This window comes from Maribacter spongiicola (assembly GCF_052119685.1).
Lineage (GTDB): Bacteria > Bacteroidota > Bacteroidia > Flavobacteriales > Flavobacteriaceae > Maribacter > Maribacter spongiicola_A.
Genome location: NZ_JBGQOO010000005.1, coordinates 115,343 through 304,447, shown reverse-complemented (window position 1 = coordinate 304,447; position 189,105 = coordinate 115,343). Strand labels below are relative to the sequence as shown.

Genomic DNA, 189,105 nt, shown 5'->3' with positions numbered 1-189,105 from the left:
TAAATTCTTCATCAAATCTGACCTAAATAATAATTATTTATCGAATTTAGAGGTGTCCTAAAAAAGGGAAGCCTACACTATCATTATTGTTTTTGCGATACTTCTAGTTTTCTTTCTTAATAGAATATTTGAAATTTTGAGAATTATTAATTCATGACCTTTTTTGTGGTTCAGGAGGTCTTTAGGTTGAATTTAAAGGATAATCTAAAACAAGCAGATTGCTTTGTTACTTGCAATTATATTTTATTTCAAAATCTTAGCAACCAACTCTTGCAACTCCCCAACAACATCTTCCTCGAACCACGGATTCTTACTACGCCAAAAACGGTTTACAGGTGATGGATGTGGCAAGAGAAAAAACTTAGGCAAGTATTCTTTGTAATGCAATACATTTTCGGTCAGGTTCTTTTTTGCTTTCTTCCCCAGATATTGGTCTTGAGAATATTTACCGATCAATAAAATGAGTTGTACATTATTGAATTGGTCCCATACCTGAGAATGCCACAAGGGAGCACATTCTTTTCTGGGTGGTAAATCGCCGGTCTTTCCCTTACCTGGATAACAAAACCCCATGGGCAGTACTGCAAAATTATTAGGATTATAAAATACCTCTTCATTGACACCAAGCCACTCTCTAAGCTTTTTGCCACTTGGGTCATCCCAAGCTTTGTTTTCAACATGGGCTTTTCTACCTGGCGCTTGACTTACCAATATTATTTTTGAATTAATTGTACCCGCAACAATTGGTCTTGGTTCTAAAGGCAAATGTGCCTTACAAACCTCGCAACCTCTTATTTCAGATAATAATTCTTGCATTTATATATTCGTTTCTAATCTTATTATTTTAGGCAACAAAATTTCTCAATAGCCAAATTGTTAACATACCCCAGAATGTACCTGTAGCCATACTTAAAATTGCCAATACTATGGCATGTGGCATCCATTTTAAATTATATGCCGCCGTTACTGCCGGTGCCGTAGCTATACCCCCAACATTTGCCATACTGGCGATTGGTACCCAAGCTATATTTACATTTAATAACTTCGCAACGCCTATCATAAACAGAAAATGCCCTACTAACCATATACTAAGAAAACCTAAAAAAGACATATCAAAACCTAAGGTGGCTATTTGTAGTTTTAACCCCAAAACAGCCATCACTACAATAATTAATATTCCACCAATCTTTAATACAAACCTATAATTCCAATTCGGAATGAAATTACTCAATAATAGCCCAAGAAAAGATAGCAACACAACCTTGGTAACAAAGCTCTCTATTAAAAAATTGCTCAAGACTACTGCACATAGTATGATTAAAAAGCACCATTTAGCCCCAAGTTTATCTCCAGTATCTTTACGAATATCTTCGGGTATAGCTGCATCTGTTATTTTAAACCATCTGTTTAGAGAATCACTTTTTTTAATCGTCTGAAACATTATAATTGTCCACACGTTTACCAAAATATTATCCATAACCAAAACAGCAAGAAATATATTCTCAGGGCAATCGACCAATTCTTTTAACACCAACTGACTTGTACTGCCACCGATCCAACTACCTACTATTGGCGGAATACCCATCCAATACTGATCTTTAATAATGATTTCACTAATTAATTCTGTCTCAGAAAATAGGAATATTAGTAGCACAGGAAATACGGCGATAAACAAAGACCCTGCAACAAAAACCAAAATAGGTCTTATGCCTATTGCTTTTAGCTGTGCTATTGACAGACTACTCATTACCGCAATTATTGCCAAGGGAATAAAATAATCTTTGCTAAAATCGTGGATGTTTGCTTGTGAATAATCAACCTTTAAGGTGTATGAAATTATTGCCGGTATTACATATGCCAATAAAATAGCAGGTACCCAATCAAAAAGCGATTCTATATACTTGTTCTCCCAATGATCTAAAAAATAAACCACGACAACCGTAAAAGATGCTATAACCCAAGGTGTTATCATAGCGACAATTTAAGGTGCTTTAGACCTTTAAAATAATTATTTTAATGCTTCGCCATCAAAAGACAAACCTTCAAAACCAGTTTTTATAAAATTTCGAATATTCTGATGAGAGCTTCCTTTTAAATCAAGTAAGACCTCATCAAAATAATATTGACCAAAACAAGCTAGGGTTTCCTCTTTTGAAAGGCCTTCCCTAATAGCAAAAGAGAATAGCTTACAAGAACCGGAGTTTTGACCCACTTCGTTTCTAATAGCTCCGTTCGTATATGCCGTTGGTGTAAAACTGTATTTCGAATCAATCACAACCATAGTGTCAGAAAAATTAATTTCTTTCGGTGAGGTCTTTAGTTTATTCTTGAACTCTTCTAATGTCATCACTTACTTTTGGTCTTAAATTGGGTTATTTCTTAAATATTGATATTCAAATATAATGAAACCCTATTTTTTACTTCTACTTTACCTTCATTCAAATTTTGAGATATAGGCAACATACTAGAAATACCTAATGCATACCTATTGTAATTAGCTTCTATACCAAAACGTGCAAAATAGACTTTGCCACCTGTATCTGGCACTGTAAGATTAAACTCTTGATTCTCTTCAAAATATTCGGCACCTAGTCCTACTTGCGGAGTAAGGGATACTGACGGAGAAACATAATATGTTTTATAGGTATTCAGCGCTGCATTCCATTGGTAACCGAACAAGTAGCTTTTACTATTCTCGGTTTTTATCGTGTAGTTCAATAGGGCAGCAAAACCCCAATTTCTATGTGTAATACCGTAATTTGCGGCTAAAATATAATCCCAACTACCGGTACCTAATTGAAACCCAGGGTTAACACTGCCTTCATTATTGGCTGCATCAAAAGTTCCTGTTGGTAATTTTATACCTCCGCCAATTTGCAAAGCATGTTCTGGCTTTATTGAAACTATACTATCAGCAGTTTGCTTTAGTAGATTGTAATATGCTAAAACCGTACCATCACCAATACCATTTATAGTCTGTTCTGTATTATCTACAAATGTTCTATTGTGTGAATGATATGGGAGTATGGCATTTACCAAAAAGCGATCTCCGATAGGAAATTTACCCCATGCTTGTACCGTGTTGAAATTTTCATTTATCCATGGGGAATTATCAAAAATACCATCTTTAGAGCGGTATTTCTGACCAATATATCGTAATCCCACGAAGTTATTGTTCAGTCCGGTTCCGAAACCCATACTACCTCCATTACCTCCGCAACCGCATGTATCACAGAAATATTCATATGCTGTATTTTTCCAAATACACTCAGATGTCGCTTCTGGTAAATCATTTGCTTGGGCAGTAAATAAGCCACCAAGCAAAAACATATATATTATAATCTTGTTCATATTTTAATATTCTGAAAATCGTTCGTCATTTATAAAAGTATCATCCGTCAATATTTCAAAAAAAGCTAACAAGCCTTCCTTTTCTTCATCGTTCAATGCAATGCCCAATCCGTCTTCGGTTTGTAAAGAATTATCCAAGGTTTCTGACTCTATCATACCATTGCTGTAGAAATTTAATACAGATTCTAAACTACCAAACCTGCCATCATGCATGTAGGGCGCGGTCAATGATACGTTTCTTAAACTAGGTACTTTAAATTTATAGTTGTCACTATTACTACCACTAACCTCTGCTCTACCAATATCATTCAACTGCGGATTAGGCGGTAGACCATTGTTTCTAAAACTGCCATCTGTAAATAAATCTGTAGCGTGGCATGAAGCACATTTTTGCTGAAAAACCGATAAACCAAATGCTTCAGTTTCGGTCAATTCACCGCCTTCTTCATTGCGAACATACTTATCGTATTTACTATTTGAAGAAATCATCATAACCATAAACTGAGATATCGCTTTTAAAAAATTTTCGGCATTTACACCACCTTCTTCAAAAGCCATTTCAAATTCTTTTTGATACTCGGTATCGGCTATGAGTTTATTGATGACACCGGTCATAGTTTCACCCATTTCTACCTCATTGGTAATAGGAATTATTGGAAAAAGGTCTAAGTGTGATGTAGCACCATCCCAAGCAAATTCGGTAAAAAATGCCATGTTCGATATGGATGGCGTATTTCTAGTGCCTTCTAAGTCATTTATACCGTGACTAAATTGATGTCCGTGGTGGGTGAACGCTGAACTCTGCTCGTGGCAGAAACCACAAGAGATAAATCCGGATGAGGATAGTTTGCCATCATAGAATAATTTCTTTCCTAGCTCAAAGCCCAATTGCGTTGGCGGATTTGCTTCTATATCATACGCCAAATCAGGAAAATTCTCAGGAACGTCTACCGTTAGAAAAGTATTCTCAATAACTACGTACTCATCATCTTCATTGCATGACACCAAAAACACGGACAGTAATACCCAAAATAGATATTTCATCTGTTATATTTTAAAGTAGGGTCGCCCAAAATGAGCGACCCTTATTAATTTAGTGTGAATGTTCTGAACCGTTATGTACATGGTCTACAGAGAACATGCTTGCTGTGTTCAATGCAACTTTTGGCGACTTTTCTTCGCTCACCATAATAACCGACTGCTCGGTCAAAGACAATTTATTCTCCCCATCTAAAATGGCATTAGCATCTGCTACCAAATGAATTATAGGTGACATTTCATCGCTAACCAAAGCATCTGTACCTAAGCTCAAGGTTACTTCTTTGTAGTTGTCCAAGCTAGATCCGTGACTACCCATGTGTACTTTAAAGTCTGTTGCTTCTGTTACCGTTCCTGAAGTAAAAGTTCCTTCAAAATTTAAAAACTTGTAGCCCGCTTGCCATGACCACATCATATTTGTTTCTTCTGCTACGGTTAAAAAATCGCCCTGACCTTCTGCACCTTGAAGATATTTTTCTTGGTCTACGCCTATACCAAAAGTTACAGATACATAGGTGCCTGCCGGTATATTCTCTAGCACTACCTCTGTGCTAGCCGTTTCTTCACTTGTAACAAAATAGCTGTCATCTTTATCATATGTAAATACTTCACCTGCATCATTGGTTAAACTGAAGTTACTTACAATGTAATTTAGCCTGGTAATGGTTAAAGTTTCATTCTGCGAATTGGTATAGCTAGAAGTTGCCAATAGTAAATCGTCTGATCCTACACTATTATCGAACTCAAGGGTTACACTGTTTTCTCCCATTAGTTCGGTTGTAGCGTCATCATCGCTGCTACAGCTGGCAAATACACTTAATATTAGAGTTACTGTAAATATTTTATATATAGATTTCATGTGTTGATGTATTAATTATTCGATATAGTTCGTGAAGCTATACCTCTGGTTTTTACCAAAAGTATTACGACGTACTACACCTTAGTTTATGTAATGGTTTTACCTAATGACAATGTCTTAGGCATGATTTAAAATAATTGATTTTGTACACGACTACAGATTTTGTGTCGCGGTAAAATGTACAATAGCATATACCTTTTCAAAAAAGGCATACGTATGGTAAGTTGTATTTAAGATAAGAAGTTAGGCGGATGAAAAACAGCCGATATAAACTGTTGTTCGTTTAAACTAGGATGTATTGAAACCACTTTTGTTTCAACTATTGTATTTTGAAAATTGCAATCGAGAATACTTACAAAACCAATAGGATATTCACGAAGATCAGCAGAAGGTATATCTTTATGATCTTCTTGTTGCTGCTTTTTTATCATTTGCGACAGGTAGCATTTACCATCACAATTAAGCATCGGTTTGTCTTTGTTGATACATAAAACCTCAGCAATGTAGTCTTGATTAATTATATACTCCAATACAGGCAACACCGGTTTTACCATCGCTGTGAGGTATAACAGTATAAATGTATATGTGAGAATTTTTTTCATTAATCGGCACGAAGATAATTCTGATTTTGAAATATTCTTATCTATTTCTTCAAATTAACACTTGAGTTATAGGAATTTGAAGCTGTTGTAGAATTTTAGAAGTTTCTACTTATTACCCCCAACAACAATCACAATTTCCCCTTTTGGTGGTTTCTCGGTAAAGTGTTTTAAAACTTCCTCTGCAGTTCCACGAACTGTTTCTTCGTAAAGTTTGGTCAACTCTCTTGAAACGGAGATAGGTCTTTCTGCTCCGAAATATTCCACAAAATTGCCCAAGGTCTTTAGTAACTTATGTGGAGACTCATAAAAGATAATGGTACGTTGTTCTTCTGCCAATAATTTCAATCGTGTCTGTCTTCCCTTTTTTACGGGCAAAAATCCCTCGAAAACAAACTTATCATTTGGCAAACCGCTATTGACCAAAGCTGGTACAAAAGCTGTTGCGCCCGGCAAGCAGTCGACCTCAATACCCGCTTCAACACAGGCACGAGTTAAAAGAAAACCTGGGTCTGAAATTGCCGGTGTACCTGCATCTGAAATTAGTGCAATATTCTCACCTCCTTTTAGCTTACCTACCAAATAATCGACCATATTATGCTCGTTGTGCATATGGTGGCTTTTCATCTGTGTACCAATCTCGAAATGATGCAATAATTTACCGCTGGTACGTGTGTCTTCCGCAAGTATTAAATCTACTTCTTTAAGAACACGAATCGCCCTTAAGGTCATATCCTCTAAATTTCCGATCGGTGTAGGTACTAAATAAAGCTTTCCCATGTATTTTAAAGTAAAAAACCTCAAGGCAGGCACTCGAGGCATTGATTTGAAAATTTAATTTAGATTTTGACACAATCGTAAGAGCATTTAAATCTCTATTATCGAGCAAAAAACCCAACACCGGTGCTGGGTCGCCGATACATATATTAACTAAGAGAATCTACGAGATACCAATTCAATGAATCTTTCTTCATATGGTTCTTTACCTGCCCAATTATTATAGTCTGGCTTTACCATATTTTTTATAAATGAAATCGAGCGTTCTTCGGTATCAATGGTATTTAACTGAGATAGCACACGGTTGTAATCTTCCATGTTATTATTAAATAAATGTTTTACAAATGCCAAGCGATCGTTCAAATCTACTTTTACATTACTTTTTGCTAAACGGTCATTTAATGATTTTGGAGATGCATCGGTCTGATTTAGGTCTTCTTTTGAAGGCATAAAAAGCTCCTTATCATTCTTCATTAGATTCGGCGTTGACATAAACTCTGCCAATACATCTTCTAATTGATTATTATCTGGCATTTCAGAAATAAATCCTTTTATAGTTTCCATCCCAGGATACTTAATAATATCTTCTTCATGCGGATTACTCTCTGGTACTCCTGTATTTCCTTTCATTACGGCATTCGCCATTTCTTCGAATTTTGCCGCAATAGCATTTTTAGAAACATCAACTTCCATATCATTGAGTTCTACCTCAATAAACTTAAGCACAGCGAGTTTCTCGTATAGGTTTTTAGAAACCTCATACAATTTTGTTACATCATCTAAATTATCAGCAGTCAAAATTTCTGTAGATAACTTTCTCAATTCCAGTTTCAACTTATTTTTCATCTCACAATTTTTACGGTAAAGTCCTAAATAGCGGGTTTTTTAAATACCTTTATCATTCTTAAATAATAAACGAAAAACCGATTATTTTCGTCTAAAATTACAAAATGTTTCTTGAAAACACAGTTAATCCTAAAGAACAATTCGGCTGGATAGAAGTCATTGCCGGGTCGATGTTTTCTGGAAAGACAGAAGAATTGATCCGTAGACTCAAAAGAGCGCAGTTTGCCAAATTGAAGGTTGAAATTTTTAAGCCTATGGTAGATACCCGTTATGATGATGAAATGGTGGTATCGCACGATGCCAACGAAATTCGTTCTACGCCAGTACCAGCCGCTGCAAATATTCGTATTCTAGCAGATACCTGCGATGTTATCGGCATTGACGAAGCTCAATTCTTTGATGATGAAATAGTTACCGTTTGTAATGACCTAGCAAATAAAGGTGTTAGAGTTATTGTTGCGGGACTGGACATGGATTTTAAAGGAAAACCCTTCGGACCCATGCCTGCTCTTATGGCTACCGCAGAATATGTTACCAAAGTACACGCCATTTGCACCCGCACGGGCAACTTGGCAAATTATAGTTTTAGAAAATCTAACAACGATAAATTGGTCATGTTGGGTGAAGTAAATGAATATGAACCTTTAAGTAGAGGTGCATATTACAAAGCCATGCTTAAAGAAAAAGTGAAAACGATGGATGTAAAATCTGAGGAAATCGATGCCATCAAAAAGAAGGAAAATGGCTAAGGCAGAGGAAACCGTTTTAGAAATTGACCTAAAGGCACTTGGTCATAACTATACTTTTTTACGCTCTAAAATAAAGCCCGATACCAAATTTATGGCGGTAGTAAAGGCATATGCTTATGGCAGTGATTCTGTCGCTATTGCCACATACCTTCAAAATTTAGGCGTCGATTATTTTGCCGTGGCTTATGTAAATGAAGGCGTAACACTTAGAGAGGGCGGTATTACCGCACCTATTTTAGTGCTTCACCCTCAGAAAACTCATTTTAAAATACTAATCGAAAATAATCTTGAGCCTAGCATTTATTCTAAAACTATTCTATCTGATTTTATAGCAACTGCCTTAGAATTGGGTAAGACAGATTACCCAATTCACTTAAAATTTAATACGGGACTCAATAGATTAGGTTTTTCTGCGAATGACTTACTCGAAATCGCAACTCTTATTGACCAACAGAAAGCAGTTCAGGTAATTGCACTGTTATCGCACTTGGCAGCTACTGAAGATGCCAACGAAACTGACTTCACCAATCTTCAATTAACTCGGTTTGATGCTATTTGCAAAAAGGCGGATACACTATTTAAAACAAAGACTTTAAAGCATGTGCTCAATACCTCGGGTATAATAAACTACCCAGATGCGCAATATGATATGGTTAGAAGTGGAATCGGTCTTTACGGTTATGGTAACGAACCACATGTAGATGCTGAATTACAACCGGTAATGACCTTAAAAACAATCATTTCTCAAAAACATACTATACCTACAGGGGAGTCTGTTGGCTATAATCGCAAATACAAATCTGACCACAAAACCATAACAGCTACCTTGCCTTTAGGTCATGCAGATGGTATAGGTAGAGAATATGGCCATGGAAAAACATATGTAAGTATACACGGAAAACTAGCCCCAATTATTGGAAATGTTTGTATGGATATGATCATGGTCGATGTCACTGATATTGAATGTGAAGAAGGGGATGAAGTAGAGCTTTTTGGAAAAAATATCTCTGCAAACGAATTTGCGGAAACTGCCCAAACCATCACTTATGAAATACTTACGGGACTTTCTCAACGCATTAAGCGAATTATTAAAAATTGATTCGTTAACATTTAATTAAGGAATCGATTTTTTTACTAAATTGCGATACTTTTTAAAAATAACCATTAACTTAAATTAAGTAAACATGTTAAAAGAATTCAAGAATTTTATTTTGACGGGTAACGTCATCGATTTTGCTGTAGCAGTTATTTTAGCCGGAGCAGTAGGATTAGTAGTAAACGGATTTGTTGCCGACATCATCATGCCAATCGTAGGTCACTTCGCAGGTGGAGTTGATTTTGCAGATTTGAAATTAGTCTTAGATGAAGCAGTTGTTGGTGCAGATGGCGTAATTGCTAAGCCAGAAAATGCTATCCGTTGGGGTGCATGGGTAAACGCTATTGTTAACTTATTAATCGTTGGATTCGTAATGTTCGTTATCGTTAAAGCTTACAACAAAACTAAAACTCCTCCAGCTCCAGCTGCACCAGCAGGACCAACTGCAGAAGAGTTATTAGCAGAAATAAGAGATGCTTTAAAAAAGTAATCTAAAATACACCCTGTAATTGGGGTACCGTTGCACTGCAACTTATTTTAATTAAAACCGTCAACTTTGTTACGCTAACATTGTTGACGGTTCTTTTTTTATTACACTTTCCTAATTACCTCCAAACAAACAATTGTTATATTTTAAACAATTTGTTATATTTTGATTATTCTTTTCTTTTTTACTTGCTCAAGTACTAGTATTACCTATTTTTGCCGCTTAATAAAATTGTTTGACAAATGAAAGTAGCTGTAATTGGTGCAACAGGCATGGTTGGCGAAGTAATGTTGAAAGTATTGGCAGAACGTAATTTTCCGTTAACGGAATTATTACTAGTTGCCTCTGAACGTTCTGTAGGTAAAAAGATGACCTATAAAGGAAAAGAACATACAATTATAGGCTTGGCAGATGCTGTAGCCGCAAGACCGAATATTGCCATATTTTCGGCAGGTGGTGATACCTCTTTAGAATGGGCTCCAAAATTTGCTGAAGTCGGCACTACAGTAGTAGATAATTCTTCTGCCTGGAGAATGGATCCTACCAAAAAATTGATAGTTCCCGAAATCAATGCTCATGAGCTTACTTCCGAAGATAAAATTATTGCGAATCCGAATTGCTCTACAATACAATTGGTAATGGCACTATACCCATTGCACAAGAAATACAAAATGAAACGTGTTATTGTTTCTACCTATCAGTCGGTTTCTGGTACTGGGGTAAAAGCAGTTAAGCAACTAGAAAATGAAATCGCAGGTATACAAGGCGAAATGGCATACCCTTACCCAATTGGTAGAAATGCATTGCCACATTGCGATGTTTTCATGGAAAACGGATATACTAAAGAAGAAATGAAATTGGCGCGCGAACCTCAAAAAATATTAGATGATCGCACATTTTCAATTAGTGCTACGGCAGTTAGAATACCTACTGCTGGCGGACATTCAGAATCTGTAAACGTAGAGTTCGAAAATGATTTTGAGCTAAATGAAGTCCGTCGTCTCTTAAATGAAATGCCAGGTGTAACGGTTCAAGACAACCCTGATACGAATACCTACCCAATGCCAATATACGCTCATGATAAAGATGAAGTTTTTGTTGGTCGTATACGTAGAGATGAAACGCAAAGAAATACCTTGAATATGTGGATCGTTGCCGATAACCTTAGAAAAGGTGCTGCGACAAACGCCGTTCAAATTTCTGAATACCTAGTAGAAAAAGGCTTAGTTTAATTTATACCCATTACAACCTTAAAACCTTCAAAACTTAGCTGTTTTGAAGGTTTTTTTATGGTATTTTAGTGCAAACTGAACTCTCATGAAAAAAATTCTAACAATATTATTCATCCTTACCCTTACTTTTTCCTCTAACGCACAATCTAAACCTGAACCTATTACTGTGAAATATCCTATTACCGCAAAAGTTGATACTGTAGATACTTATTTTGGCACCGAAATTAAAGACCCCTATCGTTGGTTAGAAGATGATAGAAGTCCAGAAACAGAAGCTTGGGTAAAAGAACAGAATAAGACCACCTTTGGTTATTTAGAACATGTCCCTTTTAGAAATGATTTAAAAAATCGTCTTGAAAAACTGTGGAATTATGAGAAACTAGGTTCGCCTTTTAAAAAAGGAGATTACACCTATTTCGTGAAAAATAACGGACTCCAAAATCAATACGTCGTATATAGAGCTAAAGGAGATGAGGAGCCCGAGGTATTTTTAGACCCAAATACCTTTTCTGAAGATGGCACTACATCTTTGGCGGGTTTGAGTTTTACTAAAGATGGTTCATTAGCAGCCTATCAAATTTCTGAAGGTGGTAGCGATTGGCGAAAAGCGATTATTATAAATGCCGAAACTAAAGAGATTGTCGAAGACACCTTGATTGACATAAAATTTAGCGGACTCTCTTGGAAAGGTAAAGAAGGTTTTTACTATTCTAGTTATGACAAACCAAAAGGTAGTGAGCTTTCTGCTAAAACAGATCAACACAAAGTATACTATCATAAATTAGGTACTCCCCAAAAAAATGATAAACTAATTTTTGGCGGTACACCCCTAGAAAAGCATCGTTATATCGGTGCAAATGTTACCGAAGACAATAAGTATCTATTAATAAGTGCCTCTGTTTCTACTTCTGGCAACAAATTATTTATTCAAAATTTAGAAGACCCGAACGGATTGCTGATACCCATGGTCGAAGACACCGAATCTGATAATTATGTTATTGATAATATCGGTTCTAAACTATATATCGTTACCGACAGAAATGCCCCGAACAAGAAAATAGTTACTGTTGACGCTGCTAACCCAGAAGCCATAAATTGGGTAGATTTTATTCCGGAAACGGAGCATGTATTAAATCCGAATACTGGTGCTGGCTATTTCTTTACCGAATATATGGTAGACGCCATTTCTAAAGTAAATCAATATGATTACGATGGTAAACTCATCCGTGAAGTAAAATTACCAGGTATGGGTTCCGTTGGCGGATTTGGTGGTGAGAAAGAGGATAAAGAGCTGTATTTCTCTTTTACCAATTACAACACTCCCGCGTCTACCTATAAATTTGATCCTGCAACCGGTGAATATGAACTATACTGGAAGCCAGAAATAGATTTTAATGCTGCTGATTATACTTCTGAGCAAGTTTTCTATGCTTCTAAAGATGGTACCAAGGTGCCTATGATCATTACTTACAAAAAGGGTACGGAGTTGAATGGTAAAAACCCAACGATTCTTTACGCCTACGGCGGATTCAATGTAAGTTTAACTCCGTCATTCAGTATCGGTAATGCCGTTTGGATGGAACAAGGCGGAATTTATGCTGTTCCCAATCTACGTGGCGGTGGGGAATATGGTAAAAAATGGCATGATGCGGGTATCAAAACTAAAAAGCAAAATGTATTCGATGACTTTATTGCTGCTGCAGAATACTTAATAGATAATAAGTACACTTCAAAAGAATTCTTAGCTATTCGCGGAGGTTCTAATGGCGGATTACTAGTTGGCGCCACGATGACCCAAAGACCAGATTTAATGCAGGTAGCTTTGCCTGCAGTTGGGGTTATGGACATGTTGCGCTATCATACATTTACGGCTGGTGCCGGATGGGCTTATGATTATGGTACTGCAGATGACGATGATGAAATGTTTCAGTACTTAAAAGGATATTCGCCTGTACACAATGTAAAAGCAGATACAGCTTACCCTGCTACTTTGGTTACAACAGGTGACCATGACGACAGAGTAGTACCTGCCCATAGTTTTAAATTTGCGGCAGAGCTTCAAGAAAAGCAAGAAGGTACCAACCCAACTTTAATACGTATTGAAACAAATGCCGGTCATGGTGCAGGTACACCTGTTAGTAAAACCATTGAACAATTTGCAGATATTTTCGGCTTTACGCTCTTCAATATGGGTTATACCGAATTGCCAAATAAAACGATATTGTAAGATTTTAAGGAGTAATTACACTCTTAAATCAATAAATTATTGAAAAATTCGTTTCAAATTGGAACGGATTTTTCAATTTTACAGTCCTAAGTATAAAAGCATGTTAAGAGTAGAGAATCTTTCATTTTCTTATGATAAACTTCCAGTTTTACAATCCATTAATTTACGTATTCAACGTGGAGAACATGTCGCTATTATTGGTGAAAGTGGCTGTGGTAAAAGTACCTTGTTAAAACTCATGTATGGGTTAATGGATTTGGAGCAAGGTGAAATTTTTTGGGAAGATGAGCAAATTTTGGGTCCGGCGTACAACTTGGCTCCTGGTGCTCCTTTTATGAAATACCTTTCTCAAGATTTTGACCTCATGCCGTTCATTACAGTTTCTGAAAACATTAGCCAGTATCTTTCTGTTTTTTATCCCGAAGAATTAAAAGAAAGAACACAAGAACTATTAGAAATGATAGAGCTAACAGCATTTGCAAATACCAAAGTTAAAACGCTAAGTGGTGGTCAGCAACAACGTGTTGCCTTGGCTAGAGTTTTGGCACAAAAGCCCGAAGTCTTACTTTTAGACGAACCCTTTGGTCATATAGATAATTTTCTTAAAAATAGCTTACGTCGTAATATTTTCAATTACCTGAAAGAGAATCTTATTACTACCATTGTTGCGACACATGATGTAAATGATGTTTTACCATTTGCCGATCGTGCAGTCGTTTTACGTGATAAGGAAATAATTGCACGGGCAAGACCAATGGAACTTTATAAGAACCCAAAAAGTTTATACGTGGCATCCCTTTTTGGCGAGGCGAGCATGATTTCAATCGATGTGCTTAAAACCTATGCGAATACAAAAAGGAAAATAATAGTTTATGCTCACGAGTTTCGAGTTTCGCCTTCATCAGGATTTCATGTTACTGTAGAAAAAGCTTACCCAATGGGTGCCTATTACTTAACCGAAAGTAAAAGTGATGATGATGAAACCATTTTTTTCAATGCAGACAAATTACTGCCAAAAGGAAAAGAGGTTTTTTTAAATGTCGCCATTGAAACTATAAATCAACGAATACAAGAGGCTGCTACGAGCTAACTTTTCAATTTACAGAAAGTACTCTTGACCAAAAAATGTTCCAATTTTACATAAAAAATAGGGCAATTCTTTTTTTATACATTTGCTAAAAGCATGTTGTGAACCAAGAACAAATACTAAACGAGTTACAGTTTAAAGCCATTAGAAGTAGTGGTCCTGGTGGTCAGCATGCAAATAAAGTGTCTTCTAAAGTTGAGCTTTCTTTTCATATTGAAGATTCTACCGGACTAACAGAACGCCAAAAGAAAAGAGTTTTATTAAAGCTAGAAAAGAAACTAAGCAAAGAAGGTCTTCTAATTATGCAATGCGATGAATCTAGAAGCCAACACAAAAACAAAGAATTGGTTATTAAACGTTTCTTTAAACTTCTCGAAAAATCTTTGATAGTACCTAAGGCACGAAAGAAAAGTAGACCCACGAGATCGTCTATTGAAAAAAGATTAAAAAGCAAAAAAATTACCTCACTCAAAAAGTCGAATCGCGGTAAGCCAGACTACTAATAGCTATATCATTTTATGCAAAGATGGAATAGAATACAAACACGGTTATTGCACCTGTAAGACCAAGAACTCCCGTACCTAAGCCGAAAAGTCGATACCCTGTTTTTACGTTCATGCCGCTCATTTGTGTTACCACCCAGAAAAAACTATCGTTTGCATGAGAGATTACTGCAGAACCAGCCCCGATAACAACAACTACCAAGGCTTTCTGTATTTCGGTATCAAAACCAAGTGATGACATCATAGGCATGATTATCGATGCTGTTGTTACCAATGCCACCGTCGAAGAACCTTGCGCGGTTTTCAACGCTGCAGCAAGAACAAAAGGCAAGAAAATACCCATATTATAATCGGTCAATGTTTGCCCTAAAATATCGGCAATACCAGAGTTCTGTAATATTTTACCAAAAATTCCGCCGGCACCTGTTATCAATAATATAGAAGCTGCATCTTTAATTGCCTTACCTACCCAACCAGCCGAGGAAAGCATATCGTAATCTAATTTTTTAGGTAAGAGCAGACATAAGAAAACTCCAATCAAAAGTGATATGACCGGTTCACCCACAAAATTGATAAAATCTAATAGTCCGTTTTCTTGTTCGATATCCATAGAGTTTAAAACAGACTTTAAGACAATTAGAAAAATAGGAACTAGAATTGGTATTGATGCTTTTAAGGCACTAGGTGAATCTTTAATTTCCTGTTCTGCTTCTAGTGCATCTTCAACATCGGGTTCAATCATGGTTTTTGATGCATATTTCTTAGCGAATATGATTCCAACAATCAAAGCCACTATGCTTGTTGGAAAGCCAAAGGCAATTACAAGACCTAAATCTGCGCCAAGAATACCTGCCGCGGCTATAGGACCGGGAGTTGGAGGCACCATCGTATGCGATGCCATTAAGCCCAAACCTAAAGCTATTGCCGGGCCAGCAATTGATATTTTCGCTTTCTTGGAAAGACTTTTATTTAGAGGATGTAGTGGCATAAAACCACTATCTGCAAATACAGGGATAGACACAATGTAACCGATAATACCCATTGCCATCGTCACACGTTTCTTCCCTATAAAGCCCAATACTTTTTCTGCAATGGCAAATGCACCAACCGTATGCTCAAGAAACGCACCGATGATTACCCCAAGCACTATAATTAATCCTATTTTACCAAGTGTACCACCAAAACCTTCATTGATAGATACAATGATATCAGCATAAGGCATACCCGCAAAAATTCCGTATAAAATTGAAATGATGAACAATGCCAAAAAAGCATGGATCTTAAGCTTTGTCGTCATTATAATTATGGCAATGACTGCGATGAGTAAATAGAATATTTCCATGATTTCAAGTTATTGTTTGAGGTTAGCCTTGTCTTCCTAGTTTCTATAGTCATTAAATTAACAGTTATTTTACCATTCAAAAAATTCAATATAACATCAAGATAACTTAATTAATATTTATCGAACCTCAACAATAGTCAACTCCTTACCATTAAAACTAAAAACATCGCCAACTACTTTACCAAAGGCGAGTTTACCAATAGGTGTAGCGGCAGATATACAGTATACCGATTTAGGTTTGCTTTTAAATTCCCCTGCTGATATAGCTATATAATAAATGAAAGTATCTGTAATGACCAAACTACCTAAACCTACCGTTGGGGCTTTTCTGTCTTTTGGTACTTTTGACAATAGTTGTTGGGTTTTTTCTAGTTCTGCGAGCTGCTGACCTAGTTTTTCACGCTCTAGCTGAATCATTGCGCGACCTGTTTCGTGTTTATCGCCAGCACTACTTTTGGTCTCTGAGGTAAGCGCCGTTTCCAATTCTTTAATGTGGTCTTGAATTCTTGTCAACCTATCGGTAACGAAAAGAACACAAAAATTATAAGCGTCTTTTTTTAATGTATCAAGTGATTCAATTTCCTTCAATGTGGTACAGATCTGCCAGTTTATAGATTAAGTAATTTACGATTTGATAATCACTTTCACCAGTACTCATCATCTTTTGAATTTCTTTTTCGTTTTCCGATTTAAAATACTCCAAATCACCCGAGCGGTCTTCACTAAAAACATTCCAAGATTTGAGTCCGCTGAGCATTGCCTTATGTGCCTCGTAACGTTTTGTAATTTCTTGAATCTTTCTTTTATCCGTTTTTACGGCGTTCTCATTATCATTCAACAACCTATAATCGGCAGTTATTCTCGCATCTGCCTTTTCGGCTTCCGTAATTATTTTAAAGTAAGCCTTAGAAACTAAAGATTCATACTTTTCACCAAATCCTGATGTTATAGCATCATGTTCTGCCAGTGCGCCCTCTGCATCATTACTTACGTAAAAATCATCGGAAGCATTCGAATTATTGGCTATTAAAGACTGTTTCCATGCCTCACTTTTAATATATTCTTTCCAAATCTTAGTATATTCTCTGTGGTAATTGGTTTTAGACACCCCACAACTGGTAAAACAAAAACTGGCTAGTACAGCTGTAAATACAGCCATAGTACTTCTTCTAATAAATATTCTCATATAGTATATGCTATTACATACCATCTTAAAAGTCTACTGTTCTAGATAAACCGATAAGTGCATTATAGGCAATAGATAATCAAAGGGGATAGACAATTTATAAATAAAAATAAGAGTACACCTGCCTTTTAGATAAGATTTTAAAAAATGGGTTAAAAAGCACTCCGATTAACTAATTAATTGTGCCAGTTTTTTACCGATAGTACTGCCAATTGCAATACCCATACCACCTAAACGAACACCGCAAGCCACATTTTCACTTAAAAGTTTTAGTATTGGTTTCTTTTGCTGACCTACACCCATAATACCGCTCCAACTATAATCAATTTCAAAAGGTTGCCTTGGTAAAATAACCGTTTTCAAAAGTTCTTTAAGCTTATTATCTACTAGTGCAGTAGTACCAAATTCGGTAGTCTCTTCAGTTTTGAAATCTAAATTTCTACCACCGCCCAACAAAATTCGGTTATCTATATTCCTGAAATAGTAATAGCCTTCCTCTAGGTGAAAAGTTCCTTCAATATGTAAATCTTTAATAGGTTTGGTAATCAACACCTGCGCTCTTGCAGGCTTTACATTTTCAGTAATTAATTGTGCTGCGAACCCATTTGTTGCTATCAATAATTTTTTAGTGGTAAATTCTAATTCAGTGGTTTTTACAGTTACTGTAGTACCCGAATCTTGAAAAGCTTCTACCTGAGTATTATTTAATATAGTGATGCCTTTTAGCTGAGCCAAATGCACTAAAGCATGCATCATTTTACCGGTATCAATTTGCCCTTCAAAAATTTGAGAAATATAATTGTTGTTGATTCCGTTGAAATTAAAACTATCCGGAGTGATCTTAAAAGTATCCCTTTTAAATACAGAATGTAGTAGCTCATTTACCGACTTTAATTCCTTCAGACAGTGCTCATATAATTCTAAATCCTTGTTTAAAAATAATTCGTGTCCACCATTGTTCTCATACCCAATTGCGGTATCGCCTAAAAGATTGCGCAACGCATGTATGCCGTCATATCTTTCTTGTACCAGATTAATTACCTCTTGTTCTGAGTGTGTTTTTAAGTCGGATAAAATTTCAGAAATACTACCAAAACAAGCGAAGCCTGCATTTTTAGTACTTGCGCCTTGCGGAAGCATTCCTTTCTCTAAAACAAGAATACGTGCTTTCGGATGCTTCTTCTTTACTTCAAGCGCACAGTTTAAGCCCACAATACCACTACCGATTACAGTAAAATCGATATTCGAAAACCACGAGGTACGTTCCCAATAACTAAGATTCATAATAGCATTTTGATTCGGATATAAGATAGACAAATCCATCTTGAAAAAAGTATAAAAAAACTCCAACATTGCTGTTGGAGTTTTTTGATTAATCTTCTTTAGGTGGATTCATTTTCCAATCGTTCATAAAGGCTGTTGTATAGTTACCAGCCAAATAATCTGGATGATCCATTAACTGCCTGTGGAAAGGAATTGTGGTCTTTATACCTTCAATTACAAACTCATCTAAAGCTCGCTTCATTTTATTGATTGCTTCTTCCCTAGTTTGGGCAGTAGTAATCAACTTAGCGATCATTGAATCGTAATTTGGAGGAATACTGTACCCACTGTATACGTGCGTATCCATTCTTACCCCATGACCACCTGGTATATGCAAGGTTGTAATCTTGCCCGGCGATGGTCTGAAGTTATTATATGGGTCTTCTGCATTGATTCTACACTCTATAGAATGCAATTTTGGAAGGTAATTTTTACCTGAAATCGGCACACCTGCAGCTACAAGTATTTGCTCACGAATTAAATCATAATCAATTACCTGCTCTGTAATCGGGTGCTCAACCTGAATACGGGTATTCATTTCCATAAAATAGAATTTACGGTGCTTATCTACCAAAAATTCGATAGTACCCGCGCCTTCATATTTTATAAATTCTGCAGCCTTAACCGCAGCTTCACCCATTTGTTCTCTTAATTTATCTGTCATGAACGGTGACGGAGTCTCTTCCGTCAACTTTTGGTGACGACGTTGTATAGAACAATCTCTTTCTGATAGGTGACATGCTTTACCATATTGATCACCTACAACTTGTATTTCGATATGCCTTGGCTCTTCAATAAGCTTTTCCATGTACATACCGCCATTACCAAAAGCAGCTGTTGCTTCGTTTACGGCGCTATCAAAAAGCTCTTCCATTTTGTCTTCAGACAATACAGCACGCATACCTTTACCACCACCACCGGCAGTAGCTTTGATCATAACAGGGTAGCCCATTTTTTTAGCTACCTTTTTTGCATCTGCAACATCTTTCAAAAGACCTTCTGAACCAGGTACACAAGGTACACCTGCTTCTTTCATGGTTTCTTTGGCCGTAGCCTTATCTCCCATTTTGTCTATTTGATCGCCAGAAGCTCCAATAAACTTTATATCATGCTCTGCACATATACGTGAGAACTTTGAGTTTTCTGAAAGAAAACCATACCCTGGGTGAATAGCGTCTGCATTGGTAATCTCTGCAGCAGCAATTATGTTAGGGATCTTTAAATAGGATTCGCTACTAGCAGCAGGACCAATACATACAGCTTCATCTGCAAAACGCACATGTAAACTTTCTTCATCTGCCTTACTATATACAGCTACCGTTTTAATACCCATTTCTTTACAGGTACGGATAACACGCAAAGCGATTTCACCCCTATTGGCAATCAGTATTTTTTTAAACATCTTTTAAATTTTAAGTTCTAGGTTCGACAAGATTCTTACACATCATTATAAAACGACATCTAACAACTACTACTCAAAATTTAGTTAAGATGGATCTACCAAGAATAATGGTTGATCAAACTCTACAGGCGACGAATCATCTACTAATATCTTAACGATAGTACCTGAAACCTCAGATTCGATGTCGTTAAACAATTTCATTGCTTCAATAACACAAAGTACATCTCCTATACCAATAGTATCACCTACCTCAACAAAAACAGGTTTGTCTGGTGCAGATTTTCTGTAGAAAGTACCAATAATCGGAGACTTTATGGTAATGTATTTAGCATCTTCAGCAATTTTCTTCTCAGCATCGGTGGTACCCGTTACAGCTATTTGCGGCTCCGCCTGTGCAGGAGCAGCAGCTTGCATAGCCGGTTGAGACATAGGCATTGTATGCACATATGTTGGCTCAGAATTTCCTACTAAGCTTCCGGTACGAATGGTAATCTTAATATCATCCGTTTCCAGTTTTACCTCGCTAGCACCAGATTTGGCCACAAACTTGATAAGGCTTTGAATTTCTTTAATATCCATATATTTCTAAGTTATAATTGGTCGTTGTTGTTAGTTAATAAGCCCATTTTAAATAGATAGAACCCCAAGTGAATCCGCCACCGAAAGCTGCGAAGACTAAGTTATCTCCCTTTTTAAGCTGTTTTTCGTAATCAAATAATAATAATGGCAATGTTGCAGAGGTGGTATTACCGTACCGTTGAATATTCATCAACACTTTTGATTCGTCAACACCCATTCTTTTGGCAGTGGCATCAATAATACGCTTATTTGCTTGATGTGGCACTAACCAGTCGACATCTTCTTCAGTAAGGCCATTTCTTGTCATGATCTTAGCTGCGACGTCTGCCATATTTGAAACGGCAAATTTGAATACCGTTTTTCCTTCTTGAAAAATGAAATGTTTTTTATTGGTTACACTTTCTATAGTGGCCGGCATAATAGATCCGCCACCTTCCATTCCTAAAAACTGTCTTCCGCTACCATCTGCTCTCAAATACTCATCTTGTAGACCAAGACCTTCTGTATTCGGTTCAAAAAGAACTGCACCTGCACCATCTCCAAAAATAATACAAGTTGTTCGATCGGTATAGTCAATAATAGATGACATTTTATCGGCACCTATTAATAATACTTTTTTATATCTACCGGTTTCGATATGCCCGGCAACTGTTGACATGCCAAAAAGAAAACTTGAACATGCAGCTAATAAATCGTAAGCAAAGGCATTTACAGCACCAATTTCTGAAGCAACGAAAGCTGCCGTAGAAGCAACCATACTATCTGGTGTTGCCGTGGCAACAATAACAAGGTCTATTTCTGCTGCATCTAACCCCTTCTTCTGCATTAGGTCTTGTGCCGCTTTAATGGCTAAATACGAGGTGCCTTCTCCCTCCTCCTTCTTAAGCACCCTTCTTTCCTTAATACCAGTTCTAGTTGTGATCCACTCGTCATTGGTATCGACCAAATCTTCAAGCATTTTGTTGGTCATTACAAACTGGGGAACATAGCCTCCTACCGCGGTTATAGCTGCTGTAATTTTGGTCATACTTTATTTGCTTTCTTGTAAAAAACTTAAAAAACCTGTCAAAAGTCATGAAAATTAGTGATTTTCAACGACTTTTTTGGTAAAGTTATCGGGTTTTTGAAAAATTACAATTGATAGCCACACCACTATTGCTCCTTATATTATCTGAATAACAAGGTGCTAAAAAACAAATTGGGCTAAAAAAAACTCCCTACTTCAAATGAAGTGGGAGCTTAGTATAATTTAAAAAAGTCTTAAGCTTCTGCTTCTTCAGTTTTATCAACTAAAACTTGACCTCTATAATGTAATTTTCCTTCGTGCCAGTGAGCTCTGTGAAATAGGTGAGTCTCGCCAGTTGTAGAATCTGTAGCCAAAGTAGGAGCTACTGCTTTATAATGTGTTCTTCTTTTGTCTCTCCTTGTTTTGGAAATTTTTCTCTTAGGATGTGCCATTTAAACCTTATTTATCCGTTAATAGTTTCTTTAATTCGTCCCAACGGGGATCGCTTTCTTTTTTGTCTAATCTTTTCTCTTTTGGTTGAAGCTCCTTTAACCTGTCTAACACTTCAGATTCTAAAGTGCCATCTTCAATACCAGGATGAATTCTTTTTTGTGGAACTGCCAATACTAGCATTTCATACACATATTGCGCAATGTTCAATTGGTGTTCGTTATGAGGAAGAATCAATATTTCATCGTTTTCGTCATTATACTCTTCACCAAACTTAACTATCAAATGCAAATCTCCGCTTACAGCTTGATCATACGGTTCGCTAGTTATGTCACAATCAACATTCACTGTTCCTGATGCTTCCAAGTCAACCTCCATCATTGTACTTGTTTTATTAAGTACAACATCTAAATTGATGTTGGTAGCATTGAATTCATCGTATCCAAAAGAATCAAAGAACGTATTTTCAATCTGGTAATTATAGTTGTGTTTTCCTTGCTTCAATCCTGAGAAAGGAATATTGAACTCCTTTTGCTTCATCTCGTACACACTTAAATTAACACTAATCGCCCACAAAAGGCGGGTGCAAAGATACTATAATTTTGATAAAAGACAATAGTTATCAACTATTTATCTTTATAACTTTTTAATCTGATCAAAAATTAACGTTCTCTCTTTAAACGCTGCTTTTTTAACACATCTTTTGTTAGCTCTTCGTACTCGGTTCTGTTCTTGAATATCTTCAACGCCATAAAGACCGCTTCTTTGAACGAACTTGCGTCAGCCACCCCTTTTCCTGCTATTTCATAAGCAGTACCGTGATCTGGCGATGTTCTAACTTTACTTAGACCTGCCGTAAAATTGACTCCCTGACCAAATGATATTGTTTTAAAGGGAATCAACCCTTGGTCATGATATGCCGCTAAAATTGCATCGAACTTTTTATAGCCATCTGAACCAAAAAAGCTGTCTGCTGAGTACGGACCGTATACTAAATGCCCCATATTCGACATTTCTTTAATGACCGGCTTCATTACCTCATCGTCTTCTTTGCCGATTACGCCATTATCTCCGCTATGCGGATTTATACCTAACAAAGCTATTTTTGGCTTACGAATACCAAAATCCATCATCAAGGACTTTTCTATGGTATTGATCTTATCACGTATGAGTCTAGGGATTATTGCTGCAGAAACATCTTTTACTGCCACGTGATCAGTCAATAACCCAACTTTTAAGCTATCTGTAACCATAAACATTAAACTTTCGCCTTCTAATTCTTGAGCCAAAAAGTCGGTATGCCCTGGGAATTTAAATTCTTCTGACTGAATATTGTTCTTGTTGATCGGTGCTGTCACCAACACATCTATATCACCCTTTTTTAAAGCATCTACGGCTGCTCGTAATGATTTTATGGCATATTCACCACCTTCTTTAGTTGCCTGCCCAAAATCGATCCTAGGCATTTCTTTCCACACATTAACAATATTGATTTTATTGTCTATTGCCTTGGAAGCTTCAGGTATACCATTGAAAACAATACTGAGATTCAACTGTTTCATTTGAAAGGAAACCGTTTTATTAGAGGCAAAAATAATGGGAGTACAAAAGTCTAACATTCTACTGTCTTCGAATGTTTTCAATGCTACCTCACAACCTATTCCGTTCAAGTCTCCGATAGAGATACCTAACCTAATTTTCCTATTTTCCTCCATGATAATCTGTACCTTTGTAACCCCACTCAAAACCCAAATATTGGTTTAACTTCCCCAAAGGAGAGGTAAAGTGGTTATCCCATTTATACATTGGGATATAAATATTGAAGCACAAAATTACTTAAATAAAACGACACATGTTTACGGGAATTATTGAAACATTAGGTAAGGTTACTTCTCTTGAAGCAAAAGGCGGTAACTTAGATATTACTATAGAATCCAGTTTAACGCCTGAACTGAAAATAGATCAAAGTGTCGCTCATAATGGCGTATGTTTGACCGTTGTTAGCTTAACGGATACTACCTATACCGTAACCGCAATTGCTGAAACATTAAGCAAAACCAATCTGGACAGCTTAAAAACAAACGATACCGTAAACTTAGAACGCGCTATGATTTTAGGGTCTCGATTAGACGGACATATTGTTCAAGGTCATGTCGATCAAATTGGTGAATGTACTAGTGTAAAGGAAGATAATGGAAGTTGGATTTTCTCTTTCACCTACGATGCAAAAACCGGAAACCCAACCATTGAAAAAGGATCTATTACCATTGACGGTACAAGTTTAACAGTAGTGAATTCTGGAAAGAATACTTTTGAAGTAGCGATTATACCTTATACATACGAGCATACTAGATTTAACACCTATAAACCGGGTACTATTGTAAACCTGGAGTTTGATGTTATCGGGAAGTATGTTGCCAAATTGATGGCGAAATAATCTGTTATACTTTAATAAATATCTTTTTCTGATATAGAATATAGCCCACAAGGCTATAAAACAACACTACACTCAACCCATATAAAAGGGATGACGTTTCTAGTGCAAGAAAATCATGTACATATACGGTTTGAAACAACCACCCGTGTAACGAGGTGTCGCCAATTTGTATTTGCCCCATTACTTTGCTTATGAAGCTTGATAAGAAATAAATAACAATGGCATTTGCCCCAGCATACCTGAATACTGAGCCGAATTCTATTTTCTTAACATCTGTCAAATAATAAATCAACGCCAGTATAAGATTTGCCCAACCCGCGGTTACCAACACAAAACTACTTGTCCAAAGGGCTTTATTGATTGGGAAAACGATATCCCAAATGTGACCTATAATTAAAAGGCTACCTCCTAATCCCATTAATATGGTGGCTTTCTTTTCTTGCTTGCTGGTTAAAATGAGACCGGTGAAGACTCCTAACAAAGAGCTGGCAATAGAGGGTATTGTACTTAAAAGTCCTTCTGGGTCATAATCTGCTTTGTAATTATGCGAACCGAATATTTTTACATCTATCCAGTTCGCTAAGTTGTTTGGAGCTCTTTCTAATGTTGATGTCAATCCATCTACAGGAACAATTGTCATCAACAGCCAATATCCTATTAATACTATAGCCGTTACCCAAATTAGCTGTTTCCAATTCAGGTTAATGAATAATAATGCCGTAAAAAAGAACACAACACCTATGCGCTGCAACACCCCCGGAAAACGAATATCACTGAAACTTTTAATGAACGGAAAATGAATTATAAATGCTCCTAAGAAAAGACCTAATGCAATCAACTTCAAAGCCCTTACTGAAATCTTCTTGTAGGCTTTGGCATCTACTGTTCTATTTTTATAGGAGAATGCTATTGATGTACCCACTATAAATAAGAAGAAAGGAAAAACTAAGTCGGTCGGTGTGTAGCCATGCCAATCTGCATGGAGGAAAGGGGCATATACATTAGACCATGTACCCGGAGTATTTACCAAGACCATTAGTAATATGGTAGCTCCCCTAAAAATATCGACCGATAAAATTCTATCCTTCACCATACTATTACTATAAGATGTTTCCTTTTAAGCGGTTCCACGCTTTTACCAATAATACTCCTGCAATTGCAGAAATAACAGTTAGCACTATAGCTTGTGTGGTTCTGCCATAGATCCAATAGCCTGTAGCGAACATTATAGAATAAATTAGAATTACCCCTAACAACATTGCGGTTATACCTGCGGGCACACTCCACTTTTCTTTATCTTTTACAATTTCTACAGCATCGGTTTTTGCATCGGCTACAACTTTAGACCACCCTGGGCCGCCTGGTTGAATCTTCTTGTAGAAACTTCTCAAGGTATCGTTAGATTCTGGTTGTGTCATAAATGTTGCTATCAACCAAATCGCCGTAGTCAACACTACTATAAATATATATTCTGACCAGTCTGGGAATAGACCCGTTTCCGTTGCAAAAAGATATGCACCTACGGGAGTTAATTTTAATATGATAGAAATAATACCTGATGCGAACATCGCAGTAATTTCACTCCACGCATTAATTCTCCACCAGAACCATCTTAAAATAAATATGAGTCCGGTACCAGCACCGAAAGCCAATAATATGTCAAATAATTGAAGTGCATTTTGAAGTAACAATGCCAATGCAGCACTAAATAACATTAAAACAACCGTTGAAATTCTACCTACTGCCACCAATCTTTTTTCAGATGCCTCGGGATTTATCTGTTGCTTATAAAAATCAAAAACGATATATGAAGAACCCCAGTTTAACTGTGTACTTATCGTACTCATATATGCCGCAACTAAGGATGCTAAAACAACGCCCAACAATCCGCTAGGTAGTTTGGTCAACATTGCTGAATATGCTAAATCATGACCTAATTTATCTGGAGTTACATTTGGGAAAGCCTCTTGTATACTTGCCAAATCTGGGTACACTACTATAGATGCCAACGCCACTAAAATCCATGGCCATGGTCTTAATGCATAGTGCATAATATTAAAGAAGAATGTTGCACCAATTGCGTGATTTTCATCTTTTGCCGCTAACATACGTTGCGCAATATAACCACCACCACCTGGCTCTGCACCTGGGTACCAAGAACTCCACCATTGCACAGCTAATGGAATAATAAATAAGGTTATCAATGCTTTTTTATTACTAAAATCTGGCAATATATTTAATTTTGAAGCTACGTTCTCATTTGCCATTAAAGCTTCGATCCCGCCAACTTCAGGTATATTAACTAGGTAATATGCAGCACCTATTGCACCTGCCATAGCTACAAAAAACAAGAGGAAATCAGTATAAACAACTCCTTTGAATCCACCAAGGGCGCTGAATGTCACCGTAATTAATCCGGCACTTACAACAGTTTGCCAAGGTTCTAAACCTAGCATAATGCTTCCTATTTTAATAGCTGCCAAAGTAACGGCAGACATGGTAATCACATTGAAAATAACCCCTAAATAAATAGCTCTAAATTTTCTTAAGAAACTAGCCGGTTTTCCGCCATAGCGCATTTCATAAAACTCCAAATCTGTATTTACATTCGACTTACGCCATAATTTTGCATAGACAAAAACGGTCAACATACCTGTAATCAAAAAACACCACCATACCCAGTTTCCTGAAACTCCATTGGTACGTACAATATCTGTTACCAGATTGGGCGTATCTGTTGAAAATGTAGTCGCTACCATTGAAAGCCCTAAGAGCCACCATGGCATTGTTCGGCCCGATAGAAAAAATTCTGAAGAACTTTCACCCGATGTTTTTGATACATAAAACCCTATGCCTAAGACAAGGGAGAAGAAAACTATAATAAATGTATAGTCTAACGTACTGAGTTCCATAAGTTGGTTTTAGGTTGATTGTTAAAGATATATTATTTTAGGACATTCTTATACCTAATACGCTAAACGTACCACGTGCTTCTATCAATAACTACAGAAATTACCCCAACCGCTTGGATTCTTGCATCAATTGCGACCTTTATTATTGGATTATCTAAAGCTGGCATAAAAGGTATTGCCGTTTTAAATGTCACCATAATGGCTTTGGCATTTGGCGCAAGACAGTCTACAGGCATGGTAGTGCCGTTACTTGTTCTTGCCGATATTTTTGCCGTTATCTACTATAATAGATACACACAGTGGAAGTATGTTTTTAAAGTACTACCGTGGATGATAGTTGGCTTATTAATAGGTGTTTTTATTGGAAATGAACTTCCAGAAAAATTCTTTAAAATAGCCATGGCGACTATAATTATCATAACCGTAGGTATGATGCTTTATTGGGACCGTAAAAAAGATAAGAATGTACCATCGCACTGGACATTTGCCGGAGCTATTGGTACCATAGCAGGTATTACCACCATGGTGGGTAATTTAGCTGGAGCATTTTCTAATATTTACTTTTTAGCCATGCGCTTACCCAAAAATCAATTTATTGGTACTGCTGCTTGGTTATTTTTAATCGTGAACATCATTAAACTTCCCTTTCACTTTTTCGTTTGGAAAACCATTTCCATTGAAACTTTACAATTGAATTTGATGCTCTTACCGGGTATTCTTTTAGGGTTCTTCGTAGGTGTAAAATTTATCAAATATATTAAGGAAGCATTCTTTAGAAAGATGATTTTGGTGTTGACCGCTGTGGGCGCTGTACTTATTATGCTTAGTTAGACTACAGTTTGTATATTTATTTAATGATTGCACTTAATTAGAAACATAACTATATGGATATTCCAAAATTTCACGAGACATTTATCCCAATATTAAGGGTTTTAGAAAATGGAGAAACGCTTCAGTCTAGAGAAATGTACCAAAGAGTTATTGATCAGTTCTACAAAGGATTATCAAAAGAGCAATTAGAAGAAAAAACTAAAAGTGGAGATACTTTAATTATAAATAGAATTGCTTGGGGAAAATCCTATTTGAAAAAAGGTGGTTATATAGAGTTTCCTAAAAGAGGTTTAGTTAAAATCACAGAAAAAGGGAAGAATCAAAGTTCAAATAAATTGACTTTAAAGCAAGTTGAAAATTCTGAAAACTTTTTAGAATTTTATACTGAGGAAAATTCGAAGAATGAATCGGTTCCATCAAAAATTTCCAATGCTTCTCCACAAGACCTTATTGATGAAGGTTTTAATTCAATTGATATTCAAGTCAAAGACGAATTACTTGAAAAATTAAAGTCAATAGATCCCTTTTACTTTGAAAAAGTGATATTAATATTACTTAAAAAAATGGGTTATGGTGACTTTATTGAAACTGCAAAAACAGGCGATGGAGGTATAGATGGAATAATAAATGAGGACAAATTAGGACTTGATAAAATCTATATTCAAGCTAAAAGATATGGTGAGAATAAAGTACGAGAAAAAGATATAAGAAATTTTATTGGTGCAATGAGCGGAGATACCCAAAAGGGAGTTTTTGTTACAACATCAAATTTTGATAAAGGCGCAATTAAAAAAGCGAATGATGCTCATCATACGATAATACTTATAGACGGTTTAAAATTGGTTGACTTGATGCATCAATATATAGTTGGTGTTCAAGTAAAAACAGTTTATGAAGTCAAAGAACTAGATCATGACTTTTTTGATGGTGAATAAAATACTATTATGGCTAATAGATGGGGAATAAAAGCTGAGGTAGAAGATTACGTTAAAAGAAGAGATCTCGAATGTGTTTATTGCAGAGTTAAATTTTCAAAAAGTAATGTTTCGCGTAAATCAAGACCTTCTTGGGAGCATATAGTCAATGACATACAAATCAATGGTATCGACAACATTTCTTTATGTTGTGTCTCTTGTAACTCAAGTAAAGGTGCTAAGAAATTAAAGATTTGGTTAGAAAGTGCATACTGTAAAAAGAAAAATATCACAGAAAAAACTGTTGCTTTGGTTGTAAGAGAAGCTATTAAAAACCCTCCAAGTTTAAAATAGCTCAATAAAACGGTGAAAATATTTAATAAACCACTAACCCAATAAAGTCCACATAATTCATATTAGGGTTAATCTTTACCTCACATATACAGTATTTTAGCGGTACTAACCAAAACTACTGCAGCACATGAATATCATAGGAAACTTTATTAAAGGAATTATTAACGTTACCGATAAAATTACTGGTGACGACAACCCTATTGAAGATCAAAAGGCTGTTCTGAAAAACCTGTTGGAAACCGCAAAAGAAACTTCTTTTGGTGCAGCCTATGAGTTTGAAGATATTCTAGAAAGTCACAATCCACAACAAACATTTCGCGATAGCGTGCCTTATTTCGACTACAATCAGATCAATGAGAAATGGTGGAACAAATTGCACGAAGATGAGACCAATGTTACGTGGCCTGGCAGTCCCGATTATTTTGCATTGAGTTCTGGTACTACAGGAAAAACTAGTAAACGTATTCCTGTAACCGATGAAATGATTAATTCAATTCGGCAAGCAGGTATTAAACAAGTTCTAGCTCTATCTAATTTCGATTTACCGGCAGATTTCTTTGAAACAGGAATTCTTATGCTGGGTAGTTCTACTGATCTAATTGAAAATGATGACCATTTAGAAGGTGAAATTAGCGGTATTAGTGCAAGTAATATTCCGTCATGGTTTAGCGGATACTACAAACCAGGAAAAGAAATTGCAAAAATTGATGACTGGGACGAGCGTGTTGCAAAAATTGCAGAAAAAGCTGCAGATTGGGATATAGGTGCTTTAAGCGGGATCCCTTCTTGGATAGAATTAATGTTGAAAGAGGTCATCAAAAAACACAACCTCAACAACATACATGAAATATGGCCTAATCTACAAGTTTATACTTCTGGCGGAGTGGCATTTGGCCCCTACGAAAAGAGTTTTAATGCCTTAATGGGAAAACCCGTAACGGTCATAGACACCTATTTAGCATCCGAAGGTTTCATAGCTTTTCAAGCAAGACCAGAAACCGATGCCATGAAATTGGTAACCGATAACGGAATCTACTTTGAGTTTGTGCCTTTTAATCCAGATTATATTTTAGAAGACGGTTCTCTTTCTCAAGATGCTCCTTCATTAACATTATCTGAGGTTGAAACGGGTCAGAACTACGTACTTATTATTAGTACGGTGAGTGGTGCATGGCGTTACCTCATTGGAGATACTATTGAGTTTACAGATGTTGAGCGTGCCGAAATTAAAATTACAGGGCGAACTAAATTCTTCTTAAACACCGTTGGTTCTCAATTATCAGTAAATAAATTAGATGATGCCCTACAAGATATCATGGAGACTTTTGATATTGAAGTACCAGAATATACACTTTGCGCAAAAAAGTATGAAGACGGATTTTATCACACTTGGTATTTAGGAACCACTGCTACTCAAGACCCAAAAGAAATAGCGGAAAAACTAGATGAGTCTTTAAAAGCTGCCAACAAAAATTATAAGGTTGCCCGTTCTAAAGCATTAAAAGGTGTGAAAGTTTTTACTATTAATCCTGATATATTTTACGACTGGAACGATAGCAATAAAAAGAAAGGCGGACAAGTAAAAATGGAACGTGTAATGAAAGAAGATAAGTTTGCCGAGTGGGAAGCTTTTGTAGAGAAGCATCAGTAAAATACATCAAAGCAAACACATGAGGTATTTATAAAGGAACAGATGCATAATATCGATTCTGTAATACATATTACTTTTATTCTATACCGGCAGCATCTCTTTCTTCTACCAAAATCATAATTTCTTCTGGAGATAAGTAGAAGTTTTTAATACGCTCTACATATGCTTTCGTTAATCCTGCTTCTTTTAAAATAAATTCTTTTGTGGCAAGAATATAGGTTTCCATACCATGTGCTACCGCAAAAGAATCTGCACGACGTTCTGCAGCACGCAAATAGTTTTCAGAGGTTACATATTTGAATCCGAAGCCCATTAAATTAAGTCCGCTTCGCTGCTGGTAATCCATCACATGACCAAGTTCATGACCTAACCACCCTATCATAATTTCTGAAGGTATGTCTTTAGTATAGTACACTGAATCGGCAATCTTAATTTTCTCACTTATCAATATATAATAAGAACGGTTCTTCTTTGACTTAAAAACGCTCCAAAATGAAGGTTGTGCCTGCATTGTTGACTTTTTGATTTCCTTTTTAAACTTGAATTCAATTTTAGTATTCGCAAGCTCCGGATAATGAGAAAGTGCAATTTTTGCTTCTTCGGTTATTTCAACGGGTATTGTATGCTGTGCAGATGCAACCATAGTGTAACTTAATAGTATTAGAGTTAAATAGTTCAAAATTTTTAATAATTAGATATTATAATAGCGGACTAAAGAATTTAGCCAAGCCTTCTAAAAACTTACTAAACGGTGATCTGTTTCTAAATTTTTCAAAATTTATTTTTGCCTCTTCAGTACAATGTTTTGTAAATAGCCCTTCTATTTCAGAAGCTAATTCTTTATCATATAAAATCGCATTGGTCTCGAAATTATGTTCGAAACTTCTGTAATCAAAATTACCAGAACCCACAGAAGCTATTTCGCCATCTATGATAATGACCTTGCTATGTGAAAAATCGGGTCTCAAGTAAACATTTGCACCCACTTCTAACAAAGCTTCAAACGTAGAAAACATACTATATTGAGCCAATAAAGAATCTGATATTTTAGGGGTCAACAAGTTAACTTCTACTCCGCTTAACGCAGCAATTCGAATAGCCTCCAATACTGGTTCTCCAGGGATAAAATAAGGGTTTGCAATACAAATACGTTTCGTAGCGATATTGATCATCGCCAAATATTGCTGCATTATCGCCGGATATCTAGAATCTGGTCCGCTAGAAATTATCTGGGTTACCGTATCACCGACTGGTTCAACCTTTGGAAAGTATCTGTCTTGCAGCAGCAATTCTTCCTTGCTGGCAAAATGATAGTCTTTTACAAATATGCGTTGTAAACTATTTACCGCCGGACCTGCTATCTGTAAATGTAAATCTTGCCAAACACCCAATTCTGAAACGGGTTTTATGTACTTATCAGAAACATTGAATCCGCCAGTAAATCCTATCTTACCATCAATAATTATAATTTTTCTATGGTTTCTATAGTTAAGGGTGAATAATAGATTACCAAAACGAATAGGCATCGTTGAAAAAGCTTTTACACCAATTTCTTTAAATCGTTTTACTCGTTTTCCGCGCATAGAATTACTACCAAAAGAATCGAATAGCATGCGTATTTCTACCCCTTCTTTAATCTTCTTTTGAAACAGCTCGTGAAATCTGTCTAACAGCATGCCTTCTTCTAAAATATAATATTGAAGGTGTATGAAATCTTTTGCTTCTTCTATTGCTTTAAATATGGCTCCGAATGTTTCTTCGCCACTATTCAGCAAAGTTATATTATTACCTTCATAAGGTGCGAAGTAGCTATTTTTTCGAATAAGTGAGGCTAATTTTTCTGGTTTATAATCATCGAACTTATGCACACTTTGTTCACCACCTTCAAGTTCTTTATGTGTTTCTGAATACAGTCTTCTTTTTTCGGTCTGCTTTAGCTTAAAGAGTTTAAATTTTCTTCTGTTGATACCAAATAGGTAATATAAAAGCGGACCTAAAAATGGGAATATGATTACCGATAGTGACCAACTAATCATTTTAGTTGCCCTCGATCCATTAAAAATAATGTTGATAATACTCCATATTGTAACTACTAAATAAGCAAGCCAAAAAACAGTATTCATCTCTATATATTTTGTTATCAAACAAGATACTATAAATTGCTTAAGCCTTAGTTTAATTCAATCTATCAAGACACTTTTAGTTTTAAACGAGTTAATTACTACCTGTAAATGTGAGTACTTTTAAAAAAAAGTAATGGGAGTAATTGCTATGGACAAAAAACAGATAACCCTATATTACAGTTCTGAAAACTCAATAGGGAAACAATTGAACGCGTATGTTGAATCGTCTGGTAAAGACCACTTAACAATAGACATTTCTAAGACCAACGTTACCGGCACCCAATGGGCCGAATTAGCTGATGGTCTCGGTAAAAATATTTCAGATTTAATAAACACCGAACATGCCGATTTTAAAAAAATCTATGGCGATGATACTATCGATTTAGATGATGATGGTTGGTTAAAAATATTGAATAAGAACCCTGTTCTCCTTAAAAATGCTATTGTCATAAAAGGTGAAAACTTTATTGAACTTACCAGTGCTTCTGATTTTAAGCAATACATGGATCCTGACAGTGCAGGTATAGACAAGCCGTATTAATAGTTTGCTATTATTTACTGCCTACATATAGACATAGGGTTTTATAAACTCCTATCTACATAGCTTTTAATATAAACCTTATGTATAAAATTTTAAAATGGGCTGTTCTACTTCTAATTATCTCCGTTGGCGGCTATATGCTTGCCGAATGGAAAATGAAGAAAGAAATTGTTAGCTTTTTAGAGAGAAAGATACCCAATCATATAGATTTTTCATACGACCAATTAGCCATTAACCTGATAAAGGGGAACATTGCATTTAACGATGTTGCGGTAATTAGTTTAGGCAAACAGACTTCTTCTTGCGAAATTAAGATCAATGCAAAACAGCTTTCAATACAAGGTTTTAGCTATTGGAAAATTCTATTTCAAAACGCTATCTACATAAAATCACTTACGCTTTCTAAACCGCACCTTAATTTTAAAACTTGCCCTAAAGATCCAGATAATGTTGTTGCCAATTCAAGCAACCCCATAAATCTTTTAAAAGAAATCAATGTTGAGGAATTAATTTTTGATTCGGGCATCGTAGAAATATGGGATTCAAAAGAGGAGGTCGAATTAATAGCTGTTGAGTCTATTGATCTATCGCTGAAAGATGTGGCTACAGACCCTAGTATTATTACTGAATATATTCCTTTTACATTTTCTGAATATACCATTGAAATTAAAGATTTTAATGCACCGTTAGGGGATTACGAGAAATTACAATTAGCATCTATAGTCATCAATAATTCTACTATTGATGTTCAAAATATATCTCTTTCTACCACTTTTTCTAAGGCTGAATTAAGTAATGAAATAACTTATCAGCGGGATCACCTCAGTTTATTTATACCAGCAATAAAAGTGGAACATCATAATTATATAGTGGCAAACGATTCGCTACAGGTCAATTTTAAAACATTGTCGCTTACCGAACCAAAATTAGAAATGTACCGTGATAAATCGAGATTAGAAGATTTTAAAAACAGACCACTTTATGGTAAATTATTACAAAAATTGTCTTTTAAAGTGGCAATTGACTCTGTTTTAGTCAAAAACGGTACTATAATCTATGAAGAGGATATTCCGAATGACGTTAAAGCTGGTGCTCTTAGTTTTGAAAATTTAGATGCTTCCATTAGTAACTTATCAAATATAAGTCATGCCGAAAACCCCGTTAAAATTCAGCTCGAAGCGAATTTAATGGGTACAGGTAAATTTCATCTGAATTGGGAATTTGAGGTTTATGATCCACAAAGTACATTTCTAATTTCTGGCGGACTAGCAAATTTTAACACTGCTAGTTTAAATGAATTTCTTGTGCCCAATTTAAGAACACAAACTACAGGTACTATAGACCAACTTTACTTTACCATTTCTGGTAATGAACATGTAGCTACAGGTGATATTAAAATGAGTTATGACGATTTTAAATTTCAAGTATTGAACAAAGAAAGAAATGGGGTTAAAAAGGTACTCTCATTTATTGGCAACCTATTTATAAATGATGGGTCAAAAACCGACATAGATGGTTTTAGACATGGAGACATATCTACGCAACGAATCAAAAACAAATCATTTTTTAATTATCTGTGGATTAATCTACAAGATGGTTTGTTAGATGTACTTACCGGTGATGGTAAAAAAGAATAATAGAAATACTGTAAACTAAAAAAGCCAGGTAGTAAACTACCTGGCTTCTCTTTTCATAGCAATATGTATTCTAGTTGTCATCAGTAGCATCATCTACTGCATCTTCAACTTCATCAGCTCCATCTTCGATTTCATCACCAACATCATCTATACCTTCTTCGATTTTCTCTCCTGTCGTTTTTTCCTCTCTACAGCTTGTTGCAATACTCATTGTAGCAAATGCAAATACGATCATTAATAGTGACTTTTTCATAATATTGATTTTAATAATTAGGTTAATACTTTTAATACTTAGGCGTTCAAGCTTGCTTATCTACTACAATGCATGCCATAGCCATCTGTACAAAAATGAGATTTTTAAGGCGGAGTGCTTAGTTGTATAAAAAAGAATATTGACTCATCTACCAAATGCGCATTTGTGTTAATTAACATTTTAAACGTGTCAAGGTCTTTCCCATTTTTCTGGTTTTTTTGTAAAGTACAGTTGCCATTGTACGTAAAATAAAACAATGAGAAAGTTAACCATACATAGTTCTAAGTCTGACGAAATGTTTGCCCAACTACAAGCGTGTATAAAGGGTGAGCTCAAAGAAGACTGTGGCGAAAGCATTTTAACTTTTAAAAATAAATTTGGTAAAGGGTCTTTAAGAACCATCGATTTTAATTGGGGCGTATCTTTTATAGATTGTAATATAAATCTCTTTGAAGAAACTAAGCTTGTATTTGACACGCAAGATCTAGCACCAATTGAGTTCATCTTTATTACTAAGGGGTATTTTGAATATAGTGAAAACGATACCGATGTGTTTACCAGATTAGAGCAATTTCAGAACACCATCATATCGCATAAACGAAATGCAAAAAAGACTTTTCTGTTTCCGAAGAACGAGCATTTAAGAATAAATTTTATCCGAATAAATCGTCAAGAATATTTACAGAAAAAGAATAATAATGTGTGTCAATTAAATCAGTTATTGGTTTCGCTGTTTAATGATAGTCACGGAGAAAACGCTTATCAGCATGGTGGTAGTTTTAGCTTAAGAATTGCCGAAGAAATAAAACTACTACATACAATCGATGATACAAGTGGTATGATGAGGTCGCTATCTCTAGAGGGTAGAATTTATCTAATATTATCACTACAGCTAATGGAACATAAAAATTTTGAAGAAAACATGAACTTACCTGAAGCTATTTCTAAAGAAGATATTCTGAAAATACATAAGCTTACCACCTATATCTTAGAAAACATTTCTGAGAATATTTCTATTACATCGCTAAGTACAGAATCGGGCCTAAGCCCTAAAAAACTTCAAATTGGTTTTAAGATTCTTTACTCAAAAACGGTCAATGAATATGTAAGACAATTGAAGCTTGAAATCTCGAAAGATTTTTTGAAAAATACCGATTTATCGGTTTCTGAAATTGTGTACGCCATCGGTATCAAAAGTAGAAGTTACTTCTCTAAAATATTCTTTGAAGCTTTTGAAATTCTACCAACAGAATATAGAAAACATTTTAAAAATAAGAATTCTGCATTACGCTAATTTTCAGGATATTCATACGGACTCAACATACTATCATAAGATATATCTTGATTGAACAGGTTTCTTGCTATAGGTCGTATTTCTAATTCAGTTGAATGTGGCGGTCTTAATATTTCTTTCGCTCTTTCTAAATCGGTACTACCAGAAAGCCACTCATTTTTATTATCTCGATCAATAATAGCAGGCATATAATCTACCAGATTTTGATAATTAACGATTTCTTTTTCAAGAGGCCCGGTAAGTAGTGAGCAGGTTATAAAGCCATCTTCTAATGTGGTATAGATACCTGCCAGATATAAGATTGTACCATTTTTTTTGCTAATGTGATAAGGGTAGATTTCTCCTTTTTTTAACACTGATGTAAAAAAACCAGTTACCGGTATTATACATCTTCTTTGTATGAAAGAATCGTGGTACCAAATATTGGCATGTACATTCTGTGAAGGTATAGTTAAAGTATTGGTCAATTTTTGAAATAGCTCCCAGTCTTCATTAAAACTACTCGGTAATAAGCCCCATATGGCTAAATTGATCGCACTTGGCTCATTCATGGTAATTATAGGAATCGATACCTCTGTTAAACCACTAATAACCACTTGTGGAGTATATAAATTTGGATACTTGAACAAGGCATTTGCATCTCGTTCTATCTCTTTCATTTTTGCTGTATTCGAAATTTTAAAATACATATCAATCATTCGCTTTAAACATAAAGTTCATCAATTATTATCATCACCATTATTGCAGAAAAACAAAAATATAACCCATAAAAATAAGTAACATAAAGAATGAAATAGTGAGCAATTTCTTAATCTTAAGGCATAAAAAAAGAGGTCTAAATAGACCCCTTTTAATAAATTTTAGCATTAAACTTATCTAATGCTTTCTAACATTTTAATATTTGATAGTCCGTTTTGTATGGCCTCTTTTTGGCTTCTTAAAATGGTCGCCGTAGTAGAAGGCAATGAAGTTTCTTTCAAAACTTCTTCATACTCTTCAATAGCAGCTTTCTCACCTCTAATCGCTTCTTCTAGCATTGCTTCTGCGCTATCAGAAGAAAATAGAGCTTTGACATCCATCCATGCTCTGTGTGCTTTACCTGTAATGCTATCTCCCTTATCGATTTCTTGACCAAAAGATTTAATTTCTGCTTTTAGCTCATGTCCAAAATCATAACGTTGACTAGCTTTTGAATCGAAAAATGACTTTAATTGATCATTTTCTGTATTTTCTGCAGCTTTTTTATAGCCTTTTTCAGCATCATACGTTTTTTCTAAAAGTTCGTTCAATTTCTCACCTACTTGTTCTGTATATGTACTCATTGTATATAATTTTAATGATGCGATTTTTATTTAGAGATGTTAATCGCAATTACATCTTATAAAATTTATTTCTGTTTTTAAAATCTTGTAATTTTCTTTTCAGTTCGTTTACATCTTTTGCTTGCGATTTATCTGCGAACATTAAAATATGCTCCATATCGATATCGCAAAAAGCATCTTCTTGACCATTCGCAGTATCGTTACGCATATCGTCAATGATATAATCTTTTACTAATAAGCTAATAAAGCCTAAACCTATAATTATCGATATACCCGCAATTAGTTGTACCATCTGTAATATTTTGAAGACAAATATAAACGGGACTAACGCATTTTTTTACCCTTAAAAAATTTTCAATTAACTCCTTTGAATAGCGTTAAAATTCAGGCTTTTAGCATCAAAAATATTGTGCCCTTCTTGCACAATATTTAATTTAAACATAGAACTTGTAGTCTCAAATTAGTTCTCATGTTTGTGCATCTATAAATGATTTTTTCCATCACATGGTTCTCCAAAAATCTAGCTGTGATGGAAAGCACAAACGATACATACATTTATTATGATACGAAAAGGTACAAGTGTAAAATGGTCTTGGGGTAATGGTACTGCCGAAGGTAAAGTTGAAGAAACATATACTTCAAAAACAACAAAAACAATCAAAGGAAATGAGGTTACCAGAAATGGTAGCGATGATAATAAAGCCCTCTACATTAAGCAAGAGGATGGCGATTATGTTCTAAAGAGCGAAAGCGAAGTTGAACGCGCCGATTAAATATCAAATAAGGTGCTATAAATTTGAATACCTACTTCTTAATATCTAAATCTACTAACGGATTAAATTCGGCTATTAAATTTATTAAGGCTTTTTCTGCTGCAGTTTGGTATTCTGAAGAAGTTGCCTTCTCTACGCTTTCAAAAACATCATTGAGCTCACTCTTTTCATAGGTACTGACCACAAATGGGTGTACATAGTATTTTTTACATACATTTCTAGTATTACCCAGCGCTTTTGCAGTATCGTCAAACGCTTTTATAACATTCTTTTTCACTTCACTTTCTACATCGGTAGGTTCATTTTTCATAAGCGATTCAAAGAAGATGAGCGTTCCCGACCATGTTCTAAAATCTTTCGCAGTAAACAGTTCTCCACTTATTTCTTGTAAATATTCATTGACCATACCACTGTCAACTCCCGTTTTGGTTCCATCCTCATCAAAAAATTGAAATAGATCCCAACCAGGTATTTCTTCGCATTGCAATACCAACTTGCGCAATTTTCTATTATTTAAAGTGATACTGTGCTTTTTACCTTTTTTACCCGTAAACTCAAACTTTACCTTATTCTTACTGGTCTTTAAATGTCTTGTTCTTAGGGTCGATAAACCATAGGTTTTGTTTCTTCTTGCATATTGCTGGTTTCCGATACGAATATGGGTTTCTTCCATTAACCTTACGATTAATGCAAGAACTTTTTCTTTAGGCCATCCGTCTAGCTGTAAATCTTCATCGACCCTTTTTCTAATAAGGGGTAATGCTTCCCCAAAATGATGCATTCTTAAAAACTTAGTGCGGTTTCGTACTCTTAACCACAATTCATGGTAACGGTATTGAAGTCTATGCTTCATATCATACCCGACCGCTTGTAAATGTGCATTCGATATGGGGGCAATTTTAACCTCTTGCCATGCCGGGGGTATCACCAGTTTTTTAATTCTAGTTAATTCAGCTTTTTTACTGAGCGGTTTGTTTTTTAGCAGATATAGAAATTGATCTTTCTCTTTTATCCTCAGTATAGATAGTGCTTCTCTATTCACATATTTTAAGTGCATATGTGCTGCTACATCATGTGGCTCGCTCGCTAAAAGTTCTGAATAGTTCATTTTAAATTCTTTAAAATAGTACTGATATAGGTATAGAAAACACTTCTTTTGTTTATTGTTTTAAAAACAACATCAAACAAAAATAATCAAAGAGGTTGCTTATTATGTGTTCTATACCGCTCTATTGTAACTTAAAAAAATCAATTCAAATAAATCTAATGACTTTAAACGCTAATCGATTGCGATAGTAATTTTATCGTACGCGATCTTTTTAAAATCAAAAGTTATATACCTTTCACCCTCACTTACGACTATAGCTTATGAAAGGAGAACCGATGTTAATTTGTATACCAGACATAAGCGGCTTTACGGAGTTTATGAGCGAAACCGATTTTGAATTGAGCTCTAAAATTATTCCGGCCCTACTCAACCAAATTATCTACACCAATAAAATCGGACTAAAAGTTTCTGAAATTGAAGGTGACGCGGTTTTGTTTTTTAAGACCGGCGAAATGCCCAGTCTAGAAAATTTAATTGAGCAGTGCAGACGATTCTATACCGAGTTTTACAAAGAACTAAACTCACTTAGATTAAAACATAAGAAAAATAAAGACGCCGATTCGATACCAGACATTTTGGGTTTAAAAATTATTTTACATTATGGTAAAGAAATTGCTTTGACCAAAGTTGGTAACAGCATTAAATTATTTGGTGAAGATTTAATTATTGCACATAAACTTTTGAAAAACAAAATTAGATTAAGCGAATATTTACTACTAACCGAAGGTTTAACGAATTACTACAAAGAGAATAATTTAAACGATCAGTTCGATTGGGGATCATTAAAGCAAAACTCAACGGAGTATGACCATGTAGGTGAAATAAACTACTCATATATCAACTTAAAACCTTTGGTAGAAGAATAAGGTTTACATTACTTTACAACTGTAAAACGTTCATCATTGAATCTTTTGAGTCAATGGTAACCTTCTATATCCTTTAATTTTGTAATAGAATATTAAATAAAATTATGAGCTATTTAGATATAAAATCAAAAGACATTACCCCAATCGTTGATGAATTAAACACCTTATTGGCAGATTACAATTTATACTACCAAAACCTTAGAGGCTACCATTGGAATGTTTCTGGAAAGAACTTTTTTGACCTTCATATTAAGTTCGAAGAGCTTTACACGGATGCAAGAATTAAAATTGATGAAATCGCTGAGCGAATTTTAACATTAAGACATAACCCTACAAGCGAATTTTCTAAATATTTTGAAATGTCTTCTATTAAAGAAACATCTTCTCTTATTGCCGATACCGATATGGTGGATCATATTTTAGATCAGCATGAGATTTTGTTAAAGCAAATGAGCAAGGTTGTTAAAAAAGCAGAAGCTGGTGGTGATGAAGGTACAATCGATATGATTGGTGGTTATATTGGCAGCATCGAAAAAGTAAGTTGGATGCTAGACGCATGGTCGAAAGAATAAGTCAACGCTTAATAACAGTATAAAAAAAGCACCTCTTTTACAGAGGTGCTTTTTGCTTTCAATTAGATTACCATTGCAATCTAATTGTATATTATTTTACTACTTTTCGCATTAAATACAGCATACCGAATTTTTTGGCCGCAGAGAATGCGGTCGATACCCAGTTATACGGACTCAAATCTTCCTGTACATCTTGCTTTAACCCTTTTAATTCTTCTAAAGCAATCTGTCGCTCTAATTTTAGACGCTTTATATTATACTCTATTTCATCAAAATTTTTGTACATATCTCTATTAGTTAAAGAATTTATCCGACAACTTTCTTACCAACATGTTATCTATTTTACCTCTAAAAATGTAGGCTATAATCAATAATACTATAAATAAAACACCAGCAATTAAACAGGCGCTTACCATACTGTTAAGAACATTTGCAAGAAAAACTACGCCCGCAACAGTAATAAATATAAGTGCCAAAAAAGCAAGACCACCAATAACTGCCATTTTCAGCAGCATACCGGTGGTCATTGTTAATTGTTGAAACACTTTTAGCTTATAGTATTCTTGGGTTTTCTTATAGTAAACCTCTCCTACATCAATTGCCTTGTTAGACGTTTCGTTAAGTGATTCAATAACTCCCATTTATACTGTTTTCTGCAGTTTCTTATTTTTCATTTTCAACTCAGCTAACTTTTTCTCTAAAGTTGAAATAACATCATCTGTCTTATAACTTAAATCAGATACTAAAGATTCAACCCTTGCATCTAAAGTTACTTTTTCATCGGCCATTTTAGATGCTACTCTATTTTTAAGATCTACTGCACTTTCAGTAAAATTATCTCTTGTTGCAGCTGCTTGGTCAGCAATTAATCTTCTTGTATTCTCACCTTTATCTGGTGCATAAAGAATTCCTAAAGCTGCACCGATTGCAGAACCTGCAATAATTGCTAATAATGTATTTCCACTATTGTTCATATTATAATATTTTTAGATTAAACGTTTCTTATACCCATGATAATAATTGTGTTATCATGCTCCACAAAGTTCTATAATAAAGATACAACTACTTGACTCAAAACCTATTTATATTAACGTAAACAATAGCTTAAAAGGGTTAAGAATTATATGAAACGAATTAATACAAACCACTGTTTACCTCTAAATTTGTACCTATGAAAGAATATAAAACAACGAACCCTTATAACGGTTCTGAAGTCAACACCCATATACAAGATACATCGACAGATATTACTGCTAAATTGAATAAAGCGCTCGCCATTGAAGTTTCATGGGCACGCACAGAAATTGAAGATAAATGTGAATTACTCAGCAATGTCGCCGAGCTACTTATAGAACGAAAAGAGCAATACGCAGAATTAATGACACAAGAAATGGGGAAACCTTTTTCTCAAGGTATTTCTGAAATTGAAAAGTGTGCTTGGGCTTGTGATTTCTATGCTCATAATGCCGAAGATCTTTTGGCTGATGAGGTCATAGAAACCGATGCCGATGAGAGTTTTATTAGTTATGATCCCTTAGGTTGCATTCTTGCCGTCATGCCATGGAACTACCCATTTTGGCAAGTAATTCGTTTTGCGGCACCTACATTAACCGCAGGTAATACCGCGTTGCTTAAACATGCACAGAATGTAACGGGTTGCTCACTTGCTATTGAACAATTGTTTTTAGATGCAGGATATCCTGAAGGATGTTTTCAAAGTTTAAAAGCAGGTCATGAAGAAATCGAGAAGCTTATTGCCAATGACGGAATCAAGGCCGTAACCTTAACCGGAAGTGAAAAAGCCGGTAAATCAATTGCAGGTACAGCAGGAAAGAACTTAAAAAAATCTGTTCTTGAACTTGGCGGAAACAATGCATGTATCGTTTGGGAAGATGCCGATTTAGATGAGCATATCGATACTATGGTCACCGCACGTATGCAGAATACAGGTCAAAGCTGTATTGCTGCAAAACGCTTTATAATTTGTGAAGATATATATGATTCTTTTCTAGAAAAATTCACTGCAAAAGTGAAGTCCCTTAAAAGTGGTGACCCTATGAATAAAGATACGTTTATAGGTGTTATGGCTCGTGAAGATTTAGCCGAAGAACTTCAAAAACAAGTGAACGACTCTATAAAACAAGGCGCCAAGGTTGTGTTAGGCAATATGCGTAATGGTGCATATTATTCTCCTACTATTCTTACAGAGGTTACCGAAGATATGCCGGTTTTTAAAGAAGAAACTTTCGGACCTGTGGCGGCAATTATTAAAGCTAAAAACAGAGAAGATGCTATTACCATAGCAGCGAATTCTAGATTAGGTCTCGGTAGTATGTTATTCACAGAAGATACCGATGCGGCGATGGATATTATTTCTGACATACCAGATGGGGCATTTTTTGTCAACGATATGGTAAAATCTGATCCTAGATTACCTTTTGGTGGAACAAAAGCATCTGGCTATGGTAGAGAATTATCTCGAGAAGGCATCTTAGAATTTGTCAACAAAAAAACAGTTTACATTAAAAAATAATACCCATGAATAAAGAAACAGAAGAAACAAAATTCGTTAAAGAGCCTGAAGAGAATACACAGCAATTCATCCTTCAGAAAAATAAGAAAACAAAAGTAGGGGTTACCATTTTAGTAGCTTTTCTAGTACTACTTGTAATTGGTGTTATCGTATCGAACATGTTTTTCACCAACTAAAAACTATTATCTAATAATTTATATATGATCAACCAACCAATTCAAATAGCTTGGGTAAAACATCTCATATTTACCATTTTATTACTATTAGGTTCTTCCTGTGCTACATTTAAAGAACAAAGCAATATAAATAGCGAGAAAAGTACAGCTAAAAAAGAAGTGACCTATTCTTTTTATATTGCTGGCGGATTAGGAAATTCTTCATCGATATCAAATAAAGCACTATTACAGCGCTTTAAAGAAGAGCTTGATAGTGCTTCAGAAAATAGTACTTTACTATTTACAGGAGATAATATTTCATCAGAGACCAATAATTGGGATGCTGACAGTCTTCTTATTAAGACCCAGTTAGATATATCATCGAATTTTAAGGGAGAAACTATTTTTTTACCCGGTAATAATGAATGGAAAAGTTATCAACTTAAAAAAATTGAGAAGGTTGAAAATTTATTAAAAGATGTTGCAAGAGAAAATACTGCGGTTATACCCAATAATGGTTGCCCAATAGAACATAGGGTGATTAGTGATGACTTAGATCTAATACTAGTTGACTCCAAATGGTTCGTGTCTAATTGGTCTAGAATCGAAGATATCAATAGCAAATGCACAGACATTATTACTCGCAGAAGGTTTATGGAAGAACTTGAGGGGTATATTGGCGATGGGGCAGGTAAAAACATCGTAATTGCAATGCACCACCCAATTTTTACAAATGGCACATATGCCGGACATACAACTCTTAAAAACCACCTTACTCCAATTCCTGTTTTAGGAACAATCAAGAATACGGTAATGGACTTAGGTGCCTTTAACCCTGAACATGTAAATTCTAGAAGATATAATTACCTAAGAATAGCGGTAAGTGCTTTAGCGCAGGCAAACGATAGAATTACACTAGTTTCTGGTCATGAAGAAAGTCTTCAGTTGTTAGAGGGTGGTGGTATTCATCAAATCATTAGTGGATCTTTAAGTACAAAAAGCGCAACTAATCTAGGAACCGGCAGAATTACCGCAATAGGGGGATCTATAGAATATGAAGGCCAATATGCTTTTGGAGATAGAGGGTTTGCTAGACTAGATTACTATAAGGACGGAAGTTCAAAAGTTACTTTTATCTCAGAGAATAATCTTGATAAAAAAACCGAACTGTCTGTTCTCCCAAAATTGGAACCTAAAAAAGAATTTAGCCAATTTAGCACAAGCTCGCAATTAACGAAGAACAGTGCAATTTTAGATAATCCTAATGATTATAATAAAAGTGCGGCTTATACATTTCTTTGGGGTGATCGTTATCGTAAATATTATGGACAACCTGTAGACGCACCAGTTGTAAAACTTGACACCTTATATGGTGGTTTATCCGTAGTTAAAGAAGGTGGTGGTCACCAGTCTTTTTCACTGCGTTTAGAAGATGCCAACGGCAAACAGTATGCTATGCGTTCTTTACGAAAAAGTGCATTGAAATTTCTAAAATTCAAACTTCCAGGTATTTCATATAATACTGAGGATTATCAAGATACTTGGGCAGAAAAAGCTATTTCTGATTTTTTTACCACTGCTCACCCATATATGCAGTTAGTAATTGACCCTTTGGCTGAATCTGCACAAATTAACCATTCTGATACAGATTTGTTCTATGTTCCAAAACAAGCTAGTTTAAAGCAATTCAACGAAAATTATGGTGATGAACTTTATTATATAGAAAGAAGACCTTCAGAAGAACAAGCAAATTACAAAGGCTATAGAAGAAGTATTGATCAAAACTCTGGTAAAGTTGTAGATTATGAAAGTACAACAGATATGCTTGAAAAAATCAAAAGTGATGAATCATATTCCGTCGACGAAAGGGCATTTGTACGTGCAAGAATTTTTGATATGCTAATAGGCGACTGGGACCGTCACCAAGACCAATGGAGATGGGTTGAATATGAAAGTCCAGATGGAGAAAAAGAATTTTTGCCCATTCCACGAGATCGCGATAATGCCTTTCCAAGATTTGACGGCAAAGTTATACCTATTGTAAATTGGTTTGTTCCAAATTCAAGAAATTGGGAAACCTATGACGAGGATGTTGATAATGTAAAATGGCTGAATCTTTCTGGTAATCGGTTAGACCGAACCTTATTAACATCTTTCGGACCTGAGGTTTGGGTCGAAGAGGCTATGGCTATACAAGAAGGTATGACTTCGAATGTAATTGAAAAGGCATTTACCCGATTGCCTAAATCTGTACAAGACGAAACATCTGAATTTATTAAAGAAAGTTTAAAACAACGTCTTTCAACTTTACCTGAGGCCGCAAAAGCATATGCTGAATACCTCAACAAAATCGTAGCGGTAACAGGCACCGAAAAAGACGATATTTTCACCATGACAAAGATGAAAAATGGTGATACAAAGGTTGAAGTAAAACGAATCTTATCAGACGAAAAAGACGAATTAATTTATTCGAGAATTTTTAACGATAGTCTAACCAAAGAACTTTGGGTTTACGGTTTAGGCGATGATGATGTTTTTAGGGTTGAAGGAAGTGAAAACCCTAAAACAAAATTAAGAATCATTGGCGGTTATGGCAAAGACACCTATAAAATCGAAAATAAGAAAAGAGTGAAATTATATGATTGGGAACATGAGAAAATAAATATTGAAGAGCTAGAGCCTGCCACATCGTTTACGAATAACTATGAAACAAATACTTTTCATTTTAGGTTCTTCGAACCTAATAGCAATATTTTAATGCCAAACATTGGCTTTAGAACAGATGATGGGTTCTTTTTAGGTGCCTCAAACACCTATACTCAAGATGGTATTGACGGCAATACTTTTAAACAACAACATAGTGTAAGCGCCAATTACTTTTTTAAGTTTAAAGCAGCTGAAATATCATATTCTGGCATGTATGGAAATGTATTTCCTGGATGGAATTTTGAAATGGACGCCTATTTTGCCAATGATCGTTATGTTAGTAATTTCTTCGGATTTGGAAATGAAACTATCAATAACGAAGATATGTTGAGTCGAGATTATTACAGGGGTAGAATTAGAACTTTCAAGGCAAGTGCAGGGTTGGCTTTTTACAGTCTTCGTGTTAAAGGCTTGTTTGAATCTTTCAAAGTTGCAAATAACACTAATCGATTATTTACAACAGGTAATTTAAACGATGCCGTTTTTGATAATCAGAACTATGGCGGCGCTGAACTGACCGGTGAATATGATAGAGATGATGCTGGTGATTTTCCTTCCAAGGCAATATCTTTTAGTTTTGCTGCCGGTTATAAAATGAACATTAATAACAATTCGAACAAATTCGGATATGCCTCTTTAAAGGTAGGTTTTGATCACAAGTTAGAATCAACAGGTAGTTTGGTTTACAGTACAACAGCCGAGTACAAAGGATTGTTCGATTATAATGATGTTTACTTTTATCATACCCCATCAATTGGTGGCGCTAATGGCTTACGTGGCTTTAGAGATGAAAGATTTACAGGTAAATCATATTTCTATCAATCATCTGACTTAAAACTGAAGCTTAAAAGCTACGTTACGGCAGTTTCACCAGTTACCATTGGTATGTATGGCGGATTTGATTATGGTAGGGTTTGGATGCCAAATGAAAGTTCAAATGTATGGCATACATCACAAGGCGGCGGATTTTGGATAAGCAGTCTAAAAGCACTTACCCTTAATATAGGCTACTTCAACTCTAAAGAAAGTAATTTGATTCAGGTTGGTTTCGGTTTGTCCATTTAACACTAGTTTTAATTTTTGTAATTTTCTAAAGTGCAAATCATACCAAAAACACCATGTCTAAAATAGTTTCTAAAGCCGAAGATTTTGCCACTAATCTTTTAACCGGCAATACTGACCCAAGATATCTTTACCATAATCTTAGGCATACCCAACGTGTTGTAGATGGTACGAAAGAACTTATTACTGGTGAAAAAATTGGAGACGAAGAGAGCGAGATACTTTTAGTTGCTGCTTGGTTTCATGACCTTGGGTACACTATTTCTATTGAGAACCATGAAGAGCATAGCTGCCAATTATCTAGAGATTTTTTAACCAAAAATAATTGTACACCAACTTTTATTGCGAGTGTGTGTGAACTAATTTCAGCAACTAAAAAAGGGTACGAGCCAAAAAATGAATTAGAAAAAATAATTCGCGATGCAGATTCTTCTCATTTTCATGTCAAGAGTTTCATGGTCACGACAGAGTTATTGCGTGAAGAGCTTTCGTCATTAGGTAAACAAAGTATTACATCTGCCGATTGGCGCAAAGAGAATATTGCCTTATTACGAGCCAAACATCGTTATTATACCGACTATGCTCTAAAAAATTGGCAAAAAGGGAAAGACAAGAATATTAAGAGGCTCATAAAAGCAAAAAAGAAAAATAAGGAGCTCATTAAAAAGGAAAGTTTAAAAGCTAAATTTAAAGGAGAATTACCCGATCGGGGCATACAGACATTATATAGGGTTACATTAAGCAATCATTTAAAACTGAGTGATATTGCCGATACAAAGGCGAATATTTTACTTTCTGTAAATGCTATTATCGTTTCTATGGCATTGGCAAATTTGGTTCCTAAATTAGATAACCCTTCTAATGACTATCTATTTTACCCAACATTTCTATTTATCATTTTTAGTGTAGTATCTATGGTGATGTCTATTATAGCTACCAAACCGAACGTGACCTCTGGTCAATTTACAGAAGAAGAAGTAACCACCAAAAAGGTGAATCTATTGTTTTTCGGTAATTTTCATAAAATGAAATTACAGCAGTATAATTGGGCAATGTCAGAACTTATTAAAGACAAAGATTATATCTATAGTTCACTAACTAAAGACCTTTATTTTCTTGGGATTGTTTTAGAAAGAAAGTACAGAATTTTACGGTGGACGTATACCGTTTTTATGGTAGGAATGATAATTTCAGTAATTGTATTTGGTATTGCGCTGAAATTTTATGGTCCAGAACGAATATTAGAACTCCCCGTAATGCAGCCTTAAGTAAAACGGCTTTTCTAAATTTAGAAAGAATAAGTTAAGTGCATTAGTTAGACTCCGAAAGTCATCAAAAGTATACACGTTAAAATTCCGATTGCAGCAATTACGATAGTGAATTTTAAAGCTTTTGCAAAAGCCGGCTCTTTAATTTGATTATTTACATTTACCCTGGTCATGAGCGGTTATTTAGAATTATACCACAAATTTATGCCGAAACATTCTAGAGTTTTAACTTCATAAATGAATTTCTTGTCTCCATTGCACTTATTCTAAGTCATTTATATCTTGTAAAGTATTATTTTGATTTCATATCGAGCCTAGCCGATACTTATTATAGTTAATTATGATGATTACACATTTCAAAATATAAAACGCTTATTTAAATACAATAGCCACCTATCCTGTAAAAACAGTGTCGTACTTTGTGTATGTTGGCTTTTCTGAATAGCTTTGAGTAAATTAATAATTTATGGCGACGACAAATAAATTACTGTTAGCATTTAAACATTTCGACGAAGCCAATACCCAAGATCCTAATACCGAAATATATGAGGGAACTACTTACCCAAAAGAAGTACTGTATGGTAAACGAATGACCGAGCGCTTGAACGAATTTAATGCAAACGCGTCTGAAGCATTACTCCTTACTGCGCGTTGTCAACATATCTGCAGATGGGAAATACCTCGGGAGTCTTATGAAATGAACCGCGAAGGATATTTAAGATGGCGACAAGAATTAAAAAAATTCCATGCCAAGAAAGCCGCTGACATTTTAAAAAAAATAGGATATAATGATGACACCATTAATAACGTAAAATTTCTATTAGAGAAAAAACAACTGAAAAAAAACGAAGAAACCCAAACTTTAGAAGATGTTATCTGCTTAGTATTTTTAGAGTTCTATTTTGAACCTTTCGCGCACAAACATCTAGAGATTAAAACGATTGACATCCTTCAAAAAACTTGGAGAAAAATGTCTGTTAAGGGACAAGAAGCTGCTTTAAAATTACCACTTTCTATATTCTCTTTAGATTTAATCAACAAGGCACTAAAGTCCTAAAAGCCAAAACTAATTTTGTTTATAATAATGAGCTCAATACATCATAGAACAATTCCAAGTTTTCACATTATCCAAAATGGTAAATGACTGTATTAGTATCAATTGCAAATTCAACTATTATTTCACAAGTAATTATTCAATTACAAGTAAAAACAAGATTTTGCTATACTGAACTTAAAAAATAGTAGGTTGACTACAAACCTTTAGTCAAAATTGGGAAAGGAACGCGAGTAACTATCAATTACAAAACAGAAGAAAACAACACAATACATGGAACGGAATGAGCTTTACCCCGTATTTTTAAAAGTATCTAACCTGCATATTTTAATCGTTGGCGGTGGCAATGTGGCCTTAGAAAAATTGACTTTTTTGTTAAAGTCAAGTCCTACCGCACAAGTCGAAATGGTGTCACCAATGTTTAGGGAAGAAACTATTGCACTCGCGAATAAATTCGATATTAAAATGAATGTGGCGAATTACGATGTTTCTTATTTGAAAGGGAAAAATATTGCCATAGCAACCACAGATAATGTACCTGTAAACGAGCAGGTATATCATGACTGTAGAGAACAACAAATATTAGTAAACGTAGCCGATAACCCGCCTTTTTGTGATTTCTACATGGGTGGCATCGTTACTAAAGGGAATGTAAAAGTGGCAATTTCTACAAACGGGAAATCACCCACAACAGCTAAAAGACTCCGTCAATTTTTTGAAGATGTAATACCTGAAAATATAGACGACCTCGTTAAAAACCTCAACGAATTTAGAAAGACCATAAAAGGAGATTTCGAAGAAAAAGTCGAGACCTTAAATGAGTTTACCAAAGGGTTGGTGAATAAGAAAGAGGAGTAGGCTATTTCTCAAAACTAAGATGGGCAACGTCATGACTACAGCTGTAATGCGCGTTATCTGCTGCGTAGACAGCCGAATCTGCTGAATTTTGGGCTTCTTTCATTAAGCGCTGTGCTTTACGCATATAGAATTGTAAGTTACCTAGGTTGTTCGCCTTGGCAGCATTCTTAACATTTTCAAAAGCTTCGGTTGAAAAGTCGCGAGAATCTATAGTATGTCTTTCGGCATCGATAGTATAGCTCACGGCATCTTCTAAACCACATGTTTGAGAATCGTATTGAGCTTCTGAAGCTAAAATTACAGCTTCATCGGCAGCATTTACTGCCTGCCCCATTAATAGCATTGCTGTTTTAGTATTTTTTCGCGCCTTACTAATAGAAGCATCAAAAGAAGCTATTTCAACAGCGGTACTCAAGGAATCTGAGAGTTGACTAACTTGAGACATGTAACGCTGTACATCGCTGATTTCACTTTTAAAAACTTCGCATTGGGCTTGAATATAAGTTGATGTAAAAAACAGTACGCCAACTTTTAAATAAGTTTTAATCGTAATCATATTTGGGGGAAAATTTGATTGTTAAAGATATTAACTGCGATAATTTAAAAATCGTATTATAATTAGGCCAACTGCACAAAATAAAGAAAACTCTTACATTTTTGATGATTTTGAAGATTAGTATTTCATAGACTAGAGTAACTAAATAATGAATAATTAGCTGTTTACAACAAACATTGCTTAACTGACATCACAATTTAGGCTTGTAGGAAAATTTTAATAACTATTGTTGTTCAATACTGTTAATAAAATACAACCTCCAACCAATAGTTATCGTTTTTATGAAGAAAGTCTTTTTCGCCCTAATCTTTATATTCTTTTATTTCCATGGATTCTCACAATGTCCTGAAGGATATTTATCGTTGACCACCCAATCAGAAGTAGATAATTTTAAGATTAATTATCCAAATTGCACTTCACTGCCTAATGACTTAAGTATAACTGGTACTGATATAACAAATTTACAAGGTTTGAATGAAATAGTGTCAATTGCACAACAGTTGGTAATTTCAAGAACCAGTCTGAACAATCTTTCTGGATTAGAGAATTTAACCTCAGTTGGTTCAAATATTAATATAATGTATAATAGTTGGCTTAGTTCCTTAAGTGGACTTTCATCCTTAGTATTAATAGGTAATAATCTTCTTATATATAGAAATAACGTTCTTCCTAATCTAAATGGGCTATCTTCAAATATTACAATTGGCGGATATTTAGATGTCTCTTCAAACACAGCTCTTACCGCTTTACAGCTTAATGGAAATTATACCGTTAACGGCAATTTAAGTATCAATTCTAACAATAGTTTAACCTCTATATCTGATTTAAACAATATAAATAATGTTCACGATTTAATAATTGTTGGAAATGATCAATTAACCTCTATTACCGGTTTCAGTAATCTAACCTCAATAAATGGAGATTTAAATATTGGAAATAAACTTTTAACAAACCTTAGCGGGTTTCGTAATCTAGAAACTGTAGGGGGTAGTTTTGAACTATATGGAAACAAAAACCTAGAAAATCTAACTGGGTTTGGAGGGCTAAAATCAGTTGGGGTCAACAAAGATGATGAAACATATGGTTATGCTTTTAAAATTAGTTACAATGAAAAATTAAAAACTCTTCAAGAAATTTCATCTTTAGAGAGGATAGAAGGTAGTGTCCTAATACAAGGAAACGACCTTGATAATTTAATTGGACCATTTGTAAATGTATCAGAAATTGGTGGTAGTATATATATTTATGATACAGTAAAATCTTTAGAAGGATTAGAAAATATTTCTAAAATAAATGATCGGATTCAAATTAGAGATACAGAACATCTTGAAGACTTAACGGGACTTGACGGTCTACAATATATAGGAGGAATACTATATCTACATTCAAATGACGCCCTATTGAATCTAAATGGTCTAGAAAATTTAAAAGAAATTATTGGAGGTGTACAAATTAGCTCAAATGTAATTTTAGAGAGTTTATCTGGTTTAGATAATTTATTAAAAATAGGTTCGCCGGAGGAAAATAATGGAGTGTTATTTCAAATTTTTGACAATCAAAATTTGATAGATTTAATAGGGTTGAATAAACTAAAATCTGTTAATGGCAGCTTCAATATATCCAACAACAATAAACTTGAAAATCTAAATGGATTACAAGCTTTAGATTCTATTGGCACAGTATTGAACATTTCCAATAACGCAGGTCTATTAGATGTAACTGCGCTTAATGGTATCAAATCCATAGGAGAACAACAGGAGTTTAATACTACCACAACACTAGTTTTATCTAATAATGAAAAAATAGTTTCTTATGAAGGTATAGAAGTCGAAAAACTAAAAGGCAAAATTTCAATCATAGGCAACCCTAGTTTGAAAAAAATTGGAGGATTTGAACAGTTGCAGCTAGTTGATTTTATCGATATTTTAAATAATTTTTTACTTGAAGAAATAGATGGTTTCAACAATCTTAATAGAATAAATGAAAATTTAGAAATAAAAGGAAATGTTGAACTACTAAATATAACTGGTTTTAGCAATTTAACTGAGATAACCCAAAATTTAACCCTTGACTACAACCTTGTTATAGAGGACATATCAGGTTTTGAAAATCTTCAAAAAGTAAATACTATACTTATTTCAAGAAATGGATTTAAAACTTTAAACGGCTTAAGTAAATTAAATGAGGTGCAAGATTTAGAAATCTCTGAAAACCCAAAGCTAGAATCTTTTTTACAATTTACAGGCTTATCCGAGGTTAGGCAATTGGGTATTTTAGATAACGACGCTCTAACAAGTGTGGAGGGATTTGAAAATCTTGAATCAATTAACCAAGGATATTTATTCATAAATAACAATGAATTAATCCAAGACCTAAATGGTTTTAATTCCCTAAAAAAGGTTGGCTCTGGTATTTCTATAAGATCTAATCCTAATTTACAATCTCTAAATGGCATTGATTCGATTAATGAAGTAACGAGTAATATTGATATCAATGGAAATAGCTCTTTAACAGATATTAATGCTATCTCTAATATCTTCATAACTGGAAAAAATAGAACCAGTTTCAAAATTGAATTTAATAGATCTCTATCCGTTTGCGACTTACCCAGCCTGTGTAATTATATTGCTTCTGGCAGATATTGGTATGTAGGTTATAATGCAGGAGACTGCAATCAAACTAGTTTAAATAATAGTTGTTCTTCTTTATATAACAAAATTAGCGGAGTAACAAAATACACAGAATCTAACCTCAATTGTGAAACTACTAATTTTACCTTACCAAATGTTAAGATAACTGCCAACAATGGTATTTCCGAATTCACCTCATTTTCAGATGAAAATGGAGTTTATTCTATTCATGTAAAAGAAGGTACAAATACATTTACAGCACAACCTGATAAAGCTTTATTTACATCTACTCCTTCGCAAGGGTCATATAATTTCACTCAACTTGGTCAAGAATTGGTCTATGATTATTGTATTACACCTACTCCTAATCTAATTAATGATATTAGTTTAGTTTTAATTCCTCTAAATAATCCAAGACCTGGCTTTAACTCATCATATCATCTGGTGTATCAAAATAACGGAAACACAAATACTAGTGGTGAAATAACTTTAGAATTTGATAATACAAAAGCTACATTGTTAAATTCCAGTGAAATTCCTGTTACAGAAACAACAAACCTTATAGAATGGAATTTTACTGATTTATCACCATATGAAAAACGAACAATTCAGTTAGATTTTAATATAGCGCCACCCCCAGTGGCAAATATTAATGAAATTCTAAAATTTGAAAATAGCATAACCAGCCTACAAGCAGATTCTAAGCCCGAAGACAATACGTTTACCCTTAACCAAACATTAATTGGTTCATACGACCCTAATGACAAAACTGTATTAGAGGGTGAAAATGTATCAATTGATAACGTAGGTGACTATTTAAATTATGTAATTAGATTTCAAAATACCGGAACGGCGTCTGCTATTAACGTAAAAATTAAAGATGAGCTAAGTGAAAATTTAGATTGGAATACCTTCTCCCCTGTTTCCTCTAGCCACCCAAATAATATTTTAATTACCGATGGCAACAACGTTGAATTTATTTTTGATGATATAAATCTTCCTGATAGTAATTCAGATGAATCTGGTAGTAACGGTTACGTTGCATTTAAAATAAAACCAAAACCAGGTTTGGCTATTGGTGATATTATTTCTGGCAATGCGAGTATTTATTTTGATTTTAATCCGCCAATTATCACCAATACCGTTCATACGGAAATTGTAAACCTAGACATCGATGGTGACGGTGTCTTAAATGATGATGATAATTGTCCTGAAACGGCGAACCCATCTCAGGAAGATTTAAATAATAATGGTATAGGTGATATATGCGAAGTAGACCAAATGGTTGTCGAAGCAACACAAACTAACGCAATCTCATGTTATGGTAACGATGGTAAAATAATAACAGAAGTGCAAGGTGGTGCTTTGCCTTATAATTTCGAATTATTTGATGATTCCAGCAATTTATTAATTACAAGCAATACAACCGGTGTCTTTGAAAATCTTGCATTGGGCACATATCATATTATTGTTACAGATTCAGATTTAAGTGTGGCAACTAGTAATAGTGTTCAAATGACTGAAGCCAGTCCGTTAACAATCATTACTAACGTAAATGATATTTCGTGCTATGGCGCTAATGATGGTAGTATTACTATTCATCCAACTGACGGAATTGGGCCATATGAATATTCAATAGATTATGGATTGTCTTTTCAATCCTATAATAGTTTTGTGAATCTTACTTCTGGCACATACTTAATTATAGCAAGAGATATTAATGGGTGTGAAATAAATGATTCTGTGATTATTACAGAGCCTTTAATTCTAACTGAAGATATTGTTGTAACTAATGCAAGCACCACAAGTAGTAATGATGGATTAATTTCAATAATGGTAGAAGGCGGAACTGCGCCATATTCTTATAGTTTAGAAAATGGTGGTTTTGAACCGACTTCAGTTTTCACCAACCTACCTGAAGGAGACTATGATTTAAGTATTAGAGATAGTAATGGTTGTCTTTCTAATATAACTGTTGTCGTTGGTGCTGAAAATACCGCTATAGAAAATACAACTCAAACAATTTGTACAGATAACATTATTTTAGCCTCTGACAGTATGCCCACCGAACTTTTTGGTAAAAAAATGTCAGTTTCAGCCGATGGTAATACAGTTGCCGTAAGTGCATACTACGATAATGAAATTGGAGAAAAAAGTGGTTCTGTGTATATTTTTGAGAAACAAACTGATGGTTCTCTCCTTGAAATTCAAAAATTAACTGCGTCTAATGTCATGGCAGATCTAGAATTTGGTTTCTCTATTGCTTTTTCTGCTACAGATTTGATTGTAAGTTCCTATAAGGAAGATAATACAGCGGGCACTGTTTATGTTTTTGAACAAACAATTAACGACACTTGGGTAGAAAAGCAAAAAATAGTACCATCAGATAAAGATTTATACCAACAATTTGGATATTCTTTGGCTAGTGATGGTGATTATTTTATAGTTGGTAGCCCAAACGATAGTGATCTTGGAACGTGGAGTGGATCTGCATATATTTTTGAGAAAGGAGCTAATGGACTTTGGGTAGAGCTACAAAAACTTACAGCCTCCGATGGTGCAGAAAAAGATTCTTTTGGTATCTCTGTAGCAATATCAGGTGCTAATATCGTTGTTGGAGCAGATAAAAACGATGATAATGGAGAATCTTCGGGCTCTGCATATATTTTCGAAAAGGATAATAACAATTCATGGAGCCAAACCACAAAGCTTATTCCAAATGACGGAGCTACAAGCGATTTTTTTGGAACTTCAGTTGCTATATCGAAAACATGGGTAGTTGTAGGCTCTAGATTTCAAGATACTAATGGCTTAGATAGTGGTGCTGCTTATATTTTTGAAAAATTATCGCCAGGCATATGGTCACAACCAGAAAAACTATTGGCGTTTGATGGTACCGAAAACGATGGTTTTGCTCATAGAGTAGCAATTAATGATACTTATTTAGCCATTAGTGCTCCATTAGATGATGATATCGGTACAAATACTGGATCTGTTCATCTTTACGAATTTGGATCGAATTACACTTGGGACTTTTTAATAAAATTAAATGCATGTAATGCAACTCCCTATAGAAATTTTGGTGACGATCTTTCTCTTTCTGGCAGTACCCTGGGGGTTGGTACTTACTATTATTCAAAAGAAGGTATAGCTTATGCCTTTGAAATCGATGGTGCAATTTTAGATACAGATGGTGATGGTGTTGTAGACAATCAAGATGAAGATCCAAACGATCCATGTCTACCACTACAAGCTGAAGGATATATCAATTATGAATTACACAATGAAATTTGGGCAAATGGAGATTGCGATTTAGATGGTATTATCAATGGTGAAGAAGTAATAAACGGTACCGATCCTTATTTAGCCGATCTACCAGAATTAAATTTGGTGTTAAAAAATGCTTCATGTGGACATAATGGAGAAATAGTGGCAACAGCTTTTAATGGTGAAGCGCCTTTTACATATCAGATTATGAAAACGTCTGACAATATAGTTATTACTTCAAATTCATCAGGGGAATTCATTCGTCTTCAAAATACCGAATATTTGATTATAGCAACAGATGCAAATTCAATTTCTGTAGAGCAAACGGCTACTTTAATAGGTCCTGATCCAATATATTTAGATCAGGTAGTAACGCCGACCAGCGGACCTAACGCAAGTGACGGTAGTATAGAACTTTTGGTAACAGGCGGCACAATGCCTTACTATTATCACGTTTCCAAAAGTGAAGGTTCCTGGGGTAATACAGGTGCAGAAATGTCATCTGAAAATTACTATGATGGTCTATCCGCTGGGTCGTATACTATTTATGTATATGACAGTAATAACTGTGGTTTTTTAGTATACGCCGTTGTAATAGACCCGCCAGTATTTCAAAGTACTACTTCAATAGTAGATTACTCTTGTGAATTAGGAACTTATATTTTAGAAACCGAAGTGGAAAATGGTACAGCTCCTTTTAATTTCGAATTACTTGATTCTGAAAACAACATAATATCTACTTCTAGTACTGGATTGTTTTCTAATGTAACCTCGGGTAATTACAAAGTTAAAATTACTGATGCTGAAAATTTAATTTCAGAGGGCGATATTATTAACTTAACACAGCATGTATCATTAGAAGCAATCTCTCAATTATATGACACTGAATGCGCTAATGAAAATATGCCCTCTTTAGGTATTGTTGTTAATGGTGGCCTGCCACCTTACTCCTATTCTTTAGATGGCGGATTATATACCACTGACCCGCTATTTATAAACCTTGAACAAGGTGAACACACCTACACTGTTCTTGATAGTAATGGCTGTACAACTTCAGAAATATTTGTTCTTGATTGTGATTCTGAACCAACAGAACTATCGGTAAATGCGCAGATAGATGCTGTTTCCTGCGATAACAAATCTACTATAGTAGCTCTAGTAGATGGTGGAGCGGCACCATATTCTTATGAATTGTTTAATGCTATTTATAATTCATCAATAGTAATAAATTCTACGGGAATTTTTGACAACCTTGAAATGGGCAGCTATTTTGTAACCGTTAAGGATGTTAATAATTTTTCGGTACAAAGTAATAATATACAAACCACAGAAATTACTCCATTAAATGCAACAACAACTATTAACCAAATTTCATGTATTGGTCAAAAAGACGGTAGTATAGAAGTCAATGTAGAAGGAGGTTCTGGTTCTTATGAATTTTCCATTGACCAAGGAACGACTTTTCAAACAAACAACCTTTTTGAAAGCTTATCCGAGGGAAACTATGAAATTTCTATTCATGACTCTAGCGGTTGTAGTTTAATAATTCCTGCAGAACTAGCCTCTAATGAACTATGTTCTGACTTTACTTTAGCTGCAGATAATTTTACGATTGAAAGTACTGGCGAATCATGTACATCTAGTAATAATGGTACTATACTTATTAGAGCTAACGAAAGTGCAGAATATAGGGCAAACCTAAGTAATGGAGTTGTTACGGAAACAAAATCGTTTAGAACTTTCAGTAATTTCCAAAACCTAGAGGCAGGTACTTACGAACTTTGTGTAGTAGTAGTTGACCAACTTAATTATAAAAAATGTTTTACTGTAAACATTACAGAGCCAGAAACTTTAGAGGTAGGTACCGATATTGATGAATCTGGTAAATCTATTTCATTAAGTCTTAAAGGAGGTGCTCGCTATTATATCACTCTAAACGATACCGAGTATAGTACTTCTGAAAATGAAATTACACTGCCATTATCCAAAATGTCAAATGATATTAAAGTTAAGACCGATATAGATTGTCAAGGTGTTTTTGAAAATACTTTTTTAACAACTTATGAGAGTGTAACTATTTATCCGAATCCTGTTGAGCAGGGTGATGTTACTATTCTATTACCTGATGATTCGGCACCAGAGGTGTTATTGACTTTATTCACGCAAAGCGGAATCAGAGTACGCGAGAAACTAGAGAAAATTTTAAATAGAACTGCGAAGTTAAATATGGACGGGTTAGCTCCTGGTGTTTACACAATAATAGTTACCACAGAAAATCAGAATAGTATGCGTCAAATCATAAAAAAATAAGTGAACATGAAGTTAAAAGCATTTTATTATATCGTAGTCATTTCACTTGTTGCCTCTTGCTCATCAAGTGATCAAGAACCCAATCTTGAAGAAGTAATTAATGACCCTGTAGAAGCGACTTTAATTTTTCCTGAAGATAAAACTGAATGTAATGAAGGTACTATTTTAAGCGATACTGAAAGTAAAGTTATTTTTCGGTGGAACTCATCTGAATTCACAGATTCATACGAGCTTAAATTAAAAAATCTAGAAACCGATATAGTTATCACCCAAGATGCTATAAATGATTCTAAAGAAGTTACTATTTCTCGTGGCACTAGCTATGAGTGGTATATTATTTCAAAATCTATAGAAAGTGATGCTACGGCCACTAGCGAGGTTTTTCAATTTTTTAACGCGGCACCAGGGGTGGTAAACCATATACCTTTTTCTGCTGAAGCTATTGCACCTATAGATAACGAAATATTAGTTACAAATGATACTTTTTTAAGTTTAGAATGGCAAGCTTCAGATATAGATGATGACATAAAAGAGTATGAAATTTTCTTCGGAACAAGTATAGAAGAAATGAACAATATTGGAAGTACGGCAAATACGAAAATAGAAGTCGACATTATATTTGGCTCTACCTATTATTGGAAGGTTAGAACATATGATGAAAATTTTAACAGTTCAGAATCAGATGTTTTTCAATTTACGGTACAGTAAGTTATATTAATTAAGATTAACTATAGAGGCTATTTCAATACCTTTAAAGATTCAAAACCGTATTGAAACAATGACCGCCGAATCCATCCAAAAAATACTGATTGAATTCAAGCTCAACGGAAGTTCATTACACTGGACGCCCTTGACTAACGGACTCATTAATGACACCTATTTGGTTACGGAGGAGGATGGTCAACAGTACATTCTTCAAAAAGTAAATACTCAGGTGTTTAAAAATGCTAGTATTCTGATGGATAATATTCAATTTGCTCTACCTGTACTTAAAGCCGACGATTATAGCCAAATTACTTTTCTGAATACAACCACAGGGGCTAATCACTTAATTCAGGATAGTGATTTCTGGCGGATGATGACCTTTATATCCAATAGTACCACATACAATACAACAACCGAAACCTCAATTGCCTTTGAAGCGGGACGCATAATTGGCAAGTTTCATCATCTCTTGCAACATACAGATAATGAGCTGTTTAAAGATACGCTACCAAATTTTCATAATCTAGCTTTTAGAACTCAAGAGTTTCAAGAAGCACTGCAGAATGCCGAAACGCAAAAAAAAGAAATTGCCGACGTCGCCATTAAAAAGGCACAGTCATTTTTAAAAGAGCTTCAACACTTAAACACTAATAGCTTACCCGTTAGAATTTGCCATAACGACACCAAACTGAATAATATTTTATTCTCTAAATCAACAAAAAAAGCATTGTGCCTAATTGATCTTGATACTATTATGAAGGGCTATTTCTTTTATGATTTTGGTGATGCCATTAGAACTGTAGTAAACAATGCTCCTGAAGATGAGCAGAACCACGAACTTATAAACTTTGATGAATCATTGTTTAAAGCTTTTGTAGATGGCTTAGCTGCTAACAGTTCATTTTTAACTGCTGCAGATAAAGATAATCTACCCTTAGGTGCCATTTTTATGCCATTTATTCATGGTTTACGTGCATTAACTGACTACCTGAACAATAACAAATATTACAAAGTCACTTACGAGAATCAGAATTTAGATCGTTGTAGCAGTCTCTTTTATTTTGCCGAAAAGGCTCTCAAAAAGAAAGATTTTATGGCAGCGTATATCGCAAAAGTCCTTGTTTAATTATTTTCTATTAAATCATCTAACAACTCGCGTACTTTTTTACTGTTCCAATCTGCGGCACCAGTTTCTTTAATGATAATTTTTCCTGTAGCATCAATGACATAATTGGTGGGAATGCTATTTTCTTGTAATATTTCGGGTGCTTGCATTTGTGGAAAATAGATAGGTAGTTCATAATCTTTCTTGTGTATAAACCGCTGTACTTTATCTGGCTCTTCTTGGGTTAATAATATAAAATTGACTTTGGCTCCATAGTCTTTATACAAATCTTGAATTCCTGGTAATTCTGCAATACAAGGCGGACACCAAGTTGCCCAATAACTGATAAAAGTAACCTTGCCTTTACCTATCGATATGCTTTGAGTTTCACCCTGTAAATCAACAACGGCATATTGAAATGGAGTAACCTTATTTTGGTCTTCTACATCTTCAATACCGGGTGACCAAACAGCTACTTTCAGCTTATTGACCGCTACCTGAATTGGTGTTCTTGTCTGTGGAATTATCAACAACAAAATGAACACTGCAAATATGATATCACTAATTTTAAATTTTCGCTTTTTCATGTAAATGTGTGAGTCGAAAAATTTGGAGATTGTTTACAGAGATTTTAATTTCACAAACAACACTATTTTACCACTTTAATGTATCATACAGCCTATAAAAAGTAATATTGTTCAATTTACAGTGTGGTTATGAATTCTTCCGTTCTTTTAAATACCCGTTTAAAATTATCCCAAAAAAGCCAAGCCAAATCAAACGATACATCCAAATATCCATTTCAAATCCGAAGAATCGTCCTGTATCACCCATACCCCAAAAGCTGTATGCGATGGTTATTAAAGCTAATATCATTCCAATAATTGACAGTGTTTTTCTCATAATATTTAATGTTATTTGTCTAATTACTTGGCTATAATTTTGTTCCTATTTTCTGGAATCTAACTCCTTTTTCAAGGCATTCATGTTCTTTATATTCAACGGGATTATAGCTGATAACGCTAACGGAACTGCTAGAAAAGGAGTAATACCATCTTGATTAGAGACATAGATAAAGAAAAGTAATATTCCGCCCAAAACAATAGACAAAAGCCAAACCATAGTCTTGGCTGCGGTATGTTTCTTAATTAATTCTTCAGTGCTTAATTTAGATAATGATGTCTGATTCATGTGCCTTTAATTAAAATAATTTCACCAGTTTCCCTATTCATATGTTAGTGCTATAGCTTTCCTTTAAAATTTATTTACAGTTCGCTTGTGTTGCCTTATTCCTCCATTGAATCCAATATTCCTGTAAGCCTTCTGGTGTGGTTTTCAAATCACTAATATGCAGTGCATCACCAGGCAGTAAAACATTGCTTAATTCTTTCTTTCTAGTTGCTAACGACGGGGCATGGTTCCATCCTCCAACATGGTCAAAAGAAGTAAAGGCATTGCATGGTTTGGCAACTGAAATAAAAGGAATTAGCAGTTTATAGGTAACCGTACCTGAGCCCATACCTAATGTGGTCATTTCAATACTTGAAAAATCAACCTTGGCATATAAGCCGCTGTTATAGCATTCTTTTAATTTATCGCCAACTTTATGTGACATAGTATTGGAGAACTGATGGGCTACATCAGACCCGTTTATAAATTCAGGTCCATAATACGTGCCCTTGCAACCATTTTCATCGCATTGAATAGTAGTGGTATTTATATCATTCGCCTGACTATAAACCATAGTAGACAAGCAGCTTAAAATAAAGGGTAACAACAGATAATATCGTAACATAGAAATCCTTTACTAAAGCTTCATTAATACTATTGCTCGTTCTATTCTTCTTTAGACTTATTGTATTTGGTAAACTCCACTTTTTTATCTTCTAAAATTTTATAAAAACGGCGGTGAGATATTTTCAGATCTTTGGTTATTTGAGCTACCTTCTTCTTTTTCTTCTTGTACAGTTTTATCTCTGCCGTTACGGCTTTGTTGAAGTAATATTTGTAAAGCGCGTCTACTACCTCTAGTTCTGTTTTTCCATTAGTGCTAACTAACTGTTCAATTTCAGATTTTATCTCTTGTAAGCCTTTCATACAGTTACTTATTTTTCAGGCACAGTAGCTGAGAACTTATTTATAAGATCAGCATACTTGTCTAAGTCTTCTAGAGAATGATTACCGTAATCATTAACAACGTCGAATTTTATATTGTTGTTTGCCAAGAAAGTGGCTACTCTTTCAAGCTCTTCGGGGGAACCTTTTATTTCAATTTTTGCCATTATTACAAATGCATTTTACTAAGTGTTTGCCTAATTTAAGATTATTCTTTGAACTTCGCGCAGTAAAATTACTCGCCAATTCATATACCTCTTAAAGTTAATGGTTTTTTTAAATTTTTCGCTGCTACACTGTCTATTCAATAGATTTTCTTGAAAGTAGGTTTTGATGTTTTGCTTGAATGAGGTAATTGGAGGGTAAGAAGTCTTTTCTTAAATCGGCAGCAATAAAAAAGCCCAATAATAAATAGCAACACTAATGAATTCTGGGGGAACTTTAGTATACCAATATTAAGGGCTGCCCCAATTTAATATTTTATTGGGAAACACAAAAATCCGTATCACTTTCTCTAATATCTAATTTTTACAGGTATTTCGAAAACAAAAAAAGCAGCCCTTGAGGCTGCTTTCTATTATCTAAAAATTTTTCAATTTACTTAGTCACCTACATAAGTAAAGGTCGTTAAGTATGTTTCGCTATCGCCACCATCAGCAGATGCGGATGAAACAGTAGCTGCTGTTGGGTAATCGCCATCATAGGTATATGACATGTTAATGGTGTATTCTATTTCACCTTCTTCATTTTTGTACACTATTTGCGACGGATTGTTATTAGGGAACAATGCTTTTGCCCTTACAATTTCTTCTGCCTGTGGAGCTTCAGCAAAATTTAATTTAATTTGATCCAAAACATCGATCATTCCTGCCGCTTCTGCAGTTTTATAAAATGGGTTTGGTTTGTTGTCATAAGAGATTTCTGCTGTGTAATACACTACTTCTTCTTCACCGGTCATATAATCATAATCGTACTCTATAAATTTGATTACAGACGGATTACCATTACCATCATATTGTTCTATTTGTCCGGTTTCAAAGGCATCATACGGCGATTCATATAATTCTTCTACATTACCGTTATCTACGTTACCGGTTACATTACTTAAATTTCCGTCTTCATAAGTAAAATTAGTAGTGTCGGTTCCGTCAAAGACAGAGGTTAGTTGCAAATCGTTATTGTATGAAAATAAAATGTTCCCGTTATCTTCTGAATCTTCGGCAGACTCTACATTTATTGAACTGATAAGCTTTGTTTCTACATTTCCGTTAACTTCTTCAAACTCTTCTGAGGTTGACTTTTCACAGCTAAAATTAATAACTGCAATAGAGGAAAGTAATAGTAATTGATTAAATGTTTTCATGGTGATTTTTGATTTTAATTTGTTTGTTAGGTCTATACTTAACAAACCGATTCTAAAAATATTGCATGCCTATTTATTACGGTTTTCCGTAATATTTGTTTTATGTCAACAACCACGGTATTTGTAGGAATATTTTGATGTAAAAACATTTGAAAATAAAAAATGCCCATCAGAAAGTGATGGGCATTTTTGGGTATTATTTTATAAACTTAGCACCTAATTTAAGATTGCTGACCCATAAAGCATTTCGACTGCGCTCAATGTGACACTTTGAAAAAAACTTGATTACTAAATTTCAAATCTATTAATTCACTTACTCTGCAGCTCCTTCAAAAATGGTGTTGAAAATAAGTTTGTACGTTCCTCTTGGTTGTGCTCTAAACTGTGGTCTGAATGCAAACAATACTACAGCGCCTTTTCCATATTTCGCTTTTACCATCGCTGGCTTTTTAGCGATATACTTTTTCTCGCCCATTGCCCAACCGCTCATTAACAAATCTTTTTCTGCATAATTAGCAATTACCTCAACCTGTGGTGCCGGTGCATCTTTAATCTCTTCTGTACCGCCTTCCCCTTTTTTCTCTTGCTTGTCTATAATAAAAGCGCGACTCTTATTAAAAGAGACCGCGACGGTGTCTTGCATACCAAATGCCAGTGGATGCGTTGTTTCTATCCCTGTTTTTATTAATGATCCTGGTATAAAGAACTCCTTGTTATCCGTTCCTTCAGTAGCATCTTTAATAGGTAAACCAAATTGCTCTATAACATAGTTACTAGCTTCATCGAAGGCTATTAACGTTCCGCCATTTTTTACATAATTGCTTAGTGCTACCGACCCTTCTAAACCTATACCACCAGTAAATTTCTCTGGCATTTTCAAAGGCGAATTACCGTGTAAAATTGATTTTGGGCGTTGAGATGGTAGAATCAAAACATCATACTGCGATAAATCTTTTGTTTGAATGTCAGTATCGTGAAGCGTATCGGTCTCGAACGAATATTCATCCATTATAAAACGAGTCCATCCTTCATCCATATTAGAAACCCACGACTTATACAATCCTACTTTTGGCGCATGTACTTTCGTTAATGCTACTTTTGGTTCTGCGGATAATCCTATTACCTCTAAACCATATTCAGAAGCTAAATCTTCAACAGAAGCACTACCGCCAGAAACGATATAAGCACCTGCCGGATATGTTATTTTTCCTGATTTAAAGGATGCTTTGGTTTTATATGCTGTACCACCTGCTTTTAATACTTTGTTGGTTACTATAACCGATGCATTACTGTTAGCACTTAACAAATAACCGAAGGAAGCATTTCCTTTTACATCACCTTCATAATACGATGCTTCGTCTGACACCTTTTCTGCCTCAACCTCAAAAGATTCTGCAATTTTATCGACAGTGACTCCCATTTGCATAGGTAATGTCCAACCTGCTAAGTCATACGGAGTATCTGGTGGGCCGCCTGGGTATTGAAAACGTGTTGGGTAATTCTGTTTCTCCAACAAATCCATCAAATACGGTCTAAACGCTTGTGCCGTATAAATTACATAAGCTCCTTTTTCATATTTCTTTCCGTTGACCTCAAAACTTTTGGTAGTTTTCTCAATTTCAATTCCACCTTTAAGTAATACATTGACAAGGTTTACAGACTCAAATGCATCCCATTGATCCTTACCAATTACATATGCAAACGGACCTTCTTCTTTCGACTTCTCAATTGAAGAAGCTCCCATTTTATAAATATTATACAGGTAGTTACTCTTACGATCTGCTGCTAAATCTAAAGTTGCCCATGTAGCGGTCAACATATAATCTACAGCATCACGAAAATGAGATTCGCCTCCCTTCCATGGATCTGGATACATGATATCTGTACCATCGGTTGGTGTGCCACCTGCAACAGTTTTAGGTAACTTTTCAGGGTCGTAAAATCTTGGTGTTGGTGATGTGTGTCCGGTTTCAGTCAAAATACCAATCATGTTATGGTAGTAAGGGGTAGTACGACCACCACCGTTCCAGAACATGGTATAAAAATTATCGGCAATGGCACCCGGCATATTCTCCAATGAAAATCTTTTGGTCATAGCAGAACCTACCTCACTTACACCGGCAGTAATTGCTGGGTGAATTCTAGGATTCACTGGATCTGCATATGGTGGTAAAGATATTTTTGTCCACGATGGAGAAGATTGGTGGTGGTTATACGCAATCTGCGGATACCATTCGTTGTATAAAATCTTCGTCACATTATACGTCTCTGGCATGGTATTCATGAACCAATCTCGGTTATTATCGTGCCCCATGTAGTAGTGATATAAAATTGGAGGTCGCGATGTTTCATAAGCGGTACCTAAATTCTTTTTGTACCAATCTACAACAATGTCCAACCCATCAGGATTCATTACAGGCATCAATATCGTAATGACATTCTCCCTAATTTTTTTCATTTCTGTAGTTTCAGATGTGGTCAAAGTATATGCCAGTTCAGAAGTCATTTGACCATGAGCCAATTCGGTAGAGTGCATACCACCATCTACCCAAACCACAGCTTTACCTTCTTCAGATAGCTTCATAGCCTCATCATTTGAAACCTGAACACGAGCTAGTTTAGCGCTAATGTCTTTCCACTTGTCTAAATCTTTTAGGTTCTCTTCGCTAGAAATAAACAAGATGTACATTTTTCTACCGAGTACGGTGGTTCCTATTTCCACTTTTTTAACACGTTCAGAAGCAGCGTCTAGTTTAGAAAGGTAGTCTTCAATCTGGCTGTAATCTGCCAATTTATAGTCGGCACCAACTTTAAAACCGTAGACATCTTCTGGAGAAGGTACAGTTTGCGCCATCGTCACAGATATGCAAGAAATAGCAAGTACAAGGGTCAGCAATGCCGCCTTGCACCAAGAGTTTTTTGTAGTCATTTTTCGAATTAGTTTGTTTGAACTAGGAATTTAAGAAATAGTAGAGAGCTAGATAAATGTTACGAAGAAAGATTATGTTAAAAGAAATGTTAATTTCTGATTGCGTGATCTGATGGGGGTGTTGTTGAGGAATTGGTGGTTGGTTTGAAAAATATCTGGATTATAACTTGGAATACTCTAAGGCAATATTTATTAGAAATATTGCTTTGCAGAATTTACGTTTGTAATGGCATGATTGGAAATAAAAAACTCCTTTAAATCAAATGATTTAAAGGAGTTTTATTTGTGGTTCCACCTATCTAAAAGTTGACCACCTGTCCCGATAGCTATCGGGAAAGTCAGGTGCTCTTGGTTTCATTATATATCTTATCTCGTAGCTCGGCATATTTAGTCAAGTTCCGAATGTAAACACTACTCTTCATAGATTTTATTTTACGCTCTAAACGAATAGCATGCGCATAATCATCGCAATCAAACTTCAAGAATAAAACCCAATCACTCACATTCGAAGTAAAACTTTTTGTACCATAAGTACCTGCATTATGATTTTCTATACGTTGTTCTAAATCTTCATGACATGCACCGATATAAAACTTATTGAGTCGTTTACTGTGTAGAATGTAAGTATGTGAAGACATGCATAAAAATAAAAAAACTCCTTTGAATTAAATGATTCTAAAGGAGTTTTAAATGTGGTCCCACCTGGACTCGAACCAGGGACCACCTGATTATGAGTCAGGTGCTCTAACCAGCTGAGCTATAGGACCGGTTACAATTCTATATGTTGCCCTGTAAACTCTTTTTCGATTAAAACCGATAAAGACTGGTGCTCAAACCAGCAATTACAGAACTCGCGAATTGCGGATGCAATATTACTACTTATTTTTAACTGACACAAACAAAATAGTCCTTACTCCTTAATTTCTTGACACAACTCTACCAACACCCCATTTGCAGCCTTTGGGTGAACGAAAGCAACTAACTTATTATCAGCTCCTTTTTTAGGCTTTTCATTCAGAAGTGTAAACCCTTCAGACTTTAATCTTGCCATTTCTGCCACGATATCTTCTACTTCAAAGGCAACATGATGAATGCCTTCGCCTTTTTTTTCTAAGAATTTGGCAATGGGTCCGTCTGGGTCCGTGGCAGCCAAAAGTTCTATTTTATTAGGTCCGTTTTTAAAGAAAGATGTCATTACACCTTCAGACGCGACTTCTTCTTGTTTATAGGGTGCTACACCTAACAATTTCTCGAAAAGCGCATTAGAATCTTCCATGTTCTTCACCGCTATACCTAAATGTTCAATCTTTTTCATGCCTTATTTGCTTCAGTGTGCATCATATAGGGGTTAAGATACAATTTCTATGTATTTTTGCAGTATGGAAACGCAAAGACAACGTAAAATTGCTGGGGTCATTCAGAAAGATATTGTAGACATTCTACAAAAAGCAGCCATTGATGGCGGACTAAGAAGTACGCTTATTTCCGTTTCTAAGGTTGCGGTGACTACCGATTTATCTATCGCGAAAGTATACTTAAGTATTTTCCCGAACAATAAAGCAGGTGAATTAATGGAAGGTATTAAATCTAACCAACCGCTTATTAAACACGAACTTTCTCAACGTACCAGAAACCAATTACGTAGAGTGCCTGAGCTGTTGTTCTACCTTGATGATTCTTTAGATTACATTGAGAATATTGAAAAGTCATTAAAACGCGAAGAGAACCCAATAGAAAACAGAGATTTGTTACCTAAACGTAAAAAATCTTGATCGGTTGAATTTTCCTCTCTATATCGCTAAAAGGTATGTGCGTTCTAAAAGCACCCAGAACGCAGTTAACATCATTAATTTTATTACCTTTTTAGTTATAGTTATTGGCTCTGCAGCACTGTTTATTGTGCTTTCGGCTTTCGCCGGATTAAAAACTTTTAGCCTTTCGTTTACCGAATCTTTTGACCCAGATTTAAAAGCTTCTCCCGTAGCTGGAAAGATTTTTACCATTACTCCTGAACAAGAAAAACGTTTACAGTCTGTAGACGGACTAGCATTTTACTCCAAAGAACTAGAAGAAAAAGTATCTCTTGAACATCGAGGCAAAAATCATATTGCATATATAAAAGGTGTGGATAGTAACTACACCAAGGTTACCGGTGTAGACAGCACGCTCTATATTGGAGATTGGACTATTAATGACACGCAGGTTGTATCGGGTTTGGGTATTGCCAATATTCTTGGGGTAACGATAAACCAGTTTCGTAGCCCAATGCAGATTTATGCTTTTAAACCTGGTAAAGGCTCTATTTCGCAACAAAGTATTTCATCGCTCTACAATCAACTACCCATGGTTATTGGTGGTGTATATGCTGTAGAAGCTGATTTGGATAATAAATATGTATTTGCCGATTTACGATTGACGCAAGCATTACTTGAAAAAGACTCGCTTTCCATTTCTGGAATTAATTTTAAGATGGATGAAGGCGTTGAACCAAGCTCTGTACGCTCAGAAATTCAATCTATTCTTGGTGCCGGTGTACAATTAAAAAACAGACAACAACTAAATAGTACGCTCTATAAAATGTTGAATACTGAAAACGTTGCTACCTACCTCATCTTTACCTTGGTACTTATCATTGCGCTTTTTAATGTAGTAGGCGCGATCATTATGATGATATTAGATAAGCAGCAGAATTCTAAAACCCTATATAGCCTTGGTACAACAATTAAAGAGCTTCGTAGAATTTACTTTGTACAGGGAATTCTAGTAACAGGTTTTGGTGGATTTATTGGTGTGCTAATTGGTGTGCTAATCGTTTGGTCGCAACTTGCTTTTAGCTGGTTGAAAATTACCCCGTCGTTAGCTTACCCAGTAAAATTCGAATTCATCAATATTGCTATTGTTCTAGCTACCATTATTGTACTAGGTATTATTGCTTCTAAAATAGCTAGTAGCCGAATCAATAAAAAATTGTTAGACCTTTAGAAGGTCCTCATTATCTGCACAATACAATATCTCACTTTTGTTTTTGTTATCTTATAGCACAATTAACCATTTAACAAAGGCATGAAGATTTCAAAAGTACACTCCCCTACACTTTTAGTTATAACATTTATTATCTGTTCTCTTTTCACCACAAATGCACAGAAAGCTGGTGGGTTTTACGAAAAGCTACGAGAATTTAATTTCCCGTTTTCCCCTGCTCCTGCTGGTGTAGTATATTATAAAATGGACCACAATTTAAAATCTGGTAGTATTACCATGAAAGACTACCGTGGTGAAATTGTTACTATTGATAATTTTAACCATAAGCGCCCCACTTATCATCCTGACTATAAAAATTATACAAATCCGCTTAGTGTGCTTCAAACGCATGATGATTTAAAAAGCAATAAAACCAATACCATTTATTACAACCTAAACAGTAGTGATATTGAATTGTACTACAATAAAGGTGAAAGCGATACTATCTATGATGTATTTGCCAATTTTAATGCTAAGTATACTGCCAAATACCATGGCAAAATTATAGCTGAAGATTCTTTAATATTTAATGACAAAGTAGGCGAAATAGTTAGTAAGCTCAAAGGCAAGGACTTTGCTATAGTAGCTGTAAACAAAAGTAAAAATGTTGCCTACGATGCAAATGACCTTATTATTGTTACGGTACATAATGCTTACCAAGGTTTTGTAAGAAGAGCACAAATGTCTTATGGCAAAAACAATATGGCTTTTATTAAGCTTAAGAAAACAAAGAAACTTGATTCTGAAGATAACGTAAACCAACTTACGGAAGCTATTAAAAACTTACAAGCCATAGATACAGGTCTTAAATCTAGAAATACAAGAAACGAAGAAGTACAACTGTTAATTGAAAAAATTACTGCCTTAATTGATTCTGAAGATTACAAGACACACGATGATTACAAAGTGTTTGTACACGGAAATTTAGGCTCGTTATATACTCTTCTAGAGGATTATGACACAGCAATAGCTCAGTATGATTTAGGCGCATCACATAGCTCTCGTGGCGGTCTAAGTTCTTACCTGAACGATGGTAAACATAAAGCTGAATTTAGAAAGGAACGAAAAGAAAAGTTGTTTCTCGCTGGAGAAAACAGCGTTAAGCCTGAGTTTAGCGAAAGATACAATAAGCGATACCAAGGCAACTAACCAAAATTTATCTATAAACAGTATTTCATTTTTATAAAATGAAATACCCTAAAACATCTAACCAATGATCAAGAAAACTATTCTATTACTATTTGTTGTTCTCTTTAATTTACAGCTACAAGCTCAGTCTTTAAAATCTAAAGGTTTTAGGGTGTATATGCCCAACTATGCCGAACAATTGGCGCCCAGAAAAAGCGAAACCTATTGGGCAGAAGTAGTATTAGGACCAGAAGAGGTGTTAAACTTTACAAAAGACGAATTTCAAAAAGGTCTTCAGCTTGAAGATTTTAAAGAAATAACAGGTGAACAATCTCCAGATATGTTTTTTGCCATTAACGGTATATCAGCAGATGACTTAGAAGTTACAGGTACTATTGCACCTATAGTAGGTGATACCTACAGTATTGATATATCTCCGAAAGATAATAAAAGCGTAAAACTCCTTTTTTATTTTAAAGAAGAGTTGACACAATTATGGCAAATACCCCTATTGCCAAAAGTAGATGTGCAAGGGAATAAAATTCCAATCACCATCAACTTTCCTGAAGATGAAAAAGAAAAGTACCTAATGTTAGAAAGTGGGCGTGCAGTGCCAGATATAAGTCCATATATGGTAGAAATGTACTTGGATAAAAAGCTTGGAGAATCTTTTCTTTCGAAAATCATAAATACAATACAAGATATCTACGATAATAATATGGTGGAGGTTTATACCAATTTTTACTTTGTAAAAGACAAGAAAAACAAAGCATTGGCAGATGAAACCAAAGACAAGCTTACTGAGATGTCAGAACTTTCTAAAGCCAGTTTATCTACCCTTAGTGAGGTAAGAGAAAATAAAAAAGCGATAGATTCACATATCACCTATTGGCAAAATTTATTGCCAAATTATGAAGATACCAGTGACAAAAAAATAGCTAAAATTAAATGGGGTATACTTATGAATCTATCACAGTTGTCACTAATGGTAGAAGATTTTAAAAATGCAAACACCTATTTAAACCAAGCTTCTGAACTAGATGTAAAATCTAACGCAGTAAAACAATCACAAAAAGATTTAGGTAAGCTATATTCTGATTACATGTTAAACTATAACGAAGCAACTGGAGAAAGAAAATATTCCAAAGGCTATGAAGTTAGCACCTCTGCAAAAATAATAAGAGTCTTATAATCTTATGGAGATTACGGATTCACAAATTCGTGATCTCCAAACTTTTGCATCACCTCATCAAAGGCAGCAAATACCGATGCAGAATCATCACTGGTCACCATCTTCATGCGATATTCCTTGAAATTAGGAATTCCCTTGAAATAGTTGGTATAATGTCTACGTGTCTCAAAAACACCTAGTATTTCTCCCTTCCAGTCAATGGACATTTGTAAATGACGCCGAGCGGCATCTACCCGTTCTTCCATAGTTGGTGGAGCTAAATGGGTTCCTGTTTCAAAAAAGTGCTTAACCTCTCTAAATATCCAAGGATAACCAATACTTGCCCTGCCAATCATAGCACCATCTAATCCGTATTCATCACGCATTTTTAGGGCTGCTTCTGGCGAATCTACATCACCATTACCAAATACAGGTATATGCATTCTAGGGTTGTTCTTGACATCTCTAATAGGGTTCCAATCAGCATTGCCCTTATACATTTGAGCACGGGTTCTACCATGAATCGAAATTGCCGCACAGCCTACATCTTGTAATCGTTCTGCAACCTCAACAATTTTTATAGAATCATCATCCCAACCCAACCTAGTTTTAACGGTAATAGGCAAGTTGCTATGTTCTACCATAGCTTTGGTCAGAGAAACCATTAAATCGATATCTTTTAATATACCGGCTCCGGCTCCTCTAGAGACTACTTTCTTAACCGGGCAGCCAAAATTAATATCGATGATATCTGGTTTAGATTTCTCTACAATCTCTACAGACTGCAGCATACTCTCTAAATTTGCACCAAATATTTGAATACCTACTGGGCGTTCCTTTTCATAAATATCTAATTTCATGACGCTCTTTGCCGCATCACGTATTAATCCTTCAGACGAAATAAATTCTGTATAAACCACATCGGCTCCCTGCTCTTTACAAAGGGCTCGAAAAGGTGGGTCGCTCACATCTTCCATAGGTGCTAAAAGCAACGGAAAATCAGGCAGTTGTATGTCTCCTATTTTGGGCACTGGCGTATTTTAATTTTGGGTTGCAAAGTTATATAAAAATACGACAAAGGCATTACTCTCCTTTTTGGATAAATTATATGGTTTTGAATGCTATTATTGAGGATTGAAATACTTGTTTATATAAAGAACGTAAATTAGCAACCAAATTGGTCTTCAACTGCGCTCAGACTGACATTTTATCACATAATTACTTCATGAACAATACACTTTTTATCGTCTCACTTCCTTTTGAGCCTGTTGTATTTGGTGTAAAATTAAACATGCATCTCATTCTAGAATACCTAGCATTCTTTGTCGGATTCAGATATTATGTTTTTCTGCGGAAAAGAAGTACCGATGTTATCTCGTCTAACAATCGATTATCTATAATAATAGGCGCGGTTTTTGGAGCTTTATTCCTATCTAGACTAGTCGCATTTTTTGAAAACCCTGCGGCTCATATACAAGAAAATTGGCTATACAATTTGAACAATAAAACCATTATGGGCGGACTCTTTGGTGGTCTATTGGGTGTGGAACTTGCCAAGAAGATTATTGGGGAGAAGCACTCTTCTGGAGACCTGTTTACACTACCCATTATTTTAGGAATTATCATTGGCAGAATCGGTTGTTTTTTGGCAGGTATTAAAGAATTCACCTTTGGAAAAGAAACGTCTTTTTTTACAGGAATGGACTTAGGTGATGGTATTCAAAGGCATCCTATTACACTGTATGAAGTGGTATTTTTAATAGTGCTTTTTATAAGCATCCGAAGATTTGAAAAATCAAATCATACCTTTCAAAACGGAAATCTTTTTAAGCTCTTTATGGTCAGTTATTTTTCGCTTCGTTTCTGTATCGAGTTTCTAAAACCAAACAGTTTTTATATCCTTGGTATAAGCAGCATTCAACTATTATGTTTAATTTGTTTGGTTTACTACTATAAATTCATCCTTCAGGGAATAATATATGTCCGAAAAAAATTATACGTATTATGATTTTACGCTAAGCCTTTGCCCAGAATGTTTACGACGGGTAGATGCCAAAATCGTTTTTGAAAACGAGAAAGTGTATATGCTTAAGAATTGCAAAGAACACGGTAGATCTAAAGTTTTGATTGCTGACGATATTGAATATTATAAAAACATAAGAAACTATAACAAAGCTTCTGAGTATCCAAAAACCTTTAACACCCAAACACATTTTGGATGCCCATACGATTGCGGACTATTCCCTGACCATGAGCAACATTCTTGTTTAACTGTTATTGAACTGACCGATCGTTGCAACCTTACATGCCCCACCTGTTACGCCGGTTCTTCGCCCACTTATGGCAGACACAGAACACTTGAAGAAATAAAGAAAATGCTAGACGTCATCGTAAAAAATGAGGGCGAGCCAGATGTTGTTCAGCTTAGTGGTGGTGAACCTACCATACACTCCGAATTCTTCGAAATTTTAGACTACGCAAAATCACTTCCTATTCGACATTTGATGTTGAATACCAACGGAATTAAAATTGCAACGGATTTTGAATTCGCAAAACGATTAGCCACCTATGCACCAGATTTTGAAGTGTATTTACAGTTCGATTCGTTGGATAACAAAGTGCTACAAACCTTGCGCGGAGCAGACCTAGCGGAAGTTCGTTTAAAAGCTTTGGAGCATCTTAACAAGTTGAACCTTTCTACCACTTTAGTAGTTGTGCTACAAAAAGGATTGAATGATCATGAAATGGGAAGCACTATAGATTTTGCTTTGAAGCAAAAATGTGTACGCGGAGTTACATTCCAGCCCACACAAATAGCAGGCAGGTTAGAGAATTTTGAGGTGGATGAAAACCGTATTACATTAACCGAGGTACGTAGAAAGATATTAGAACAATCTCCCATTTTTGAGTCTGATGATTTAATACCTGTACCCTGTAACCCCGATGCATTGGTAATGGCTTATGCTCTAAAACTGGGCGAAGAGGTGAATCCGTTAACTAGATTCATAAATCCTGATGACTTATTAAACGAAGGTAAAAACACTATTATTTACGAACAAGATGAGCAGCTACACGGTAAAATGATTGAGCTTTTTAGCACAGGTAACTCCGTTGAAAAAGCTTCGGAAAACCTTAAAAGCATTATGTGTTGCCTACCAGAAATAGATGCACCAGAATTGGGTTATGACAATTTGTTTCGTATCATTATCATGCAGTTTATAGATGCCCACAATTTTGACGTTCGTGCCATAAAAAAATCATGTGTGCATATTGTAAACAAAGACTATAAGATTATTCCGTTTGAAACTATGAACCTCTTTTATAGGGATGATAAAATTGAAAAATTAAAAGAACTACAAAACGAAATGCTATGATTTTAGAAGTTGGTAATCTAGACGGTCTTGCTGCTTTTCTGTTTTTAATAATGTTCGGTCCCGCACTATTGTTCATTATTATTGGGGCAATTTTATTTTATAATAAGAAGAAAAAGGCAGCTAAAGTCTTTATGATTTTAGCTGGGGTATATTGCCTAATAAGCCTTGGCATATGCGGCTCTATGATGGCATAGCACTTATAAACGCTTGCCTTCATCGGTATTCTTCTTCTTAGAATTATCGCGAATTTTAGTGTTGCCAAACTTATATCTAAAGCCTAGAACAAACAAACGGCTTTCTAACCTAGTACTCGTTGAGTTTCGTTGATCCAGATAATTTCTAGTTGATATTCTATTTCCATTATTAAAAATATCTTCAATACCTAAAGAAATACTTGCGTCTTTATTCCAAAAAGTTTTTCTAAATGACAACCCTACTTTACTAAAAGATTCGAAAGTAGCATTACCTCTAATGGATGGTGAAAAATAAGTATAGGTTATATCAGCAAAGAGCGATTCATCTTTAAGAAGAGTGAAATAGTTATTGGCGCGAATTAAGGTGGTCCAAATAGCGTTCTCTACTATGGTATTTGTGTTTAGGTCTGTAAAGCTGTCTTTGTCACGATAATGGCTAACAAGAGCATATAGATACCAGTACGATGTAAGTTCTTTCGACACACTTGCATCGATACCATAAAAATAATTGGATTCTAAATTTACAAATAGAGTTCTTAGTGTATTGGTTTCGTTGTCTTGAATAATCTGTTGCGCTTGTTCGTTCGATTTTCTGTTGACAAATAGCACCACTTTATAATCACGATCATACACATAATCGAACTGCACATAATCGCTATACGCCGGTTTTAAATTAGGGTTGCCTTCGTAAAGAGAATTTGCCGTTAAATAGAATTGAAACGGATTAATGCTATTATATCTCGGCCTTGTAATTCTTCTATAGTATTTTAAATAAAAGGCGTTCTTTTCTTTCTTATATGAAAGCGCCATATTAGGAAAAAGTTTAAAATAAGAAGTTGTATTCAAAGAAGCTGACATGTCTAAATTCCCTTCGGTATCTGTATACTCTGCTCTGACTCCAACATTTAATTTCCAACTTTCCCTATTATTATTCAAACTGACATAGCCTGCATAAATTTGTTCGTCATAATCAAACAAACCAGATTCTGTAGGGCTTATTCCGTTTACCGAATCATCAAACCCAGATTGCATAATACTCGCTTCAGAATTTATAGTCGCCACTCTCAAACCTGTTTCCATAACCGTTTGTTTTGTTAGTGGTAGTGTAAGGTCTGTTTGTGCACTAAAAAGATTTATAATTTGATCAGACCCAATATTCAATGTGTTTTCTGATGTACGCTCTGTAAAACCTTGTACAATGTTATTGTTCAATACCTGGTTCTGTTTAGAATCATTGTAGGTATAGTGTACGTTAGTAGTGATTTCTGCCCCTTTATTATTTAATTTATACACCCAATCTAAATAGTTAGCTGTGTTATATGTATCATCTTTTAGAACATTGAGACCGTCAAGTCTAGCAGTTAAACCGCCATCGATGGTATTGATATCTGTAATTGAGAAATAATCTGTATTTCCGTTCGGTGATAAACTAGAGGTAGAAGTTATACTTAAGGTATTCTTTTCATTTAATTGAACATCTAAAAAGAGATTTATATTGTGACTTTTCTTTTTGCCGATTATTTTTTGTTCAGCTGTCCAAATTTCGTTTTCTAGTCCGTTTTCCAAATAGGTTGTTATGTCGGTATATCTCGTCCAATTTCTATTATGGCTAAAGCTATAGTTGGCAGAAAAGTCTGTCTTTTTTCCTTTAAAAAAATGGTCTGTACCTATCGTGTGTTTTGGTAAAACCCCTTGTGTATATCTGTTGAAAATGGCACCATTATAACCAGCAACCAAATTTTTCTTCATTTTAATATTAATCAGCAATCCGCCTTCAGCACTATACTTGGCTGGCGGACTTGTAATTACTTCAATAGCTTCTACGTTACTTGCAGAGCTGCCCGTTAAAAGATTTACAATATCGCTTTCTGGTAAGTTCACTAGCTTACCATTGATCATAACATTAACATTAGAGCTGCCATTAATGTACAGACGATTATTCATGACCATAACACCAGGGGTGCGTTTTAGAACATCCCAAATATCACCATCAGATAGTGCCGTGTTTTCAACACTAAAAATATGACGGTCTGCTAATTGTTCTAATACCGGCTTTTTTTGGGTGACCACAACCTCATCTAGCTCTTGAGCGCTTTGAAGAATTAAGGGCTTAAGTTCCATATTTTCGGTCACTGAAATTTCAGAGCTCTCTACGGTATTTGCTATGTAACTAGCAACAATGTTATACGTACCGGCAGTTACGGCTTTAAACTCATAAAAACCTTGGTCATTAGTGACCGTGCCTTTAATGAATTCACCTTCGCCAGTTAGTAAAATTACATTCGCTAAAACAACGGGGTTTTGATTGTCATCTACTACTACACCATTAATAATAAAATCTTGGGAAAACGCTAGAGAAAACGTAAGACAAAATAGCAGTGTAATATAAAAATTCCTAGTCATTTGGTGTTCGTATACCAACTAAATGTAGGAAAGTAATATTGAATTATCTTACAGTATTCTTAAATTTTTCTTAATAAAATTTTAAGCTGTTGACAACTAAATAGTTATCATTACTCGAGACGTTCACGTTCTATTTTATCAATATCGCGTTGGTTATCTTCTAAGCGGAAATTACCGAAGTTGTACGTGAAGCCAAATTTTATATATTGAGTTTCGGGAGTCGTTATATAACCATTGTCTTGATTTAAATATTTAGAAGATACGTACCCATTATATTTACCCAATAGATCGTTTGCACTTACACTTAGTACGGCTCTATTATTCAAAAACGCTTTTCTTAGCCCTGCGGTTAAATTTGTAGTCTCTTCTTGTATATATGAACCTTGTAACCAGCCTGACATATACACTAACCCCAATTCACCTTTAAAACTACCATCTTTTGAGAGGGTGATATAATTTGTAAGGTCTACATACGCTCCATTAAAGTCATTGGTAAAAGAATACTCATCGCTTTGTAATGCAATAAAAGATTCCTCTTCATGAAAAAGTGAAATATAACTGTACAAATACCAATTGTTAGTTATGGACTTACCATATGAAAAATCAAACCCGTAGGAGGTACTTTCTAAAACATTTTGAGTAACATCTCTTAATACTAGATTATCGTTATCTTGAAAAGTAAGGGTAGAAATATACTTGCCATTGTCTCGGTAATAGAAGTCAAAGAAGTATTCTTGATTCAGGGTGTAGTTCAAATTAAAATTATTGCTAAAAGCTGGGGTTAAATTAGGATTGCCTTCTTCAAAGCTTCGCTCGTTAATATAGGTTCTAAACGGATTCAAATCTTCATACCTAGGGCGTTCTACCTTTCTAGAATAATCAAATGACAAACTATGGTGATCATTAATGTTATGCAGAATATAGAATGAAGGAAAAAGCTCGAAGTAACTAAGCTCGTTAATGTTTGATACATTTACAGAAACCCCAGAACTCTCTGTTTGTTCTGCACGTAATCCTGTTTTTATACTCCATTTATCCCAGTCTTTCGAAAGACTAAAATAACCGGCATATACGCTTTCGTCATACCTATAATCATCAGAAAGATTTGGTATAAACTCCGTACCGTTATTCTGTAAAAAATAATCTAATCTGCTTTCAGAATCAATAAATGAACTTTTTACCCCTGTTTCAAAAAATACAGTACCTAAATAATCAGTATAATCTACTTGAGCGGTCTTTATTTCTATCTGCTGATCGGCAATGGTAGAGAAATCAAAATCGCGCAGAAATGAGCCACTTGGCTGAAAATAATCTGAATTTACATCTTGATTTCGGTCTAGATTAAAATTCGTGTAATGTGCATTTACGGTCAAATTTCCTTGGTCTTTGAACTGATGTTTAAATGAAAGGTCTCCCGAAATATTATGTTTTTGTTCACTTAAAAAACTAGCTGTAGTAAAAATTGAATCTAAAACACCTGCGCTGTTTTTAATAGTAGTTTCCTGAGAAAAATCAGCATCCTTTTTTGGCTGAACCTGTGCGTTGCTAGTTAAACTTAGGGAGTTCTTGTCATTAAATGAATAATCTACCGAGACCCCTGCGCTATGAGTATTAGTTCGTATTACTTGATCAAAATCTGTATCCCAAATAGAAAAAATACCTATATCATTTATATAATTGGTATTGTTCAGCGTGTTTTTAAACTCCTTTTTGGGCGTGTAATTATAGCTTCCGTTTACATTTAATTTCTTGGTCTTGTAAAAATGCGATGTTCCAAAATTGTATTTAGGAAACACCCCTTGCGTATACCCAGCACTTGCATTGCCTTTATAACCAACAGATACATTTTTACTGGTGACAATATTTAAAATTGAACCACCTTCGGCATCATAACTCGCTGGCGGATTATGAATAACCTCAATAGATTTTATATTCTCGCCTTGATAATTTTCTAACAGACTTCTAACCTCTTCTGAAGACAATTGAACTTTACGGTTATTGATATATATGGTGGTTGCCCTATTACGTACTTTAAGGTCATCGCCCATGACAATAACACCGGGAGTCTGATTAAGAATATCCCACGAACTGCTCTGAGAAATAACCGTGTTTTCTACATTAAAAACTATACGGTCAACTTCTCTTTTAACTACAGGTTTATTACTTATAACCGTAACTTCATTAAGTTGTTCTGCCTGCTCCTCAATAATCAAAGCACCTATTTTAGTATCTTTAAGTATCTCGATCGGTAGGTTTTTGGAGGTTTGACCTACATAAGATGCTTTTAGAAAATAAAGTCCCTCGGTAATTCCAGAGAATAAAAAAGCACCATTTTCGTCTGCAGATGTACCTTTTACCAATACAGAATCTGACACGTTCAATATAAAAACAGAAGCAAACGCTACGGGTGATTGATATTGATTCTTGACTTCGCCTTTTAATTCAAAGGCTTGACTATACCCAACAAGGGTCATTGCTAAAAATAAGAATAGAATAGTAATTATTGGTTTCAAAGGAAATTCGGGGTTGGTCATCAAATCTAAATAAAAAAACGTTGTAATCCTTTACAATATATGTAATCCAAACTAATCTATACAATAATAAATACGTAACTGCACTCAAGCTTAGCGCTATAAATTAGATTATATTTGCAATTGCTCTTTACAGCCGGTCATTGATGCTGGTTTAAATTGGCTTTATTATTACTGTTACCGCTATGAAAAACATTAGAAATTTCTGCATTATTGCACATATTGACCATGGTAAAAGTACCCTGGCAGACAGACTGTTAGAGTTTACCGGTTCTGTTACCGATCGAGAGAAAAAAGAACAGTTGCTAGATAGTATGGATCTTGAAAGGGAGCGTGGTATTACTATTAAAAGTCATGCCATTCAAATGGAATATACCTATAAGGGTGAAGATTATATTTTAAACTTAATCGATACTCCTGGTCACGTAGATTTCTCTTATGAAGTTTCTCGGTCAATTGCTGCCTGTGAAGGTGCATTGCTAGTGGTAGATGCTGCACAAAGTATTCAAGCACAGACAATTTCTAACCTATATTTGGCACTAGAAAACGACCTCGAAATTATACCTGTTTTAAACAAAGTAGATTTACCAAGTGCCAACCCAGAAGAGGTAACCGATGATATTGTGGACCTTTTAGGTTGTAAAGCCGAAGATGTTATACCTGCATCTGCGAAAACTGGTATTGGTATTGAAGAAATATTAAGCGCTATTATTGAGCGTATTCCTGCGCCAAAAGGCAACCTAGACGAACCATTACAAGCACTTGTGTTCGATTCTGTTTATAATCCTTTTAGAGGTGTTGAAACCTATTTTAGGGTTATAAATGGCGAAATTAAAAAAGGTCAAAAAATAAAATTCGTTGCAACAGACAGAGATTACTACGCTGATGAAGTAGGTACTTTAAAGTTGACCCAAGAGATTAAAAAAAGTGTAAAAGCAGGTGATGTTGGTTATTTAATAACGGGGATAAAAGATGCTCGTGAGGTTAAAGTAGGTGATACGATTACTGATGCCGCAAACCCTACAAAAAACCCGATTGGCGGATTTGAAGATGTAAAGCCAATGGTTTTTGCAGGTATTTACCCTGTGGATACTGATGAGTTTGAAGAGTTACGTTCTTCTATGGAAAAATTACAATTGAACGATGCCTCTCTTGTTTTTGCGCCAGAAAGTAGTGCTGCACTTGGATTCGGATTTAGATGTGGTTTCTTAGGAATGTTACACATGGAAATTATTCAAGAGCGTTTAGAGCGTGAGTTCAATATGACGGTAATTACCACGGTACCCAATGTTAGTTACCATGCATTTACGCGTAAAAACCCTGATATTCCTATTGTTGTAAACAACCCGACAGATTTACCTGACCCGTCAAGTATTGATCATGTTGAAGAACCGTATATAAAAGCTACCATTATTACGAAAGCTGATTTCGTAGGTAACGTAATGTCTTTGTGTATTGAAAAGCGTGGTATAATTACCAATCAAACCTACTTGACTACCGAGCGTGTCGAACTTAATTTCGATATGCCTTTGGCAGAAATAGTTTTTGACTTTTATGACCGTTTAAAAACGGTATCTAAAGGGTATGCATCTTTCGATTACACACCTATAGGTATGAGACCTTCTAAATTAGTACGTGTAGATATTTTATTAAATGCACAACCTGTAGATGCTCTTTCTGCTTTATTACATGCTGATAATGCTGTACTTATTGGTAAGAAGATTTGTGCGAAACTAAAAGAACTAATACCAAGACAACAGTTTGATATTCCAATTCAAGCGGCTATTGGCGCAAAAATTATCTCTAGAGAGACCACTAAAGCCCTGCGTAAAGATGTAACCGCCAAATGTTATGGTGGTGATATTTCTCGTAAACGTAAACTTCTTGAAAAACAAAAGAAGGGTAAAAAACGTATGCGTCAAGTTGGTAATGTTGAGGTGCCACAAGAGGCATTTATGGCGGTATTAAAATTGAATGATTAAAAAGAAAGTTTTTTCGTCTAATTATTAATAAAGCATTTTAGAATTGTAACTAATAATAATGTTGGAAAATTAAACATTTAAACAAAAAATGCCCTACAAAATATATGTAGGGCATTTCTATTCTTATAGTATACTTGTATTAAAAATCGGCAAGTAAATTTAAAGCCTCACAAGTTGCATCTACTACTTGTTGCGGAGACATACCCTCTAAATCAGATTCATCTAACGTTCCAGCACTTTCACCGCCAACGGTTAAATCATAAGTTCCGTCGCCATTATCGCAAATCTCCACTTTTTGAGCAGCAGCGGTACATGATTTACATCCATTATCATCGTCATCTTTTGAACAACTAGTAAAAGCTAGGGTAGCAAATAATGCTAAAAATAAAATTGATTTTTTCATAAAAAATTTGGTTTTGGTTGATTGTTACACCATTGTTAACGAAATGATATTACGGTTTATTGCCAAAACCTTTTTTAATAGCTCATAATCAATGCCGTTGGGGTTTTTCAATACCATAGATTTCGCTATGATTGAATAGCGAAATTACAGGATTGGCTCGTTTTTCAATTAACACTGTCAAAGGTAAATTGCCAAAACTCAGCTGTACTATTTAGCCTCTTGAGCCTCTTCTTTTTTTGGGTCTTCTAAAGGAAACATTTTACCCAAGTATGCCAACTTATACCCTTTTTGAATATCGGTAAAGTCTTTGCTGAAAGCGGTAATGATTTGTATATCGCCCTCTGGATTTACCAAGAACAAGGGTACAATATCTGCATCTGCCTTTGTAATCTCGATTAAACCTTCATAATGCTCTGTATCATGAAGTTCTATCTCGTGTATTGAAGGGTACTTTCTTGCCGCTTCCGTCAATTTAATAAAGTCATCGGTATGCGAAAACAACCCTTCTTTTGGGTTATTCTCTGGATCAGCCATTTCATCGACATCTACCAACCTAAAAGATCCATTTTCACCAAATACATCTTGAAACTTATCGATCGCATATCTGTTAATATCTGAATTTGCGGTCAATGCCATTAAATAACCTATGTCATTAAGTTCAATATTATCGGTCAGGTTGTCTGAATAAATATTTGCCGAAATAGCTTCTAAGCCTAATTTGTTTGCCTTATCAATATTTGCCTGGTTGTTATCTATTAAAACCACATGCCTGTCGTTCTTATGTAAGTACGCTCCAATTAAGCGCGACACTTTAGAAGCTCCTAAAATTAATATTCCTTCAGACTTATTTAAAAACACCCCTATAAGCTTCGCAAATATTCTTGCCGTAGTAGCATTTAGCAGTACTGTACCAAGAACAATCATAAATACCAAAGGTGTAATATATTCTGCACCGGCTTCGCCCCTTGCCAATAATTTAGACCCAAATAACGATGCTATACCAGCCGCAACAATACCTCTAGGGCCTACCCAACTAATAAATAATTTTTCATTGAATTTTAAATTAGACCCTATAGAACTTAGAAAAACGCCTAATGGTCTAATTATAAGCACTATAGAAAGAAACAACGCGACTGTTTTCCAGGTATATATTAATTCTAGATCTGCAATGTTGATGTTTGCCGCCAACAATATGAATAATATCGAGATCAAAAGAATACTTAATGACTCTTTAAAATAAAGCAATTCTTTAATATTTGGTAAATCGGTATTTCCCATTACCATACCCATAACTACAACCGCTAACAAGCCAGATTCATGAGCAAAAACATCTGACATAACGAAAACCCCCAACACGACAGATAATGAGACTACGTTTAATAAGTAATGCGGAATAAAGCTTTTCTTAATTAAAAATGTAAGCGCATGGGCAAAAGTGAAACCGAAAGTAAACCCGAACAATAAAATTTTACCGAACTCGATCAATGCGGTCATAGTATATGCTTGGCCTTCGCCTACACTTATAAATTCATAGACCAAAACCGCGGCTAATGCACCAATGGGGTCAATTAATATTCCTTCCCACTTTAATATGGCCGAAACATCTTTTTTAAGTGGAATATTTCTTAAAATAGGAGTAATTACAGTAGGTCCTGTTACAATAATTAAAGCCGAAAACAAGAAACAAAGCTGCCAAGAAAGTCCGAATAAAAAATAAGCCGCCAAAGAAGCGCCGAAAAATGTCGTTAAGCTACCAAGGGTAATTAACTTGGTTATTACCGGACCAATATTTTTAATTTCAGAACGCTTTAGTGTTAGCCCACCTTCAAATAAAATAATACTAATTGCCAGTGACACAAAATAATATAGACTTTCGCCAGGAAAAAGACCTTTGGTTCCGTTCCAAATTGGCTCAATAATTTTAGAACCATCTTCGGTGTACAATGTAGATAACGGCCCAACGATTAACCCAATAAGAATTAAAGGTAAAATTGCAGGTAATTTTAGGCGCCATGCCACCCATTGAGCAAGTATTCCTAAAATGATAATTCCGGCAAGCTCTAGCATTTAATTTATTTTTGATAAAAATAAGAATTCTAGGTCATTTTATATCATAATAACCGAACCATAGCAAGCATTTTTAAACCATCGAATTAAAGGGTTGACATATCTTCTTATTAATTAGCCCTATATTCGAGCGCATAACCTTACAACACACTGCTTATCAAGTTATATAATACTATTTTATTCGGCTTCGCATTTTCCCCTTCACTCAAGGTAAACATCCTAGAATCTACACGTATTGCATACTACTTAAATTGCAAGCTTATTCTTATTCATGTTGGTGAAAAGACCAAAGAAAAATCTACCGAAATCGATACCATTATTTCTCAAACAGAACATTCAGATTCTTATGTTGAGGTAATTTGGAAAGAAGGCAACCCTGAAACTGTAATTACAAAAGCTTGTTTAGAACTCAATATTGACTTATTGATTTTAGGCGCTTTGCAGCATGAAAATAAGTTTCAATTTTATGTCGGTTCAATTGCCAGAAAACTTACCCGTAAAGTAAACTGTTCTGTACTACTATTAATTAAGCCTACAGAAAAAAGAGTGCCTTGCAAACACATTGTTGTAAATGGACTGGATGCCCCCGAAACTCCTATTGCCATTAAACACGCGTTTTATATTTCTAACCTATTAGGAGCTCAACAAATTACTATAGTAGAAGAGGTTTTACCAAAAGAAATTCATGTGCACGTTGAAGATGACCGTTCACTAAAAAAAGCCAATATTATTAAACAACGAATTAGACATAGAGAAGACTCTAGGGTCAAGACTATTGTTTGTGCATTACCTGAAAATATTACTAAAGGTATTACCGTAAAAACACAGAGCATTTTTGGTAAAAGAGGCTATTCGATAGGTCATTATGCAGAGATTGTACGAGCAGATTTACTAGTAATGAACGCACCAGTAAAAACCAGTGTTTGGAATCGAATATTTCCACATGATATTGAATATATTTTATCTGATTTACCCACCGATTTATTAATTGTTAGAACTTAGATTTGACAGCTAAAAAGAAAAAATCCTCCAATTTTATAGCTACGCTGCCAAAAAATTTATTTTCTGGTTTTGTGGTATCATTAATAGCGCTTCCGCTAGGTTTAGGATTGGCACTTGCAAGCGAAGCCCCACCTATATCAGGTATTATTGCCGCAGTTGTAGGTGGTATTGTTGTATCAATTCTAGGGGGCTCCAATGTTACTATTACCGGACCAGGGAACGGTTTGGTGATTGTGCTTTTAGGGGCAATTACAAGTCTTGGTGGTGGTGATCTGTATGCTGGGTATCTATTTACACTTGCAGCCATTGTATTCTCGGGTATACTAATGCTACTACTTGGGTTTCTTAAAATGGGTAGACTGGCAGACTTTTTTCCGGCATCTGCGATTGAAGGTATGTTGGCCGCCATAGGTTTAGGAATTTTAGCCAAACAGTTTCATATTATGATCGGGCATAATAATGAACATGGTAGCATTGTTCATCTATTATTGCAGATACCAGAGGGAATAATGGGTCTTTATCAAAACTATCATATAGAGGAACTTATCGCTGCTGGCATAGGTGTAATTGCACTATTTATCATGGCATATTACTCTAAAATAAGAAACAAGTATTTACACCTAATACCCGCACCCATGTGGATTCTAATATTGTCTGTTGGGTTTAGTTATGTGTTTGCTTCATTAGGACTACCTTATCCATTACAAAAAGAATTTTTGGTTAATATACCAGACAATGTATTGTCGAACTTAGCTTTTCCTGATTTTTCAAAGGCATTAGAAATTGATTTCATCACCACGGTTTTTGCCATAACCCTTATAGCAAGTATTGAATCTCTTTTAAGTATTAAGGCGGTAGATAAGCTTGATCCTGAACGAAGAAGGTCGAATGTGAACAAAGACTTAAAGGCTCTTGGGCTTGCCACCTCCCTTAGTGGTATGGTTGGTGGGTTAAATGTGGTTACCGTCATCGCAAGAAGCTCGGTAAATGTGAATAACGGCGCCACCAACAGATCTGCCAATATTTTTCATGCCCTGTTTCTATTCATATTTGTTTTGCTTTTTCAAGACCAATTAAGGCGAATTCCTTTAGCGGCTTTAGCGGCTATATTGGTATTTACGGGCTATAAACTTGCAACACCAAAAAACCTGCCAAAAATTGCAAGTATTGGTAAAGAACAAATTGTCATCTTTCTAGCAACTTTATTGACCACATTATTTACCAACCTCATCACCGGTATTGCAATGGGTATATTTATCACTTTTGTAATTCATGTGGTACTCAATAGAAGTTTGTCTCTTTTTGTAAATCACCTTACCAAGCCCAACATACTTATGTTTAAAGAAAATGATGCGGGCACTTACTATATAAGTGTCAAATATTTTGCCTCTTTTCTTAATTTTTATAAGCTAAAGAATAAGCTAGATATTATACCTGAGAATGAAAATGTAATCTTAGACTTTTCACTTTGTAGTTTTGTGGACCACACGGTAATGGAAGGCTTAGAAAATTATGTGGATACCTTTAACAAAAAAGAGGGTAGTATAGAAATTATTGGGCTAGACAGACACGGTGCCGATTCTAAGCATCCGTTTGCGATTCGTAAAGTATTGCCTTTTAGTAAAATTGGCTCTATAGAGAAATATTTTACCAAAAGACAGCGATTGTTAAAAACTATGGCAAAAGAATACAATTGGTCTTATGAGCCTAAAAGATCAAATGAAACAGCGTTTTTAAATAAATTCATTTTTTTTAAAAACAGAAAAGTTCCATACTATTATAATCGATTTTATGACGAAACCCAAACGTTCAACTTATTCGATGTTGAATTTAATGAAGGGGAGTTTATTGCAAAAGAGGTTGTAAAAACAACCATCTTACATATTAAATTAGACCATACCATACCCGTGTTTTCTCTAGACCGAGAAGGACTATTAGATTTTGTTTATGGCAAGGCTGGTTTTGAAGACATTGTATTAGAAAATCATCAAGATTTTAATAAGCGTTTTTTCTTGAGTGGTGAACAAAAAAAGGAAATTCAAGAACTATTTACGAATGAGCTCATAATCTTTTTAGAGAGTAACCCCTATTATCATATTGAGGCTAATGGCACATCTATCCTTATTCTGAAAAAGGAACGCTTATTAAGTGTTAAAGAGATTAAGGCAATGCTGTATTTTGGCAAACAACTTAATCAACTTCTTTGCTTAAGTGTTTCTTCATAGTGCTGTTTTGTTTTACTAATACTGCCTAAACGTATTGCTAAACCTACTATTACCAGTATTTAGTTAAACATTTTTATCCATTGCAAATAAAAATACTACTTTATAAATTACTTAACACTTAAAAATTCTTAAATTTAGCGTCATATTTATAATGGTTTAATCTTACAAAAGGTGAAGAAAAAACGCGGTAATACGCGCGACTTTTTTAACTTCGTAAATACCTTAATAGTTTAAGTTAAAGAGAAATTACATCAAAAAAAATGTCTGAAGCCTATAAGCGGTCTCTTTTTAAAAACCCTTTATTATATGGTCTTGTCGCGTTTTTTTTTGTTTTTATAATCACCCAATTCATTGCCCTTCAAAAATATGAACTTTATCAAAAAACAGAACTCCAGATAGTAAATGAAAGAGTATCTAAACTTAAAATAGACCTACAGAATGTATTAGGCCAAAGTTATAATGTCACCCAAACTTTAGCATTTATTGTTGACCAATATGGTATTCCTGAAAATTTTGACAGCGTAGCCCAAATACTTTTAAATAGTAATAAAAGTGTTGATGCTCTTGAATTGGTCAGTAAAGAAGGCGTTATTACCCATGTATACCCCATAAAAGGTAACGAGGTAATCGGTATGAACATACTAAACGACCCTGACAATAAATTTGGAGCTAAGATAACTCTTGAAAAAGGAGATTACTATACAGCAGGCCCCATTTACTTAAAACAGGGTGGTTCAGGTGTTATTGGTCGCAGACCTATGTATAAGAATGGAAAATTCAATGGCTTTGTTGCAGCGGTGGTACGCCTATCTACCATTGTAAATGCTGTTCAGCTAGATTCTCTTGAGCAGACAAAATTCTCTTATAAACTGGTTAAAATAAACACAGATAATTCTGAGGAAACTTTTTATACATCAAAAAATGGTTCTCAAGAAGGTGCAATTGGCGTTCCACTTACAACCAGCCAAGGCGAGTGGAAACTTTATGTGTATTCCAACAAAACAAATTCAAATTCTGGCGCAATACTGTTCGCTATTCTAGGCCTATTATTATCGATAGTATGTGGAATTCTATCATGGTTTCTAATGCGTCAACCTATTAAATTGAACAAGCTTGTTGATGAAAAAACAGCACTTTTAAAAGATAGTAAAGAACGATATAGACTATTAATTGAAGAAGCTTCTGACGGTATATTCCTTATTGATTTTCAGGGTAATATTGTAGATGCAAACCCTTATGGACTAGCAATGTTAGGCTATGATAAAGAACAGCTACTAACGAAGAATTTAATAGATATTACTATTCCAGAAGACACTAAAAAAAACCCGCCACGCTATAAAGAAATTCGTGATGGCAAAACTGTACGATCAGAACGAAAATTGATTAAAAAAGACGGCACCCTATTTTACGGAGAAGTAAGTGCCAAAAAAATAAATGAGACAACAGTTTTAGGTATTGTAAGAGATATAAGCGAACGAAAAGAATTAGAGCTAGCCGCACAAGAAAATTTAGCAAGATTCGGCAAGGCCTATAATAACCGGTTTGTAGGTATGGTCATTAAAGATCATAACAGTTGTGTGGTAGACGCTAACTTTTACTTTTTAAAACTTATTGGTTATTCGCTAGAGGAAATTAAAGGAAAAACGCTTAGTGAAATCGGGCTGATTGATTTTTCGACTGCTTTAGATACCAAACCTGGTCAAAAATCTGTAATTGAATCAGAAGGTGTCGATAAAGCTGAGTTAGATTTTACAAATAAAAAAGGAGAGACATTACATTTAATAACTTCTGCCGAACCTTATGACTATTTAGGTGAAAAATATAGTCTAAGCACCTTCATTGACCAAACAGAGGCGAAAAGCGCCAACTTGGCGATACTTGAAAGTGAAAGAAAATATAAACAGTTTACCGAACGAATTTCAGATGCCTTTGTTGCATTTGATCAAAACTGGTGTTTTACCGATATTAATATTAAGGCAGCCAAGTTGGTTGGCATGAACCCCACAGAAATGTTGGGTAAAAATGTATGGGACGAATACCCAGAATTTAAGAATTCAGATGCGTATAGCGCATTTAAAAAGGCTATGGTTGATCAGGTTTATACTCATTTTGAACAATACCACCCAAAAGCTGACCTTTGGGTCGAAAACCACCTCTACCCTTCGCCTAACGGACTTTCGGTATATTTTAAAGACATCACTTACAGAAAAAAGGCTGAACAAGAAAAACAGCAATTAATCTCTATTATTGAGAATAGCCCAGGGTTTATTGGTCTCGCAACTTTAAAAGGTGAATCCGTTTTTATGAACGATGCCGGTAAAAGGATGATTGACCTCCCTGTTGATTTTGACATTAAAAACAGTACCATCTTTGATTTTTTTGAGGATGAATATAGAGATGTTATAACTAATGAACATATGCCCACCATTATGGAAAAAGGCTTATGGTCGGGCGAAGTTCCTCTTAAAAATTTTAAAACTAAAAAAACTACCCCTGTTGAATTTTCTGGTTTCTTAATTAGAGATAAAAAAACTGACCAACCTATTGCCATAGGAGCTATTGGTTTTGATTTAACAGAGCGTAAAAAAAATCAAAAAGAAATACTTGTATTACAGGGCAAAATGGATGCGGCCATTCGTATTGGTAAAATTGGGTACTGGGATTTTGATTTAGAAACAAAGTCATTCATTTGTTCGCCTTTAATGTACACGATTTATGATATAGATCAAGACACGGTTTTGACCATACCTTATTTAGAAAGTATTATTCATCCAGAAGATTTAGAAAAACATCGCCAAAATCTAGCCGATATTATAAAAGAGAAGTGCAACCATAATTTCACCTATAGAATTATCGTTAGAGACGGCTCAATTAAATATGTGATGGTTGAGGTTGAAGTTTTAAGAGACTCCAATAACAAGCCACTTATATTTAGGGGTACTGTAATAGATATTTCAAAACAAAAGGAAGCCGAAGTTGAAATTCTAGATTTGCAGTCAAAAATGAATGCGGCTATCAGAATTGGAAATATAGGCTATTGGCATTGGGACATGAACAGCGCTAGAGTAGAATGGTCTAAAGAGATGTATGCTATACATGAAATAACTCCAAATACTCCAATGACACCAGAATTGGTAAGAAAAATTATATATCATGAAGATGTACTTGTTTTAGATACTAAACTTGCTGAAAAAAAAGGTGAAGGTATGGCTACACCTAGTAATTATAGAATTCAACTTAAAGACAATTCTTTTAAATACTTTTTAGCTTTTTCTGAAATAATTTATGATGAAAATGGTGAGCCTACAGTTTATCACGGTACAGCAATGGATATTACCAAAAGTGTTATTTCAGAATTAGCACTTAAAGAAAGTCAAGAAAAATTCTCTAAGGCCTTCCATACTAACCTAATGGGCATGCTTATTTTAGATAAGCAAAGACGAGTAATTGACGCCAATGAAATGGTATACTCTATACTAGAGACCTCAAAGAAAAAATTACTTGGTAAGACAGTTTTAGAATCTCAAGAAATTTTTATAAATGAAAACGAGAGGAGAAGACTTTGGGAAAAACTTATAGAAGAAGGCGAGATATTGAACGAAGAGTATAAGATTCAACTCAAAAGCGGACTAAAAAAGACCCTTCTACTGTCTATTACTCCATTTCAATTAAAAGGCGAAGTCAGTTACTTGGTTAATATTTTTGACGACTCAAAAAGAAAAGAGGCTGAAAGTAATCTCGAAACTCAATTTCATGAACTACAAAAGACAAATTCAGAATTAGACAGTTTTGTTTATAGCGCTTCTCACGAATTAAGAGCCCCTTTATCATCTGTATTAGGGCTAATAAATCTCATTCAACTTGAAGATATTGACCCAAAGTTGTTTCAGCATTTAAACATGATGGAAAGGTCTATCGAAAGATTAGATGATTTCATTAAAGATATTATTGAATATTCTAGAAATAAACACCTAAAGGTAGAGTTAGAAACCATAAATTTTACTACTTTAATAGAGCACTGTCTAGAGAGCTTTTGGTACTTAGAGAATACCGATAAAATAAATATAGAAGTTCATATATCTGACAGTAAAAGTTTTGTGTCTGACAGTAAGAGAATTTCGGTTTTATTAAATAATTTTATTTCAAATGCAATCAAGTATCATGATTTAGATAAAGAATCACCCTCTATTTGGATCAATATTAAAACAAACAATAAAGAGGCTACTATAGTAATTAAGGATAATGGTGTTGGTATGGCAGAAGATCAACTTGAAAGAATATTTGAAATGTTTTACAGAGTATCTTCTAAGGTAATGGGATCTGGTATAGGTTTGTTCATCGTTAAAGAAGTTATAACAAAATTAAAAGGTACTATTGAAGCTACATCAAATATTGGAGAAGGATCAACGTTTACTATAAGAATACTAAATGAATCAGGCAGATTATAATATGGCAAAGGATATAAATATTTTATTAATAGACGATTCGGATGTGGACAATTTCATCAACAAGGCCATTATTTCGAAAGAAGATAATATTTCTCAAATTACAACTATGACGTCTGGTCATGATGCTCTGGCACATTTAACAAGTATTTGCGATAAGACCGAAGCCTACCCAGATGTAATTTTTCTAGACATTAAGATGCCAAGAATGAATGGTTTCGAGTTTCTAGATGAATACATTAACCTGCCAAAAGCATTGACAGAGCATTGTAAAATTTATATCTTAAGTTCGTCTATGGACTCTTTAGATTCAGAAAAAGGCAAAGAGTACTCGGTAGTTACAAAACATTTAATAAAACCATTAGCACATCACCAAATTGGAAATTTACTTGCTGAAGACTAAACAACCACTTACCAAATAATTGAAATACTGCCTAACCTTTACTATGCTCCAAAACTTGGCGCAGTTTATTATAAATAGTAAAATCTTCACTTTTCCATGGGTTAAATGATAATATATTCTTAATAATCTTAAGATATCATTCGCTTTTATTATTTTGCCCCTTATGAAAATTTATCCCATTGAAACCGGTAATTTTAAATTGGACGGTGGCGCTATGTTCGGTGTTGTGCCTAAGACAATTTGGCAAAGAACAAACCCAGCAGACCAAAACAATTTAATTGATATCGCTGCAAGAAGCCTCTTAATTGAAGATGGAGACCGATTGATATTAATTGATACGGGCATGGGTGATAAGCAATCTGATCAATTTTTTGGCTATTACTATCGCTGGGGCGATTTTACAATTGATAAATCTTTAAAACAACACGGATTTCATAGAGACGACATTACCGATGTGTTTTTAACCCACCTTCATTTTGATCACGTTGGTGGTGCCATTCAATGGAACAAAGATAAAACTGGATATGAACCTGCTTTCAAAAATGCAAAGTTTTGGACCAATGAAAAACATTGGAAATGGGCCACTGAACCCAACCCAAGAGAAAAAGCTTCTTTCTTAACAGAGAATTTAATACCGATGCAAGAGAGTGGTCACTTGACCTTTGTTAATAAAGTAGATGCTTCATTTTTAAAAAACAGCCCGCTTGGTTTTGATATTCGATTTGTAGACGGGCATACCGAAAAGCAAATGTTACCACAATTTTCATATCAAGGTAAGACAATTGCCTACATGGCAGATCTTATACCCACAGTAGGTCATATTTCATTACCCTATGTAATGGGGTATGATACTAGACCACTTATGACCATGTCAGAAAAAAATATATTCTTGAACGACGCCGCAGATAATAACTACTATCTGTTTTTTGAACATGATGCTCATAATCAATTATGTACTTTAAAACATACCGATCGTGGTGTTCGGCTAGATCAAATTTATACTTTCAACGAACTTTTCAATTAACAACATACAATCATAATTAACTATAAATTACTAAAAGTTACCCTAGTATGACAAATACATATTTTAAATCAATCTTCGCCCTTACAATAGCTGCGATATTAACTAGTTGCGGTAGTGCAGGTACAGCAGGCGGAAGCGGATTAATTCTTACTCCTGTAGAAAACATAGATTCTACTCCTTTAAAAATATCAGATCTTACTACAAGCGAGAAAAATAATTGGGGTCACTTAGACCTTGTAGCAGACACTATCCCTGGGATGAGTGTTGATAAAGCTTACAGCGAAATCATAAAAAATAGAAAAGGAACTAAAACCATTGTTGCTGTTCTTGATTCTGGTATCGATTTAAAACATGAAGACCTTGTTAATGTTTTATGGACAAATACCAAAGAAAAAGCTGGTAATGGTATTGATGATGATGGTAACGGTTATATAGATGATATTCACGGGTATAACTTCTTAGGTGAATCCTATAATGAGCAATTAGAATATGTACGTATGCTTCGCTTAAATATTGGAGATGCTGCAACTTTATCAAAAGCTAAAACAGAACTAGATGCTAAATACAACGAGGCTTTACAAGGCAAAGAGCAATACGAGTCTATTTACCAAGCTGTAAAAAATGCAGATAACGATGTTAAAAAGTACTTGAAAAAAGATACTTACAACAAACAAGATCTTGCTGGTATAAAAGCAACAGATGAAGCTATGCAGCGAAATGTTGCCATACTAAACCAAATGTTAAGTATTAATGAAACAATACCAGGTGTACTTGACGATTTAAATAAGGGACTTAAATATTATACAGAACAGCTTAACTATAATCTAAATAAGGATTTCAACGGCAGATCAACTGTTGGTGATGACCCTTATAATTTAGCAGATGTAAATTACGGTAACGGTAACCCAATGAATAGGGTTGATGATGAAAGTCATGGTACGCACGTTGCAGGTATTATTGCTGCTGAGCGTAATAATGGTAAAGGTGTAAACGGCGTTGCCAATAACGTAGCCATTATGAGTATTAGAGCAGTGCCTAACGGAGATGAGTATGATAAAGATATTGCAAGAGGTATTCGTTATGCTGTTGATAATGGTGCCCGTGTAATAAACGGTAGTTTCGGTAAGTCATTTTCACCAAATGCCGAATGGGTAAACGATGCTTTAAAATATGCCGCGAAGAAAAATGTTCTTTTCGTACATGCTGCCGGTAATGATGGTGCCGACTTAGATAATCCTACAAATCCAAACTTTCCTAACGATCAAATTAAAAACGGACCAGAATTTGCCGATAACGTAATTACGGTTGGTGCGTTGAATCCTAAATATGGTTCTGAAATGGTCGCTAGCTATTCTAATTATGGTAAAATAAATGTTGATGTTTTTGCGCCAGGTACAGATATCTATTCTACCTACCCAAACAACGAGTACGAATATTCACCTGGTACCTCAATGGCTTCTCCTGGTGTTGCCGGTATCGCTGCTTTGGTGATGTCTCAATATCCAACCTTAACAGCTGCACAGGTCAAAAAAATCATATTACAGTCTGGGTTGCCTATTAAAACTAAAGTGGTATTAGGTAGCAATGGCGGTAAAAACGGATCTTTAGACGAAGTCTCTACTTCTGGTAAAATCGCAAATGCATATAATGCTTTGGTATTGGCAAGTAAAGTAACTGCCGGACAGGTTAAATTATAATTTTATACAACTCTCATGATTAAATCATTTCTTACATTTTTTACGGTAGTATTCACTGTTGCATTATTTGCCCAAAATAAAACCGATTATTGGCAACAACATGTTGATTATACCATGGCGGTAGATATGAATGTTAATAATTTTCAATATACCGGTACACAAACTCTGGTTTACACGAACAACTCACCCGATGAGTTAAAACGTGTTTACTTCCATATGTATTTTAACGCTTTTCAACCAGGTAGTGAAATGGATATTCGTCTGCAGAGCATCGCAGATCCAGATGATAGAATGACAGCACCCGATAAAAAAAGTAGAATTGCATCGCTTACCGATACCGAAATAGGATACCTACACGCCACCTCATTAATGCAAGATGGAAACAAGGTTTCTTTTTCAGAAGAAGGTACCGTATTGGTTGTTGATTTGGCTAAGCCGATAGCAGCTGGTGCGAAGTCTACTTTTAATATGGAATTCAAGGGTCAAGTGCCTTTACAAATTAGACGTTCGGGTAGAAATAGTGAAGAAGGTGTTGCCTTATCTATGAGCCAGTGGTACCCAAAATTGGCCGAATATGATTTTGAAGGCTGGCATGCAGATCCATATATCGCTCGTGAATTTCAGGGAGTTTGGGGCGATTTTGATGTAAAATTGACCATTGACAAAGATTATACCGTTGGTGGAACTGGTTATTTACAAAATCCTAACGAAATAGGTCATGGCTATGAAACACCTGGCACTAAAATTAAAAAACAAAAAGGCAAGACATTAACCTGGCATTTTAAAGCGCCCATGGTTCATGATTTTATGTGGGCAGCAGATCCAGAATATATTCATGATATTCAACAAGTGCCAGACGGACCTGTACTTCATTTCTTATATAAAAACGATCCTGAAATTTTAGAGAACTGGAAAAACCTTCAGCCTAAAACTATTGAAGCTATGCAGTTTTTTAGCAAGAACATAGGTAAATACCCATATGACCAATACTCGGTTATTCAAGGTGGTGATGGTGGTATGGAATATGCGATGTCCACTTTAATAACAGGTAAGCGTAAATTTGGTAGCCTTGTTGGTGTTATGGCGCATGAAATGGCTCACTCTTGGTTTCAACATATATTAGCAACAAATGAAGCTAAACATGAGTGGATGGATGAAGGGTTTACTTCTTTTATCTCTAAGCTTTGCATGAGCGAAATAATGGATTACGAAAAAGAGAATCCTTTTGAGGGAACTTATAAAGGCTATAGAAATTTAGCGCTTTCAGGTAAAGAACAGCCACAAGGTACATATGCAGATCGTTACGCTCTTAATTTTGCCTACGGTATATCTGCTTACAGTAAAGGTTCTATATTTTTATCTCAATTGGGCTATGTTATCGGTCAAGATAAATTGATGGAAACTATTCGTCAATATTACGATGAGTTCAAGTTTAAACACCCGGTGCCTAACGATATTAAACGTGTTGCAGAGAAAGTATCTGGTTTTGAACTAGATTGGTACTTAACAGATTGGACGCAGACAACTAATACTATTGACTACGGTGTTAAAGAGGTGTCGGTATCAGAAGACAACACTAAAGTTACCTTAGAACGTATTGGTTTAATGCCAATGCCTTTAGATATTTTGGTGGTATATAATGATGATTCTAGAGAAACCTTTTATGCACCGTTACGGATGATGCGTGGTGAAAAAGCAAACCCATACGAAGGTATAGAAAGAACTGTTATTGCAGACTGGGCCTGGGCTTACCCTACATACAATTTTACTATTAACAAGCCGATGTCTTCAATAAAAGCAATTGTTATAGATCCTTCTCAGCTAATGGCAGATGTCAATTTAGAGAATAATGTTTGGCAAGCAGAGTAGTTTCTTCTTCTAAACTTTAAGATATTTACGCCCCCTCATTGGGGGCTAATTCTTTTTAATACTTCTTTTATAATGGATGCATCCTTCGGAAAAAAGGAAAAACTAAAAAGTAAAATACTCATCACCCAATTGTTCGAAGAGGGAAGCGGTGTTTCCGTATATCCGCTGAAATTAATTTATCTATCCGTAGAACAAAAAGAAGTGCCTATTAAAACAGGGGTAACCGTATCTAAACGAAATTTTAAAAGTGCAGTCGATAGAAATAGGGTTAAACGGTTACTTAGAGAGTCTTATAGACTTAATAAAGCGCTGGTTTTTAACAATACAGATGCAAACTTTGCGTTTCTATTTTTATACCTTGGTAAGGATATGCCCACCTTTGAGCAGTTAGATCATAAAATGAAGCTCGTTTTAAACAAGTTTAAGCTACAGATTGATGAAAAAAATAGTAAGTAAAAAAGTACTTGTACCCATAATTGCCATCGCTTTTCTATTCGTAGGAAGTAGTTATAAGAGTGACTTTTTTGAAATAGCCAAACAGATCGAAATCTTTACCACCTTGTTCAAAGAATTGAACATGAACTATGTGGACGAAACCAACCCTGCAGAATTAATGGATACCGCCATTAAAAATATGCTGAACGAACTAGATCCTTATACTAAATTCTTAAACGAACAAGATGTTGAAACGTATCGCATAAACAATGCTGGTGAATATTCTGGTATTGGTGCTATGGTACGTTCTTTTGATGATAAACTGCTAATTATTGAACCACACCAAGGATACCCCGCAGATAAGGCAGGATTAAAGGCTGGTGATGAAATAATACAGATCGGAGATATCAAAGTAGCCGATTTTGAAGATAATGCAAGTGAGCTTTTAAAAGGGGCGAATGGCTCTGCCGTAAGTGTAACTTATAAAAGACAAGGAAAATTAAATACTACAGTTATTACCCGTGAAGGTATTGAAGTAGATGCCGTGCCTTTCTTTAAAATGATCGATAACAAAACCGGATATATTGTTCTGGCAAAATTCAATGCTAAAGCAACCGAACAAACAAAAGCGGCTCTTTTAGATTTAAAAGGTAAAGGTGCAGAAAAAATAATCTTAGACCTTAGGGACAACCCTGGCGGATTATTATCTGAAGCTATTAATGTTACTAACTTATTTGTACCAAAAGGGGAGTTGGTGGTGACAACGAAATCTAAGGTCAAAAAATTCAACCGAGAATATCATACCAATAATCAACCTGTGGATGAAGAAATTCCACTAGTTGTTTTAGTAAACGGAAGCAGTGCTTCTGCTAGTGAAATTGTTTCTGGCAGTTTACAAGATTTAGACAGAGCAGTTATTATGGGTGCCAGAAGTTTTGGTAAAGGCTTGGTGCAACGCCCGCTGAAATTAACTTACGGTACTCAACTTAAAGTTACCATTTCTAGATATTATACCTCTTCTGGCCGTTGTATACAATCTTTAGATTATTGGAACAGAGATGAAAGCGGTAAAGCAGTACGTAATACTACTTTCAATGATTTTACGACCCGTAACGGTAGAAAAGTACAAGATGGCGGCGGTATTTTACCAGATATTGAAGTAGCCACTTCTAAAACCAATGACCTTACTTTGGCACTGTTACAGAATAATGTCATTTTCGATTATGCTACTAACTACCATTATACACATAAGTATAGTGCTGTTGCCGACTTTAAATTTACAGATGCCGATTTTAGTGCCTTTAAGAACTATGTAAAACAGAGTAGTTTCTCTTTTGAAACTAAGGCAGAACTGGCAATTAAAAAGGCGCTCTCTGGCGATGAAAATGACTTTTTAGGCTCAGATGTTCAGGATAGCTATAAAACCTTGTTAGCGAACATAGAAAAAGGTAAAATCAACGCTTTAGACAAATACCAAAGAGAGATTCAAAAGAATCTTGAAGATGAAATTGTAAAGCGGTATTTCTACAGAGATGGCTTATACCAATATTACTTAAATAACGATGATGCTATATTAGCAGCTACCGAATTATTAAGCAATAACTCTAAGTACGGTGCTATCTTAAAATAGTGTTGTTCACTTAATTTTTAAACGACCAATTTAATTATAGCTGCACACTTTTGAATCTGAAACCTCGTAATACTCTTTGTAGTTCGTTGCTTTTGGGTCTGTGCATCCTTTTAGATTGCGGATTTTTATATTCTTGAAATCGATAGGTTGGCCTTCGCTTTGTAAAGCAATAAAACCTTCTGTTAACAACTTACCGTCTTCTTTCATTTTGGGGTCATAACCATTAGCTACTTCACCCCCTATTTGAGGTTTTGTATATTCTAACACTGTTTTACCGTTAATGATATGTTTAACCAATGAATCGTGATAAACTATTAATTCTGCCGTAACCCATTGATCACCATAATACGTATCAGATGTTGAATTTATACAATGTCTAGGGTCAATTTTACCTTCAAAAACCACATCGGTGCCTGGTGAACACATATTGCCCGTTGGGCGTTCTTTACCCTCTTCTATACCTGCTAAAAATTGTATTTCTACACTTATAGGCCAATCTTGTTCTTTTAACATGGTTTGTGGGTCTTGTGAATGAAACATTACTCCACTATTCAGAATCGTATAATCTGGTGCTCCCTTATATAATTCACCTACAAATCTATATTGTACCGTAAAATGAAAATCTGAAAAGGGTTTATCATAGTATAAATGTGAAAACCTATTATTAAAATCTCCCTCATATTTATCATATCTCACTTTCACCATATAATCTTCAGCGCGAAAGGTATCTGCATAGTTATCCCCAACTTCATAGTGGTGAACTTTTGTTGTCCATCCGCTTAAATCATCTCCATTAAACATGGTTTCCCAACCATCATTTGTCTCTTGAGAATTAATAACTCCGCAACCTAATAATAATAAAAGGGAAGCACCTAGTATTTGTGATTTAAGTTTTTGTTTTTTCATGTTGATGGTGTTGGTTAAATTATCAAAAAAGGGAACTGATGCAAAAAATACCTATATAAATATACTCAATGTTCTGATAAATTAGGTGATGCAATTATTCAGACGTATTCCAAAAAATACCAGTACACATCTGTTCACTTATTATCGTTACTTTTAAAAGTACAAACTAACAGCGTTATAAACACTTTTACTTATAATGAGAAATCTACTTTTATTCGCAAGCTGCCTTTTATTTCTTCAGTTTTCAAATGCTCAAGAAACAAAAAAGGAATCCAAAACCAAACCTATTACAGAAACAAAATCTTTTATAACCAAGCACAAAGGGGTTTTTGGAGGTACAGCTATAGACTACACCACAACAGCTAAAGAAACTTTTTTAACTAATAAAGATGGAGATTCTATTGCTACATTTTGGTCGGTAGCGTATACTAAAACCAATATGGGTGATGTTACTAAAAGACCGGTAACTTTCGTTTTTAATGGCGGACCAGGGTCTGCATCAATGTGGTTGCATATGGGTTTTTTTGGGCCTAAAATTGTAAAAGTAGATTCTGATGCCAAATCTGATGATGGCGCAGCGCCTTATATTTTAGTAAACAACGATCATGGTTTACTTGATGTTACCGATCTAGTTTTTATTGATCCCGTAGGTACTGGTTACAGCAGATTGGTTGGTAAAGGAGAAGGAAAAGATTTCTACGGATTAAAAGAAGATGTAGATTCTTTTGCTCAATTTATTAGAACATGGGTTACTGAAAATGAACGTTGGTTTTCCCCTAAATATTTAGCTGGTGAAAGTTATGGTACTACACGTGCCGCAGCTCTTGGAAAAGCTTTAGAAGGTTCTGGTCAAAATATGGCGCTTAACGGAATGATATTGATTTCGCAAGCTTTAGATTATGCAGGTTCTACTTCTGTCTCGAACAATATTACTTCGTTCATTACCTACTTACCAAGTATGGCTGCAACAGCCTGGTATCATAAAAAAACGGGGCAGGGTAAGTCTTTAGAAAGTTTTACACAAGAATGTAGAGATTTTACATACAACACCTATATACCTTCTTTATACAAAGGCAATTCATTGAATGAAGCAGAAAAGAACACGATAGCTGAAAAACTTTCTTATTTCACGGGATTGGATAAAACATATATTCTACAATCTAACTTGAGAATATTAATGGGTCGTTTTCAGAAAAAACTATTAGAAGACAAAGGTTTGGCTATTGGTAGATTAGACGGTCGTTTTATGGGTGATGAGGAAGATAAAGTTTCTGAGAATCCGCATTTGGGCGATGCCGCTAGTTATCAAATAAGTGCTGCCTATACTGCTAGTTTAAATCATTATTTTGCTTCAGAATTAAAGGTTAAAATGGATAGACCTTATATTACTTCTGGTGGTGGGTCTAATTGGAGATGGAGAACCGTGCCCGATGGACAATATTGGGAGCCGATGCCCGTAAATACCGCTCCGGATCTAGGTGAAACCATGCGTAGAAATACAGCTATGAAAGTAATGGTAGCAAGTGGATATTATGATTTAATTACTCCGTTTTTTGATGCTGAATATACTTTTGATAGAAACGGTATCGTAAAAGAGCGTGTTGAAATGAAATATTATGAAGCAGGACATATGATGTATACACATGAACCAGATTTTATTAAATTAAATAAAGATATACGCGAGTTTATCACTGCAGATTAATAAAAATAGAAATTACAGTATTACTATTTTTTAAGAATAAGCACATGCTGATCATTACACTTTAGGTTATAAAAGCTAACTACATCTCTAATGTTCTTTTTCTTGTATTCTTTATTTATAATTTTCTCCACTAAAACCGGACAATCTGAAAAATAGGTCGAAGCTGCATTTTTAAAATTCTTACTAAAAAGTTGGTTAGAACCTAAGTGTGTAATTTCACCATTAACACCTTTTCTAACATATAGATTTTTAATGTCATAGTAATTACCATGCACCATATTCATTTGGCCATTTGCACCACCAACAAACATTGGTGCAGAGTAACCTGTTTGCTCGAGAACATAAAGACTTACTGTGCCTATTTCTAATTCTCTTACTACGTTAAAATAACCTTCTTGAGTTTCTAAATAAATATATGTAGAAGCCTCTTCTCTATCATTTATAACTACCTGCTCAAGATTTTCAAAATGATATTTTTGTGCCTTATCTCCTTTAAACTTTTTGAATTTTACCTGGTCTCCATTTATAAGCTTAACTAAACCTTGAAGTTTAGTTCCATCCTTAAAATAAATAGTACCGGCATCGTTTTGAGCGATGGCAAAAAATGATCCTACAAAACAGCAGATTAAAACTAGAAGAATTGTTTTTTTCATAGTACGTAAATGATCGTTCTATATTAAAACGAGCTCATTATTACTATGTTATATTATTTATCTTAAAATCGATGAAACGCCTTTTTTAAAAACGAAACCTTTAATCTTTTAATGGTTTTGTAATATTTAGGTTTAGAAGCAAAGGATCATCTTCATTTAATAAGCGTTGGGTTCTTAAATATCTATCTACATTAAAAGCATCATAATTTGGTGAATCTTTGTCAACACTGCTTATACGTACCATTTCAGATGAATGTATAAATTGGTTGTTACCGATCCACATACCTACATGAACCACTTTTTCTGAAGTAGTGTCGGTTGCTTTTCTTCCGAAGAATAATAAATCTCCTTTCTGTAATTTACTAAAATCTGCAATAGAATCTATCGGCTTACCAGCGTGCACTTGTTGAGATGCATCGCGCGGAATTACCATACCATTTAAGTAATAGATAGTCTTTGTGTAACCGCTACAATCAACACCTTTTGTAGAAGTACCACCCCATAAATACGGCACACCCATTAAGGTTTTCGAAGTAGCAATAAGTGAATCTGCATTGTAGCTTAAATTTGATAACCAAGTATCGTATTCTTCTGCTTCGTCTTTAGAAATGTACCCCTGTCTACCATCTGGAAATTCAATTTTATAAAACTCCTCATCACTACTTAATAGTTTTAATAAGCTACCGGCAACAATATCTGATATTCTATTCTTACCCTCTTCAGTATTAAATGCATGACCATACGTATTGGTATACATAATTTTATCTGAAATTGTCCAGTTTTTAATATCAACGGCGTTCATTAACTGTATTCCGCCTGGGTCGACCCACGCCAAATACTTATCAGGTGTTTGTATCAAGTACCAATCTCCTTCTTTTTTTAGTACGTTAACAACAGTACCTAAAGTTGCTTGTGTTGCTAATTCTGCCGAATGCTTAGGGTTACTTCTAAGGTTTGCTGCTGAAATATTAATAACGGCTTTGGTCATACCCTCTAATTCATTTGCGGGTAAAATCTTTATATCGTTGGTTGCTTTAATCCCTTTTTCTTTTAAAACACTATTTAAAGAATCTACAGCTAACGGTAAATTAGTTTCACCAGCCAAAGTAAAACCCGACGGACCATCTAATACTTCTAAATTAAAAAGTGCGGTACGCTTATCGGGTGCAAAAGTGCTTTTTATGATTTCAATTTCTTTAATCAATAATTTCTTTTCATCCATATGAACTCCGCATGCTGTATTTAAAGCAATCAAAATCAATACAAAAGACCTCTTTATGATTATTCTCTTCATCTGTAAAATAATTTCTAATAGTATTAGCCTTGTGAAATTATGTAATTTTATCGCAAATGAAGAAACTAAAGGTCATAGAACTTTTTGCAGGCGTTGGTGGATTTCGCTTAGGATTAGAGGATACCGAAAACTACGAAGTAGTTTGGAGTAATCAATTTGAGCCTAGTACGAAAACACAACATGCCTCTACAGTTTATGAAGCTAGATTCGGTCATGAAAATCATAGAAATCAAGATATATCTGAAGTACCTACCAATGAAATACCAGATGCCGATATTTTGGTTGGGGGTTTTCCTTGCCAAGATTATTCTGTTGCGGCTACACTGCATAATTCTAAAGGTCTAATTGGTAAAAAAGGTGTTTTATGGTGGAGCATTCATCGAATTTTATCTGAAAAGAAAAATCCGCCTAAATACTTATTTCTTGAAAATGTAGATCGATTATTAAAATCTCCATCAAACCAAAGAGGTAGAGATTTTGCCATAATGCTTAAAAGTTTAGATAATCTTGGCTATGCCGTAGAATGGCGGGTAATTAACGCTGCAGATTACGGAATGCCGCAAAGAAGAAGACGTGTTTTTTTCTTAGGCTATCATAAATCTACTCCGCTATTTAAACAATTTAAAAAAATTACACCTGCAGAATGGATTTTTGAAAAGGGTACTATTGCAACCGCATTTCCGGTAACAATCACCTCTTCACAATTGACATCTTTTGATATTACGGATGACCTAGTTTCACTATCTGAAAATTTTAATTCAGGTGAAAAACTATCTCCTTTTCAAAATACCGGAGTATTCATTAAAGGAAAAGTATACACCACTAAAACTACAGCTAGTTATATTGGTAAAAGAACGGTTTTAGCAGATGTTCTACAGCAAGAAAAAATACCCGAAGAATTTTATATTCCTGAAGAAGAACATGATAAATGGTTTTATCTAAAAGGTTCAAAGAAAGAAACCCGGACTTCTAAATCTGGTTTTGTTTACCATTATAATGAGGGAAATATGATATTTCCTGATGCGTTAGACAATGCTTCAAGAACAATAATAACTGGTGAAGGCGGTAAAAGCGCATCGCGTTTTAAACATGTTATCAGTACTAAAAAAGGACTTCGTAGATTAACCCCCGTTGAGTTAGAACGTTTGAATATGTTCCCTGATAATCACACTTTACTTGAAGGTATTTCAAATACTAAAAGAGCATTTTTTATGGGAAATGCTCTAGTTGTCGGTGTGGTTAAAAAAATTGGTGAAGTTCTTTCTGAAAAAATAAAGACAGTCTAATAATTCCATTTTTCAAAAGTATCAAAAGTTATTTAGTACTATTGATAAATAGGATTAAATATGCTCTTATAATTTTAATATTACACCCAACATATTGTTAATCAACGTTTAAAATTAGGAATTGTCCTTTTTTTTGTTATCTTAATGGGTATGGTAAAAGTAGAAAAGTCAGAAAATATAGCATTTTTAGAAAAGTCAATTCAACATTTAGAAGCTACCGGTTTTGAGAATATTAAAGCTGATATGGAAGGCTATGAAACCCCTAAATCATACTCTAGAAAAGGAAAAGAAGACAATATTACACCAGATATCGTGGCTATTAAAAATGGTAGAAAATATTATTTTGATATTAGTCTTAAATCTCCAAAGACGAGATTATTAAAATCGAAGTGGTTGTTTTTAGATACTTTAAGTAGAATGAACTCTAACCGATTTAGAATAATTACAACAAAGGGTCATTATAAATTTACCGACTCTATGTTAGAGGATATCAACTTAACTAATAAAACTCCTATTAAAATTTAAATATTATATTTCAATAACACTTATAAAAAATGCCCGCAATGTGCGGGTATTTTTATTTTTAATCTTCTTATCAAAGCTTTATCAAATTTACATATCCCGATATAAAGTTCTCTACTTGAATAGGTTCTGTAAAACGTTTACTTTTATCATCAATGTCAATCTGAATAAAATATCTGTTATCATGATAGGCTAAGTAACTCACTTCATCAGATTCACCTCCTATAGAACCAAAACGGGGTGATATTATTATTTCATTATTAAATTTATTTAGTGAACTAGCAAGATGTGCACCCATCACTGCTGAAGATGTTGTAGCATCAAAAGGCATTAGAGTTATATCTTTTAGTATTCTACCTGAATTACTTTGAAAATATGGATCTTTAAAATCATAAATAGTTATATCTATTTCTTGACAGGTGTCTGGCATACAATATATAAATTGTAGTCTTCCTTGATAAGAATCTATTTCATTAGAACTACAATAGGTTATTTCTTTAAAAACATAACCTGCATAAATAGTTATTCTAGGAAACATCGCATACAAATGTGCTTTTTCATTTCTACAATCAAGTTGATTTAAAGCTGTAATAACTATTTCACCTCGATCTTTTAAACTTCCACATTCAAAATTACCACCATCATTACATTCGTTTGATTGTGAGAAAATAGAATGAAAATTAACTAAAAAGATCAAAATAAGAAATGTCCTTTTCATATTAATATAATATGGTTTGGTATTTATCAACTAACTATTTAATTAATCAAAATCTGTGACTATTTTTATTTTTTAAACATTTTGATATGTGGTATGCCATCTTCTAAATAACCATCACCTATAGTCTTAAATCCTAAATCGTTATAAAATTTTTCAAGATAAGCTTGTGCCGAAATAAGTATTTCATTCGTATTAAAAAGTTCTTTCACCGCTTGTATTGATTCTTGAATGATAACTTTACCATAGCCATATTTTCTATACTCTTTATGTACCGCAACCCTACCAATACTTGCTTGGTCAAAATAATCGCCAGGTTTAAAAATACGCGTGTATGCCACAACTTTAGCATCTTTCAATCCTATTACATGAATCGCCTTTTCATCTTTACCATCTAAATCTAGATAAACGCAATCTTGTTCTACCACAAAAATATCGCTACGCAATTGCAAAACATTATATAACTCATGAATATCGAATTCTTTAAAAATTACTACCTTTATATCTAACATAAATTATCTTCGTTAACTAGTATTGTTTATATCTATACCCAATCAAATATTTGATTTACAATTGGTTATAATAACTATTTTAGGTTATTAACAATGTTATAATAACTACCTATTGAAGCGGAATCTTTTCAATTCTACGTTCATGTCTCCCTCCTTCAAAAGCAGTATTTAAAAACATAGAAACCATTTCAAGCGCTTGAGGTAAAGAAATATATCTTGCTGGTAAGCTTAGTATGTTAGCATCGTTGTGTTCTCTAGCTAATTTTGTTATCTCTTTTGTCCAACACAAAGCAGCTCTTACATTCTGTTGTTTGTTTGCGGTCATACAAGCACCATTACCGCTACCACAGATTATAATACCATAATCGGCAATACCATTTTCAACATCAAGTGCAACAGGGTGTGCAAAATCTGGATAATCAACACTATCGGTACCATCTGTACCATAGTTGATAACCTCAATCTGTATAGATTTAAGTAAACCTATTATAGCTAACTTGTATTCTGTACCAGCGTGGTCGTTACCAATAGCTATTTTCATATGCATATTATTTAAAGGTTAATAGTTCATTGTTTATAACCAGTGGGGATGGTATTAAACCTTGCTAAAGGTACAATAATCAGACATTCACAACAAAAAACGAGGGGTTCACAACATTTGTTATTATCTAATTAATTTAAATTGTTAATTAGTATGTTATAAGCAAGATTACTTAATGCATAAATTGTTTAGAAAAAGTTGCTAAAAAATTTGCTTATTAAAGTTAACATCTGCTTACACTATTAATCCTCCGAAGACGAATTTAAATATTAGAAACTATTAGAGGATTTTCATCAAAATAACAACCCTAGTTAACATTAAAATTACATTTAGTTATTAATAAATTCATGTTAATAGCACTTATAAACCATGTTTAATAACTTCTCAAAATACTGATTCTCAATTGTAGATTATATAAATGGATCGTCAACAAGTATTAGTATCTCATAATGTCAAGTAATATTGAAATAAGTTATTCCAGATATTAACAAGCTATAATAATCATTAATATTTAATTTAATTTAAAAGAAAAAATGCCAATTATGATATATATGTTAATAACAACTTGTTTACTTAACTTTTCAATAAGAAGTTGATTAATAGGTAGTGGATTATAATTCGTAATTTTCCAACAAATTAAAAGTTTAATGTCGAAGAAGAATAAGAAGGCGAAGAACCATAGAAAGAACGAAATTACTAAAGGAATTTTTACAGTTCTTGAAAAGGATCCGAATAAAAGTTTCAACTATAAGCAGATTGCTGCTAAAATTGATATTACCGATGCTCAAGAAAGAAATACCCTTATACAAAGGTTAACAGAGCTGAAAGAGAAAAAAAGAATTAAAGAAGTTGATAGAGGTCAGTATCAAGTTTTAGAAGATACTAAATCTTATCACGTAGGTACTGTAGACGTTACAGGAAAAGGAAATGCATATATCGTAGTCGATGGTATGGATGACGATATTTTTATTCCTGCAAATAAATTAAATAAAGCTTTTCATAAAGATAAAGTAGAGGTTTATATCTACCCTAGAAGTAAAAGTAAAAAACTTGAAGGTGAGATTGTAAAGATACTTGAAAGGTACAAGACGACTTTTGTTGGTATAGTTGATATGCAAAAGACTTTTGCTTTTGTACGCCCAACAGATTTTAGAATGTATACCGATATTTTTGTTTCAAAAGATAAATTAAATGGAGCAAATGATGGTGAGAAAGTTTTGGTTGAAATTACCGATTGGCCAGATGATGTAGATTCTCCTTTTGGTAAGGTTACTGAAGTTTTAGGTATACCTGGTGAACACGATACCGAAATTCATTCCATTTTAGCGGAGTATGGTTTACCGTATTCTTTCCCTGCAGATGTACAGAATTTTGCCGACGGGTTAGATACTAGTATTAAAGAAGAAGAGATTAAAAAACGTAGAGATGTACGCGATGTTCTAACGTTTACCATTGATCCAAAAGATGCTAAAGATTTTGATGATGCATTATCGTTTCAAAAATTAGAAAATGGTAATTATGAAATAGGTATTCATATAGCCGATGTTTCTCATTACTTATTAAAAGATACTATTTTAGATGATGAAGCTTATGAAAGAGCAACATCTGTTTATTTAGTTGATCGCGTAGTACCTATGTTACCAGAAGTACTATCTAACAATGCGTGTTCATTAAGACCTAATGAAGAAAAGTATACTTTTTCTGCCATATTTGAGCTAGATAAGAATGCAACCATAAGAAATCAATGGTTTGGAAGAACTGTAATCGATTCTAATGAACGTTTTGCATATGAAGAAGCTCAGTATATCATTGAGACAGGTAGTGGCGATATACCAGAAGATATATCGATAAGAGACGTAGCCTATTCTGTATCTAAAGAAGTTGTAGAGGCTACTTTAGAGATGGACAGACTTGCCAAAATTATGCGAGATAAGCGAATGGATCAAGGTGCTTTGTCTTTTGATAAAGTTGAAGTTCGTTTTAATCTTGATGAAAATAGCGAACCGATCGGTGTTTACTTTAAAGAATCTAAAGATGCCAATAAACTTATTGAAGAGTTTATGCTATTGGCAAATAGAAAAGTGGCTGAATTTATTGGTAAACAAAAACCAAAAAAGATTTTCGTTTACAGAATACATGATGATCCTGACCCAGATAAGTTAATGGCTTTGAACGGTATCGTTTCTAAATTCGGACATAAATTAGATTTCAAGGATAAGAAATCTATAAGTTCTTCTTTAAACCAATTACTACAAGATGTAAAAGGTAAAAAAGAACAAAATATGGTAGATACGCTTACGATACGTAGTATGAGCAAAGCGATTTATACTATTGATAATATTGGGCATTATGGGTTAGCTTTTGATTATTATACTCATTTTACCTCTCCGATTAGAAGATACCCAGATGTAATGGTGCATCGATTATTACAGCATTATTTAGATGGTGGTAGTTCTGTAAATGCTGAAGAATTCGAGAAGAAATGTAAGCATTCTTCAGATATGGAATATTTAGCATCAAGTGCTGAACGAGATTCTATTAAGTACATGCAGATCAAGTTCATGCAAGATCATAAAGATGAAGAATTCCGCGGAGTTATAAGTGGTGTTACGGAGTGGGGAATCTATGTTGAAATCATTGATAATAAATGTGAAGGAATGATTCGTATTAGAGACATCAAGGGAGATTATTATATCTTTGATGAGAAGCAATACGCTATCGTTGGTGAACGTACCAAAAAGAAATATACCTTAGGTGATGAGATAACCGTCATGGTTAAAAGTACCGATTTAGTCAAAAGGCATTTAGATTTTGCTTTAATTCCAGATAAGAATAATTAATTTGGAATAGATTTTGGTATAAGAAGCCTGAATTAAGAATACATTTTAATTTTAAAATGTATTCTTTGAAAAATTACACAGAAAAGAATGAAACAAATTTTAATTTTAATGTTTCTCTTCGGATGTCTTTTGGTTACTGGCCAAGATAATGAGGTTTCCCAAAACTTAGAACCTTTTAAGGAGTTGAAAGGTTTTGATGGTTTATCTATTAATCTTATTAAATCTACAGAAAACAAGGTTATCATAACAGGTGAAAATACTAGTAAAGTAGCTATTGTTAATAACGAAGGTATTTTGAAAATAAGGATGCAAATTGGTAAGATATTTAGCGGTTATAAAACTTTTATAGATTTATATTATGCTGCAGATATATTAGTTATTGATGTGAATGAAGATGCTAGAATTGTTACAGAAGATGTTATTAAACAAGATATCCTGGAACTAAAAGCTCAAGAAGGTGGAGAATTAATTGTAAGTGCAGAGGTAGAACAGATGTTAATAAAGTCGGTTTCTGGTGGAGTTATAAGAACAGCAGGTTCTTCTAATCTACAAGATGTTCAAATTAATACTGGTGGTGTCTATGAAGGTAAAGGCTTTGTTACTAATTTTTCTACCATAAATGTAAATGCAGGTTCACGAGCTGAAATTAATGCAAGAGATTATGTAAAGGCCACGGTAAAAGCTGGTGGTGAAGTTCTGGTATTTGGCAACCCTAAGAAACTTGAAGAGAAAACGGTATTTGGCGGTACCATTAAAAGAATGCAATAGTACATGTTAGAAGATATTCAGGCAGCAATTCCTTTAGGCTTTTTCTTAAGTTTTATGGTAGGGCCTGTATTCTTTGTTTTGTTACAAACTAGTGCTGTAAAAGGCTTTCGCGCTGCTATTACTTTTGATTTGGGAGTATTTTTGGCAGATATATTATTTATTCTAGTAGCTTATTTTAGTAGTTTTCAACTTCTTGAAAATTTAAGTAATCAACCGGGGCTTTATGTTTTTGGTGGAGTAATTCTTTTAGTTTACGGGTTATTTACTTTTTTTAAAGTGGATAAAAAAGAGATACCAGATGAGTCTAAGAAGATTAGAAAATCAGATTTCTTTGGTCTTTTTATAAAAGGTTTTTTACTTAATTTTATAAATATTGGAGTTCTTGTATTCTGGTTGGGTATTATAATTATTATAGGACCAACATTAGATAATCAACCAAATAGATTCTTTACTTTTTTTGCTACTGTATTACTCTCTTATTTTATAACAGATATTTTTAAAATTCTTTTAGCTAAACAGTTAAAGAGAAAATTAACGGGTAAAAGAATTGTTATTATAAAAAGGATTATAGGGATTATAATAGTGATATGTGGTGTTGTTCTGATTGTAAAAGGATTTTTACCTAAGGATCAATTTAATATTGAACATGAACTAGAAAGATTCGAAACTAATTCTATAGAATAAAAAAAGCCCGGTCAATGACCGGGCTTTTTTTATATGGAGTTAAATTTTATTTCTTGTAGTTATCGTTAAGTAACTTTACAATCTCATCGGTTAGGTCATTAGCATCTTTACCATAAAGAACACTACCACCATCTCCTCCACCAAGAATGTATGAGTAGCCTTTTGATTGACCATAAGCCTTAATTTCCTTTTTAACTTTTGAAACTATGCTATCCATTTCAGTTTGGCCTTCCATTTGTAATTGCTGGTCTTGTTGCTGAAGTTGTTGACCAATAATTTGACCTCTTTGCTGCATTGCTGCATATTCTTCTTGAGCTTTTGTTTGAGACATTGATTGTGCTTTAGCCTGAAAAGCTTGTGCTTCAAATTGAAAAGCTTGAGATATACTATCTCTAGTTTTAGCTAATGCATCTGCCTTAACTTTAAATTTAGATTCTACATCAATCTTTTGTTGATACTCATCCATCAATTTTACGTTATCTACGTATCCAATTTTTTCTTGTTGGCAAGAGGCTAGCAATGCGATAGCGAAAATTACAATTAGGTTTTTCATTTTTTCATTTTTATGTGGTGCAAAAGTAATAAAGCTTTTAGAATGAAAATATTTTAAAATCAAGATAAATGATGAGATTTTAGTAACTATAGAGAATATTTATAATAAAAATATAAAATATTGATTTTATTTATTTTTTAGAGCTATTTTAAAGCTTATTTAAGGGATTATTTTTATTTATCTAATATAGTATATAGATTTAATTAAATATATCGTTAAAAGTTCTTTAAATAGCATTTTACTCTTTTTTTAACACATATATTAGGGAAGAATACTCTCCTGATGACTTTGCCTTCATATTTGATATAAAACCTCTGTAAAATGCTTTTAAGTAATTTGAAGAACCAGATTTATATTTTTCTGATAATAGTGACACATAGTAAGAATCAAAATACATTGGTAGTGTTTTAACTAACACTATTTTTTTATTTTTAAAAATACTTTTTATAGCGTTTTGTGAAAAATGCCACAGATGTCTTGGAGTGTCATAGGCCGCCCAAAACTCTTTGTAGTATTGAGCGTCATATGATTTGTAATTCGGTACAGCTATTATGAGTGTTCCGTTTTTATTTAACAGTGAGGTTATTTTGTTTATCTGCTTGTCTAAATCTGGTAGATGTTCTAGTACATGCCATAGTGTTATTGCATCAAACTTTTGATTATTAATGGTATCTAATGATTTGTATATTTCTAGATTCTTATCTGTAGCTTTCTTTCTTGCGTTATCATTTAACTCAACGCCTACTGTTTTCCAATTTTTATTTTTGGCAGTAATTAGAAATTCTCCAGTTCCACATCCGATGTCAAGTAAGTTTTTTTGAGTGCTCGAATATTTATTTATTAGTTGGACTTTTTTATTTAGTGTGTATTTTTTTACAGTTTGATAAATATTTTCAAGTAAACCATTTCCTTTATCCGAATGCGAAATGTAATTATTTGGGTCGTAATATTTTTCTAAATTTTCAGGTACAGGTTTTGTAACGAGCATATTCGAATTAGAATCATATTCTAATTCGAATATCTCTTGCGTTACTAAATAATCTTTGGTGGTTAGTTTGGATATTTTATTAGCCATATCTTGTCTGTGAACGGTGGTATAGATTATGTAATTTTCAATTGTTCCACGTGGAACAATTCGCCCTACCTTCCGAGAAAAACTAAAAGTACGCTGATGTCACTCGGCGTAACTCCACTAATTCTTGAAGCTTGAGAAATGGTAACTGGTTGAATTTTTGTCATTTTTTCTCTAGCTTCAAATGATAAAGATTTCAATTTTGAATAATCAAAATTAGCAGGAATCCTTACCGCTTCTAGTCTATGAAGTTTGTCAGCATTCACTTTTTCTTTTGCTATGTAGCCAGAGTATTTTATTTGTACCTCTGCCTGTTCAAGAATTTCACTGTCGAAATTATTTTCTTTTACAAAGTGGGATACTTCATCTAATTGTAGCATGTGATCCATGGTAACATTAGGTCTTGAAAATGCTTTGTACATTTTGTCAGATTGTTTTACCAAAGCAGAATCAACACTTTCAAAAATAGGATTAATGTCTTTTGGTAATACACTTGTTTCTTTAAAGAAGTTAACAAGAGTTTCAGATTGTTCTAGTTTTTGCTCCATCCTTTTCATTCTTTCATCGGTTGCAAAACCTATAGCATGACTTAACGGTGTTAATCTTAAATCAGCATTATCTTGTCTAAGTAACGTTCTATATTCTGCACGAGAAGTAAACATTCGATATGGTTCTTCAGTACCTTTTGTAATTAAGTCATCTATTAAAACTCCAATGTATGCTTCGTCTCTTTTTAGAATTAAAGGATTTTTTTCTTTCAACTTTAAGTGCGCATTTATGCCAGCCATTAATCCTTGTGAGGCTGCTTCTTCGTATCCTGTAGTCCCGTTTATTTGTCCAGCGAAATATAAATTTTCGACGAGCTTAGTTTCTAGTGTATGTCTTAATTGTGTTGGTGGAAAGTAATCGTATTCAATTGCATAACCGGGTCTAAAGAATTTTACTTTTTCGAAACCTACAACGGAACGTAAAGCTTTAAACTGAACATCTTCTGGTAAAGAAGTTGAAAATCCGTTTACATATACTTCTACAGTTTCCCAACCTTCAGGTTCAATAAACATTTGGTGACTGTCTTTATCTGCAAATCTGTTTATTTTATCTTCAATAGACGGGCAGTATCTTGGTCCAATACTTTTTATTCTACCATTGAACATTGGTGACCTGTCAAATCCTTTACGCAATAAATCATGAACCATGGCACTTGTATGTGTCATGTAGCAATCACGTTGATGAGCTAATGGTTTTGTATTGGTATAAGAGAATTTTTCAGGTATTACATCTCCAGGTTGAACAATCATTTTAGAATAATCTAAAGATCTACCATCAACTCTTGGCGGAGTTCCGGTTTTCATTCTCCCACTTTCAAAACCTAATTCAGTTAATTGTTCTGTAATTCCGGTTGCTGCTTTTTCTCCTGCTCTACCTCCACCAAATTGTTTTTCTCCTATATGAATAAGTCCATTTAAGAAAGTCCCGTTTGTTAACACAACCGCTTTTGATCTTATATCTATACCTAAAGAAGTTTTTACACCAACTACTTTATGATTTTCTATTAATAAACCAGAAACCATTTCTTGATAAAAGTCTACGTTAGGTGTGCGTTCTAACATTAAGCGCCACTCTTCTGCAAAACGCATTCTATCGTTTTGTGTTCTTGGGCTCCACATAGCGGGTCCCTTAGATTTGTTTAGCATCTTAAATTGGATCGCAGATTTGTCAGATACTATTCCGCTGTATCCACCAAGGGCATCTATCTCTCTTACAATTTGTCCTTTTGCAATTCCACCCATGGCCGGGTTACAAGACATCTGTCCTATATTTTGCAAATTCATGGTTACTAATAAGGTTTTTGAACCCAAGTTTGCAGCTGCTGCTGCCGCTTCTGCACCGGCGTGTCCTCCGCCAACTACAATTACATCATATTCTTCTCCAAACATATCTTCTATTGTTCCACGTGGAACAGCTTTATTTTTTCTTCTTCTTTAGCGCGCATTTCGGCAGTAGCTGTATCCGATTTATCCGAATAACCCATAAGGTGTAAGACCCCATGAATCATTACGCGTTTTAATTCATTATCAAATGAAACATTAAACTCTTCTGCGTTTTCTTTAACTCGGTCAATTGAAATGTATAGGTCGCCCGATACATTTTTTCCTGACACATAATCAAAGGTGATAATGTCTGTTAGATAATCGTGTTGTAAGTAATCTTGATTTATTTTAAGCAAGTAGTCATCACTACAAAAAATGTAGTTGAGTTCAATTATAGAAAACCCTTCGGTATTACAAGATTCTGTAATCCATGAATTGAAGTGTTTTTCTGCTACAAGTTTAAATTCAGTTAGGTAATTGTAATTAATCATTTGCTTTGAAGTACTCTTTAACCTTAGATTGAAAATTTTGCCGCAAAGGTAAGCTTTGCCTATTTAAAATTTCAACTTCATTACGATAATTATCTAATAATGAGGGTTTAGTAGTAATAGGATTTGTGAAGTCTTTGGTATTCCTATTACTTTCTCGCTCAGATTTCTCTCCTTGCTTAAGTGCTGCATTCTCTAATTTCAACAATTCATACTGTATAGTATTGGCTTTGTTGATGGTACGTTGGGTAATTCCGTTTTCTAGAAGGTCGTTTTCAAAATCTTCCATTTGTCTGATTAACTTTTGACCTAGTTTTTGGTCGCCAGAATTAATCATATTTTCAAGTTGTTTTTCTAATTCTTGTCTTAATTTTTGCTGATTTTGATAGATTTCATAAATTTCTTTAAGTTCGGTTTCACTCATTGCACCTTGCCCTTGCCCGTTTGTACCGTTAGACCCATTACTTCCTTGACCGTTTTCTCCACCCTGTCCATTTTCACCATTTTTCCCACTTTTTCCTTCTCCATTTTCACCGTCGCTTCCGTTCTCCCCATTTTTTCCGTTAGCCCCCTGTTTACCACGTTCACCTTGTTTTCCACCTTCACCACTTTCTCCATTTTCACCCTGTTTTCCTTCACCACTTTTACCTTCTTTACCTTCACTACCAGATTTACCTTTTTGACCCATTTTTTCACCTAATTGTTGTTGCCCTTTGATGATATCTGGTAATTGAAAACCACCTTCGCTTTGTCCTGAACCTTTTCCCATTTGCATGCTCGAATTCATATTGTCCATTACTTCTGCGAGAAAATCTGCAAGGCTATTTGCTGCTGTTAAAACATATTTCTGATGAGAAATTCCTTGAAACATTTGACCATCTGCCATGGTCTCTAAAGATTTATCAATGTTGTAATACACTTCGGTAATTTGTTCATTTACAAATTCTGAAAGCTCAGCCTGGCGAAGTGATAATGCAAAAAGACTATCATCAACATGTTCGAATAAACCCTTTAATTCATTCTGATCACGAACTGTTTCAGAATATTGAGTAGCATCTTGGTCTTCTCTAGCTGTTAGTCGGTCATATAAAGTTTCTTGTTTGAATGAAAATATGATAAGGTTGTCAAGAATTTGTCTTAACATTTCAGCATCTTCTGTTACAGATGAACCACCGCTTCCACCAGAAGATGATTCGCTTAGTTGTTCACTCATTTCTTTCATTTTATCTGCGGCAGATTTTTGCTTTTTATTTGCATCAGAACTGGTTGGTTTATTTTGGTCTTCAGAGGTTTTTTTTTCAAGTTCTTCTAGTGCCTCTTTTTGGTCTTCCTCAACACTCTCTTGTTTACCTTTTTCGATATTTATATCAATTGGTTTTTTGAGCTTTTCATTGTCCTTTTTTAGGTCGTCTAGTTCAGCTGATATTTTATCAAATTGTTCGTTTAGTTTTTTTTGTTCTTCAGCGGTATTATTCTCGTTATTCTGTTCTGAAAGTTCTTCTTGTTTCTTAGCTAACTCTTCTAAATCACGTGCAATTTGTGATGTCTTTTCCGTAACATAATACCGCTTGGTTAACTCCAATAACTGCTCTAGACTACGTTGACTGTTTTGTTGTTTTTTACCTAGTTCTTCTAGTTTTTTGGTAAGGTCTTCTTTTTTTATTTTATCAGCTACTTTATTAAGTTCTTCAAGTAGTTGCTGGTTTTTCTTTGCTTGTTCTTCTTGTCGTTCTAAACGTTCTTGTAACAATTGGTTTAATTTGTCATTTTTGTTCTCTTTATTTAAATTTTCCTTTAATTCTTTACTGAATTTTTGCATCAGTTGTTCTTGCTGTTCTTGTTTTTTTAAATAGTCTTTAATTTGATTTTTATCATTAAAATTTAGACTGTTTTTTTCTTTTTGATTTTGGTTAATTTCTTCCAAAGATTCTTTCTGCTCTTTAGATTTTTGTAACGATTTATCTAGGTCTTTTATTAGGGATTGTTGGGACTCTAAATCTTTGTCTTTTAATTGATTTTCATCTAGCAATACCTGCTGGTATATTTGACTCTTCATGGTCTTGCCATTATGTATGGCATCGTTGTCTGTAACTTCGAAATAAAAACCATAATTTTTGCCTGCTTCAAGTTCTAAACCAGAGGGAAAAGTGTAATAAAATTGCTCATAGTTTGAAGTTGGTTTCAGTAGGTTTATGGTATTCTTCTTTTCTTCTTTTCCAACTTCAAAATACACAACATCTATTTTACGTAAACCGTAGTCATCTGTTGTGTTTCCGGTGTAATAAGAAACATTCGGATTCAAACTATCTAGAACTTGATTAACCTTGATTGTAGGATACCCATCTTTAATTACTTTAAAGTTATAGGTTAGATGTTCGTAGTCTTCAACATTTTGGTTGGTGGTTGTTAGTTCATAATTAAAATCATTGTAAACACGTTTTTCTAATTCGAACGTGTTGTTTTGTTTTGCTAGTTGTATTACTGTGTCTTTTGTGGTGAGATTAATCTTATCGGTATTTTCAACGTTTATTTTCCATTGTATTTTAGTTCCTTCAGGTATTACAGCGTTTCCCGTGCTTTTTACACTTTCGTTTTGTTTATTTAAATAGGTAGGAAAAACAAGATTCATGGTGAAATCTATAATGGATGGTGTCTCTAAAGCAGTTAGGGTATATTCTCTAGAATTGACTTCATTTGCTTTGAATTTAAAGTTTGTTGTAGTTAGCGGTGGTGTAAATTCATATTCATAGAAACCATTTTTTTGTTGCATAAGAATCTGTTTGTCATTTATTTCGATATATACGTTTTCTGGTTTTACATTGCCCTTAGTAGCAACCTGTATGGTGAAGGCTTCATCTTGCAATGTTTTTAAATTATCTGATAATAATTCGAACTGGAATGGTGCAGGTTTTACAAACGCCATTTCATAGTTAACTACCCGTTCATAAGTGCCAAAAAAATTGTTCCAATTACCTGATACGAACAATACCCCTATAATGGTTATCGGAATTATAGCATATTTTAAATATTTTAAGGAATCTTTAAAATCAATAGCATTCGAAAACGGAATTGGGTCTAGCTGTTTTGATCTCTGGTTTATACTTGCGAGCAATAATTCTGATTGTTGCGGGTCATTTGCTAGATCTAGTAAATTTGTCAGCCTATCTCCTACTTCAGGAAAATGCCTCCCGATTATTTGAGCTGCATCTTTTGGACCGATACCCTGTTTTAATTTAAATAGGTAGAAAATCGGTGTTAAAATGTATTTGAAAAGTAGAATTAGTTCTACGGTTATAAAAATTCCGAAAAGTATCATTCTTCCTGTTGTATTCATCCACAGAAAATATTCTACTCCTAAAATCAGTAAGAAAAATAGTAATCCGAAGGCTATAAATAATAATATACCTTTCAGTAGAACTTGAGAGTAGTGTTTTTGAATAAACTGATTTAATCGCTCTAAAATGTTGTGGTAGTCTTGCAATTGTTCTTTTTTATACCAAGATAACGGTTATCACCAATGTTTGTTGGGAAATATTTGTTAAATCAAAACACTGAGGTATTGATAACTACACATATAACTTTTAGGTTTTATTAAAAACCAATCAATTCATAATCGTAAATATTTAGTTAGAAAGAGAGGGTTATGTATCTTTACACCCTTATAAAAAAAGTATGTTTAAGAAAGTTCGTGTTCGTTTTGCCCCTAGTCCTACTGGGCCTTTACATATTGGCGGAGTCCGCACGGCCCTATTTAATTATTTATTTGCAAAAAAACATGGGGGTGATTTTATTCTTAGAATAGAAGATACTGACCAGAATAGATATGTAGAAGGGACCGAGCAGTATATTATTGATTCTTTGAATTGGTGCGGAATTCCTTTTGATGAAGGCATTGGTAAAGACGGTGGTTTCGGTCCATATAGACAGAGCGAGCGTAAATCTTTATATAAGAAATATGCAGATGATTTAGTTGAAAGTGGTCATGCATATTACGCATTCGATAGTGCTGAAAGTTTAGATGCGCACAGAAAAGAGCATGAAGAAAGCGGAAAAACATTTATATATAATTGGCATAATAGATTAAAACTTGACAATTCGTTGTCTTTGATGCCCGAAGAAGTTAAAAATCGCTTAGATAATGGTGATGATTTTGTAATTCGATTTTTAAATCCTCCAGATGAAAAATTACATTTAAAAGATTTAATTCGCGGTTCAATTCAAATAGACACCAACGTTTTAGACGACAAGGTATTATTTAAAAGTGATGGTATGCCAACCTATCATTTGGCTAATATTGTTGATGATCATTTAATGGAAATTTCTCATGTAATTCGTGGTGAAGAATGGTTGCCATCAATGGCGTTACATAAACAACTGTATGGTGCTTTTGGTTGGGATGCTCCAGAATTTGCACACCTACCGTTGATTATGAAACCCGTAGGAAAAGGAAAGTTGAGTAAACGTGATGGTGAAAAAATGGGATTTCCTGTTTTTCCGCTTTCTTGGAACGAATCTATTGGGTATAAAGAATCAGGCTATTTTCCTGAAGCGGTTATAAATTTCTTGGCTTTATTAGGATGGAATCCTGGCACGGAACAGGAAATATTTTCTTTAGACGAATTGGTAAAAACGTTCAGTTTAGATCGTGTAAATAAATCTGGAGCTCGATTTGACCCAGAAAAGACCAAATGGTACAACCAACACTATCTTCAAGAAACTTCTGATAATGAGCTTGCTAAATTATATTTACCAATTGTTGAGGCTCATATTTCAGGCGACAATAAAGCGAGTTTAGATTATGTAACTAAGGTGGTTACGCTTATAAAAGAACGTGCAGTTTTTGTGTCAGATTTTTGGGAATTAAGCGATTACTTTTTTGTAGCTCCTACCGAATACAATGAGAAAGCAGCAAAAAAACAATGGAAAGAAGATACCGCTGCAATAATGGGCGATCTGATTTCGGTGTTAAAACCAATTGCTGATTTTTCATCTGAAAATACGGAAACCCTAGTAAAAGCCTGGATTGCCGAGAAAGAATTGTCTTTTGGAAAAGTGATGCCACCTTTACGCCTATTCTTAGTTGGCGATATGAAAGGTCCTCATATTTTTGATATTATGGCGATGATCGGTAAAGAAGAAAGTATTTCTAGAATAGAGACTGCCCTAGAAAAATTAGGGTAAAATAAAATTTTCAGGAAAATAATTCTGCTTTTACTTTCCTGAAAGTTTATCTAAAACTTCCATAGCCTTTGTGGTATCTTTTGTTGCTACAAAAATATTGTCGTGATAATAAGCGGCGATAACATTGCAACTGATATTATGTTTTGTTAATGCAGTAGAAACGGCAGCTGTCAAGCCAACTGCGTCCAAGGCAGAATGAACTGTAAGAGTTATCCAAGATGCAACAAATTCGTATTTTAAGTTTAAGGCATCGGCTTTTTCTTTTTTAAGAATAATGGTGACACCTTCTGTTTCTTTAAACTCGAATAAAATATCGTCTCTAGAAATTTGTGAGATATCTTGAAGAGTCAAGAAAACATAAGTCCCTTCGTTTAAACTTGGTTTTAAACTCTTTAAAAGAACATAAAGATCAATTTCTCCTGCCATTTTAACTTGTTTGCTGTATTTTCAAAAAAAATTCGACCCTTCGGGTCTATTTAATGAATAACGCCGTCTAAAAACACCTATTTTTAATCGAATATGGGCTGTTCCGAAATTTTTATTCGCTTTTCCATCTATCTGATGACCAACTTTCCATTTCTGGTGTAGATAGAAATGTCCAAGCAATTATCCTGCTTAGTTTATTTCCCTGACCCATAGGGGTGGTTTTATGCTCGACAACTCCTACTTTTTCTAATCTGTCATAAAATGCACGTAGATTCGATTGCTTTGAAACCAAAGTTGAAAACCATGCGCAATTTTTAGCATATTGAGCACTTTCATTTATCATGTTAAGTACAAAACGTTTTTCGCCGCCGTCTGTCCAAAGCTCTCCTCCTTGTCCACTAAAATTTAACTCCGGTTTCTTAACCCTTTTTTTCTTTAGATTACTCAATTTTCGTAATGTACCCGCTTCTGCTTCTGCTTGCGTGGCATGAAAAGGAGGGTTACAAATAGCTAAATCGACTTTTTCATCAGCATTTAAAACTCCCGAAAATATATGCTCGGGTTTCGATTGAAGTCTAAATTCAACCTTACCATGTAAAGAAGGGTTTGAAGTCACAATTTTTTGTGCAGCCTCTAATGCAATTGGGTCGATATCGGTGCCTATGAACGACCAGCCATAAGCGTTATTTCCGATTATTGGATAAACACAATTTGCGCCGACCCCTATATCTAAACAAGTAATGTTTTCTCCTTTAACTAATTTTCCGTCATTACTGGCGGCTAAAATATCTGCGATATGATGTATATAGTCTGCTCTACCTGGTATGGGCGGACATAAAAAACCATCTGGTATATCCCAGAAATCTAAGCCGTACTGAGAAATTAATATGGCTTTGTTCAGCGCTTTTACGGCAACCGGATTAAAGAAGTCTATGGTTAAGTTTCCGTATTTGTTTTTCTCCACAAACGGCTTTAAATCAGTATTTACTAATTTAAGCGCTCTTAGATCGTAACGACCGGTATGTTTATTTCTTGGGTGTAATGTGGGTTTCTCTGCACCCTCGTTTTTCTTTATATCTGCCATAGTTAATCAACCTTAATTGAGTCCCCAAAGCTAACCCTAATTTTTAAGCAGTTGTATTATTTCTTCGCATGCGCTTTGGACCGTACCACAACCAAAACCCGGTAATCGTAAAAAGCAGTAGTGCCAAACCCATTATAGAAGTGTAGAAAACCTTAATTTGTTTGTTACTGGTACCTAGGTAATCATCTAAAATAGAACCATCATGAACTTGTTCTATCAGGTCAGAATATCTTCGTTCTATATGAAGCAATTTACCTGTAGCACCATCTAATTGTAATCCCCAAAAATGATCGGTATATACGAACTTGATCATCCCCTTGTCTTTTCTTATATCAATTCTATCAATTTTAGTTGACAATTCTGACGATACATCTTTTAAAAGGTACAAATTGGCGAGAGTGTGTAAACTATCAATAGGTAGCCAATGTTTTAATTCGGTCGTAGTGCCTTCATAAGATTTTGATAATAATATTCCCCCACTGTGTTTTTTCCAGCCTAAAAGAAGTCCAGTTATTGAAATAATAAAGAAGAAAGTAAATAGTGCTGCGCCTGTTGTTCTATGTACTTTTCGAAAAATACGTAACCATTTTGCCTGTAGTTGTCTTTTAGATGACTTCGCCATAAATAACTATGATATAGCTATGCAATATAACTAGATTTTGCAGGCTCGAAGAGTCCAAAAATGTTAAAAGATAGGCTACTTGGTTAAAATCTATTACATGTTAATTGATTCTAATTTCGAAAAGTATTTTTCAAAATCTTTTGATTGATAGTCGTATGGTTATTAATTCTTGGATTTGAAGAAAATGTTAAGAAGGATATTTCGTATATTTAAGTGCCATATTTTATGATAAAAACAACGAAATAAATCTTACTTAATTATACAATAAGATTTATCTATTAAAATCTAAATTACCATAGGTGAATTAGTGGTAATTTTACTCTAGAGAATTAAATACAACTAAAAATAATATAATCATGAGTAGTACTAACGGAAAAGGTGAAGCTTGGGATGTTAATGATCCTGCAGCAGCGAGTTGTCCATTTTTAAATGGTGAAATGCATCAAGCGGCTGGCGGTGGAACAACCAATAAAGATTGGTGGCCGAACATGTTAAATCTTAATATTTTAAGATTGCATTCGAAAATGGCTGATCCAATGGATGATGATTTTAATTATACCGAAGAGTTTAAATCTTTGGATTTGGCAGCTATAAAAAAGGATTTAACTGATTTAATGACCAATAGTCAAGACTGGTGGCCTGCTGATTACGGGCATTATGGGCCATTTTTTATTCGTATGGCTTGGCATAGTGCGGGCACTTACCGTATATCAGATGGTAGAGGTGGTGCAAGTTCAGGAAACCAACGATTCGCACCGTTAAACAGCTGGCCAGATAATGCCAATTTAGATAAGGCTAGATTATTATTATGGCCAATTAAGCAAAAATATGGCAAGAAAATTTCTTGGGCAGATTTAATGATTTTGACCGGTAACGTTGCTCATGAAAGTATGGGTTTACCAATGTTCGGTTTTGCTGGTGGTCGTGAAGATATTTGGCAACCAGAAGAAGATATTTATTGGGGGTCAGAAACTGAATGGCTAGGAAACAAACAGAGATATGATGAAGATGGTAACGAGTTAGAAAATCCACTTGGTGCCGCACACATGGGCTTGATATATGTGAACCCTGAAGGGCATAATGCAAACCCTGATCCATTAGAAGCTGCTCATTATATTAGACAGACATTCAAAAGAATGGCGATGGATGATTATGAAACCGTTGCGTTAATCGCAGGTGGACACACATTTGGTAAAACACACGGAGCTGCTAACCCTGACGATTATGTTAGTTCTGAACCAGCAGCAGCAGATATTACAGAACAAGGTTTAGGATGGAAGAATAGTTTTGGTACTGGATTTGGTGCCGATACAATTACAAGTGGTATAGAAGGTGCCTGGACTCAGACACCTACGAAATGGAGTCACTATTATTTTCAAAATCTATTCGGTTTCGAATGGGAATTAACGAAAAGCCCGGCTGGTGCTTGGCAATATAAGCCCGTAGGTGATGCAGGTGCTGGTGAAATGCCAGATGCACACATTCCTGGTAAAACACATCAACCGTTTATGTTGGTGACAGATTTGTCTTTACGTGTAGATCCTGCTTATGAAAAGATTTCTAGAAACTTTTTAGAAAATCCAGAAGAGTTTAAAGATGCCTATGCAAGAGCATGGTATAAATTGACGCACCGCGATATGGGGCCTGTAGACCGTTATTTAGGTTCAGAAGTTCCGAAAGAAGAATTACTTTGGCAAGATCCAGTTCCGGCAGTTGATTTTGAATTGATTAATGATGCCGATGTTGCCGCGTTAAAGAAAATTATTTTGTCTTCTAGTCTTTCAACTTCTGAATTGGTTTCTACCGCTTGGGCTTCTGCTTCTACTTTTAGAGGTTCAGATAAACGTGGTGGTGCCAATGGTGGTCGAGTGCGTTTAGCTCCTCAGAAAGATTGGAAAGTAAATAACCCAACGCAATTGGCGAAGGTAACTTCTATGTTAGAGAAGATTCAAAAAGATTTTAACGATAGCCAGTCAGGTAATAAGAAAGTTTCTTTTGCTGATTTAGTGGTACTTGCTGGTTCTGTAGCAGTAGAAAACGCGGCTAAGTTGGCAGGTTTTGATACTACCGTTGTATTTAACGCCGGTCGTACCGATGCTACTCAAGAGAAAACGGATATTGAAGCTTTTGATGCGCTTGAGCCAATAGCAGACGGATTCAGAAACTATACGAAACAAAAACTATCTGTTCAAGCCGAAGAGTTATTGATTGATAGGGCGAACTTGTTAACCTTGACTGCACCAGAAATGACCGTTCTTGTTGGCGGACTTCGAGTTTTAGGAGCAAATTATGATGGTTCTAACAACGGAGTGTTTACAGATAAACCAGGTTTACTTACGAATGATTTCTTTATTAATTTATTGGATATGGGTACCACTTGGAAGGCTGCTTCTGACAATGACACCGTATTTGAAGGAAGTGACCGTAAAACAGGTACTGTTAAGTGGAGAGGAACAAGAGCTGATTTAATTTTTGGTTCAAATTCTGAACTACGTGCATTAGCCGAAGTTTATGGAACAGAAGATGCGAAACAAAAATTTGTTCGCGATTTTAGTAGAACATGGACGAAAGTGATGAATTTAGATCGTTTTGATATTTAATATATTCGCTTTGTAAATATTAAAAAGGCAGCTATAATTAGCTGCCTTTTTCTTTTTAAATACCTTTCATTTGTTCAATGATTCTCCAAAAGTTAGTAAGTTACTGTCAGGGTCTAGAAGAGAGAATTCCTTTTGTCCCCAAGGTTTCGGCTCTAGTCTACCATTTGGGTGAATAGCCACATTATCGTTTAATAACGATTGGTATAACAAATCTATTGTAGTGGTGCGTATATATACTTGACCGTAATTTTCTTTTGGATTTAGGGCTTCGAACAAAAAGAAATGTATTTCGATATCATCTTTTTGTAAAATTAAATACTCAGGATAATCAAAGGTTCCGACTTTTTTAAACCCTAGATAATTGACATAATAGTCTATGGTTTTGTTCCTGTTTCTCATCGGTAATTTAGGATTAATAGAGACAAGCATCGTTTTTGTTTTATGATTAGGTCTAAAATTATGAATTAAAACAGGAACTATCAGTGTTAGTAAATCTTGATGCTGTTTGAACGTAACGGGTAAACAGAAAAGTAATTACAGATTATGTAATTATTGGGCTATTCTGTAACAAATTAGGTAAGAATGCTACTAATACTATGAAGGCTTTTAGTATCTTCCATTTTTAACTATAAAAGAAAAAATCATGGGCTCATTTATTTGGATTCCGATTGCGTTTTTAGTGATTTTCACTATTCTATCGGGAGTATTTATTGTAAAACAGCAAACTGCAGTACTAATTGAAACATTCGGAAAATTTACTAGTGTAAGACAGTCCGGTATTCAATTTAAAATTCCTTTTGTGCAACGAATTGCTGCACGTATTGGTTTAAAAATTCAGCAATTAGATGTTATTATAGAAACAAAAACGCTGGATGATGTTTTTGTTAAACTTAAAGTATCTGTACAATATGTTGTAATTAAAGAAAAGGTATACGAAGCGTATTATCAATTAGAATATCCACACGAACAAATTACTTCTTATGTATTTGATGTAGTTAGGGCTGAGGTACCTAAAATGAAATTAGATGATGTTTTTGTTAAAAAGGATGATATTGCTATTGCGGTGAAATCAGAATTACAACAGGCAATGTTAGATTATGGCTTTGATATTATTAAAACCCTGGTTACCGATATTGATCCAGATGCACAGGTAAAAGAAGCTATGAACCGTATTAATGCTTCTGAACGTCAAAAAACTGCTGCTCAGTTTGAAGGTGATGCCGCTCGTATTTTAATTGTAGAAAAGGCAAAAGCAGAGGCGGAAAGCAAAAGACTACAGGGTCAAGGTATTGCCGATCAAAGAAGAGAGATCGCTCGTGGACTAGAAGAGTCTGTAGAGGTATTAAATAAAGTAGGTATCAATTCTCAAGAGGCCTCTGCTTTAATTGTGGTAACTCAACATTACGATACGTTACAGAGTATTGGTGAAGCTACTAATACGAATTTAATATTATTACCAAACTCACCTCAAGCAGGTAGTGATATGCTGAATAATATGGTTGCTAGTTTTACGGCAAGTAACATGATTGGCGAAACAATGAAGAAAACAAATAAGCCTAAGCTTAAAGAATAATCAGTTTCAGGTTTAGCTTTTTAAGATGTAACCCGAGAACATATGTTCTCGGGTTTTTTTTGTGCTTTTCCCATTCGGTTCTTCACTTTTAACCCCTTAAGTTGTTGGACTTGGTAAAAACTGATTTTAACGCCGCTACAGAGTATTTTTATTTGAATTAATACCAATTAGTCTAAAAAAGGAAAACCACCTTTAGACGTGTTGTCTATAGGTGGTTTTTTATAATAAATGTTAATGAAAATAGACACCAACGATAAAGGATGCTTATACTAGCTTATCTATTGAATTTTAGCCCATGAATCGCGCAAACCAACAGTTCTATTAAAAACTAAATTATCAGCAGTAGTATCTGGATCAACACAAAAATATCCGATACGTTGAAATTGAAAACGATCACCAGGTTTGGCATCTTTTAATGCAGGTTCAACATATCCTGTAATTACGGTTAAAGAATCTGGATTTATGAAATCCATAAAATCTTTGTCCTTATGAGTATCGGGACTCTCATCTGTAAAAAGACGATCGTATAATCTTACTTCTGCTTTTACGGCATGTGCAATAGACACCCAATGTAACGTACCTTTTACTTTACGTAAGCTCTCTTCAGTGCCACTTCCACTTTTACTTTTAGGGTCATAGGTACATTGTACCTCAGTTATATTCCCTTCGGTATCTTTTGTACAGCTTTCCGCTTTTATAATGTATCCGTTTTTAAGACGTACTTCTCCGCCTAGTTTTAGTCGGAAGAATTTTTTATTTGCTTCCTCCTTAAAATCCTCTTGTTCTATATATAGTTCTCTTGAAAATGGCACTTCTCGTGTACCGGCAGTATCATCTTCTGGAGAATTTTCAGCTTCTAACCATTCCGTTTCACCTTCAGGATAATTGGTAATAACCAATTTCAATGGATTCAATACCCCCATAACTCTATGAGTGGTTTTGTTTAAATCTTCTCTGATATTAAACTCCAATAAAGAAACATCAATTAGATTATCTCTTTTTGCTATACCTATAGTATCTACAAAATTACGAATAGATTCTGGTGTGTATCCTCTTCTTCTTAGTCCAGAAATGGTGGGCATTCTTGGATCATCCCATCCTGTAACTACTCCTTTTTCTACCAATTGCGCCAATTTACGCTTACTTACTACGGTATGGCTTAAGTTACGACGAGCAAATTCACGTTGTTTAGGTCTTACTTTAGTTTCATCGTATACTTGATCTAAAAACCAATTATATAGCTCACGGTGCATTGCGAATTCTAACGTACAGAACGAATGCGATACTTGTTCTATATAATCGCTTTCACCATGTGTCCAATCATACATCGGGTAAATACACCAATCGGTATTTGTTCTGTGGTGTGCTTTATGTAGAATACGATACATAATTGGATCGCGCATCAACATATTTGAAGAGGCCATGTCAATTTTGGCCCTCAATACATGAGTGCCTTCATTAAACTCACCGTTTTTCATTTTTTCGAAGAGTTCTAAATTTTCTTCAATAGATCTATTTCTATTTGGGCTATCGGTACCCGGTTCTGTTGGCGTACCTTTTTGGATAGCCATATCTTCAGAAGACTGATTATCGACATAAGCTTTACCTTGTTTTACCAATTCAACGGCCCAATCATATAATTGCTGAAAATAATCAGAGGCATACCGTTCGGTATCCCACTTGAATCCCAACCATTCTACATCCTTTTTGATAGCATCTACGAATTCTTGCTCTTCTTTTGCAGGGTTGGTATCATCAAACCTCAGATTTACAGGTGCATTGTATCTAAGACCTAAACCAAAGTTTAAGCAAATAGAACTTGCGTGTCCAATATGAAGGTAACCATTAGGCTCTGGAGGAAAACGAAAACGTAATTTGTCTTTGGTATAACCATTTACCAAGTCCTCTTCAACAATTTGTTCAATAAAATTCAAAGACTTCGATGTCTCGCTCATGTCATTATTTTTCAGGCTACAAAAGTAGCAAAATTGCCTTAAATGGCGGGTTTAAAATAGGTACACCTTACATAAAATGAGTTTCACAACAGAAATCTTCCTTTCGACAACATAAAATTCCCCTTCGTCGTATTAAATAACATATTTGTCTAAGAAATGACGGGAATGTAAAATAACTTATTAACCGTCTTTTCAACCGTAGTGGCCCCCAAAACTACAAATACCTATGAAAACTTTGAACAAACTTACCGTAATTTCAGCACTATCCATGCTATTCTGCGCTTTTCAATTATCTGCGCAAGCAATAGTAATTAATGCTCCAGAACCTGCAGACAATCCGAACCTGTCAGGTAGTACCCCTTGGTCTGCCGTTTGTGCAGGTAATGGTGGTTTCAACGAATATTTTGTCAACATCACTTGGATAGGTACAGCCAATGCAGGTAACGAGTTTATTCTCGAATTATCTGATGCCAGTGGTAGCTTTGCAACCCCAGTAACTTTGAAAACTATTACAGATCAGAATACAGTAAAGGATTTTGATACTAGTTTTGCGATTCCTACCGACACCCGTGGAGAAGGATATAAGATGAGGGTTAGAAGTACAGACCCGGTGAAAGTAGGTAACGAATCTGCGGCGTTCAATATGTATTATATGGATGTTACTTCCAATTTAAATATTAGCGAATTAGGTAACGGAGTGCCACCAGGTACGGTTTGTAGTACAGGTGCTATTACGTTACGAGTTGATAACATTGCCAACCCGGAAACCTATCAGTATATTTGGTTTAGAAGCGGTACAGAATTAACTACCGAAACAGGACATACTTTGAATGTTACGCAATCGGGTATGTACAATGTATATATTAATTACGGACCAAGATGTACAGGTTCTGGTAATACAGATTCTAATATTGTCGATGTTACTATCGGTGGTTCTGGAACCGGTATTGCAGTTACTGCCCCTAGTAAAACTTCTTTATGTAGTATCGATACAGAAATGTTAAGTATAGACCAAACTAATGCTTCTTGGAGTTACCAGTGGTTTAAAGACGATGTTGAAATTATTGGTGCAACAGCAACTTCATATAATGTGAATGCTGCAAATGCAGGTTTCGAAGGAGACTATGCTGTAGAAATTTCTGGAACAGGTATCTGTAATGAAAGATCGGCAGTGGTATCTATAACCAATGCAGAATTATATACCGTATCTGTAGAGAATGAAATCAATATGGTTTTATTGCCTACACAAAACGAAGTATTATCAGTTACGACAACTGCGGTTACGCCAAGTTATAAGTGGTTTAGAAATGCTGTTGAAATTGCAGGTGAAACGAACAGTACACTTACAATTACCGAAGATGGTGAGTACTATGCCGAAGTTACCCAAACCGGAGGTGCTTGTTCAGTATCTTCTAAAAACTCTGATGTAACTACGGTAGTGTCTCCTGCTTCTTTTGAAATGACCATAAATTATACCGATGCGTATACATCTTGTGAAACTACAAACACTATATTGGGTGTTGAGCTGATAAACGCGGTTGCTGCAGATGGTACTAAAACAGATGTTACCAGTGCATTACTTGATGGATTTACTTATGAGTGGAGTAAAGACGGTGCAGCTATAAGTGGTGCAACTAGCAACAGTATTAGTTTGGCGTCAAATTCTGAAAATGGTGATTACGATTTAAATGCGGTAGTTGGTAGTTTCAATGTAGATTCTAATATTTTACCTGTTCAATTATTAACTAATGAAACAGTAAGTATTACAAGTTCAGGGACTGTTTTCTGTAGCGGTGGAGAAACCATTACATTAAGCACAACCACCGACTTAAGTTCAGCTACATATCAATGGCAACTAGACGGAGCCTCATTTAATACTACAGATGGGATATTAACAGTTTCTACTGCGGGTACATATACTTTAGCGATAGATAGAGATGGTTGTTCTTTAATCTCTAATGAGATTGTCGTAACACCCTTAGATGAAAACCTAATTACACTTGACCCAGGTACAGAAATAGTAATGCCAGAAGGTACTACAAGATTGGTTACAGCAAGCGGAGGAACAGCCTATAGATGGTTAGATGCCAATTCGGTAGAAGTAAGCAACTCTGATAGTGTAAACTTTACCGAAGCTGGTAGTTATACCCTAATAGCTTCTATTGACAACTGTGAGATTATTAGACAGATAGAAGTAAGCTATTTAGACACTTTTAAAGTGCCTAATGTAATTACCGTGAATGGAGATGGTATTAATGATCAGTGGATCATACCGAACTCTTATTCTAATAAAGCCGATGTCAATGTAATTATCTACAATGAGCAAGGACAAGAAATTGTAAACGAATTCGATTATAAAAATAACTGGCCGCAGTCAACTACTGCGTTCACCAAACAAAACATGGTATTCTATTATAAAATTAGAAATGCCAGTGAAGTACTTAAACAAGGTACGATCACAGTAATACGTTAAGCTCACCATGCTAAAGAAAAGTGTTTTATATCTATTGTTATTTGTGTTAGCTATCATGAAGGTTAGCGGGCAAGAGGAAAATCCGTTTGTATCATACGATGTTCCTGCCCAGAACCTTTTGAAGTATAACCGATTTTTAATCAACCCAACGTTTTCAACGGTTAGGGAAGATAAATCTTATATCAATTTGTTACACCGAAACCAATCGGTACAATTTGATGATAACAATCAAAACTATTTCTTAAGCTATAGTGGACGTATTAATGATAAAACCGGATTAGGACTTAGTCTATATTCTCAAAGAGAAGGTATCTTAAGTAACTTTGGTGTGTTGGCAAATTATGCCTACGGTATTAAATTAAACGACAAGAGTAACTTTACTTTTGGTGCAAACGTTTCTTACTACCAAAGTGGTTTTGATAACGGTAGAGCATCTACTGTAGAAGAGGATCCATTTTTAGCCGGATTGCAAGATCAGAACCTTTTATCATTTCAGCCTGGTTTTAACCTTTCTTACGGTAAGTTCGATGTTGGTGTTTTTGCAGAAAACCTTTTTGATTACAACTTAAAGACAAGCGAATCGGTAACGGAATTTAAAGACAAAACATATTCTGGGCACTTACAATATACCCATCAGTTTGAAAAGCAAGATGGTATTTTTGAACAAGGTCGTTTAATGCCTTTGGCAAGAGTTAGAAAAGTAGGTGAAGAAGATGTTACTTTAGGAGGAAGTTTAATTCTTGACCTTCCAAAATTAGGATGGATTCAAGGTGGATATGATAGTTTTTATGGCGCAGCCGCAGGTGTAGGTTTTAACCTTAACCAAAGAATTTCTTTAGGCTATACCATGGAAAAAGGATTGTCTAACAACTTTGATAATTTTGGAGTTACGCATGAGATATCATTTGCCTATTCATTCTCTCCAAACCTTACCGAAGATAGGGTAATGTTAGAAGATGACTTTGAAGATGATTTAGTGCAGAATGATGAAGAGCCTGAGAATATTGCAACGAATGAAGAGATAGAGGAGTTGAAGATGAAATTGGCAGAAAACGATGCCATCATCGAAGAACTAATGTTTCGTCAAGATTCTTTAGAAGCTATTCGCCAATCTGATTTAGAAAGACGTTTTGCTATGGTAATGCGTATGGTTCGTAATGAAACAAACGGAGAAAGACCAGATCTTGAGAATAAAGCAAAAGAGCTCTTTCTTGATGAGAATGGTAACACTGAAGTTGCTTCTGGTTATAACCCGAGTAATTCCGGAGATTTAAATACCGATAGTTATAACGCAAGTAATTCAGGTCAGTCGGTTACTAATAATTTAGCTAATCAAACACAACAAGATAGGGTAGCAGTGGTAACAAACGAAAGAAAAGACCCTATCGTAGCAAGACAAGAAGTTGCAGAAAATACAGATACCAATTCTTCTGTTGATAACAGATTTAAAGAACAAGTGCAGCCAAAAGATGCTGTAGTTGCAAATAGACCAAGAAACACAAACACTCCTGTTGCTAAAGCAACTAGAGAAGTGGCTCAAGACGGAGTAAAAAGCCAAAGGTTTAAAGACTTACCTGACGTTACAGACGGTTATTATGTAGTTGCCAATGTATACAAAGGTGGGCAGTACATGAATAACTTTATTGATGGCTTAAATGAGCAGGGTATTAATGCCGATTATATTGATAACCCTAATACAGGTTTAAAGTATGTATACTTACAACGATATGATACCTTTGCAGAAGCTGTAGCGGCGCACGATAATAAACTGAACGGTACATATAATGGTCCTACTTGGATTATGAATGTTGATAATAAATACACCAATGAGGCTTATGCTAGTAATGTAAATAAAATCAAAGAGAAATCTTCTAAGTATGATTCTAGTATTCTTACTTCTAATGAAGTGGTAAGAGATAATGTAGATTCTAGAGAAGTGGATTCAAAATCATATGTTATTGAGGGTGCCGGTTCTGGTTATTATCTTATTGCAAATGTATTCGCCAACCCTAAAAATGCAAAACGATTTGTTGCCTTGCTTAATTCATTCGGATTAAGCGCGAGTTACTTTATCAACCCTAAGAACAATTACAGATACGTATACCTTAAAAAGCACGACTCTTGGACGAATGCTTTGATTTCTTACTACTCTAAGTTAAACGACGCTTACAATGACAAAATGTGGATTATGAGGGTCAATCATGAACTGCTGGTTTAGAACGACTATAGGTTAACATAACGATTATACAAAGCCCTTATCATCTAAGATGATAAGGGCTTTGTTTTTACTATTGATTACAAGGTTAAAGCTATTGACAAAAGTACTTATTCATATCTTTAATATACTTATCATTATATTTTACTGCCTTTTGATTCAACAACATTATATATAAGTTAAATTGAATATGTTCATCTAAAGACTGATTAACATACAGATTGGTATTTTAAATTTTTTCAATACTTTATTTGTTGATTTGATTTCCGATCGTTGTGATGTTTCTATAAGTTTTATACTAGTATTTTTCACAACTCCGTAGGCCTTAAATTTCGGTGAAAATATATTTGAATATATAAGTTCAAACTAAATTCTTGTCAAGCCAATCGCAATTAAATTGCTAAGATGTAAAGTCAACTTACCTTTTTCAAATGTGATTTTCTGAACGATAATCTTCTTGATGATTGTTTGATTTTATAATAAGATATTCATCTTCTAAATATCAACATATCTCTTCTTTATTTGCTAACTAAAACCATTCACTATTTTAAATAATCAATAGGTGCTGTTCTTCTTCAAATCTAAAAGTTACCCCAACTATATGGCTAAAATTATCTTGTAGGCAAACTCCAGGTCGAGTAACTTGAACTTTTTCAATCTTCCATGTACCGATTAATTCATTTTCCAACTCAACTTCAGATGCAACTTGAACTTGAATTAGTATAAGAAGTACTATTAGTATTCCTTTCATAAGCTCAAGACGAATGAAATCACCTTAGGTACTTGAGGTTAAAATTAAGGACCAACTTTAAAATACTAACTAATCATATTGGAAAGTACTTGTACATCAGTTGGAATAGTTCTTGTTTTTACTAATTTATGAGAAAACCAATAATCTTGCTAATCCTCTTTTTTGCTCAATTATGTTTTGGTCAAGAGAAAGAAATATCTAAATCTTTTCTAATTGATTGTTGGAAGGTTTATAAGACTATAAAAGAAGGTTATGCTGAAATTACAGTTTATAAGCGGAGTAGAACTTTGAAAATCGGTAACGAACTTCGTTTTTTTAGTACAGGCGAATATCGCATAACCTTTAATTCTGGTAAGAGAATAGGGCGTCGGTGCGGAAATGAAATTCGCTCGGGAGGGATTAATGGATATTATCGTTTTAATTCCCAAGAACAATTGGTAACCCTCGAAAGCTACAATACTGATCCTATTATTAATTGGAGTCTTGTATGGATTGATGAGAATTCATTTGGAGTAAAAAAAGCAAAAAATAACATCACTTATAATTAAGCAAGTCTTTTTGCTATAGGTATTTGCCAATCGACACTAAAAAAAACACTAAGCAAGTAACCGGAAACCAAACAGATTTCCGGATGTTACTTGTTATATTAAATCTTGATAATCAAGATTATTTTTTTTCCCCATTTAAATTGAAATCCGTTTTTTGAAAATCAACCTAGCCGATATTTATTTTCAATATTATCTACGCTTTTTGTTTACAACGCTATACTTACAAATGCTGTTTTCCTCATATCTAATTCTATGCTCAGATAACAGTTGTGTAATTATTTCTCTGGTTTCATTTTCATCTAGTTGAATTTTTTCTCCTAAGTCAACTTCATTTAATTGATTCTTATTTTCAATTAATGCTTTAAAATATCTGTCTTTATTATCCATGTTTTTGTTTTTTTACGGCTATCATCATATGCGGACTAAAAGGTAAAATGTAGCTGTCGTTTTCTGTAATTTTTAATAATTCAATTAAGTTCTCCCTCTTTTTATCATTCTGCATATTTGCAAAGAAGTCTTTATCAAGCCAAGTAATTCCTTCAACCGCATATGTATTCAAGTAGGTTAAATCTTAATGTCTGAATTCTTCTTTTAATTGCTCGGGATGGTGATAATATGCCTCAGCTAAAAGCCAAGGAAAATCATCTGGCGGATTGTGTATTCCTGTAGTCAATTCATTCTTACACATTTCAAAGAAAGAACTTTTATGTATTAGACCATTTAAGAGCCCAACTAAAGTTGATGCCGTATAATTGATAGCGAACCCGAGAATGATACCGCCATTTTTTAAAACACGTTGAGCTTCTATATTGGTTAATTCTCGATCTTCTTTTTTCTGAAGATGATAAAGAGGTCCATGAAGTAGTATTAGATCTGCATAATTATTTCTGAAGTCTAATTTTCTAGATTCACCTAAATGAACGGAGAACTTGTTCTTTAATTTCTTAGCCCTATTTTCTGCTAGTTGTAAATGTTTAGCAACGGGTTCTACTAAATGAACTTCATGACCTTTTTTGGCAAGCCATTCAGCATACTTACCTGTACCGCCGCCAACATCTATAATCTTTGAAGGTGATGCAAAAAGGTACTTTTCTATGATCCATTTAATTCTTTCGAATTCAAATACACCCATGCCTTTTTCAAGTCTGGTTTCTTCAGATGCTTTGTTATAGAACACCTCTATGTTTTTTGATATTAATTGCTCACTTTTCATTTTTATTTCAGGGTAATAACATCACACTTAAAATTGCAAAATGCAATTGAAGAGATAATGCAATCGATTTTTCAATCAATCGTTTTTGTTTAAAATTTTATAAAACAATGGGTTGTTATTATCTGTGCATTAGAAACCTTCTATGCATTTGGCACTCGTTGGTCGAGTTCGTCTTTTTAGAAAGACCTAGATAATATGTAGAGTTAATATAACAGATTTTAAAGATAGCCAATCTTATTTAATACCTATCGTAGGTTATAGACTATTAACTAGGTTAGGGTTTAAATAAGACCACTCATGTCACTTTTTAGCTTCTTTTAGGCAGAACTGTTTAGAATTTCAACAAAGAGCCTACAAATAAGGATCTGTTCTTTAAAGAGGCTTTATAACACCTGAAGCAAGTAACTTATAATAGACCATTTACGAATCTCTAATTTGTGAAATTAGCTTATAATATGTTTCTAAAAAATACTCTTTATGTCTTTTGTTCTAATATGGAATCCTCTTAAATCATACAATTATTTTCATTTCCACGACCCTTTTTTTGACAGAACACACACCATATTGTAATTTATATGATACTGCATTTATGTGGCTTTCGCCTAAATCATCATCATTTTGTAAGAGGATTGCATCGAATTATTTACTATTTAAAAGCCAAATTCATTGATAAAAATTAAGGGGGTTTTTAAACGATAATTGCCTCTTTAAAATTCAAAAATTATCAGTTTATTTTGAGAATATGAACAACTAAATTTTATCAAATTATCACGAAAGTAAAAATTTTAAAAATAGTGCTACTAGTTTCCTAATCGTTGAAATACGCTCTTTTCCCAAATATACAAACCCATTCTATTCGCTGTTTCACAACAGAAAACATCGTTACCACAACAATAAATTCTTTAGCCAACTAGTATGGTTAATATTTGTTATTGGAGAATTCCGCTTGGAACGATGCGAAATTGATATCGAATGATAGGAAGGCTTCAACAATTTTAGAACATGACCAAACTGACTCGTTTTTTAGATTTTACCAAATACACTTCTCTTATGGGAAAACAGTACTCAAAATATTTATTTTTCATTTTATTCTTGGCACTAGGTTTACAAACTGTCGTTTCACAGGTTAAAAATGATTTCGACGTTCGTTACGAAGCTGATATTCGTGGTGAACTTACCTTTATAGCCAACAATATTGTCAACAGACGTGTTGCTGAAAGCACAGGTGGTCGATGGGTTAGGGATGGTAGAAGATGGCGTTATGAAACATTTACAATTCCTGCGGTGTCTCCAAACGAACCTCTTAATGATACTGGCTCATCATCAGATTATAACGATAACTACGACATGCAATATATTGATGTCGATAGTGATAGCAGTACATTTAGTTCTAGTAGTGCATATTTAGAAATACCAGATGTAGACTGTTCATTGGTACGTTATGCAGGATTGTATTGGTCTGCGGTTTATGTAAATTCTGATAGAAGCAATATTGATGATATTAAGTTTAGAACACCAGGTGGTGCATACCAAGATATCACTGCAGATGAGATAATTTTTGATGGTGCTGGCGATGCTGATTTTGGATATTATAGTCCGTATGCTGCATATAAAGATGTAACTTCTATAGTATCTGGTTTAGCAAATCCTAATGGAGATTACTTTGTTGCCAACGTAAGAGCTAGTACTGGAAATAGTATTTCAGGTGGTATTTCTGGTGGATGGAAAATGGTTATTGTTTATGAAAACCCAAACTTACCCGGAGATAAATTTATAACAACCTTTGATGGTTATGCAGGTGTAAAGTCAGGAGAGAGCATTGATATCCCGGTTAACGGATTTACTACTTTACCCGCACCATTTCCAGTATATGCAAACATGGGTGTTGCTGCTTTAGAAGGTGATAACCGAATTGGCGGTGATGCTTTACAAATAAATGCTAACGGGTCTTTTACTACATTATCTAATGGACAAAACCCTGCTACTAACTTTTTTAATTCTAGTATTACTCAATTTGATACCCAGTATACAACTAGAAACCCAAACAGTATAAATACATTAGGATGGGATGTTGATCTTTTTGAAATACCAAATGGTGGTGCCAGTAATACGATTATACCTAACGGTGCAACTAGCGCTATTTTAAGGGCAAGTTCTTCGCAAGATAAATATGATATTTTCTTTACATCTTTCGATGTAGATATTATTGCTCCGAATATAGTTTTGGAGAAAAGAGTACAAACACCAGGTGGTGTTGATATTACAGGTCAGGGTGTAAACTTAGGTCAGACATTAGATTATGTTTTAAGCTTTGAAAATATTGGTAATGATGACGGTGTAAATTATACCATTAGAGATGTATTGCCCGTAAACGTTTCTCCGCCAGATGGGCGTAGCTTTTTCAATGCTTCAGATTTTACATTGCCGGCACCAATTTGTACAGGTTCACCACGAACTTGTTACGAGATAACATATGTTTACGACCCAGCAACAAGAGAAATTATTTTCAGTATACCAGATGTATATGTAGAAGATGAAGATGGTGAATATTCTATTGGTTTTCGTGTTCAAGTAGCCGAGAACTGTTTTGACTTTATAGATGCTTGTTCAGATTTAATTGAAAACTTGGCTTACAGTTCATATAGAGGTGAAAATAATTCTGCACAAGTTACAGATGACCCTAGTGTTACCGATTTTAATACATGTGGATTTGTTATTCCAGGTGCTACAAACTTTCTTCTAGATGATCTTTCTGATTGTAATTTTGAAAGAACGATAGAACTTTGTGGTACTAGTGCTATTTTAAATGCAGGTGATGGTTTTGATTCATATGTATGGTATCGCGACACAAACAGTAATGGCGAAATAGATGCAACCGACATCGAAATTAATGATGGTGATCCAGATAACGACCCTAGTACACAAGTTGTAACACTTGTTGGTCAATATATAGTAGATAAAATTATTGCTGACCCTTGTAAAGGATTTAAAGAGATTATTACTGTTGAGCCATTTGGCTCGGGTAATTTGCCAAACCCGGTTATAGAGTATTTTAATGAAGTAAATAGTGATTCTGACCCAAACAATGATATACCTGGTGAAATAGTTTTTTGTTCTGACAGTACTGAACTTCCAAAAATATTCTTGTGTGGTATTAATGATTCGCAACCATTAGCGGTTAATATTGTTGATGCGCAAAATGTTACATGGGAACTGCTGGACGAAGGAAGTTGTGGTGTAAATGCAGAAGCTGGTGAAGATTGTGCTAACAGAGCACTTACGTGTACATGGACAGAAGTAGGTACAGGTAGCAACTATTTATTAAATGCGCCTGGTGAGTATAGACTTTCTGTTATTTATCAAAATGGTTGTACGAGTCGCTTTTTCTTTAAAGGTTTTCAGAACAACTTAGATATAGAATTTAATAATAGAGATATTGTTTGTGATACCGATGGTAACATTACTATTACCAATCTTGGAAGTGGATATGGATATCAACTTGTAGATAATGACACCAATGCTACTATTGTTCCATTTAGTGCTAACAACGGACCAAGTTTTGATTTTGCTTCTGGTGAGAATGGTTCTTATAGAGTAGAGGTTACTCAACTTGATCCTAGCGGCAACCCTATTCAAGATGCTTGTGTTTTTACCACTCCGGTAATTGGGGTACGTGAGCGTGCGATTACATATAATGTTAGTGTAACACCTGAAACGTGTTTTAATTTAGGAACAGTTAATCTACAGATTACAGATGCAGATCCACCATATGCTTTTGAGATTAGAAGAGATGATGGTGCAAACGGCGGACTAGGTACTCTTATAGACAGCCAAAATGGTCATGCAGATAATAACTACACTTTTACAGATGTAAGTGCTGGTGATTATATAGCTTATATTTCTACAGATGATGGTTGTTCTTATAGTGAAGCAGTAACTGTTATTGATGAAAATGACCTTGAACTTACAGCAAGGGTTTCTCAACATATAACTTGTAGAGAAGGTAATATAATAATGAGTTCTGATGGTGGTAAAACACCACACACCTATGCTATTTGGGAATATATAGATGATTCTGGTAATACAGTTACTTCTTACCCAACGTATGCTGATATACCAGCCACAAACTTTCAGAGCAGTCAAATATTTGACATTTTTGACCCAGGAGATTACACCTTCGTAGTTTTAGATAGAAATGGTTGTTATAGTGAATCAAATACCGTTACTATAGAATTTAGACCTGCTGCCGAATTTGCTGCTACTACAGTTAATGATGTTTTGTGTTTTGGAGAATCTACGGGGCGAATACAGTTTAATTTAATAGATAATAATGGGTATCAATTAACGTTCTTTCTTTTTGATTCTGATGACCAACCTTTAGCCGAGAATACAACAGGTCTTTTTCCAAACTTGGCAGATGGTGATTATAGAGTTGTAATCAACCAAAGAAAAGGTAGTGCATCATGTGATTATGAAGAGAACTATTCAATTTCTGCACCTGCTTCTGCAGTTAGTGGAACCGCTGTCTTAATTCAAGATTACACTTGTCTTCAGGAAGGTATTATCGAGGCACAAAATGTTACCGGAGGTACTGCACCATACGAATATAGTATTGATGGAATTAACTTTATTCCAGATACGACCGTAAATGCACATCGTTTTGAAAACTTAACAGATGGCACTTATAATCTTATGATTAGAGATGCCAATGGATGTCCGTTTAGAACAGACGAAATTGTAATCGACAGACCTAATCCTCCAACAGATTTAACTATTACAGAATCACAAATTTCATGTCCGGCACAAACCGTTAATTTAACCGTAAATGCAATTAATGGTACTGCACCTTATGTGTATTCAATTATAGCACCTGCTACAATTGCACCAACAAGCACAACAGGAAACGAAGCTGCTTTTGATGGTTTAGCTCCTGATACGTATACAGTAAGAGTTACAGATGCCGATGGTTGTTTTTATGATGAAAATTATACAATAAATGCGATTAACCCAATTACTGCAAATGGTCAAACTACGCAACCAATTAGTTGTTTTGGTGCTGCAGACGGAGTTATTCGTTTTAATGTAAACTTCCAAGCTGGTCAAAATTTCACATATACCATTACAGGTCCTGCAGGAGTTGAAAGAACTGGTGGCACTGAAGCTTTAATCGACAATATTAACAACTTGGCCCCTGGTATGTATACCATAGCTATTGTTGACACTGATACTAACTGTACATACAGTGCTTCACATGAATTAGAAGGTCCGGCTTCGGCATTGACCATTTCTAGTTTAACAGAAATACAACCTAGCTGTACATCACAGGGTAGTGTAAGTGTTCTTGCCGATGGCGGATGGGGAAGTTATGTATATGAATTAAGTAATCCTGATACTACTGTATTTGGTTCTAATGCTACAGGTTCCTTTAATGGATTATTACAAACAGGAACTTATAATGGTACAATTACCGATGCTAATAACTGTAGTATTCCATTCACATTCGATTTAAATCCGGCAACGTCACCAGTTTTAGTAATTACACCAAATCAAGATTGTTTTGATGATGCTGTTTTATTGACGTTGACGGCAAGCGTTTCTTCTGGTGGTGATGGTGCTTTTGAATATAGCTTAAACGGAGGCCCTTTTAGTAGTACAAACGTATTTGCCAACCTTTCTGCGGGAACATATACTGTTGATGTTAGAGATGGCAATAATTGTGCAGATACAGAAAGTATTACTATAAATCCAGCATTAACAGTAAGTGCGAGTGCAAGTAATATTACCGCTTGTGATACCGATACTGTTATCGATATTTCTGCCGCTGGTGGAGATGGTAATTATGTATATGCAGTGGTGGATGACGGAGTTATACCAACTGCGAGCGACTTCGGTGTAAACAGTTCAATTTCAGTTACCGGTACAGGTGATTACGATGTATACGTAAGAGATAATAGTGGAAATGTTGATTTCTGTGAAACACCATTTGATATTATTATTGATCAAGATATTCCAGTAGCCGCAACACAAACTGTTGTAGATGTTACTTGTTTTGGTGGCAATAATGGTAGTATATCTTTAGCCCCAAGTGGCGGTGAGGCGCCTTATACGTATAGTATCAACGGCGGCACATTTGGGACATCAAGTACTTTTAATAATCTTGCTGTGGGCACTTATGATGTTAGGGTAAGAGACGCAAATAATTGTGAAGCTATCTTATCTGTTCTTGTAAACGAGTTACCTGAAATAGTAGCAGAAAGCGTACAAACAGAAGAATATACTTGTAATCAATTAGCAGAAATTACAGTTGGTAGCGTAACACCTACAACTGGTGGTTCTGGTTCTTATCAATATAGCTTAAACGGTGGTGCTTGGACAGCGGCAACCGCTGGCGGTACTGTTTTTACCGATTTGACAGATAATACGTATCAGGTTCAAGTTAGGGACGCAAACAATATCAATTGTATTGTAACCCTTCCTGAAATTATAATTGCTCCTTTACCAGCAGTACCTTCTTTAAGTAGTAGTGTTGCCTATAGTTGTGATGGAACGGGTATTATTACGATTCTTCCTAATGATGCTACATATACCTATAGCATTGACGGCAATACGCCTCAAATTGGTGACAATGTATTTAATAATGTATCGGTTGGTCAACATACGATTACCGTAAATTATGGTAGTGATTGTACCACAGATATTGTTGTAGATGTTCAAGATGGTTTCGCTTTCGAAGCAGCAGTGCTTTCTTCTAAAGATTTGGATTGTAATGCAGATAATTCTGGTTCGATAACTTTTGAAGTTGATAATTATGGTGCAAGCGGATTCGAATATAGCTTAGATAATTTTGCTAGTATTTTAGGTAGTACTACAGTATCTCCGCAAACAATATCAGGACTTGCAGCTGGTAATTATAGAGTTTATGTTCGAGATGCGGCAAGCACTTTACCAGGATGTACAACATTTTTCGATCGTACTATTGATGAACCAACATTAGTTGTTGCCGATGCAGATCTTACACAAGATTTTACATGTAACAATGGTGGTGCAGAAATAACGGCTAGTGCAACTGGTGGTACTCCAGGTTATACGTATCAATTAGAAGAAGATGTTCTTGGTATTGTAACTGCATACCAAATCAATACTGTTTTTAACGGTTTGCCCGCTGGAACTTACAATGTGCGCGTTATGGATGCTAACGGATGTATTGATTTAACCGATACACCGATTGTTATTACGGCTCCAGAAACACCGGTCTTCACTTTACAAGAAACGGTATGTTATAGCGGAAGTAATGACGCTACAATTGTGGTAGATGTTACTGCAGGAAATGGCGATTACCAATTTAGAATCAATGGTGGTTCTTTTGTAACTCCGACTCCAATAGATGCTACGACGTATACTTTCACAGGACTTTTAAATGGTACATATACTGTTGAGGTTACCGATGCTTTTGGTTGTGATGCTGTGGCTCAAACCATTACCATCGAACAACAAGTAACGGTTAGCGCAAGTGCAAGTACAATTACTGCTTGTGGTACCGATAGTGAAATTAATATTACTGCCGCTGGTGGAGATGGTAATTATGTATATGCAGTAGTTGCCAATGGTGTAACCCCAACAGCTGGTGATTATGCAACAACCAATCCGGTTACCGTTACTGGTTCTGGAGATTACGACGTGTATGTTCTTGACAATAATGGGGGCGTAGACGCGTGTCCTGCAATGTATGACATAACTATTGCTCAAGATGCTCCTGTAGCAGCAACATCGACGGTTGTTGATGTTACTTGTTTTGGTGGCAACAACGGTAGTATTTCTTTAGCCCCAAGTGGTGGTGAGGCTCCGTATACGTTTAGTATCGATGGCGGTGCTTTTGGTACCGTAAGTTCTTTTAATAATCTTACCGCGGGCACTTATAATGTTCGAGTAAGAGATGTAAATAATTGTGAAGCGACATTATCACTTCCTGTAAACGAATTGCCTGAAATTATAGCGGAAAGCACACAGACAGAAGATTATACGTGTAATCAATTAGCAGAGATCACTGTTGGTGGTGTAACCCCTACAACTGGTGGTTCTGGTTCTTATCAATATAGCCTAAACGGTGGTAATTGGACTGCGGCAACTGCTGGCGGAACAGTTTTTACCGACTTGTCTGATGGTACATTTACGGTTCGAGTAAGAGATGCAAACAATATTGCATGTGTAATTAGCCTACCGAATATCATTATTGCTCCTTTACCAACAGCTCCTTTGTTAAGTAGTTCTGTTGATTACAGTTGTGATGGAACAGGAATAATTACAATTCTTCCTAATGATGCATCGTATGCATACAGCATTGATGGAAATACTCCTCAAATTGGTAACAATGTATTTAACAATGTAGTAGTTGGTCAACATACGATTACCGTAGACTATGGTAGTGATTGTACAACAGATATTATTGTAGATGTTCAAGATGGTAATGCTTTTGAAGCTGCAATTTTATCTTATGAAGATTTAGATTGTAATGCTGATAATTCTGGTACGATAACTTTTGAAGTCGAGAATTTTGGAGCAGGTGGTTATGAGTATAGCTACGACAGTGCTTTTGCAACTATTGATGGTAGCGATACGGCTGCAACACATCAAATAACAGGTTTGGCTGCCGGTACTTATACCATATACGTAAGAGATGTCGATAATCCAATTGCTGGTTGTACTGAAATATTGACACAAATAATAAATGAACCTGCAGTTTTAACGGTTTCTAATACGCCAACACAACCTACATGTATTGATGATGGTGCTGTAGATATTACGGTTACAGGTGGTACTGCTGCATATTCTTATGTAATTCAATTACCAGATGCTTCCTTAACACCAGTACAAAACACAGGAATATTTACTGGTCTTGATCAAATAGGTTTACATACCATTACGGTTACTGATGCAAACGGATGTACAGATACGGATACCTTTACTTTGGTAGCACCGGTTATTCCAGTAGCAAGTATTTTACCAAGTTCAGATGTGTGTTTCGATTCTTCTGTAACCGGTTCTGCGACTATTGAAGTTGGTGCAACTGGTGGTGTGGCTCCATATTCATATAAAATGAATACAGGTGCATTTGTAAATTCGAACACCTTTACAAATCTAACGCCTGGTAGCTACTCTTTTGAAATTAGAGATGCAAATGGTTGTACAGATACGGTATCTTTTGATATTGAACCTCAATTAACGGCTAATCTTGCATTAACTAAAGACTTAGATTGTACTGTATCACCAGAGGCAACAATGAATTTAGTAACCAATGGCGGATATGCACCATATACGTACGAATTAGAGGTTAATGGTGGTGGTTATGCTGCTTTTGCAGGAACATTCCCGTATTCAACTTCAACAGTTGGTACATATAGATTTAGAGTAACAGATGACCAAGGTTGTACTGCTGTTTCTAATATAGTAACGGTTACTGCAACGGTAAATCCTGTTGCAACTGAAACGGTAACGAACCCTACTTGTTTTGGTGATGCTAACGGTATTGTTGAAATTAACATTGACCCTAATTTTGGGTCATCTCCTTATCAAATAAGTTTTGCGGGAAGTGCCTTTACAAATCAGAGAGTCTATACTGGTTTAGCTGCTGGCACATATAATTATATTGTTAGAGATTCTAAAGAATGTATTTATAACGGCAGTGCAACCGTTGTCGACCCTGTATTGTTCGATGCGAATGTTGTAGCCACAGATGTTAGTTGTGGTGCAACTGGTGATATACCCGGTAGTATTGAAATTACGATTACAAGTGGTGGTGCACCAAACTTTACATATACCCTATATGATAATCTTAATAATATTGTTCCTACAACGGGTCCAAATCCTATTGTAAATACTACGGCTACTACGGCTACTTTTGATGGCTTAGTGTTTGGCGATTATTATGTTCGTGTATTAGATGCTAATGGTTGTGAGTTTTATCAAAATCCGGTACGAGTTCTTTCTAACCCTTACTTGTCTGTTGATGCGGTTATACCTGCTGTTAGTTGTATTACTGGCGGTACTGTTGAACTTTTGGCAAGTGGTGGTTCGGGTAATTATGATTTTACCATTTATGGTGCGGGCACTATTCCAGATGCAGAGGCCGCAGGTGCTAATCCAGATGAGGAAGTAGCAACTTATAACGGACTTAATCCTGGTCAATCTTATGTATTCCAAGTTATTGATACTAACACCAGTTGTTCAAGTTTCGTTGAGGTCGATATTCCTAATTTATCAGCAATCGATGTTGTTGCAGACCCAACAGTTACCGACGTGGCTTGTTTTGGAGATACCAACGGTTCTATATCATTTCAATTTGAACTATATGATTCTAGTGTAACCACTATTAATTATGAAATTAGAGAAAGTATAAGCAATACGCCATTAGGTGGTGCCTATTCGGGTAGTGTAACTGGTCCTAACGGTCCTGGTCCAACAGCTTTAGAAACAGTATCAAGTATTCCTCCAGGAGATTATGTCCTATTTTTCCAAGAAGCGGCTACACCAGAGTGTACAAATACATTTGAATTCAGAATATTGGAACCGAACCCTGTTACACTGTCTCTAGCAGACCAAAATAATGGGTACTGTTCTGAAGATGCTAACGTTACGGTTATTGCAGGTGGTGGTAATGGTTCTTATACGTATGCATATGTTGAAAACGGAGTTACTCCGATCGCAACAGATTATATAACTAGTAATTACGCAGAATTAGATCCTTCTGTAAATACGGAATGGGATATATATGTTTTAGATGGTAATGGTTGTACAACTGCCCTACCAATAGATGTTACTATTGCAGATGACCCAACACCAGCTATTTCTGGGTTGGTAATTAACCAATGTACTGCAGATGAAGGTGACTTTATTATAGAAATTACGTTAGACGGAGAAGGGTCTCAACCATACACACTTAGTGTTAACAGTGGTTCATACCAGTCTTCTACCTTAACGACCGCAGGTACTACAAATCAATTTACTGACCTTAGTTCTGGTAATTATACTGTTCAGGTTCGTGACTTTAATGGATGTGGAAATACGGCAAACATTGAAATTTTCCCACCAACTTCTATTACCGCAGAGGTAACTACTCAACCCTCATGTACTGAAGGTGATGGTGAAATATTAGTAACTGCCTATGGTGGTTCTACCTTTTATGAATATGAATTATTTGATAATGGAGGAGTTAGCGTAGCTGGAGGACCTCAATTATCGCCAATTTTTACAGGATTAGATTCAGGCACATATACTGCTCATGTTTACGATACTGTTTTAGGCGGTTGTACTGCCCAAACCGATGTTGAATTAGAATTAGCAACCCAAGTTTTATTTACTACAGATATAACACCGGTAACTTGTTTTGGTGATGCAGATGGATCAATAGTTGTTCTTTTAGATGCCACTATGGACAACCCTCCATATGTATTTCAATTATTTATAGAAACGGCACCTTCAGTTTTAGTACCTGTTGGTGTGCCGCAAACAACTACTACATTTAATAATCTTGCTGCAAATGACAATTATGTAGTTAGAGCAACTTCTTCTCGTGGTTGTGTCTTGGAAGTTGATAGTCCGGTAGGTACTCCCTTGCAAATAACAAATGTAACTGCTGACGTGGTCGAATTTGGTTGTACCGTTGGTAACAATTCAAACAATGCAACGGTAACTGTAGATACTGCAGCAATAACAGGAGGTAGTAATAATTATGTAACCTATGAGTTCATTGATAGCAGTTCTGCTGTTGTTCAATCGGGTACATCAAATGTGTTAACGGTTACAGACAGAACAGGCGAAACATATACAATTAATGTGTATGATGATAATGGTTGTTCAGGTAGCACCACGGCTACGGTATTACCTTATGATGAATTAACAGGAGCTACAGCAGATGTAACTAGAACAGCTACCTGTGAGCCAGTTAGTGTTGGTGAAATTACGGTTTTAGTTACATCAACGGCTGGTGATGACACAAAATATGAATATAGTATTGATAACGGTTCAACTTATGTTTCTACCAATGTCTTTGGCGGCTTATCTGCAGGAAACCATAACTTCTTAATAAGACACACAGACACAGGTTGTATCGTAACAGCTTCAGCTATAATTGAAGAACCAAATACGTTTACTATCGATGTTGTTAAGACAAGTGATGTGATTTGTTTTGGAACGGATACTGGTGAAGTAACTTTTGAATTGGTCGATGCTACGTATAACACAGGATTCGAATGGGGAATTTTCCGTACCGATAATACACCTGTCCTTAGTGGTACAGAGTTAGCAAACGGTCCTACACTAATAATTAACTTAGGTGTTGGTGAATACTATGTTTCTATATTACAAACAGACAATCCGTATTGTACCGATGTTGAATTTTTCAATATCGCAGGTCCTGATGCCGATATTACAGGAAACACTATAGTAACAGATATTACATGTAACCCAGGAACTGATGGTTCAATTACAATTACTGACGTAGTCGGTGGTTGGGGTGGCTATACATACTATGTAGGTGTAGGTATTCCTGCAACTGTAGATTTCATTGCAGGTGCTTCTTTCACAGGATTAGCTGCTGGTACATACCAGGCATGGGCTCGTGACGCTGAAGGTTGTGAAAAATTAATTCAAGATAATATTGTACTTGATGTTCCAGAACTTATTGATGCTGATTTACTTGTTACTCAAGAGAACTGTACAAATTTACAGGGAGAAGTAACGGTTAGCAATGTTATTGGCGGACAAGGAAGTAATTATACATACCAATTAAGATTAAACGGTACAGATTTCCGTGCTCCACAGAATACAACAGTTTTCTCTGGTCTTGGTGCTGGTGAATATGAAGTAATTGTTTCAGATCAATGGGGTTGTACATTTACGACAGACCCGGTGGAATTATACGAACAGTTAAGTGCTACTACTTCAGTAGATAAAGCAATTGACTGTACAAGTATACCAGGTGGTACAATTACGATTAATGTAACGGGTGGTTCTACGAACCTTGAGTTTATAATGACACCTCCAACAGGTGCTGCAGTAACTCAGTTGAATGACCCAACATTTACAGGTTTGGTTGATGCTGGTACATATAGTTTCTTAGTAAGAGATTTAGATACTACAAATCCTGTTTGTGAGATACCAGTAACGCAAGAGTTAGCTCCTGCTATTCAGCCAATATTTACAGATTCTCATATAGATATTACGTGTTTCGGATCTAACGACGGTTCAATTACCTTGACACAAACCGAAAACGGAGTAAATCCGCTAACCTTTACAATTTCTCCTGTAGCAGGAACATTTAATGCTAGCAACAATACGTTTGAAGGTTTACCTCCAAATACATACGTTGTAACGGCAACAGGAACCAATGGCTGTAGTGCAGTATCAGGTAGCATTGTAATTGATGAACCTGCATTAATTTCGAATATTAATACTTCGGTAGTAGAATTCGGTTGTACTGTTGGTAACAATCCTAACAACGCTACAATTACTGTTGATGAGACTGCCATTACAGGCGGTAGCGGTAACTATGTAATTTATGAGTTTTTAGATAGCAGTTCAGCTATTGTACAAACTGGAGCATCAAACGTATTAATTGTTACGAACAGAGCAGGTGATACGTATACCATCAATGTTTATGATGACAAAGGATGTTCTGGTAGCACAACGGAAACCATACTTCCTTTTGATGAGATTACTAATGCAGTTGCAAATGTTTCCAATACGGTTACTTGTGATCCAATTAGTGATGGAGAATTAACGGTAATCGTAACTTCAACCTTAGGTGATGCTACTAAATTCGAGTATAGTATTGATAATGGTGTAAACTACCAAACATCCAACGTGTTCGGCGGATTATCTGCGGGATCGTATACGATTCTTGTGAAGCATTTAGATACAGATTGTATCGTTTCTGCGACGCAAACTCTCGTAGAGCCAAATACATTTACCATCGATGTTGTAAAAACAAGTGATGTTGTTTGTTTTGGAACGGATACTGGTGAAGTAACTTTTGAATTGGTCGATGCTACGTATAACACAGGATTCGAATGGGAAATTTTCCGTACCGATGATACTTCTGTCGTTAGTGGTACAGAAGCCGCAAATGGTCCAACACCGATTATTAATTTAGGTGTAGGTGAATACTATGTTTCTATATTACAAACAGACAATCCGTATTGTACCAATGTTGAATTTTTCAATATTGCAGGTCCTGATGCTGAAATTACAGGAGATACTGTTGTAACAGAGATTACTTGTAACCCTGGTGATGATGGTTCAATAACGATTATCGACGTAGTTGGTGGTTGGGGTGGCTATACATATTATGTAGGTGTAGGTGTTCCTGCAACTGTAGATTTCGTGGTAGGTGCTACTTTCGATTCGCTTACAGCTGGAACGTACCAAGCTTGGGCTCGTGACGCTGAAGGTTGTGAAAAATTAATTCAAGATAATATTGTACTTGATGTTCCAGATAATATTAATGCTGATTTGCTTGTTACCGTAGAGAATTGTACAAACTTACAGGGAGTACTAACGGTAAGCAATGTAGTTGGCGGACAAGGAAGTAACTATACTTACCAATTGAGATTAAACGGTACTGATTTCCGAGCACCACAAAATACGAGAGTATTCACAGGTCTTGGTGCTGGTAGTTATGACGTAACGATTATAGACCAATGGGGTTGTCCTTTTACAACTAATGTGGTGGTACTTTATGAGCAAATGGATGTTTCTACGACAGTAGTTAAATCTATCGATTGTACAGGTACACCAGGTGGTGAAATCACCGTAAATGTTAATGGTGGTTCTACAAACCTTGAGTTTGAAATGACGACTCCATTAGGTAGTGTGGTAACGCAAACAACAGGCGTATTTACAAGCTTAACTGAGCCGGGATCATATTCTTTCATAGTTACTGATCTTGATACAACGAATCCTGTTTGTGAAAGAACAGTGACTCAGACATTAGATGCGCCTGTAGATCCAGTGTTGTTAGATGCAACTATTGTTAACGTAAGTTGTTTCGGTGGTACAGACGGTAGTATTAGAGCTAATATTGATCCAGCTACAAATACAAACCCTGAGTATCAATATGAATTATATGATATTGCTGATTTGGTTACTCCGATAGCATCTCAAACAAATCCTTTATTTACAGGATTGATAGCAGGTGATTATCAAGTACGGGTAATTTCTAGTAGAGGTTGTGAAGACATCAAGAATGAAACAATCACTGAACCAGTAGCGTTAACGGTTAGTGCAGTTGCGACAGAATTTAGTTGTTCACCTAGTAACAGTGTTAACACGGCAACAATAACCGCAACTGCTGGTGCAGGTACCGGTACTGCACCATATTTGTACAGTATAGACAATGTAATCTTTCAAACATCGAATACATTCAATGTTAGCGATACAGGAAGTGCACAAACTATTAATGTATATGTAAAAGATGCCAAAGGTTGTGACACGTTCGATACGGTTACAATTCAACCTATCAACAAGTTTACAGCTTCTATTGCACAAGATGTAGCTATTAACTGTACTGTTGATGAAACAATAACAATTACTGTTGCTGATAATGGTTTGGCACATAACTACGGTTATGAGTTGTTACCAATTGGTAATGCAACCGGTACTTTAATTAGTACAACAGCAACCTCTGCAACATATGAATTGAACACTGTTGGATCTTATGTATTTAGAGTTACAGATTTAGATACAGGTTGTTATGTAAATACAGCTAGTTATACTGTTGCATCGTTCGATTTCATTACGGCAACAGCAACTGCAACAACTGCAGTAACTTGTTTTGGTGAACTTAATGGAAGCTTAGAAATCGATGTTGACGGATATACGGGTAATTATACGTACGAGGTATTTAATGCTGCGGGTACATCAGTTATTCCTGCTACAGCATCAGATACTAGTGTTAACCCAAGAACAATATCAGGATTATCTGGCGGTACTTATTATGTTACTATTACAGAAACCGATATTCCTTTATGTTCTGAAAATACCAATAGAGTAACCATTGCTTCTCCTGACAGACCTTTAAGTGGAACTGTTTCAACGTTGGCTGAAGCTACTTGTACAGATGACCAAGGTGCTATAAGAGTTGAGGCTGAAGGCGGATATAGACTTTATGATATTGTATTGACGAATACTACAACTGGTGATGTGTATACAATGGATGATGTTAATGAAGGACTTTTCACAGGTTTATCTGCGGGTGATTTTACAGTGAGCATTACCGATAATGCCGGATGTGTAGTGAACTATACAGAAACATTGGTAGCAGCTACTCCAATAGTGGCAAATGCTACTCCGCTTGTAACAGACTTAGCTTGTTATGGAGATACGGGTGCTGTTGTTACCGCAAATGTAACAGGTGGTGGTAGTGGTAGTTATGAATACCAATTGAATTATTACGATGCAACCGGTACTACGATCATAAATACAACCGGAGCACAAACGAATCCTAATTTTAGAGATTTAGGTGCAGGTTTCTATAGTGTTACCGTAGTTGATGGATGGAACTGTGATACCACAACTAATACCGTTGAGGTTAGAGAGCCAACTGAAGTACAGGCTAGCTTAATAAGAACCGATGCATTAACATGTGTACAAGGTGCAGAATTTGAACTTACCGCATCAGGTGGTAGTGGTTCATACGAGTATAGTGTTGACAACATCAACTTCTTGCCAATGACAGGCAATGTAGTTTACTTGCCAGAAACAGGTACGTATCAAGCGGGTAGATATCAATTCTATGTACGTGATGCAATTAACGGTTGTGAATCTGCAATCTCTAATGCAATTACTGAAAGTGAGATTCCACCATTATTGTTATTTGTTGATCAAACTGCTGCAGTATTAAATTGTACTGGCGAAGGCACAGCTATTATTTATGCAACTGCTGATGGCGGATTAGGAAACTACCAATATGAATTGTTTACTGATAGTTCTTTAAGCATAGCCTCTAGAATTGCCGGTCCTCAATCGCAAGGTGTATTTAGAGATTTAGGTGCAGGTACGTATTATGTAACTGTAACTAGTGAGGATTGCGAAACAGCACCAGAAACTGTTGTTATTGTTGAACCAACACCATTGACATATACAGAAAACGTAATAGATATTACATGTTCTGGCGAAAATGATGGCGAGATTACGGTTACGTTATCTGGTGGAGCTGGTGGTTATCAATATGCGATTTCTCCGAACTTGAACCAATTTTATTCAGATGGTACATTTACCGAATTGACTCCAGGAGAGTATACAATAATCGCACAAGACCAAAATGGTTGTTTCGAATACTTGACATATACTATTTCTGAGCCGTCAAGTTTAGAAGTAACGGCAGAGACAACACCAGAAATTTGTGTTGACAGCAATGATGGTTCTATTATTCTTGAAATAACAGGCGGTACGGCACCATACAGTACGGCATTGAATTCTAATGACGATGCAGACTTTGTGTTGAATAGAACAGAATTCTATGACATGGCTGCAGGTAATTACTTAATAGTAATTAAAGATGCCAATGGTTGTGATACTAACGTAGTAGTTGATATTGAAACCGGTGTAAACCTTAACGCTACAGTAATGCCTGTTTATGAATGTTCAGGTAACACTCCAGATAATTATGTAAATATCACTTTAGAAGATGAAACTGTAATCGGCGATGTGCTTTATGCAATAGATTCTGTTGATCCGGCTGATTTCCAGTTGAATCCTGATTTTAGAAATTCGGCACCAGGTAACCATTACATTACCATCGCACATTCTAACGGTTGTTTACAGACCATTGACTTTGTAATAGAAGCTTTTGATCCGTTAACTCTTGTTTTAGAGCAAAACAATATGAATGAAATAACTGCTGTTGTAGAAGGTGGTCGAGAAGTATACACTTACTATTTTGATGGTTATGATAATGGGGACAATAACACGTTCTACATTACAAGAACAGACACTTACGAAGTACGTGTTGTTGATGAAAACGGATGTTCTACTGTTGCAAACATATTTATGGAGTTCATAGACATCGAATTGCCTAATTTCTTTACGCCTGACGGTGATGGGCAGAATGATTTATGGATTCCAAGAAACATTGAACAATACCCTCAAATACTAATAAAAATATTTGATCGTTATGGTAGAGTGGTTTCCGAACAATCGGTTGATTCTGAAGGTTGGGATGGAACATATTTAGACAATGAATTGCCTACAGGAGACTACTGGTATGTAGTGAAACTGAACGGCGATAGAGATGAAAGAGAATTTGTTGGACACTTTACCCTATACCGATAAAACTTAACCTAAAATGATGATGCGGAACAGTCTTTTGACACTGGTATTATTTATAAGCGTACTCTCCCTAAGAGGGCAGGAGCTTACGATACCTCAATTATCGCAATACCTTGCCGATAACCCTTTTGTAATGTCACCAACCTATGCAGGTATCGGCGACCACGTTAAAATTAGACTTAACGGACTTACCCAATGGGTTGGCATTAAAGATGCTCCCGATACACAGTCTTTAGCAGCCGATATGCGTATTGGTGAAAAATCTGGTATAGGTATGTTATTGTATAATGACAGTAATGGTGAAACAAAGCAACAAGGAGCTCGCTTTTCATTTGCGCACCACCTTACTTTAGATCGTTACGATGATGAGTTTTTATCATTCGGTATCTCGTATAATTTTAACCAGTTTAGAATTGATAATACGAATCCGGATCTAATTGCAGATCCTGCGTATGTTGGCGATAAAGCTACTACAAACCATAACTTTGATATTGGGGCACTATACAGATATGACAAATTTTATTTCAGTATCAACGCGTCTAATGTTTTAGATAAGGATTTAAGTAATTTCAACGCTTTATACGAGCCTAATAGATTAAGAAACTATTACGTGTATACAGGTTACAGATACATGAAGAAAAGAACTAGCAAGGTAGAGGTTGAACCTTCTATTTTGTTTCAATTATTCGAAAGTGACGGGCGTTCTGTTACCGATTTAAACTTGAAATTCAGATTTTACGATTTTGAAGATTATTTCTACGCAGGTATTAACTATCGTTTTTTGAATGATCAAATTGGTAATCCGCTTTATATCGCTCCTATAGCAGGTCTAAAGAAAAGTAATTTTTACTTCGGATATTCTTACCAAGTTATTCTTAATGAACTTCTTGGCTATAGTTCTGGTACGCATGTCATCACCCTAGGGGTAGATTTATTTCAAGGTATCAGTAATTGTCGTTGTACATATTAATCCTTCATGGAGATTCATTAAATTTGTCCTCCAGAATATAACGAATGGGTAAAGTACAATTAGAGAATATAAAAGCATATGCCCACCACGGGTGTTTGCCTCAAGAAACTAATATTGGCAGTGATTATTTGGTAAACGTATCCGTAGACACAAATTTAATAAAAGCCTCAGTTTCCGATCAGTTAAAAGATACTGTTGACTATGTACATATCAACAGAATTGTAAAGCAAGAGATGGCAACGCCTTCTAAGTTATTGGAGCATGTTGCAAAAAGAATAATCGACCGAATTTTTATTGAACTTCCGACCGTAGATAATGCAATGGTTTCTGTTTCTAAAATCAATCCGCCTATAAACGGAGATGTAGAAAAGGTAACGGTTTCATTAAATTTACAAAGAGGACAATCGGTACAGTAAACTATCCGACCTTAAATAAATATAATTTCTTGGTTTTTAATGCAGCTTAGATTGGGATAATTGTTTATTTTTGCTCTCGCTAAAAAATGGCATCGTGGCCGAGTGGCTAGGCGCAGCTCTGCAAAAGCTTGTACAGCGGTTCGAATCCGCTCGATGCCTCCAAAACCCTTCTAATAGAAGGGTTTTTTGTTTTCTATAATTTTACGTTCCTTACGATTGAAGTAAAAATACAAGCAGAATAGTTGGTATAAAATAGACTGCAATGGTTTTGGCACCTTCGTAATCTTTAGCAATTCGCTGTCCGAATAAAAGCATAAGCAATGTTACACTTGATAATATTGCGCCATATAGCGCAGTACTAGTTTCTCCCGCGCTTAGAATTTGATATACACCTACTACACATAATATGCCGGCAACTACTTCGGTAACCAAAATAGTACCGACCAATAATGGCACCACATTTTTGAAAGGCGTTTTAGAGAAGTGTTCTTTTAGCCAAGATATATTTCCGTTCCAATCTGTAATTTTATCAAATCCGCTTTGTAAAAAGGTGATAATTAAAAATAAGAGCAATAAAATTTCAGTGGCATTATTCAATACTGTATTCATGGTGGTTTATTTAAGTTCAGACTTTTTTCTATGAAGCAGTCTAGTTAGTTTAATAGATAAATCGGTAAATATGATTTTAGAATTTCCATTTCTCTCCACATGGTAAATAGCATCTTCCAGCTCTTTAGTGATATCTAAAATGTTGTTTTCATGTACAAAAGGCGCAAATTTCTTCAACTGAAATCCTTCGGCATGTATTTTTAAGTACGCAAGTTCTTCAGCGCCATAATTGATCATAAGCGCCTGTCTCATAACCGTAATACAGTAGCTTAGAAAGTTCTTTTGCGTTTCTCTACCGGTTTTTGCAACCTCTTCGCTCCACAATAACAATTCATGAATGGCAGCTTTATTGCCTTTTGCTTTAAAAGCGGTGCGAACCCATTGTACAAACCAATTTTCGAAAACTAAATCTTCAGAATCCTTATTTAGGAGGTCAAGTGCCTTATTGTAATTGCCATTTGCCTCGTGGGCCAATAGCATTGCTTCTGGCTTACTAGCACCTTTTTCAGTTAAGGCGGTGGCGATAGCATCTTCTGCCAAAGGTGGAAAATGAACTACTTGGCATCTAGATTTTATAGTTTGTATAATTTGCTCTTCATCTTCACAAAGAAGCAAGAAAATCGTTTTATCTGGCGGTTCTTCTATAAGCTTCAATAATTTATTCGAAGCTGCGGTGTTCATCTTTTCAGCCATCCAAATTAACATCACCTTGTACCCGCCCTCATAAGATTTTAAGGATAGTTTCTTTACAATATCCTGGGCTTCATCTACACCAATTTGTCCCTGTTTCTTTTCTATTTCAATATGGCGATACCAGTCAAAAAGATTTCCGTAAGGTTGATCACTAATAAATTCTCGCCATTCTTTCATGTAATGGTTGCTTACTGCATGAGATTTTACTTTGTCTGAATTGGAAACAGGAAAAGCAAAATGAACGTCGGGGTGCGCGAAAGACTTGAATTTTAAATTACAGGCATCATTACCACCGCTGTTGTCTCCATTTACATTTTGGCATATAATATATTGGGCATAAGCCAACGCCATTGGCAATAAACCGCAGCCTTCTGGACCTACAAATAATTGCGCATGTGGTATTCTACCTGCATCGGCACTAGAGGCCAGGTGTTTTTTAATATGTGAAAGTCCTAAAATTTCATTGAATAACATAGATTCAAATATAGTTGTTTAAAGTGCAACAAATTTACTAGTATTGGGTGTAAATTATCCTATTTAGCTCTTTATCAAAAGCCTTTTAATCTTTACATTTGTTACTTAACAAAAGTAAAATCACATGAAAGTATTGAACGACTTCAATTTTGACAATAAAAAGGCCTTAATAAGAGTGGACTTTAATGTTCCATTGAACGATAAATTTGAAGTAACCGATAACACTAGAATTGAGGCGGCTAAGCCTACAATTATAAAAGTGTTGGAAGATGGCGGTAGCGCTGTGCTTATGAGTCATTTGGGCAGACCAGACGGTAAACCTAATACTGATTTATCTTTAAGTCATATCGTAGATGCTGTTTCAGAGGCTATAGGTGTAACCGTAAAGTTCGTTGGGGACTGTGTTGGTGAAGTAGCTGAAAAAGCGGTAGCTGATTTAAAAAGTGGGGAAGTACTTTTATTAGAGAATCTTAGATTTCAAAGTGAAGAAGAAAAAGGTGATGAAGCTTTCGCGGAAAAACTTTCAAAACTAGGTGATATATATGTAAATGATGCTTTTGGTACGGCTCACCGTGCGCATGCATCTACAACTGTTGTAGCTAAGTTTTTTCCAGAGGCTAAATGTTTCGGCTATTTATTGGCTAAAGAAATAGAAGCGATCGATAAGGTTATGGCTACTGGCGAGAAACCAGTATTGGCGATTCTTGGGGGAGCAAAAGTTTCTTCTAAAATTACGATTATCGAAAATATACTTGATAAAATCGACGACCTAATTATTGGTGGTGGTATGACGTATACTTTTATAAAGGCCCAAGGCGGTAAAGTAGGAGATTCTATTTGTGAAGATGATAAGATGGATCTAGCCATGGAAATTCTTAAGCAGGCCAAAGAGAAAGGTGTTAAGGTTCATATACCTGTAGATGTAATTGCTGCCGATGCTTTTGATGCCAATGCAAATACACAAGTGGTCGATGTTGATAAAATACCTGACGGATGGCAAGGTTTGGATGCCGGACCAGATACACTTCAAAATTTCAAAAAAGTGATTTTAGCTTCTAAAACAATTCTTTGGAATGGACCAATCGGAGTTTTTGAAATGGAGAAATTTGCTGCAGGTACCATTGCTGTCGGTAATTATATCGCCGAAGCTACAAAAGAAGGTTCTTTCTCTTTAGTTGGGGGTGGAGATTCGGTTGCGGCAGTGAAACAATTTGGCTTTGAAAACAAAGTTAGCTATGTATCAACAGGCGGAGGAGCAATGTTAGAAAGTTTAGAAGGAAAAACATTACCTGGGATCGCTGCGATATTAGCGTAGTACAGGGGTTATCGATAAACGGCGTATGACGAAAATTTGTGCATTTTAAGAGAATTTATTTTATTCTCATTAAAAAATGTGCGATTTTCGTTTGTTCCGTTAACGTATTTTACCCCATTATGAATAAAATAGCCTATAATTTTTCTTGTTTTTTAGGATTAGCCTTGGTTCCAATGTTAGCATTGGCCCAACAAAAGGACCCTACACTAAAGGCAGTAGATTCTCTGAATAGTAACACTACAGTTGTTAATGACTCATTAAACAACGTGGTGCCCATAACGCAGATAGATATTGTGCAAGGCTCCGCGACCGAAAAGTTAACGTTGTTCAAGCCAACAGAATCTTCTTCTTATGATCTTCAAGATCATGAGTTAGCTGCAAAGTTCGATAGCCTTTGGATGAAAGAACTTGTAGATGCGGCCCCGCTCTTCAAAGAAATGTACGAAGAAGTAATGGAACTCGATACAGTTTCTACGTTCGTTTTAGACCTACCTACAGATACCTTAAAAATGCGTTTGGCAAAACTGAATGCTAAAACACCTTTCAACGTTGAGTACAATACATCTTTAGAAAGCGTTATTAGATCATTTTTAACGAGAAAAAGAGGATTAATGGAGCGTATGCTAACCATTAGTCAGTTTTACTTTCCTTTATTCGAACAAGAATTTGACAACAAGAACATTCCACTAGAAATGAAATACTTGTCTATTGTTGAATCTGCCTTAAATCCGAAAGCACGTTCTAGAGTAGGGGCAACTGGTCTATGGCAATTTATGTACGGTACCGGTAAAGAAATGAAATTGAACATCAATAGTTATGTTGATGAACGTAGTGATCCAATAAAATCTACAGCAGCAGCAGCTAATTATCTAAATAGATTACATAGAATATACGACGATTGGGATCTAGCCTTGGCGGCATATAATTCAGGTCCGGGTAACGTAAACAAGGCAATTCGCCGCAGTGGCGGACAACGTAATTATTGGAATATCAGAAAAAATCTACCAAGAGAGACCGCAGGTTATGTACCAGCTTTTCAAGCTACCATGTATATTTTCGAATATGCAGAAGAGCATGGCTTAAAATCTAAGAAAGCAGATCGCGCGTATTTTGAGACAGATACCATTCATGTAAAAGGACTGATTACTTTTGATCAGATTTCTGAAATGACCGGTATTAATAAGGAAGAGATTAAAGTATTGAACCCTTCTTATAAATTAGACGTTATACCTTTTGTAGAAGGAAAAATACATGCATTGCGATTACCGGTTCATAAAATGGGAAAATTTGTAGCAAATGAAGAAGCTATTTACGCCCATGTAGAAAAAGAATTGGCAAGTAAAGAAAGTCCTATTGCAGAGATTACTAAACAAGCAGATAAGAATAGTATTCAATACAGGGTCAGAGATGGCGATTTTCTTGGCAAAATTGCAGAACGTTATGGTGTTCGCGTTAGCCAGATAAAACAATGGAACGGACTACGAAGTAATAATTTACGTATTGGGCAACGATTAACCATTTACCCTAAACACAACTCTAGTTCTTCTGTAAAACCGAAGGAAACACCGACTAGAACTGCTGTTGCCAGTAATTCTAAAACACACGAAGTTAGAAGTGGAGACTCTTTATGGACGATTTCTAGAAAATATCCTGGGGTAACTATCGAAAATTTACGAAAATGGAACGGTATTAGTGGTAATAACCTAAAGCTAGGCACTAAACTTAAATTGTGCGACTGTTCATCGTAAACCAAAACACCAATGAAAAAAAGAATTTTACTTTGTTTTTTAGCAATTTTAGGATTGTCGATCGCCTGTAAAGAAGATGGTAAGGCAGATTACCTACCAGAGTCAGTGGGCGCAATGAATACCTTGACGGTAGTTATCGATAATGATTTATGGAATAGTAGTGTCGGCGACGCCATTCGTGAAAACTATACTGCAGCTGCACAGGGGTTAACATGGGACGAGGCACTATTTAGTGTTACTCAAATTCCCCAACAAATTTTTACGGGCTCAATTCGTAATACAAGTTCTGTGCTTTATGTGATGGAAGACACCTTAAACGTTGCACACATGAAAACCAATATGTATTCAAAGCCGCAAAAAGTGGGAGTAATCAAAGGTCGCAATAGAGACGAATTGATTGCTAACATTAAAAAAACAGCTCCAGATTTTATTGCCGATTTTAAGACGTTGGAAATTGAAAAAGCTCAAAAACGATTTCAAATATCATTGAATAAAGAAAAAGCTTTAGAAGAGAAATTCGATATTTCAATGAAAATACCTTCTATTTATAGAGTAGGTAGAGAAGAAGATAATTTTGTGTGGATAGATCGCCAGATTCAAAAAGGGAACATGAATATTATTGCTTATACTATGCCTGGGGATAGTTTTCAGAACGATTCTACTTTTGTACAAGATATTATAAAAATGCGCGATTCAATTGGCAGTCTATATATTGGTGGCGAAGATATACCTGGCAAGCAAAACCATATGATTACAGAAAAAGCTTTTTCTCCATATGTCTTCCCTTCTGAGGTTTCAGGAAATAAAGCCGCAGAAGTAAGGGGTATATGGGAAATGTCTGCTTACCCTATGGCTGGTCCGTTTTTGACCTATATAATTAACGATAAAGAAAACAACCGCAAATTAATATTAGAAGGATTTGTTTTTGCGCCTGCAACTCAAAAAAGAGATTACATGTTCGAACTAGAAGCGATTATGAAATCGGTGAGGTTTAATGTTACAGAAGAGAAATAATTATCATATTCTTTAATAAAAGTAAAAGGCTCAGGAATATCCTGAGCCTTTTTTATGTGAAATAGGTTCGTATATCATTACAAACCTAGAAGTTGTATTTGTTATATATTACTAAAAGAAAACCCTGTAGATACTCTAAAAACTAAAGCATATGCAGCGAAAGCTATTAGTATAAAACACAACCAAGAGAATACTTTGAAGTAATGCTCTAAAATGTAGCTTCTCCAGTTTTTGAAAGCTTCAATATAAATTTCTTTAACAATAGTAATTTTTTCCATGTTCAATGATTTAGGAGTTCATACAGGTAAAGATGTTCAATCTTAATGCCTTTATTGAAAAGATTAGTTAAAAGGGCAAATTATTCTATAAGATGTAGTAGGTTGAAAATGAGATCTATCAACAGTAAAAATGATAGATAAACTACATTATCTACATGTTTTAGAATATCGACATAGCGTATAAAATCACAGATAAATAGAAAGCAGTTCTGGTCGATACAGTAAGAAGCACTTAACTTTATATAGTTACAACAACTTACATGTATTATAAAACAAAAGGCCCGCTATTTAGCGGGCCTTTTTTATTGATGTCATTTTATATTACATATTTACGATAATAAACTCTGATCTACGGTTAAGGTAATGTTGTTCTTCTGTACAGCGAACAGTACCATCACAATCATTTATCAGTTGTTCTTCACCGTATCCGATTGCACTTTCAATTCTACTTGGATCAATACCTTGAGCTATGATATAATCTCTGGTAGATTTGGCACGCTTGTCAGATAAGTACTTGTTATATACACCATCACCTCTTGAATCAGTATGAGATTCAATTTTAATGACCATATTAGGGGAGTCGTTCATTACTTCTACTAGCTTATTAAGTTCTACAGCAGCATCGTCACGTATATACGATTTATCGAAGTTAAAGTGAATCATTTCTGTTTTAAGCTTTTTAATGCCATTCTCAACAGCGATCATATCGTTAAGTTTTCTCATTGATACATCTACATTAACAATCTCATTATTTTTTGTAGCTGCTTCTCTAGTGTCATCAAAATAGCTGCCTTTAGTAGTTTTCAATACATATCTCGTATCGGCATCTAAATCTTCGAAAATAAAGTTACCAGTATCATCGGTTTCCATTTCTCTAAGTTTGATGTTATTCTCATCAAGTAATTCAACTAATGCGTTTGGCATTAAATCTCCAGTTATTAACTCGGTTACTATACCGGATATAGCATTTATACTGGTTGGTATTTCTTCTAACTGTAATGTTTTAAAAGAATAGATATCATCATCGCCTTTACCACCATCGCGGTTAGATGCAAAGTATCCTTTTTGAGTTTCTTCATCCACTATAAAAGAAAAATCATCTTTCTTACTATTTACAGGTTTACCGACATTGCGGACTTCTAAAAAGCCAGCCTCATCGTCAAAGGCAACTTCAAAAACATCTAATCCGCCTAGACCAACATGACCATCAGATGAGAAGTATAGTTTCTTGTCATTAATAAAAGGGAACATTTCTTTATGTTCTGTATTTATTTCAGGACCAAGGTTTCGAGGTGAAGAAAATGATCCGTCTTCAAGTACATCTACAACGAAAATATCAGTTTCACCAATGCTACCAGGCATATCAGACACAAAGTATAATTGTTTGCCATCTGTACTTAAGGCTGGGTGACCAGTAGAATAGCTGTCACTATTAAATGATACTTCTTCAGCTTCTAACCACTCTCCATTTATTTTCTTAGAACGATAAATTTTAAGGTGGTTAATTCCGTTCTTATCACGCTTTAATTTTTTACCATAATTATTTCTTGTAAAATACATGGTTTCATTATCAGGAGAAAAAGCAACAGAAGCTTCATGATACTTTGTATTAATCTTTTTAGAAAATTTAATGGCATCTTTAAAGTCTTGTGATTCTTCGTTCACCTTAGCAACAAACAGGTCTAAATAAGGCTGATTGTTCCATTTGTATTTTCTAGTAGTAAATATGGAAGAATCTTTTGCAGATGCATAAACCATTTCATCTTCACCATAATACATAGGCGAGAATTCTGAATACTTTGAATTTATGTTCAGGTTGTCGATATCAAATTTCTCTTCCATTCTCAATAAACCGTCTAAAACTATTTCATTCTGTTCGGTATCTTGATCTATTTCTTCTCCGGCTAATTTCTTATTGTACAGTTTTAATAGACGTTTTGATCTTTTATAGTTTCCAATACCTTTTAGAGAGTGTGCATATTTAAATAAGTAATCTGAACTCATATCAGACTCATATTTAGTATATAATATGTTGTACCACTTATATGCGTTTTCCATATCAGTATTAAAGTAATGCGCATCTCCCGCTTTCTTCAATACATCATAGGTATATGCTTTTTCTCCTTTAGATAAGGCTTGCTCATAAATTTTAGCTGCTTCGGCATACCACATTTTATCAAAATATTCATCGGCTCTTTTTATAAGCTTTGATTTAACCGCTGGGTCATTCTCTTTTGACGAAGAAAGCATTTCATAAGAAACATCTTCCACAGGTATAGATTCTGTTTCTAGTAAATTTTCACTAGCTAATGCTAGTTCAGTTGTTGGTGTTGCCCTAAAAGCTGTGTTGGTTTCTATCTCAGATACTGTTGGCAATTCTGATAATGATTCTGGTTCAGATACAGTGTATGAATTACTGTTGATCATTTTTAGAATCCAAACTTCATCGTCATAACGATTATTGAATTGTGTAGAACAATCGCTTATGGCATCTTCCCAAGACGTATAATGATTTAAATAAAGATAGTATAGTTGGTTTTGAGGATTTTGAAAGTATCCTGCATTAAAACCTTTTTTATTAAGTTTTTTAATTTGAGAGTTAAGATTTTTGCTTTTAGAAAAAGTGCCAGAAATTACATAGTACCCATTCTCGGTTTCTTCAATATCATGAAAAGCCCTATAAGGAATAGACAACTCTTCTGCTGCTCTTTGAAATGCCGCTTTGTCATCTTCCGCAGTTTCATTAACCACTGGGCTATCAATGGAATTATTAACCTCGGACTCAAGTTCGTCTTGAAAATCTTGCGCTTGGGCAAAAACGATAAAGACCAGAAAAAATAAATTTAATACACTTCTCATAGACATAATTCTTTGTTGAATAAAAAATTCAACTGGGGTTTTAAGTATAGTTCCAACGGTTGGTTTTGGCAGTTTAGTACTATATGTCTAACGAAATTAGCGGTAAAGAGATATTCTAAATATTAATTGTTGTGAAAGATGGTATTTTTGTCGTGAATGAATAGTATTTAGTAGCTTCATTGTCGTTCATCCCCATAAAAAGCCGATAAAATGCATGTATATAAATGCACTACCACTTAATTTATGGACGAGTATTGTAGCATGGACTTCAGTCCATAAAAAAAGCCCTGATATACAGGGCTTTACAAAGTTTATTTTGGAGTTAATATTTTACTTAATCCTTTTTCTTTTCTTCTAGTTTTTCATCCTCTTTAGAGGCATCTTTAAATTCTTTTATTCCGCTACCTAAACCTCTCATTAGTTCCGGAATCTTTTTGCCTCCGAATAATAGTAGAATTACGACTACCACTAATATAATTTGTGGAGCGCCTATGGCCAAAAAAGTAGATAATATTGTCATAAGACTATAATTTAAAATAGAAATCAAAGATACTAAAAAGTTATTAGTTTGCTGCTAATATTAACTTCAAGTACTGATATTTTAGCAGATTGATGAACAACTAATTATATAATGTTCGGCGGCAGTAGGTTTTAATTCCACAATAAACTGAATACCATTTGGTATTTTAATTATGTTTTTAGTTAAAAGAACGTGGGCACTTTACGCCAGTAATCTTTGTGATTAGTTTATATGTAACAAATATACTGTGAATCCCTGATTTGTGAATACCTAAGTTGGATAATGCTTTATGATGAAGTGCTCATATTTTTTTTGGATTGATTTTAAACGGTAACAATACACCAAACGTACCATGCCAGATATAATTTGCATTCAGTGTAAATCTCATTAAATAGAGAATTTACAGATGTAGGACTATAAAAAATACAAGTACTGCGATTTAGCCTATAGTTTTATTTAACTTATGCATGATTTCAGTATGAGTTTGAAAAATCTCAAGTTTAAGCATTTTTAGTTTAAATCTAGATGCTTTAAAAGGAAATTCGAATGTATCTATTTTTGATTTACTAACTAGTAGTTTGACTAGTTGAATATCCTAAAAACTACGATGTTTAGTCTTTAAGGAAAAATTAATTAAATAGAATTTTTGCGTTCTTAAATAATGAAAATAGTTTAGTGATACTTTTATTGATTGTAAATTTTGGAAGTTAGCATAAAACAATTAGTAGACTGGATGAACTAAAATTGTATTAAAAAACGTAACTAGGTAAGCCTCTCTTTCTAAATTAATCATTTCAAAGAAGGTCTAAAATTAAATTCTAAGTTTATCTTTGTTAAGATGGCCAAAAAGAAAGTCAAGAAAAGAAAAGAAATAAAAAGGAAACTTCTTCACAAGTACCGTTTGGTAATACTAAACGAAAGTACTTTTGAAGAGAAAATTTCTTTTAAATTAAGTAGGCTCAATGTTTTTGTTACAGGGTCACTTTTTATGATAACCTTAATCGGACTCACCACATTACTAATCGCTTTTACTCCTCTGCGAGAATATATACCAGGTTATTCTTCGACTAGACTTAAAAGAGAAGCGACTGAACTTACCTATAAAACAGACTCTTTGGTTAAAACCTTGAATTATACCAATAAGTATTTAGATAATATTCGTATGGTATTAAAAGGAGATATCGAAAATACGGTTGTGAATAGAGACTCTCTTTTTCAACAATTCAAATTAGACCCTGCATCAGTAGATTTGAATCCGATAAAAGAAGATTCATTGTTAAGGGCAGAAGTTGCTCTTGAAGATAAGTATAACTTGTTCGAACGAACGATTGACAAGAAAAATCTAGTATTGTTTACTCCTGTTTCAGGATCAATCTCTATGGGTTTCAATGCAAATGAAAAGCATTATGCAGTCGATATTACCGCTGTAACCGACAGTCCTGTAAAAGCAATTGCAAATGGCACGGTAATTTTTTCTGAATGGACGGCAGACACCGGATATGTAATTATAATTGAACACGAAGGCGGATTGTTAAGTGTATACAAGCATAATGGTTCATTATCAAAATATCAAGGTAATATTGTTAGAGGTGGTGAAGTAATTGCTGCAGTTGGTAATACTGGTGAACTTACTACTGGACCACATCTTCACTTTGAGCTTTGGGATAACGGAACACCTATTGATCCTTTAAATTATATTGACTTTAATTAATTACCAAATGTCACTAAAGACTATTGCTGCTAAAATATTTGCACACCGTATCGCAAAAAGAACAGATAGGTGGGTCAATAATCCTATTGAGACACAAGAGAGGGTCTTTAATGATCTTGTTGTAAAAGGAAGTGAGACAAAATTTGGTAAAGATCATAACTTAAAAACGATAAAAACGCATAGCGATTTTATAGCTCAAGTTCCTATTAGAGATTACGAAGAACTTAAAGAGTATGTGAATTTAGCCGTTGCTGGGCAAGAAGATATTCTTTGGCCAGGTAAACCATTATATTTCGCAAAAACATCTGGCACTACTTCTGGGGCAAAATATATACCAATTACTGAAGGTAGTATTAAAGAACAGGTAAAAGCATCTAGAAATGCTATTCTTAATTACATTCATGAAACCGGCAAGGCAGACTTCGTAACTGGTAAAATGATTTTTTTACAGGGTAGTCCGGTTTTAACAGAGAAAAACGGAGTGAAATTGGGTAGGCTTTCCGGAATTTCGGCGCATTACGTGCCTAATTATCTTCAGAAAAATAGAATGCCTAGTTGGGAGACCAATTGCATTGAAGATTGGGAAACTAAGGTAAATGCCATTGTAGAAGAAACCAAGAACGAAGATATGACGGTCATAGCCGGTATACCGTCATGGGTTCAAATGTACTTTGAAAAATTAAAAGAAAATACCAATGAGTATGTAGGTGATCTGTTCAAGAATTTTGAGCTATTCATTTATGGTGGAGTCAATTATGAACCGTATAGAAAGAAGTTTGAATCACTGATTGGTCGTAAAGTAGCAAGTATAGAATTGTTTCCGGCAAGTGAAGGTTTCTTTGCGTATCAAAATTCTCAAATAGAAAAGGGTATGTTACTGCTGTTAGATGCAGGCATATTTTATGAATTTGTACGATCTGATGAATTTTTTGATGAACACCCTAAAAGAATCACTTTAAAAGATGTGGAAATTGGAGTTGATTATGTTATGATTATCACCACTAACGCTGGGCTTTGGGCATATAACCTTGGTGATACCATTCGGTTTATTTCAACGTATCCTTTTAAAATAGTAGTATCTGGGCGAATAAAACATTTTATTTCTGCGTTTGGGGAACACGTTATTGCTAAAGAAGTTGAAGAGGCTATGTTGGTAGCTACAAAAGCAACTGATGCCAGTGTAAGCGAATTTACGGTGGCTCCACAAATTACTCCTCAAGAAAATGAATTGCCTTATCACGAGTGGTTTATAGAGTTTGAAAAACTACCGTCTAATATGGACCTTTTTATACAAGAATTAGATTCGGCACTTCAAAAACAAAATAGTTATTATTATGACCTTATTGTAGGTAAGGTGCTGCAAACTTTAAAAGTTACTCCCGTTAAAAGTGGAGGGTTTTTAGAGTATATGAAATCAATAGGTAAGCTCGGCGGACAAAATAAAGTTCAGCGACTTTCTAATGACCGAAAAGTGGTTGAAAGCCTGTCAAAATATAAGGCATAGCGCAACGAGCTTTTTAAATAACAAATTATAAATCGTAATTTCGTTTGAAATCATCAATGGGAAAAGCAATTACAACAACAAGAGCGCAAGAGTCTACAAATGCAATAGAGCGTATGTATATTACTATGCGCCATCTTTTTAATAGAGGTTTTTATAAGCCAAACGGAGTTTCTGGTGAAGCATTGAAAAATGCCTTACTACAGTTAAGACCTGAAATATATGGTTCTGTAGGAGAAGAAAAAGCGGAATTAAACGGACTCATATACGTTTTAGAAAGATTACCAGAAGGTATAGAACAATGTTCATTCATTAATCTAACTTCAGATGAAGGGTATGGTATTTCTCATATCAATCCGATAATTCCGCCTAAAAGAAGAAGAAACTGCTACCGTATAGACGAAGAGCAGATGAATATTGAAATCACCAGAGGTCGTTCAGATATCTATGATATTCTTACACACCTTACTTTCTTATTTATTGAATCTGAAAAAATATGTAAGCGTGTATTAATCACGGATACTGAAAGAACTATAAGAGATTGGGCTAAACTTGAAGCTGCGGTTCAAAAAGAAGAGTTGACCCAAGCTGAGCGAGAAATTGCACTTATACATACTGCCAACATATTAGGTAGGTCTTTTGAAGAAATTTTAGAAGTCTATAAAAAGTTCAGCACCAAAAGCAATCCAGATAGATTTTTGAATGTCATTTATTGGTTGGGTAAGCTTGCCTTAGATGAAGAAATCTCAGGCGAAAAGAGAGCAGTAACATTTAGTGCTCTGCTAAGAGAACGATTAGGGCATCACATTCATGGAGAAAGATGGGCAAATAACATAAAGGAGGTTTTAATCAAAAACAAACTTATGCATAGGCCAATTCATATTATTTCTGCAAATATGCATAGTGTAATGAATTCATTATTTGCGAAAGCAGCTTTGAAAACTGAATTTCCGAATACAGATTCATTAGAAATTTTTGAAGCACTTAGTAGTTCTGGCAATGCAGCGCTAAGAAAGAAAGTCACGGACTTGGCAGAGAAGAATGGTATGATCATTATGGATGATACCTCAGGAACCAATATAGATGTACAGATTTTTGATACCGCAAAAATTAAGGTTAATAATTGTTCGTATGAATTTTCTGAGAAAGAGTTTGATAAAAAACCTGTTATATTTGTAATGGATTACGCATTTGGCGAGCAGGCATATGAGACAATTGATGAGTTATTGAAACCGTACAATACCAAAAAGAATAATGTGTCTTTAATAAATGTGGATTCCGTTTCGATAATGGGAAAAGCAGGCATTCTTGAAGGTGGAAAAGGAGACTTAATGATACCTTCTGCACATATTTTTGAAGGAACAGCAGATAATTATCCATTTAAAAATGAATTGTGTGCCAAAGATTTTGAAGGATATGGTTTGGAAGTTTTTGAAGGTACTATGGTGACAGTTTTAGGGACATCACTTCAGAATAAGGATATCTTGAAGTTCTTTCATAAATCAACTTGGAATGTAATTGGTTTAGAAATGGAAGGTGTGCATTATCAGAAAGCAATACAGTCGGCCTCTAAAATTAGAAAGAGTATCGGTGAAGATGTAAAAGTACGTTATGCATATTATGCATCAGATAACCCTTTAGAAACTGGAAGTACTTTAGCGTCTGGCGGATTGGGTACAACAGGAGTAAAACCAACATATCTTATTACAGATAAAATTTTAAAGCAAATATTTAATACATAATGGCAAGTAATCAATCACCGTCTACTCAAAGCAATTCAGATGAAATTGACTTAGGGCAATTATTTCAGTTAATAGGAAGGGGTTTCAATGCCATATTTCGATGGTTTTTAAGAGTATTTCTTTATCTTAAAAAGAACATGCTTTTACTAATTGGTCTTGTAGTAGTTGGATTAGCAATTGGTTATGGTTTAAATAAAATAATATCTAAGAAATTTAAAACTGAGGTAATTGTTAAGCCTCAAATTGAAAGTAAAAATTACTTGTATGATGTTGTAGCTGAGATTCAATCAAATATAAAATCAAAGGACACTTTGTTTTTTGAATCGATTGGTGTTGAGAATATTGATTTCAATGGTTTATATATTGAAATTTCTAGAGTTGCTGAAGTAGGAGGCTCAGAAAGTGATATTAAATATTTAGAGCTACTTCAAAGTTTTGAGAATACTGATGCAATTGCGGATATTGTAAGGGCGGAGCTTCAGAACAAAAGCTCATTTAACCATAGAATTACATTCTACTATAAAAATGCTGATTTTGGAAGAGAATTTGCTCAAAAAGCATTAAATTATATTAATACCAATACTTATTTTAATGGTTTATTGGAAGTGCATAAGAGTAATGCAAAAGCACGTATTGTTGAAGATGAAAAACTATTGGTTCAAGTAGATGAAATTATTACTAATTATACTACCGGTCTTGCAAGTAAAGGAAATACATCTTCAAATGAAAGAATAGTTTTAGACAATCAAGAGCAGGTTAACATAGCCGATATTTTTGAATATAAAACAGGACTAATTAGAGACATTGAAACCAAGAAATTAGAACTTGAAGAACGTAAAGTACCGGTTAGTGTAATTAATTTGGGTCAGCCTCAAGTAGAACACAAGTCTTTTTTCGGTAAGAGCATTGTTTTGATACCTATTATTTTTATTTCTGTTTTTTTCATATTATCAGCACTAGTTTACTTAAATAAGAAAGCAACATCTATACTGTAATTTATGGTTGAGCACCATTCTAATAATACAATACTAATTACTGGTGGTGCTGGTTTTATAGGGAGTAATTTTATCCCTTACTTTTTAGATAAGCATCCTGATATTAAAGTTGTTAACCTAGATTTGTTAACTTATGCAGGCAGTTTAAAAAACCTTGAAGAAGTTGAAAAACATCCAAATTATACGTTTATAAAAGGAGATATATGTGACGATTTGCTGGTTAAAAATTTATTTGAAAAGTATAATATAACTGGAGTAATAAATTTTGCGGCAGAATCTCATGTTGATAATTCAATAGATTCTCCCAGGCAATTCATAAAAACGAATATTGAAGGGACTTTTAATCTTTTAGAAAATGCTAGAATTTTTTGGAAAGGTAAAAATAATAGGTTCCATCACATATCAACTGATGAAGTATATGGTTCTTTAGGAGAGAATGGATTTTTCACAGAGGAATCGAGTTACAAGCCTAATAGCCCATACAGCGCATCTAAGGCTTCTTCAGATTTTTTGGTTAGAAGTTATTATCATACCTATGGTATGAACGTGGTGACCAGTAATTGTTCTAATAATTATGGTCCTAAACAGCACGATGAAAAATTGATTCCTACAATAATTAGGTCAGCAATTAACGGTGTAAAGATTCCTATTTACGGGAATGGGAAAAATATTAGAGACTGGTTATTTGTAAATGATCATTGTGTTGGTATAGACTCTATTTATCATAAAGGTAAAGCGGGAGAAACATATTTGTTAGGGGGGAATAATGAATATGATAATTTGACGATAGCTATGAAGATTTGTGATATTTTAGATCATAAAATGCTAAACAAAAATAGCAGTTTTAGTGATCAGATTCAATTTGTGGAAGATCGCCTAGGACACGATTTTAGGTATGCAATAGATGCTTCAAAAATCACTAAAGAGTTAAATTGGAAAGCGTTAGAAAAATTTGACTCAGGTCTAGAGAAAACTGTTGACTGGTATTTAAACAAATATCAACTTTAAATTTATGAAAGGAATCATACTCGCAGGGGGTACTGGATCACGTTTATGGCCACTAACTAAAGCTTTAAGTAAACAGTTAATGCCTATTTATGATAAGCCTATGATATACTACCCATTATCCACGTTGATGATGGCTGGAATTCGTGAAATATTAATTATCACAACTACTGATGATTTGCCTTTATTTAAAAAGCTTCTTTCTGACGGAAGTCAGTTAGGTTGTAGATTTGAATATGCCGTGCAAAAAGAACCTAAAGGATTAGCGGAAGCTTTCATTATTGGCAAAAAATTTATTGGATCCAGTAAGGTTGCCTTAATTTTAGGAGATAATATTTTTTACGGTAATGGTCTTGAGAAATTGTTAAAGGAAAATGGTGATCCAGATGGCGGTATTATTTATGGGTACCATGTAAATAACCCAAAGAGATATGGTGTAGTCGAATTTGATAATAACGGAAAGGCTATCTCGATTGTTGAAAAACCAGAAACGCCTAAATCTAATTATGCTATACCAGGTATCTATTTTTATGATAATGAAGTGATTGAAATTGCTGAAAACACAGAGCCAAGTAGCAGAGGAGAATTAGAAATTACAGATGTTAATATTGCTTATTTAAAAAAGGAAAGGTTGCAAGTAAGTGTTCTTGATAAAGGTATTGCATGGCTAGACACAGGTACATTCAGTTCTTTAATGCAAGCCTCTCAATTTGTTCAGGTTATAGAAGAGCGACAAGGATTAAAAATTGGTTGTATAGAGGAAGTGGCTTTTACCCAAGGTTTTATTGATGCAAAACAACTTAAAGAACTTGCTGAACCTTTGCTAAAGAGTGGTTATGGAGAATATTTAATGAATTTGATTAAATGAAAATAACCGAAACAAAACTAAAAGGTTGCTTAATTCTAGAGCCTCAAATTTTTGAAGACAATAGAGGTGTCTTTTTTGAAGTCTTTAAAAAAAAAGAACTGAGTGATTTTTTAGGGTATGAAGTTGATTTTGTACAGGAAAATAAATCTCTTTCTAAAAAAGGTGTTTTAAGAGGACTGCATTTTCAAAAAGGAGAAAGCGCACAAGCCAAGTTAGTTTCAGTTCAAAATGGTAGCGTAGTCGATGTAATCGTTGATATTAGACCTGATAGTGTAACTTTTGGCGAACATATTAAAGTGCATTTATCAGATGTAAATAATAAAAGTATTTTTATACCAAAAGGTATGGCACACGGGTTTTTAACCCTTACTAATGATGTAGTATTTACGTATCTCTGTGATAACTATTATAATCCTAAAATGGAGTCTGGGATATTATATAACGATGCTGACTTAGCCATAGATTGGGGTTTTTCATTATCAGAATTAATAGTTTCAGAAAAAGATCTGATCTTGCCAACTTTCAAAGAATTGATGCAATGAAGAAGGTTTTAGTTACGGGGGCAAATGGGCAGTTAGGGCAATGTTTACAGAAAATTGCTCCGTTGTATAAAAACTTGCAATTCACTTTTAAAAATTCTAAAGATTTAGACATTACAGATGTTTTATCAATTAAAAAAACATTTGACCTGGTTGATTTTGATTATTGTATTAATTGCGCAGCATATACCAATGTAGAACAAGCCGAAAAAACACCAGATTTAGCATTTAAGGTTAATGCAGAAGGTGTCAAAAATCTTGCTTTTGCTTGTAAAAAAAGTAAAGTTGGTTTAATTCATATTTCTACGGATTATGTTTTTGATGGCGAAAAGAATGAGCCATATACCATCAATGATATACCGAACCCCATAAACGAATACGGAAAATCTAAATTAATGGGTGAGACATATATCCAAGAGGTAATGGTTGACTATATTATCATAAGAACTTCATGGTTGTATTCTGAATTTGGAAACAATTTTTATACTTCTATCATGAAGAAAGCTAAGGCAGGGGAGAATCTTTCTGTTACTGACGAACAAATCGGCTGTCCTACAAATGCGAATAATTTGGCAAATTATATTCTTGAAAATATGTTGACGAATAATGTTAAAAATAGAGTCAAGCACTTTACAGATGGTATAGCAACTACTTGGTATGGATTTGCGCAGTCCATTTTAGCAGATCACAATATGCAAAATAAAGTTCAATTAGTTAGAGATAAGAATTATCGTACTTTTGTAAGAAGACCTAAAAATAGTGTGCTTAAATAGCATAAAAACCACCTAGTTTATGGAAATACTTAGCCTTATAGGTAGAGACAAAGAATTATTTGAAAATGATGTAACAGCACATGAAAAGGAATTATTTGAAAAAGTAAGTACCTCGTCATTCCTAGTTATTGGGGGCGCTGGATCTATAGGCCAGGCGGTAACAAAAGAGATATTCAAAAGAAAACCTTTAAAACTACATGTTGTTGATATAAGTGAGAATAACATGGTTGAATTAGTTCGCGACATACGTAGTTCTTTTGGGTATATCGATGGAGATTTTCAAACATTTGCATTAGATATAGGTTCGATAGAATATGATGCGTTTATTGAAGCAGATGGTCATTATGATTATGTTCTTAATCTTTCGGCATTAAAACATGTACGTAGCGAGAAAGACCCTTTTACGTTAATGAGAATGATTGAAGTAAATATTTTCAATACAGATAAAACTATAAAACAGGCAATAGTCAAAGGGACTAAGAAATATTTTTGTGTTTCTACTGATAAAGCTGCCAATCCAGTAAATATGATGGGCGCTTCAAAACGAATTATGGAAATGTTTTTAATGCGTAATAGTGTTAATATTCCTATATCTACAGCTCGCTTTGCTAATGTGGCATTTTCAGATGGTTCGTTATTACATGGTTTTGATCAACGTATAAAGAAAGGTCAGCCAATTGTGGCACCGAATGATATAAAACGATATTTCGTTGTTCCAAAAGAAAGTGGAGAATTGTGTCTTATGTCTTGTATTTTTGGTGAGAATAGAGATATATTCTTTCCTAAACTGGAGGAGGGCTTGCATTTAATTTCATTTGCTGACATTGCAGTGAAATATTTAAGAAGCCTTGGGTATGAACCATTTCTTTGTGAGAATGAACAGCAAGCTCGAGATTTGGTAAAAACCCTTCCAGGCGATGGGAAATGGCCTTGTTTGTTTTCTGGTAGTGATACTACTGGCGAAAAAGACTTTGAAGAGTTTTTCACAGAAAATGAAACTTTAGATATGAAGCGATTTAAAAAGTTGGGTATTATAAAGAACGAGTTAAATGTCGATTTTGAGAAGTTAGAATATTTTGAGAAGACTATTTCAGATATAAAACAACAAAAAACGTGGTCTAAAGAACCTATTGTCGATTTATTTTTTAAAATGATTCCTACTTTTGGTCATAAAGAAACTGGTAAGTATTTAGATAGTAAAATGTAATTTTAATGGTTAAAGAAACAATTGATTTTGTAAGGGCACATTATGAATCTGAGAAATTTATTCCTCTTCACGAGCCCTATTTTGCTGGAAAAGAAAAAGACTATTTAAATGAATGTATTGATACTACTTTTGTTTCAAGTGTAGGTAAATTTGTAGATAAGTTCGAAGAAGATATTGCTAGGTTTACCGGTGCCAATTATGCAATAGCAACAGTAAACGGTACGGCAGCTTTACATATCGCCTTACAATTGGCAGGGGTTTTACAAGAAGATGAGGTAATCACTCAATCTTTAACTTTTATTGCCACCTGTAATGCTATTAGCTATATTGGCGCGCACCCAATTTTTGTAGATGTAGATCTATCAACAATGGGTTTGTCACCAGAAAAGCTAAAACATTTTTTGACCAATGAAACTGTCATGATTAATGGTCAATGTGTAAATAAAAGCACCAAAAGAATTATAAAGGCTGTTGTGCCTATGCACACCTTTGGTATGCCAATAAATCTAGATGATTTAAAAACCGTTTGTGATTCTTATAATATTAAGATTGTAGAAGATGCTGCAGAGTCTTTAGGAAGTTACCAAAACAATAAACATACAGGCACCAAGGGATTACTGGGTACATTAAGTTTTAATGGCAATAAAACGATTACAACTGGCGGTGGAGGTATGATTATAACTAATGATGAAACATTAGCTAAAAAAGCAAAGCATATAACTACAACAGCTAAAATACCTCACAGGTGGGATTTTAATCATGACCAAGTAGGTTATAATTATAGAATGCCAAATATAAATGCGGCTCTAGGCTGTGCACAACTTGAGAATCTGCCAGAAATATTAAAAAATAAGCGAAATCTAGCTCTCAAGTATAATGATTTTTTTAATGATAAGCCAGCTCGTTTTGTTACCGAACCTGAAAATACTACAGCTAATTATTGGTTGAATGCCATAGTTTTAGATAATGCCTCAGAAAGAGATGAGTTTTTAACGGTCACTAATAATGCTGGAGTAATGACAAGACCAATTTGGAAACTAATGAGCGGACTACCGATGTTTCAAAAAGCTCAAAAAGGAAATCTTGAAAATTCGATTTGGCTTGAAGAACGAGTAATTAATATACCAAGTAGTGTCAAAAGATAAGAATATATATTTTCTAGGTTATTCAGGTCATGCTTATGTAGCTATTGATGTCGCGAAGGCTGGTAGTTTTTCTGTCATGGGTTATTTTGATAAGCAAGAAAATAAACATGACCCTTACAAAATTGAATATTTAGGAAATGAAGAAGAACTAGACTTAAAAGACTTAGTAAAAGAAGCTTATGTGTTTCCTGCTATGGGGTCCAATGCTATTAGAAAAAAATTACATTCCTTACTTGAATATTTAAATATTGAACAAACAGTTTTAGTACACCCAACAGCATTTGTTTCTGAATCTGCAATTATAGGACTATCTACCTTAATAAATCCGAATACAGTTGTCAATGCTTTAGCAAAAATTGGAAAAGCCTGCATTTTAAATACAGGAAGTATAATAGAACATGAGTGCATAATAGATGATTATTCACATATTGCACCAGGAGCTGTATTGGCCGGTAATGTTCAAGTAGGGAAAAATTGCTTTGTAGGGGCCAACGCAGTAATTAAACAGGGTGTGAAAATTACTGATAATGTAATTATTGGCGCAGGCTCTGTTGTGTTAAAAAATATAAGGGAAGAAGGAACATGGGTGGGTAACCCAGCAAAATTACTTTTAAAATGAATACAGAAAGGGTATTAATAATAGCTGAAGCTGGTGTTAATCATAATGGTGATATAGAATTAGCCAAAAAACTAATTGATGCAGCAGCAGATGCGGGTGTTGATTATGTTAAGTTTCAAACCTTTAACTCTAAAAAACTGGTTAGTAAGTCTGCTCAAAAAGCTGATTATCAAAAAGAGAATACTAATGACGCAATAGAATCTCAGTTAAAAATGTTGCAAAGGTTAGAATTAAGTAAAGAAAATCATTTGGTACTGATAGAGTATTGTAAAACTAAAAATATTCGATTTTTATCTACTGCGTTTGATTTGGACAGTATTGATTTTCTTCATCAATTGAATATTGATCTATGGAAAGTCCCATCTGGTGAAATAACTAACCTACCTTATCTAAGAAAGCTAGGAAGTTTAGGAAAGCCAGTTATTATTTCAACTGGTATGGCTGAGATGCAAGAAATCGATGACGCAATTAAGGTAATTATTTCGGCTGGTACCGATAGTGATAATATTACAGTTTTGCATTGTAATACAGAATATCCAACACCAATGCATGATGTAAACCTAACTGCAATGAATACAATAAAAGATGTATTCAACGTGCCTGTAGGATATTCTGATCATACACTTGGTATTGAAATTCCTATTGCAGCAGTAGCTCTAGGTGCTAAAGTAATAGAAAAGCACTTTACTTTGGATAAAACGATGGAAGGTCCTGATCATAAAGCATCCTTAGAACCTTCTGAATTAAAAGCTATGGTACATGCCATTAGAAATATAGAACAAGCCATGGGTAATGGAGTAAAGACACCAAGCCCAAGCGAATCAAAAAATAAACCTATTGCGCGTAAGAGTATTGTAGCAAACAAGGATATTTCTAAAGGGGAAATTTTCAATGAAAATAACATAACCGTAAAGCGGCCAGGTACAGGAATTTCCCCTATGAAATGGGATGAAATTATTGGTAAACCTGCAACCAAAAATTATAAAGCTGACGAGTTAATATGAGAAAAATCGCGGTTATTACAGGTACTAGGGCTGAATATGGTCTGTTAAAGCCGTTAATTAAAGCAATTGATAGTGCTGAAAATTTACAGCTTCAACTTCTTGTAACGGGTATGCACTTAATGCCTGAATTCGGTAATACATATCTTCAAATAGTTAAAGATGGTTTTACTATTGATGCTAAAATAGAAGATGGCTTAAAAGGCGATAGTGCCTTAGATATATCTAAGGCCGTAGGCCAAGCTACAATTGGTTTTGCAAAAACGTTTAGTGAATTAAAACCTGAGTTAATTGTAGTTTTGGGTGATCGTAGCGAAATATTGGCAGGTGTAACTGCCGCAGTAATCAGTAATATTCCGGTAGCTCATATTCATGGTGGCGAAACAACAGAAGGGGCTTATGATGAGTTTATAAGGCACGCAATAACTAAAATGAGTCATTTGCATTTTGCAAGTTGTGAGGTGTATAGAAAAAGAATTATACAGCTAGGTGAGCAACCTCATACTGTTTTTAATGTTGGAGCCATTGGTATTGATAGTATTAGAAATCTTCAATTGATGGATAAACTCTCATTTGAAGAATCTATTTTTAAAACACTTGATAAAAAGGCAGTTTTAATTACCTTTCATCCGGTTACTATGGAGAATTCTACGGCCCAGGTACAATTCAACGAGTTATTGATGGCTTTAGATGATTTGAAAGAGACAACTTTAATATTTACTAAACCAAATTCAGATAAGGGCGGTAAGACTATTATAGAAATGATAGACTCATATGTAGAAAATAACGCTGAAAAAGCAATAAGTTTTACATCATTAGGGCAACTTAGATATCTTTCTGCTTTAAAACATGTAAACTTTGTAATCGGAAATTCTTCTAGTGGAATACTTGAAGTTCCTTATTTTCATATTCCTACTATTAATATTGGAGATAGGCAGAAAGGAAGAGTAGCGCCGATGAGTGTCATACATTGTGAGCCAACCGCACATGAAATTTTATTAGCCATTTCAAAAAGTACAAATAAGAAATTTTTAGATGACATTCGAAATCAAGAACTATTATTTGGTAATGGCGATGCTACAAATAAAATATTAAACCAACTTATTACATTCGATAATCAAAATCTTAAAAAGTCATTTTACGATTTAAAACCAACCTGTTTTGAGAAACTTTAGAGAACATTTACTACCTACACAAAGCACTATTAGAGAAGCGCTTATTAAATTACAAGATTTGGCTAAGGATGCCATTTTATTTGTTGTTGACAAAGACGATAAACTTTTGGGGTCACTTACCGATGGTGATATTAGAAGGGGTTTAATAAATGGCGTTGAAGTATCTGGTATAGTGAATAAAATTATTCAACCGAATCCTAAGTTTATAAGAAAGGGAGAGAAAAATCTTGAAAAAATTATTGAATATAGAGAAGGCAATTATAGAATTTTACCAGTTTTAGATAATAATGATTTAGTAGTAAACGTTATTAATTTCAGAATAATTCGCTCTTATTTACCTGTAGATGCTGTTATTATGGCCGGTGGTAAAGGAACAAGATTACGACCACTAACCGAGAATACACCAAAACCGTTATTAAAAGTTGGTGATAAACCAATTATGGAGCATAATCTAGATAGACTTGCGCTTTATGGAATTGATGATTTTTGGGTATCTGTAAAATATTTAGGAGAACAGATAGAAGATTATTTTGGAGATGGTAGTAATAAAAGTATTAATCTAAGATATGTTTGGGAAGATAAACCGTTAGGTACAATTGGTGCAGTGTCAAAAATCAATGATTTTTCACATGATTATGTATTATTAACCAACTCAGACCTTTTAACTAATTTAGATTATGAACATTTCTTTCTAAATTTTAAAAAGACAGATGCAGACTTAGCTGTAGTTACTATACCTTATCAGGTTAATATACCATATGCGGTTTTAGAAACTAGTAATGGCCATGTAGTAAATTTTAAAGAAAAACCAACTTATACATACTATTCAAACGGGGGTATTTATTTAATTAAAAAAACAGCACTTAATTACTTGCCAAAAGAAGATTTTTTCAACGCAACTGACCTGATGGAGAAATTAATAGCCGAAGGTAAAAAAGTAATGTCCTATCCTTTATCTGGTTATTGGTTGGATATAGGGAAACATGAAGATTTCGAAAAAGCGCAAAGAGACCTTCAACAAATAAAATTTTAAATGAATATATTAATTACATTGTGTGGAAGAGGAGGCTCTAAGGGTATACCCGGTAAAAATATCAAAGAGCTAAACGGAACGCCTTTATTAGCGTATTCAATTAAGCATGCTAAAGAATTCGCAAAAGCCCACGGTAATGTAGATATTTTACTTTCTACCGACGATAAGGCTATTAAAGAAGTTGCCTCTTCATTTGGTTTAGAAACAGAATATGTTAGGCCAAACTATTTGGCCAACGATACCATTGGTAAAATTGATGTTTTAAAAGATGCAATAAAATTTCAAGAAAACAAGAATCAAAAAGAATACGATATTCTTCTTGACCTTGATATTACTTCTCCATTAAGAACTCAGAATGATTTAAATGAAGGTCTTAATAAACTTTTGGCTGATGATAGGGCCATTAACCTGTTTTCAGTTTCTAAACCGCACAAAAACCCTTATTTTAACGTAGTAGAAGATTCTGATAATGGCTATTGTAAACTGGTATGCCCAAGTGATACAAGATCAAGACAAACAGCCCCACAAGTGTTTGACATGAATGCTTCTTTTTATTTTTATCGTAGAACCTTTTTTGAAAACGGTTGTAAATCAGCGATTACAGAAAGAAGTTTATACTATGTAATGAATCATATTTGTTTTGACTTAGACGAGCCATTAGATTTTGATATGATGGAATATCTTTTGGCTAATGATAAATTAGGAATGACTTTATGAGGGTATTAATCATAGGTCTTGGTTCTATTGCTACAAAACATATTGCAGCCTTAAAAATAATTGAACCTAGTACTAAGTTTTATGCATTTCGCTCTTCTACCAATGTTAAAACAGTAGAAGGAATCATAAATGTTTTTTCTTTAAACGAATTAGAAAATATTGTATTTGATTTTGCAATTATCTCTAACCCTACATCTGAACATAAAAATAGTATCGAGAGCCTAATACCGAAGAACATTCCACTATTTATTGAGAAACCATTATTTTCTGAATTGGGTAATGATAAAGTGCTTAAAGAAATAGAAGATAAGAATATTACAACATATGTTGCTTGTAACTTAAGATTTTTGGGTTGTTTACAGTTTGTAAAAGACTTTATAAAAGATAAGAGAATCAATGAAGTAAATATGTATTGCGGGTCATATTTACCAGACTGGAGACCAGCTGTAGATTACAGAACAACATATAGTGCTAACAAAGAATTGGGTGGTGGCGTACATATCGATTTAATACATGAAATTGATTATGCTTATTGGTTATTTGGAAAGCCAGAAAAGATAAATAAGGTTTTTTCAAGTAAGTCTTCATTAGATATTAATTCTTTTGATTATGCCAATTATGTTTTAGAGTATACTAATTGTAATGTAAGTATTGTACTTAATTATTTTCGTAGAGACCCTAAACGAACATTAGAAATTGTTTGTGAAAACGAAACATTGACGATTGATATATTAAAAAATAAAGTGCTTAAAAATCAAGAAGAGATTTATAGCTCTACTCATACAATCCTTAATACTTATGAAGGTCAATTACGATTTTTTATAAATGAAGTATTAGAAAATTCCACTAAGTTCAATACTGCAAAAGAAGCTTACGAAATATTGAAAATATGTTTACAGAACGACTAAAAAATAAGGTAATTATAGTAACAGGTGGTAGCGGGTTAATAGGTCAGCCAATTTTAGAGCACCTAAAGAATAATCAAGCCATTGTTATTAATGCTGATATCAATGCTGACACAAATATTGATGGAGGAAATTATAAATGTGATGTAACTTCAGAACAATCTATATTAGAATTAATTGAAGAGGTATACAAAAAGCATGGTAGAATAGATGGTCTTGTAAATAATGCCTACCCTAGAACTAATGACTGGGGAAGCAAGTTTGAAGATGTACCTTTAGAGTCTTGGCGAAAAAATGTAGACATGCAAATGAATAGTGTATTTTTTATGTGTCAGCAGGTTTTAAAAATAATGAAAGAACAAGGTTCTGGATCAATAGTGAACATTGCCTCAATTTATGGTGTTGTTGGTAATGATTTTACTGTTTATGAAGGTTATGGAGGTACGTCTCCAGCAGCATATTCTGCTATAAAAGGTGGACTCATCAATTTCACTAGATACCTAGCTTCTTACTACGGTAAGTATAACGTACGTATTAACTGTGTTTCGCCTGGGGGTATTAAAGATGCACAACACCCTTCATTTATAGAACGATATGAAGATAAATCACCATTAAAAAGATTAGGCCGTCCAGAAGAAATAGCACCTGCAATTACATTTTTATTGTCAGAAGAAGCATCATTTATTACTGGGCACAACTTAATGGTAGATGGTGGTTGGACTGCTATATAATATCTAAGATTTAAGTTCGTTTGAGTAGTATATGTCTTACCTATGAAAACCAACATTTTTTCACTTTCAATCATCTTTTTTATACTCCTATATAGCTGCAAAACAGATGATGTTACAGAAGCGGAAGATTCGGAAGAAATGTGTCCAAGAAATGTTGAAATAGGTTTAGAGGCTTTAACAGCTAACGGTGCTACCATTAAATGGTTAGAGACCCAAGGCTTCGCTTCAAATTTTGAATATGGCGAGAAAGGCTTTATATTAGGTACAGGTATTAAAGGAAATACATCAGATGAGAATGTTACTCTAGAAGATTTACAACCAGATACGGAATATGATTTTTACCTGCAATCTATTTGTAGCGCTGAGATTACAGGAGAGTTCACCTCCAATCCGTACACATTTACCACGTTAACTTGTTATGAGCTAAATTCTGATAATTTAGGATTTATAGGTTATGTAGAAAATGGTGATTTTAATGCTTTTTGGTTACCGAAGAGAACTGCAGATGAATGGCAAGTTGCCTTTTTAGTCAATGGCAATAGTAATCCCACTGAAGAGCAGATTTATACGTTAGAGAATAATGTTAATCGTTTTAATTTTCCAGAGATTGAACCATTTGTTGAATATACTTTTTTTGTAAGGGGAAAATGTAATAATACTTATGGTGATTGGGTTACAAAAAATATAAATACTGGCGATGAGAATCTAACATCACCTTGCGTTGTCAATACAACACTCGTAAATAATGATGGTTATGATATTACTTTTTATGTAGATAATCAGACTTATTATAGTGTTGAGATTGTAGAAGAGAATTTTGAAAAAGAAAAGAATTCTTCTTTTAACATTAATAAACAAACTTTTCATAACGAATACTCAGATTATATAAAAGCAGATACTAATTATGATGTTTTTGTTCGTGTAGAATGCGGTTCTTCTTATTCAGAATATTCAAAGGTTTTAACTTATATTTCTCCATTTGCCAATGTTGTATTCATTGCTGAAGGCACAATTATGGATGATCAACTACAATTAAGCTGGTACGATTTTCGTTATGGTTTCAATTATGAATATTGTCAATCTTACGATCAAGTAGTTTATGAAATTGAATTCGGTCTAAAGGGTTTTATAGAAGGCGAAGGAGTTTTGATTGAAACAGAAGCTGTGTCTACCGCAGGAAGTTTTTCTTATAACTTACCCTTAAATGTTTTAGAATCGGGCAGTACTTATGAGTTCTCCATTCGTTCAGTTGTCAATGGTAATAGTAAAAGTGGATGGAATTCTCAAAATAGTGGAGCCTGTAATCAATCTAATACCGGGCGATTTGTTTTTACACCACTCTAAAAGTGAATAAGATAGTTTTTGTTTCAGTATTTTTACAGAAACATTGAATAATTTTTATACTTGGTGACGTCTAAAAAACAGTTAATCAGAATTATACTTTCGATCATTTTGGTGTTGCTTTTCGTTTTTCAGATTAAAAAAAGAAACAAGCAAATAAAGGAACGTAATAATCTACAACAGGAAATTCAAAATTCTAGTAGTCCCTATGCTAAACTATTAAATCAGCGTAGTATTTATAGAGATAGTACCTATAGCGTCTATGTAGCTCTTATAAATACAAATAAAGAATTAGTAATTCTTAAACGAGATTCGTTGAATAATATGCAGCGCAAAAGTAAATTCTTTGTGCATCTATACCCTAAAGACATCAAAAATATAGAAAGTAGCGCTAATCATAATGCAATCGATTTTAACAGTAATTTTTCTTCCTTCGTTATAAATGACCATTTATATAATGTTGCACACACAATATTACCTGATTACGAAATAGAAAAACTTAACTTGGGTCAATATGGTTATAAGGGTAATAATAATGTCAATTATAAAATATCTCAATTAATTGATGGCAGAAAAGTGGCTATTATTTTAAAAGAGAATAAAGAAAGCATTGAAAATTTTAAAGACATAGATAAATCATTTTGATAGATTAATATGACCGGTTTAATAAAGAAAATAAAATTTGATAATAAAGCAGACCGTCTAGGTCCAGATTGTCCTTTCTCACATTGGAAATTGTTTTTCAAGAAATCAATGCAAGCAACATGCAACAAAAAATTTGAATATTTTGGAAAAGGTGCAGAGTTTAGACCTTATGCATATGCTATAAATTGTTCAAAAATAAGTATTGGTGAAAAAGTAGTTATTAGACCCGGTAGCATGTTGTTTGCAGATATTAGAAACCCCAATAAAGGTAGAATTATTATTGAAGATATGGCTTTAGTGGGATCAGGAGTGCATATCTATGTTTCTAACCATAGGTTTGGAAAATTTAATACTCCAATAATCGATCAAGGACACTTTGATGCTTTTGATACAATAATTAAAACAGGGGCGTGGATTGGTGCAAATAGTATTTTATTGCCAGGCGTTACTGTGGGTAAGAATAGTATTGTAGGGGCAGGTAGTATTGTTACCAAAGACGTGCCTGATAATACAGTAGTAGCAGGTAACCCAGCTAGAATTTTAAAGACCTTGTCTTGAGGAATAGTATAGAAAGTGTTTTAACTAGAGGTATATCTATTCTATCTAAATTTCTACTTTTAGGGTATTTAGCGAAAATACTTTCGTTAGAGGATTATGGGAGCTTTCAACTTATTAGCTATTTTATTATGATTTCTACCTCTATTTTTGGCTTAGAATATTATAATATTAGTAATAGAAATATTGTAAAGGCCGATACTAAGGATGAAATTTATATAGGTCATTTGCGGTTCTTTTATACCCTTTCTCCGCTGATATTTATTTTACAAATTTTAGTTTTTTTAGCTCTTTTCCCTAGTGAACTTATTACTTTGAGTAATATTTTTCTCATTTTAATTATTGGAATATTAGATTATTTTTCACAAGAGGCTTATCGGTATTTCATGATTAATAAATTATATAGAAAGGGCAATGTTCAACTAATTTATAAAAGTGGATTTTTTATCATTCTTATTCTTTTGTATGAGTTTTTCTTTTTAGATATCGATTTTAAGGTACTGTTACAAATACTATTATTATCATATATCATATTGTTTTTGGTGGTATATAAAGTGTTTTCCAAGCATCTTTTTCAGTTTACGCTTAAAAATTTCAAATATCTTAAGTTTAGTGAATTAAAGAAAATTTTGACCGAATTAACCCCATTTCTTTTGCTTATTTTTTTTCTAAAAGGAATTGAGTTCTTTGATAAGTTTTTAATTGGAAAACAAGTTGGTCTAGAAGAGACAGGTATTTATTCTTTCTTATTTTCTATGGCTTCAGTTTTAGGAGTGTTTGTAATAAGTGGTTTTTATATTATTTATCTACCACAACTAATAGATAATTTTAAAAGAGATAAAAAAGAATTTAAAAAAGTTTTTTTTAAATTTTCTATGCTCACTGTAACTACCAGTATAGTAATAGCTATAGTTATTGTATTTATCAGCCCGTATGTGTTTGAAATAATAGACAAAGAAATTATGTTAAAGCATATAGATGTTTTATACTTGCTTTTAATCGGGTTTGTTTTGCATAATACTTCACTCATTCCTCACGTATTTTTGTACGTTTGTCATGATGAAAGAAAAATAAGTTTAATTATGGGTTGTGCTTTTATCGTTAACCTTGTATTAAATTTATTTATGATTCCTGAATTTGGAATAATGGGTGCGGGGTATAGTTTTGTAATTACTTATATAGTTGTTTTAGTGTTCAAATCTATAAGAGCAATAATGAAATGGAAAAAAGTAGTTGTTTAATAGTTTTTGAAACCTCTATGGAGAAGAGGTACGCTCAAATGGCA

Annotated in this window: 157 protein-coding genes and 2 tRNA genes (1 of these 159 running past the window's edge); 85 read left to right on the top strand and 74 right to left on the bottom strand. The window is 34.7% G+C overall.

Translation table 11 applies throughout. The annotated features are described in order from the left end of the window. Positions 1-243: 243 nt before the first annotated feature. The 9 genes from ACEN2N_RS11030 to ACEN2N_RS10990 all read right to left on the bottom strand — a co-directional run bounded on the left by ACEN2N_RS11030 (position 244) and on the right by ACEN2N_RS10990 (position 7,470). Entirely contained in the window at positions 244-816 is a 573-nt protein-coding gene (locus ACEN2N_RS11030; protein WP_441824374.1) for a uracil-DNA glycosylase family protein, read from the bottom strand. Positions 817-844: 28 nt separating this feature from the next. Beyond that, positions 845-1,972 (bottom strand): DUF819 family protein, encoded by a 1,128-nt coding sequence (locus ACEN2N_RS11025; protein WP_441824373.1) that lies wholly within the window; start codon positions 1,970-1,972, stop codon positions 845-847. Positions 1,973-2,008: 36 nt separating this feature from the next. Beyond that, entirely contained in the window at positions 2,009-2,347 is a 339-nt protein-coding gene (locus ACEN2N_RS11020; protein ID WP_441824372.1) for a HopJ type III effector protein, read from the bottom strand. Positions 2,348-2,379: 32 nt separating this feature from the next. After that, entirely contained in the window at positions 2,380-3,351 is a 972-nt protein-coding gene (locus tag ACEN2N_RS11015) for a transporter (protein WP_441824371.1), read from the bottom strand. A gap of 3 nt (positions 3,352-3,354) precedes the next feature. Beyond that, positions 3,355-4,395, bottom strand: coding sequence for a cytochrome-c peroxidase (locus ACEN2N_RS11010; protein ID WP_441824370.1), 1,041 nt, complete (start codon positions 4,393-4,395; stop codon positions 3,355-3,357). A gap of 49 nt (positions 4,396-4,444) precedes the next feature. Then, entirely contained in the window at positions 4,445-5,248 is an 804-nt protein-coding gene (locus ACEN2N_RS11005) for an MbnP family protein (protein ID WP_441824369.1), read from the bottom strand. A gap of 230 nt (positions 5,249-5,478) precedes the next feature. Further along, the gene (locus ACEN2N_RS11000; RefSeq protein ID WP_441824368.1) at positions 5,479-5,850 is read right to left on the bottom strand and encodes a hypothetical protein; all 372 of its coding nucleotides are present in this window, start codon (positions 5,848-5,850) and stop codon (positions 5,479-5,481) included. 105 nt (positions 5,851-5,955) lie between these two features. Then, a complete protein-coding gene (gene rsmI / locus ACEN2N_RS10995) occupies positions 5,956-6,627 on the bottom strand; it encodes a 16S rRNA (cytidine(1402)-2'-O)-methyltransferase (RefSeq protein WP_441824367.1) in 672 nt (223 codons plus the stop codon). A 150-nt stretch (positions 6,628-6,777) separates the two neighbouring features. Then, positions 6,778-7,470 carry a hypothetical protein gene (locus tag ACEN2N_RS10990; RefSeq protein WP_424003747.1) on the bottom strand — a complete coding sequence of 231 codons (693 nt, stop codon included), beginning with the start codon at positions 7,468-7,470 and terminating at the stop codon, positions 6,778-6,780. A 104-nt stretch (positions 7,471-7,574) separates the two neighbouring features. On the opposite strand from ACEN2N_RS10990, the gene ACEN2N_RS10985 reads away from it, so the two are divergent. The 7 genes from ACEN2N_RS10985 to arfB all read left to right on the top strand — a co-directional run bounded on the left by ACEN2N_RS10985 (position 7,575) and on the right by arfB (position 14,851). Beyond that, on the top strand, positions 7,575-8,219 hold the full coding sequence (locus tag ACEN2N_RS10985) for a thymidine kinase (protein ID WP_441824366.1): 645 nt from the start codon (positions 7,575-7,577) through the stop codon (positions 8,217-8,219). Next, on the top strand, positions 8,212-9,318 hold the full coding sequence (gene alr, locus ACEN2N_RS10980) for an alanine racemase (RefSeq protein ID WP_441824365.1): 1,107 nt from the start codon (positions 8,212-8,214) through the stop codon (positions 9,316-9,318). Before ACEN2N_RS10985 ends, alr begins: the two co-directional genes overlap by 8 nt. Positions 9,319-9,403: 85 nt before the next feature. After that, positions 9,404-9,805 carry a large conductance mechanosensitive channel protein MscL gene (gene mscL, locus ACEN2N_RS10975; RefSeq protein ID WP_424003753.1) on the top strand — a complete coding sequence of 134 codons (402 nt, stop codon included), beginning with the start codon at positions 9,404-9,406 and terminating at the stop codon, positions 9,803-9,805. A gap of 239 nt (positions 9,806-10,044) precedes the next feature. After that, complete coding sequence (locus tag ACEN2N_RS10970) at positions 10,045-11,034, top strand: aspartate-semialdehyde dehydrogenase (protein ID WP_424003755.1); 990 nt, start codon at positions 10,045-10,047, stop codon at positions 11,032-11,034. 85 nt (positions 11,035-11,119) lie between these two features. Further along, positions 11,120-13,261 carry a prolyl oligopeptidase family serine peptidase gene (locus ACEN2N_RS10965; protein ID WP_441824364.1) on the top strand — a complete coding sequence of 714 codons (2,142 nt, stop codon included), beginning with the start codon at positions 11,120-11,122 and terminating at the stop codon, positions 13,259-13,261. A 100-nt stretch (positions 13,262-13,361) separates the two neighbouring features. Beyond that, entirely contained in the window at positions 13,362-14,351 is a 990-nt protein-coding gene (locus tag ACEN2N_RS10960) for an ABC transporter ATP-binding protein (protein WP_441824363.1), read from the top strand. 98 nt (positions 14,352-14,449) lie between these two features. Continuing rightward, positions 14,450-14,851 carry an alternative ribosome rescue aminoacyl-tRNA hydrolase ArfB gene (arfB, locus tag ACEN2N_RS10955; RefSeq protein ID WP_441824362.1) on the top strand — a complete coding sequence of 134 codons (402 nt, stop codon included), beginning with the start codon at positions 14,450-14,452 and terminating at the stop codon, positions 14,849-14,851. Positions 14,852-14,864: 13 nt separating this feature from the next. Here arfB and ACEN2N_RS10950 read toward each other — a convergent pair whose 3' ends face one another. From ACEN2N_RS10950 to pdxA, 10 genes are all read right to left on the bottom strand, one after another. Then, positions 14,865-16,193: a GntP family permease gene (locus tag ACEN2N_RS10950; RefSeq protein WP_441824361.1), complete on the bottom strand. Its 1,329-nt coding sequence runs from the start codon at positions 16,191-16,193 to the stop codon at positions 14,865-14,867. A 117-nt stretch (positions 16,194-16,310) separates the two neighbouring features. Further along, entirely contained in the window at positions 16,311-16,781 is a 471-nt protein-coding gene (locus ACEN2N_RS10945) for a 3-oxoacyl-ACP synthase (protein WP_441824360.1), read from the bottom strand. Then, the gene (locus tag ACEN2N_RS10940) at positions 16,768-17,379 is read right to left on the bottom strand and encodes a hypothetical protein (protein ID WP_441824359.1); all 612 of its coding nucleotides are present in this window, start codon (positions 17,377-17,379) and stop codon (positions 16,768-16,770) included. The genes ACEN2N_RS10945 and ACEN2N_RS10940 overlap by 14 nt, the downstream gene beginning before the upstream one ends. Positions 17,380-17,547: 168 nt before the next feature. Further along, positions 17,548-18,663, bottom strand: a complete 1,116-nt coding sequence (locus ACEN2N_RS10935) for an NAD(P)/FAD-dependent oxidoreductase (RefSeq protein WP_441824358.1) — start codon at positions 18,661-18,663, stop codon at positions 17,548-17,550. 88 nt (positions 18,664-18,751) lie between these two features. After that, positions 18,752-20,104 (bottom strand): acetyl-CoA carboxylase biotin carboxylase subunit, encoded by a 1,353-nt coding sequence (gene accC / locus ACEN2N_RS10930; protein WP_441824357.1) that lies wholly within the window; start codon positions 20,102-20,104, stop codon positions 18,752-18,754. An 84-nt stretch (positions 20,105-20,188) separates the two neighbouring features. Continuing rightward, the gene (gene accB / locus ACEN2N_RS10925; RefSeq protein WP_441824356.1) at positions 20,189-20,683 is read right to left on the bottom strand and encodes an acetyl-CoA carboxylase biotin carboxyl carrier protein; all 495 of its coding nucleotides are present in this window, start codon (positions 20,681-20,683) and stop codon (positions 20,189-20,191) included. A gap of 34 nt (positions 20,684-20,717) precedes the next feature. Further along, positions 20,718-21,710: a beta-ketoacyl-ACP synthase III gene (locus tag ACEN2N_RS10920; RefSeq protein ID WP_441824355.1), complete on the bottom strand. Its 993-nt coding sequence runs from the start codon at positions 21,708-21,710 to the stop codon at positions 20,718-20,720. A gap of 233 nt (positions 21,711-21,943) precedes the next feature. Continuing rightward, a complete protein-coding gene (rpmF, locus tag ACEN2N_RS10915; protein WP_027065618.1) occupies positions 21,944-22,141 on the bottom strand; it encodes a 50S ribosomal protein L32 in 198 nt (65 codons plus the stop codon). Between the two features lie 7 nt (positions 22,142-22,148). Next, positions 22,149-22,679, bottom strand: a complete 531-nt coding sequence (locus tag ACEN2N_RS10910) for a YceD family protein (protein WP_441824354.1) — start codon at positions 22,677-22,679, stop codon at positions 22,149-22,151. Positions 22,680-22,801: 122 nt separating this feature from the next. Next, the gene (gene pdxA, locus ACEN2N_RS10905) at positions 22,802-23,854 is read right to left on the bottom strand and encodes a 4-hydroxythreonine-4-phosphate dehydrogenase PdxA (RefSeq protein WP_441824353.1); all 1,053 of its coding nucleotides are present in this window, start codon (positions 23,852-23,854) and stop codon (positions 22,802-22,804) included. A 137-nt stretch (positions 23,855-23,991) separates the two neighbouring features. On the opposite strand from pdxA, the gene ACEN2N_RS10900 reads away from it, so the two are divergent. Next, positions 23,992-24,576 (top strand): riboflavin synthase, encoded by a 585-nt coding sequence (locus ACEN2N_RS10900; RefSeq protein WP_441824352.1) that lies wholly within the window; start codon positions 23,992-23,994, stop codon positions 24,574-24,576. Positions 24,577-24,580: 4 nt separating this feature from the next. On the opposite strand, the gene ACEN2N_RS10895 is transcribed toward ACEN2N_RS10900, so the two are convergent. Together ACEN2N_RS10895 and ACEN2N_RS10890 are read right to left on the bottom strand one after the other, a co-directional pair. Beyond that, a complete protein-coding gene (locus ACEN2N_RS10895) occupies positions 24,581-25,669 on the bottom strand; it encodes an acyltransferase family protein (protein WP_441824351.1) in 1,089 nt (362 codons plus the stop codon). Between the two features lie 7 nt (positions 25,670-25,676). Then, positions 25,677-27,488, bottom strand: a complete 1,812-nt coding sequence (locus ACEN2N_RS10890; RefSeq protein ID WP_441824350.1) for a sodium:solute symporter family protein — start codon at positions 27,486-27,488, stop codon at positions 25,677-25,679. A 75-nt stretch (positions 27,489-27,563) separates the two neighbouring features. Here ACEN2N_RS10890 and ACEN2N_RS10885 point away from each other — a divergent pair, with 75 nt between their 5' ends. The 4 genes from ACEN2N_RS10885 (at position 27,564) to ACEN2N_RS10870 (ending at position 31,238) form a co-directional block, all read left to right on the top strand. Next, positions 27,564-28,319: a sulfite exporter TauE/SafE family protein gene (locus tag ACEN2N_RS10885; protein ID WP_441824349.1), complete on the top strand. Its 756-nt coding sequence runs from the start codon at positions 27,564-27,566 to the stop codon at positions 28,317-28,319. Positions 28,320-28,372: 53 nt separating this feature from the next. Continuing rightward, positions 28,373-29,254 (top strand): restriction endonuclease, encoded by an 882-nt coding sequence (locus tag ACEN2N_RS10880; RefSeq protein WP_441824348.1) that lies wholly within the window; start codon positions 28,373-28,375, stop codon positions 29,252-29,254. Between the two features lie 9 nt (positions 29,255-29,263). Continuing rightward, on the top strand, positions 29,264-29,587 hold the full coding sequence (locus ACEN2N_RS10875) for an HNH endonuclease (RefSeq protein WP_441824347.1): 324 nt from the start codon (positions 29,264-29,266) through the stop codon (positions 29,585-29,587). 127 nt (positions 29,588-29,714) lie between these two features. Then, positions 29,715-31,238, top strand: coding sequence for a GH3 family domain-containing protein (locus tag ACEN2N_RS10870; RefSeq protein ID WP_441824346.1), 1,524 nt, complete (start codon positions 29,715-29,717; stop codon positions 31,236-31,238). 76 nt (positions 31,239-31,314) lie between these two features. Here ACEN2N_RS10870 and ACEN2N_RS10865 read toward each other — a convergent pair whose 3' ends face one another. Beyond that, positions 31,315-31,881, bottom strand: coding sequence for a hypothetical protein (locus ACEN2N_RS10865; protein WP_441824345.1), 567 nt, complete (start codon positions 31,879-31,881; stop codon positions 31,315-31,317). Positions 31,882-31,936: 55 nt separating this feature from the next. Continuing rightward, positions 31,937-33,361: a cardiolipin synthase gene (cls, locus tag ACEN2N_RS10860; protein WP_441824344.1), complete on the bottom strand. Its 1,425-nt coding sequence runs from the start codon at positions 33,359-33,361 to the stop codon at positions 31,937-31,939. Positions 33,362-33,494: 133 nt separating this feature from the next. Here cls and ACEN2N_RS10855 point away from each other — a divergent pair, with 133 nt between their 5' ends. Continuing rightward, positions 33,495-33,902 (top strand): arsenate reductase family protein, encoded by a 408-nt coding sequence (locus tag ACEN2N_RS10855; RefSeq protein WP_441824343.1) that lies wholly within the window; start codon positions 33,495-33,497, stop codon positions 33,900-33,902. Positions 33,903-33,982: 80 nt separating this feature from the next. Next, positions 33,983-35,539, top strand: a complete 1,557-nt coding sequence (locus tag ACEN2N_RS10850) for a hypothetical protein (protein ID WP_441824342.1) — start codon at positions 33,983-33,985, stop codon at positions 35,537-35,539. A 70-nt stretch (positions 35,540-35,609) separates the two neighbouring features. Here the strand turns inward: ACEN2N_RS10850 and ACEN2N_RS10845 are convergent, their stop codons facing one another. After that, positions 35,610-35,792: a hypothetical protein gene (locus ACEN2N_RS10845; RefSeq protein ID WP_276491342.1), complete on the bottom strand. Its 183-nt coding sequence runs from the start codon at positions 35,790-35,792 to the stop codon at positions 35,610-35,612. A gap of 256 nt (positions 35,793-36,048) precedes the next feature. Here ACEN2N_RS10845 and ACEN2N_RS10840 point away from each other — a divergent pair, with 256 nt between their 5' ends. Then, entirely contained in the window at positions 36,049-37,086 is a 1,038-nt protein-coding gene (locus ACEN2N_RS10840) for a helix-turn-helix domain-containing protein (protein WP_441824341.1), read from the top strand. Here the strand turns inward: ACEN2N_RS10840 and ACEN2N_RS10835 are convergent. The 3 genes from ACEN2N_RS10835 to ACEN2N_RS10825 form a co-directional block, all read right to left on the bottom strand. Continuing rightward, a complete protein-coding gene (locus ACEN2N_RS10835; RefSeq protein WP_441824340.1) occupies positions 37,083-37,745 on the bottom strand; it encodes an SOS response-associated peptidase in 663 nt (220 codons plus the stop codon). The genes ACEN2N_RS10840 and ACEN2N_RS10835 overlap by 4 nt on opposite strands. A 213-nt stretch (positions 37,746-37,958) precedes the next feature. Continuing rightward, complete coding sequence (locus tag ACEN2N_RS10830; protein WP_441824339.1) at positions 37,959-38,408, bottom strand: ferritin-like domain-containing protein; 450 nt, start codon at positions 38,406-38,408, stop codon at positions 37,959-37,961. A gap of 49 nt (positions 38,409-38,457) precedes the next feature. Next, positions 38,458-38,700: a hypothetical protein gene (locus tag ACEN2N_RS10825; RefSeq protein WP_441824338.1), complete on the bottom strand. Its 243-nt coding sequence runs from the start codon at positions 38,698-38,700 to the stop codon at positions 38,458-38,460. A gap of 268 nt (positions 38,701-38,968) precedes the next feature. Here ACEN2N_RS10825 and ACEN2N_RS10820 point away from each other — a divergent pair, with 268 nt between their 5' ends. Beyond that, a complete protein-coding gene (locus ACEN2N_RS10820) occupies positions 38,969-39,181 on the top strand; it encodes a DUF2945 domain-containing protein (RefSeq protein WP_441824337.1) in 213 nt (70 codons plus the stop codon). Positions 39,182-39,212: 31 nt separating this feature from the next. On the opposite strand, the gene ACEN2N_RS10815 is transcribed toward ACEN2N_RS10820, so the two are convergent. Next, the gene (locus ACEN2N_RS10815) at positions 39,213-40,289 is read right to left on the bottom strand and encodes a DNA topoisomerase IB (RefSeq protein WP_441824336.1); all 1,077 of its coding nucleotides are present in this window, start codon (positions 40,287-40,289) and stop codon (positions 39,213-39,215) included. Positions 40,290-40,549: 260 nt separating this feature from the next. On the opposite strand from ACEN2N_RS10815, the gene ACEN2N_RS10810 reads away from it, so the two are divergent. After that, a complete protein-coding gene (locus ACEN2N_RS10810) occupies positions 40,550-41,155 on the top strand; it encodes a DUF2652 domain-containing protein (RefSeq protein WP_441824335.1) in 606 nt (201 codons plus the stop codon). A 104-nt stretch (positions 41,156-41,259) separates the two neighbouring features. Next, complete coding sequence (locus ACEN2N_RS10805; RefSeq protein WP_441824334.1) at positions 41,260-41,727, top strand: Dps family protein; 468 nt, start codon at positions 41,260-41,262, stop codon at positions 41,725-41,727. Positions 41,728-41,818: 91 nt separating this feature from the next. Here ACEN2N_RS10805 and ACEN2N_RS10800 read toward each other — a convergent pair whose 3' ends face one another. The 3 genes from ACEN2N_RS10800 to ACEN2N_RS10790 are packed head-to-tail and all read right to left on the bottom strand — an operon-like array spanning position 41,819 to position 42,701. Continuing rightward, positions 41,819-42,013, bottom strand: coding sequence for a hypothetical protein (locus ACEN2N_RS10800; RefSeq protein ID WP_441824333.1), 195 nt, complete (start codon positions 42,011-42,013; stop codon positions 41,819-41,821). Positions 42,014-42,020: 7 nt separating this feature from the next. Beyond that, positions 42,021-42,368, bottom strand: coding sequence for a phage holin family protein (locus ACEN2N_RS10795; RefSeq protein WP_441824332.1), 348 nt, complete (start codon positions 42,366-42,368; stop codon positions 42,021-42,023). Continuing rightward, a complete protein-coding gene (locus tag ACEN2N_RS10790; RefSeq protein WP_424003823.1) occupies positions 42,369-42,701 on the bottom strand; it encodes a YtxH domain-containing protein in 333 nt (110 codons plus the stop codon). A gap of 197 nt (positions 42,702-42,898) precedes the next feature. On the opposite strand from ACEN2N_RS10790, the gene ACEN2N_RS10785 reads away from it, so the two are divergent. The 4 genes from ACEN2N_RS10785 to ACEN2N_RS10770 are packed head-to-tail and all read left to right on the top strand — an operon-like array spanning position 42,899 to position 49,451. Continuing rightward, the gene (locus tag ACEN2N_RS10785; RefSeq protein WP_441824331.1) at positions 42,899-44,260 is read left to right on the top strand and encodes an NAD-dependent succinate-semialdehyde dehydrogenase; all 1,362 of its coding nucleotides are present in this window, start codon (positions 42,899-42,901) and stop codon (positions 44,258-44,260) included. A gap of 5 nt (positions 44,261-44,265) precedes the next feature. Further along, positions 44,266-44,436, top strand: coding sequence for a hypothetical protein (locus tag ACEN2N_RS10780; RefSeq protein ID WP_441824330.1), 171 nt, complete (start codon positions 44,266-44,268; stop codon positions 44,434-44,436). A 24-nt stretch (positions 44,437-44,460) separates the two neighbouring features. Next, a complete protein-coding gene (locus ACEN2N_RS10775; protein WP_441824329.1) occupies positions 44,461-48,186 on the top strand; it encodes a hypothetical protein in 3,726 nt (1,241 codons plus the stop codon). 53 nt (positions 48,187-48,239) lie between these two features. Further along, positions 48,240-49,451, top strand: a complete 1,212-nt coding sequence (locus ACEN2N_RS10770) for a Pycsar system effector family protein (RefSeq protein WP_441824328.1) — start codon at positions 48,240-48,242, stop codon at positions 49,449-49,451. 47 nt (positions 49,452-49,498) lie between these two features. On the opposite strand, the gene ACEN2N_RS10765 is transcribed toward ACEN2N_RS10770, so the two are convergent. Then, complete coding sequence (locus tag ACEN2N_RS10765; protein ID WP_441824327.1) at positions 49,499-49,624, bottom strand: hypothetical protein; 126 nt, start codon at positions 49,622-49,624, stop codon at positions 49,499-49,501. A 293-nt stretch (positions 49,625-49,917) separates the two neighbouring features. Here ACEN2N_RS10765 and ACEN2N_RS10760 point away from each other — a divergent pair, with 293 nt between their 5' ends. Both ACEN2N_RS10760 and ACEN2N_RS10755 read left to right on the top strand, forming a co-directional pair. Further along, positions 49,918-50,508, top strand: coding sequence for a DUF4202 domain-containing protein (locus ACEN2N_RS10760; RefSeq protein WP_441824326.1), 591 nt, complete (start codon positions 49,918-49,920; stop codon positions 50,506-50,508). 270 nt (positions 50,509-50,778) lie between these two features. Then, complete coding sequence (locus ACEN2N_RS10755) at positions 50,779-51,363, top strand: precorrin-2 dehydrogenase/sirohydrochlorin ferrochelatase family protein (RefSeq protein WP_441824325.1); 585 nt, start codon at positions 50,779-50,781, stop codon at positions 51,361-51,363. 1 nt (position 51,364) lies between these two features. Here ACEN2N_RS10755 and ACEN2N_RS10750 read toward each other — a convergent pair whose 3' ends face one another. Next, positions 51,365-51,919: a hypothetical protein gene (locus ACEN2N_RS10750; protein ID WP_441824324.1), complete on the bottom strand. Its 555-nt coding sequence runs from the start codon at positions 51,917-51,919 to the stop codon at positions 51,365-51,367. A 281-nt stretch (positions 51,920-52,200) separates the two neighbouring features. Here ACEN2N_RS10750 and ACEN2N_RS10745 point away from each other — a divergent pair, with 281 nt between their 5' ends. The 3 genes from ACEN2N_RS10745 (at position 52,201) to ACEN2N_RS10735 (ending at position 61,957) form a co-directional block, all read left to right on the top strand. Beyond that, on the top strand, positions 52,201-60,126 hold the full coding sequence (locus ACEN2N_RS10745; RefSeq protein ID WP_441824323.1) for a DUF7619 domain-containing protein: 7,926 nt from the start codon (positions 52,201-52,203) through the stop codon (positions 60,124-60,126). A gap of 6 nt (positions 60,127-60,132) precedes the next feature. Then, positions 60,133-60,834 carry a hypothetical protein gene (locus ACEN2N_RS10740; RefSeq protein ID WP_441824322.1) on the top strand — a complete coding sequence of 234 codons (702 nt, stop codon included), beginning with the start codon at positions 60,133-60,135 and terminating at the stop codon, positions 60,832-60,834. Positions 60,835-60,904: 70 nt separating this feature from the next. After that, positions 60,905-61,957 (top strand): phosphotransferase enzyme family protein, encoded by a 1,053-nt coding sequence (locus ACEN2N_RS10735; RefSeq protein ID WP_441824321.1) that lies wholly within the window; start codon positions 60,905-60,907, stop codon positions 61,955-61,957. Here ACEN2N_RS10735 and ACEN2N_RS10730 read toward each other — a convergent pair. The 11 genes from ACEN2N_RS10730 to mce form a co-directional block, all read right to left on the bottom strand. Then, complete coding sequence (locus ACEN2N_RS10730) at positions 61,954-62,523, bottom strand: TlpA family protein disulfide reductase (RefSeq protein WP_441824320.1); 570 nt, start codon at positions 62,521-62,523, stop codon at positions 61,954-61,956. The genes ACEN2N_RS10735 and ACEN2N_RS10730 overlap by 4 nt on opposite strands. Before the next feature lie 127 nt (positions 62,524-62,650). Continuing rightward, positions 62,651-62,839: a hypothetical protein gene (locus ACEN2N_RS10725; RefSeq protein ID WP_441824319.1), complete on the bottom strand. Its 189-nt coding sequence runs from the start codon at positions 62,837-62,839 to the stop codon at positions 62,651-62,653. A gap of 45 nt (positions 62,840-62,884) precedes the next feature. Continuing rightward, positions 62,885-63,127: a hypothetical protein gene (locus ACEN2N_RS10720; RefSeq protein WP_441824318.1), complete on the bottom strand. Its 243-nt coding sequence runs from the start codon at positions 63,125-63,127 to the stop codon at positions 62,885-62,887. A gap of 70 nt (positions 63,128-63,197) precedes the next feature. Then, positions 63,198-63,731 carry a hypothetical protein gene (locus ACEN2N_RS10715; RefSeq protein ID WP_441824317.1) on the bottom strand — a complete coding sequence of 178 codons (534 nt, stop codon included), beginning with the start codon at positions 63,729-63,731 and terminating at the stop codon, positions 63,198-63,200. 41 nt (positions 63,732-63,772) lie between these two features. Beyond that, positions 63,773-64,033 carry a hypothetical protein gene (locus tag ACEN2N_RS10710; protein ID WP_441824316.1) on the bottom strand — a complete coding sequence of 87 codons (261 nt, stop codon included), beginning with the start codon at positions 64,031-64,033 and terminating at the stop codon, positions 63,773-63,775. 8 nt (positions 64,034-64,041) lie between these two features. Next, the gene (locus ACEN2N_RS10705) at positions 64,042-64,218 is read right to left on the bottom strand and encodes a hypothetical protein (RefSeq protein WP_170861923.1); all 177 of its coding nucleotides are present in this window, start codon (positions 64,216-64,218) and stop codon (positions 64,042-64,044) included. Between the two features lie 434 nt (positions 64,219-64,652). Continuing rightward, positions 64,653-65,414 carry a hypothetical protein gene (locus tag ACEN2N_RS10700; RefSeq protein ID WP_441824315.1) on the bottom strand — a complete coding sequence of 254 codons (762 nt, stop codon included), beginning with the start codon at positions 65,412-65,414 and terminating at the stop codon, positions 64,653-64,655. A 313-nt stretch (positions 65,415-65,727) separates the two neighbouring features. Then, positions 65,728-68,343: a M14 family zinc carboxypeptidase gene (locus ACEN2N_RS10695; protein ID WP_441824314.1), complete on the bottom strand. Its 2,616-nt coding sequence runs from the start codon at positions 68,341-68,343 to the stop codon at positions 65,728-65,730. Positions 68,344-68,681: 338 nt separating this feature from the next. Then, the gene (locus tag ACEN2N_RS10690; protein WP_282117681.1) at positions 68,682-68,981 is read right to left on the bottom strand and encodes a GIY-YIG nuclease family protein; all 300 of its coding nucleotides are present in this window, start codon (positions 68,979-68,981) and stop codon (positions 68,682-68,684) included. A gap of 55 nt (positions 68,982-69,036) precedes the next feature. Then, positions 69,037-69,110: transfer RNA gene (locus ACEN2N_RS10685), tRNA-Ile, on the bottom strand. A gap of 143 nt (positions 69,111-69,253) precedes the next feature. Further along, positions 69,254-69,658, bottom strand: coding sequence for a methylmalonyl-CoA epimerase (gene mce / locus ACEN2N_RS10680; RefSeq protein WP_441824313.1), 405 nt, complete (start codon positions 69,656-69,658; stop codon positions 69,254-69,256). A gap of 64 nt (positions 69,659-69,722) precedes the next feature. On the opposite strand from mce, the gene rbfA reads away from it, so the two are divergent. The 4 genes from rbfA to ACEN2N_RS10660 all read left to right on the top strand — a co-directional run bounded on the left by rbfA (position 69,723) and on the right by ACEN2N_RS10660 (position 73,684). Further along, positions 69,723-70,115, top strand: coding sequence for a 30S ribosome-binding factor RbfA (gene rbfA, locus ACEN2N_RS10675; protein WP_441824312.1), 393 nt, complete (start codon positions 69,723-69,725; stop codon positions 70,113-70,115). 4 nt (positions 70,116-70,119) lie between these two features. Then, positions 70,120-71,325 carry an ABC transporter permease gene (locus tag ACEN2N_RS10670; RefSeq protein ID WP_441824311.1) on the top strand — a complete coding sequence of 402 codons (1,206 nt, stop codon included), beginning with the start codon at positions 70,120-70,122 and terminating at the stop codon, positions 71,323-71,325. Positions 71,326-71,406: 81 nt separating this feature from the next. Beyond that, the gene (locus ACEN2N_RS10665; RefSeq protein ID WP_441824310.1) at positions 71,407-72,513 is read left to right on the top strand and encodes a hypothetical protein; all 1,107 of its coding nucleotides are present in this window, start codon (positions 71,407-71,409) and stop codon (positions 72,511-72,513) included. Between the two features lie 64 nt (positions 72,514-72,577). Further along, positions 72,578-73,684 (top strand): hypothetical protein, encoded by a 1,107-nt coding sequence (locus tag ACEN2N_RS10660; RefSeq protein ID WP_441824309.1) that lies wholly within the window; start codon positions 72,578-72,580, stop codon positions 73,682-73,684. A gap of 11 nt (positions 73,685-73,695) precedes the next feature. On the opposite strand, the gene dusB is transcribed toward ACEN2N_RS10660, so the two are convergent. Beyond that, the gene (dusB, locus tag ACEN2N_RS10655) at positions 73,696-74,694 is read right to left on the bottom strand and encodes a tRNA dihydrouridine synthase DusB (protein ID WP_441824308.1); all 999 of its coding nucleotides are present in this window, start codon (positions 74,692-74,694) and stop codon (positions 73,696-73,698) included. Between the two features lie 194 nt (positions 74,695-74,888). Here dusB and ACEN2N_RS10650 point away from each other — a divergent pair, with 194 nt between their 5' ends. From ACEN2N_RS10650 to ACEN2N_RS10640, 3 genes are read left to right on the top strand one after another with little or no spacing between them, the layout of a single operon-like run. Further along, the gene (locus ACEN2N_RS10650; protein ID WP_441824307.1) at positions 74,889-75,671 is read left to right on the top strand and encodes a prolipoprotein diacylglyceryl transferase family protein; all 783 of its coding nucleotides are present in this window, start codon (positions 74,889-74,891) and stop codon (positions 75,669-75,671) included. Then, positions 75,643-77,037, top strand: coding sequence for a radical SAM protein (locus ACEN2N_RS10645; protein ID WP_441824306.1), 1,395 nt, complete (start codon positions 75,643-75,645; stop codon positions 77,035-77,037). The genes ACEN2N_RS10650 and ACEN2N_RS10645 overlap by 29 nt, the downstream gene beginning before the upstream one ends. Continuing rightward, entirely contained in the window at positions 77,034-77,231 is a 198-nt protein-coding gene (locus ACEN2N_RS10640; RefSeq protein ID WP_441824305.1) for a hypothetical protein, read from the top strand. The genes ACEN2N_RS10645 and ACEN2N_RS10640 overlap by 4 nt, the downstream gene beginning before the upstream one ends. Before the next feature lie 3 nt (positions 77,232-77,234). Here ACEN2N_RS10640 and ACEN2N_RS10635 read toward each other — a convergent pair whose 3' ends face one another. Then, complete coding sequence (locus tag ACEN2N_RS10635; RefSeq protein WP_441824304.1) at positions 77,235-79,634, bottom strand: outer membrane beta-barrel protein; 2,400 nt, start codon at positions 79,632-79,634, stop codon at positions 77,235-77,237. Positions 79,635-79,744: 110 nt separating this feature from the next. Further along, positions 79,745-82,168, bottom strand: coding sequence for an outer membrane beta-barrel protein (locus ACEN2N_RS10630; protein WP_441824303.1), 2,424 nt, complete (start codon positions 82,166-82,168; stop codon positions 79,745-79,747). Positions 82,169-82,350: 182 nt separating this feature from the next. Between ACEN2N_RS10630 and lepA the strand changes: the two genes are divergently transcribed. After that, positions 82,351-84,147, top strand: a complete 1,797-nt coding sequence (lepA, locus tag ACEN2N_RS10625; protein WP_441824302.1) for a translation elongation factor 4 — start codon at positions 82,351-82,353, stop codon at positions 84,145-84,147. Positions 84,148-84,286: 139 nt separating this feature from the next. Here lepA and ACEN2N_RS10620 read toward each other — a convergent pair whose 3' ends face one another. Further along, complete coding sequence (locus tag ACEN2N_RS10620; protein ID WP_441824301.1) at positions 84,287-84,550, bottom strand: hypothetical protein; 264 nt, start codon at positions 84,548-84,550, stop codon at positions 84,287-84,289. Positions 84,551-84,757: 207 nt separating this feature from the next. After that, a complete protein-coding gene (locus ACEN2N_RS10615; protein ID WP_441824300.1) occupies positions 84,758-86,617 on the bottom strand; it encodes a cation:proton antiporter in 1,860 nt (619 codons plus the stop codon). A gap of 150 nt (positions 86,618-86,767) precedes the next feature. Between ACEN2N_RS10615 and ACEN2N_RS10610 the strand changes: the two genes are divergently transcribed. The 9 genes from ACEN2N_RS10610 to ACEN2N_RS10570 all read left to right on the top strand — a co-directional run bounded on the left by ACEN2N_RS10610 (position 86,768) and on the right by ACEN2N_RS10570 (position 101,347). After that, on the top strand, positions 86,768-87,619 hold the full coding sequence (locus ACEN2N_RS10610; RefSeq protein ID WP_441824379.1) for a universal stress protein: 852 nt from the start codon (positions 86,768-86,770) through the stop codon (positions 87,617-87,619). 2 nt (positions 87,620-87,621) lie between these two features. Continuing rightward, the gene (locus ACEN2N_RS10605; RefSeq protein WP_441824299.1) at positions 87,622-89,844 is read left to right on the top strand and encodes a SulP family inorganic anion transporter; all 2,223 of its coding nucleotides are present in this window, start codon (positions 87,622-87,624) and stop codon (positions 89,842-89,844) included. 260 nt (positions 89,845-90,104) lie between these two features. Further along, entirely contained in the window at positions 90,105-94,292 is a 4,188-nt protein-coding gene (locus tag ACEN2N_RS10600) for a PAS domain S-box protein (RefSeq protein ID WP_441824298.1), read from the top strand. Then, on the top strand, positions 94,273-94,692 hold the full coding sequence (locus ACEN2N_RS10595) for a response regulator (RefSeq protein WP_424003926.1): 420 nt from the start codon (positions 94,273-94,275) through the stop codon (positions 94,690-94,692). Before ACEN2N_RS10600 ends, ACEN2N_RS10595 begins: the two co-directional genes overlap by 20 nt. Before the next feature lie 163 nt (positions 94,693-94,855). Then, positions 94,856-95,716 (top strand): MBL fold metallo-hydrolase, encoded by an 861-nt coding sequence (locus tag ACEN2N_RS10590; protein WP_441824297.1) that lies wholly within the window; start codon positions 94,856-94,858, stop codon positions 95,714-95,716. Between the two features lie 47 nt (positions 95,717-95,763). Further along, entirely contained in the window at positions 95,764-97,413 is a 1,650-nt protein-coding gene (locus tag ACEN2N_RS10585) for a S8 family peptidase (protein ID WP_441824296.1), read from the top strand. A gap of 15 nt (positions 97,414-97,428) precedes the next feature. After that, positions 97,429-99,282 carry a M1 family metallopeptidase gene (locus ACEN2N_RS10580; RefSeq protein WP_441824295.1) on the top strand — a complete coding sequence of 618 codons (1,854 nt, stop codon included), beginning with the start codon at positions 97,429-97,431 and terminating at the stop codon, positions 99,280-99,282. 72 nt (positions 99,283-99,354) lie between these two features. Next, positions 99,355-99,738 (top strand): ribonuclease P protein component, encoded by a 384-nt coding sequence (gene rnpA, locus ACEN2N_RS10575; RefSeq protein WP_441824294.1) that lies wholly within the window; start codon positions 99,355-99,357, stop codon positions 99,736-99,738. Further along, positions 99,719-101,347: a S41 family peptidase gene (locus ACEN2N_RS10570; RefSeq protein ID WP_441824293.1), complete on the top strand. Its 1,629-nt coding sequence runs from the start codon at positions 99,719-99,721 to the stop codon at positions 101,345-101,347. The genes rnpA and ACEN2N_RS10570 overlap by 20 nt, the downstream gene beginning before the upstream one ends. Positions 101,348-101,377: 30 nt before the next feature. Here the strand turns inward: ACEN2N_RS10570 and ACEN2N_RS10565 are convergent, their stop codons facing one another. Beyond that, positions 101,378-102,253, bottom strand: a complete 876-nt coding sequence (locus tag ACEN2N_RS10565) for a 3-keto-disaccharide hydrolase (protein ID WP_441824292.1) — start codon at positions 102,251-102,253, stop codon at positions 101,378-101,380. A gap of 196 nt (positions 102,254-102,449) precedes the next feature. Here ACEN2N_RS10565 and ACEN2N_RS10560 point away from each other — a divergent pair, with 196 nt between their 5' ends. Next, a complete protein-coding gene (locus ACEN2N_RS10560; RefSeq protein WP_441824291.1) occupies positions 102,450-103,955 on the top strand; it encodes a S10 family peptidase in 1,506 nt (501 codons plus the stop codon). Between the two features lie 23 nt (positions 103,956-103,978). Here the strand turns inward: ACEN2N_RS10560 and ACEN2N_RS10555 are convergent, their stop codons facing one another. Next, positions 103,979-104,608, bottom strand: coding sequence for a hypothetical protein (locus tag ACEN2N_RS10555; protein ID WP_441824290.1), 630 nt, complete (start codon positions 104,606-104,608; stop codon positions 103,979-103,981). 100 nt (positions 104,609-104,708) lie between these two features. Further along, the gene (locus ACEN2N_RS10550; RefSeq protein WP_441824289.1) at positions 104,709-105,902 is read right to left on the bottom strand and encodes a C40 family peptidase; all 1,194 of its coding nucleotides are present in this window, start codon (positions 105,900-105,902) and stop codon (positions 104,709-104,711) included. A 56-nt stretch (positions 105,903-105,958) separates the two neighbouring features. Here ACEN2N_RS10550 and ACEN2N_RS10545 point away from each other — a divergent pair, with 56 nt between their 5' ends. Next, positions 105,959-107,188: a DNA cytosine methyltransferase gene (locus tag ACEN2N_RS10545; RefSeq protein ID WP_441824288.1), complete on the top strand. Its 1,230-nt coding sequence runs from the start codon at positions 105,959-105,961 to the stop codon at positions 107,186-107,188. 150 nt (positions 107,189-107,338) lie between these two features. Then, complete coding sequence (locus ACEN2N_RS10540) at positions 107,339-107,713, top strand: hypothetical protein (RefSeq protein WP_441824287.1); 375 nt, start codon at positions 107,339-107,341, stop codon at positions 107,711-107,713. Between the two features lie 70 nt (positions 107,714-107,783). Here the strand turns inward: ACEN2N_RS10540 and ACEN2N_RS10535 are convergent, their stop codons facing one another. The 3 genes from ACEN2N_RS10535 to ACEN2N_RS10525 form a co-directional block, all read right to left on the bottom strand. After that, positions 107,784-108,428 carry a hypothetical protein gene (locus ACEN2N_RS10535; RefSeq protein ID WP_441824286.1) on the bottom strand — a complete coding sequence of 215 codons (645 nt, stop codon included), beginning with the start codon at positions 108,426-108,428 and terminating at the stop codon, positions 107,784-107,786. A 65-nt stretch (positions 108,429-108,493) separates the two neighbouring features. Further along, positions 108,494-108,937 carry a GNAT family N-acetyltransferase gene (locus ACEN2N_RS10530; RefSeq protein ID WP_441824285.1) on the bottom strand — a complete coding sequence of 148 codons (444 nt, stop codon included), beginning with the start codon at positions 108,935-108,937 and terminating at the stop codon, positions 108,494-108,496. A 109-nt stretch (positions 108,938-109,046) separates the two neighbouring features. Next, positions 109,047-109,478: an RpiB/LacA/LacB family sugar-phosphate isomerase gene (locus ACEN2N_RS10525; protein ID WP_441824284.1), complete on the bottom strand. Its 432-nt coding sequence runs from the start codon at positions 109,476-109,478 to the stop codon at positions 109,047-109,049. Positions 109,479-110,125: 647 nt separating this feature from the next. On the opposite strand from ACEN2N_RS10525, the gene rnr reads away from it, so the two are divergent. The 3 genes from rnr (at position 110,126) to ACEN2N_RS10510 (ending at position 113,770) form a co-directional block, all read left to right on the top strand. Beyond that, complete coding sequence (rnr, locus tag ACEN2N_RS10520; RefSeq protein WP_441824283.1) at positions 110,126-112,318, top strand: ribonuclease R; 2,193 nt, start codon at positions 110,126-110,128, stop codon at positions 112,316-112,318. Positions 112,319-112,405: 87 nt separating this feature from the next. Continuing rightward, a complete protein-coding gene (locus ACEN2N_RS10515; protein WP_441824282.1) occupies positions 112,406-113,086 on the top strand; it encodes a head GIN domain-containing protein in 681 nt (226 codons plus the stop codon). Between the two features lie 3 nt (positions 113,087-113,089). Then, positions 113,090-113,770, top strand: coding sequence for a LysE family translocator (locus tag ACEN2N_RS10510; RefSeq protein ID WP_441824281.1), 681 nt, complete (start codon positions 113,090-113,092; stop codon positions 113,768-113,770). A 46-nt stretch (positions 113,771-113,816) separates the two neighbouring features. Here the strand turns inward: ACEN2N_RS10510 and ACEN2N_RS10505 are convergent, their stop codons facing one another. The 5 genes from ACEN2N_RS10505 to ACEN2N_RS10485 form a co-directional block, all read right to left on the bottom strand. Beyond that, positions 113,817-114,323 (bottom strand): OmpH family outer membrane protein, encoded by a 507-nt coding sequence (locus ACEN2N_RS10505; protein ID WP_441824280.1) that lies wholly within the window; start codon positions 114,321-114,323, stop codon positions 113,817-113,819. Positions 114,324-114,561: 238 nt separating this feature from the next. Beyond that, positions 114,562-115,398, bottom strand: a complete 837-nt coding sequence (locus tag ACEN2N_RS10500) for a class I SAM-dependent methyltransferase (RefSeq protein WP_441824279.1) — start codon at positions 115,396-115,398, stop codon at positions 114,562-114,564. 65 nt (positions 115,399-115,463) lie between these two features. Then, entirely contained in the window at positions 115,464-117,332 is a 1,869-nt protein-coding gene (mnmG, locus tag ACEN2N_RS10495) for a tRNA uridine-5-carboxymethylaminomethyl(34) synthesis enzyme MnmG (protein ID WP_441824278.1), read from the bottom strand. A 5-nt stretch (positions 117,333-117,337) separates the two neighbouring features. Then, positions 117,338-117,757, bottom strand: coding sequence for an rRNA maturation RNase YbeY (gene ybeY, locus ACEN2N_RS10490; protein WP_441824277.1), 420 nt, complete (start codon positions 117,755-117,757; stop codon positions 117,338-117,340). Beyond that, on the bottom strand, positions 117,750-121,235 hold the full coding sequence (locus ACEN2N_RS10485; RefSeq protein WP_441824276.1) for a hypothetical protein: 3,486 nt from the start codon (positions 121,233-121,235) through the stop codon (positions 117,750-117,752). Before ACEN2N_RS10485 ends, ybeY begins: the two co-directional genes overlap by 8 nt. Positions 121,236-121,426: 191 nt before the next feature. Between ACEN2N_RS10485 and gltX the strand changes: the two genes are divergently transcribed. Continuing rightward, positions 121,427-122,935, top strand: coding sequence for a glutamate--tRNA ligase (gene gltX, locus ACEN2N_RS10480; RefSeq protein ID WP_441824275.1), 1,509 nt, complete (start codon positions 121,427-121,429; stop codon positions 122,933-122,935). A gap of 30 nt (positions 122,936-122,965) precedes the next feature. On the opposite strand, the gene ACEN2N_RS10475 is transcribed toward gltX, so the two are convergent. The 3 genes from ACEN2N_RS10475 to ACEN2N_RS10465 all read right to left on the bottom strand — a co-directional run bounded on the left by ACEN2N_RS10475 (position 122,966) and on the right by ACEN2N_RS10465 (position 125,067). Continuing rightward, complete coding sequence (locus ACEN2N_RS10475; RefSeq protein ID WP_441824274.1) at positions 122,966-123,361, bottom strand: ACT domain-containing protein; 396 nt, start codon at positions 123,359-123,361, stop codon at positions 122,966-122,968. A gap of 112 nt (positions 123,362-123,473) precedes the next feature. Then, positions 123,474-124,445, bottom strand: a complete 972-nt coding sequence (rlmF, locus tag ACEN2N_RS10470) for a 23S rRNA (adenine(1618)-N(6))-methyltransferase RlmF (RefSeq protein WP_441824273.1) — start codon at positions 124,443-124,445, stop codon at positions 123,474-123,476. 43 nt (positions 124,446-124,488) lie between these two features. After that, positions 124,489-125,067 (bottom strand): PepSY domain-containing protein, encoded by a 579-nt coding sequence (locus ACEN2N_RS10465; RefSeq protein ID WP_441824272.1) that lies wholly within the window; start codon positions 125,065-125,067, stop codon positions 124,489-124,491. A 356-nt stretch (positions 125,068-125,423) separates the two neighbouring features. On the opposite strand from ACEN2N_RS10465, the gene katG reads away from it, so the two are divergent. Beyond that, complete coding sequence (gene katG / locus ACEN2N_RS10460) at positions 125,424-127,667, top strand: catalase/peroxidase HPI (protein ID WP_441824271.1); 2,244 nt, start codon at positions 125,424-125,426, stop codon at positions 127,665-127,667. Positions 127,668-127,733: 66 nt separating this feature from the next. On the opposite strand, the gene ACEN2N_RS10455 is transcribed toward katG, so the two are convergent. Next, positions 127,734-128,096 carry a bleomycin resistance protein gene (locus ACEN2N_RS10455; RefSeq protein WP_441824270.1) on the bottom strand — a complete coding sequence of 121 codons (363 nt, stop codon included), beginning with the start codon at positions 128,094-128,096 and terminating at the stop codon, positions 127,734-127,736. A 214-nt stretch (positions 128,097-128,310) separates the two neighbouring features. Here ACEN2N_RS10455 and ACEN2N_RS10450 point away from each other — a divergent pair, with 214 nt between their 5' ends. Then, on the top strand, positions 128,311-129,240 hold the full coding sequence (locus ACEN2N_RS10450; RefSeq protein ID WP_441824269.1) for an SPFH domain-containing protein: 930 nt from the start codon (positions 128,311-128,313) through the stop codon (positions 129,238-129,240). A gap of 278 nt (positions 129,241-129,518) precedes the next feature. Here the strand turns inward: ACEN2N_RS10450 and ACEN2N_RS10445 are convergent, their stop codons facing one another. Continuing rightward, entirely contained in the window at positions 129,519-131,195 is a 1,677-nt protein-coding gene (locus tag ACEN2N_RS10445; protein WP_441824268.1) for a glutamine--tRNA ligase/YqeY domain fusion protein, read from the bottom strand. Between the two features lie 226 nt (positions 131,196-131,421). On the opposite strand from ACEN2N_RS10445, the gene ACEN2N_RS10440 reads away from it, so the two are divergent. Then, on the top strand, positions 131,422-133,668 hold the full coding sequence (locus ACEN2N_RS10440; protein WP_441824267.1) for a gliding motility-associated C-terminal domain-containing protein: 2,247 nt from the start codon (positions 131,422-131,424) through the stop codon (positions 133,666-133,668). A gap of 7 nt (positions 133,669-133,675) precedes the next feature. Next, positions 133,676-135,886 carry a PorP/SprF family type IX secretion system membrane protein gene (locus ACEN2N_RS10435; RefSeq protein WP_441824266.1) on the top strand — a complete coding sequence of 737 codons (2,211 nt, stop codon included), beginning with the start codon at positions 133,676-133,678 and terminating at the stop codon, positions 135,884-135,886. Between the two features lie 544 nt (positions 135,887-136,430). Here ACEN2N_RS10435 and ACEN2N_RS10430 read toward each other — a convergent pair. Then, positions 136,431-136,634, bottom strand: a complete 204-nt coding sequence (locus ACEN2N_RS10430) for a hypothetical protein (protein WP_441824265.1) — start codon at positions 136,632-136,634, stop codon at positions 136,431-136,433. Between the two features lie 128 nt (positions 136,635-136,762). Between ACEN2N_RS10430 and ACEN2N_RS10425 the strand changes: the two genes are divergently transcribed. Next, complete coding sequence (locus ACEN2N_RS10425; protein WP_441824264.1) at positions 136,763-137,182, top strand: hypothetical protein; 420 nt, start codon at positions 136,763-136,765, stop codon at positions 137,180-137,182. Positions 137,183-137,371: 189 nt separating this feature from the next. Here the strand turns inward: ACEN2N_RS10425 and ACEN2N_RS10420 are convergent, their stop codons facing one another. Genes ACEN2N_RS10420 through ACEN2N_RS10410 form a run of 3 tightly spaced genes read right to left on the bottom strand, consistent with a single transcriptional unit; the run spans position 137,372 to position 138,395 of the window. Continuing rightward, positions 137,372-137,569 carry a hypothetical protein gene (locus tag ACEN2N_RS10420; protein ID WP_441824263.1) on the bottom strand — a complete coding sequence of 66 codons (198 nt, stop codon included), beginning with the start codon at positions 137,567-137,569 and terminating at the stop codon, positions 137,372-137,374. Beyond that, on the bottom strand, positions 137,562-137,741 hold the full coding sequence (locus ACEN2N_RS10415; protein WP_441824262.1) for a hypothetical protein: 180 nt from the start codon (positions 137,739-137,741) through the stop codon (positions 137,562-137,564). The genes ACEN2N_RS10420 and ACEN2N_RS10415 overlap by 8 nt, the downstream gene beginning before the upstream one ends. A gap of 12 nt (positions 137,742-137,753) precedes the next feature. Beyond that, positions 137,754-138,395, bottom strand: coding sequence for a class I SAM-dependent methyltransferase (locus ACEN2N_RS10410; protein WP_441824261.1), 642 nt, complete (start codon positions 138,393-138,395; stop codon positions 137,754-137,756). A gap of 1,002 nt (positions 138,396-139,397) precedes the next feature. Between ACEN2N_RS10410 and ACEN2N_RS10405 the strand changes: the two genes are divergently transcribed. The 4 genes from ACEN2N_RS10405 to ACEN2N_RS10390 all read left to right on the top strand — a co-directional run bounded on the left by ACEN2N_RS10405 (position 139,398) and on the right by ACEN2N_RS10390 (position 158,264). Beyond that, a complete protein-coding gene (locus ACEN2N_RS10405) occupies positions 139,398-156,719 on the top strand; it encodes a T9SS type B sorting domain-containing protein (RefSeq protein ID WP_441824260.1) in 17,322 nt (5,773 codons plus the stop codon). A gap of 19 nt (positions 156,720-156,738) precedes the next feature. Next, positions 156,739-157,686 carry a PorP/SprF family type IX secretion system membrane protein gene (locus tag ACEN2N_RS10400; protein ID WP_441824378.1) on the top strand — a complete coding sequence of 316 codons (948 nt, stop codon included), beginning with the start codon at positions 156,739-156,741 and terminating at the stop codon, positions 157,684-157,686. A gap of 44 nt (positions 157,687-157,730) precedes the next feature. Next, positions 157,731-158,102 carry a dihydroneopterin aldolase gene (gene folB, locus ACEN2N_RS10395; RefSeq protein WP_441824259.1) on the top strand — a complete coding sequence of 124 codons (372 nt, stop codon included), beginning with the start codon at positions 157,731-157,733 and terminating at the stop codon, positions 158,100-158,102. An 88-nt stretch (positions 158,103-158,190) separates the two neighbouring features. Beyond that, positions 158,191-158,264 (top strand) — tRNA-Cys (locus ACEN2N_RS10390). A 48-nt stretch (positions 158,265-158,312) separates the two neighbouring features. Here the strand turns inward: ACEN2N_RS10390 and ACEN2N_RS10385 are convergent. Next, complete coding sequence (locus ACEN2N_RS10385) at positions 158,313-158,711, bottom strand: DoxX family membrane protein (protein WP_441824258.1); 399 nt, start codon at positions 158,709-158,711, stop codon at positions 158,313-158,315. A gap of 6 nt (positions 158,712-158,717) precedes the next feature. After that, on the bottom strand, positions 158,718-159,878 hold the full coding sequence (locus tag ACEN2N_RS10380) for a DNA polymerase III subunit (RefSeq protein WP_441824257.1): 1,161 nt from the start codon (positions 159,876-159,878) through the stop codon (positions 158,718-158,720). A gap of 124 nt (positions 159,879-160,002) precedes the next feature. Here ACEN2N_RS10380 and ACEN2N_RS10375 point away from each other — a divergent pair, with 124 nt between their 5' ends. The 3 genes from ACEN2N_RS10375 (at position 160,003) to ACEN2N_RS10365 (ending at position 163,955) form a co-directional block, all read left to right on the top strand. Then, positions 160,003-161,193 (top strand): phosphoglycerate kinase, encoded by a 1,191-nt coding sequence (locus tag ACEN2N_RS10375; RefSeq protein ID WP_441824256.1) that lies wholly within the window; start codon positions 160,003-160,005, stop codon positions 161,191-161,193. 119 nt (positions 161,194-161,312) lie between these two features. Continuing rightward, entirely contained in the window at positions 161,313-162,941 is a 1,629-nt protein-coding gene (locus ACEN2N_RS10370) for a LysM peptidoglycan-binding domain-containing protein (protein WP_441824255.1), read from the top strand. 12 nt (positions 162,942-162,953) lie between these two features. Further along, a complete protein-coding gene (locus tag ACEN2N_RS10365; RefSeq protein ID WP_441824254.1) occupies positions 162,954-163,955 on the top strand; it encodes a DUF4837 family protein in 1,002 nt (333 codons plus the stop codon). A gap of 101 nt (positions 163,956-164,056) precedes the next feature. Here the strand turns inward: ACEN2N_RS10365 and ACEN2N_RS10360 are convergent, their stop codons facing one another. The 3 genes from ACEN2N_RS10360 to ACEN2N_RS10350 form a co-directional block, all read right to left on the bottom strand. Beyond that, complete coding sequence (locus ACEN2N_RS10360; RefSeq protein ID WP_441824253.1) at positions 164,057-164,233, bottom strand: DUF6747 family protein; 177 nt, start codon at positions 164,231-164,233, stop codon at positions 164,057-164,059. Positions 164,234-164,554: 321 nt separating this feature from the next. After that, positions 164,555-167,092, bottom strand: coding sequence for an OmpA family protein (locus ACEN2N_RS10355; protein ID WP_441824252.1), 2,538 nt, complete (start codon positions 167,090-167,092; stop codon positions 164,555-164,557). 334 nt (positions 167,093-167,426) lie between these two features. Beyond that, positions 167,427-167,612, bottom strand: coding sequence for a Sec-independent protein translocase subunit TatA/TatB (locus ACEN2N_RS10350; protein ID WP_441824251.1), 186 nt, complete (start codon positions 167,610-167,612; stop codon positions 167,427-167,429). An 838-nt stretch (positions 167,613-168,450) separates the two neighbouring features. Between ACEN2N_RS10350 and ACEN2N_RS10345 the strand changes: the two genes are divergently transcribed. The 22 genes from ACEN2N_RS10345 to ACEN2N_RS10240 all read left to right on the top strand — a co-directional run. Beyond that, positions 168,451-169,323, top strand: coding sequence for a M23 family metallopeptidase (locus ACEN2N_RS10345; protein ID WP_441824250.1), 873 nt, complete (start codon positions 168,451-168,453; stop codon positions 169,321-169,323). Between the two features lie 7 nt (positions 169,324-169,330). Further along, entirely contained in the window at positions 169,331-170,827 is a 1,497-nt protein-coding gene (locus tag ACEN2N_RS10340) for a GH3 family domain-containing protein (RefSeq protein WP_441824249.1), read from the top strand. A 56-nt stretch (positions 170,828-170,883) separates the two neighbouring features. Continuing rightward, on the top strand, positions 170,884-172,566 hold the full coding sequence (locus ACEN2N_RS10335; RefSeq protein WP_441824377.1) for a DUF6909 family protein: 1,683 nt from the start codon (positions 170,884-170,886) through the stop codon (positions 172,564-172,566). Next, positions 172,566-173,561: a hypothetical protein gene (locus tag ACEN2N_RS10330; RefSeq protein ID WP_441824248.1), complete on the top strand. Its 996-nt coding sequence runs from the start codon at positions 172,566-172,568 to the stop codon at positions 173,559-173,561. Before ACEN2N_RS10335 ends, ACEN2N_RS10330 begins: the two co-directional genes overlap by 1 nt. A gap of 3 nt (positions 173,562-173,564) precedes the next feature. After that, the gene (gene rfbB, locus ACEN2N_RS10325) at positions 173,565-174,569 is read left to right on the top strand and encodes a dTDP-glucose 4,6-dehydratase (protein ID WP_441824247.1); all 1,005 of its coding nucleotides are present in this window, start codon (positions 173,565-173,567) and stop codon (positions 174,567-174,569) included. A 4-nt stretch (positions 174,570-174,573) separates the two neighbouring features. Then, positions 174,574-175,434 (top strand): glucose-1-phosphate thymidylyltransferase RfbA, encoded by an 861-nt coding sequence (gene rfbA, locus ACEN2N_RS10320; RefSeq protein WP_441824246.1) that lies wholly within the window; start codon positions 174,574-174,576, stop codon positions 175,432-175,434. Then, positions 175,431-175,976 (top strand): dTDP-4-dehydrorhamnose 3,5-epimerase, encoded by a 546-nt coding sequence (gene rfbC / locus ACEN2N_RS10315; RefSeq protein WP_441824245.1) that lies wholly within the window; start codon positions 175,431-175,433, stop codon positions 175,974-175,976. Before rfbA ends, rfbC begins: the two co-directional genes overlap by 4 nt. Beyond that, on the top strand, positions 175,973-176,746 hold the full coding sequence (rfbD, locus tag ACEN2N_RS10310) for a dTDP-4-dehydrorhamnose reductase (RefSeq protein WP_441824244.1): 774 nt from the start codon (positions 175,973-175,975) through the stop codon (positions 176,744-176,746). The genes rfbC and rfbD overlap by 4 nt, the downstream gene beginning before the upstream one ends. 19 nt (positions 176,747-176,765) lie before the next feature. After that, positions 176,766-177,953, top strand: coding sequence for a UDP-N-acetylglucosamine 4,6-dehydratase (locus ACEN2N_RS10305; RefSeq protein WP_441824243.1), 1,188 nt, complete (start codon positions 176,766-176,768; stop codon positions 177,951-177,953). 5 nt (positions 177,954-177,958) lie between these two features. Further along, a complete protein-coding gene (locus tag ACEN2N_RS10300; protein WP_441824242.1) occupies positions 177,959-179,098 on the top strand; it encodes a LegC family aminotransferase in 1,140 nt (379 codons plus the stop codon). Beyond that, on the top strand, positions 179,085-179,717 hold the full coding sequence (locus ACEN2N_RS10295; protein WP_441824241.1) for an acetyltransferase: 633 nt from the start codon (positions 179,085-179,087) through the stop codon (positions 179,715-179,717). The genes ACEN2N_RS10300 and ACEN2N_RS10295 overlap by 14 nt, the downstream gene beginning before the upstream one ends. Beyond that, positions 179,714-180,721: an N-acetylneuraminate synthase gene (gene neuB, locus ACEN2N_RS10290; protein ID WP_441824240.1), complete on the top strand. Its 1,008-nt coding sequence runs from the start codon at positions 179,714-179,716 to the stop codon at positions 180,719-180,721. The genes ACEN2N_RS10295 and neuB overlap by 4 nt, the downstream gene beginning before the upstream one ends. Further along, complete coding sequence (gene neuC, locus ACEN2N_RS10285; RefSeq protein WP_441824239.1) at positions 180,718-181,893, top strand: UDP-N-acetylglucosamine 2-epimerase; 1,176 nt, start codon at positions 180,718-180,720, stop codon at positions 181,891-181,893. The genes neuB and neuC overlap by 4 nt, the downstream gene beginning before the upstream one ends. Continuing rightward, complete coding sequence (locus tag ACEN2N_RS10280) at positions 181,880-182,926, top strand: nucleotidyltransferase family protein (protein ID WP_441824238.1); 1,047 nt, start codon at positions 181,880-181,882, stop codon at positions 182,924-182,926. Before neuC ends, ACEN2N_RS10280 begins: the two co-directional genes overlap by 14 nt. Continuing rightward, positions 182,927-183,643: an acylneuraminate cytidylyltransferase family protein gene (locus ACEN2N_RS10275; RefSeq protein WP_441824237.1), complete on the top strand. Its 717-nt coding sequence runs from the start codon at positions 182,927-182,929 to the stop codon at positions 183,641-183,643. Next, entirely contained in the window at positions 183,640-184,551 is a 912-nt protein-coding gene (locus ACEN2N_RS10270; RefSeq protein WP_441824236.1) for a Gfo/Idh/MocA family protein, read from the top strand. Before ACEN2N_RS10275 ends, ACEN2N_RS10270 begins: the two co-directional genes overlap by 4 nt. Continuing rightward, positions 184,533-185,279 (top strand): SDR family oxidoreductase, encoded by a 747-nt coding sequence (locus ACEN2N_RS10265; RefSeq protein WP_441824235.1) that lies wholly within the window; start codon positions 184,533-184,535, stop codon positions 185,277-185,279. The genes ACEN2N_RS10270 and ACEN2N_RS10265 overlap by 19 nt, the downstream gene beginning before the upstream one ends. Positions 185,280-185,321: 42 nt before the next feature. Further along, positions 185,322-186,623, top strand: coding sequence for a fibronectin type III domain-containing protein (locus tag ACEN2N_RS10260; protein WP_441824234.1), 1,302 nt, complete (start codon positions 185,322-185,324; stop codon positions 186,621-186,623). Between the two features lie 63 nt (positions 186,624-186,686). Further along, positions 186,687-187,265: a hypothetical protein gene (locus ACEN2N_RS10255; RefSeq protein ID WP_441824233.1), complete on the top strand. Its 579-nt coding sequence runs from the start codon at positions 186,687-186,689 to the stop codon at positions 187,263-187,265. Positions 187,266-187,274: 9 nt separating this feature from the next. Continuing rightward, positions 187,275-187,823 carry an acyltransferase gene (locus ACEN2N_RS10250; RefSeq protein WP_441824232.1) on the top strand — a complete coding sequence of 183 codons (549 nt, stop codon included), beginning with the start codon at positions 187,275-187,277 and terminating at the stop codon, positions 187,821-187,823. Beyond that, on the top strand, positions 187,820-189,061 hold the full coding sequence (locus tag ACEN2N_RS10245) for a hypothetical protein (protein WP_441824231.1): 1,242 nt from the start codon (positions 187,820-187,822) through the stop codon (positions 189,059-189,061). The genes ACEN2N_RS10250 and ACEN2N_RS10245 overlap by 4 nt, the downstream gene beginning before the upstream one ends. Then, positions 189,040-189,105 carry the 5' portion of a polysialyltransferase family glycosyltransferase gene (locus ACEN2N_RS10240; protein ID WP_441824230.1) on the top strand. The gene runs 900 nt beyond the window's last position, so only the first 66 of its 966 coding nucleotides appear in the window; its start codon is at positions 189,040-189,042; the stop codon falls past the right edge of the window. The genes ACEN2N_RS10245 and ACEN2N_RS10240 overlap by 22 nt, the downstream gene beginning before the upstream one ends.

Excerpts from the sequence above, each read along its gene's own strand:
- pdxA (WP_441824353.1), bottom strand. The coding sequence starts at position 23,854 with ATGGAGGAAAATAGGAAAATTAGGTTAGGTATCTCTATCGGAGACTTG.
- mscL (WP_424003753.1), top strand. The coding sequence starts at position 9,404 with ATGTTAAAAGAATTCAAGAATTTTATTTTGACGGGTAACGTCATCGAT.
- ACEN2N_RS10370 (WP_441824255.1), top strand. The coding sequence starts at position 161,313 with ATGAATAAAATAGCCTATAATTTTTCTTGTTTTTTAGGATTAGCCTTG.
- ACEN2N_RS10525 (WP_441824284.1), bottom strand. The coding sequence starts at position 109,478 with ATGAAAATAGCTATTGGTAACGACCACGCTGGTACAGAATACAAGTTA.
- ACEN2N_RS10855 (WP_441824343.1), top strand. The coding sequence starts at position 33,495 with ATGGGAGTAATTGCTATGGACAAAAAACAGATAACCCTATATTACAGT.
- gltX (WP_441824275.1), top strand. The coding sequence starts at position 121,427 with ATGTTTAAGAAAGTTCGTGTTCGTTTTGCCCCTAGTCCTACTGGGCCT.
- ACEN2N_RS10250 (WP_441824232.1), top strand. The coding sequence starts at position 187,275 with ATGACCGGTTTAATAAAGAAAATAAAATTTGATAATAAAGCAGACCGT.
- ACEN2N_RS10895 (WP_441824351.1), bottom strand. The coding sequence starts at position 25,669 with ATGGTGAAGGATAGAATTTTATCGGTCGATATTTTTAGGGGAGCTACC.
- ACEN2N_RS10560 (WP_441824291.1), top strand. The coding sequence starts at position 102,450 with ATGAGAAATCTACTTTTATTCGCAAGCTGCCTTTTATTTCTTCAGTTT.
- ACEN2N_RS10875 (WP_441824347.1), top strand. The coding sequence starts at position 29,264 with ATGGCTAATAGATGGGGAATAAAAGCTGAGGTAGAAGATTACGTTAAA.
- ACEN2N_RS10745 (WP_441824323.1), top strand. The coding sequence starts at position 52,201 with ATGAAGAAAGTCTTTTTCGCCCTAATCTTTATATTCTTTTATTTCCAT.
- ACEN2N_RS10785 (WP_441824331.1), top strand. The coding sequence starts at position 42,899 with ATGAAAGAATATAAAACAACGAACCCTTATAACGGTTCTGAAGTCAAC.
- katG (WP_441824271.1), top strand. The coding sequence starts at position 125,424 with ATGAGTAGTACTAACGGAAAAGGTGAAGCTTGGGATGTTAATGATCCT.
- ACEN2N_RS10335 (WP_441824377.1), top strand. The coding sequence starts at position 170,884 with ATGGGAAAAGCAATTACAACAACAAGAGCGCAAGAGTCTACAAATGCA.
- ACEN2N_RS10275 (WP_441824237.1), top strand. The coding sequence starts at position 182,927 with ATGAATATATTAATTACATTGTGTGGAAGAGGAGGCTCTAAGGGTATA.
- ACEN2N_RS10340 (WP_441824249.1), top strand. The coding sequence starts at position 169,331 with ATGTCACTAAAGACTATTGCTGCTAAAATATTTGCACACCGTATCGCA.
- ACEN2N_RS10840 (WP_441824341.1), top strand. The coding sequence starts at position 36,049 with ATGAGAAAGTTAACCATACATAGTTCTAAGTCTGACGAAATGTTTGCC.
- ACEN2N_RS10455 (WP_441824270.1), bottom strand. The coding sequence starts at position 128,096 with ATGCTTGTCTCTATTAATCCTAAATTACCGATGAGAAACAGGAACAAA.
- ACEN2N_RS10475 (WP_441824274.1), bottom strand. The coding sequence starts at position 123,361 with ATGGCAGGAGAAATTGATCTTTATGTTCTTTTAAAGAGTTTAAAACCA.
- ACEN2N_RS10350 (WP_441824251.1), bottom strand. The coding sequence starts at position 167,612 with ATGACAATATTATCTACTTTTTTGGCCATAGGCGCTCCACAAATTATA.
- ACEN2N_RS10725 (WP_441824319.1), bottom strand. The coding sequence starts at position 62,839 with ATGAGAAAAACACTGTCAATTATTGGAATGATATTAGCTTTAATAACC.
- rfbD (WP_441824244.1), top strand. The coding sequence starts at position 175,973 with ATGAAGAAGGTTTTAGTTACGGGGGCAAATGGGCAGTTAGGGCAATGT.
- ACEN2N_RS10960 (WP_441824363.1), top strand. The coding sequence starts at position 13,362 with ATGTTAAGAGTAGAGAATCTTTCATTTTCTTATGATAAACTTCCAGTT.
- cls (WP_441824344.1), bottom strand. The coding sequence starts at position 33,361 with ATGAATACTGTTTTTTGGCTTGCTTATTTAGTAGTTACAATATGGAGT.
- ACEN2N_RS10385 (WP_441824258.1), bottom strand. The coding sequence starts at position 158,711 with ATGAATACAGTATTGAATAATGCCACTGAAATTTTATTGCTCTTATTT.
- ACEN2N_RS10550 (WP_441824289.1), bottom strand. The coding sequence starts at position 105,902 with ATGAAGAGAATAATCATAAAGAGGTCTTTTGTATTGATTTTGATTGCT.
- rnr (WP_441824283.1), top strand. The coding sequence starts at position 110,126 with ATGTCGAAGAAGAATAAGAAGGCGAAGAACCATAGAAAGAACGAAATT.
- ACEN2N_RS11000 (WP_441824368.1), bottom strand. The coding sequence starts at position 5,850 with ATGAAAAAAATTCTCACATATACATTTATACTGTTATACCTCACAGCG.
- rnpA (WP_441824294.1), top strand. The coding sequence starts at position 99,355 with ATGGATGCATCCTTCGGAAAAAAGGAAAAACTAAAAAGTAAAATACTC.
- alr (WP_441824365.1), top strand. The coding sequence starts at position 8,212 with ATGGCTAAGGCAGAGGAAACCGTTTTAGAAATTGACCTAAAGGCACTT.
- ACEN2N_RS10615 (WP_441824300.1), bottom strand. The coding sequence starts at position 86,617 with ATGCTAGAGCTTGCCGGAATTATCATTTTAGGAATACTTGCTCAATGG.
- ACEN2N_RS11030 (WP_441824374.1), bottom strand. The coding sequence starts at position 816 with ATGCAAGAATTATTATCTGAAATAAGAGGTTGCGAGGTTTGTAAGGCA.
- ACEN2N_RS10555 (WP_441824290.1), bottom strand. The coding sequence starts at position 104,608 with ATGAAAAAAACAATTCTTCTAGTTTTAATCTGCTGTTTTGTAGGATCA.
- ACEN2N_RS10710 (WP_441824316.1), bottom strand. The coding sequence starts at position 64,033 with ATGAAAGGCTTACAAGAGATAAAATCTGAAATTGAACAGTTAGTTAGC.
- ACEN2N_RS10545 (WP_441824288.1), top strand. The coding sequence starts at position 105,959 with ATGAAGAAACTAAAGGTCATAGAACTTTTTGCAGGCGTTGGTGGATTT.
- ACEN2N_RS10530 (WP_441824285.1), bottom strand. The coding sequence starts at position 108,937 with ATGTTAGATATAAAGGTAGTAATTTTTAAAGAATTCGATATTCATGAG.
- ACEN2N_RS10405 (WP_441824260.1), top strand. The coding sequence starts at position 139,398 with ATGACCAAACTGACTCGTTTTTTAGATTTTACCAAATACACTTCTCTT.
- ACEN2N_RS10430 (WP_441824265.1), bottom strand. The coding sequence starts at position 136,634 with ATGAAAGGAATACTAATAGTACTTCTTATACTAATTCAAGTTCAAGTT.
- ACEN2N_RS10345 (WP_441824250.1), top strand. The coding sequence starts at position 168,451 with ATGGCCAAAAAGAAAGTCAAGAAAAGAAAAGAAATAAAAAGGAAACTT.
- mce (WP_441824313.1), bottom strand. The coding sequence starts at position 69,658 with ATGAAAAAGATTGAACATTTAGGTATAGCGGTGAAGAACATGGAAGAT.
- ACEN2N_RS10950 (WP_441824361.1), bottom strand. The coding sequence starts at position 16,193 with ATGGAAATATTCTATTTACTCATCGCAGTCATTGCCATAATTATAATG.
- ACEN2N_RS10940 (WP_441824359.1), bottom strand. The coding sequence starts at position 17,379 with ATGAGAATATTTATTAGAAGAAGTACTATGGCTGTATTTACAGCTGTA.
- folB (WP_441824259.1), top strand. The coding sequence starts at position 157,731 with ATGGGTAAAGTACAATTAGAGAATATAAAAGCATATGCCCACCACGGG.
- ACEN2N_RS10880 (WP_441824348.1), top strand. The coding sequence starts at position 28,373 with ATGGATATTCCAAAATTTCACGAGACATTTATCCCAATATTAAGGGTT.
- ACEN2N_RS10755 (WP_441824325.1), top strand. The coding sequence starts at position 50,779 with ATGGAACGGAATGAGCTTTACCCCGTATTTTTAAAAGTATCTAACCTG.
- ACEN2N_RS10965 (WP_441824364.1), top strand. The coding sequence starts at position 11,120 with ATGAAAAAAATTCTAACAATATTATTCATCCTTACCCTTACTTTTTCC.
- ACEN2N_RS10515 (WP_441824282.1), top strand. The coding sequence starts at position 112,406 with ATGAAACAAATTTTAATTTTAATGTTTCTCTTCGGATGTCTTTTGGTT.
- ACEN2N_RS10795 (WP_441824332.1), bottom strand. The coding sequence starts at position 42,368 with ATGGGAGTTATTGAATCACTTAACGAAACGTCTAACAAGGCAATTGAT.
- rpmF (WP_027065618.1), bottom strand. The coding sequence starts at position 22,141 with ATGGCACATCCTAAGAGAAAAATTTCCAAAACAAGGAGAGACAAAAGA.
- ACEN2N_RS10650 (WP_441824307.1), top strand. The coding sequence starts at position 74,889 with ATGAACAATACACTTTTTATCGTCTCACTTCCTTTTGAGCCTGTTGTA.
- ACEN2N_RS10770 (WP_441824328.1), top strand. The coding sequence starts at position 48,240 with ATGTCTAAAATAGTTTCTAAAGCCGAAGATTTTGCCACTAATCTTTTA.
- ACEN2N_RS10630 (WP_441824303.1), bottom strand. The coding sequence starts at position 82,168 with ATGACCAACCCCGAATTTCCTTTGAAACCAATAATTACTATTCTATTC.
- ACEN2N_RS10665 (WP_441824310.1), top strand. The coding sequence starts at position 71,407 with ATGAAGATTTCAAAAGTACACTCCCCTACACTTTTAGTTATAACATTT.
- ACEN2N_RS10730 (WP_441824320.1), bottom strand. The coding sequence starts at position 62,523 with ATGAAAAAGCGAAAATTTAAAATTAGTGATATCATATTTGCAGTGTTC.
- ACEN2N_RS10935 (WP_441824358.1), bottom strand. The coding sequence starts at position 18,663 with ATGAATCTTAGTTATTGGGAACGTACCTCGTGGTTTTCGAATATCGAT.
- ACEN2N_RS10440 (WP_441824267.1), top strand. The coding sequence starts at position 131,422 with ATGAAAACTTTGAACAAACTTACCGTAATTTCAGCACTATCCATGCTA.
- ACEN2N_RS10445 (WP_441824268.1), bottom strand. The coding sequence starts at position 131,195 with ATGAGCGAGACATCGAAGTCTTTGAATTTTATTGAACAAATTGTTGAA.
- ACEN2N_RS10265 (WP_441824235.1), top strand. The coding sequence starts at position 184,533 with ATGTTTACAGAACGACTAAAAAATAAGGTAATTATAGTAACAGGTGGT.
- ACEN2N_RS10585 (WP_441824296.1), top strand. The coding sequence starts at position 95,764 with ATGACAAATACATATTTTAAATCAATCTTCGCCCTTACAATAGCTGCG.
- ACEN2N_RS10920 (WP_441824355.1), bottom strand. The coding sequence starts at position 21,710 with ATGACCAAAATTACAGCAGCTATAACCGCGGTAGGAGGCTATGTTCCC.
- ACEN2N_RS10420 (WP_441824263.1), bottom strand. The coding sequence starts at position 137,569 with ATGGATAATAAAGACAGATATTTTAAAGCATTAATTGAAAATAAGAAT.
- ACEN2N_RS11010 (WP_441824370.1), bottom strand. The coding sequence starts at position 4,395 with ATGAAATATCTATTTTGGGTATTACTGTCCGTGTTTTTGGTGTCATGC.
- ACEN2N_RS10700 (WP_441824315.1), bottom strand. The coding sequence starts at position 65,414 with ATGAAAACATTTAATCAATTACTATTACTTTCCTCTATTGCAGTTATT.
- ACEN2N_RS10645 (WP_441824306.1), top strand. The coding sequence starts at position 75,643 with ATGTCCGAAAAAAATTATACGTATTATGATTTTACGCTAAGCCTTTGC.
- ACEN2N_RS10695 (WP_441824314.1), bottom strand. The coding sequence starts at position 68,343 with ATGACTACAAAAAACTCTTGGTGCAAGGCGGCATTGCTGACCCTTGTA.
- ACEN2N_RS10835 (WP_441824340.1), bottom strand. The coding sequence starts at position 37,745 with ATGAAAGAGATAGAACGAGATGCAAATGCCTTGTTCAAGTATCCAAAT.
- ACEN2N_RS10720 (WP_441824318.1), bottom strand. The coding sequence starts at position 63,127 with ATGAATCAGACATCATTATCTAAATTAAGCACTGAAGAATTAATTAAG.
- ACEN2N_RS10305 (WP_441824243.1), top strand. The coding sequence starts at position 176,766 with ATGGAAATACTTAGCCTTATAGGTAGAGACAAAGAATTATTTGAAAAT.
- ACEN2N_RS10805 (WP_441824334.1), top strand. The coding sequence starts at position 41,260 with ATGAGCTATTTAGATATAAAATCAAAAGACATTACCCCAATCGTTGAT.
- ACEN2N_RS10410 (WP_441824261.1), bottom strand. The coding sequence starts at position 138,395 with ATGAAAAGTGAGCAATTAATATCAAAAAACATAGAGGTGTTCTATAAC.
- rbfA (WP_441824312.1), top strand. The coding sequence starts at position 69,723 with ATGGAAACGCAAAGACAACGTAAAATTGCTGGGGTCATTCAGAAAGAT.
- ACEN2N_RS10535 (WP_441824286.1), bottom strand. The coding sequence starts at position 108,428 with ATGAAAAGGACATTTCTTATTTTGATCTTTTTAGTTAATTTTCATTCT.
- ACEN2N_RS10865 (WP_441824345.1), bottom strand. The coding sequence starts at position 31,881 with ATGGTTGCATCTGCACAGCATACAATACCCGTTGAAATAACCGAAGAA.
- ACEN2N_RS10740 (WP_441824322.1), top strand. The coding sequence starts at position 60,133 with ATGAAGTTAAAAGCATTTTATTATATCGTAGTCATTTCACTTGTTGCC.
- neuC (WP_441824239.1), top strand. The coding sequence starts at position 180,718 with ATGAGAAAAATCGCGGTTATTACAGGTACTAGGGCTGAATATGGTCTG.
- ACEN2N_RS10635 (WP_441824304.1), bottom strand. The coding sequence starts at position 79,634 with ATGACTAGGAATTTTTATATTACACTGCTATTTTGTCTTACGTTTTCT.
- ACEN2N_RS10450 (WP_441824269.1), top strand. The coding sequence starts at position 128,311 with ATGGGCTCATTTATTTGGATTCCGATTGCGTTTTTAGTGATTTTCACT.
- ACEN2N_RS10825 (WP_441824338.1), bottom strand. The coding sequence starts at position 38,700 with ATGGTACAACTAATTGCGGGTATATCGATAATTATAGGTTTAGGCTTT.
- ACEN2N_RS10375 (WP_441824256.1), top strand. The coding sequence starts at position 160,003 with ATGAAAGTATTGAACGACTTCAATTTTGACAATAAAAAGGCCTTAATA.
- ACEN2N_RS10400 (WP_441824378.1), top strand. The coding sequence starts at position 156,739 with ATGCGGAACAGTCTTTTGACACTGGTATTATTTATAAGCGTACTCTCC.
- rfbC (WP_441824245.1), top strand. The coding sequence starts at position 175,431 with ATGAAAATAACCGAAACAAAACTAAAAGGTTGCTTAATTCTAGAGCCT.
- ACEN2N_RS10435 (WP_441824266.1), top strand. The coding sequence starts at position 133,676 with ATGCTAAAGAAAAGTGTTTTATATCTATTGTTATTTGTGTTAGCTATC.
- rlmF (WP_441824273.1), bottom strand. The coding sequence starts at position 124,445 with ATGGCAGATATAAAGAAAAACGAGGGTGCAGAGAAACCCACATTACAC.
- ACEN2N_RS10800 (WP_441824333.1), bottom strand. The coding sequence starts at position 42,013 with ATGTACAAAAATTTTGATGAAATAGAGTATAATATAAAGCGTCTAAAA.
- ACEN2N_RS10580 (WP_441824295.1), top strand. The coding sequence starts at position 97,429 with ATGATTAAATCATTTCTTACATTTTTTACGGTAGTATTCACTGTTGCA.
- ACEN2N_RS10820 (WP_441824337.1), top strand. The coding sequence starts at position 38,969 with ATGATACGAAAAGGTACAAGTGTAAAATGGTCTTGGGGTAATGGTACT.
- ACEN2N_RS10775 (WP_441824329.1), top strand. The coding sequence starts at position 44,461 with ATGATCAACCAACCAATTCAAATAGCTTGGGTAAAACATCTCATATTT.
- rfbA (WP_441824246.1), top strand. The coding sequence starts at position 174,574 with ATGAAAGGAATCATACTCGCAGGGGGTACTGGATCACGTTTATGGCCA.
- ACEN2N_RS10640 (WP_441824305.1), top strand. The coding sequence starts at position 77,034 with ATGATTTTAGAAGTTGGTAATCTAGACGGTCTTGCTGCTTTTCTGTTT.
- ACEN2N_RS11005 (WP_441824369.1), bottom strand. The coding sequence starts at position 5,248 with ATGAAATCTATATATAAAATATTTACAGTAACTCTAATATTAAGTGTA.
- ACEN2N_RS10595 (WP_424003926.1), top strand. The coding sequence starts at position 94,273 with ATGAATCAGGCAGATTATAATATGGCAAAGGATATAAATATTTTATTA.
- ACEN2N_RS10810 (WP_441824335.1), top strand. The coding sequence starts at position 40,550 with ATGAAAGGAGAACCGATGTTAATTTGTATACCAGACATAAGCGGCTTT.
- ACEN2N_RS10425 (WP_441824264.1), top strand. The coding sequence starts at position 136,763 with ATGAGAAAACCAATAATCTTGCTAATCCTCTTTTTTGCTCAATTATGT.
- rfbB (WP_441824247.1), top strand. The coding sequence starts at position 173,565 with ATGGTTGAGCACCATTCTAATAATACAATACTAATTACTGGTGGTGCT.
- ACEN2N_RS10510 (WP_441824281.1), top strand. The coding sequence starts at position 113,090 with ATGTTAGAAGATATTCAGGCAGCAATTCCTTTAGGCTTTTTCTTAAGT.
- ACEN2N_RS10355 (WP_441824252.1), bottom strand. The coding sequence starts at position 167,092 with ATGAGAAGTGTATTAAATTTATTTTTTCTGGTCTTTATCGTTTTTGCC.
- ACEN2N_RS10270 (WP_441824236.1), top strand. The coding sequence starts at position 183,640 with ATGAGGGTATTAATCATAGGTCTTGGTTCTATTGCTACAAAACATATT.
- ACEN2N_RS10765 (WP_441824327.1), bottom strand. The coding sequence starts at position 49,624 with ATGACCAGGGTAAATGTAAATAATCAAATTAAAGAGCCGGCTTTTGCA.
- mnmG (WP_441824278.1), bottom strand. The coding sequence starts at position 117,332 with ATGTTTGGAGAAGAATATGATGTAATTGTAGTTGGCGGAGGACACGCC.
- ACEN2N_RS10600 (WP_441824298.1), top strand. The coding sequence starts at position 90,105 with ATGTCTGAAGCCTATAAGCGGTCTCTTTTTAAAAACCCTTTATTATAT.
- ACEN2N_RS11025 (WP_441824373.1), bottom strand. The coding sequence starts at position 1,972 with ATGATAACACCTTGGGTTATAGCATCTTTTACGGTTGTCGTGGTTTAT.
- ACEN2N_RS10910 (WP_441824354.1), bottom strand. The coding sequence starts at position 22,679 with ATGAAGCAAAAGGAGTTCAATATTCCTTTCTCAGGATTGAAGCAAGGA.
- ACEN2N_RS10380 (WP_441824257.1), bottom strand. The coding sequence starts at position 159,878 with ATGTTATTCAATGAAATTTTAGGACTTTCACATATTAAAAAACACCTG.
- ACEN2N_RS11015 (WP_441824371.1), bottom strand. The coding sequence starts at position 3,351 with ATGAACAAGATTATAATATATATGTTTTTGCTTGGTGGCTTATTTACT.
- ACEN2N_RS10500 (WP_441824279.1), bottom strand. The coding sequence starts at position 115,398 with ATGGCTAATAAAATATCCAAACTAACCACCAAAGATTATTTAGTAACG.
- ACEN2N_RS10890 (WP_441824350.1), bottom strand. The coding sequence starts at position 27,488 with ATGGAACTCAGTACGTTAGACTATACATTTATTATAGTTTTCTTCTCC.
- ACEN2N_RS10735 (WP_441824321.1), top strand. The coding sequence starts at position 60,905 with ATGACCGCCGAATCCATCCAAAAAATACTGATTGAATTCAAGCTCAAC.
- ACEN2N_RS10260 (WP_441824234.1), top strand. The coding sequence starts at position 185,322 with ATGAAAACCAACATTTTTTCACTTTCAATCATCTTTTTTATACTCCTA.
- ACEN2N_RS10330 (WP_441824248.1), top strand. The coding sequence starts at position 172,566 with ATGGCAAGTAATCAATCACCGTCTACTCAAAGCAATTCAGATGAAATT.
- ACEN2N_RS10815 (WP_441824336.1), bottom strand. The coding sequence starts at position 40,289 with ATGAACTATTCAGAACTTTTAGCGAGCGAGCCACATGATGTAGCAGCA.
- ACEN2N_RS10365 (WP_441824254.1), top strand. The coding sequence starts at position 162,954 with ATGAAAAAAAGAATTTTACTTTGTTTTTTAGCAATTTTAGGATTGTCG.
- ACEN2N_RS10660 (WP_441824309.1), top strand. The coding sequence starts at position 72,578 with ATGATCAAGAAAACTATTCTATTACTATTTGTTGTTCTCTTTAATTTA.
- ACEN2N_RS10360 (WP_441824253.1), bottom strand. The coding sequence starts at position 164,233 with ATGGAAAAAATTACTATTGTTAAAGAAATTTATATTGAAGCTTTCAAA.
- ACEN2N_RS10760 (WP_441824326.1), top strand. The coding sequence starts at position 49,918 with ATGGCGACGACAAATAAATTACTGTTAGCATTTAAACATTTCGACGAA.
- neuB (WP_441824240.1), top strand. The coding sequence starts at position 179,714 with ATGAATACAGAAAGGGTATTAATAATAGCTGAAGCTGGTGTTAATCAT.
- ACEN2N_RS10705 (WP_170861923.1), bottom strand. The coding sequence starts at position 64,218 with ATGGCAAAAATTGAAATAAAAGGTTCCCCCGAAGAGCTTGAAAGAGTA.
- ACEN2N_RS10985 (WP_441824366.1), top strand. The coding sequence starts at position 7,575 with ATGTTTCTTGAAAACACAGTTAATCCTAAAGAACAATTCGGCTGGATA.
- ACEN2N_RS10540 (WP_441824287.1), top strand. The coding sequence starts at position 107,339 with ATGGTAAAAGTAGAAAAGTCAGAAAATATAGCATTTTTAGAAAAGTCA.
- ACEN2N_RS10590 (WP_441824297.1), top strand. The coding sequence starts at position 94,856 with ATGAAAATTTATCCCATTGAAACCGGTAATTTTAAATTGGACGGTGGC.
- ACEN2N_RS10300 (WP_441824242.1), top strand. The coding sequence starts at position 177,959 with ATGGTTAAAGAAACAATTGATTTTGTAAGGGCACATTATGAATCTGAG.
- ACEN2N_RS10715 (WP_441824317.1), bottom strand. The coding sequence starts at position 63,731 with ATGTTACGATATTATCTGTTGTTACCCTTTATTTTAAGCTGCTTGTCT.
- ybeY (WP_441824277.1), bottom strand. The coding sequence starts at position 117,757 with ATGATTAATTACAATTACCTAACTGAATTTAAACTTGTAGCAGAAAAA.
- ACEN2N_RS10620 (WP_441824301.1), bottom strand. The coding sequence starts at position 84,550 with ATGAAAAAATCAATTTTATTTTTAGCATTATTTGCTACCCTAGCTTTT.
- ACEN2N_RS10970 (WP_424003755.1), top strand. The coding sequence starts at position 10,045 with ATGAAAGTAGCTGTAATTGGTGCAACAGGCATGGTTGGCGAAGTAATG.
- ACEN2N_RS10830 (WP_441824339.1), bottom strand. The coding sequence starts at position 38,408 with ATGAGTACATATACAGAACAAGTAGGTGAGAAATTGAACGAACTTTTA.
- ACEN2N_RS10780 (WP_441824330.1), top strand. The coding sequence starts at position 44,266 with ATGAATAAAGAAACAGAAGAAACAAAATTCGTTAAAGAGCCTGAAGAG.
- ACEN2N_RS10465 (WP_441824272.1), bottom strand. The coding sequence starts at position 125,067 with ATGGCGAAGTCATCTAAAAGACAACTACAGGCAAAATGGTTACGTATT.
- ACEN2N_RS10990 (WP_424003747.1), bottom strand. The coding sequence starts at position 7,470 with ATGAAAAATAAGTTGAAACTGGAATTGAGAAAGTTATCTACAGAAATT.
- ACEN2N_RS10565 (WP_441824292.1), bottom strand. The coding sequence starts at position 102,253 with ATGAAAAAACAAAAACTTAAATCACAAATACTAGGTGCTTCCCTTTTA.
- ACEN2N_RS10900 (WP_441824352.1), top strand. The coding sequence starts at position 23,992 with ATGTTTACGGGAATTATTGAAACATTAGGTAAGGTTACTTCTCTTGAA.
- ACEN2N_RS10790 (WP_424003823.1), bottom strand. The coding sequence starts at position 42,701 with ATGAACAATAGTGGAAATACATTATTAGCAATTATTGCAGGTTCTGCA.
- ACEN2N_RS10570 (WP_441824293.1), top strand. The coding sequence starts at position 99,719 with ATGAAAAAAATAGTAAGTAAAAAAGTACTTGTACCCATAATTGCCATC.
- ACEN2N_RS10870 (WP_441824346.1), top strand. The coding sequence starts at position 29,715 with ATGAATATCATAGGAAACTTTATTAAAGGAATTATTAACGTTACCGAT.
- ACEN2N_RS11020 (WP_441824372.1), bottom strand. The coding sequence starts at position 2,347 with ATGACATTAGAAGAGTTCAAGAATAAACTAAAGACCTCACCGAAAGAA.
- rsmI (WP_441824367.1), bottom strand. The coding sequence starts at position 6,627 with ATGGGAAAGCTTTATTTAGTACCTACACCGATCGGAAATTTAGAGGAT.
- ACEN2N_RS10505 (WP_441824280.1), bottom strand. The coding sequence starts at position 114,323 with ATGAAAAACCTAATTGTAATTTTCGCTATCGCATTGCTAGCCTCTTGC.
- ACEN2N_RS10845 (WP_276491342.1), bottom strand. The coding sequence starts at position 35,792 with ATGAAAAAGTCACTATTAATGATCGTATTTGCATTTGCTACAATGAGT.
- ACEN2N_RS10850 (WP_441824342.1), top strand. The coding sequence starts at position 33,983 with ATGTATAAAATTTTAAAATGGGCTGTTCTACTTCTAATTATCTCCGTT.
- accB (WP_441824356.1), bottom strand. The coding sequence starts at position 20,683 with ATGGATATTAAAGAAATTCAAAGCCTTATCAAGTTTGTGGCCAAATCT.
- accC (WP_441824357.1), bottom strand. The coding sequence starts at position 20,104 with ATGTTTAAAAAAATACTGATTGCCAATAGGGGTGAAATCGCTTTGCGT.
- lepA (WP_441824302.1), top strand. The coding sequence starts at position 82,351 with ATGAAAAACATTAGAAATTTCTGCATTATTGCACATATTGACCATGGT.
- ACEN2N_RS10690 (WP_282117681.1), bottom strand. The coding sequence starts at position 68,981 with ATGTCTTCACATACTTACATTCTACACAGTAAACGACTCAATAAGTTT.
- ACEN2N_RS10750 (WP_441824324.1), bottom strand. The coding sequence starts at position 51,919 with ATGATTACGATTAAAACTTATTTAAAAGTTGGCGTACTGTTTTTTACA.